This is a genomic window from Burkholderia sp. AU33803, from assembly GCF_002223095.1.
In the GTDB taxonomy this organism is placed as follows: domain Bacteria; phylum Pseudomonadota; class Gammaproteobacteria; order Burkholderiales; family Burkholderiaceae; genus Burkholderia.
Genome location: NZ_NKFJ01000009.1, coordinates 228,458 through 459,143, shown reverse-complemented (window position 1 = coordinate 459,143; position 230,686 = coordinate 228,458). Strand labels below are relative to the sequence as shown.

General features: G+C 66.7%; 188 protein-coding genes and 3 pseudogenes (1 of these 191 only partly in view). 89 read left to right on the top strand and 102 right to left on the bottom strand.

Annotation, left to right across the window (positions count from 1 at the left end):
* Positions 1 to 719, top strand: partial view of a PhzF family phenazine biosynthesis protein gene (locus tag CFB41_RS36595; protein ID WP_089460066.1) — the 3' portion only. Its footprint begins 139 nt before the window's first position; only the last 719 of its 858 coding nucleotides appear in the window; its start codon lies beyond the left edge, outside the window; its stop codon occupies positions 717 to 719.
* Between the two features lie 27 nt (positions 720 to 746).
* Here the strand turns inward: CFB41_RS36595 and CFB41_RS36590 are convergent, their stop codons facing one another.
* On the bottom strand, positions 747 to 1,910 hold the full coding sequence (locus tag CFB41_RS36590; protein WP_089460065.1) for an aldose epimerase family protein: 1,164 nt from the start codon (positions 1,908 to 1,910) through the stop codon (positions 747 to 749).
* 106 nt (positions 1,911 to 2,016) lie between these two features.
* Between CFB41_RS36590 and CFB41_RS36585 the strand changes: the two genes are divergently transcribed.
* Positions 2,017 to 2,694 carry a hypothetical protein gene (locus tag CFB41_RS36585; protein WP_089460064.1) on the top strand — a complete coding sequence of 226 codons (678 nt, stop codon included), beginning with the start codon at positions 2,017 to 2,019 and terminating at the stop codon, positions 2,692 to 2,694.
* A 119-nt stretch (positions 2,695 to 2,813) separates the two neighbouring features.
* Here the strand turns inward: CFB41_RS36585 and CFB41_RS36580 are convergent, their stop codons facing one another.
* Positions 2,814 to 3,719, bottom strand: a complete 906-nt coding sequence (locus tag CFB41_RS36580; protein WP_089460063.1) for an AraC family transcriptional regulator — start codon at positions 3,717 to 3,719, stop codon at positions 2,814 to 2,816.
* Between the two features lie 118 nt (positions 3,720 to 3,837).
* On the opposite strand from CFB41_RS36580, the gene CFB41_RS36575 reads away from it, so the two are divergent.
* Entirely contained in the window at positions 3,838 to 4,746 is a 909-nt protein-coding gene (locus CFB41_RS36575; protein ID WP_089460062.1) for a LysR family transcriptional regulator, read from the top strand.
* A gap of 35 nt (positions 4,747 to 4,781) precedes the next feature.
* Here the strand turns inward: CFB41_RS36575 and CFB41_RS36570 are convergent, their stop codons facing one another.
* The 4 genes from CFB41_RS36570 to CFB41_RS36555 form a co-directional block, all read right to left on the bottom strand.
* Positions 4,782 to 6,284: a mechanosensitive ion channel family protein gene (locus CFB41_RS36570; RefSeq protein WP_089460155.1), complete on the bottom strand. Its 1,503-nt coding sequence runs from the start codon at positions 6,282 to 6,284 to the stop codon at positions 4,782 to 4,784.
* 104 nt (positions 6,285 to 6,388) lie between these two features.
* On the bottom strand, positions 6,389 to 6,802 hold the full coding sequence (locus CFB41_RS36565; protein WP_089444092.1) for a DoxX family protein: 414 nt from the start codon (positions 6,800 to 6,802) through the stop codon (positions 6,389 to 6,391).
* Positions 6,803 to 7,032: 230 nt separating this feature from the next.
* Positions 7,033 to 8,841 (bottom strand): winged helix-turn-helix domain-containing protein, encoded by a 1,809-nt coding sequence (locus CFB41_RS36560; protein WP_089460061.1) that lies wholly within the window; start codon positions 8,839 to 8,841, stop codon positions 7,033 to 7,035.
* Between the two features lie 546 nt (positions 8,842 to 9,387).
* Entirely contained in the window at positions 9,388 to 9,819 is a 432-nt protein-coding gene (locus CFB41_RS36555) for a DUF3331 domain-containing protein (RefSeq protein ID WP_089460060.1), read from the bottom strand.
* 365 nt (positions 9,820 to 10,184) lie between these two features.
* Here CFB41_RS36555 and CFB41_RS36550 point away from each other — a divergent pair, with 365 nt between their 5' ends.
* Positions 10,185 to 11,165 carry an alpha/beta fold hydrolase gene (locus tag CFB41_RS36550; RefSeq protein ID WP_089460059.1) on the top strand — a complete coding sequence of 327 codons (981 nt, stop codon included), beginning with the start codon at positions 10,185 to 10,187 and terminating at the stop codon, positions 11,163 to 11,165.
* A gap of 135 nt (positions 11,166 to 11,300) precedes the next feature.
* On the opposite strand, the gene CFB41_RS36545 is transcribed toward CFB41_RS36550, so the two are convergent.
* Complete coding sequence (locus tag CFB41_RS36545) at positions 11,301 to 12,572, bottom strand: NAD(P)/FAD-dependent oxidoreductase (protein ID WP_089444085.1); 1,272 nt, start codon at positions 12,570 to 12,572, stop codon at positions 11,301 to 11,303.
* A 226-nt stretch (positions 12,573 to 12,798) separates the two neighbouring features.
* Here CFB41_RS36545 and CFB41_RS36540 point away from each other — a divergent pair, with 226 nt between their 5' ends.
* The 7 genes and pseudogenes from CFB41_RS36540 to CFB41_RS36510 all read left to right on the top strand — a co-directional run bounded on the left by CFB41_RS36540 (position 12,799) and on the right by CFB41_RS36510 (position 21,070).
* Positions 12,799 to 13,071, top strand: a complete 273-nt coding sequence (locus CFB41_RS36540) for a UBP-type zinc finger domain-containing protein (RefSeq protein ID WP_089444084.1) — start codon at positions 12,799 to 12,801, stop codon at positions 13,069 to 13,071.
* 336 nt (positions 13,072 to 13,407) lie between these two features.
* Positions 13,408 to 14,694: pseudogene (locus CFB41_RS36535) on the top strand (cytochrome c).
* Entirely contained in the window at positions 14,691 to 15,191 is a 501-nt protein-coding gene (locus CFB41_RS36530) for a (2Fe-2S)-binding protein (RefSeq protein ID WP_089460058.1), read from the top strand. Before CFB41_RS36535 ends, CFB41_RS36530 begins: the two are co-directional and overlap by 4 nt.
* The gene (locus CFB41_RS36525; RefSeq protein ID WP_089460057.1) at positions 15,191 to 17,452 is read left to right on the top strand and encodes a molybdopterin cofactor-binding domain-containing protein; all 2,262 of its coding nucleotides are present in this window, start codon (positions 15,191 to 15,193) and stop codon (positions 17,450 to 17,452) included. Before CFB41_RS36530 ends, CFB41_RS36525 begins: the two co-directional genes overlap by 1 nt.
* A gap of 103 nt (positions 17,453 to 17,555) precedes the next feature.
* Positions 17,556 to 18,473, top strand: a complete 918-nt coding sequence (locus CFB41_RS36520; protein WP_089444081.1) for a LysR family transcriptional regulator — start codon at positions 17,556 to 17,558, stop codon at positions 18,471 to 18,473.
* Between the two features lie 177 nt (positions 18,474 to 18,650).
* Positions 18,651 to 19,868: an MFS transporter gene (locus tag CFB41_RS36515; RefSeq protein ID WP_089460056.1), complete on the top strand. Its 1,218-nt coding sequence runs from the start codon at positions 18,651 to 18,653 to the stop codon at positions 19,866 to 19,868.
* Positions 19,869 to 19,957: 89 nt separating this feature from the next.
* Positions 19,958 to 21,070: an alkene reductase gene (locus tag CFB41_RS36510; protein ID WP_089460055.1), complete on the top strand. Its 1,113-nt coding sequence runs from the start codon at positions 19,958 to 19,960 to the stop codon at positions 21,068 to 21,070.
* Between the two features lie 93 nt (positions 21,071 to 21,163).
* Here CFB41_RS36510 and CFB41_RS36505 read toward each other — a convergent pair whose 3' ends face one another.
* The 3 genes from CFB41_RS36505 to CFB41_RS36495 all read right to left on the bottom strand — a co-directional run bounded on the left by CFB41_RS36505 (position 21,164) and on the right by CFB41_RS36495 (position 26,962).
* Complete coding sequence (locus CFB41_RS36505) at positions 21,164 to 21,838, bottom strand: HD domain-containing protein (RefSeq protein ID WP_089460054.1); 675 nt, start codon at positions 21,836 to 21,838, stop codon at positions 21,164 to 21,166.
* Between the two features lie 93 nt (positions 21,839 to 21,931).
* Complete coding sequence (locus CFB41_RS36500; RefSeq protein WP_256941404.1) at positions 21,932 to 23,824, bottom strand: amidohydrolase; 1,893 nt, start codon at positions 23,822 to 23,824, stop codon at positions 21,932 to 21,934.
* A gap of 144 nt (positions 23,825 to 23,968) precedes the next feature.
* Positions 23,969 to 26,962: a winged helix-turn-helix domain-containing protein gene (locus tag CFB41_RS36495; RefSeq protein ID WP_089460052.1), complete on the bottom strand. Its 2,994-nt coding sequence runs from the start codon at positions 26,960 to 26,962 to the stop codon at positions 23,969 to 23,971.
* Positions 26,963 to 27,360: 398 nt separating this feature from the next.
* Between CFB41_RS36495 and CFB41_RS36490 the strand changes: the two genes are divergently transcribed.
* Positions 27,361 to 28,281, top strand: a complete 921-nt coding sequence (locus CFB41_RS36490; protein ID WP_089460051.1) for a helix-turn-helix domain-containing protein — start codon at positions 27,361 to 27,363, stop codon at positions 28,279 to 28,281.
* A 325-nt stretch (positions 28,282 to 28,606) separates the two neighbouring features.
* On the opposite strand, the gene CFB41_RS36485 is transcribed toward CFB41_RS36490, so the two are convergent.
* The 3 genes from CFB41_RS36485 to CFB41_RS36475 form a co-directional block, all read right to left on the bottom strand.
* Positions 28,607 to 30,496 (bottom strand): amidohydrolase, encoded by a 1,890-nt coding sequence (locus CFB41_RS36485; protein WP_089460050.1) that lies wholly within the window; start codon positions 30,494 to 30,496, stop codon positions 28,607 to 28,609.
* Between the two features lie 19 nt (positions 30,497 to 30,515).
* The gene (locus CFB41_RS36480) at positions 30,516 to 30,683 is read right to left on the bottom strand and encodes a DUF1427 family protein (RefSeq protein ID WP_039362659.1); all 168 of its coding nucleotides are present in this window, start codon (positions 30,681 to 30,683) and stop codon (positions 30,516 to 30,518) included.
* Positions 30,684 to 30,849: 166 nt separating this feature from the next.
* Positions 30,850 to 31,536: a hydrolase gene (locus CFB41_RS36475; protein WP_039362658.1), complete on the bottom strand. Its 687-nt coding sequence runs from the start codon at positions 31,534 to 31,536 to the stop codon at positions 30,850 to 30,852.
* A 308-nt stretch (positions 31,537 to 31,844) separates the two neighbouring features.
* Here CFB41_RS36475 and CFB41_RS36470 point away from each other — a divergent pair, with 308 nt between their 5' ends.
* A complete protein-coding gene (locus CFB41_RS36470) occupies positions 31,845 to 32,126 on the top strand; it encodes a XapX domain-containing protein (RefSeq protein ID WP_089444073.1) in 282 nt (93 codons plus the stop codon).
* Between the two features lie 176 nt (positions 32,127 to 32,302).
* Here CFB41_RS36470 and CFB41_RS36465 read toward each other — a convergent pair whose 3' ends face one another.
* Genes CFB41_RS36465 through CFB41_RS36450 form a run of 4 tightly spaced genes read right to left on the bottom strand, consistent with a single transcriptional unit; the run spans position 32,303 to position 35,754 of the window.
* On the bottom strand, positions 32,303 to 33,778 hold the full coding sequence (locus tag CFB41_RS36465) for an alginate export family protein (RefSeq protein ID WP_089460154.1): 1,476 nt from the start codon (positions 33,776 to 33,778) through the stop codon (positions 32,303 to 32,305).
* A 14-nt stretch (positions 33,779 to 33,792) separates the two neighbouring features.
* Complete coding sequence (locus tag CFB41_RS36460; protein WP_089460153.1) at positions 33,793 to 34,746, bottom strand: glyoxalase; 954 nt, start codon at positions 34,744 to 34,746, stop codon at positions 33,793 to 33,795.
* Positions 34,747 to 34,798: 52 nt separating this feature from the next.
* On the bottom strand, positions 34,799 to 35,536 hold the full coding sequence (locus CFB41_RS36455) for a YoaK family protein (RefSeq protein ID WP_089444071.1): 738 nt from the start codon (positions 35,534 to 35,536) through the stop codon (positions 34,799 to 34,801).
* The gene (locus CFB41_RS36450) at positions 35,518 to 35,754 is read right to left on the bottom strand and encodes a DUF1427 family protein (protein ID WP_089460152.1); all 237 of its coding nucleotides are present in this window, start codon (positions 35,752 to 35,754) and stop codon (positions 35,518 to 35,520) included. Before CFB41_RS36450 ends, CFB41_RS36455 begins: the two co-directional genes overlap by 19 nt.
* Positions 35,755 to 36,213: 459 nt before the next feature.
* On the opposite strand from CFB41_RS36450, the gene CFB41_RS36440 reads away from it, so the two are divergent.
* Positions 36,214 to 37,356, top strand: a complete 1,143-nt coding sequence (locus tag CFB41_RS36440) for an FAD binding domain-containing protein (RefSeq protein ID WP_089460049.1) — start codon at positions 36,214 to 36,216, stop codon at positions 37,354 to 37,356.
* Here CFB41_RS36440 and CFB41_RS36435 read toward each other — a convergent pair.
* The 6 genes from CFB41_RS36435 to CFB41_RS36410 form a co-directional block, all read right to left on the bottom strand.
* Complete coding sequence (locus CFB41_RS36435; RefSeq protein WP_089444069.1) at positions 37,284 to 37,553, bottom strand: hypothetical protein; 270 nt, start codon at positions 37,551 to 37,553, stop codon at positions 37,284 to 37,286. The genes CFB41_RS36440 and CFB41_RS36435 overlap by 73 nt on opposite strands.
* Positions 37,550 to 37,837, bottom strand: coding sequence for a DUF4148 domain-containing protein (locus tag CFB41_RS36430; RefSeq protein ID WP_089460048.1), 288 nt, complete (start codon positions 37,835 to 37,837; stop codon positions 37,550 to 37,552). The genes CFB41_RS36435 and CFB41_RS36430 overlap by 4 nt, the downstream gene beginning before the upstream one ends.
* Before the next feature lie 173 nt (positions 37,838 to 38,010).
* Complete coding sequence (locus tag CFB41_RS36425) at positions 38,011 to 38,760, bottom strand: amino acid ABC transporter ATP-binding protein (RefSeq protein ID WP_089460047.1); 750 nt, start codon at positions 38,758 to 38,760, stop codon at positions 38,011 to 38,013.
* Entirely contained in the window at positions 38,747 to 39,397 is a 651-nt protein-coding gene (locus CFB41_RS36420) for an amino acid ABC transporter permease (RefSeq protein WP_089460046.1), read from the bottom strand. The genes CFB41_RS36425 and CFB41_RS36420 overlap by 14 nt, the downstream gene beginning before the upstream one ends.
* On the bottom strand, positions 39,394 to 40,080 hold the full coding sequence (locus tag CFB41_RS36415) for an amino acid ABC transporter permease (protein ID WP_089460045.1): 687 nt from the start codon (positions 40,078 to 40,080) through the stop codon (positions 39,394 to 39,396). The genes CFB41_RS36420 and CFB41_RS36415 overlap by 4 nt, the downstream gene beginning before the upstream one ends.
* Before the next feature lie 89 nt (positions 40,081 to 40,169).
* Entirely contained in the window at positions 40,170 to 40,976 is an 807-nt protein-coding gene (locus CFB41_RS36410; RefSeq protein WP_046546696.1) for a transporter substrate-binding domain-containing protein, read from the bottom strand.
* Positions 40,977 to 41,445: 469 nt separating this feature from the next.
* On the opposite strand from CFB41_RS36410, the gene ansP reads away from it, so the two are divergent.
* Complete coding sequence (ansP, locus tag CFB41_RS36405; protein ID WP_089460044.1) at positions 41,446 to 42,936, top strand: L-asparagine permease; 1,491 nt, start codon at positions 41,446 to 41,448, stop codon at positions 42,934 to 42,936.
* Between the two features lie 71 nt (positions 42,937 to 43,007).
* On the opposite strand, the gene CFB41_RS36400 is transcribed toward ansP, so the two are convergent.
* Together CFB41_RS36400 and CFB41_RS36395 are read right to left on the bottom strand one after the other, a co-directional pair.
* Positions 43,008 to 43,313, bottom strand: coding sequence for a DUF4148 domain-containing protein (locus CFB41_RS36400; protein ID WP_089460151.1), 306 nt, complete (start codon positions 43,311 to 43,313; stop codon positions 43,008 to 43,010).
* 236 nt (positions 43,314 to 43,549) lie between these two features.
* Positions 43,550 to 44,017 (bottom strand): MEKHLA domain-containing protein, encoded by a 468-nt coding sequence (locus tag CFB41_RS36395; protein ID WP_089460043.1) that lies wholly within the window; start codon positions 44,015 to 44,017, stop codon positions 43,550 to 43,552.
* Between the two features lie 205 nt (positions 44,018 to 44,222).
* On the opposite strand from CFB41_RS36395, the gene CFB41_RS36390 reads away from it, so the two are divergent.
* The 3 genes from CFB41_RS36390 to CFB41_RS36380 are packed head-to-tail and all read left to right on the top strand — an operon-like array spanning position 44,223 to position 50,499.
* Complete coding sequence (locus CFB41_RS36390) at positions 44,223 to 47,462, top strand: efflux RND transporter permease subunit (protein ID WP_089460042.1); 3,240 nt, start codon at positions 44,223 to 44,225, stop codon at positions 47,460 to 47,462.
* 48 nt (positions 47,463 to 47,510) lie between these two features.
* On the top strand, positions 47,511 to 48,926 hold the full coding sequence (locus tag CFB41_RS36385; protein WP_089460041.1) for an efflux RND transporter periplasmic adaptor subunit: 1,416 nt from the start codon (positions 47,511 to 47,513) through the stop codon (positions 48,924 to 48,926).
* A gap of 31 nt (positions 48,927 to 48,957) precedes the next feature.
* Positions 48,958 to 50,499: an efflux transporter outer membrane subunit gene (locus CFB41_RS36380; protein WP_089460040.1), complete on the top strand. Its 1,542-nt coding sequence runs from the start codon at positions 48,958 to 48,960 to the stop codon at positions 50,497 to 50,499.
* On the opposite strand, the gene CFB41_RS36375 is transcribed toward CFB41_RS36380, so the two are convergent.
* Both CFB41_RS36375 and CFB41_RS36370 read right to left on the bottom strand, forming a co-directional pair.
* Complete coding sequence (locus CFB41_RS36375) at positions 50,477 to 51,937, bottom strand: heavy metal sensor histidine kinase (RefSeq protein WP_089460039.1); 1,461 nt, start codon at positions 51,935 to 51,937, stop codon at positions 50,477 to 50,479. The genes CFB41_RS36380 and CFB41_RS36375 overlap by 23 nt on opposite strands.
* Positions 51,934 to 52,611, bottom strand: a complete 678-nt coding sequence (locus CFB41_RS36370; protein ID WP_027786146.1) for a heavy metal response regulator transcription factor — start codon at positions 52,609 to 52,611, stop codon at positions 51,934 to 51,936. Before CFB41_RS36370 ends, CFB41_RS36375 begins: the two co-directional genes overlap by 4 nt.
* A 779-nt stretch (positions 52,612 to 53,390) precedes the next feature.
* On the opposite strand from CFB41_RS36370, the gene rbsK reads away from it, so the two are divergent.
* Genes rbsK through CFB41_RS36355 form a run of 3 tightly spaced genes read left to right on the top strand, consistent with a single transcriptional unit; the run spans position 53,391 to position 56,787 of the window.
* A complete protein-coding gene (rbsK, locus tag CFB41_RS36365) occupies positions 53,391 to 54,317 on the top strand; it encodes a ribokinase (RefSeq protein ID WP_089460038.1) in 927 nt (308 codons plus the stop codon).
* Between the two features lie 41 nt (positions 54,318 to 54,358).
* On the top strand, positions 54,359 to 55,732 hold the full coding sequence (gene fucP, locus CFB41_RS36360; protein WP_089460037.1) for an L-fucose:H+ symporter permease: 1,374 nt from the start codon (positions 54,359 to 54,361) through the stop codon (positions 55,730 to 55,732).
* A 2-nt stretch (positions 55,733 to 55,734) separates the two neighbouring features.
* The gene (locus CFB41_RS36355) at positions 55,735 to 56,787 is read left to right on the top strand and encodes an aldose 1-epimerase family protein (protein ID WP_089460036.1); all 1,053 of its coding nucleotides are present in this window, start codon (positions 55,735 to 55,737) and stop codon (positions 56,785 to 56,787) included.
* Between the two features lie 22 nt (positions 56,788 to 56,809).
* Here the strand turns inward: CFB41_RS36355 and deoR are convergent, their stop codons facing one another.
* On the bottom strand, positions 56,810 to 57,580 hold the full coding sequence (gene deoR / locus CFB41_RS36350; protein ID WP_089460035.1) for a DNA-binding transcriptional repressor DeoR: 771 nt from the start codon (positions 57,578 to 57,580) through the stop codon (positions 56,810 to 56,812).
* Positions 57,581 to 57,726: 146 nt separating this feature from the next.
* On the opposite strand from deoR, the gene deoC reads away from it, so the two are divergent.
* Positions 57,727 to 58,407 (top strand): deoxyribose-phosphate aldolase, encoded by a 681-nt coding sequence (deoC, locus tag CFB41_RS36345; protein ID WP_089460034.1) that lies wholly within the window; start codon positions 57,727 to 57,729, stop codon positions 58,405 to 58,407.
* A gap of 133 nt (positions 58,408 to 58,540) precedes the next feature.
* Here the strand turns inward: deoC and CFB41_RS36340 are convergent, their stop codons facing one another.
* The 3 genes from CFB41_RS36340 to CFB41_RS36330 all read right to left on the bottom strand — a co-directional run bounded on the left by CFB41_RS36340 (position 58,541) and on the right by CFB41_RS36330 (position 60,854).
* Positions 58,541 to 59,266, bottom strand: coding sequence for a Fic family protein (locus tag CFB41_RS36340; protein ID WP_089460033.1), 726 nt, complete (start codon positions 59,264 to 59,266; stop codon positions 58,541 to 58,543).
* Positions 59,259 to 59,768 (bottom strand): DUF6088 family protein, encoded by a 510-nt coding sequence (locus CFB41_RS36335; RefSeq protein ID WP_089460032.1) that lies wholly within the window; start codon positions 59,766 to 59,768, stop codon positions 59,259 to 59,261. The genes CFB41_RS36340 and CFB41_RS36335 overlap by 8 nt, the downstream gene beginning before the upstream one ends.
* A 174-nt stretch (positions 59,769 to 59,942) precedes the next feature.
* The gene (locus CFB41_RS36330; RefSeq protein WP_039362614.1) at positions 59,943 to 60,854 is read right to left on the bottom strand and encodes a LysR family transcriptional regulator; all 912 of its coding nucleotides are present in this window, start codon (positions 60,852 to 60,854) and stop codon (positions 59,943 to 59,945) included.
* 171 nt (positions 60,855 to 61,025) lie between these two features.
* On the opposite strand from CFB41_RS36330, the gene CFB41_RS36325 reads away from it, so the two are divergent.
* The 5 genes from CFB41_RS36325 (at position 61,026) to CFB41_RS36305 (ending at position 67,067) form a co-directional block, all read left to right on the top strand.
* Positions 61,026 to 62,216: an MFS transporter gene (locus CFB41_RS36325; protein WP_089460150.1), complete on the top strand. Its 1,191-nt coding sequence runs from the start codon at positions 61,026 to 61,028 to the stop codon at positions 62,214 to 62,216.
* 13 nt (positions 62,217 to 62,229) lie between these two features.
* On the top strand, positions 62,230 to 62,532 hold the full coding sequence (locus tag CFB41_RS36320; protein WP_089460031.1) for a helix-turn-helix transcriptional regulator: 303 nt from the start codon (positions 62,230 to 62,232) through the stop codon (positions 62,530 to 62,532).
* A gap of 261 nt (positions 62,533 to 62,793) precedes the next feature.
* Entirely contained in the window at positions 62,794 to 64,374 is a 1,581-nt protein-coding gene (locus CFB41_RS36315) for an MFS transporter (RefSeq protein ID WP_089460149.1), read from the top strand.
* 12 nt (positions 64,375 to 64,386) lie between these two features.
* Complete coding sequence (locus CFB41_RS36310) at positions 64,387 to 65,463, top strand: HlyD family secretion protein (protein WP_089460030.1); 1,077 nt, start codon at positions 64,387 to 64,389, stop codon at positions 65,461 to 65,463.
* Positions 65,460 to 67,067, top strand: a complete 1,608-nt coding sequence (locus tag CFB41_RS36305; protein ID WP_089460029.1) for an efflux transporter outer membrane subunit — start codon at positions 65,460 to 65,462, stop codon at positions 67,065 to 67,067. The genes CFB41_RS36310 and CFB41_RS36305 overlap by 4 nt, the downstream gene beginning before the upstream one ends.
* A gap of 13 nt (positions 67,068 to 67,080) precedes the next feature.
* Here the strand turns inward: CFB41_RS36305 and CFB41_RS36300 are convergent, their stop codons facing one another.
* Together CFB41_RS36300 and CFB41_RS36295 are read right to left on the bottom strand one after the other, a co-directional pair.
* Complete coding sequence (locus tag CFB41_RS36300) at positions 67,081 to 68,028, bottom strand: ATP-binding protein (RefSeq protein WP_373558685.1); 948 nt, start codon at positions 68,026 to 68,028, stop codon at positions 67,081 to 67,083.
* A 26-nt stretch (positions 68,029 to 68,054) separates the two neighbouring features.
* Positions 68,055 to 68,963, bottom strand: coding sequence for a DMT family transporter (locus CFB41_RS36295; protein WP_089444047.1), 909 nt, complete (start codon positions 68,961 to 68,963; stop codon positions 68,055 to 68,057).
* Between the two features lie 90 nt (positions 68,964 to 69,053).
* On the opposite strand from CFB41_RS36295, the gene CFB41_RS36290 reads away from it, so the two are divergent.
* Positions 69,054 to 69,854 carry a helix-turn-helix transcriptional regulator gene (locus CFB41_RS36290; RefSeq protein WP_089460027.1) on the top strand — a complete coding sequence of 267 codons (801 nt, stop codon included), beginning with the start codon at positions 69,054 to 69,056 and terminating at the stop codon, positions 69,852 to 69,854.
* Positions 69,855 to 69,929: 75 nt separating this feature from the next.
* Here CFB41_RS36290 and CFB41_RS36285 read toward each other — a convergent pair whose 3' ends face one another.
* Together CFB41_RS36285 and CFB41_RS36280 are read right to left on the bottom strand one after the other, a co-directional pair.
* Entirely contained in the window at positions 69,930 to 70,415 is a 486-nt protein-coding gene (locus tag CFB41_RS36285; protein WP_089460148.1) for a DUF1772 domain-containing protein, read from the bottom strand.
* Positions 70,412 to 71,242, bottom strand: coding sequence for an NAD(P)H-binding protein (locus CFB41_RS36280; RefSeq protein ID WP_089460026.1), 831 nt, complete (start codon positions 71,240 to 71,242; stop codon positions 70,412 to 70,414). Before CFB41_RS36280 ends, CFB41_RS36285 begins: the two co-directional genes overlap by 4 nt.
* A gap of 94 nt (positions 71,243 to 71,336) precedes the next feature.
* On the opposite strand from CFB41_RS36280, the gene CFB41_RS36275 reads away from it, so the two are divergent.
* Entirely contained in the window at positions 71,337 to 72,008 is a 672-nt protein-coding gene (locus tag CFB41_RS36275) for a TetR/AcrR family transcriptional regulator (RefSeq protein ID WP_089460025.1), read from the top strand.
* A 62-nt stretch (positions 72,009 to 72,070) separates the two neighbouring features.
* Here the strand turns inward: CFB41_RS36275 and CFB41_RS36270 are convergent, their stop codons facing one another.
* The 6 genes from CFB41_RS36270 to CFB41_RS36245 all read right to left on the bottom strand — a co-directional run bounded on the left by CFB41_RS36270 (position 72,071) and on the right by CFB41_RS36245 (position 81,975).
* Complete coding sequence (locus CFB41_RS36270; RefSeq protein WP_089460024.1) at positions 72,071 to 72,925, bottom strand: 3-hydroxybutyryl-CoA dehydrogenase; 855 nt, start codon at positions 72,923 to 72,925, stop codon at positions 72,071 to 72,073.
* A gap of 38 nt (positions 72,926 to 72,963) precedes the next feature.
* On the bottom strand, positions 72,964 to 74,157 hold the full coding sequence (gene bktB / locus CFB41_RS36265; RefSeq protein WP_089460023.1) for a beta-ketothiolase BktB: 1,194 nt from the start codon (positions 74,155 to 74,157) through the stop codon (positions 72,964 to 72,966).
* A gap of 48 nt (positions 74,158 to 74,205) precedes the next feature.
* On the bottom strand, positions 74,206 to 75,834 hold the full coding sequence (locus tag CFB41_RS36260; RefSeq protein WP_373558683.1) for an electron transfer flavoprotein-ubiquinone oxidoreductase: 1,629 nt from the start codon (positions 75,832 to 75,834) through the stop codon (positions 74,206 to 74,208).
* Between the two features lie 81 nt (positions 75,835 to 75,915).
* Positions 75,916 to 77,706 (bottom strand): acyl-CoA dehydrogenase, encoded by a 1,791-nt coding sequence (locus CFB41_RS36255; RefSeq protein WP_069250176.1) that lies wholly within the window; start codon positions 77,704 to 77,706, stop codon positions 75,916 to 75,918.
* Positions 77,707 to 78,667: 961 nt separating this feature from the next.
* A complete protein-coding gene (locus tag CFB41_RS36250) occupies positions 78,668 to 80,386 on the bottom strand; it encodes a tetratricopeptide repeat protein (protein WP_218828720.1) in 1,719 nt (572 codons plus the stop codon).
* A 674-nt stretch (positions 80,387 to 81,060) separates the two neighbouring features.
* Positions 81,061 to 81,975, bottom strand: a complete 915-nt coding sequence (locus tag CFB41_RS36245; RefSeq protein WP_089460020.1) for a S9 family peptidase — start codon at positions 81,973 to 81,975, stop codon at positions 81,061 to 81,063.
* A gap of 560 nt (positions 81,976 to 82,535) precedes the next feature.
* Here CFB41_RS36245 and CFB41_RS36240 point away from each other — a divergent pair.
* The 12 genes from CFB41_RS36240 (at position 82,536) to CFB41_RS36185 (ending at position 97,032) form a co-directional block, all read left to right on the top strand.
* The gene (locus CFB41_RS36240) at positions 82,536 to 83,675 is read left to right on the top strand and encodes an ATP-binding protein (protein WP_089460019.1); all 1,140 of its coding nucleotides are present in this window, start codon (positions 82,536 to 82,538) and stop codon (positions 83,673 to 83,675) included.
* Between the two features lie 430 nt (positions 83,676 to 84,105).
* Positions 84,106 to 85,263, top strand: a complete 1,158-nt coding sequence (locus tag CFB41_RS36235; RefSeq protein ID WP_089444015.1) for an efflux RND transporter periplasmic adaptor subunit — start codon at positions 84,106 to 84,108, stop codon at positions 85,261 to 85,263.
* 20 nt (positions 85,264 to 85,283) lie between these two features.
* Positions 85,284 to 88,427 carry a multidrug efflux RND transporter permease subunit gene (locus tag CFB41_RS36230; protein WP_089460018.1) on the top strand — a complete coding sequence of 1,048 codons (3,144 nt, stop codon included), beginning with the start codon at positions 85,284 to 85,286 and terminating at the stop codon, positions 88,425 to 88,427.
* Positions 88,428 to 88,431: 4 nt separating this feature from the next.
* Entirely contained in the window at positions 88,432 to 89,874 is a 1,443-nt protein-coding gene (locus CFB41_RS36225; protein WP_089460147.1) for an efflux transporter outer membrane subunit, read from the top strand.
* A gap of 112 nt (positions 89,875 to 89,986) precedes the next feature.
* Entirely contained in the window at positions 89,987 to 90,676 is a 690-nt protein-coding gene (locus tag CFB41_RS36220) for a response regulator (protein ID WP_089460017.1), read from the top strand.
* Positions 90,677 to 90,940, top strand: a complete 264-nt coding sequence (locus CFB41_RS36215) for a hypothetical protein (protein ID WP_144030001.1) — start codon at positions 90,677 to 90,679, stop codon at positions 90,938 to 90,940.
* Between the two features lie 122 nt (positions 90,941 to 91,062).
* A complete protein-coding gene (locus tag CFB41_RS36210; RefSeq protein WP_179250323.1) occupies positions 91,063 to 91,575 on the top strand; it encodes a DUF3331 domain-containing protein in 513 nt (170 codons plus the stop codon).
* A gap of 146 nt (positions 91,576 to 91,721) precedes the next feature.
* A complete protein-coding gene (locus CFB41_RS36205) occupies positions 91,722 to 93,296 on the top strand; it encodes a Na+/H+ antiporter (protein WP_089460014.1) in 1,575 nt (524 codons plus the stop codon).
* A gap of 124 nt (positions 93,297 to 93,420) precedes the next feature.
* Positions 93,421 to 94,068, top strand: coding sequence for a paraquat-inducible protein A (locus CFB41_RS36200; RefSeq protein ID WP_089460013.1), 648 nt, complete (start codon positions 93,421 to 93,423; stop codon positions 94,066 to 94,068).
* Positions 94,065 to 94,715, top strand: a complete 651-nt coding sequence (locus CFB41_RS36195; RefSeq protein WP_089460012.1) for a paraquat-inducible protein A — start codon at positions 94,065 to 94,067, stop codon at positions 94,713 to 94,715. Before CFB41_RS36200 ends, CFB41_RS36195 begins: the two co-directional genes overlap by 4 nt.
* Positions 94,712 to 96,382: an intermembrane transport protein PqiB gene (locus CFB41_RS36190; protein WP_089460011.1), complete on the top strand. Its 1,671-nt coding sequence runs from the start codon at positions 94,712 to 94,714 to the stop codon at positions 96,380 to 96,382. The genes CFB41_RS36195 and CFB41_RS36190 overlap by 4 nt, the downstream gene beginning before the upstream one ends.
* Positions 96,379 to 97,032, top strand: coding sequence for a membrane integrity-associated transporter subunit PqiC (locus CFB41_RS36185; RefSeq protein ID WP_089460010.1), 654 nt, complete (start codon positions 96,379 to 96,381; stop codon positions 97,030 to 97,032). Before CFB41_RS36190 ends, CFB41_RS36185 begins: the two co-directional genes overlap by 4 nt.
* 95 nt (positions 97,033 to 97,127) lie before the next feature.
* Here the strand turns inward: CFB41_RS36185 and CFB41_RS36180 are convergent, their stop codons facing one another.
* Positions 97,128 to 98,288, bottom strand: a complete 1,161-nt coding sequence (locus tag CFB41_RS36180; RefSeq protein ID WP_089460009.1) for an AraC family transcriptional regulator — start codon at positions 98,286 to 98,288, stop codon at positions 97,128 to 97,130.
* A complete protein-coding gene (locus tag CFB41_RS36175) occupies positions 98,288 to 99,922 on the bottom strand; it encodes an AMP-binding protein (RefSeq protein ID WP_089460008.1) in 1,635 nt (544 codons plus the stop codon). Before CFB41_RS36175 ends, CFB41_RS36180 begins: the two co-directional genes overlap by 1 nt.
* Positions 99,923 to 100,292: 370 nt before the next feature.
* Between CFB41_RS36175 and CFB41_RS36170 the strand changes: the two genes are divergently transcribed.
* Complete coding sequence (locus CFB41_RS36170; RefSeq protein WP_089460007.1) at positions 100,293 to 101,393, top strand: AraC family transcriptional regulator; 1,101 nt, start codon at positions 100,293 to 100,295, stop codon at positions 101,391 to 101,393.
* Positions 101,394 to 101,417: 24 nt separating this feature from the next.
* On the opposite strand, the gene CFB41_RS36165 is transcribed toward CFB41_RS36170, so the two are convergent.
* The 3 genes from CFB41_RS36165 to CFB41_RS36155 all read right to left on the bottom strand — a co-directional run bounded on the left by CFB41_RS36165 (position 101,418) and on the right by CFB41_RS36155 (position 104,503).
* Positions 101,418 to 102,923 (bottom strand): HAMP domain-containing sensor histidine kinase, encoded by a 1,506-nt coding sequence (locus CFB41_RS36165; RefSeq protein ID WP_089460146.1) that lies wholly within the window; start codon positions 102,921 to 102,923, stop codon positions 101,418 to 101,420.
* Positions 102,923 to 103,642, bottom strand: a complete 720-nt coding sequence (locus CFB41_RS36160) for a response regulator transcription factor (RefSeq protein WP_039353478.1) — start codon at positions 103,640 to 103,642, stop codon at positions 102,923 to 102,925. Before CFB41_RS36160 ends, CFB41_RS36165 begins: the two co-directional genes overlap by 1 nt.
* Before the next feature lie 549 nt (positions 103,643 to 104,191).
* Positions 104,192 to 104,503: an integrase core domain-containing protein gene (locus CFB41_RS36155; RefSeq protein ID WP_179250320.1), complete on the bottom strand. Its 312-nt coding sequence runs from the start codon at positions 104,501 to 104,503 to the stop codon at positions 104,192 to 104,194.
* Positions 104,504 to 105,259: 756 nt separating this feature from the next.
* Here CFB41_RS36155 and CFB41_RS37985 point away from each other — a divergent pair.
* Together CFB41_RS37985 and CFB41_RS36150 are read left to right on the top strand one after the other, a co-directional pair.
* On the top strand, positions 105,260 to 105,532 hold the full coding sequence (locus CFB41_RS37985) for a hypothetical protein (protein WP_144023160.1): 273 nt from the start codon (positions 105,260 to 105,262) through the stop codon (positions 105,530 to 105,532).
* A 17-nt stretch (positions 105,533 to 105,549) separates the two neighbouring features.
* Positions 105,550 to 107,256 (top strand): DUF1302 domain-containing protein, encoded by a 1,707-nt coding sequence (locus tag CFB41_RS36150; RefSeq protein ID WP_089460005.1) that lies wholly within the window; start codon positions 105,550 to 105,552, stop codon positions 107,254 to 107,256.
* Between the two features lie 257 nt (positions 107,257 to 107,513).
* On the opposite strand, the gene CFB41_RS36145 is transcribed toward CFB41_RS36150, so the two are convergent.
* From CFB41_RS36145 to CFB41_RS36135, 3 genes are read right to left on the bottom strand one after another with little or no spacing between them, the layout of a single operon-like run.
* Positions 107,514 to 110,630, bottom strand: a complete 3,117-nt coding sequence (locus CFB41_RS36145) for an efflux RND transporter permease subunit (protein ID WP_089460004.1) — start codon at positions 110,628 to 110,630, stop codon at positions 107,514 to 107,516.
* Positions 110,627 to 111,835: an efflux RND transporter periplasmic adaptor subunit gene (locus CFB41_RS36140; RefSeq protein ID WP_089460003.1), complete on the bottom strand. Its 1,209-nt coding sequence runs from the start codon at positions 111,833 to 111,835 to the stop codon at positions 110,627 to 110,629. Before CFB41_RS36140 ends, CFB41_RS36145 begins: the two co-directional genes overlap by 4 nt.
* A gap of 46 nt (positions 111,836 to 111,881) precedes the next feature.
* Positions 111,882 to 112,481 (bottom strand): TetR/AcrR family transcriptional regulator, encoded by a 600-nt coding sequence (locus CFB41_RS36135; protein WP_256941397.1) that lies wholly within the window; start codon positions 112,479 to 112,481, stop codon positions 111,882 to 111,884.
* A 109-nt stretch (positions 112,482 to 112,590) separates the two neighbouring features.
* Between CFB41_RS36135 and CFB41_RS36130 the strand changes: the two genes are divergently transcribed.
* Positions 112,591 to 114,093 (top strand): efflux transporter outer membrane subunit, encoded by a 1,503-nt coding sequence (locus tag CFB41_RS36130; protein ID WP_179250318.1) that lies wholly within the window; start codon positions 112,591 to 112,593, stop codon positions 114,091 to 114,093.
* A 973-nt stretch (positions 114,094 to 115,066) separates the two neighbouring features.
* On the opposite strand, the gene CFB41_RS36125 is transcribed toward CFB41_RS36130, so the two are convergent.
* Complete coding sequence (locus CFB41_RS36125) at positions 115,067 to 115,696, bottom strand: TetR/AcrR family transcriptional regulator (protein ID WP_089460001.1); 630 nt, start codon at positions 115,694 to 115,696, stop codon at positions 115,067 to 115,069.
* A gap of 91 nt (positions 115,697 to 115,787) precedes the next feature.
* On the opposite strand from CFB41_RS36125, the gene CFB41_RS36120 reads away from it, so the two are divergent.
* The 3 genes from CFB41_RS36120 (at position 115,788) to CFB41_RS36110 (ending at position 122,584) form a co-directional block, all read left to right on the top strand.
* Positions 115,788 to 118,979: a cytochrome P450 gene (locus tag CFB41_RS36120; RefSeq protein ID WP_089460000.1), complete on the top strand. Its 3,192-nt coding sequence runs from the start codon at positions 115,788 to 115,790 to the stop codon at positions 118,977 to 118,979.
* 542 nt (positions 118,980 to 119,521) lie between these two features.
* Positions 119,522 to 121,345, top strand: a complete 1,824-nt coding sequence (locus CFB41_RS36115; RefSeq protein WP_089459999.1) for an acyl-CoA dehydrogenase — start codon at positions 119,522 to 119,524, stop codon at positions 121,343 to 121,345.
* Positions 121,346 to 121,399: 54 nt separating this feature from the next.
* Positions 121,400 to 122,584: an acetyl-CoA C-acyltransferase gene (locus tag CFB41_RS36110; RefSeq protein ID WP_089459998.1), complete on the top strand. Its 1,185-nt coding sequence runs from the start codon at positions 121,400 to 121,402 to the stop codon at positions 122,582 to 122,584.
* A 230-nt stretch (positions 122,585 to 122,814) separates the two neighbouring features.
* Here CFB41_RS36110 and CFB41_RS36105 read toward each other — a convergent pair whose 3' ends face one another.
* The 5 genes from CFB41_RS36105 to CFB41_RS36085 form a co-directional block, all read right to left on the bottom strand.
* Positions 122,815 to 124,437, bottom strand: coding sequence for a long-chain-fatty-acid--CoA ligase (locus tag CFB41_RS36105; RefSeq protein ID WP_089459997.1), 1,623 nt, complete (start codon positions 124,435 to 124,437; stop codon positions 122,815 to 122,817).
* A gap of 490 nt (positions 124,438 to 124,927) precedes the next feature.
* Positions 124,928 to 126,055 (bottom strand): porin, encoded by a 1,128-nt coding sequence (locus CFB41_RS36100; RefSeq protein WP_089459996.1) that lies wholly within the window; start codon positions 126,053 to 126,055, stop codon positions 124,928 to 124,930.
* Positions 126,056 to 126,210: 155 nt separating this feature from the next.
* A complete protein-coding gene (locus CFB41_RS36095) occupies positions 126,211 to 129,351 on the bottom strand; it encodes an efflux RND transporter permease subunit (protein WP_089459995.1) in 3,141 nt (1,046 codons plus the stop codon).
* Complete coding sequence (locus CFB41_RS36090) at positions 129,348 to 130,451, bottom strand: efflux RND transporter periplasmic adaptor subunit (RefSeq protein ID WP_256941396.1); 1,104 nt, start codon at positions 130,449 to 130,451, stop codon at positions 129,348 to 129,350. The genes CFB41_RS36095 and CFB41_RS36090 overlap by 4 nt, the downstream gene beginning before the upstream one ends.
* Before the next feature lie 44 nt (positions 130,452 to 130,495).
* Complete coding sequence (locus tag CFB41_RS36085; RefSeq protein ID WP_089443989.1) at positions 130,496 to 131,083, bottom strand: TetR/AcrR family transcriptional regulator; 588 nt, start codon at positions 131,081 to 131,083, stop codon at positions 130,496 to 130,498.
* An 81-nt stretch (positions 131,084 to 131,164) separates the two neighbouring features.
* On the opposite strand from CFB41_RS36085, the gene CFB41_RS36080 reads away from it, so the two are divergent.
* Entirely contained in the window at positions 131,165 to 132,565 is a 1,401-nt protein-coding gene (locus tag CFB41_RS36080) for an efflux transporter outer membrane subunit (protein ID WP_089459993.1), read from the top strand.
* 100 nt (positions 132,566 to 132,665) lie between these two features.
* On the opposite strand, the gene CFB41_RS36075 is transcribed toward CFB41_RS36080, so the two are convergent.
* The gene (locus tag CFB41_RS36075; RefSeq protein WP_089459992.1) at positions 132,666 to 135,086 is read right to left on the bottom strand and encodes an AsmA family protein; all 2,421 of its coding nucleotides are present in this window, start codon (positions 135,084 to 135,086) and stop codon (positions 132,666 to 132,668) included.
* A 99-nt stretch (positions 135,087 to 135,185) separates the two neighbouring features.
* Between CFB41_RS36075 and CFB41_RS36070 the strand changes: the two genes are divergently transcribed.
* Positions 135,186 to 135,881, top strand: coding sequence for an alkaline phosphatase D family protein (locus CFB41_RS36070; protein ID WP_256941395.1), 696 nt, complete (start codon positions 135,186 to 135,188; stop codon positions 135,879 to 135,881).
* 16 nt (positions 135,882 to 135,897) lie between these two features.
* Here CFB41_RS36070 and CFB41_RS36065 read toward each other — a convergent pair whose 3' ends face one another.
* Positions 135,898 to 136,044 (bottom strand): DUF3096 domain-containing protein, encoded by a 147-nt coding sequence (locus CFB41_RS36065; protein WP_076841491.1) that lies wholly within the window; start codon positions 136,042 to 136,044, stop codon positions 135,898 to 135,900.
* A gap of 904 nt (positions 136,045 to 136,948) precedes the next feature.
* Between CFB41_RS36065 and CFB41_RS36060 the strand changes: the two genes are divergently transcribed.
* Together CFB41_RS36060 and CFB41_RS36055 are read left to right on the top strand one after the other, a co-directional pair.
* Positions 136,949 to 137,824, top strand: a complete 876-nt coding sequence (locus CFB41_RS36060) for a phytanoyl-CoA dioxygenase family protein (RefSeq protein WP_089459991.1) — start codon at positions 136,949 to 136,951, stop codon at positions 137,822 to 137,824.
* Positions 137,825 to 138,418: 594 nt separating this feature from the next.
* A complete protein-coding gene (locus CFB41_RS36055; protein WP_089459990.1) occupies positions 138,419 to 139,687 on the top strand; it encodes an aminotransferase class III-fold pyridoxal phosphate-dependent enzyme in 1,269 nt (422 codons plus the stop codon).
* A 305-nt stretch (positions 139,688 to 139,992) separates the two neighbouring features.
* On the opposite strand, the gene CFB41_RS36045 is transcribed toward CFB41_RS36055, so the two are convergent.
* The 5 genes from CFB41_RS36045 to CFB41_RS36025 all read right to left on the bottom strand — a co-directional run bounded on the left by CFB41_RS36045 (position 139,993) and on the right by CFB41_RS36025 (position 144,385).
* Positions 139,993 to 140,289, bottom strand: coding sequence for an EthD family reductase (locus CFB41_RS36045; protein ID WP_089459989.1), 297 nt, complete (start codon positions 140,287 to 140,289; stop codon positions 139,993 to 139,995).
* Positions 140,290 to 140,340: 51 nt separating this feature from the next.
* Positions 140,341 to 141,030, bottom strand: a complete 690-nt coding sequence (locus CFB41_RS36040) for a hypothetical protein (RefSeq protein WP_089459988.1) — start codon at positions 141,028 to 141,030, stop codon at positions 140,341 to 140,343.
* 204 nt (positions 141,031 to 141,234) lie between these two features.
* Positions 141,235 to 142,383: an MFS transporter gene (locus CFB41_RS36035; RefSeq protein ID WP_256941394.1), complete on the bottom strand. Its 1,149-nt coding sequence runs from the start codon at positions 142,381 to 142,383 to the stop codon at positions 141,235 to 141,237.
* A gap of 244 nt (positions 142,384 to 142,627) precedes the next feature.
* On the bottom strand, positions 142,628 to 143,506 hold the full coding sequence (locus tag CFB41_RS36030) for a phytanoyl-CoA dioxygenase family protein (RefSeq protein ID WP_089459986.1): 879 nt from the start codon (positions 143,504 to 143,506) through the stop codon (positions 142,628 to 142,630).
* A gap of 21 nt (positions 143,507 to 143,527) precedes the next feature.
* Positions 143,528 to 144,385, bottom strand: a complete 858-nt coding sequence (locus CFB41_RS36025; protein WP_256941393.1) for an NAD(P)-dependent oxidoreductase — start codon at positions 144,383 to 144,385, stop codon at positions 143,528 to 143,530.
* A gap of 778 nt (positions 144,386 to 145,163) precedes the next feature.
* Between CFB41_RS36025 and CFB41_RS36020 the strand changes: the two genes are divergently transcribed.
* Entirely contained in the window at positions 145,164 to 145,793 is a 630-nt protein-coding gene (locus CFB41_RS36020) for a TetR/AcrR family transcriptional regulator (protein WP_089459984.1), read from the top strand.
* Between the two features lie 579 nt (positions 145,794 to 146,372).
* Complete coding sequence (locus CFB41_RS36015; RefSeq protein WP_089459983.1) at positions 146,373 to 146,972, top strand: TetR/AcrR family transcriptional regulator; 600 nt, start codon at positions 146,373 to 146,375, stop codon at positions 146,970 to 146,972.
* Between the two features lie 142 nt (positions 146,973 to 147,114).
* On the opposite strand, the gene CFB41_RS36010 is transcribed toward CFB41_RS36015, so the two are convergent.
* A complete protein-coding gene (locus tag CFB41_RS36010; RefSeq protein ID WP_089460144.1) occupies positions 147,115 to 148,575 on the bottom strand; it encodes an aldehyde dehydrogenase family protein in 1,461 nt (486 codons plus the stop codon).
* Positions 148,576 to 149,137: 562 nt separating this feature from the next.
* Between CFB41_RS36010 and CFB41_RS36005 the strand changes: the two genes are divergently transcribed.
* The 5 genes from CFB41_RS36005 to CFB41_RS35985 all read left to right on the top strand — a co-directional run bounded on the left by CFB41_RS36005 (position 149,138) and on the right by CFB41_RS35985 (position 156,958).
* On the top strand, positions 149,138 to 150,118 hold the full coding sequence (locus CFB41_RS36005; protein ID WP_089443975.1) for an aminotransferase class IV: 981 nt from the start codon (positions 149,138 to 149,140) through the stop codon (positions 150,116 to 150,118).
* 399 nt (positions 150,119 to 150,517) lie between these two features.
* Positions 150,518 to 151,837, top strand: coding sequence for a DUF1329 domain-containing protein (locus CFB41_RS36000; RefSeq protein ID WP_179243813.1), 1,320 nt, complete (start codon positions 150,518 to 150,520; stop codon positions 151,835 to 151,837).
* 16 nt (positions 151,838 to 151,853) lie between these two features.
* Positions 151,854 to 153,560: a DUF1302 domain-containing protein gene (locus tag CFB41_RS35995; protein ID WP_089459981.1), complete on the top strand. Its 1,707-nt coding sequence runs from the start codon at positions 151,854 to 151,856 to the stop codon at positions 153,558 to 153,560.
* Positions 153,561 to 153,567: 7 nt separating this feature from the next.
* A complete protein-coding gene (locus tag CFB41_RS35990) occupies positions 153,568 to 155,967 on the top strand; it encodes an RND family transporter (RefSeq protein WP_373558646.1) in 2,400 nt (799 codons plus the stop codon).
* 16 nt (positions 155,968 to 155,983) lie between these two features.
* Positions 155,984 to 156,958 (top strand): YCF48-related protein, encoded by a 975-nt coding sequence (locus tag CFB41_RS35985; RefSeq protein WP_179250316.1) that lies wholly within the window; start codon positions 155,984 to 155,986, stop codon positions 156,956 to 156,958.
* Positions 156,959 to 157,299: 341 nt separating this feature from the next.
* Here the strand turns inward: CFB41_RS35985 and CFB41_RS35980 are convergent, their stop codons facing one another.
* The 9 genes from CFB41_RS35980 to CFB41_RS35940 form a co-directional block, all read right to left on the bottom strand.
* Entirely contained in the window at positions 157,300 to 157,989 is a 690-nt protein-coding gene (locus CFB41_RS35980) for a response regulator transcription factor (protein WP_089459979.1), read from the bottom strand.
* A gap of 558 nt (positions 157,990 to 158,547) precedes the next feature.
* Entirely contained in the window at positions 158,548 to 160,176 is a 1,629-nt protein-coding gene (locus CFB41_RS35975) for a GMC family oxidoreductase (RefSeq protein ID WP_089459978.1), read from the bottom strand.
* Positions 160,177 to 160,398: 222 nt separating this feature from the next.
* Positions 160,399 to 161,466 (bottom strand): alpha/beta hydrolase, encoded by a 1,068-nt coding sequence (locus CFB41_RS35970; RefSeq protein WP_373558645.1) that lies wholly within the window; start codon positions 161,464 to 161,466, stop codon positions 160,399 to 160,401.
* A complete protein-coding gene (locus tag CFB41_RS35965; protein ID WP_089459976.1) occupies positions 161,382 to 162,872 on the bottom strand; it encodes an NAD(P)/FAD-dependent oxidoreductase in 1,491 nt (496 codons plus the stop codon). The genes CFB41_RS35970 and CFB41_RS35965 overlap by 85 nt, the downstream gene beginning before the upstream one ends.
* A gap of 332 nt (positions 162,873 to 163,204) precedes the next feature.
* The gene (locus CFB41_RS35960) at positions 163,205 to 164,188 is read right to left on the bottom strand and encodes an alpha/beta hydrolase (RefSeq protein WP_089459975.1); all 984 of its coding nucleotides are present in this window, start codon (positions 164,186 to 164,188) and stop codon (positions 163,205 to 163,207) included.
* A 12-nt stretch (positions 164,189 to 164,200) separates the two neighbouring features.
* On the bottom strand, positions 164,201 to 165,664 hold the full coding sequence (locus CFB41_RS35955) for an NAD(P)/FAD-dependent oxidoreductase (RefSeq protein WP_089459974.1): 1,464 nt from the start codon (positions 165,662 to 165,664) through the stop codon (positions 164,201 to 164,203).
* A gap of 52 nt (positions 165,665 to 165,716) precedes the next feature.
* Positions 165,717 to 166,883, bottom strand: a complete 1,167-nt coding sequence (locus CFB41_RS35950) for an iron-containing alcohol dehydrogenase (RefSeq protein WP_089459973.1) — start codon at positions 166,881 to 166,883, stop codon at positions 165,717 to 165,719.
* A gap of 29 nt (positions 166,884 to 166,912) precedes the next feature.
* On the bottom strand, positions 166,913 to 168,406 hold the full coding sequence (locus CFB41_RS35945) for an NAD-dependent succinate-semialdehyde dehydrogenase (RefSeq protein ID WP_089460142.1): 1,494 nt from the start codon (positions 168,404 to 168,406) through the stop codon (positions 166,913 to 166,915).
* Between the two features lie 836 nt (positions 168,407 to 169,242).
* The gene (locus CFB41_RS35940) at positions 169,243 to 169,638 is read right to left on the bottom strand and encodes a hypothetical protein (protein ID WP_256941391.1); all 396 of its coding nucleotides are present in this window, start codon (positions 169,636 to 169,638) and stop codon (positions 169,243 to 169,245) included.
* A 118-nt stretch (positions 169,639 to 169,756) separates the two neighbouring features.
* Between CFB41_RS35940 and CFB41_RS35935 the strand changes: the two genes are divergently transcribed.
* The 5 genes and pseudogenes from CFB41_RS35935 (at position 169,757) to CFB41_RS35920 (ending at position 174,362) form a co-directional block, all read left to right on the top strand.
* Positions 169,757 to 170,461, top strand: a complete 705-nt coding sequence (locus CFB41_RS35935) for a hypothetical protein (RefSeq protein WP_089459972.1) — start codon at positions 169,757 to 169,759, stop codon at positions 170,459 to 170,461.
* Between the two features lie 577 nt (positions 170,462 to 171,038).
* Positions 171,039 to 171,206 (top strand): annotated as a pseudogene (locus tag CFB41_RS39030) (zinc-ribbon domain-containing protein); the annotation flags it as partial.
* Between the two features lie 48 nt (positions 171,207 to 171,254).
* Positions 171,255 to 172,442 carry a hypothetical protein gene (locus tag CFB41_RS35930; RefSeq protein WP_256941390.1) on the top strand — a complete coding sequence of 396 codons (1,188 nt, stop codon included), beginning with the start codon at positions 171,255 to 171,257 and terminating at the stop codon, positions 172,440 to 172,442.
* 19 nt (positions 172,443 to 172,461) lie between these two features.
* Positions 172,462 to 173,145: a hypothetical protein gene (locus tag CFB41_RS35925; RefSeq protein ID WP_256941389.1), complete on the top strand. Its 684-nt coding sequence runs from the start codon at positions 172,462 to 172,464 to the stop codon at positions 173,143 to 173,145.
* Positions 173,146 to 173,174: 29 nt separating this feature from the next.
* Positions 173,175 to 174,362 carry a zinc ribbon domain-containing protein gene (locus tag CFB41_RS35920; RefSeq protein ID WP_089459969.1) on the top strand — a complete coding sequence of 396 codons (1,188 nt, stop codon included), beginning with the start codon at positions 173,175 to 173,177 and terminating at the stop codon, positions 174,360 to 174,362.
* Positions 174,363 to 174,585: 223 nt separating this feature from the next.
* Here the strand turns inward: CFB41_RS35920 and CFB41_RS35915 are convergent, their stop codons facing one another.
* Together CFB41_RS35915 and CFB41_RS35910 are read right to left on the bottom strand one after the other, a co-directional pair.
* The gene (locus CFB41_RS35915) at positions 174,586 to 175,200 is read right to left on the bottom strand and encodes a pyridoxamine 5'-phosphate oxidase family protein (RefSeq protein WP_256941388.1); all 615 of its coding nucleotides are present in this window, start codon (positions 175,198 to 175,200) and stop codon (positions 174,586 to 174,588) included.
* Positions 175,201 to 175,293: 93 nt separating this feature from the next.
* A complete protein-coding gene (locus tag CFB41_RS35910) occupies positions 175,294 to 176,601 on the bottom strand; it encodes an NtaA/DmoA family FMN-dependent monooxygenase (RefSeq protein WP_089459967.1) in 1,308 nt (435 codons plus the stop codon).
* Positions 176,602 to 176,927: 326 nt separating this feature from the next.
* Between CFB41_RS35910 and CFB41_RS35900 the strand changes: the two genes are divergently transcribed.
* The 7 genes from CFB41_RS35900 to CFB41_RS35870 all read left to right on the top strand — a co-directional run bounded on the left by CFB41_RS35900 (position 176,928) and on the right by CFB41_RS35870 (position 185,400).
* Entirely contained in the window at positions 176,928 to 178,079 is a 1,152-nt protein-coding gene (locus CFB41_RS35900; protein ID WP_089459966.1) for an MsnO8 family LLM class oxidoreductase, read from the top strand.
* The gene (locus CFB41_RS35895; protein WP_089459965.1) at positions 178,076 to 178,651 is read left to right on the top strand and encodes a GNAT family N-acetyltransferase; all 576 of its coding nucleotides are present in this window, start codon (positions 178,076 to 178,078) and stop codon (positions 178,649 to 178,651) included. The genes CFB41_RS35900 and CFB41_RS35895 overlap by 4 nt, the downstream gene beginning before the upstream one ends.
* A gap of 92 nt (positions 178,652 to 178,743) precedes the next feature.
* Complete coding sequence (locus CFB41_RS35890) at positions 178,744 to 180,384, top strand: ABC transporter substrate-binding protein (protein WP_089459964.1); 1,641 nt, start codon at positions 178,744 to 178,746, stop codon at positions 180,382 to 180,384.
* A gap of 53 nt (positions 180,385 to 180,437) precedes the next feature.
* Positions 180,438 to 181,457 (top strand): ABC transporter permease, encoded by a 1,020-nt coding sequence (locus CFB41_RS35885; RefSeq protein ID WP_089459963.1) that lies wholly within the window; start codon positions 180,438 to 180,440, stop codon positions 181,455 to 181,457.
* A gap of 13 nt (positions 181,458 to 181,470) precedes the next feature.
* Positions 181,471 to 182,340 carry an ABC transporter permease gene (locus CFB41_RS35880; RefSeq protein WP_089459962.1) on the top strand — a complete coding sequence of 290 codons (870 nt, stop codon included), beginning with the start codon at positions 181,471 to 181,473 and terminating at the stop codon, positions 182,338 to 182,340.
* The gene (locus CFB41_RS35875; protein ID WP_089459961.1) at positions 182,337 to 184,037 is read left to right on the top strand and encodes an ABC transporter ATP-binding protein; all 1,701 of its coding nucleotides are present in this window, start codon (positions 182,337 to 182,339) and stop codon (positions 184,035 to 184,037) included. The genes CFB41_RS35880 and CFB41_RS35875 overlap by 4 nt, the downstream gene beginning before the upstream one ends.
* A gap of 28 nt (positions 184,038 to 184,065) precedes the next feature.
* On the top strand, positions 184,066 to 185,400 hold the full coding sequence (locus CFB41_RS35870; RefSeq protein ID WP_089459960.1) for an LLM class flavin-dependent oxidoreductase: 1,335 nt from the start codon (positions 184,066 to 184,068) through the stop codon (positions 185,398 to 185,400).
* Positions 185,401 to 185,503: 103 nt separating this feature from the next.
* Here CFB41_RS35870 and hutC read toward each other — a convergent pair whose 3' ends face one another.
* The 9 genes from hutC to CFB41_RS35825 form a co-directional block, all read right to left on the bottom strand.
* Complete coding sequence (hutC, locus tag CFB41_RS35865) at positions 185,504 to 186,259, bottom strand: histidine utilization repressor (protein WP_089443948.1); 756 nt, start codon at positions 186,257 to 186,259, stop codon at positions 185,504 to 185,506.
* Positions 186,260 to 186,315: 56 nt separating this feature from the next.
* Positions 186,316 to 187,809: an aromatic amino acid ammonia-lyase gene (locus tag CFB41_RS35860; protein ID WP_089459959.1), complete on the bottom strand. Its 1,494-nt coding sequence runs from the start codon at positions 187,807 to 187,809 to the stop codon at positions 186,316 to 186,318.
* Between the two features lie 7 nt (positions 187,810 to 187,816).
* Positions 187,817 to 188,608, bottom strand: coding sequence for an ABC transporter ATP-binding protein (locus tag CFB41_RS35855; RefSeq protein ID WP_089443946.1), 792 nt, complete (start codon positions 188,606 to 188,608; stop codon positions 187,817 to 187,819).
* 27 nt (positions 188,609 to 188,635) lie between these two features.
* Entirely contained in the window at positions 188,636 to 189,382 is a 747-nt protein-coding gene (locus CFB41_RS35850) for an ABC transporter permease (protein ID WP_039353366.1), read from the bottom strand.
* Positions 189,383 to 189,392: 10 nt separating this feature from the next.
* Positions 189,393 to 190,115: an ABC transporter permease gene (locus tag CFB41_RS35845; RefSeq protein ID WP_039353368.1), complete on the bottom strand. Its 723-nt coding sequence runs from the start codon at positions 190,113 to 190,115 to the stop codon at positions 189,393 to 189,395.
* A gap of 92 nt (positions 190,116 to 190,207) precedes the next feature.
* Positions 190,208 to 191,068: a transporter substrate-binding domain-containing protein gene (locus tag CFB41_RS35840; protein ID WP_039353370.1), complete on the bottom strand. Its 861-nt coding sequence runs from the start codon at positions 191,066 to 191,068 to the stop codon at positions 190,208 to 190,210.
* 358 nt (positions 191,069 to 191,426) lie between these two features.
* Positions 191,427 to 192,563: a TIGR03364 family FAD-dependent oxidoreductase gene (locus CFB41_RS35835; RefSeq protein WP_373558680.1), complete on the bottom strand. Its 1,137-nt coding sequence runs from the start codon at positions 192,561 to 192,563 to the stop codon at positions 191,427 to 191,429.
* Positions 192,564 to 192,825: 262 nt separating this feature from the next.
* Entirely contained in the window at positions 192,826 to 194,739 is a 1,914-nt protein-coding gene (gene ftsH, locus CFB41_RS35830; RefSeq protein WP_089459958.1) for an ATP-dependent zinc metalloprotease FtsH, read from the bottom strand.
* Between the two features lie 43 nt (positions 194,740 to 194,782).
* On the bottom strand, positions 194,783 to 195,430 hold the full coding sequence (locus tag CFB41_RS35825; RefSeq protein ID WP_089459957.1) for a BON domain-containing protein: 648 nt from the start codon (positions 195,428 to 195,430) through the stop codon (positions 194,783 to 194,785).
* 279 nt (positions 195,431 to 195,709) lie between these two features.
* On the opposite strand from CFB41_RS35825, the gene CFB41_RS35820 reads away from it, so the two are divergent.
* Positions 195,710 to 195,898 (top strand): DUF2964 family protein, encoded by a 189-nt coding sequence (locus tag CFB41_RS35820; protein ID WP_089444038.1) that lies wholly within the window; start codon positions 195,710 to 195,712, stop codon positions 195,896 to 195,898.
* Positions 195,899 to 196,246: 348 nt separating this feature from the next.
* On the top strand, positions 196,247 to 197,650 hold the full coding sequence (locus tag CFB41_RS35815; protein ID WP_089459956.1) for an MBL fold metallo-hydrolase RNA specificity domain-containing protein: 1,404 nt from the start codon (positions 196,247 to 196,249) through the stop codon (positions 197,648 to 197,650).
* Between the two features lie 71 nt (positions 197,651 to 197,721).
* On the opposite strand, the gene CFB41_RS35810 is transcribed toward CFB41_RS35815, so the two are convergent.
* The 5 genes and pseudogenes from CFB41_RS35810 to CFB41_RS35790 form a co-directional block, all read right to left on the bottom strand.
* Positions 197,722 to 198,762, bottom strand: coding sequence for a zinc-dependent alcohol dehydrogenase family protein (locus CFB41_RS35810; protein ID WP_089459955.1), 1,041 nt, complete (start codon positions 198,760 to 198,762; stop codon positions 197,722 to 197,724).
* Positions 198,763 to 198,803: 41 nt separating this feature from the next.
* Complete coding sequence (locus CFB41_RS35805; protein WP_089459954.1) at positions 198,804 to 199,796, bottom strand: bifunctional enoyl-CoA hydratase/phosphate acetyltransferase; 993 nt, start codon at positions 199,794 to 199,796, stop codon at positions 198,804 to 198,806.
* Positions 199,793 to 201,606, bottom strand: a pseudogene (locus CFB41_RS35800) (PHA/PHB synthase family protein). The gene CFB41_RS35805 and the pseudogene CFB41_RS35800 overlap by 4 nt, the downstream one beginning before the upstream one ends.
* A complete protein-coding gene (locus tag CFB41_RS35795; protein ID WP_089443936.1) occupies positions 201,603 to 202,349 on the bottom strand; it encodes a beta-ketoacyl-ACP reductase in 747 nt (248 codons plus the stop codon). Before CFB41_RS35795 ends, CFB41_RS35800 begins: the two are co-directional and overlap by 4 nt.
* Positions 202,339 to 202,875: a hypothetical protein gene (locus tag CFB41_RS35790; RefSeq protein ID WP_089459953.1), complete on the bottom strand. Its 537-nt coding sequence runs from the start codon at positions 202,873 to 202,875 to the stop codon at positions 202,339 to 202,341. The genes CFB41_RS35795 and CFB41_RS35790 overlap by 11 nt, the downstream gene beginning before the upstream one ends.
* A 153-nt stretch (positions 202,876 to 203,028) precedes the next feature.
* Between CFB41_RS35790 and CFB41_RS35785 the strand changes: the two genes are divergently transcribed.
* The 4 genes from CFB41_RS35785 to CFB41_RS35770 all read left to right on the top strand — a co-directional run bounded on the left by CFB41_RS35785 (position 203,029) and on the right by CFB41_RS35770 (position 206,479).
* Positions 203,029 to 203,868: a universal stress protein gene (locus CFB41_RS35785; protein ID WP_089459952.1), complete on the top strand. Its 840-nt coding sequence runs from the start codon at positions 203,029 to 203,031 to the stop codon at positions 203,866 to 203,868.
* 8 nt (positions 203,869 to 203,876) lie between these two features.
* The gene (locus tag CFB41_RS35780; protein ID WP_089459951.1) at positions 203,877 to 205,076 is read left to right on the top strand and encodes an acetate/propionate family kinase; all 1,200 of its coding nucleotides are present in this window, start codon (positions 203,877 to 203,879) and stop codon (positions 205,074 to 205,076) included.
* 69 nt (positions 205,077 to 205,145) lie between these two features.
* The gene (locus CFB41_RS35775; RefSeq protein WP_089443932.1) at positions 205,146 to 205,649 is read left to right on the top strand and encodes a universal stress protein; all 504 of its coding nucleotides are present in this window, start codon (positions 205,146 to 205,148) and stop codon (positions 205,647 to 205,649) included.
* The gene (locus CFB41_RS35770) at positions 205,646 to 206,479 is read left to right on the top strand and encodes a universal stress protein (protein ID WP_089459950.1); all 834 of its coding nucleotides are present in this window, start codon (positions 205,646 to 205,648) and stop codon (positions 206,477 to 206,479) included. The genes CFB41_RS35775 and CFB41_RS35770 overlap by 4 nt, the downstream gene beginning before the upstream one ends.
* Before the next feature lie 48 nt (positions 206,480 to 206,527).
* Here CFB41_RS35770 and CFB41_RS35765 read toward each other — a convergent pair whose 3' ends face one another.
* Positions 206,528 to 206,998: a universal stress protein gene (locus CFB41_RS35765; protein ID WP_089459949.1), complete on the bottom strand. Its 471-nt coding sequence runs from the start codon at positions 206,996 to 206,998 to the stop codon at positions 206,528 to 206,530.
* Between the two features lie 323 nt (positions 206,999 to 207,321).
* Here CFB41_RS35765 and CFB41_RS35760 point away from each other — a divergent pair, with 323 nt between their 5' ends.
* Positions 207,322 to 207,969 carry a response regulator transcription factor gene (locus CFB41_RS35760; protein ID WP_089459948.1) on the top strand — a complete coding sequence of 216 codons (648 nt, stop codon included), beginning with the start codon at positions 207,322 to 207,324 and terminating at the stop codon, positions 207,967 to 207,969.
* Between the two features lie 337 nt (positions 207,970 to 208,306).
* Positions 208,307 to 209,080: a fumarate/nitrate reduction transcriptional regulator Fnr gene (gene fnr / locus CFB41_RS35755; protein ID WP_089459947.1), complete on the top strand. Its 774-nt coding sequence runs from the start codon at positions 208,307 to 208,309 to the stop codon at positions 209,078 to 209,080.
* A gap of 32 nt (positions 209,081 to 209,112) precedes the next feature.
* On the opposite strand, the gene CFB41_RS35750 is transcribed toward fnr, so the two are convergent.
* Positions 209,113 to 210,102: a zinc-dependent alcohol dehydrogenase family protein gene (locus CFB41_RS35750; RefSeq protein ID WP_089459946.1), complete on the bottom strand. Its 990-nt coding sequence runs from the start codon at positions 210,100 to 210,102 to the stop codon at positions 209,113 to 209,115.
* Positions 210,103 to 210,276: 174 nt separating this feature from the next.
* On the opposite strand from CFB41_RS35750, the gene CFB41_RS35745 reads away from it, so the two are divergent.
* From CFB41_RS35745 to CFB41_RS35735, 3 genes are read left to right on the top strand one after another with little or no spacing between them, the layout of a single operon-like run.
* Positions 210,277 to 211,278, top strand: a complete 1,002-nt coding sequence (locus tag CFB41_RS35745; RefSeq protein ID WP_089459945.1) for a nitroreductase family protein — start codon at positions 210,277 to 210,279, stop codon at positions 211,276 to 211,278.
* Between the two features lie 45 nt (positions 211,279 to 211,323).
* Positions 211,324 to 211,659, top strand: a complete 336-nt coding sequence (locus tag CFB41_RS35740) for a c-type cytochrome (protein WP_089459944.1) — start codon at positions 211,324 to 211,326, stop codon at positions 211,657 to 211,659.
* Between the two features lie 22 nt (positions 211,660 to 211,681).
* Positions 211,682 to 212,701, top strand: coding sequence for an LOG family protein (locus CFB41_RS35735; RefSeq protein ID WP_089459943.1), 1,020 nt, complete (start codon positions 211,682 to 211,684; stop codon positions 212,699 to 212,701).
* Positions 212,702 to 212,811: 110 nt separating this feature from the next.
* On the opposite strand, the gene CFB41_RS35730 is transcribed toward CFB41_RS35735, so the two are convergent.
* From CFB41_RS35730 to CFB41_RS35700, 7 genes are all read right to left on the bottom strand, one after another.
* Positions 212,812 to 213,051: a hypothetical protein gene (locus tag CFB41_RS35730; protein ID WP_089459942.1), complete on the bottom strand. Its 240-nt coding sequence runs from the start codon at positions 213,049 to 213,051 to the stop codon at positions 212,812 to 212,814.
* 50 nt (positions 213,052 to 213,101) lie between these two features.
* Positions 213,102 to 213,752: a BON domain-containing protein gene (locus CFB41_RS35725; RefSeq protein ID WP_089460139.1), complete on the bottom strand. Its 651-nt coding sequence runs from the start codon at positions 213,750 to 213,752 to the stop codon at positions 213,102 to 213,104.
* A gap of 257 nt (positions 213,753 to 214,009) precedes the next feature.
* The gene (locus CFB41_RS35720; protein WP_089459941.1) at positions 214,010 to 214,444 is read right to left on the bottom strand and encodes an Hsp20/alpha crystallin family protein; all 435 of its coding nucleotides are present in this window, start codon (positions 214,442 to 214,444) and stop codon (positions 214,010 to 214,012) included.
* Positions 214,445 to 214,624: 180 nt separating this feature from the next.
* On the bottom strand, positions 214,625 to 214,900 hold the full coding sequence (locus CFB41_RS35715) for a DUF1488 domain-containing protein (protein ID WP_089459940.1): 276 nt from the start codon (positions 214,898 to 214,900) through the stop codon (positions 214,625 to 214,627).
* Between the two features lie 65 nt (positions 214,901 to 214,965).
* Positions 214,966 to 215,436, bottom strand: a complete 471-nt coding sequence (locus CFB41_RS35710; protein ID WP_089459939.1) for a universal stress protein — start codon at positions 215,434 to 215,436, stop codon at positions 214,966 to 214,968.
* A gap of 143 nt (positions 215,437 to 215,579) precedes the next feature.
* Positions 215,580 to 216,053: a hypothetical protein gene (locus CFB41_RS35705; protein WP_089459938.1), complete on the bottom strand. Its 474-nt coding sequence runs from the start codon at positions 216,051 to 216,053 to the stop codon at positions 215,580 to 215,582.
* Positions 216,054 to 216,381: 328 nt separating this feature from the next.
* The gene (locus tag CFB41_RS35700; RefSeq protein ID WP_179250314.1) at positions 216,382 to 217,263 is read right to left on the bottom strand and encodes an endo alpha-1,4 polygalactosaminidase; all 882 of its coding nucleotides are present in this window, start codon (positions 217,261 to 217,263) and stop codon (positions 216,382 to 216,384) included.
* Positions 217,264 to 218,029: 766 nt separating this feature from the next.
* Here CFB41_RS35700 and CFB41_RS35695 point away from each other — a divergent pair.
* Both CFB41_RS35695 and CFB41_RS35690 read left to right on the top strand, forming a co-directional pair.
* Entirely contained in the window at positions 218,030 to 218,989 is a 960-nt protein-coding gene (locus CFB41_RS35695) for a hypothetical protein (protein ID WP_256941386.1), read from the top strand.
* 56 nt (positions 218,990 to 219,045) lie between these two features.
* Positions 219,046 to 220,047 (top strand): fatty acid desaturase, encoded by a 1,002-nt coding sequence (locus CFB41_RS35690; RefSeq protein ID WP_089459935.1) that lies wholly within the window; start codon positions 219,046 to 219,048, stop codon positions 220,045 to 220,047.
* A 163-nt stretch (positions 220,048 to 220,210) separates the two neighbouring features.
* On the opposite strand, the gene CFB41_RS35685 is transcribed toward CFB41_RS35690, so the two are convergent.
* The 4 genes from CFB41_RS35685 to CFB41_RS35665 form a co-directional block, all read right to left on the bottom strand.
* Positions 220,211 to 221,317 (bottom strand): chitinase, encoded by a 1,107-nt coding sequence (locus CFB41_RS35685; protein ID WP_373558644.1) that lies wholly within the window; start codon positions 221,315 to 221,317, stop codon positions 220,211 to 220,213.
* A 549-nt stretch (positions 221,318 to 221,866) separates the two neighbouring features.
* Complete coding sequence (locus tag CFB41_RS35675; RefSeq protein WP_089460137.1) at positions 221,867 to 222,541, bottom strand: lytic polysaccharide monooxygenase; 675 nt, start codon at positions 222,539 to 222,541, stop codon at positions 221,867 to 221,869.
* 515 nt (positions 222,542 to 223,056) lie between these two features.
* Positions 223,057 to 224,094, bottom strand: coding sequence for a LysR family transcriptional regulator (locus tag CFB41_RS35670; protein ID WP_089459933.1), 1,038 nt, complete (start codon positions 224,092 to 224,094; stop codon positions 223,057 to 223,059).
* A gap of 80 nt (positions 224,095 to 224,174) precedes the next feature.
* Entirely contained in the window at positions 224,175 to 224,918 is a 744-nt protein-coding gene (locus CFB41_RS35665) for an SDR family oxidoreductase (protein ID WP_089459932.1), read from the bottom strand.
* A gap of 205 nt (positions 224,919 to 225,123) precedes the next feature.
* Between CFB41_RS35665 and CFB41_RS35660 the strand changes: the two genes are divergently transcribed.
* The 5 genes from CFB41_RS35660 (at position 225,124) to CFB41_RS35640 (ending at position 229,707) form a co-directional block, all read left to right on the top strand.
* Positions 225,124 to 226,683 carry a PLP-dependent aminotransferase family protein gene (locus CFB41_RS35660; RefSeq protein WP_089459931.1) on the top strand — a complete coding sequence of 520 codons (1,560 nt, stop codon included), beginning with the start codon at positions 225,124 to 225,126 and terminating at the stop codon, positions 226,681 to 226,683.
* 304 nt (positions 226,684 to 226,987) lie between these two features.
* Positions 226,988 to 227,488, top strand: coding sequence for an Ohr family peroxiredoxin (locus tag CFB41_RS35655; RefSeq protein ID WP_089459930.1), 501 nt, complete (start codon positions 226,988 to 226,990; stop codon positions 227,486 to 227,488).
* A 122-nt stretch (positions 227,489 to 227,610) separates the two neighbouring features.
* Positions 227,611 to 228,612, top strand: coding sequence for a bestrophin family protein (locus tag CFB41_RS35650; RefSeq protein WP_089459929.1), 1,002 nt, complete (start codon positions 227,611 to 227,613; stop codon positions 228,610 to 228,612).
* A 206-nt stretch (positions 228,613 to 228,818) separates the two neighbouring features.
* Positions 228,819 to 229,298 carry a carboxymuconolactone decarboxylase family protein gene (locus CFB41_RS35645; protein ID WP_089460136.1) on the top strand — a complete coding sequence of 160 codons (480 nt, stop codon included), beginning with the start codon at positions 228,819 to 228,821 and terminating at the stop codon, positions 229,296 to 229,298.
* Positions 229,299 to 229,302: 4 nt separating this feature from the next.
* Entirely contained in the window at positions 229,303 to 229,707 is a 405-nt protein-coding gene (locus CFB41_RS35640; protein WP_089459928.1) for a cupin domain-containing protein, read from the top strand.
* Positions 229,708 to 229,777: 70 nt separating this feature from the next.
* Here the strand turns inward: CFB41_RS35640 and CFB41_RS35635 are convergent, their stop codons facing one another.
* Positions 229,778 to 230,662: a GNAT family N-acetyltransferase gene (locus CFB41_RS35635; RefSeq protein WP_256941385.1), complete on the bottom strand. Its 885-nt coding sequence runs from the start codon at positions 230,660 to 230,662 to the stop codon at positions 229,778 to 229,780.
* Positions 230,663 to 230,686 lie beyond the last annotated feature (24 nt).

Below are 230,686 nucleotides of genomic sequence, written 5' to 3'. Positions count from 1 at the left end.
AAACGACCTTCGTGCTGCCGTCGGAGCGCGCCCATGCGCGGGTTCGCATTTTCACGCCGGGCCATGAGATGGCCTTTGCGGGTCATCCGACGCTCGGCACCGCGCATGTCGTGCGCGACCTGCAGCGTGCGGGCAATGCGCTCGCGCTCGAATTCAATGCCGGCGTGGTCGACGTGAGCGCGCATGACGACGTGTGGACGTTCACCGCGCCGCACGCAGGCATGCCGAAGACGGCGCCGTGCGAATTGTCCGACGCCCGGACGGCGACCTTGCTGGGGCTCGCGGAAGACGATCTGCTCACGTCGCCGATCTGGGTCGACACCGGCGCCGACCAGATGCTGGTCGCGCTCAAGGATCCCGCCGCCGTGCGCCGCGCGCAGCCCGACGGCGCCTGCCTCGATATCTGGCCGACCAGTAGCCTCGGCCGCAAGACCGCCTACGTCTTCGCGTTCGATGCCGAGCGCCCGGGGACGGTGGTATCACGCTACTTCTTCGTGAAGCAAGGCAGCGTCTCGGAAGACCCGGGCACCGGGTCGGCCTGCGCAAACCTGGGCGGGTGGCTGCTTGCGATGAAGCGTGACCTGCCGGCCGCGTTTCAGGTCGAACAGGGGGACGCTATCGGCCGGCCTTGTCGATTGCGGTTGTCGGTCAGTGCGAGCGGCGAGATCGGCGTGGGTGGGCGCGTGATCGAACTCGGGCGCGGCGTGGTCAACCTGTAGCGGAGACGATCCGGGCCGCGCCCCGGCTCATCGCGCCCCCACCCGCCACACCGTCACTTCGTGCAGCGTCTCGCCGGGCTTGAGCACCGTCGTCGGGAATGCCGGATGATTCGGCGAATCGGGAAAATGCTCGGCCTCCAGCGCGAACGCATCGGTTTGCCGATAGGCCGTCCCGCCCTTGCCCGCGACGCTGCCGTTCAATCCGTTGGCCGTGTAGAACTGCAGCCCCGGCTGCGTCGTGTACAACTCGAGAAAACGCCCCGACGCCGGGTCATAGGCGCGCGCGGCAAACGCCGGCGCCGGCTGGCCGCCCTGGTCGAGCACCCAGTTCTGGTCGTACCCATGTGCCATGACGAGCTGCGGATCCGCGTCGCGCAAATGCGCACCGATCGGCGTCAGCTGGCGCAGATCCATCGGCGTACCCGCCACGCTCGCCAATTGACCGGTCGGGATCGACGTCTCGTCGGTCGGCGTGAAGCGCGAGGCGGCGATCTCGATCAGTTGCCGCTCGACGCTGCCGCCGGCGTGCCCGGCCAGATTGAAGTAGCTGTGGTTGGTGAGGTTGACGACCGTATCCTTGTCGGTCGTGGCGCGATAGTCGATGCGGATCTGGTTGTCACGCGTCAGCGTGTAGGTCACGTCGGTCGTCAATGTGCCGGGAAAGCCGTTCTCGCCGTCAGGGCTCACGTAGCGCAGCGTGACGCTCGAACCGCTCGCGTCGCTGTGCGTGCCGGTGACCGTCCATACCTTCGCGTCGAAACTGCCGGGGCCGCCGTGCAGCGTGTTCGGCCCGTCGTTGACCGGCAGCGTCCACGTCCGGCCATCGAGCGGGAACCGCCCGCCGGCAATGCGGTTCGCATACCGGCCGATCAGTGCGCCGAAATGGATGTTGCCGTTGTACGCTTCGTAGTCGTGCAGCGAATCGAAGCCGAGCACGATGTCGGCAACGTGGCCGGCACGGTCCGGCACGTCGAGCGAGGTCACGATAGCGCCGTACGTGATGACTTTCAGCGTCACGCCGCGCTGGTTCGCCAGCGTGTACTGGCTCACCGGCTGCCCGGTCGCGGTCGTTCCGTCATCCGCGCGGCTGATCGAGACGTCGGGCGCCGCCGAGGCGAAGTCCGCGGACAGCGCGAGCGCCCCGACCGCCCAGATCGCGAGCAGCGGGCAGCGCGGCCAGATTCGTTTCATGGCAACCTCCGATACGGTGCAATCCCTGCGCGTGAGCAAGCGGCATGCCTGCTCGCGGCCACGTTTGCTATGCTGCGCGCATCGCCCGCCCGAGCCGATCGCCGCCATGAACGCCCTCGATCCCGATATCGCGCGCACGCTGCGCGCCGCCTGCGACGCCTGCTTCGGCACGACGGCCGTGTGGCCGCTCGTCGAGCGCGCGTACGGCGAGCCGCAGCGCTTCTATCACACGCTCGCCCATCTGGCGGAACTGTTCGCGCACCTCGCGCCGTATCGTGCGGACCCGCTGTGGCCGGCCATCGAGCTCGCCGTATGGGCGCACGATATCGTCTACGCGACGACACTGCCGGCGTATGCGGACAACGAAGCGCTCAGCGCGCAATGGCTCGCGCAGGTCACGCACGCGCATTGCGACGCAGCGTGGTTGCATGCGCATGCATCGCACGTGTCCGTGGCCCGCGACCTGGTGCTGGCGACGAAGTCGCACCGGCTGCCTGACAGGTTCGCCGTCGATCCGGAATTGCAGCGCGCCGCGCAAATTTTTCTCGACGCCGATCTCGCGATCCTCGCGGCCGCACCCGACCGGCTCCGTGAATACGACCGCGCGATCGCGCGCGAGTGGGCGCAGGATCCCGATGCGCCGTCGGCAGCCTTCCGCGCCGGCCGCAGGCAGGCGCTCGAGCATCTGCGCGCGCAGGCCCCGTTGTTTCGATCGGCGGAATTCGCGCCGCTCGAGCCGCACGCGCAACGCAATCTCGACATGCTGATCGGCTTTTACGCATAAGCACGCTGCGCTCAGCGTCTGCTGCGCATTCGAATGGGCGCGCGCCTGGCAGGTTCGATTGCCCGGGGCAACGGCCCACCCGCCATCACGGAAACCTGCCCGGCCCCGCATCACGACGCTCAGGTATTGTCCGCACGCCAGCGGCGAGGGCTGACGCCGGTCAGGCGCGTGAAAGTCCGCGAGAAGTGGCTCTGATCGGCAAAACCACACGCGTCGGCAATCATGCTCAACGGCAGGTTCGGATTGCGCATCCACTCCTTCGCCCGTTCGATACGCTGCACGATGAGCCAGCGATGCGGCGGCAGCCCGGTCGTCTGATGAAACGCCTTCACGAAATAGCTGCGAGACAGGCCGCATGCACGCGCCACGTCGGCCAGCCCGAGGTTGCCGTCGAGATGCTCGAGCAGCAATTCCTTCGCGCGGCGCGCCTGCGACGGCGTGAGTTTCCCGTACGTCTTTTCCCGTCGCTCGCTGACGCCGCCGTAACGGTGGGCCACGTGCGCCTGAAACGCGAGCCCGACGTGATCGATGAAGATCTGCGACGCCTCGCCCGGCCGCGCGAGCGCGGGCAGCAGCGACTGGCCGAGCGAATGGATGATCGGGTCGTGCGCGCTCAGATGAGGCGGCAGGTAAAGCCGCGGCCGCTGCCGGCCGCCGAGGTCGTCCACCGTTTCCTCGAGCAGCGGGCGCGGCATGTGGAAATGCATGCAGTCGAACGCGCCCTTCAGATCGGCCACCCAGTTGCGGTCGAGATCGTGAATCGTGACCGTGCCCGCGCCATACGGGACGAACGGCGCGCGGCGGCCGTCGAGCCACAGATCCTGTTCACCGAACGGGCGCAACTGCAGCACGATGAGATCAGAATGCTCGAGTTCGTAAGGCGCGGTGAGCCCGCTGTTGCGCCGCAGCGTCTTCAGCCGGACGATGCCGACCTGCCCCTTCGGCAACGCTTGCGCGACGATGGTTTGCCTGACATCGGCCGGGATGAAATCGGAAGAAGCGTTGTCCGGCTGGGGGGCAGTCATGAATGGAGGCGTGCAATGAACGACGACGCGCGTCAGTCTAGCAAAGCACGATGACGCGCGCTGCCCTCGCGCGGCACGCGCTGGTATGATGCGCCAGCCGCCCCTACCGGAACTCGCGATGAAGCTGTCATTCGAAGCGCTCGAAGCACTGGATGCGATCGACCGTACCGGCACGTTCGCCGAAGCCGCGGAACTGCTGCATCGCGTGCCGTCCGCCCTGACCTATCTGGTTCAAAAACTCGAGAGCGATCTCGGCGTCATGCTGTTCGACCGCAGCGGACGACGCGCGAAGCTCACGCACGCGGGTCGCATCGTCGTCGAGGAAGGCCGGCGGCTCCTGCATGCGGCCGAACAACTGGAGATGAAGGCGCAGCGCGCGCAGGAAGGCTGGGAAACCGAGGTCCGCATCTGTATCGACGAGATCCTGCCGTTCGATGCGATGTGGCCGTTCGTGCACCGGTTCTATGCGCTCGAGATGGACACGCGGCTGCGACTGTCGACCGAAGTGCTCGGCGGTGCCTGGGACGCGCTGATCTCGCGCCGCGCGGATCTCGTCGTCGGCGCCGCCGGCGCGCCGCCCGAACTGCCGAACATCATCGCGCGCCCGATCGGCGCGCTGAAACACGTGTTCGCCGTTGCGCCGACCCACCCGCTCGCCGCGCTTCCCGAGCCGCTGTCGATGGCAACGGTCGTCCAGTATCGCGGCGCGGTGATCAGCGATACGTCGCGCGAGTTGCCGCCGCAATCGGTTGCGATCGATGCAGGCCAGCCGACGCTCGCGGTGCCGACGCTCGCGGCCAAGCTCGATGCGCAATGCGAAGGGCTGGCGGTGGGCACGCTGCCTGAATGCCTCGCCGCCCGCGCGATCGCCGACGGCAAGCTCGTCGCCCGCCGTGTGACCGGCATGCGCGACACCACGCATTGCTATCTCGCGTGGCGCAGCGACGAGGCCGGCCGTGCACTCCTGTGGTGGGTCGAGCAACTCGATCGCCCCGACCTCGTCGATCGCCTCTTGCAGCTCACCTGATCGCGTTCGGCGCCGGCGAAGGTCACTGCCCCGCGTCAGACGATCGAATCGTGCACGCGTTTCATTTCCTTCTCGAGCCACGCGATCAGGCTGAATGACGCGTGTGCCTTCTCGACCGGCGGGATCATCATCCTTTCCTCGGCCGCGATGTGCTCGGTCACCGATTCGCACATCAACCTGCCGAGCTCCGGCTTCCTGCGGATCAGCGCCGACAGGTCGTCGCTGCGCAGTTGCAGGACGGTCATCGCGGTCACCGCATGCACGGTCGCATGCAGGCGCGTGCCGGCCAGCACGACCGATTGTCCGATCGCGTCTCCAGGCGCCATGCGCCGCACCTCGACGTCGCCCGCCGGGCCCGGCACGAATACGGCCGCGACGCCGGATTCGACGATCGTCAGCACGCGCGTATCCGAATTCGACGCATAGATCACGTCGCCCTGGCCGAACGAACGCGAGACCAGCGCATCGGCCAGCGCGGCGAGATCGTCACCGTCGACGTGCGCGAACAGGTCCACCGCACGCAACAGCAGCAACCGGCGCGATACGTCACGCCGATCGTGCCCGTCGTGCCCATCGCGCCCGTCCGCCGCCGCTGCCGGCACGGTGCTCGCGAGCGGCCGCCACGCGGTGCCTGCCGCGGCCAGATGCCGGTGCGCGAGATCGTACAGCGCGTTGCGCACGGCCGTCGTCTTCTGCAGCGCGTCGACGTAACCGAGGAGCTCGTAGCGGATCGCGTTGGTGCCGAATGCCTTCACGACGGCAACGGGCGCGGGGCGCGCGAGCACGTCGAGCGAACTGGCCGCCGCGCGCTCGAGCGCGCCGACCACGACCGCCGGCCGCACCGCGGGATCGACGTCGAGCGTGAGCGTCACGCCGTGCAGGCCGGACGGTTCGCTGAGGTTCACGATGGTGGCGCGGGCCGCGGCGCTGTTCGGCACGACCACCAGGTTGCCGAGGCTGTCGATCAGCTTCGTCGCCCGCCAGTTGCTCTCGACGATCCGCCCTTCGATCTCGCCGATCGCCACGGTGTCGTTCAGACGAAACGGCTGCGTGGTGTTCAGCACGAGCCCGGAGAATACGTCGTTCAGCGTGTTCTGCAGCGCGAGACCGAGGATCACCGCCACCGCGCCGGACGTCGCGACGACGCCGCTCAACGGCAGGCCGAGCACGTAGCCCAGCGCGGCGACCACGGCCGCGCCGAACACGACGCCCGCTGCGATGTCATGAAAGAGCCGCTGGCTGCGCCACGCGGGCGGCAACAGCAGATGATCGAGCAGCAGGCTGAAGACGATCGCGCATTGCAGCCACCACGCGATGCAGATGGCCTGGAGCGCGACGCGGTCGAGGCCCGCGGCAGACGCGGGAACGGCGAGCGGGCTCACGCCGTGCGCGAACAGCACGGCGGTCAGTGCGGCGAACGCCGCGCAGCGCCACGCGGCCCGCATCGCGCCGCGACCGCGCCCGAACAGACGCCAAGCGACGAGATCGGCCAGCACGATCGGCGCGCCGTAGAGCGCCGTGTCGGAAAGATTCAGCATGTCGAAACGAAGCGGAACGGAATGGAACGATGGCGACGGCAGCATGACGGTCGGGCCGGCGCCGCTGCGACGAGAGGCTGGGCGCGGGCGCGCCCGCGGCCACGCTATTCGTGCCGGCGTACCACGCCCGGCAACGCATAGCGGCCGGCCCCCGCGATCGCGATCGTGCCGAACAGGATCAGCAGCATCCACGCGAACTGCGCGTCGCGCAGCGACCAGTCGGGATGGACGAACACCAGCGCGACGAGCGTGATGATCATCACCGGCAACGCGGCCAGCCGCGGCCATACGCCGACGATCATGAAGACCGGGCACACGACTTCCGCGAAGATCGCGAACAGGATCGACAGCGTGCGGCCGAGATGAAACGGATCCTCGATGGCGGCGGCTTCCGACGTGTAGTGAAGGACTTTGGGCAAGCCGTGAACCACGAGCAGCAGCACGCTGGCGGTGACGCGCAGGAACAGCAGGCCGAGGTCGGTCGCGTGGCGGGAAAGGTCGGATTCGGGAAGTTTCATGCGGCGGTTCGTCCGGTTGAGCGGGCACGCGGCGGCGCGGGAGGCGCCGCTCGTGTCGCGACGCCCGCTTGGCGGATGGCGTCGCGATATCTCGGCGCGCGCACCGGATCGCCACGCAAGCGTGCGGGGTGGCCGCGCCTTACGCTCGCAATCTACGCGTGCCGCGCGCCTGTGTCCTTACGCCGCGCTGAAACGTTCTGAAGCGCGGCAGGCACCCCGCCGATCCACCGTCAGCCGTCGCGCGCCGGCAGCTCCGCCTCGGCCGCATCGAAGCCGAGCGCGTGCACTTCCGACCACGCGTCGTGCACCGCCTGCGTCGATCCGGCCGTATGCGCGAGCGCGGCCGCATACGCGGCGAGCAAGCGCACGCGCGCATCGGCGGCCTCTGCCGTGGTGTCGGCGTCGCGCATCGTATCGAGCGCCACGCGCGCCCGTTCGCTGCATTCGTCGACGAGCGACAGGTCGAACAGGCAAGGCACCGCCACCGCCGCGAGCGCGACGCCGAGCGCCGTATCGCCGTTCGCCGAGAATGCCCAGTCGAGCGCGGCACGCAGGTTGCCGAGCTCACGCCGTACCGCCTCGAGCCGCGTGGAGCCGCCTTGATCGCCGCCCTGCGCACCACCGCCATGCGCCGCTTGCCGGAACAACTCGAGGAAATAGCCGGCGTGCGCCCGCGCGGCCGCAGCGCCGTCGCCGTGCGCGTCGAGCTGCTGCTGCGCATACGCGCGCGTGGTCGTCAGCAACCGGTAGCGCGGCGCGCCGTGCGCGGTCTCGAGGATCAGCAGCGATTTCGACACGAGGCCCGCGATCGTATCGAGCAGGTCGGCGCCGGCCAGCCCGTTCGGGCCGACCACCGCGCGCACGGCCTCGATCGAGAAGCCGTCGCGGAACACGCCGAGCCATCGCAACAGCCGGCGCTCGGCATCGCCCAGCAGCCGGTCGCTCCAGTCGTACATCGCCTGCAAGGTCTGATGGCGCGGAAGCGCGGTGCGAAACCCGCCCGTCAGCAGCCGGAAATGATCGTCGAGATGAGCGGCCAGCACGTCGATGCCGAGCACGGCGGCCCGCGCCGCGGCCAGTTCGATCGCGAGCGGGAGGCCGTCGAGCCGGCGGCAGACCGACGCCATCAGCGACAGGCTGCGCGCATCGAGCGGAAAACGCGGATCGGCCGCGCGGGCGCGTGCGGCGAACAACTGCACGGCGCTCGCGCGCATCGCATCGTGTTCGGCCGCGCCTTCGTCCGGCACGTCGAGCGGCAGCACCGGGCACACGCGCTCGCCGTGGATGCGCAGCGATTCGCGGCTCGTCGCGAGCACGCACAGCCCGTCGTCCGCATCGGTCAGCGCGCTCGCGATCCGCGCCGCGGCATCGAGCAGGTGCTCGCAATTGTCGAGCACGAGCAGCATCCGGCGGCGTGCGACCGCGGCGAGCACCGCTTCGAGGGTCAGCGCGCCGGTCGGCTGCGCGATGCCGAACGCGCCCGCGAGCGCATCCGGCACGAAGCGCGGGCACGCGACCGTCGCGAGCGACACGAACACGGTGCCTTCAGGAAAACGCGCATCCGCGCGCGCGGCCGCTTCGATCGCGACGCGCGTCTTGCCGATGCCGCCCGCGCCGACCAGCGTCACGATGCGTGCGTCCTGCAACGCGGCCAGCACCTCGTCGACCATGCGTTCGCGGCCGAACAGCGCGCCGGGCGCGATGGACGGCCGCGACATCGCGGGGCGCACGGGCGCACCGTCGTCGTCAGGTTGCTCGATGACGAGCCGATAGCCGCGGCCCGGCACCGTCACGATCAGGTTCCGGTCGTCGGCCAGCGCCTTGCGCAGCGACGCGATATGCACCTGCAGGTTGTTTTCTTCCACCACGGTGTGCGGCCACACGCGCTGCATGATTTCGTCTTTCGATACCAGTGCGCCGTTCGCCCGAATCAACAGCTCGAGAATCTCGAATGCGCGGCTACCGATGCGCAACAGCTTGCCGTTCGAACGAATTTCACGTCTGTCGAGAAAAACGTGAAGTGTTCCAATTCGGATCATCGCATTTTCTTGATGGTGACATTCAACGGCGCACGATTTAAACCCGTTCACCGCTTTCGCGTCAATGCTACGGTATTTGCGTAGCAGAATGATTCAAATTATCAGAATGAAGCGATCGAATTTTTTGAAATGACGAAAAACGCCGTGACGATGTGCCGCACGCGCGTGGCCGCACGCACCGCCATGCGGCAGGAACAGCACGGCAGCGCACGATTCACGTGCGAATTGCCGATTCGTTTGTAAATGTGATTTCCATATATCAGACGATACGACTGCCGGTTCTGAAAAAATCGACGTATTTTCCTTTTTTTGATTCGCCGGTCGATCGAAGGCGTGCAGGCACCGCGTGTTGCGCCGGTCGCTCACCGCTCTGCACCGATGGCGGAACGATTCCCGCTTCGAGGGGGCGTGCGATCGGGCCTGGGCGAACAGCGGCCATTCGGCGCGCGGTATCGGCGAGCGTGTCGCAGTCGCCTCCGTTCCGCGGTTGGCGGCTTCACGATGTATCGCGCCGGTCGCAACCGGCTCAGCGCCGCGCTGCCGGCGTCATGGCCGGGACTGTCGCGCGGCGAATACGTCGAGCGCCGACGCCAGGATCATTTCGCGGCAGTTCGCCGGCCGTTTCGCGCCGCGCCACTGGGGCTTGTAGATCGCATCGCCGACCCGGATCGTCCCGCCGGTGAGCGCGCATCGCCCGAGCCCGCGCGCCTTCGCGCTGATCCAGCGCTGCTCGTCGTAGCGGCAGTGCGTCGGGTCGCTCCACGACACCAGCATCGACGAATCGGTCTGCCGCTCGGCGGTGACGATCGCGCTGCGGCGGCGTATGTCGCCGCTCGACGGCGTCGGCGCCTCGCCGCGATGGCCGCGGCGCGGGCCGTCCGCCGGTCGCGCGCGCGGCATCGGCATCGACCGGACGGCCGCCCCGGAAGGCGGCCCGAGCGACGTGATCATGTGCTCCCAGCGATTGAAGGCATCCATGGCGGCATATCCAGGCGAGTGACGGACGGTGCGGGCGGATCCGTGCGCGCGACGCGAAACGTGCGCGGATGATCCGATGTCGACGATAGTCGCCGCGCGCTGAAGAGTCCCGGTCGCGCGCTTAATTCTTCTGCAGCCCGGCGGACTTCCCTCCGCGACGCGGCGCGTTCAAGAAAATTCAGCCGGATTTCAGTACGGCGCACGTTGCACCGCGATACGCTCCCGACGGCATTCGTTCGTCCGCGCCGCACGAATCGGCGCGCGACGACGCGAGCAAACCGGCTGCCGGCGGGATGGCCGCGGCCGGTCGTCACCGATCCACCATCCCGCGCGGCATCGTTGCGCCGCATATTTCAGGAGTCCAGATGCACCCAGAACAGACCGACGCCGTTTCGTCGGCGCGCCGCCGCGACATGCTGCTTGCCGGCGCGACGGCCGTCGCGGCCGCCGCGCTGCCCGCGATGGCGGCCGCGGCCGGCACCCCCGCCCGCAGCGCCGCTTCAGCCCACCCAGGAGCCCATTCGATGAACACGATCACCACCCAGGACGGCACGCAGATCTACTTCAAGGACTGGGGCACCGGCCGCCCGGTCGTGTTCTCGCACGGCTGGCCGCTGTGTGCGGACGCGTGGGACGCGCAGATGCTGTTCCTCGTGCAGCACGGCTATCGCGTGATCGCGCACGACCGTCGTGGCCACGGCCGTTCGAGCCAGCCGTCGCGCGGCAACGACATGAACACGTACGCGGACGATCTGGCCGCCCTGCTCGACGCACTGGACGTGCGCGAAGCCACGCTCGTCGGCCACTCGACGGGCGGCGGCGAAGTGGCGCGCTACATCGGCCGCCACGGTACGAAGCGCGTGGCGAAGGCCGTGCTGATCGGCGCGGTGCCGCCGCAGATGGTGAAGTCGCCGACCAACCCCGGCGGCCTGCCGATGGACGTGTTCGACGGCATCCGCAGGAACGTCGCCGAGAACCGTTCGCAGTTCTACAAGGATCTCGCGGTGCCGTTCTTCGGGTTCAACCGCCCGAACGCCAAGCCGTCGCAGGGCACGATCGACGCGTTCTGGTCGCAAGGCATGATGGGCGGCATTCACGGCCAGTATCTGTGCGTGAAGGAGTTTTCCGAAGTCGACTACACGGACGATCTCAAGAAGATCGACGTGCCGACGCTCGTGCTGCACGGCGATGACGACCAGATCGTGCCGATCGACGATTCGGCCCGGCTGTCGTCGAAGATCGTCAAGCACGCGCAGTTGAAGGTGATCGAAGGCGGGTCGCACGGCATGTGCGTCGTGAACGCCGATCGCATCAACGCCGAGCTGCTCGCGTTCCTGCAGGCGTAAGCGCGCCGTCTGCCGTCGCGGTGCGCATACCGCTTCGGCAGACGTGCCGTTCAGGATTCTTCAGAAAAATTCAGCCGCGGCGCGACGCGCCGCAGGCGGACGCGCGATGAATCCATCGAGCGGCCCGCACCTGCGTCACGCGCTCGCGAGCCGATGCGCATCCTCTCCGAGAAACCGGTGCACGAAGGTCACCGCCATCGCGCCTTCGCCGACCGCCGACGCGACGCGCTTGACCGATCCCGATCGCACGTCACCGGCCGCGAACGATCCCGGCACGCTGGTTTCCAGGTGGTACGGCCGTCGCTCGAGCGGCCACACGCGTTCGAACGCCGGACAGTCGTACAGGTCGCCGCCGGTGACGAGATAACCGTCCGGATTGCGGATGATGTCGGTGTCCTTCGCCCAGTCGGTATTCGGCGCGCCGCCGATGCACACGAACAGGCGCGTGGCCGGCAGCCGTTCGCGCGTGCCGTCCGCCGAGCGAAGCTCGATCGCGTCGAGCCAGCCGTCGCCGTGCAGCGCGGCGACACTCGACCGGTAGCGGACCTCGATGTTCGGCGTGCGCTCGATCCGGTCGATCAGGTAGCGCGACAGCGTGTCCGCGAGCGACGCACCGCGCACGAGCATCGTCACCTGGCGCGCGTGCCGCGAGAAATTCATCGCGGCCTGGCCGGCCGAATTGCCGCCGCCGACGATGAATACCTGCTCGCCCGCGCACATCGGCGCTTCGCTCGACCCCGCGCCGTAAAACAGCCCCGCATTCAGAAACGCGGGCTCCTCCGGTAGCCCGAGGCTCCGATATTCGATGCCGGTCGCGCAGATGTTCGCGCGCGCGACCAGGATCGACCCGTCGGCGAGCTCGACGCGGATCTTGCCGTCGACGAACGTCGCATGCACGCCCTCGCGCATCGTCAGCAGTTCGACGCCGAACTTCACCGCCTGCTCGCGCGCGCGTTCCGCGAGCGCCGCGCCGGGGATGCCGTCGGGGAAGCCCATGTAGTTCTCGATCAGCGAACTCGTGCCGGCCTGCCCGCCTATCGCGCCGCGCTCGATCACGACCGCGCGCAGCCCTTCGGACGCCGCGTAGACCGCCGCCGACAGCCCGGCCGGCCCCGCACCGTAGATCGACACGTCGTATTCGACGAAGCGCGGGCGCGCGACCCAGCCGAGCCGCGCGGCGATCTCGGCCAGGGTCGGCTGGTACAGGCGCGAGCCGTCCGGAAAGATCACGACCGGCAGCCGGATGTCGCGCAGCGGCGCGATGCCGAGCACCTGCGCGCAGTCGGCGTCGGAGGTCAGCTCGCACCAGTCGTACGCAATCATGCGCCGCTGCAGGAAATCGCGGATCGCGTACGCGTCCCTGCTGCGCGGCAGACCGACGATCCGCACGTGTTGCGGTTGATCCATGAGCGCCTCCCGATGATGTCGATGTCGGATGCGGTTCGGCCGGTGCCGCGGCGTGGCCGGACGCATTCGCGACTGTACGCCGCCGCCGCGGGCCGCGCGGGCCGCTTCATGACAATTAAGGTCCGGCCCCGACGCGACGCTGCACAATGCCGCGTATCCCTCCCGCTTGCGGCCGCATGCCGGCCGTGCCGCGAGCGTCGCTCCCGCGCCGGCATCGGAGCGCAAGATGGCCAACGCCTGTACGCATCTCGACGAAGCACGCGTGTTCGACACCGACAAGGACGACTGTGAGGAATGCGTCAGATCGGGCAGCGGCTGGGTGCATCTGCGAATGTGCCTGACCTGCGGGCACGTCGGTTGCTGCGACTCGTCGCCGAATCGCCATGCGAGCCGGCATTTCCGTGACACCGGCCATCGGCTCGTCCGCTCGATCGAGCCCGGCGAGCGCTGGATCTGGTGCTACGCGGACGAAGTCGTCGCCGGCGAGATTCCGTCTTGACGCGACGCGCGGGGCCGCAGCGACACGGCGCGCCTGTCATCGGCGCCGCGCGCCGCACCCGGTCGATCCGGGGCCGGACACCGTTCAGAACGTTTCAGCGCCGCTTCAGGCCACGATCGCGGCCGCTGCGTAGACTGCGTTCATGAGCTGCCGCGCAGGACGGCGCTCGGCGCCCGTTATCGACTGCTGGAGTGACAACTTGATTCCCGTCGCCAATCACCGCCGCGCCGCAAGACGGTCGCGGCCGCACCGCACGGCCACGCACGGCCGATGCGCATCGTCCGGTGTTGCCGCGCATCGCATCACGTGCGCCGCACCGCTTCGCCTGGAGCGCGCATGAAGCACAAACGACTCTGGATCGGCGCGGCCGGCATCGCGATCGCGGGCGTCGCGGTCGCGATCGGCATCATGGTGCGGCCGTCGATCGCGCCGATCGATCCGCCCGCCCCCGCTTCGTTCGATCCGCAGCTGGTGCGCGCCGGCGCGCGCGTCGTTGCACTCGGCGACTGCGTCGTGTGCCATACCGCGAAGGACGGCAGGCCGTTCGCCGGCGGCCTGCCGCTCGCGACGCCGTTCGGCACGATCTATGCGACCAACATCACGCCGGATCCGGAGACCGGCATCGGACGCTGGTCGCGCGACGCGTTCGCCCGTGCGCTGCGCACCGGCATCGGGCGCAACGGCCAGCCGCTGTACCCGGCGTTTCCGTACATTCATTTCACGAAGATGTCGGACGACGACATCGCCGCCGCGTATGCGTACCTGATGACCCGCACGCCGGTTCGCGCGACGACACCGGCCAACGACCTGGTGTTTCCGCTGAACTTCCGGCCGCTGGTCGCGTTCTGGAACGTGCTGTTCCTGCGCGAAGGCGCGTATCGACCCGACCCCGCGCAGTCCGCGCAATGGAACCGCGGCCGGATGCTCGTCGACGGGCTCGGCCATTGCGCGTCGTGCCATTCGCCGCTGAACGCGATCGGCGGCGAGCAGCGTGGCCGTGCATTCGACGGCGGCATCGTCGACGGCTGGGAAGCGCCGCCGCTCAATACGCTCGGCCGTGCCGCACGGCCGTGGACGCAGGCGCAGCTCGTCACGTACCTGCGCACCGGCCGCGCGAGCGAGCACGGCGCGGCGGCCGGGCCGATGTTGCCGGTCACGCGCGATCTCGCGACGGTGCCGGTGGAGGACGTGGAAGCGATCGCCGCATACATCCTGTCGATCCAGAAGCCGGCGAACGGGCATGCGACCGCGGTCGCCGCACCGGCCGAACGCGCCGCGACGACGCCCGCCGCGTAGCGCGGCGCGGTGCTGTTCCAGGCATCGTGCGCGCAGTGCCACGGGCCGGGCGCGCCGATGCAGTCGATCGGCGAGCGGCCGACGCTTTCGTTCAGCACAGCCGTGAACGCCGATACGCCACGCAATGCGATCCAGATGATGTTCAACGGCATCGGCTGGCACGGCGAAGACACATTGAACTACATGCCGTCGTTCATCGACCAGTACGACGACGCGCAGATCGCCGATCTCGCCGCGTACGTGCGCGCGACCTACACCGATCGCCCCGCATGGTCCGGCGTCGACGCGATGGCCGCGACGCTCAGAAAAGAGGACACCGCCCGATGATTACCCTCACCGTCAACGGCGTGCGGCACACGCTGGACATCGATCCGTCCACGCCGCTGCTGTACGCGCTGCGCAACGACCTGCACCTGCACGGCGCGAAGTTCGGCTGCGGCCTCGGCCAATGCGGCGCGTGCACGGTGATCGTCGACGGCAAGCCGACCTTCTCGTGCCTGATGCCGGTGGCCGCGGTCGGCGCGCGCAGCGTGCGCACCATCGAGAGTCTCGGCGCCGCCGAGCATCCGGGCCCGCTGCAGCGCGCGTTCGTCGAGCATCAGGCCGCGCAGTGCGGCTACTGCATCGCGGGGATGATCATGCGCGCGCAGGCGCTGCTCGAGCGCAACCCGAAGCCGACCGAACAGGAACTGCGTACGCACATGGAGCCGAACCTGTGCCGCTGCGGCACGCACATGCGGATCCTCGCGGCCGTGCGCTCGGTCGCCGGGCTGCCGCCCCCCGAACCGGCTTCCGCTCCCGTCACGATCAGCAAGGGGCTGTAATGAATTCCCACGACGATATCGACGAAGGCCGCCGGCACTTCATCGTCTCCGGCGCGCTGTTCGTCGCGTTCACGCTCGCGCCGGCCGCGCGCGCGGCCGCACAGCTCGTGATCGCGGACGAAGGGGCCGCCGTGCATGTGGCAAAAACCACCCAGACGCTCGCGGGCAGCCTGAAGACTAATCCCTTGCTCGACGCGTGGATCAAGATCGCGCCGGACGGCAAGGTCACCGTATTTACCGGCAAGGTCGAGCTCGGCACCGGCGTGCGCACCGCGCTGCTGCAGGTGGCCGCCGAGGAACTCGACATGACGCCGTCGCTGATCACCTTCCTGACGGCCGACACCGGCGCATCGCCCGACGAGGGGTTGACCGCCGGCAGCCACACGATGGCCGACAGCGGTTCCGCGCTGCTGAACGCGGCCGCGCAAGTGCGCGCGCTGCTGGTGGAAGGCGCGGCGAAGCGCTTCGGCGTCGACGCGCGCACGCTGACGACCGCCGACGCAGTCATCAAGGCGCCCGACGGCCGCACGATGACCTACGGCGACGCGATCCGCACCGTCGACCTGCATCGCAACGCCGCGCCCGCGTCGCCGCTGAAGAGCCCGGCGACGTTCACGGTGATCGGCACGTCGCTGCCGCGCGTCGACATCCCGAACAAGGTAACGGGCGGCGTCAGCTACGTGCAGGACATGCAATTGCCCGGCATGCTGCACGCACGCGTCGCGATGCCGCCGGTGTACGACGCGAAGCTGCTGTCGTTCGATGAAGCGGCGATCCTGAAGCTGCCGGGCGTCGTGCGGATCGTGCGCAACGGCAGCATGCTCGCGGTGGTCGCGCACGGCGAATGGCAGGCGGTGGTCGCCCAGCGCGCGCTGGCCGCCGCGTGCCGCTGGTCGCCCGGCCGCACGCTGCCCGATCGCGCCACCGTTCACGCCGACCTGAAGCGGATCTCGACGCAGCGCATCGAGATCGCGAACACGCACACGGCCACCGCGCCGGCCGTGAAAACGCTGAACGCGACGTTCCTGAAGAACTACCTGCTGCACGGCTCGATCGGGCCGTCGTGCGCGGTCGCGCACCTCGAGAACGGGACGATGACGGTGTGGACCCATTCGCAAGGCGTCTACCCGCTTCGTGACGCGCTGGCCGAGATGCTGTCGATGCCGAAGGCGAGCGTGCGCTGCATTCACACCGAAGGGTCCGGCTGCTACGGACACAACGCGGCGGACGACGCAGCCGCGCACGCGGCGCTGATCGCCGCCGCGATGCCCGGCAAACCGATTCGCGTGCAGTGGATGCGCGAGCAGGAACACACGTGGGATCACTTCACGCCGGCGATGGTGACCGAGGTCAGCGCTTCGCTCGACGCGAGCGGCCACATCGTCGACTGGAACTACGCGCTGTGGAGCAGTTCGCACAACGAGCGGATCGTCAACGCCGGCCGGCTGCTGCCGGCGCGGATGCTGGAGCCGCCGTTCGTGCCCGCGCCGTCGACGCCGATGCTGCAACCGGAAGGCGGCGCCGATCGCAACGCGATTCCGCTGTACGCGCTGCCGAACCAGCACATCGTGAACAATTTCTCGCCGACGATGCCGCTGCAGACGTCCGCGATGCGCTCGCTCGGCGCACACACCAACGTGTGGGCGATCGAAAGCTTCATGGACGAACTCGCGCACGCGGCCGGCATCGATCCGGTCGAATTCCGGCTGCGTCACATGGAAGACCATCGCGCGCTTCAGGTGATCAAACTCGCCGCGCAGCACTTCGGCTGGCCGCGGCCGCCGCGTGCGCGCAACCGCGGCGTCGGCTTCGCGTTCGGCAAGTACAAGAACCTGATGGCGTACGTCGCGATCGCGGTCGAGGTGTCGGTCGTGCCGGAAACCGGCCAGGTGACGCTCGAGCACGCGGAAGCCGCCGTGGACGCGGGGCAGGTCGTGTCGCCGGACGGGATCCGCAACCAGATCGAGGGCGGCATCGTGCAGGCCGCGAGCTGGACGCTGTACGAGGCGCTGAAGTACGACACCGAACGGATTCGCAGCTTCGACTGGAGCAGCTACCCGATCCTGCGCTTCTCGGCCGCCCCGCGGAGCGTGAAGGTCCATTTGATCAATCGCCCGGGCGCGCCGTTCCTCGGTGCGGCCGAGGCGTCGATGGGGCCGACCGCCGGCGCGCTCGCCAACGCGATCTTCGACGCGACCGGCCAGCGCATGCGCGAAATGCCGTTCGCCGGCGACGCGCTGAGACAACGCATCGACGCATAGTCATTCGGTCGCGCCCGCTACGCGCGACCGACACACCCGACAAGACGGACGGCGCCGGCATGCACCGGCGCCGCAACCCAACAGGACTGGAGCCTTCCCGACGATGGATACCTTGCTTTCGATGCGCGTGTTCACGCGCATCGTCGAAACCGGCAGCTTCACGCGCGCATCCGACACGACCGGCCTCACGACGCCGCGCGTGTCCGCGCTGCTCAGCGCGCTCGAACAGCACCTCGGCTGCCGGCTGCTGAACCGCACGACGCGCCGCATCTCGCTGACCGAGGACGGCCAGGCGTACTACGAACGTTCCGTCGCGGTGCTGCGCGAAATCGACGACATGGAGGCGTCGGTCTCGCAGGCGCGCAACGTGCCGCGCGGCCGGCTGAAGGTGAACCTGCCGCCGGCGATGGCCAAGCAGGTCGTGGTGCCCGCGCTGCCCGCATTCCTCGACGCCCATCCCGGCATCATGATCGAGCTCGGCGTGACCGACCGGCAGATCGATCTCGTCGGCGAAGGCGTCGACTGCGTGGTGCGCATCGGCGCGCTCGACGACTCGGGGATGATCGCGCGGCGCATCGGCAGCCTGACCACCTGCACGTGCGCGTCGCCCGCGTACCTGGCACGGTGCGGCGAGCCGGAGACCGTCGACGATCTCGCGCAGCACGTGGCGGTCAGCCACATCTCGGCCGATACCGGGCGCCCCCGCGTGTGGGACTACGTCGTCGACGGCGAGCCGCGCGTCGTGCAGATGTGCGGCACGGTCGCCGTCAACGATGCGGACAACTACATCGAGTGCGGCATCGCGGGCATCGGCCTGATCAAGACGTCGCTGTACCTCGTCGAGCCCTATCTGAAATCGGGCCGGCTGCGCGAAGTGCTGACCGATTTCAACGCGCCGGCCCGGCCAATCTCGGTGCTGTATCCGCCCAATCGCCACGTGCCCGTCAAGCTCAAGGTGTTCGTCGACTGGCTCGCGGGCCTGTTCGAGCAGATTCCGACGCTGCAGGGCAAGCGCGGCTGATCGGGAGCGGCGCCTTTGCGTGCCGCGCAATGCTCGATTGCGCGGCGGCCCGGTTCCGGTTTTATCGACCGGTCAATAGTATGGGCGGCAACGCGGTGCACCGTATCGCGCCCCCGGCGAACTCCATGCAGGCGCGGCGACACGGGGACCCACCTCTCTCTTCTCAAGGAGCCCACCATGTCCGCAGATTCAACGCCGCACGCGCAGCCTGCGCACGGCACCCAACTCACGCAGGGGTTGATCCTGCTGTTCGCATTCAGCTGCGGCGCGATCGTCGCGAACCTGTACTACGCGCAGCCGATCACGGAACTCATCGCGCCGGGCCTGCACATGTCCGGCGGCACGGCGAGCCTGATCGTGTCGTTGACGCAGATCGGCTATGCACTCGGCCTGTTCTTCATCGTGCCGCTCGGCGACCTGCTCGAGAACCGCAAGCTGATGATCGTGACTGCCGTCGTGTCGATTGCAAGCCTCGCCGCGGCGGCGCTCGTGCGCACCCCCGGGCTCTTTCTCGCGATTTCGCTGCTGATCGGCTTCAGCTCGGTGGCCGTGCAGCTCCTCGTGCCGCTCGCCGCGCATCTCGCGCCGGATCATGCGCGCGGCCGCGTGGTCGGCACGATCATGAGCGGGCTGCTGCTCGGCATCCTGCTGGCCCGCCCGCTGTCGAGCGTCGTGGCCGACGCGTTCGGCTGGCGTGTCGTGTTCGCGGCGGCCGCCGTGCTGATGACGCTCGTCACGGCCGTGCTCGCACTGACGATTCCGCAGCGCCAACCCGACCATCGCGCGACCTACTTCGAGCTGATCGGCTCGCTGCTGCAGCTGGTTCGCACGATGCCCGTCCTGCGCCATCGCGCGTTCTACCAGGGCCTGATGTTCGCGTCGTTCAGCCTGTTCTGGACCGCCGTACCGGTCGAGCTGACGCGTCACTACGGACTGTCGCAGTCGGCCATCGGCCTGTTCGCGCTGGTCGGGGCGATCGGCGCGACGTCGGCACCGGTGGCCGGGCGCCTCGCGGACGCCGGCCATACGGTGCGCGCGACGCTGATCGCGCTGGTCGCCGGCACGCTGTCGTACGCGATCGGGTTCGTGCACGGCACCGGCCTGTACGGGCTCGTCGTGACCGGCATCGTGCTCGACTTCGCGGTGCAGATGAACATGGTGCTCGGCCAGCGCGAGATCTACGCGCTGCACGCGGCAAGCCGCAACCGGCTGAACGCGCTGTACATGACGAGCATCTTCGTCGGCGGCGCCGTCGGCTCGGCGCTTGCGAGCCCGCTGTACGAGCATGGCGGCTGGTCGCTCGTCGCGGCGGTGGCCGGTGCGTTCCCGATCGTCGCGCTCGCGCACTACCTGCTCGTCGGGCGGCCGCACGCGCAACGTCACGCGCTCGGCTGAACCCCGCCGCCGCCCCCTTCAAACTTCAAACCGATTCGTTCGCGGGGCGCGTCGCCGTCCCGCTCCACGCCGAAGAAAAGGAGTCCATCATGTCTTCCCTGCTCAGTGCCTACGATCTGCGCGGCCTCGCGCTGCCGAACCGCGTCGTGATGGGACCGATGACGCGCTCGCGCGCGCCGTCGCGCGGGCTGCCCACCGAACTGATGGCCGAGTACTACGCGCAGCGCGCGTCGGCCGGCCTGATCGTGACCGAGGCGACCAACGTCAGCCGCGCGTCCGCCGCGTTCGAGCTGACACCGGGGCTCGTCGACGATGCGCAAGCCGCCGGCTGGAAGATCGTCACCGATGCCGTGCATGCGCGCGGCGGCCGCATTTTCGCGCAGCTGTGGCACGGCGGCCGGGTGAGCTCGCTGACGCTGCTCGGCGGCGCCGCGCCGTTGTCGCCGTCCGGCGTGAACGACGACCTCGAACAGCTGCAGGTATGGGCGCAGTTGCAGAACGGCTATTACACGAAGATTCACGCGACGCCGTCGCGCGCGATGACGACCGACGAAGTCGTCGCGGCCGTCGATGAATTCCGCCAAGCGGCCACGCGCGCGATGGCCGCCGGCTTCGACGGCGTCGAGATCCATGCGGCCAACGGCTACCTGCCGCACCAGTTCCTGTCGTCGACGCTGAACCGCCGCGACGATCGCTACGGCGGCTCGGTTGCGAACCGCGCACGCTTTCTCGCGGAAATCGTCGACGCGGTCGGCGGCGTGATGCCGCTCGGCCGCGTCGGCGTGCGGATCTCGCCGTACGCGAAGTACAACAACGTGCGCGATGCCGATCCGGATGCGACGCTCGCGTACGTCGGCCGGATGCTCGACGACGCGGGTGTCGCCTATCTGCACGCGGCCGACACCAACGGCTGGAGCGGCGAGCCCGACCTGCCGCGTATCGTCGAGCACGCGCGCCGGTCATTCGGCGGCACGCTGATCGTCAACGGCGGTATTTCGCCGGACGCGGCGAACGCGCTGATCGACGCAGGCGACGCCGATCTCGTCGCGTTCGCGCGCGCCTATATCGCGAACCCCGATCTCGTCGAGCGCCTCGCCGCACGCGCCCCGCTCGCGGAGCCGAAAAACGTCGGCTGGTACGGCGGCGACCGCGCGGGCTACGTCGACTATGCGCGGCACGACGCGGCCGAATCGCCCGCGTAACCGGCGAATGCCCCGCGCACGGCACGGGGCGTCACGCCCCCCCTTGCGATACCGGGCCCGCGCGGCCGATTCCCGCGCGGTGCAACGGCGCCGTCACGCGTCGTTCCAGCGCGCCCCCAGCACGCGCCCGCAAAAATTCGGCCGCTGGAAATCCGGGTCCGCGCGTTCGAGCACGTCGGCGCTCCACGTGCCGAACGTCGACTGCGGCCGATGCTCGACGCCGCGTGCGACCGCGGCAAGGAAGGTTTCGCGAAATCCGCTGCCGCGTGGGTACGCGGCGAGCAGCGCGGTGCGCTCGTCGTTGGTGTAGCTGTCGAAATCGGTTGCCATCAAATCGGTCGACACGGCGCGGGCCAGCGCGCGGGCGAGCGGCGACGCACGCGCGGCCACACCGGGCGTCGTATGCAGCGCGATCGCGTGCCATACGTCGTCGCGCATGCTGCGGGAGCGTCGATGCCGCACCAGCAGCGCGTGCGCGGCATCGGCGCCGTCGAGCTCGTAACGTTCGGGCGAGCGGCAGTATGCAGGGCTCAGCCCCATGTTCGCGTACATCGCGGCGACGTACAGCGCATCGGGATCGCACCCTTCGCCCGCTCGCCGCGCGGCGAGCGACGCGAACACGAACACGCGCGCGGCATGATCGGCGAGCGCGGCAGGCAACGATGCGCGCGCCGCGTCGGCCGCCTCGACCGCAAGCGTCGTGCGCGGAATGCTGACGCCGGCCACTTCGTCGGCGGTCGACGGTGCGCGCGTGTGCGCAACGTTCATCGTGTCTCCTTCCTGTCCCGTGCACGGGACGAAAAATCGTTCAAGGCAATGCCGCGCCGCGGTCGCGGCGGCACGCGCGCCGGTGCGTGCCGGCTAGCACACGGCGCAGCGGCGGCCGCACGCCTCGCAGCGGCCGCCGGCCGCGCTGGCCGTCGGATAGCGCGGCCGCGCGAAGCGGCGCCCGGGGCCGCGCGCCCGGCACGCATCGGTGCCGGGGTTCATGCACGCGTCGCCCGCCGCCGATGCGCGCGGGCTGCCGTGCCCGTTCGCACCGTCTGCAGGCGCGCCGTCGGCGACCGGCGACCATCCGGGGCTGACGGGCGGCGGCGGCGGCGCGAGCGACGCAAATTCCCGTTCCGCGTGCACGACCTTGCCGTCGACGACGGTCAGCACCGACGACAACTGCGGGATGCGCGCCATGTCGATCGTGAAATAGTCGTCGCTGAGCACCGCGAAGTCCGCGTAACGGCCGGGCACCAGCGCCCCCTTGCGATGCTCGTCGGCGGAAAACCATGCGCTGCCGACCGTGTAGCGGCGCAGCGCCTCCATCCGGCCGAGCCGGTTGCGCGCGGGATACAGCACGGTGCCGCCGACGCTGCGCCCCGACACCATCCAGTACAGCGCGACGAACGGGTTGTAGCTCCCCGCATCCAGCGCGCCGGAGCCTGCCCCGACCGGCAGCCCGGCCGCGAGCATCGCGCGGATCGGCGGCGCGCGCGTCGCCGCGGCTGCACCGTCGCGCGCGATGAACGCCTCGCCCTGGAACGCCATGCGCGGCTGCACGGTCACGCCGCCGCCCAGCGCCGCCACGCGCGCGATGTTCGCATCCGACATCGTCTCGCACCGGTCGAAACACCAGCGCAACCCGGCGAACGGCGTATCGCGGTTCACCGCCTCGAACACGTCGAGGAAGCGGCCGATCGACTCGTCGTAGGTCGCCTGCAGCCGGAACGGCCAGCGGTGGCGGACCAGCAGCCGGACGACGGCGGTCAGTTCCGCTTCGACCGACGCGGGCAGTTCGGTGCGCGGGTCGAGAAAATTCCCCAGGTCGACCGCCGAAAACAGCAGCCGCTCGCCCGCGCCGTTCGCGCGCAGGAACGCATCGCCGTCGCCGGGCGAGGTCAGCGCGATCCACTGCGCGAAGTCGTCGATTTCCCGGCCGGCGTGCCGTGCGCCCAGCGCGTACGCGATGCGCGTCGTCAGTTCGCCGCGGCGTGCCAGCGCGATGACCGCCGCGTAATCGTCCGGATACGCCAGGCCGTCGCCGCCGGCGTCGATCACACTCGTCACGCCGACGCGGTTCAGCGCGCGCATGAACTGCCGCGTGGAGTTGATCCGGTCGGCCGCGCCGAGCACCGGCGCGCGCGCGAGCGCCGCGGCCAGCACGGCCGGATCGGAGCGCGCGAGCAGCAGCCCGGTCGGCCGCCCATGACGGTCGCGCCGCAATTCGCCGCCCGGCGGATCGGGCGTGTCGCGCCCGTAGCCGATCGCGCGCAGCGCGGCCGCGTTCAGCCACGCGCTGTCGCCGAGATGCTGGACGAACACCGGCGTATCGGGTGCGATCGCATTGAGCTCGGCCACCGTCGGGCCGCGCTTTTCCGCGAACTGCAGCGCGGTCCAGCCGCCGCCCACGCGCACCCAGTGCGGCGCGGGCGTGCGCACGGCCTGCCGATGCAGCAGCTCGAGCGCGGCGGCGAGCGTCGGCACGCCGTCCCAGCGCAGCTCGAGGTTGAAGTGCGTGCCGCCGCGGATGGCCTGCAGGTGCGCGTCGACGAGGCCGGGGATCACCGTGCGGCCGTTCAGGTCGAGGCAGGCCGTGTCACCGTGCGCATGACGCAGCACGTCGCGATCGTCGCCGGTCGCGACGATGCGCCCGTCCTTTACCGCAAGCGCGCTGACGAACGAGCGCTGCTCGTCCTGGGTCGCAATCTTGCCGTTGAAGACGACGAGGTCCGCCGCGCGGGCGGGTTCCGTCGCTCTAAGCACCGTCGGACCTCCCGTGCGGACGCGCACGCCGTGCCGCAGCGCGCGTGCGTCGCATCGTCGAACGACGGAAACCCGCTGCATCGCCCGCATCGGCATGCATGTCGCGATCGCGCAGTCGCGCGGTTGCCTGGAACGCGCGCATCGCTATGCGGCCTGCTGCGCCGCGTCGGCGGCGTCGTGGCGCGCAGGCGTGCGGGACGGCGGCGGCGGCGGCGCGTCCTGGCGGACGAAATTCTGCACGCGCAACAAGCGCCGCACATCATGGGCGCGCGAATGCGGATCGAAGTGCCGCGCGACGCCGGCGACCAGCGTCGACGCGTGTGCGGTGCGCCCGCGCTCGATCAGGTGGTCGGCGAGATCCAGCGCGCCGCGCAGCGCCCACATCGCGGCGCCCTGCCCGTTCGCGGTCTGGATCGCCATCTGCAGATGACGATGGCCGTCGGCCTCGTACGCGAGCGCGACATCGGGGGCAGCGATCCGTGCCTGTTCGAGCATCGCGACGCCCGTCACGCGCAGCAGTTCCGGCACGAACAGATGCTCGCCGTGCGCGCGGCAGCGCGCGAGCGTCGCCTCGAGCCGCGTACGCGCCTCGCTTGCGCGGCCGACGCGCACGAGTCCCTCCGCATACGCGACGTTCAACGGGGCGAGCAGCCGCCGGAACCCGCTCGCCTCGACACGCCGCAGTGCAGGTTCGAGCCGCGCGAGGCCCGCGCCGGGATGACCGGCCTGGATGTCGAACTGGCCGGTCAGGCATTCCGCGTGATTGCGCCAGATGTCGAAGCCGTGCGCGCTCGCGGTCGCGCGCAGCGTCGCGAGATAGTCGGACGCGATGTCGTGGTCGCCGTAGCGCAGGGCGATCGGCACGGCGGCCGCACCCAGCACCACGCACAGCGCGAGCGCGGACGGACCGCGGCGCGCGCACTCGACCGCTTGCGCGGCGATGCGCATCGCATGGTCGGGATCGCCCTGCATCCACACGAGCCGCGTGAGCATCGTACGCGCGAGCGTCGTCATGTCGACGCCGAGCGCTGCCTGCGCGCACGGCGGCTCGCCCACCTCGCCGAGTTCGGCCGTCGCCGCTTCGAGCCGCTCGCGCGCCTGCGCGTGCTCGCCGAAATAGTGCAGCGACGTTGCGACCATCGCGTTGGCCAGGAGCCGCTGCGAGCGGTCGCCGCGCCGCTCGGCCGCGCGCTCGAAGCGGGTCGCGTAACGCAGCGATTCGTGAATGTCCGACAGCGTCAGCATCGTATTCCACAGCCCGACCAGCGCGCGCGCATCGAACGTCGCGTCGCCGACATGGGCGGCAAGACCGAGCGTGCGGTCCCACATCGCGGCCGCGGCCATGGCGTCGCCGTCCGTATGCAGCAGCGCCGACGCGCAGGCCGCGCGCAACCGCATCTCACGCGCGGCATCGACCGGGTCGGCCGCGGCCGTGTCGAAAGCGTCGAGCATCTGGCGCGCCCGCGCCGCGCATTCGTGCATCCGCGCCGGCTCCAGCAGCGCGCGCGCCAGGCTGTCCGCTTCGGCCTCGGGCACGGCCACGACCGGCGCACGCGTTTCGTCGAAGGCCATGACGCGTGCGTCGGTCGGTGTGTCGGTCGGTGCGTCGGTCAACGCTTCAGTCAGCCCGTCGGCCGGCGCCTCGTCGGGTCGCGCGGCGTCCATGCTCACCGCCGCATGTTCGTGCTCGTGCTCGTGCCCGTGTTCACGCCCTTGCTCGCGCGCGTACCGTGCGTGACGCGCCGCGATGCGCTCGAACTCGCCCTCGTTGTGCAGTTTTTCCAGCGCATACGCGCGCGTCGATTCGGTCAGCCGGTACCGCGCAGATGCGCCGTGGAATTCGACGGTCACCAGCGACTTCGCGACCAGTTCGCCGAGCACCGCGATCATGTCCGCGGCCGATGTGCCGGGCTCGGCGGCGACCGCGTGGGCGGCATCGAACGAAAACGGCCCGATGAAGCATCCCATCCGGCGGAACAGCGCACGCGCGGCCGGGTCGAGCAGCACGTAGCTCCAGTCGAACGTCGCCCGCAGCGTCTGATGACGCGGCAGCGCCGAGCGCAGCCCGCCGGTCAGCAGGTTCAGCCGGTCGTCCAGCCGCGATGCGACGACCGCGAGCCCCAGCGTCGCGACGCGCGCCGCGGCCAGTTCGATCGCGAGCGGCAACCCGTCGAGCCGCCGGCAGATATCGGCGATCAGCCGCATGCCGGCCTCGTCGACCGGACAATCCGGCGCAGCTGTGCGAACCCGTTCCAGGAACAGCTCGACGGCGGAACACCGCACGATCTCGTCGGTACGCGCGTCGTCGCCGGGCACCGCGAGCGGGCTCATGCGCAGCACCGCTTCGGCCGAGATATGCAGCGGCTCGCGGCTCGTCACGAGTACGCGCAGCGAGCCGGCGCACGACGTCAGCGTTTCGACGAGGCTCGCGACGAGATCGACGATGTGCTCGACATTGTCGAACACGAGCAGGTAGCGCGACGCAGCGAATGCGGCGCCGATGTCCTCGACGGCGGGCACGCGCTGCGTGTCCAGGCCGAGCTCGGCCGCGACGGCGAGCAGCATGTCGGCGCGCGTCCCCGCGCGCGCCAGCTCCACGAACAGCACGCGCTCACGCGAGCGGCTGCGCACCGCGTGGGCCACGCGTACGGCGAGGCTCGTCTTGCCGATCCCGCCCGCGCCGACGAGCGTGACGACCGGCGTGCGTTCGAGCATCTCGACGATCTGCGCGATTTCGGCGTCGCGTCCGACGAGCGGCGCGGGCAGCGACGCCGCGTGGGCATCGGTCGGTGCGGCGGCCGGGATAGCGGCCGGCGTGTCTGCCGCGGGCACGCGTTCCGGGCCGGGCGACGCGCACGCGACCAGCAGGTAGCCGCGCCCGGGCACCGTCTTGATCAGATCGCGGCTCGTGCCGAGCGCCTTGCGCAGCGTCGCCACATGCACCTGAAGGCGGTTTTCCTCGACGATCAGCCCGGGCCAGACCGCGTCCATGATGTCGTCTTTCGACACGACCGCCCCGCTCGCGCGGTGCAGCACTTCGAGAATGTCGAGCGCGCGTGCACCGATGCGCAACGACGCGCCCTGACGGCGAATGTCGCGCTGCTCGAAATCCACCGACAACGTTCCGATCTGGATCATGGCCGCCTCCGGGTCCCTCAGGATGACCGCCCGGCGAACGCGGCAGTCCACCCGGCAGGATGTCCGGCCCCGGCGCACCGTGGCGCCGGCCGGACACTGTTGAATTCCGCGCTGAGTGTAGACGGGCGCGCGACGAAAATCTTGAAGGAAAATGCGCTGTGGGCGGCGGCCGGATCACGCGACCGGCGCATTCGCTTGCATGTAAAAGTAGGGCGCGATACTCTGCCGGGCCGCTCGCACGCCTGTCGTGACGGGCGATGCGGCGGCTGCGCGCCACCATTGAAAGCAATTCGTCAGATTCACGAGCGGACGTTTGTGCAAATTCATTTTGAATGTTCACATGCGTCGCTAAACTGGACTCGCCATTTCGCGCGCCGAGTCACTTGCCCGGGAATTTCATGTCAGACTCCGTTACCGCAGCGCCGGCGGTATCCCCGCCACCACCGCCGAAGGACACGCTCGGCTGCGTGGCCAGCTTGCTGGCGAAGGATGTCGAGACCGCCACCGGCGGCCTGCGGCTTCACCGCAAATGCATGCGCGAAGCGCACGTGGAGCACATCGACATGCCCGCGTGCGACCGCGGCTTCCTGGTCGGCGTGTCGCTGGCCGGCGGCCATCGCCGCACGCTCTACGGGCGCGCCGGCGCAAGCGAGCGCCGGTTTCAGCATCACTCGATCTACATTCGCGATTTCTCGCGCCACTTCCATGCGGACCTGTACGGCAACTTCGACTTCCTGCTGGTCGAGCTGCCGCATGCGTATCTCGAGCGCGTCGGCCCGGAGCACGGCGGGCAGGCAATCGGCGGCCTCACGTGTCGCCCCGACGTGCGCGATCCGGTGCTCGGCCATCTCGCGCACGCGGTGGCCGACAGCCTCGACGCGCCCGGCCCGCTGAACGCGCTGTTCATCGAGCAGGTGGGGCTCGCGATCGGCACGCACCTCGTGCGCCGTTACGGCAACGCGAGCACGCGTGAACTCGACCACAAGGGCAGCCTGTCGCCGGCGAAACTGGCGCGCGCGCAGGAACTGTTGCTGGAAAAGGCGGATCTCGGCGTATCGATCGAGGAAGTGGCGAACGAATGCGACCTGTCGCGCGGTTACTTCATTCGCGCGTTCTCGCGCACCACCGGCCGCACGCCGCACCAGTGGCTGCTCGAACAGCGCGTGACGCGTGCGCGCGAACTGATCGAGACGTCCGACATGACGCTCGCCGACATCGCGATCGCGTGCGGCTTCGCGGACCAGAGCCATCTGAACCGCGTCTTCGCGCGGATCGTCGGCCATCCGCCCGGCGCGTGGCGGCGCGCACGCTCGCGCTGAAGCGTCTGCGCGGTCGCGGTCGCGCGCCGACCGCCCGGCCGATTGTTCAATCGAGGTTCATGCCGCCATCCGTCTGATCCGACAGATTGCGGCGTCAGCCCGCTCCCTCCACCTTTTCTGTGGAGGGAGCGGGCTCATCGCTTTATCCCGGTCGTCGTACCGTCACCGAACGGCGGGACGACTGCCAGCCGGGTCTCGTCCATGGTTGAGCACAAGTGACGAGGACGAGGCCGCCGCCCCGCCCCCAGGCGCTCGGAAAAAGCGTCAAGGGCGATGAAGCGCGCGGGCCCACGTCAGGGAGTCGCAATGGGTCCGCGTCGCGATGTCAGACCGCCCAGCAGGAGCACCCGAACGCGCCCCAGAAGCCCTTTGCGTCGGACGTCGGTAGCGCACTCGCCCATGCACTCGCGTGCGCGTGCTGGTGAACGTTGCACGCGTTCGCGCAACCGCACATCGCAGCGGCGGCCGCCCGTTGCAGCGGCGCGCCGGCGCGCTGCGTCGCGCCCCAGCCGCCATAGCCGCCGAACTCGCGCACGGGCGACCAGTCGGGCATCGCGGGCGGGATCGGTGCGTCGTGCGACGCGAACGGCCCCGCGCCCCACACGATCTTTCCGTCCACGACCGTCAGCAACGCCGTCGTGCCGGCGATGTCGTCCTCGGCACACCCGAAGAAATCGCGATCCGGGACCACCAGGTCGGCCAGCTGCCCCACCGCGATGCGCCCTTTCTTGCCTTCTTCGTTCGAGAACCACGTCACGTACTCGGTCCACATGCGCAGTGCCGTCTCCCGATCGAGCAGGTTGCGCTGCGGGTACATCCGCAGGCCGCCGACCGTCTTGCCGGTCACGAGCCATGCGAGCGACACCCACGGGTTGTACGACGCGACGCGGGTCGCGTCGGTGCCGGCCGAGACCTTGAGCCCCTTGCCGAGCATCTTCGCCACAGGCGGCGTGGCCTCCGCGGCTTGCGCGCCGTAGCGCTCGACGAAGTATTCGCCCTGGTACGCCATCCGGTGCTGCACCGCGATACCGCCGCCGAGCGCGGCGATCCGGTCCATCGATTTCTCGGTGATGGTTTCCGCATGATCGAAAAACCAGTTCAGCCCTTCGAGCGGGATGTCCTGGTTCACCTTTTCGAACACGTCCAGCGCGCGGCTGATGGTCTCGTCATAGGTCGCGTGCATGCGCCACGGCCAACGGTTTTCCGCGAGCACGCGCACCACGCCCTCGAGATCATCCTCCATCTGCTCGGGCAGGTCCGGGCGCGCCACCCGGAAGTCCTCGAAGTCGGCCGCGGAAAACGCCAGCATCTCGCCGGCGCCGTTGTTGCGGAAATAGTCGGTGCCGTCGTGGTACTTGACGCTCTTCGTCCAGTTCACGAAGTCTTCCTTCTCCGCGTTCGGCTTCTGCGTGAACAGGTTGTAGGCGATCCGGATCGTCATCTCGCCCGCGTCGTGCAGCTTGCGGATCACCTCGTAGTCGTCGGGATAATTCTGCGAGCCGCCGCCCGCGTCGATCACGCCCGTCACGCCGAGCCGGTTCAGCTCGCGCATGAAATGGCGCGTCGAATTGTACTGATACTCGAACGGCAGCTTCGGGCCCCTCGCGAGCGTCGCGTAGAGGATCGTCGCGTTCGGGTTCGCAAGCAGCAGGCCGGTCGGGTTGCCGGCGGCATCGCGAACGATGGTCCCGCCCGGCGGCTCCGGCGTGTCCTTCGTGTAGCCGACCACCCGCAGCGCGGCCGCGTTCAGCAGCGCGCGATCGTACAGGTGCAGGATGAAAACCGGGGTGTCCGGCGCGGCGGCATTGAGTTCGTCGATCGTCGGCAGCCGTTTCTCCACGAACTGATGCTCGGTGAAGCCACCCACCACGCGGACCCACTGCGGCGCGGGCGTCACGGCCACCTGGCGCTTGAGCATGTCCATCGCGACCGCGAGCGACGGCACGCCGTCCCAACGCAGTTCCATGTTGTAGTTCAGTCCGCCGCGAATCACGTGGCAGTGGTTGTCGATCAGACCCGGCAGTACGCCACGGCCGCCGAGATCGACCACCTTCGTCGCGCGGCCCGCGAGCGGCATCACGTCCGCGTCGCTGCCGACGGCGACGAAGCGGCCGGCGGCAATCGCGACCGCCGTCGCGACGGGGTTCGCGCGATCGAGCGTCGTGAATCTGCCGTTGTGCAGGATCAGATCCGGCTGGGTCACGGTTGCGGTCATATGCATCACCTCTTGTTGATCAGAAGCCAAGCAGCTGTTTCACGGTGGGCAACGCTTGCACGCCAATCAGCATGCCGAGCAACCCGACCAGCGCAATCAGCGGCGGTGCGGGAGAGCGAACCTTGATGGCGCTGTAAATCACGCCGATCAGCAGGCCCGCACCAAGGGAAACCAGATAAGGTTCCATGCGATCAATCTCCCGGAAAATTCGAATGCGGCGGCCGTGTTCCGATCAGCCTGCTGCGGGCGGCATGCGTGCTTCGGTCACGTCCGCTGCCCGCGCAAGGGCGCCGATGCGGCGCGTTCGCGTCGAACCCGCCGCACCGGCATCAGCGATCGCAGGCCGTCCGCGCTTACTTCGCCGGAACGGGCGCGATCGACTCGTGCGGCGTCGCGGTGCGCGGCGCGGCCTTGTGGACCATCGTGTACGCGTAGTCGACGCCCATCCCGTACGCGCCCGAATGCTCCTTCGCGATCGCCATCACCGCGTCGTACGTCTCGCGGTGCGCCCAGTCGCGCTGCCACTCGAGCAGCACCTGCTGCCACGTGACGGGCACGACGCCCGCCTGCACCATGCGCTGCATCGCGAAGTCGTGCGCGGCCTGCGTGGTGCCGCCCGACGCGTCGGCGACCATGTAGATTTCGTAGTCGCCTTCGAGCATCGCGCACAGCGCGAAGGTCGTGTTGCAGACTTCGGTCCACAGACCGGACACGATCACCTTCTTGCGGCCGTTCGCGGCCAGCGCGTCGCGCACTTTCTGGTCGTCCCACGAATTCATCGACGTGCGTTCCAGCGTCTTCTGGTTCGGGAACACGTCGAGCAGCTCCGGATACGTGTGACCGGAGAAGCTCTCGCTTTCGACCGTCGTGATCGTGGTCGGGATGTTGAAGACCTTCGCAGCCTTCGCGAGCCCGACGACGTTGTTCTTCAGCGTCTGGCGATCGATCGACTGCACGCCGAATGCCATCTGCGGCTGCTGGTCGATGAAGATCAGCTGGCTGTTGTGCGGGGTAAGTACTTCAAGCTTCGGGTTGCTCATGGCGGTGATGTCCTTTGACGCAGGGAGAAATAAGGCTCGCCGGGCCGACGAATCCGCGACGCGTCGAATACGCTGGGGCGGAAAACTCGGCAGCCGGCCTGCGTCATTCAATAGGCTAATGAGCGACCACACCAGTTAATTGTTCTGATGCTCGCGGCCTTCATGAATCCAGGCTGAAAAGATCTGAATTTCATTGAATGGACCCACAACGAACAGGCAGAACTGATAGGCTGACCCAGGGACTGTCGGATCGATTCCAGATCGGTAGTTGTCCATATTTCCAACTGCCGTCACACCATTCCATGCTTATGAAACCGTACACTGCTTCGCTGTTCGCCGGCCTCCTCGCCGGCATCGTTTACGCGCTGATCGGCGTGCAATCGCCGGCGCCGCCTGCCGTCGCCCTGGTGGGCCTGCTTGGCATTCTGGCCGGCGAACAGATTCTTCCGCTGGCGCGACGCGTGTTCAGCGGAATCCGGCTGGGAACCGCATGGCGCGACGCGAAGTGCAGCCAGCACATGTTCGGTGCGCTGCCAGGCGCCCAAGCAACCGACGCGGCCGCGAAGCGTCGCGAATCGACACCGCTGTGATCGGAAAACTCGAGCGCATGCGACCAGGACGGTCGAGGCGCTCGCGTGTGTTTCGAGATGTTCGTCAATGGCCTGCGTGAACGGCGTGTGCGCGCAGGCCGTTGCCGACCTGCCCGTGCCTGGCGTTGTTCGGTCATGCGCGCGCCGCCCTGACAGAAGCGGCGGCGCGCGCCGCGTCACCAACCGAACTTCGCTTCCACGCCGACATAGTCGGCATTACGCGCGCCCAGCGCGCGAATCGAATCGGCGAGCTGGAAGTGCACCGCCTCGACGGCCAGGGCCGTGTTCGCGTTGACGAGCCAGTCCACGCGAGCCTGCGCGTACATCCCCGTCCACGCGCCGCCCTTGCCTGCCGTCCCCGGCACCGCCGACATGCCCTGCCCGTAGATCGCATCGGCCGTCGTCTGCCGCCACTGGAAGCCGACGGCGGTGAGCACCGTGACCGAGCTGGCGGGCTTGAAGGTCAGCGATGGCTTCACGTGGATCAGGTTGCTGTATCCGGTGTAACCGGCGAGCGTGAAGTAATAGCCGTTCGGAAACATCGGGTTGAACGTGCCCACGCGCCGGTCGCCCGGGTGAGCATCGCCCGACGCGCCGTCGACCTGGATCCCGATGCGCGGCGTGCCGGCCGTCTTCGCGAACGTATAGCCGCCCAGCGCGCCGAACGCCCATGCACCGACCGTGTCCTGCCCGACGCGGCCCGTCTGCAGCATCGCCTCGACGTCCCAGTCGAGCCCGTCGGCCTTGCCCGCATAGCGCATGTCGAATACGTCGCGCCGCTCGGTGCCCGACGCATCCGGAAAGCGCGCGTTGTCGCGCGTGTAGCGCGACCAGTACGCAGACAGGTCGCCGGGCCCCGTGCCGTTGCGCTCGACGCGCACGCCGTCGAATCGCAGGTGCCGGTTCGACACGTCGTCGAACGCGGCGGCGTCGCGATACTGCACCGGGCGCGTCACGTAACCGATCAGCCGCCACTTGCCGATTTCGTAATCGGCCCACAGTGCGTCGAACGCCTGCCGCACGTTCGGGCCGTCGCGCACCGACACGAAGCGCTGCAAGTCGAACGCCATCTCCTGCCGGCCGACCCGCGTCTTCAACGTGCCGGGGCCGATCTGGTCGACATACGCGACGAACGCCTGCTCGATGTCGAGCTGGTCCTTGTCGACCGGCCCGACCGTATTCTTGCCGAACGGCCGCGCATCGACGAACTGCACGAACGCCTGCAGATGGCCGCGATAGCGCAGGTCCGCGTGCACGTTCGTGCGCTGGATCACGTAGTTGTCGTCGTGCGCGGAGCCGAGGCCGAACAGCGGCGCGTTGTTCAGCTCGAAACGCTCGCGCAGGTTCGCGCCGAGCGACAGGTAGGTCGACGGGTCGTCGCCGAGCGGCACGTATTTCAGCGCGTCGAACGGCTTGCGCGGCACGCACGGGTTCGCGAGTACCGACCAGTCCTCCTGCCAGCGGTTGAACAGCACGGTCGGACGCTTCGCGGTGCACGACCCGGCGGCGCTCGCGGCCGCCGGCGGCTGAGCGGCGGCCGCCGCTGCGGCGGCGACGGCCGGCGCATCGGCACCGGCCGCCGTCCCGGCATGCAGCGCGACGCCGCCGGCCAGCACGACGCCCGGCAGCGCGCCGCGCCACGATGGTTTGATCGGCCGGCGCACCGTTATTTCGACCGTGCGTGGATTTCGGCGACGTAGCCGCCCGGGAACTGCACAAGCGCCGCGTCGCGGCCGTCCGACGTGAACGGCGGCACGAGCACGGTCACGCCCGCGGCTTCGGCCTGCTTCAGCGTCGTGGCCAGATCGGCGACTTCATAGCCGGTCATCTCGCGCCCGAACGGGTAAGGCAGATGGCCGTCCGTCGCGAGCACCGTCATCTTGCCGAAGCCCGATTCGATACGAATGCGGCGGTACGTGTCGTTCGGCCGGCCGATCTCGATGCCCGGCGCCTTGCGCACGTCCGACACGATCTTGCCGTGCGAGAACGCGGCGAAGTCGTGCACGAGCTTGCCCGCGCGTTCCGGCGACACGTACACGCGGTTTTCCGGCACCGTCTGCAACGGGTCGTAATTCGGCGCCTGCGTGTGCCAGTACAGCTGCATGTTCACGCCGCCCGGCCAGCGGATGATCGCGTCGCGCCCGATCGGATCGGGGAACGTCGCGACGACCACGTCCGCGCCATGCGCACGCGCCGATTTCACGGCCACGTCCATGTCGGTCACCAGATAGCCGGTGCGCTCCTCGCAGAACGGATACGGGATCGGCGTCTTGAAGCCGAACACCGAGATCGTGCCGACCGGCGTGAGCACCAGTTGCGACATCGTCTGGCTCGGCGTCGGCGTGACCTGGAACACGCCCTGCTTCGACTTCTTGCCGCCGAACGTCGCGACGAAGCTGTCGGTGAAGCGGTCGAAGTCCTCCGGCGCGACGCACACGTGCGTCGTGTCGTACTGCGGGCCGACCGCGACCGCCGGGAAGCGCGCGGTGGCCGGCTGGCGCGCCGTGTCGTCCAGATGCGTTTCGTCGGCATGCGACGGGACGGCGGCCAGCAACGCGGCGAGCATCGCCGCAGACGCAGTCGTCATGCGCAGCACGTGGCGCAGGTTCGGTGAAATCATCGGGTTCTCCTTGAAGGTGGCGCACGGCGGCACGCCGCGCGCGAAAACGGGTTCAGCGCGCGGCCGGCAGCTCGGCCGCGCGTGCGGATCGATACGTGAGAAAGCCCAGCACCGCGAGCGGCAGCGCGAGCGCCCAGAACGCGGCATACAGGTACGCCGTCGCGCCGGCGCCCGCGCCGAGCGCGAAACCGGCCACCGGCGGCAGCGTGCGTTGCAGCCGCGCGCGGGCGGCGTCCCGTTCGGCCGGCGCGGCGATCGGCACGAGCCAGTCGAAGGCATCGATGACGGCCTGCGTGACGTTGCCGGTCATCACCGTGTTGGCGACCACCGAGCGCGCGGTCAGCCGGCCATGCGCGTTCTGCACGCCCATCGCCGCCGCGCCGAGCAGCCCGCAGACGATCGTCGCGGGCGCGTCGGCGCTGCCGATCGGCGACGCCGCGATCCCCGCGAACATGAAGCCGGCAAGCAGGATCGCCTGCAACGCGTACAGCGAACCGGCCCGCGCGCCGTGACCGCGCACGCGCATCCGGTGGTCGAGCAGGCGGGCGGCCACGATCCCGGCGATGAAGGCCGGAAACGCGAGCCATTTGATCAGCAGCCCCTGCCCGACCCCGGCCAGGCCCGAGCCGATCAGGATGAAGTTGCCGGTCACATGGGCGGTAAAGAGGCCGAACAGCGCGACGAAGCCGAGCGTGTCGACATAGCCTGCGATCGATGCGAGAAAGACGTCCTCGCCGGGCAGGCGATCGGGCGCGGCCGCACCGGCGGCCGTTACTTGTCCAGGTTGCATGTCGTGGTTTCCGTGGGTTTGCCGGTGGAGTCCGCTTCCTGGACCTGCGGGGCCGGCGGCCACAACCGCGCCTGCGCGAACGGAATTGCATGCTCGCCGAGCACGATGCCGGGCAACCCGGCCAGCGCGATCAGCAGCGACGCGGGAGATTGCACGCGCACGCGGTAGTCCGGCAGGCCGACTGCGATGCCAGCTCCCAGCGGGTTCAGATAGGGCATGGTCCGTTCCGGTTGCGCCGCCGCGCCGGGCCGGCCGGACGGCGCCCGGCCCTTGCGGCGGTTCGGTAGCAAGACTAGGGGGCGCGGACCTGAAAGTCATGGCGGCGAACTGAATTCTTCTGAAGCAGCGGTGGCGTCGGAAGCGCAACGCATCGCGGAAATCGAACCGGACTTGAGCCTGCACGCGAGCCTCTTCCATCCCGGCGTGCGCAAGCGGGTATGCGGATTGCCGGTGCCCGACGATCTCGACACCGAAATCGAACGGCAAGTCGACGCGTTCCCGAACGGCACGCCGGCCGCACCGCACCGCGTGGCATCCGGCGCCTCCGCCGCCCCGCCAAACGGCGCCGAGGTTGAGCGGCGGCGCACGCGTCACGCTGTCACTCAGGCCGCTTCAGAACGATTCAACCGTTGCGTCCGTGGCTTGCCCTATGCTCGACCATCATCGGGAGACATCGGATGGAACACGGATCGGGTCGCAAGGCCGTCATCGTCGGCGGGTCGGTCGGCGGGCTGTTCGCCGCGACCGCCCTGCGCACCACCGGCTGGGACGTCGGCGTATTCGAGCAATCACCGCATGACCTGGACAGCCGCGGCGGCGGCATCGTGCTGCAGCCGCCGATCGAGCGGGCGTTCGCATTCGGCAACGTACCGCTGCCGCGCGAGGCCGCCGTCGATTCGATCGACCGGATCTACGTCGATGCGCACGACCGCATCGTGCAACGCTTCGCGATGCCGCAAACGCAGACCGCGTGGAACGTGATCTACACGGCGTTGAAGCGCGCGCTGCCGGCCGGCGTCGTCCGTGCGGGCGACGCGTTCGAGCGATTCGAGCAGGACGGCGAGCGGATCGTCGCGCATTTCGCGAGCGGCCACGCCGAGGCGGCCGACCTGCTGATCGGTGCGGACGGCGGCCGCTCGGCGGTGCGTGCCCAGTTGATGCCGGACGTGCGGCCGACGTATGCGGGCTATGTCGCCTGGCGCGGGCTCGTCGACGAGCGGGTGCTGCCCGAACAGGTGCTGTATCTGCTGCGCGAGCGCTTCACGTTCCAGCAAGGCGACGCGCACCTGTTCCTCGCCTATCTGGTGCCCGGTGCGGACGGCGCGATCGAGGCGGGCAAGCGGCGCGTGAACTGGGTCTGGTACCGGCGTCTCGCGCCCGACCGGCTGCGGTCGCTGTTCGTCGCGCGCGACGGCACGCAGCGCGACGGATCGCTGCCGCCCGGCGCGATGCGCGACGACAGCCGCGCGGAACTCGTCGACGCCGGTGGCCGGATGCTCGCGCCGACGCTCGCCGCGCTCGTCGACGCGACACCCGCGCCGTTCGCGCAGGCGATCCAGGATCTCGCGGTCGAACGGATGGCGGTGGGGCGTGCGGTACTGCTGGGCGACGCCGCATGCCTCGTTCGCCCGCACACGGCAGCCGGTGTCGCGAAAGCGGCCGACGATGCGGTCGGCCTCGCGCAAGCGCTGCGTGAAGTCGGCCACGGCCGCGGGTTCGACGCCGCGCTGGCGGGCTGGGACGCCCGTCAGCGCGCCGCGAGCGCAGTGATCGCCGCGCGCGGCATCGCATTGGGCGCCCGCTTGATGGGCGCGGCCTGAACGTGGGCCGGCCGCGTGCCGGCGGGCCGGCGCAGCGCCTCGCTCGACGGGTTGAGCGCGCGCAGCACGCTGGCGCGGCCGCCATCGTCGTCGGGCAGTTGCGGCTGGCCGCGTGCCGCGGCCGGCGCGCCCTGCGCCGCGAGCCACGCGGCGAGCGCCAGGCCCGCCACGCGTGCCGTTACCGTGGCCCGCTTCATCGCGCGCTCGCCGTCGAGACGGGTGCCGCGGGCGTACCCACGCTCGCCGTCGCGGTGCGCGGCTCGCCGTGCGCGATCGCATACAGCTCGCGATTGCGCGCGATCGTCTGCGCGCTCGGCGGATAGTCCCAGTTCGGTGTGGGCAGCGTACCGTCGCGCTCCGCCTGAATCAGGTCGGCGACCACGTCGGCGCGGGTGAGCGCATGGTCGGCGGTTTGCGCCAATGCGACGATCGGTGCGCTCAGTGCGCAGGAAAGCAGGACTGCACGAATCAGGTTGTTCATGACATTCACCTCTCGAGATGGCGTGTTCGCGTCCGCAGATCAGGCCGGACATCCGCTCCGCATCGATGCGATGAGGAGTGGTGTCCATTCTGCGATTCGCGCGCTTTCCGGAAGGTGAGGCTTCGATTACGGTCGTGTCATCGAGTCGCGGCCCAGCCGTAGGGCGGTGTCGGTCAGCGCGCAACCGTTTCCGGGTTCCGCACGCTGCCCAGAAACCGCGTCAACTCCACCGTCTGCGGACGCTCGAAGATCTCGTCGGCCGTCCCGGTCTCCCACACGCGCCCCTGGTGCATGAACACGATCCTGTCGCTCACCGCACGCGCGAAGTTCATCTCGTGGGTGACCATGATCAGCGTCATGTCCTCGCGCGCGAGCTGCTCGATCACGCCCAGCACCTCGCCGACGAGCTCGGGATCGAGCGCCGACGTGATTTCGTCGCACAGCAGCACGCTCGGCTTCATCGCGAGCGCACGCGCGATCGCGACGCGCTGCTGCTGGCCGCCCGACAGGTGTTCCGGGAACGCATCGAACTTGTCGCCGAGGCCGACGCGCTCGAGCATCAGCTCCGCGATCGCGCGCGCCTGCTGGGGGTGCGACTTCTTCACCACCGACTGCGCGAGCATCACGTTCTGTCCGGCGCTCAGGTGCGGAAACAGGTTGTATTGCTGGAACACCATGCCGACCTTCAGCCGCAGCGCACGCAAGTCCGCATGTCGTGCATCGACGCGTTCGCCGTCGACCGAGATCGTGCCCGCGTCGATGCTCTCGAGCCCGTTGAGCGTGCGCAGCAGCGTGCTCTTGCCCGAGCCGCTGCGGCCGATGATCGACACGACCTGCCCGCGCTCGACGGACAGATCGATACCCTTGAGCACATGATGGGTGCCGAAGTTCTTTTCGAGACCCCGGGTTTCAACGAGCGGCATGCCATCTCCTTTGCAACGTGCGCGCATAACGGGTAAGCGGATAGCAGAGCGCGAAATAGATCAGCGCGACGAGGCCATACACGACGAACGGCCGGAACGTCGCGTTCGAGATCGCGATACCGGCCTTCGTCAGCTCGGTGAAGCCGATGATCGACACGAGCGCCGTATCCTTCACCGCCTGCACGCCGAAGCCGACAGTCGGCGCGATCGCGATGCGCGCGGCCTGCGGCAGGATCACGTGACGCAACTGCTCGACATAGCTCATCGCCAGGCTGGCCGACGCCTCCCACTGCCCTTTCGGCACCGCCTCGACACAGCCGCGCCAGATCTCCGCCAGATAGGCGCTGGTGAAGAACGTGAGCCCCGCCGTGGCCGCGACCCATGGCGGCACGTCGAGCCCGACGAGCGGCAGGCCGAAGAACACGATGAACAGCTGCATCAGCAACGGCGTGCCCTGGAACACTTCGATATAGAGCTTGGCGACGCCGCGCAGCGCCGTCGAATTCGACACGCGCATCACGAGCAGCCCGAGGCCGACGAGGCCGCCGGAGATGAACGACACGATCGACAGCACGATCGTCCAGCGCGCGGCCAGCAGCAGGTTCGCGAGAATCTGCCCGAACGTGAAATCGGTCATCGCGCACCTCGCACGCGTCGGGAGAACAGGCGGCGGCCCATCGCGCCGAGCGTGGCGCGCATCAGCAGCGCCATCGCCAGATACGCGAGCGTGATCACGAAGTACGTCTCGAAGGCACGGAAGTTGCGCGACTGGATGTAGCCGGCCGCATAGGTCAGATCGGCCACCGAGATCTGCGACATGACCGCCGAACCCAGCATCGTGATCACGATCTGGCTCGACAGCGCGGGAAACACCTTGGCGAGCGCCTGCGGCAGCACGACGTGGCGCAGCATCTGCGCGCGCGACATCGCCAGCGCGGACGCCGCCTCCAGATGCCCTTTCGGCACGGCGGCCACGCCCGCGCGCACGATCTCGACCGAGTACGCGCCGAGGTTGAGCGTCATCGCGAGGATCGCGGCCGTGTATTCGTCGATGTGCACGCCGAGCGTCGGCAAGCCGAAGAAGATGAAGAACAGCTGGACGACGAACGGCGTATTGCGAATCGCCTCGACGTACGCGCCGATCAATGGGCGCAACCGCACGGCCGCACGCGCGTCGGCACTGTACGCGGCCGCGCCGAGCACGCCGACGGCCACGCCGAGCAAGGTCGCGACGGCCGTCAGCGCGAGCGTGATCGCCGCGCCGCTCGCGAACACGCCGGCGTACTCGGCGAGTTCGCCGAATTGAAGCTGGTAGCTCATGGGAAGCGGATAAATTCAGGTTCGGACAACGACACGCGCCGCGCCGGGCATCCCGGCCGCGGCCACGTGTCAGGCTGCACTGCAATACGTCACAGCCCGGCCGGCAGCGGCTGGCCGAGCCACTTGCGCGACAGCTCGCCGAGCGAGCCGTCCTGCTTCGCATGCGCGATCGCATCGTCGATCTTCGCGAGCAGGCGCGGTTCGTTCTTGTTCACGCCGACGAAGCACGGCGAATTCTTGATCACGAACTTGACCTCGGGGCGGCGCGGCGGATTCTTCGCGAGAATCGCTGCCGCGACGATGTTGCCGGCCGCGATCAGTTGCACCTGCCCCGACAGGAACGCCTGGATCGTCGCGTTGTTGTCCTCGAAGCGCTTGATCGTCGCGTTCGGCGCGAGCTGCGACAGCGCGATCTCCTCGAGCGCGCCGCGCGTCGCGCCGACCGTCTTGCCGGTGAGGTCGGCTGGCGCACTCACCTTCACGTCGGACGGCCCGAACACGCCCTGGAAATACGGCGCGTACGCGCTCGAGAAATCGATGACCTTCTCGCGCTCCGGCGTCTTGCCGAGCGACGAAATCACCATGTCGACCTTGTTGGTCGTCAAGTACGGAATCCGGTTCGCGCTGTTCACCGGCACCAGCTTCAGCTTGACGCCGAGCGCCTTGGCAAGGAGTCCTGCCATGTCGATGTCGTAGCCCTGCGGCTGCATGTCCGTGCCGACCGAACCGAACGGCGGATAGTCCTCGGGCACCGCGACGCGCAGCGTGCCGTTTTTCGCGATGGTGTCGAGCGCATCGGCATGGGCCGGCGCGGCGGCGAACAGCGCGATCACGGGGGCGGCAAGCAGCGCAGCCAGCCAGGTGCGTCGGGGGAACGGTCGGGTCGTCGGGCTCACGGTGAATCTTCCTTGTCTGGTATGTCGTCGGGCAGCGCGCAACCGTTGCGCGGCCAACACCACACCAGCAAAAACCGGGCCATCGCCGCGAAACGCTTGCCGCACCGGCGCGAGACGGAAATTTCGGCGACCTTTCGGCGAGCAGGATTCCTCATTTCGGTGCATGAGCCGGCGCCGTCGGTAACGGTTGCCCCCGCAGCGCGCGCCGGCGCACCAAATTACCTATCCGGTTCACCCGGCGCCGAAACCCTATGCATGGATTCGAACAGGCCCAGTCCAAATTTGCATTCCGTTTGTGACCGGAATTACGGCTGAATACGTTCGCGACGTACCGTGCCTTTCGTCACGTCCGACGACTCGCAATCAGGGCGGGCGCGCGCGATTGCGCGCGCCGGACCTCCGGTACCGGTGGTCCCGATCGTCCGCGATCGGGATGAATCCCATCCCCTCCCTGCGCGAGGAACCCGTCATGGCATCGATTCCCGACCCGTCGACAACCGGCGAAACCGACAAACGCAGCTGGCTCGAATCGCACGAAGCCGGCTATCACAAGACCCTCGGCAATCGACAGGTGCAGATGATCGCGATCGGCGGGGCCATCGGCACCGGGCTGTTTCTCGGCGCCGGCGCCCGGCTGCAGGCCGCCGGCCCGGCGCTCGCGATCGTCTATCTCGTCTGCGGCGCGTTTTCGTTCCTGATCCTGCGCGCGCTCGGCGAGCTCGTGATGCATCGCCCGAGCAGCGGCAGCTTCGTGTCGTACGCACGCGAATTCCTTGGCGAGAAGGCGTCGTTCGTCGCCGGCTGGATGTACTTCCTGAACTGGGCGATGACCGGCATCGTCGACATCACCGCCGTCGCGCTCTACATGCATTACTGGGCGCCGTTCGCGGCCGTGCCGCAGTGGATCTTCGCGCTCGTCGCGCTGTGCATCGTCGCGACGATGAACCTGATCGGCGTGAAATGGTTCGCGGAAATGGAGTTCTGGTTCGCGCTGATCAAGGTCGCCGCGATCGTGCTGTTTCTCGTGATCGGCGCGGCGATCCTCGGCACGGGCATGCCGGTGGCCGGCCATGGCACCGGCCTGCATCTGATCACCGACAACGGCGGGTTCTTTCCGCACGGACTGATGCCGGCGCTGGTGCTGGTGCAGGGCGTGGTGTTCGCGTTCGCGGGCGTCGAACTGGTCGGCACGGCCGCCGGCGAATGCAAGGATGCGCGCAAGGTGCTGCCGCGCGCGATCAACAACGTGATCTGGCGCATCGCGATTTTCTACGTCGCATCCGTCGTTCTGCTGGTCTGCCTGCTGCCGTGGAGTGCGTACAAGGCGGGCCAGAGCCCGTTCGTCACGTTCTTCGGCGCGCTCGGTGTGCCGGGCATCGGCTCGGTGATGAACCTGGTGGTGCTCACGGCCGCGCTGTCGAGCCTCAACTCCGGCCTGTATTCGACGGGGCGTGTTCTGCGTTCGCTGTCGATGGGCGGCTCGGCCCCCGCGTTCCTCGCGCGGATGAGCGGGCAATCCGTCCCGTACGCGGGCATTCTGGTGACGGTCGCGATCTATGTGGTCGGCGTGCTGCTCAACTATCTGGTGCCGTCGAGCGTGTTCGAGATCGTGCTGAACATCGCGTCGCTCGGCATCATCAGCACATGGGGCTTCATCGTCGTGTGCCAGATGAAGTTCCGCGCCGCGGTCAGGCGCGGCGACGTGGAGGACGTATCGTTCAGGATGCCCGGCGCGCCCGTGACGTCGTGGCTCACGCTGCTGTTCCTGCTCGGCGTGCTGGTGCTGATGGCATTCGACTACCCGAACGGGACCTGGACGATCGCGTCGATCCCGCTGGTCGCGCTGCTGCTCGTGGCCGGCTGGAAATGGCTGAGCCGTCGCGCGCGCCGCGCGTTGCTGAAGCCGACGATTCCGTCGATCGCGCTCACGCAGAACGTACTCGAGAAGGGCGACGGCTGACTCGCTACGGCATGCGTGCCGTCTGTCGAAGGAACCGCCGTCGGGCCGCGGACGGCGGTCGCCAATCGCGCTCAGTGATGGTCGTACAGCGGGTGCTCGTCGAGCGACGCGAGCGATTGCGCATCAATGCGCTTTGCGGCGACGCTCGGTGCGGCGGCCGGTTGCGCTTGCTGCGCGGCGACCTTCGCCTCGGCGGCCTGGATATCTTCGGGATAGTTCGGATCGTTACTGACCGGCCGATAACCGGCCTGTTCGACGCGAACGAGATCGGCGCGCACGTCGGCCCGTGTGAGCGCATGGTCGGTGGTTTGCGCAAATGCGACGATCGGTGCGCTCAGTGCGCAGGAAAGCAGGACTGCACGAATCAGGTTGTTCATGATGTTCACCTCTCAATGATGGCGTGTTCGCGTCCGCAGATCAGGCCGGACATCCGCTCCCCATCGATGTGATGAAGAGTTGGATTCATTCTGCGATTCGCGCGCTTTCCTGAAGGTGAGGCTTCGATTACGGTTTCGTTATCCGACCGCCCGCGCCCGTCCTGCGCGGGCCGACCCGGTTCGCCGCACGCGGCGCGGGCCCGCAACGCGACGCGCGGGCCAATCGAGCATCGCGTTCATGCGGGCACGTCGAGCGGCCGTACTTCCGGAATCATCGCGGCCTGGCCGCGCACGATGCCCTCCGCGTCGATCAGTTGCCACACCGTCGCGCGTTCGATCCAGAACCGCTTGCCGGACTTCGTCACGCGCACGCCGCGGTATTCGGACACGAAGCCGTCGCGCATCACCTTGTCGAGAAACACCTGGCGCTCGTGTCGCTCCATCGGCTCCGCCGACAGACGGGACGGCAACGCCGTCAGTTCATCCCAGTCGTATTCGAAAATCGCCTGCGCGCGCCGGTTGCCGTACACGAACACCGGATCGGCCGACGTGTCGTGCGCGAGGATGCCGAACGGCGCCGCCTCGTAAAGCCACTCGGCGCCGTCGGAGGCGCTCATGCCGTCGGGCACGAGCGGCCGGTTCACGAGCCGGCGATACGAGTCGGCAAGAAGGGAGAAGAAGTTTGCATCGGTGCGCAACGACATCGGTCTGGCTCCTGAAATCGGCGAGATACGCGAATGAGCGAAGGTTTGCCGCCGGACATTATGGATGAAGCAGCGCCCTGCCGCCGCGCCCGCGCAGATAACAGCGTCGTAATCTTCGAGTCAGGGTCGGGTCAACGCCGCGCCGGCAGACTGCGTGCTCGTCGCATCGAATGCGCGTCCATTCCCCGCTTCGAGGAGCACCATCATGTGGATCGTCCGGCTGGCGTTACGCAGGCCCTACACGTTCGTCGTACTCGCGCTGCTGATCTTCATCGCGGGGCCGCTCGCGCTGCTGCGCACGCCCACCGACATCTTCCCGAACATCGACATTCCGGTCGTCAGCATCGTGTGGTCATACAACGGCTTCTCCGCCGAAGACATGGCCAAGCGCATCACGTCGAACTACGAACGCGCGCTCACGTCGGACGTCGACGACATCGAGCACATCGAATCGCAGTCGCTGAACGGCGTGTCGGTCGTGAAGATCTTCTTCCACCCCGGCGCCGACATCAATCGCGCGATCGCGGAAGCCGCGAGCAACGCCGCGTCGATCCTGCGCATCCTGCCGCCCGGCACGCTGCCGCCGAACATCATCACGTACAACGCGTCGACGGTGCCGATCCTGCAGCTCGGGCTGTCGAGCAACACGCTCGCCGAGCAGCAGCTGTACGACCTCGGCAACAGCTTCATCCGCACGCAGCTCGCGACCGTCCAGGGCGCGGCCGTGCCGTTGCCGTTCGGCGGCAAGATCCGCCAGATCGTCGTCGATCTCGACACGCGTGCGCTGCAGGCGAAGGGCCTCGCGCCGATCGACGTGGTGAACGCGATCAACGCGCAGAACCTGATCCTGCCCGGCGGCACCGCGAAGATCGGCACGCACGAGTACGACGTGCAGATGAACGGCAGCACGCAGACGGCGGCCGCGCTGAACGACCTGCCGGTGAAGACGATCGGCGGCAACGTCGTCTATGTGCGCGACGTCGCCCACGTGCGCGACGGCTACGCGCCGCAGACCAACATCGTGCGCGTGGACGGCAAGCGCGCGGCGCTGCTGACCGTCGAGAAAACGGGCAGCGCGTCGACGCTGACGATCATCGACCAGGTGAAGGCGATGCTGCCGAAGATCGCGGCCGGGCTGCCGAAGGCGCTGCACATTTCGCCGCTCGACGACCAGTCGGTGTTCGTGAAGGCGGCGGTCCAGGGTGTCGTGCGCGAAGCGCTGATCGCCGCCTGCCTGACCGCGCTGATGATCCTGTTGTTCCTCGGCAGCTGGCGCGCGACGCTGATCATCGCGATCACGATCCCGCTCGCGGTGCTCACGTCGCTGCTCGCACTCGCCGTGCTCGGCCAGACCATCAACATCATGACGCTCGGCGGGCTCGCGCTCGCGGTCGGGATCCTGGTGGACGACGCGACCGTCGCGATCGAGAACATCACGCATCATCTCGAAGGGGGCGCGCCGCTCGAGGAGGCCATTCTGACTGGCGCGGGCGAAATCGCGGTGCCGACCTTCGTGTCGACGCTGTCGATCTGCATCGTGTTCGTGCCGATGTTCCTGCTCACCGGCGTCGCACGCTACCTGTTCGTGCCGCTGGCTGAAGCGGTGATCTTCGCGATGATCGCGTCGTACTTCTTCTCGCGCACGCTGGTGCCGACGCTCGCGATGGCGCTGATGCGCGCAAAGGGCCACGGCCGGCCGCCGCGCGGCGTGTTCGCCCGCCTCGTGCGCTTCCAGGCCGCGTTCGAACATCGCTTCGAGGCCGTCCGGCTGCGCTATCGCGCGCTGCTCGCCGCGGCGATCGCGCGGCGCCGCCGCTTTGCGGCCGCGTTCCTGCTCGCCTGCGTCGCATCGACCGGCCTGTTCGCGTTCGCCGGCCAGGACTTCTTTCCGTCGGTCGATACCGGCGAGATCCGTTTGCACCTGCGCGCGCCGACCGGCACGCGGATCGAGGAAACCGCACGGCTGACCGACGAAGTCGAAGCAACGATCCGCAACGTGATTCCGACGACCGAACTCGCAGGCGTGCTCGACAACATCGGCGTGCCGGTGAGCGGGATCAACCTCACGTACGACGCGTCCGACCCGATCGGCGCCGGGGACGCCGACGTGCTGATCACGCTGAAGCCGAACCATGCGTCCACGGCTGCGTACGTCGCGAAGCTGCGCAACGTGCTCGCGCAGTCGTTCCCCGGCGTGACGTTCGCGTTCCTGCCGGCCGACATCGTCAGCCAGATCCTCAATTTCGGGCTGCCCGCGCCGATCGACATCCAGATCGTCGGCAACCAGCTCGACCAGAACCGCGCGGTCGCGAACGCGCTGCTCGCGAAACTGCGCGGCGTGCGCGGGCTCGTCGACGCGCGCATCCAGCAACCCGGCGACGAACCGGCGATCGACGTGAACGTCGACCGCACCAAGGCGATCCTGGCCGGGCTGCAGCAGCGCGACGTCGCGCAGAACCTGCTGATCGCGCTGTCCGGCAGCTCGCAGACCACGCCGAACTTCTGGCTCGATCCGCGCAACGGCGTCAGCTATCCGGTGCTCGTGCAGACGCCGCAGTACACGGTGAATTCGCTGCAGGCGCTCGCGAACGTGCCGCTGCCCGCCGGCACCGCCCGCGCGCCGCAGACGCCGGCCGGCGGCCCGGCGGCCGGCGCACCCGCGCAGAACCTGCTCGGCACGCTCGGCAGCTTCTCGCGCACGACGCAGCAGGCGGTCGTGTCGCACTACAACGTGCAGCCGGTGCTCGACCTCTTCGCGTCGGTGCAGGGGCGCGACCTCGGCGGCGTCACAGCCGACGTGACGACACTCGTCGAAGAAGCCCGCGCGCAGCTGCCGCCCGGCTCGTCGATCGTGCTGCGCGGCCAGGTGCAGGCGATGCACGAATCGTTCGCCGGCCTGCTCGGCGGCCTCGTGCTCGCGATCGCGCTCGTCTACCTGCTGATGGTCGTCAATTTCCAGTCGTGGCTCGACCCGCTCGTGATCGTCGGCGGCCTGCCCGCGTCGCTCGCCGGCATCGCGTGGATGCTGTTCGTCACGCGCACGACGCTGTCCGTGCCGGCGCTGACGGGCACGATCCTGTGCATCGGCATCGCGACCGCGAACAGCATCCTCGTCGTGAACACGGCGCGCGAACTGCTCGCCGGCGGCGCGCCGCCGTGGCAGGCCGCGCTGGACGCCGGGTTCAGCCGCTTCCGCCCGGTGCTGATGACCGCGCTCGCGATGCTGATCGGGATGTTGCCGATGGCGCTCGGCCTCGGCGACGGCGGCGAGCAGAACGCGCCGCTCGGCCGCGCGGTGATCGGCGGGCTCGCGTTCGGCACGGTGTCGACGCTGCTGTTCGTGCCGGTCGTGTTCGGCTTCGTCCACGCGTGGCTCGACCGGCGTCGCGAGGCTGCGGCCGCACGGCGCGCGCAGCCCACCCCCGATACGCCGGCGCTCGGCTGATCGCGCCGCCGCCCTTTCATCCGATTCGTCCACCCTCGAGCCCCCATCATGAACGACTCGATCGAACCCCTCGCCCCGCCGGCCGCCGACGCGGCCCACCCTGCCGGAAGCACGATCGAACGCGCGGCCGTCCCGCCCGACTCCCGCGAGGCGGCGCCCGACGCGCCGCGCCGCCGACGCGCCGGCCGACTGACCGTGCCGCTCGCCGCCATCGCGCTCGCCGTCGCGCTGCTCGCGACCGGTATCGTGCCGCGCATCGATGCGCGCGCCGCGCAGCGCGCGCAGGTGGCCGCGCAGCAAGCGCTGCCGGTATCGGTGATCGCGCCCGGCACGGCGCCCGCCGACCAGACGCTGACGCTGCCCGGTTCGGTGATGCCGTTCGCGGAAGCGTCGATCTACGCGCGCACCAGCGGCTATATCGCGCACTGGAGCGCGGATCTCGGCACGCACGTGAAGGCCGGCCAGCCGCTCGCGCAGATCGCCGCGCCCGATCTCGACGCGCAGCTGCGCCAGGCGCGCGCCGACGCGGCCACCGCGCAGGCGAACTACGACTATGCGAAATCGACCGCGCAGCGCTGGCAGGACATGCTGAAATCGCAATCGGTGTCGCAGCAGGACACCGATACGAAGGTGGCCGACATGAACGCGAAGCGTGCGATGCTCGCGTCCGCGCAGGCGAACGTCGCGCACCTGAACGAGCTGGTGTCGTACGAAGCGGTCAGCGCGCCGTTCGACGGCGTGATCACCGCGCGCAACGTCGACGTCGGCACGCTCGTCACCGCGGGCGGTACGCCGGGCAGCCCCGGCTTGTCCGGCGAACTGTTCCATCTGGCGCAAACCGGCACGCTGCGCGTGTTCGTCGACGTGCCGCAGGACAGCGCGGCCGACGTCTCGACCGGCACGCCGGTCTACCTGACCACGCAGCAGTATCCGGGGCGGCACTTTGCCGCGCGCGTCGCCCGCACGGCCGGCGCGATCGACCCGGTCACGCGCACGCTGCGCGTCGAGATCGACGTCGACAACGCCGACGGCGCGCTGCTACCCGGTGCGTATGCGCAGGCGCACCTCGTCGTCGCGAGCGCCGCGCCCGCCCTCGAGCTGCCCGTCAGCGCGCTGCTGTTCCGGCCGGACGGCGTGACGGTGGCGACCGTCGCCGCGAACGGACGCACCGCGCTCAAGCGCGTGCAGATCGGGCGCGATTTCGGCACACGCGTCGAGATCGTCTCGGGGCTCGCGGCAGGCGATCGCGTGATCGACAACCCGGGCGATGCGATCACCGCCGGCGAAGTCGTGAAGATCGTGTCGATCGCGCATGCGGCGGCACCGGTTGCCGCTTCGTCCGCGCAAAGCGCGCAACCCGTGCCCGCGAGCGGTGCGGGCGGCTTGCCGCCGATGCGCGCGAGCAGCGCAGCACCGGCCGCGCCGGCCGCATCGACACCCGCCGCGGCGCCCGCACGCGGCTGACCTATCGAAGCCCCCTGACGAGAGATCTGCCATGCGCCTCGCTCATCCGCTCCCGTTCGCCCGCCGCGCCGTCGCGCTCGGCGCCGCCGCGGCATTGGCCGCGTTGACCGCCTGTACGACGCTGCCGCCGTATTCACCGCCCGCGGTCGCCGTGCCGGCGCACTACGCGGGCGCACCGGCCACGCAAGCCGGCTGGCACGTCGCGATGCCGGCCGACGCCGCCGCGCGCGGCGCGTGGTGGACCGTGTTCGGCGACGCCGACCTGAACGCGCTCGAAGCGCGCGTCGACGTATCGAACCAGACGGTGAAGAAAGCGCTCGCCGATTTGCAGCAGGCCCGCGAGATGGTCGACTACCAGCATGCGGGGTTCCTGCCGACGATCACCGCGGGCGCCGCGCAAAGCCGCGCACGCGTGTCGCAGAACCGGCTCGGCTCGTCGCTGGCCGGCAAGACCACGCCCGACTATCAGGCCGGCGTGGCCGCGAACTGGGAGCCCGACGTTTTCGGCCGCGTGCGCGATGCGGTGGCGGGCGCGCAGGCGAACGCCGCCGCGAGCGCGGCCGACCTGCAGGCCGTGAAGCTGTCGGTGACTGCCGAGCTGGCGACCGACTATTTCGCGCTGCGCTCGCTCGACACGCAGAAGCAGTTGCTCGACGACACGGTGCACGCGTACGCGGACGCACTGGCGCTGCTGAAGCAGCAGCTCGCGGCCGGCGCGATCGACGCGTCGGCGGTCGCGCAGGCCGACACGCAGCTCGAAGCGACGCGCACGCAGGACACCGACATCGACGCGGCGCGCGCGCAGCTCCAGCATGCGATTGCAACGCTGGTCGGCGAAAGCGCGTCGACGTTCGCTCTGCCGCCGCGCGTGCAGTCGTACGACGTACCGGCCATCCCGCCCGGCGTGCCGTCACAACTGCTCGAACGGCGGCCCGACATCGCGGCGGCCGAGCGCCGCGTCGCGGCCGCGAATGCGCAGATCGGTGAAGCGCGCGCGGCGTTCTTTCCGGACCTGGTGCTGTCGGCGAGCGCCGGGCTCGAAAGTTCGTTCTTCGCGCCGTGGCTCACCGCACCGAGCCTGTTCTGGTCGCTCGGCCCGCAGCTCGCCGGCACGCTGTTCGACGGCGGGCGCCGCAGTGCGTCGCTGCGCGGCGCGCATGCGCAATACGACGGCGCGGTCGCCGATTACCGGCAAACCGTGCTGGTGGCGTTCCAGCAGGTCGAGGATCAGTTGTCGTCGCTCGATGCGCTCGCGTCGGAGGCGCGCAGCCAGCAGCGCGCGACCGATGCGGCCGACCTGTCGCTGCGGCTGACGACGAACCGGTTCAATGCAGGCGCCGTCAGCTATCTGGATGTCGTCACCGCACAGACGATCGCGCTGACGAACCGGCGCACGGCCGACCAGATCGCCGCGCGGCGAATGGAGGCCGAGGTCGGGTTGTTGAAGGCGTTGGGCGGTGGCTGGCAGGCGGAGCCGGCGCCCGGCGCGGCGGCGCAGGCGCAGACGGGCATCGCAAACGGCGCGGCCGCCGCGCCGCACGAACCCGCCGTCACGCTGCCGACGGCCGGCTGAACGTGAGCATGAAACGCGTGCCGGCCGCATCGCTTTCGACGCGGGCGGAACCGCCGTGCAGCTCCATCACCGACCGCACGATCGCGAGGCCGAGCCCGGCCGTGCCGCCCGGCGCACCGCCGCTGCGCGCCGGGTCGCCGCGCACGAACCGGTCGAAGATCCGCGGCAGCAGCGCGGGATCGATCGGCTCGCCCGGATTCGCGACGACGACGCGCACCGCATCCGGCGCTTCGTCGACGGCGAGCGTGATGACCCCGCCAGCCGGCGTATACCGCAGCGCGTTCGCGAGCAGGTTGCCGATCGCGCGGCGAAACAGCTCGACGTCGGCGGTCAGCCGCCCCTGCCCGTCGACGCGCAGCGTCGAGCCTGCTTCGTCAGCGAGCCCCTCGAAATACCCGGCGATGCGTTCGAGTTCGTCTCGCACGTCGAACGCCCGCTGCCGCGTGACGAAGCTCGGATGCTCGGCGCGCGCGAGGAACAACACGTTGTCGATCATCCGCGCGAGCCGATCGTATTCCTCGAGATGCGATTCGAGCAGCGCCTGGTATTCATCGGCCGGCCGCGGCCGCGCGAGCGCGACTTCGGTGGCGCCGCGCATGTTGTTCAGCGGCGTCCGCAGGTCGTGCGCGAGATCGGCGCTGAATTGCGACAGATGCGAGAACGCCTGCTGCAGGCGGCCGAGCATCGCATTCTGCGCATCGACGAGCGCCCGCAGCTCACGCGGCGCGCGCGACGCGTCGAGCCGCGTGTCGAGCTTGTCGACCGTGATCCGGCCGGTGTTGTCGACGATCTCGCGCAGCGGCTCGAGTGCCGTGCGGATCAGCCCGTAGCCGAGCAGCAGCGCGAACAACGCGCCGAGGCCGCCGGCAAGCTTCAGTCGATCGCGGTAACTGTCGAGCAGCGCGGCCCGGTCGCGCATGTTGCGCGCGATCGCGATGTGAATCGGCGTGCGGTCGCCGAGCACGGCCTCGATCACGACGCCGCGCATCGGCGTGCCGCCCGCCGCGATCCATGTGACGAGTTGATCGGCCGTGATCCGGTCGTTCGCGGGTATCGGCGTCGCGTTCGGCGCAACCAGCTGCGCGTCGGCCAGCGGCGCCGACGCGGCCGCCCGGGCGTCGTCGAGCGGCGCGAGCGTGACGTTGTGGCGCACCAGGCTGTCACCCTGCGCATCGGTGACGACCATCGACAGCGCCTCGTTGCCGAGCACCTGGCTCGTGAGCCGCTCCGTATGCGTGCGCACCGCGTCGAGCGATTCGAGCTCGCCCGCGAGCCGGCGCGTATGACGCGCGGCGAGCACGATGTCGAGGTCGTCCTGCGTATTGACCTGCCGCTCGAGGCTCGCGTACACGTACACGCCGACGAGCGCGAACGCGGCCAGCGTGGTCGCGGCGATTGCGAGCGCGAGCGTCGCGGCCAGCGAACGCGGCCACCTCATGCGTCGTCCTTCGGTTCGAGCACGTAGCCGACGCCGCGCACCGTGTGGATCAGCTTCACGGGGAATGCGTCGTCGATCTTCGCGCGCAGGCGCCGGATCGCGACTTCGACGACATTGGTATCGCTGTCGAAATTCATGTCCCACACGTAGGACGCGATCTGCGTGCGGCTCAGCACTTCGCCCTGCCGGCGCGCGAGCAACTGCAGCAGCGAGAATTCGCGCGGCGTCAGGTCGATCCGCGTGGCGCCGCGCTTCACGCGGCGGCGCACGACGTCGATTTCGAGGTCGCCCACCGCGAGATGCTCGGTTTCGCGCGGCGGCCCGCGCCGCGCGAGCGTGCGGATGCGGGCGAGCAGCTCGACGAACGCGAACGGCTTCACCAGGTAATCGTCGGCGCCGAGCTCGAGGCCATGCACGCGGTCCTGCACGTCGTCGCGCGCGGTCAGGAACAGCACCGGCGTCGTATGCGTGTCGCGCAGCCGCTTCAGCACGCCCCAGCCGTCGAGCACCGGCAGCATCACGTCGAGCACGATCACGTCGTAGCGCTCTTCCTGCGCGAGCGTCAGCCCTTCGCCGCCGTCCTTCGCGAGATCGACGCTGAACCCCGATTCCTCGAGACCTTTCTTCAGGTACGCGCCCGTCTTCGGCTCGTCTTCAACTATCAGGATGCGCATGGCGGTTCCGTCGCGGTCGTGGTGACATGCGGCGATGTTACCGGGAAACGCCGACGGCGCACCGCACGGTGCAAGCGGGAACGGGGTTGATGACAAAACTGTAATCGGGGGGTAAGCGTGGCGTGCGGTGGCGCCCCCCCGAAACCCAATTGGCGGCGCCGATAGGTATTCCGGGGCGAGTAGCCCGACGCACGCGGGCGCGGTACGGATGCCGAGAACTGAGGACGACCTGGACGGCGATGTCCGCACGTCGCACACGTCGCGAACGCGTACGCAAACGAAGGTGAAGGCATCTTCCCGAGCCGCTGCTGCCGTTATTTGAAACCGGCCTGCGCGAACCCGCACGTCGAATCGAACGCGTCGAGGATCGTCGCCGACGTGCCGGCCATTCGCGTGGCCATCGCGTCCGGATTTTCGCGCGCGAGCCCTGACGAAGCCAGTGCAGCACCGTCGACACCAGGCCGCCGCCCGGCACGGCGAGGCAATCCCTTTCCGCGTCCGTTCGGGTCCCTTCATGCCCGCACGCCGCACCCCTTGAGCGGGGCTGAGCGTGCCGAGCGCCGCCTCGTCGAGCCGTTCCGTCACGGGCCGACCCGGCCGGCTCAGGGCTTGCATCCAGCCGCATAAAAAGCACACACGGATGCGGCCGCGCCCCTGACACAAAGTGACCCCATTAACATCATAAGATTGCATTTTCACATTTAATGTGATTTTATTACCACCTGTCGCACGCCGCCGCCAACCACGCGCGGCGCACCCATACCAAGGAAGAGACGCAGATGGAGACAATCGCCGTCATCGGCAGCAACATGGTCGACCTCGTGACCTATGTCGCACGCATGCCCGCCCGGGGCGAAACGCTCGAAGCGCCGAACTTCGAGCTCGGCTGCGGCGGCAAGGGGGCGAACCAGGCCGTCGCGGCCGCCCGCCTCGGCGCGCGCGTCGTGATGGTCACGAAGGTCGGCGACGATGTATTCGCCGACAACACGATCCGCAACTTCGCGCGCGAAAGCATCGACACCACGCACGTGCGCAAGGTCGCCGGCGTGCCGAGCGGCGTCGCGCCGATCTTCGTCGAACCCGATTCGAGCAACAGCATCCTGATCGTCAAGGGCGCGAACCGCCACCTGACGCCGGCCGACATCGACGCGGCCGCGCCGCAGCTCGCCGAATGCGCGCTGATCGTGCTGCAGCTCGAGATCGAGCTCGACACCGTCTATCACGCGATCGAATTCGGCGCGCGCCACGGCATTCCGGTGCTGCTGAACCCCGCGCCCGCGGTAGCCGATCTCGATTTCGAGCGGATCCGCACCGTCGAATTCTTCGTGCCGAACGAAACCGAACTCGCGATCGTGTCGGGCATGCCGGTCGATTCGCGCGACACCGCGGCGCGCGCCGCCGAAGCGCTGGTCGCGCGCGGGCTCAAGCACGTGCTCGTCACGCTCGGCAGCAACGGTTCGCTGCTGGTCTCGCGCGACGACGTGCGGCATGTGCCGGGCGTGCCGGTCGACGCACGCGACACGACGGGCGCCGGCGATGCGTACATCGGCTGCTTCGCGCGCTGCTACGCCGCGTCCGGCGACGCACTCGACGCGATGCGTTATGCGTCCGCGTATGCCGCGCATTCGGTCACGGGCCTCGGCACGCAGAAGTCGTACGCCGACACCGCGACGTTCGAACGCTTCCTCCGCGACGCCGGCATGTAAGCGGCGCCTTCATCGACGAGACAACCGGGAAGGAGACACCCATGGGCCGAGCCAGAATCGAACACACCCCCGACGGCTATTACCTGAACCGCACGCCGCTCTTCGCGTTCACGCTGCTGTGCTGCCTGTTCGCGCTGTGGGGCACCGCCGCGAACCTGAACGACGTGCTGATCGCGCAATTCAAGAAGTCGTTCTTCCTGTCCGATTTCGAATCGGCATTCGTGCAGTCCGCGTTCTATCTCGGCTACTTCTTCCTCGCGATTCCGGCCGCGACCGTCGTGAAGAAGTTCAGCTACAAGACGACGATCCTCGTCGGCCTGCTGCTCTACACGACCGGCTGCCTGCTGTTCTTTCCGGCAGCATCGATGGCGAAGTACGGGATGTTCCTCGTCGCGCTGTTCGTGATCGCCGCCGGCCTGTCGTTTCTCGAAACCGCATCGAACTCGTATTCGACGCTGATGGGCCCGCGCGCAACCAGCACGCGGCGGCTGAACATCTCGCAGACGTTCTATCCGTTCGGCGCGATGGCCGGCGTGTACATGGGCAGCTTCCTGATCTTCAAGGAAGGCGATGCGTCGCATGCGCAGCTCGCCGCGATGTCGGCCGCCGAAGCCCACGTGCACCAGCTCGAGATGATCCAGGCCACGCTGGAGCCGTACAAGTGGCTGATCGTCGTGCTCGTCGCCGTGTTCATCGTGTTCGCGCTCACGCCCTACCCGGCCTGCAAGGGCAACGGCCCGAGCGTGGCCACGCACCGGATCGACGCGCGCGGCACGCTCGCGCGCCTGTTCGGCAACCGGCGCTTCGTCGCGGGCGTCGTCGCGCAGTTCCTGTATGTCGGCGCGCAGGTCGGCGTGTGGAGCTTCACGATCCGGCTCGCGATGCAGATCGGCGGCCTCACCGAGCGCGGCGCGTCGCACTACCTGCTCGCGACGTTCTTCGCGTTCTTCGTCGGCAAGCTCGTCGCCACGCTCGTGATGAAGCGCGTCGGCCCGGCCAAGGTGCTGATCGTCTACGGCATCCTGTGCATCGCGCTGCTCGCGTACACGATCAGCGTGCACAACATCACCGCCGTCTATGCGGCCGTGGGCGTGAGCGTGTTCCTCGGCCCGTGCTGGCCGACGATCTACGGCCTCACGATCGACGGGCTCGGCAAGGACACCGAATACGGCGGCTCGATCCTCGTGATGAGCATCGTCGGCGGCGCGGTCGTGCCGCTGATCCAGGGGCTGATCTCCGATCACACGGGCGGCAACATGCAGCTCGCGTTCGTCGTGCCGCTCGCGTGCTTCGTCGTGATCGTCTACTACGGCTTCTACTGCCTGCGCCACCTGCCGGCCGCGACACCCGACGCAGCCGCCGACGGCCACGCGCCCGCGCGCTACGCCGCCACGCGCAACACGTCGGGAGCGTGAGCATGCGAGGCGAAATCGAACTGCGCCGCGACGACTTCCGCGACACGCCGCGCACGCTGTATCGCACCGACGGGCTCACCGTCACCGCGTTCGCGTATCCGTCCGGCGTCGAGGCGCTGACGCTCGAGAACCGTCGCGGCCGCCTCGTCGTGCTGCCGTATCTCGGCCAGATGATCTGGGCCGCCGCGTTCGACGGCCGCGACCTGACGATGAAGCACATGTTCCGGCAGCCGAAGCGCGCGGCGTCGATCATCGATACCTACGGCTGCTTCATGTTCCACAGCGGGCTGCTGCGCAACGGCTGCCCGGGGCCGGACGACACGCATGCGCTGCACGGCGAGATGCCGTGCGCGCCGATGGATCGCGCGAGCGTCGTCGTGGGCGCGGATGCGCGTGGCGCGTTCGTCGAAGTGAACGGCGAATACGAATACGTACAGGGATTCGGCAGCCACTATGTGGCGCGCCCGTCGGTACGGCTAGCCGAGCACGACGCGCAGATGACGATCGCGATGGACGTGACGAATCTCGGCGGCACGTCGATGGACCTGATGTACATGGCGCACCTGAACTACGCGTACGTGCCGGGCGGTCGTTTCGTGCAGGCGTTGCCTCCGGGCGGGTTGCGGTTGCGCGACAGCGTGCCCGCGCACGTGAAACCAACCGCCGCATGGCGCGACTACACGGCCACGCTCGCACACGAGCCAGAACGGCTTCACACGCTCGATGCGCCCCCGCTGTACGACCCGGAGATCGTGTTCTTCATGAACGGGGCGGAAACGGATGCGGACGGCGTCGCACATTTCCGGCTCGAACATCCGGACGGCGGCGCGTTCCATACCGCATACCGCCCCGAGCAATTCCCGCATGCGACTCGCTGGATCCTGCACAACGCGGACCAGCAGGTCGCCGCGTTCGCGCTGCCGTCGACCTGCGAACCGGAGGGGTATGAAGCCGAACGCCGCAAGGGCCATGTGGCGGCGCTCGCACCGGGTGCGACGCGCCGCTTCGAAGTCGTCACCGGCTACCTGAGCGCGGCGGAAGCCCGCCGTGCGTGAAGCGATGCGCGGCCGCGCGGCGTCAGGTCACGAGCGCGATCCCGTGTTCGCGGATCGCCGTTTCGTAGCGGCGGCTCAGTTGCCCGTCCGAGATCACGTAGTTGAAGTCGGTCAGCTCGGCAAAGTAGGCCGCGCGCACTTCGTCGAACTTCGTGTGGTCGACGAGCAGGAAGCGGTTCTGCGCACGCGCCATCACCTTTTTCTTCGCGTCGACTTCGTGGAAATTGAAGCACGTGACGCCGCAGCGATCGCTCACGCCGGCGGCCGAGATGAACGCCTTCGACACGCGCACCGTGTCGAGGATGCCCGCCTCGGCCACCGACTCGAACACCATGTTCTTGCGGTGGTACGCGCCGCCGCACAGGATCACGCTGCAATGCGGCTTCTGCTGCAGCTTCGCGAACACGTTCAGCGAATTGCAGACCGCGGTGAATTCGAGGTCGTCCGGAATGAAGTCGACGACGAACGGCGTGGTCGAGCCGCAGTCGACGAAGATCGTGTCGCCGGTCGTCACGAACTGCGCGGCCAGCTTGCCGATGCGGCGCTTCTCCTCGGTCTGCCGGTTGTTCTCGGCGCTGATCACGTACTCGCCGATGTCGCTGCGCTGCGCGGCGAAGTGGCGCGTCACGTAGCCGCCGATCAGGCTCAAGCCGTGCGGGTTGTCCGCGAGATCGCGGCGGATCGTCATCTCGGATACACCGAACAGCTCGGCCACTTCCTTCAGATGAATCGCGTTCTGCCCTTGCAGCACGTTCATCAGTGTCTTGATCCGTTCGCCTTTCTTCGTTTCCATGCCAGTATCCTGCGTGCCCGCCGCATCCGTCGCTCGTCGTGCCGGGCGCGCGGGCCCGGCCGGAATGTCGTATTTGTAACAAACCGATGTGAAAACATCAACTTTACGTGTGCCCCTCCGGCACACGCTCCGTGGAGTCCTGAAACATGCCGCTTTCCAACGCCCAACTCGCTCAAACCATCGATCACACGCTGCTCGCGCCCGACGCGAGCGACGCGCAGATCCGCGAACTCTGCCGCCAGGCGGCCGGGCATCGCTTTTACTCGGTCTGCGTGAATTCGGCGAACGTGCCGCTCGCCGCGCGCGAGCTGGCCGATACCGGCGTGCTCGTCTGTGCGGTGGTCGGCTTTCCGCTCGGCGCCGGGCTGTCGGCCGCCAAGGCATTCGAAGCCACCGCCGCGATCGCGGCGGGCGCCGGCGAGATCGACATGGTGATCAACATCGGCGCGCTGAAGAGCGGCCGCGCCGACGACGTGAAGGCCGACATCGACGCCGTGCACCAGGCATGCGGCGCGGTGCCGCTCAAGGTGATCCTCGAAACGGGGCTGCTGACCGACGACGAGAAAGTGCGCGTGTGCGAGATGTGCCGCGATCTCGGCGTCGCGTTCGTGAAGACGTCGACCGGGTTCGGCCACGGCGGCGCGACGCTCGCCGATGTCGCGCTGATGCGCCGCACGGTCGGCCCCGTGCTCGGCGTGAAGGCGTCGGGCGGCGTGCGCGACCGCGCGGCCGCGCTGGCGATGATCGAGGCCGGCGCGACGCGGCTCGGCACGAGCTCGGGGGTGGCGATCGTGACGGATCAGGGAGGTGGCGCGGCGGGGTACTGACGGCACCGGCCACCAACGGCCGCCCGCCTGTAGACCTGGCTGGACAATCGACGGTCGGACGCGAACTCCGCGATCCTCGATCCCGGCTTCGTCGCCGGTATCCGACAGTCGCCGACCCACGATCAACGCGGGATCAGGGAAGCGGATAGTCGCGCTTGCGCTCGAATGCCGCGTAGCCCTCGGCAACGGCCGGGTCGGCATACCCCGCCGCGGTATCGTCCGGGATGTCGGTGCCGTCCAGCCCTGGCAATGCCGCCACGGATGTCTCCCAGTATTGGCGAGGGATCACTCCGCCGATGAAGGGCGTCAGGTAGGCATCCAGATGGCCCCCGTTGGAATCTTCGATCTCGCGGGTCAGTGCGCGCAGGTAATCGTCCGTTCGGGTACGGGTCCAGTCCACTGACATACCGGCACGCCTGCACAGCTCGGCATGGACAAGCAGCATGGTGCGGCCATTGCCATCCAGGAAAGGATGGCCGTAAGCGAACAGGCCCATGATCAGACCGGGCCGGTCGGCCATCTGGCCGCGCTCCTGCGCGCGTGCCAAGCCGTCCTCGATCGCCCGACGGCAGTCGCGCGGGTGGCAACAGTACACGTCACCCTTGGTGATGGCTTTATCGGGGATAAGTTCGACGCGGTCGGTACCCGCCCAAGGGTAGAGCCCACCGAAGAGAATGCGGTGGACAGCGAGGAAGTCGTCGTAGCCGATACGGGGGCACCGGGCGAGAAAGGTCAGCGCCTGCGGCAACTGGGCACGGAACAGCGCATGCTCGGCCACCTTGACCAAGGTCAGGTCTTTTTCCGCGGCTGTGTTGCGCAGATACCCCGCCGTGGCGAAGTCGCCGAACGGGTCACACATGAGTCTTGAGCCCACGGTGATGCGCCATGACTAACCGGACCATGTCGCTCGGGGAGAGCTTGCCCGCGCGGGTGAGCGCCACCAGCAGGTCATCGGTCGCATCGCTGGTGACTTCATCACCGGCCAGACGCGTGACGGCGGCGGCCCAGTGATCTCCGAATGTCGGCACGTACTGCAAACCGGCTTCGCGGGCGAGCGCCTTCACGTGGCGGGCCGTGGGGGTGGTTCGGCTCCGGCGGCGCGGGCGCCCTTGGGCGGCACCCTGCCGCTGCCTCATCCGCGCCTGGGCACGCGCGAGCAATGCCGCGCGCCCGAGGGATGCGACCTTCTCCGGGCGGGCGTAGACACCCCGCGCCAGACGCTCGAGCAGGCCCGTGCGGCACAGTTCCCGCAAGGCGGTCGACACCTGGCTGGCGCTGCCCATCGAATTGACGTCCGCGCGCAACAGCACGCCGTCGCGTCGGGGGCGAAGCGATTGCAGGATACGCTCTCGAATCTTCATGCGGTTTATTATGAATCAGTCATTTTTCTCTTGCATGACAATCACTTACCACACTCCCCTATGCCGGCCGGGTACGGCCGTGGCGGTCAATCTTATCGGACGTTAGTCGCTTTAGACACCATGCCGGTGCCCGATCCCCCAGAGGCCGTGACACCCATCACCATTACCGCTCGTTCAACCACCCGCCCCCACCCCCGCGATCCGTTCACGCAGCCGCGGCGCCACGAAATCGAGAAACGCGCGCAGCTTCAGCGGCATCGGCGCCTGCCCCTTGTGCACCAGGCTGACCGGCAACGGCTGCGATTCGAACGCGTCGAGCACCACGTCCAGCGTGCGATCGCGCAGCGCCTGCGCAACCTGATACGACAGCACGCGAATCAGCCCGACACCGAGCACCGCGGCATCGATGGCCGCCTCGGCCGTATTGACCGCGAAGCGCGAATGCACGGGCACCGTCAGCTCGCCCTTCTCGCCGTCGAACACCCACGCGCGCCGCGACGCCAGCACCTCGAACGTGATGCATTGATGCCGCGCCAGATCGGCAGGTTCGGCGGGTGTGCCATGCGCCGCCAGATACGCCGGGCTTGCGCAGATCACGCGGCGCACGCTGCCGACGCGGGTCGCCATGAAGCTGCTGTCGGGCAACTCGCCGATCCGCAGCGCGACGTCGATCTGCTCTTCCATCAGATGCGTGACGCGATCGGTCAGCACCAGCCGCACGTCGATCTCGGGATAGTGGGCGAGGAACGCGGCCAGCACCGGCACGATATGCAGACGCCCGAACACGATCGGCGCGGTGACGATCAGCTCGCCGCGCGGCGCCGCATATTCGCCGGTGGCGGCACGTTCGGTTTCCGCGATGTCGTCGAGGATGCGGCGGCAACCGGCGACATACGATTCGCCGGCCTCGGTCAGCGACAGTTGCCGCGTCGTGCGATGCAACAGCCGCGTATTCAGGTAGGCCTCGAGATCCGCGATCTTGCGGCTCACGGTCGCCAGCGGAACGCCGAGCTGGCGCGCGGCGGCCGACATGCTGCCGGCATCGATGACCGCGACCAGCATGGACATCGATTCGAGACGATTCATATTGCCTCTCGAATTTCGGAAAGATGATTCCAGATTCTGGTGGATTATCTTTACCAGTGCAAGGCAGTACGCTTCTTTCACCGCGTCGTCGCCGGCCGATTCCGTTGTCTGCGGCGGCCGATCGCCATGAAAAAGGAGCCTGCCATGAACGAATTCCCTGGCGCGTCGGGCATGCCGCCCATCGCGCCGCCTGCCGCCACGCCGCCCGCCACCGCGTCGCGCGGCAAGATCGTCGCGATGGCCGCCATCGCCGGCGCGGTCGTGACCAACATCTATTGCACGCAGCCGATCCTGCCGCTGATCGCACAAGACCTGCATGTCGCCCCGGCAACGGCCGACCTCGTGGCCGGCGCGGCGCTGCTCGGCTTCGCGACCGGGCTGGCGCTGCTGCTGCCGCTCGGTGATCGCTACGACCGGCGCAAGCTGGTGCTGGGCCAGATCGTGCTCGCCTTCGCGTTCGCGGCGGCGTCCGCACTCGCGCCGGGCGTCTGGGCGCTGATCGGCGCCGCGTTCTCGCTCGGCGTGGTCAGCTGCGTGCCGCAGCAACTGGTGCCGTTCGCGGCCGTGATGTCCGCCCCCGATGAACGCGGGCGCAACGTCGGTACGGTCGTCACCGGCATCATGGTCGGCATCCTGCTCGGCCGCGCGGTCAGCGGACTGATCGCCGCGCATGCCGGGTGGCGTGCGGTGTATGCGGTCGAAGCCGGCGCGATGGTGCCGGTGGGGATCGCCGCCGCGTGGCTGCTGCCGCGCGGCGTGCCGAGCACCACACTGTCGTATGGTCGGCTCCTCGCGTCGCTGTGGACGCTGGCGCGCGCGCATCGCCCAATCCGCGAATCGATGGTCGTGCAGGCGCTGCTGTGGGCCGCGTTCAATGCGTTCTGGGTCAATCTCGCGGCGCTGCTCGCCGACGGCCCGTGGCATCTCGGCAGCGCGTGGGCCGGCGGCTTCGGCCTCATCGGCGCGGCAGGCGCGCTGGCCGCCACGATCGGTGGCCGGGCGTCGGACCGGATCGGCACGCGCCGCGTGATCGGCCTGGGCATCGCGATCGTGACGGTGTCCTACCTGATCCTCGCCGGCGCCGGCAGCTCGCTCGCCCTGCTCGTGATCGGCGTGGTGGTGCTCGACATCGGCGTACAGGCCGGCCTGGTCGCGAACCAGACGCGTGCGTTCGCCGCCGATCCGAAAGCACAGGGCCGCATCAACAGCCTCTACATGACCGCGACCTTCGTCGGCGGCGCGCTCGGTGCCACCGTAAGCGGTGCGCTGATGGCCCGGTTCGGCTGGCATGGCGTGGTCGTGTTCGGTATCGCGGCCGGGCTCGCCGCCGCGCTCGTACATCGCTGCGGGGAACGGCGCTGAGCCGGCGCGCGCCATGATCGACGTCGATCTCGCTCACAAGGCGCTGGCGCATCCGTTTCGGCGGAATGTGCTGCGCTGGCTGAAGGCGCCCGATGCATGGCTGGCGGACACCGCGCGCCTCCGCTCGCCGCACGGCGTGCCGCTTTCGTCGATCGTGGCACGCAGCGGGTTGTCGCAATCGACCGTGTCGGCGCACGTCGCCGTGCTGTGCGAGGCCGGCTTGATCGTGGCGACGACGATCGGTCAGTGGCGCTTCGTCGCCCGCGACGAGACAGCCATCGTCGCGTTCATCGCCGGCATCGTCAGCGAACTCTGACTCGCGGCACCGCGCCGCCGTTTCGCCACGCGCCGGCATCTATCCGGCTGCGCTTTTTTCATCGAGCGACACACACGCCGTACGGGAATCCGTCGGCGTTTTTTTACGCGAGCGCCCTCCCGATTTACGAGAGGATGATTCTCGAATCAGATCAATTATCGGCAAATCCTGAAGGATGTATCGTGCTTTCACGGTGGCGATTTCGTGATCGCCGCCCGCCAGACCCCGCGCAATCCGAACCCATTCGAAACACTCGACATCATGAATACCGTTTCCTTGCCGGTCATCGCCGCGACGCCTGCGCCCCAGCCCGGCGCCGCCGCGCCGCCCACCCTGACGCCTCGCCTTGCGACCGGCCTCGCCGGCATGCTGCTCGCGTCCTTGCTGGCCATCCTCAACGAACAGGTCACCGCCGCCGCGATGGCCGACATCCGTGGCGCGTTCTCCATCGGCCATGACGACGGCACCTGGCTGACCGCGCTGTTCGAGGCGGCCAACGTCGCGACCATGGTGTTCGCGCCGTGGTTCGGCGTCACCTTCACGCTGAAGCGCTTCACGATCGGCGCGGTGCTGGCGACGCTGATACTCGGCGTGCTGTGCCCGTTCGCGCCGGGCTTCGCCGCGCTGACCGTGCTGCGCGTGCTGCAGGGCATCGCGGGCGGCTGCCTGCCGCCGATGCTCATCATCGCGGCGCTGCGCTACCTGCCGCCGAAGGCGAAGCTGTACGGGCTCGCAGGCTATGCGATGACCGCGACCTTCGGGCCTGCGCTCGGCACCCCGCTCGCCGCGCTGTGGACCGAGTTCGCCGACTGGCGCATGGTGTTCTGGCAAATCGTGCCGCTCGGCATCGCGTGCTGCGTGGCGATCGGCTACGGCCTGCCCGCCGATACACCGAAACCCGAACGGTTACGCGCGTTCAACTGGTCCGGATTCCTGACCGGATTCCCCGCCGTGGCGATGCTCGTCGTCGCGCTGCTGCAGGCCGACCGGCTCGACGGCTTCGAGTCGGCGACGATCCGCGCACTCACGGCAGGCGGCCTGATCCTGCTCGCCGCCTTCCTCGTCAACGAATGGTTTCATCCGCTGCCGTTCTTCCGGCTGCAACTGCTCGCGCGCCGCAACTTCACGCACGGACTGCTCACGCTGGCCGGCGCGGTGACGCTGCTGACCGCGGTGGCCGCGATACCGGGCCACCATCTCGCCGGCGTGCACGGCTACCGGCCGCTGCAGACCGCGCCGCTGTCGCTGCTGGTCGCCGTGCCGCTGCTGCTCAGCCTGCCGCTGACGGCTGCGCTCCTGAACCTGCGGTGGGTCGATTCGCGCTGGGTGCTGGCCACCGGCTGCCTGCTGATGGCGCTCACCTGCGTCGCGGGCAGCCGGATCACGGCCGAGTGGATCCGCGACGACTTCTACTGGCTCCAGTCGCTCCAGATCGTCGCGCAACCGATGCTGATCCTGCCGATCCTGATGGGCGTCACCACCGGCCTGCCGCCCGCCGAAGGGCCGTTCGCGTCGGCGATGTTCAATTCCCTGAAAACCTTTTCGGCCGCGCTGGCCACCGGCCTGCTCGAGACGCTGGGCACGGCCCGCGAACACCTGCATTCGAACCAGCTGGCGGACCAGCTCGGCAACCGGGCGCAGTTGAGCGCCGCGGCCGTGCTCGACAACGCAAGCGGCGTCGCCCCGCTCGCGCATCGGCTGCACGAGCAGGCGCTGGTGCTGGCCTCGGCCGACCTGTACCGGCTGGCCGCCTGTGTCGCGTTCGCCCTGCTGCTGCTCGTGCCGCTGCTGCCGGTGCGGATCGCACCGCCGTGGGCCCCCCAACCTCCTTCCTCGCACTGAGAGACGATCGCCATGTCATCCGCCATCTCCCCCAAGCACAAGGCGCTTGCCGCCGCCGCGCTCGTGATCGCCGTCGGCGTCGCGGCCTGCGCCGGTACGCACCGCCTCATCGATTCGCATACCGAAACGACCGACGACGCGTACGTCGCGGCCGACTTCACCCTCGTCGCACCGCGCGTCGCCGGGCCGCTCGTCGAAGTCCTCGTCGACGACAACCAGCATGTGCGGGCCGGCCAGTTGCTGCTGCGCATCGACGACCGCGACTTTCGTTCCGCGCTGACGAGCGCGCAGGCCGACGTGGAAGCCGCCCGTGCGGCGGTGGCCAACGACGACGCCGAGATCGCCCGCCAGCCGGCGCTCGTCGACCAGGCGCGCGCCGCACTGCGCGCCGACGACGCGGCCGTGCAATTCGCGCAGGCCAACGACGCCCGCTACCGCGACCTGGCCGACAACGGCGCGGGCACCGCGCAGGAACAGCAACGCGCGGCCAGCACGCTGGCCGGGCAGTTGGCGAAACGTGCCGGCGACGCGGCCGCGCTGGCGTCGATCAGCCAGAACCTTGCCGTGCTGCGCGCCCGGCGCGACCAGGCAAACGGCGCACTGGCCCGCGCCGAGGCCGCGCTCGACCAGGCGAAGCTGAACCTGTCGTACACGGAAGTCCGCGCGCCCGTCGACGGCAAGGTGGGCCGGCGCACCGCACGGGTCGGCGCCTTCGTCACGCCCGGCGCGCCGCTGCTCGCGATCGTGCCGCTCGCCGACGCTTACGTGATCGCGAATTTCCAGGAAAACCAGATCGGCGCGATGCATCCGGGCGACCGCGTGCGCATCCGCGTCGACAGCCTGCCGGGCGTCAGCATCGCGGGCCATGTCGCGAGCCTCGCGCCGGCCACCGGCGTGAGCTTCGCGCCGATCGCCCCCGACAACGCCACCGGCAATTTCACGAAGGTCGTCCAGCGCGTGCCGGTCAAGATCGCCATCGACGGGCCGCACGAGCAGGCCGCCGCGCTGAGCGTGGGCCTGTCCGTCGAAGCGAGCGTCGACACCGGCGCGCATCGCGAGGCCGCGACCCGGCAGGAGGCGCAACGATGAACCCGATTCGGATCCTGCGCGCGGCGACGCTGGCGCTCATCGCCGGCGCCGCGCTGACGGCCTGCACCATGGGGCCGAACTTCGAGGCGCCGGCCAGCACAGTGCCGCCCGTGTTCGCACGCACGCAAACCCTGCGAGCCCCCAGCCAGCCCGTCGAGGCCGCCTTCAACGCCGACTGGTGGACCCTGTTCGACGACCCCGTGCTGAATACGCTCGAACAGCGCCTGGCCGACGCCAACCTCGACGTCGCGGCCGCGTCGGCACGGCTGCGGCAGAGCCGGGCCGAACGGCGCGTCGCCGGCGCGGCCGAGCTGCCCACGCTCGCCGCGGCCGGGTCGTACGACCGCGAGCGCGGCAGCGAGAACGGCATCCTGTCGCTGCTCGGCGTCACGCCGAGCGCGCCGCCCACGCAGTCGGCCTCGGGCGATACGCCGTTCGGCGTGGCCGCCGCGCCCGGCTCGTCGGGCTCGCCTGCCTATAACCTCTACCAGGCCGGCTTCGATGCGTCGTGGGAACTCGACCTCTGGGGGCGCGTGCGGCGCGGCGTCGAAGCGGCCGACGCGCTGACCCAGGCCTCGTACGAAGCGCGCAACGCGGTCTTGCTGTCGGCCCGCGCGGAACTCGCACGCGACTACCTCGAACTGCGCGACGCACAGGCCCAGTTGCGGATCGCCCGGCAAAACCTCGCCATCGCGCGTGACCTGGAGAAACTCGTGCGCATTCGCCGCACGGACGGTGTGACGACCGATCTCGACGTGGCCAATGCGGCCGCGCAGGTGGCCTCGATCGAAAGCCGGCTGCCGATGCTGGAATCGCGCCGCGAAACGCGCGCCAATGCCATCGGCGTGCTGCTCGCGCAACCGCCCGGCGCGCTGGCCCCGATCCTCGACGCACCGCATGCGGTGCCCGGGCTTCCGGCAAGCGTGCCGATCGGCTTTCCGTCCGAACTCGCACGACGCCGGCCCGACATTCGTCAGGCCGAGGCGCAGCTGCACGCGGCGACCGCCGCCATCGGCGTCGCGCAGGCCGACTTTTATCCGCGCATCACGCTGAACGGCAGCGCCGGTTTCCAGAGCCTCCAGCTGTCGAGTCTCGCCAGTTGGGCGTCGGGTCAGTTCGTGATCGGGCCGTCGATCTCGCTGCCGATCTTCGAGGGCGGGCGCCTGACGGGCATGTTGAACCTGCGCCGGGCACAGCAGCAGGAAGCCGCGATCGTCTATCAGCGCACCGTGCTCGAAGCATGGCGCGAGGTCGACGATGCGCTGGTGGTCTATCACGCCGAACAGCAGCGCCACGATCGACTCGTCGCGATCGTGACGCTGAACCAGCGCGCGCTCGCGATTGCGCAGCAACAATACCGGTCCGGTGCGGCCGACTATCTCGACGTACTCAACGCCCAGCGGCAATTGTTCGACGCGCAAGGCCAGCAGGAGACCAGCGAGGCCGACGCGGCGATGCATCTCGTCACGCTGTGCAAGGCGCTCGGCGGCGGCTGGGAGACGCGCTTCGGGCCCGCGGCAAGCACCGGGCGCGCGGATCCGACGATGTCGCCTGCCCACGGCACGATCGTACAAACGGGAAGCCGAAAAGGGGAAGTCGACTGATCAACGCGCGGCATCAGCCCGCTCGCAATGCGCGGGCGCTTTCATCCGCGTCACCTTCGTCCGCCATCCGCCCGATGTAATCCCGCACGAACTGCACGGCAATCCGCCCCGACCGCGCGCCGCGTTCCAGCGCCCACTGCAGCGCTGGTTCGCGCGCCGCGCGAATCCGCTCCGCATCGAAGCCGGCTTCTCCGAGCCGGCTGTCGACAACAGCCAGATACGCGTCCTGCGTGAACCCGTAGAACGTCACCCAGATCCCGAATCGCTCGGATAACGAAATCTTCTCCTCCACCGCGTCACCCGGATGCAGCTCGCCGTTCTCCGCACGCGACACGTTCGCGTTGTCGCTCGCCTGCTCGGGCATCAGGTGGCGGCGATTCGACGTCGCGTACACCAGCACGTTCGACAGGTCGCTCGCGACCGAGCCGTCGAGCACCGTCTTCAGTTCCTTGTAGCCGGTCTCGCCCGCCTCGAACGACAGGTCGTCGCAGAACACGATGTATCGTTCCGGCCGCGCCCGCACCAGCTCGACGATCACCGGCAAATCGCTCAACCGTTCCTTGCCGACCTCGATCAGCCGCAGCCCCTGCGGCGCGAACGCCTGCAGGCACGCCTTCACGATCGACGACTTCCCGGTGCCGCGCGCGCCGGTCAACAGCACGTGATTGGCCGCGAACCCGCGCACGAACTGCCGCGTGTTCCGTTCGACGATCGCGACCTGTCGCTCGACGTAGCGCAGCGCATCGAACGCGATGAGCGCGGGCGCCGCAATCGGTTCGAGCGGCGCCGCTCGCGGCCCGCCGTCGAAGCCGCGCCAACGGAATGCAACGGCCGCGTCGAAATCGACGGGCGCCGGCTGGCCGGTGCCCGCCAGCGCTTCGAGCGCGGCTGCGATCCGTTCGAGCAGATGCGTAAGCGCCGTTGCATCGACGGAAGCACGCGCGTCCGGCAGCGCGGCCATCAGGTTCTGCACGTCGCGATCGCCGCTCATTGCCGCACCCCTTGCGACGCGCTCGCCTGGAACGGAAACCGCTGCGCGATCGCCACGCCGACGAGCGCCACGCCGCCGCCGATCAGGTGATACAGCTTCAGCGATTCGCCGAGCAGCACGATCGCGCCGCCGGCCGTCATCACCGGCAGCAGGTTCATGAACATCGCGCAACGGCTCGGGCCGAGCAGCCGCACGCCCTGCATCCACAGATACGGCAGCACCACCGACGCCAGCCCGCCGGCATACAGGATCAACGGCACGCTCGCACGCGTCGGCCATGCCGCCTGCGCGGGCAAGCGCAGCAGCATCGGCACCATGAACACGAGCGCGGCGAGCGCCTGCACGTAGGTCGACTGCCACGCCGGCAGCGCACCGATGCGCCAGCGCTTCAGCAATACGCCATACAGCGCATAGGCCGCCGACGCGGCCAGCATCAGCAGGTCGCCCGTATGCACGCCGCGCGCGGCGATCGTCGTCGGGTGCCCTTCCGCAATCAGGTAGACGACGCCCGCGAGCGACAGCACCCCGCCGCCGATCATGCCGACGCTGGGCGGATCGCCGAGCAACAGCGAGCTGAGCGCCATCGTCATCAGCGGCACGAGCGCCGTGATGATCGCCATGTTGGTCGCGCTGGTCGTTTTAGCGGCCTCGTAGGACAGGCTCTGGAACAGCGCCATCGCGAGAAAGCCGAGCACCGCGAGCTGCGGCAGGTGCGCGACGAGCGCCGCGCGATTGCGCCACGCGGGGCGCAGCGTGAATACGCTCATCAGCGCGACGGCGAGCAGCAGCCGGTAGAAGGTGATCGCCGACGGGTCGATCGTCGACGCCGACAGCTTCGACACGACCACGTTGCCGGCCCACAGCGCGATCGCGCAGAAGGGAAACAGAAAAGGAGACTTGTTCATCGCATTCGACGGATTACTATCCTGACAGGGGGTTGGCGTGGATGGGAACGCCATCGTGCCCGCCCGTCCACCTGCCTGTCTCACGCCAAAATGTCACGACTTGTCGCCAATCGGACACTCGAGTCCACCCCGCCCGGCGCTCACCTGCCATTCGAATCGACGCCGATGCCCGTATCGGCGATGGCGGCGACGTACGCGCACGGCACGTCGATCGCGCCGCACCGGCATCGCCGCGCGCAGTTGCTCTATGCGATCGAGGGCGTGATGCACGTGCAGTCCGAAGGCGCGTCGTGGGTCGTGCCGCCGACGCGCGGCGTGTGGCTCGAAGCCGGTCTCGACCACACGGTGCAGATGAGCGGCGACGTGCAGATGCGCACCGTGTTCGTCGAGCCGGGCGCGGTCGAGCACCTGCCCGCGCGGAGCTGTGTCGTGGAAGTGCATCCGCTGCTGCGCGAGCTGATCCTCGCCGCCGTGGATGTGCCGCTCGACTATGCGCCGGGCTCGCGCCACGATCACCTGATGCACCTGCTGCTCGCCGAGGTGACGGTCGCGCCGCTGCTGCCGCTGTACCTGCCGTGGCCGCACGACCCGCGCCTGCGCACGATCTGCGACGCGCTCGTCGCCGCGCCCGACGACCTGCGCACGGTCGCCGAATGGGCCGACCTGCTCGGGCTGTCGGTCCGCACGCTCCATCGCGCGTTCCGGCGCGAGACGGGGCTCAGCTTCCGCCGCTGGCGCGAACAGGCGCGGCTGCTGCTCGCGCTCAAGCGCCTCGCGCACGGCGAGAAGGTGCTGACCGTCGCGATGGATCACGGCTACAGCAGCCAGAGCGCGTTTTCCGCGATGTTCAAGCGGCATTTCAGCGTGTCGCCGTCGGCGTTTTATGCGTAGGGCGGGTTCGTGCGCGGCACGCTCGCCGAACACCGGTTGCCCGCGCAGGCCTGGCCCACCGCCTGACGACCGCCGCTAGCGCACGGCAATCCCCGCGATAAAGCACACGCACGCGGCTGCCGACGCCACCGTGCGCACGTGATTCCACATCGTCCAGTCGTGCACGTAGCGCGACCACAGCGCCGCGCCCTGCGCGGTCGCCGGATCGGCCGCGGCGAGCGCATCGTTGAGCGGCACGTTGACGGCCATCGTCACCGCGAACATCCCGACCACGTACAGCACGCCGCCCGCGACCGCCAGCATCGCGCCCGGCTGCTCGCGATGGAACAACGCGAGCACGACCAGCGCGAGCGCCATCAGCGTCGTGACGAGGAACAGCGGCATGAACGGCGAACGCACGATGTCGACGTTGATCGCATTCATCGCAGCCACGCCGGCCTGCGGCGCAATCCGTCCGAGCGACGTCATCACGAACGTCGAGAACGCGAAATACACGCCGGCCATCAGCCCGCAGCCGACGGCCGAGCCCCACAGCAAGGCGGTGGTCGCGAATGCGATCATGATCGTGCTCCCCACACGCCGGTGGCGGCCGTCGCGCGAGCATAGTCGGCGAAATCGCGTGCCGGCCGCCCGAGCGTCGCGTCGATACCGGGCGTCACCGCGCTGTTGCGCCCGTCGAGCACCACACTGAACAGATCGTCGAGCAGCGCGACAATCGGCTCCGGTACGCCCGCCTCGCGCAATCCGGCGACGAACGCATCGGCCGGAATCTCGCGATAGACGACCGGCCGGCCCGCGGCCCGTGCGATTTCTTCGACCGCTTCGGCGAACGTCAGCGCGCGCGGCCCCGTGACCTCGATCACGCGGTTCGCGAACCGCGCATCGGTGAGCGCGGCCACCGCGACATCGGCGATGTCGTCCGCGTCGACGAACGGCTCGAGCACCGCGCCGGCCGGCAGCGCGACTTCACCGGCCAGCACGCCGTCGATCAGGTAGCCCTCGGAGAAGTTCTGGTTGAACCAGCTCGCACGCACCACGCCCCACCCCACGCCCGACGCCTGCAGCGCGGCCTCGGCGGCCTGCGCGCGGGGCTCGCCGCGCCCGGACAGCAGCACCACGCGCTCGACACCGTGCTCCCGCGCCAGCCGCGCGAATGCGGCGATCGCGTCCACCGCGCCTTCGACGGCCAGATCGGGCTGGTAGGTCACGTACGCGGCCGATACGCCGTCGAGCGCGGCCGGCCACGTGTCGGGCGCCGTCCAGTCGAAGCGGACGGCCGACGTGCGCGACACGGGCCGGGTCGCGATGCCGCGCGCACGCAGCCGGGCATCGACGCGGGCGCCCGTCTTGCCCGAACCGCCGACGATGAGGATGGGAAGTGCCGACATGACCGTCTCCTTTGGCTAAAATACGAGAATGTCTCGCGTTTTAAAAACACGATAGACTCTCGCATTAGCAACGTCAAGTTTTTCTGGAGGCGGCATGGGCCGACAAAAATCGGGGCAGAACGACAGGCCCGAAGCGGCAGCGGACACGGCGGATGCGCCGGCGCGCGCACGGCTGGTGCCGACGCAGCAGCGCAGCCGCGAGCGGTTCGAGCGCATCCTTGCGTGCGCGTCGGAGGTGATGATCGAGAAAGGCTGCGATGCGTTCCGGATGAGCGACATCGTCGAACGCACGGGCATCTCGTTCGGTTCGCTGTACCAGTACTTCCCGGACAAGGCGGCCGTGATCGGCACGCTCGCGGAGCGCTACAACGAAGCGGGCCACGTCTGCGTGCGACGCGACCTCGCGACGATGAAGACGCTCGACGACCTGCACGCCACGCTCGCCCGCATCACGGACAGCTACTACCGGATGTTCGTCGACGAGCCGCTGATGCGCGACATCTGGCGGGCCACGCAGGCCGACCGCGCGCTGCAGGCGCTCGACCGGGCGGACGGGGCATTCCTGGCGGGGTTGTTCGCCGATGCGCTGGGCGAAGTGGCGCCCGAGATTCCGCATGCGCAACGGAGCACATTCGCCGAGCTGATGATGATCCAGATCGCGGCGGCCGTGCGCCATGCGATCACGCTGCCGCCGAAGGCGGCGCAGCAGATTCTCGCGATGTTCAAGCGTGCGCTGCCGCGCGATCTGTCGGTGCTGGGCGCGTAGTCGCGCCTTTCAATGCACGCGGCCGCCCGAAGGCGGCCGCGCGAAGTGGCAACACTTGCCGCTTACTTGCTGTAGTCGTACACCCCGCGCCCCGTCTTCCGCCCGAGCCTGCCGGCCGTCACCATCTCGCGCAGCAGCGGGCATGCGCGATACTTCGGATCGCCGAAGTCCTTCACGAACACGTCCATCACCGCGAGGCACACGTCGAGCCCGACGAGGTCGGCCAGCGCGAGCGGCCCGATCGGGTGGTTCGCGCCGAGCTTCATCCCCGCGTCGATCTCCTCCGCCGACGCGATGCCTTCCGCCAGCACGAAGAACGCCTCGTTGATCATCGGCACGAGAATCCGGTTCACGACGAAGCCCGGCGAGTTGCGCACGCCGATCGGCGACTTGTCGAAACGCTCGGTCAGCTCACGCACCGCCGCGGCAGTCGCGTCGCTCGTCTGCAGCCCGCGGATGATCTCGACGAGCGGCATCAGCGGCACCGGGTTGAAGAAGTGCATGCCGACGAAGCGCGCCGGATCGGCGAGCGGCGCCGCGAGCGCGGTGATCGAGATCGACGACGTGTTGGTCGCGATGATCGCTTCGGGCCGCGCGACGGCCTCGATCTGCTTCAGGATGCGGCCCTTCAGCTCGACGTTCTCGGTCGCCGCTTCGATCACGATATCGGCCGACGCGAGCTTCGCGTAGTCGGTCGACGTCGTGATGCGCGCCAGCGCCGCATCGCGCGTGGCGGCGTCGAGCTTGTCCTTCGACACGAGCCGCTCGAGGCTGCCCTTCAGCGTCGCGATGCCCTTCTCGAGCGCCGCGTCGCTGACGTCGATCATCACGACGTTGAGACCCGCAACGGCGGCGGTCTGCGCAATGCCGTTGCCCATGGTTCCGGCGCCCACGACGCCGACGATTTCGATGGCCATGAAATTTCCTGTGTGTTCGGGTGCTGAGCGTTCGATTATCAGATGTTCTCGAAGATCGCAGCAATCCCCTGGCCGCCGCCGATACACATCGTCACGAGCGCGTAACGCCCGCCGATGCGCTTCAGTTCGTACAGCGCCTTGACCGTGATCAGCGCGCCGGTCGCACCGATCGGGTGGCCGAGCGAGATGCCCGAACCATTCGGGTTGACCTTCGCCGGATCGAGGCCAAGCTCCTGCGTGACCGCGCACGCCTGGGCCGCGAACGCCTCGTTCGCCTCGATCACGTCGAGATCACCGATCTTCAGGCCCGCGCGTTCGAGCGCCTTCTGCGTGGCCGGCACCGGGCCGATGCCCATGTACGCCGGATCGACACCCGCGTGCGCATACGCGACGAGCCGGGCGAGCGGCTTCACACCCTGCGCGCGCGCGGCGTCCGCGCTCATCATCAGGACGGCGGCAGCCGCGTCGTTGATGCCTGACGCATTGCCGGCCGTCACGGTGCCGTCTTCCTTCTTGAACACCGGCTTCAGCTTCGTGAAATCATCCGCGCTGGCTTCGAGGCGCACGTGCTCGTCGGTGTCGAACGCAACCTCACCCTTCTTCGTGCGGATCGAGATCGGCAGGATCTGATCCTTGAAGCGCCCTTCCGCGATCGCGCGCGCCGCGCGACGATGCGATTCAAGCGCCAGCGCATCCTGCGCGTCGCGCGAGATGCCGTACTTCGCCGCGACGTTCTCTGCCGTCACGCCCATGTGGATCGTCTGGAACGGATCGTGCAGCGCGCCGAGCATCATGTCGACGAGCTTGCCGTCGCCCATGCGCTGGCCGAAGCGCGCGGCCGGCACGGTGTACGGAGCGCGGCTCATGCTTTCCGAGCCGCCGCCGATCGCGATGTCGGCGTCGCCGAGCATGATCGTCTGCGCGGCCGACACGATCGCCTGCAGGCCCGACCCGCACAGGCGGTTCACGGTCAGCGCGGGCGTGTGCTGCGCCACGCCGCCGTTGATCGCCGCGACGCGCGCGAGATACATGTCTTTCGGCTCGGTGTTCACGACGTGGCCGAACACGACATGCCCGACTGCGTCGCCCGGCACGTTCGCGCGCGACAGCACTTCGGCCACCACCTTCGCACCGAGGTCGGTCGGCGAGAAATCCTTCAGGCTGCCGCCGAAATCACCGATCGCGGTACGAACACCGCTCACCACCACGACTTCTTTCGCTGCATTGCTCATCGTCTCACTCCGGTTCGTTCGCGCCCGCAGGCGCGGGGATGCGTTGCGTTACATGTTCGGGTAGTTCGGCCCGCCGCCGCCTTCCGGCGTGACCCACACGATGTTCTGCGTCGGGTCCTTGATGTCGCAGGTCTTGCAGTGCACGCAGTTCTGCGCGTTGATCACCAGGCGGTCGCTGCCGTCGTCGTTCTTCACGAACTCGTACACCGCCGCCGGGCAGAAACGCCCCTCCGGCCCCGCGTACGTGTGCAGGTTCACGTTCACCGGCACGCTCGCGTCCTTCAGCGTCAGGTGCGCCGGCTGGTTCTCCTCGTGGTTCGTGTTCGAGATGAACACCGACGACAGGCGGTCGAACGTCAGCTTGCCGTCCGGCTTCGGATACTCGATCGGCTGGCATTGCGACGCCGGCTTCAGCATCTCGTGATCCGCATGCTTGTGGTGCAGCGTCCACGGCACGTTGCCGCCCATCACCTTCTGCTCGAGCCCGACCATCAGCGTGCCGAGGTACAGGCCCTTCGCCATCCACTGCTTGAAGTTGCGCGCGCGGTACAGCTCCGTGTACAGCCACGACTGCTTGAACGCATCCGGGTACGCGTTCAGTTCGTCGCTCTGGCGGCCGGCCTGCACCGCGTCGAACGCGGCGTCGGCGGCCAGCATGCCGGTCTTGATCGCCGCGTGGCTGCCCTTGATCCGCGATGCGTTCAGGAAGCCCGCGTCGTCGCCGATCAGCGCGCCGCCCGGGAACACCGTCTTCGGTAGCGACAGCAGCCCGCCCGCCGTGATCGCACGCGCGCCGTACGACACGCGCTTGCCGCCTTCGAGGAACGCGCGGATCGACGGATGCGTCTTGTAGCGCTGGAATTCCTCGAACGGCGACAGGTACGGGTTCGTGTAGCCGAGGCCCACCACGAAGCCGACCACGACCTGGTTGTTGTCCATGTGATACAGGAACGAGCCGCCGTACGTATCCGACTTCAGCGGCCAGCCGGCCGTGTGGATCACGAGGCCCGGCTTGTGCTTGGCCGGATCGATCTCCCACAGTTCCTTGATGCCGATCCCGTAGGCCTGCGGATCGGCATTCGCGTCGAGCTTGAACTTCGAGATCAGCTGACGGCCAAGGTGGCCGCGGCAGCCTTCGGCGAACAGCGTGTATTTCGCGTGCAGCTCCATGCCGAGCTGGAAATTCTCGGTCGGTTCGCCGTCCTTGCCCACGCCCATGTTGCCGGTCGCGACACCCTTCACGGAGCCGTCGTCGTTGTAGAGAATCTCGGCGGCAGGGAAGCCCGGGAAGATCTCGACGCCCAGCGCTTCGGCCTGTGCCCCAAGCCAGCGCGTGACGTTGCCCAGCGAAATCACGTAGTTGCCGTGGTTCTGGAAGTTGGCGGGCAGCGCCCAGTTGGGCGTGGTGACCGCGCTCTTCTCGGACAGGAACAGGAAGCGGTCTTCCGTCACCTCGACGTCGAGCGGCGCGCCGCGTTCCTTCCAGTCGGGGAACAGCTCGGTGATCGCGCGCGGATCCATCACCGCGCCCGACAGGATGTGCGCGCCGATCTCGGAACCCTTCTCGAGCACGCACACGCCGATCTCGGTGCCTTTCTCGGCGGCCAGCTGCTTGAGCCGGATCGCCGCCGACAGCCCGGCGGGGCCGCCGCCGACGATCACGACGTCGTATTCCATCGATTCGCGCGGGCCGTACTGCGCGAGCAAGTCCTGTGTGGTCAAAATCCTGTCTCCTCCTGCGTCCCGACCGTCAGCCGGTCAGAACTGGTCTTCCGTCAACGCGAGCACGCCCTCGTTGCCCTTCGTGCCGACGATCGACGCTTCGAATGCGCCCGCCTGCACCAGCACGTGCTCCGCATAGCATTGCGCGATCGCGATCTTCGCATCGAAGAACGCCGGATCGCTCGCGCGGTTCGCGTGCGCCGCCACCAGCGCGCGCCCCATCTGCCATCCGCACAGCACCACGCCCGCCAGCTTCAGGTACGGCACGCTGCCCGCGAACACCGCGTTCGGGTCCTGCTTCACGTTCGCCACCACGTAATCGACCACCGACGACAGCGCCTTCGCGCCCTTCTCCAGCTGCGCCTTCACCGACGCGGCCGCCGCGCCGTCCAGCTTGCCCAGCGCCGCGACCGTGTCGCCGATCTCCGCGATCAGCGCCTTCGCCACCGCGCCGCCGTCGCGCATCGTCTTGCGGCCCACCAGGTCATTCGCCTGGATCGCCGTCGTGCCTTCGTAGATCGCCAGGATACGGGCATCGCGGTAATACTGCGCTGCACCCGTCTCCTCGATGAAGCCCATCCCGCCGTGCACCTGCACGCCCAGGCTCGCCACGTCGTTCACCATCTCCGTGCTCCAGCCCTTCACCACCGGCACCAGATACTCGTAGATTGCCTGATGACGCGCCCGCGTCGCCTCGTCCGAATGGCGGTGGGCAATGTCGCTGTGCGCGGCGGCCACGTAGGCCAGCGCCCGTGCGCCTTCGGTCAGCGCGCGCATCGTGCCGAGCATGCGACGCACGTCCGGGTGATGGATGATCGTCACCGACTGCTTGGCCGAACCATCGACCGGACGGCTCTGCACGCGTTCCTTCGCGAATTCCGCGGCCTTCTGGTAGGCACGGTCGGCCACGCCGATCCCCTGCATGCCGACGCCGAAGCGCGCCGCATTCATCATGATGAACATGTATTCGAGGCCGCGGTTTTCCTCGCCGACCAGGTAGCCGATCGCGCCGCCGTGGTCGCCGTACTGCAGCACCGCCGTCGGGCTCGCCTTGATCCCGAGCTTGTGCTCGATCGACACGCAGTGCACGTCGTTGCGTGCGCCGAGCGAGCCGTCGTCGTTGACGAGGAACTTCGGCACGATGAACAGCGAGATGCCCTTCACGCCTTCCGGCGCGTTCGGCGTGCGCGCCAGCACCAGGTGGACGATGTTGTCCGCCATGTCGTGCTCGCCCCACGTGATGAAGATCTTCGTGCCGAACACCTTGTACGTGCCGTCGCCCTGCGGCTCCGCGCGCGAGCGCACCAGCGCGAGATCGGAGCCGGCCTGCGGCTCGGTCAGGTTCATCGTGCCGGTCCATTCGCCGGAGATCAGCTTCGGCACGTAGCGCTGCTTTTGTTCGTCGGTGCCGGCCGTCAGCAGCGCTTCGATCGCGCCGTCGGTGAGCAGCGGACAGAGCGCGAACGACAGGTTCGATGCGTTCAGCATCTCGATGCACGGCGTCGCGATCAGCTTCGGCAGCCCCTGGCCGTCGTATTCGGACGGGTGCTGCAACCCCTGCCAGCCGCCTTCGACGAACTGGCGGAATGCTTCGCCGAAGCCCGGCGTTGCGGTCACGACGCCGTCCTTCCAGCTGCTCGGGTTGCGGTCGCCTTCGACGTTCAGCGGGGCCAGCACCTCGCCGCAGAACTTCGCGGATTCGTCGAGCACGGCCTGCGCCGTGTCGTAACCGGCATCCTCGAAGCCCGGCAACTGCGCAACGGCGTCGATGCCGGCCAGTTCCTTCAGCACGAACAGCATGTCCTTGACGGGGGCGTGATAGCTCATGGTCGATGTTCCAATCAGACGGTATATGAGGGGCGCTATCGGGCGAGAGGCGGGAAAAACGGCTCAGGCCCGGGCGTCGACGTGAGGCATCGTAATCCTAGGGCAGGCGATTCTTATTGTCATATCCGGCCCATGTGGTGACAAAATCGGCCACGGGATTGGGGGGGGTTGGGCGGGGGAAGGCCGGCTGGGTGGGGGTTTGGGCGGATTCTCGTTTGGCGGTTTGGGGATTGGCGAGCAAACGGTGTGCCGCGTTGGCGGGAGGGTGCGGTCGAGGCGGCCAGGTTTGTGTGGGGATTTCCGGGACAAGGGTTTACCTTGAGCCGCGACGTGGGCCGCGCGCCGGTAGACGATTCCGGCGCGAAGCCGGGAAGCACCTAGTGTGGAAACGATCACGCGGAGGTCATAGAGCGCCCAATTTCCGAGCAACACACACGGAAGTGACGAAAGATCGTCTATGACGTGGGTCGGGGTCGCGAACCGTCCTGAGCGCGACTGGATCCGTGCACACGGGCCGCGCCGCAAAAACACCGAAACCATGCCTGCCAGACGCGCGGTTCGACATCGTCGTCGAGCCGATCCCCGACGTAAATGCGACGGATCGAGCTCGATCGTTTCGGCAACGATGGGTTCGAAAAGCGTGTGTCCGGCTTTTCGACACCCCAGGACGGGGACGACGCGACGATATCCGTCGACACGCAGAGTGCGCGGAGCGCGTGTTCCGTTCCGACGGGTTGATTCCCTGCGATACCGACCAGAGTTCCGGCTTCGCGCAACTGTTTCAGGCATGGCACGACGTCGGGGTAGAGATCTTCCGCGGAATCGTTGCCCAAACACGGCAACCGGCCACGGGGAGTCACTTGTCTCGATCTCTGTCTGGACATTCGTGCAACCGCTGCGCATCCGTAAACGGTCTTTCATTTCCAAACGCGAGTACTCGCGCCCGATCGCTTTCTTGCCCCTACTCCTTGCTATCTATTATTCGATGTCCCGGTTTCTGCGCTACGTTGTCGATGATCTGCCTGTACCCATGCTTGTTGGCCTCATCCGGATACCGATCGCAAATAGCCAACGCCTTGTCCCGAAGAAACTCTACATCCATCTCATCTCCCAGATCTATTCTGGTGAGGATAATCTTGTAAAGAATAGCATCTACATGATGCATCGACATGGCCGTCGAGAAACGTGGGTCCATCCGATCGTACAAATCATTTGCCGCATCGCAGTAACGCATGGCTAGAGCTGCATCATTTAGCTGCAGGTGACACGAGCATACATCCCGATACAGGTCCGCCAGCTCACATATGAGAACTCTCTTTTCTCTGTCGGTCAGTTTATCGGAAACATCCACTGCTCGTTGATAAGCATTCAAAGCTTCCTGATAGTTACTCGTTTGGAAGTAACTTGCACCCAATCCGTGGTAGTATCTGAATACTGCCTCGTTATCTTTTGCATCATTTTTTTGAATCAATCTTTCACAGACGTCCTTGGCCTGCAGATAGGCAGAAATAGCTCCAGCGTGATCACCAGTTTGCCAGCGCGATGCCCCGATGTTGGTCAATATCATCAATTTATTTTTTTCAAACAACTCAATCAGTGCTGGCTGGCTCCCTGTAGTTTTGTCACCAGGTCGATAGGTGGAAAGTAGCTTACTTGTATCGCCGTAAGCCTGCTCTAAATACTCTAAGGCTCTCTGTGGCAAGCCCATGCTGTAGTAACAGGCGCCAATATTTTGAACAATGAGAATATGCACCGGAAGATGAGCGACTTCCCCCTCACCGTACAATTTGTTGCTAAGCGTATCCCCCTGCTCGAAAATGTCTAAGGCTTTTTGATAGTTGCAAATGTTATAATGTAGCGATCCCACTTCTTCTAGTGCGCTAATCAATTCGAAATTGAAATTCGCCTGATGCGTTGAGGCGAGTTTTTCAATATGTGTCAATGCATAGTCTGCTGCTTTTGCAGCATCCTCAGTCGAGCCGTCAATGAAAAGCAGTTTGGCGCGTAGAAGCCGAGCGTGGGCGTTACTGAGCATTGACGATGCAAGTCTCTGTTCCTGCCCTTCCATTTCCGCAAATTCTTCATCGAGTGCTGATTCATTCAATACTGCCAGAGCTGCTTCAAGATTTCCGGACAAAAAGTAACTCGAAGCCTTTAAAGTCAAACTCGATGATCTGTCAAAGTCCATGGCCGCCAGTTGGGTGGCCAATTTCTCAACCTGTTCTTCAATGGAGCTCTTTTCGCGCTCGAGAGTATCCAGTCGGAATTGATACTGGTTGATCTCCGTCTGAAAGTATGCGTCAGTCCGGTCGATTATTTTCTTTCGATCTTCGGCAACAACATTGAGCCTCTCAATTTCCTGTGTAAGCTCAACATATCTCGGAAGCTTCAGTAGTACCTGATCTCTTTGCAAGCTGTCAGCTGCGGCGACGTTGTGCAAGCGAACCTGTAATTCCCACGCTAACTTGCTTTTCCGGATATGTTCACGTGTTAGCCGAATTGTAAGATTTGATTGACTGTGCGCTAAATCGTGATCGTTAGGGCACAGAACAGCCAGATTTTCATAGCTGTTATTCTGTGATTTTTCGTATTCTTCAATATGATGAATTATGTAAGAATCAGATTTCTTGCCTTTACAGCAGCAGCACAAGTAGTTGCTTGCCTCAAGCAATTTATGCACTACATCTTCATCTATGGGTTGTCGGCTGATGCAACGTTTAACGAAGGCAGACTCGTGTTCGTCAATCCCGAATCTCTCTGATAACACTATTGAACTCAGTGCTCTGCAGCTTGAGACCGAAAGTTTCAATCCCTCATATTTCAAAGCTAAGTCTATCGATACTCCATATTTAATGTAGGTCTCGGATAATTTTGCCAATTTATTTCTCTTGTGAATGGTGAGTAAAATTAAATAGAGACCGTGAGTGGAAGGTCGGCCAGCCACGAGCTTTTGATCTTCTGGATCTTTTCAACGCTAGCCGACATTTTACGCACAAAAAAGGGTGATTGCCCCCACAGGTGAATGCTTGGATTTGATGGCGCCTCAGCTAATAGTGCGGACGGTATGCGATTTCTGGGGTGAGCGGCGATAGGCGAATGAGGAGTGTACAGTGGATAGGTACTATTCGATGTTCTCGCGTGACGAAGAACCGATCTGGATTGGTATGCAGTTACCCTAGCATTGATCGACGAACGTCAGCTGACGCCGATGACTCGACCGCGGATCTCGCCGCACGAACGGCAGCTTCACTTTGCAAAGAGTCGTTGATGCTTTGACATGCCAGGAGCCCGCTCCGGGTCGGTAACGGCCGCTGCCAGACCTTGCCTCAAACAGGACGCCTGACCCGATTCCCCCTACTTCACCGCCATCAACGGCCCCACAAACGCCTCAAAGTGCGGCAACCAAATGGGAATCGCGTCCTTAACAGCAAACATCCCGTGCCCGTTCTTGCCAAACGGCGGTTCAACAATCATCTGCCCGCGCCCACCCGCCCCCTGAAACGCGGCAAACCACGTCGCCACGACCTCCGGCGCGAAATACTTGTCGTTCTGCACGTAATGCCACAGCACCGGCACCCGCGTCGTACTCGCGAAATGCCCGATCGTGTCGGCCATCTGCTTCGGATCACAGGGCATGCCGGGATGAGTCGTCGGGTTCCCGCCACGCCCACCCGAGAAATTCACCACCGCAACCACCCCCTGCGGCGCGTAGCTCGCCGCCGCCAGCGAAGCAAACCCACCCGCCGATTGCCCGACCAGCACGACGCGGTTTCGATCCACCTGCGGTAACGTCTGCGCATACCGCACGGCTGCGAGCACATCGCGCGCGGCCTGCTGCCCCGCAGCGAGGTAATCGGGATGCCGGCACGAACCCGCATCCTCTTCATCGACCCCGCCCGTCGCTCCATACCCGCGGCGGATCGGCACGATGACCGCGAAGCCGAGCTTCACGAACGTCCGGATCTGCGGCAACGCGCGATAGCGGCGCACCTTCGGCCGGTCGCGCGGATCGGGCGGGCTGCCGTGGCTCAGCACGATCAGCGGAAAGGGGCCGGGGCCATCCGGCATGTAGGTGGTGGCGACGATGTCGCGCGTGCTTGCCCCCTCGTCGACCGGCACCTTGACGACGGTTTCATGCAGATCCGGCGCGATGGACGTGTCGTCGACCGCCGTCGCCGCACAGCCGACGACGGCAGCGATCAACGCGCCCAAGATGAGCACCCGGCCTAATCGGCTAGCGATCCGGTTTCGACGAACGACGATGCTCATGGGTGATCTCTCCACGAATCCGCAGCCGACGGCCCACGCTGCCGCGATGCCTACGGCGAAGGCGTCAGTGTATCCGGGCGGCGAAGGTGCATGTTGCGGCGGCGTCAGTCACGGGCGGATAGACCGGCGCCGCAACTTCAAGCCGAACCTCACCATCCCCAACAGCAGCGTGAAAACGACGATCTCGCCGCGCGCGTTCCAACGTACACCGAATCATCGTGTCATCCGATGGCCAATTACGTGCGGTAATATTGCGACTCGATGAAGTGAATAGCAGAATCCCGAGCGGACACCATGATTGAAGAACGCATACCGTCCCGCACACATCGCGCTGTTTGGCCGCTGTCTCTGTCGGCCGGGAACGATCCCGTCGATACCAGCCCGGCCTTTTCCGGCCTAAAGCGACATCACCCCTCCGGCATACCTGCCGCGGGAAACCTCGACGCTCCGACGCATACGGCTTGCCCGCCACGATCACACCCCTCCCTTGACGCCACAGCTATCCAATCGCATGACTGTCCCGTCGTGAATCGACGCAACGCCACGCTTGGGAGAACGAAATGAAACTCAGTGGTCTGGGCCGCAAGATTGCGGTGTCGATGGCGGAGCTGGCGCTCGGCATCATGCTGATCGTCGTGCTGATGACCTATGTGTTCTACTACGTGATGCTCCGGCACTGGGGCGAGTTCTGCCACCAGGCAAGCTGGATTCCATCCACCCCCGAGTGGATATGCCTGGGCATCACGCTCCTGATCGGCCTGATACTCGCCGTTGTCGTGTCGACCCGGCTCGCGCATCGGATCCTCGTGCCGCTCAACTCGGTTGCGGACAGCATTCGCCGCGTCGCCAGAGGCGACCTGACCGCGCGCGCCGTCGCCGGCGATCGATCGATTCGCGAAGCCGCGCTGATCGCGGACGACTTCAATGCGCTCGCCGCCCAGCTGCAGCGGATGACGGACGAGCAAGCATTCTGGAACGCCGCGATCGCGCACGAACTGCGTACGCCTGTCACGGTCTTGCGCGGACGGTTGCAGGGGCTGGCCGAAGGCGTCTTCCAGCCGGGCGAGGCGCTGTTCCGTAGCCTGTTGATCCAGGCGGAAGGATTGACGCGCCTGATCGAGGATCTCCGCGTGATCAGCCTCGCCGAAAGCGGGCATCTGAGCGTCAACATCCAGGAGACCGACCTGGCGATGCACGTCAAGGCGGTCGTCGAGATGTTCGAGGATTCGCTGGCCGCGGCCGGTCAACACATGGTGCTCGATCTCGATACGCGGCCCGTGCGCTGCGACGCTTTCCGGATGCGCCAGGCGCTGCTTGCGCTGTTGGAGAATGCACGGCGCTACGCGGTGCCCGGTGCGATCCGCATTCGCACTCGGATCGAAAACGGAGCGTGCCAGTTGGTGGTCGAAGACGAAGGCCCGGGGATCCCCGCCGATTGCGCGGCCCGGATCTTCGATGCCTTCCGGCGCGTGGACGATACGCATTCCGACCAGAAGGGCGGCAGCGGCCTGGGGCTGGCCGTGGTGGCGGCCATTGCGCAGGCGCACGACGGAGAAGCATCGTGTCGCCCAACCGCGCGCGGCGGCACGTCGTTCGCGTTGCGCTGGCCCGACAGCCCCGCATCGGCGCGCACGGCCGCGCCGAGCCGGAACGACCTGCCGTCCACGACGCAGCGCACCGCCGACACAGACCCGCGTTAGGCCTCTCGGCGAGCGGTAGACACGCCTTGTGCGCCGCCCCGCCTCCTCGCCCCCCCGGCCGCTCCGGCAGCGGAACGGGAGGCGCGCCGGCCCTGATCCATCCCGCGCCGCCGCCCACCCAAGCGAACCGCGCAATCGCATCCCCCGCGCGCCGGCCCGGGCATGCCGATGGCACACACAGCCACCGGCATTTCATCAGACGATTGCGCCATTCCGGGATGCCCGCGCCGCCCATCCCGCTTCCAGATAGCGCCAAGCCCCCCCGGCGCCCATCATCGTCCGGCTCACTCCGCCTGCGAATCCCCCTCCCGCCACTCTTTCACGCCCTCCATCAAACCTCCATCTTTCCGCACAAAAAACTCCATCGGGCGCACGCACACTTCGATCCGAAAATGCGGGCCACTGGATGCCTGCGTCACATGGAGTCCACATGAAAAATCAGAAACGAGCCTGCTACGGTGCCGTGTGCGCGCTGGTGGCGGCGATGCTGGCGGGCTGCGGGCCCACCGAACAGCAGGCGGCCGCGCCGGCCACTCCGGTTGCGGCGATGACGCTGGCGGCCGCGCCCCTCGACCTGACCGAAGACCTGCCGGGCCGCGTCGCGGCCGTCCGGATCGCCGAGATCCGGCCGCAGGTCAGCGGCATCGTGCAGCGGCGGCTGTTCGAGCAGGGCACGGAAGTCCGTGCCGGCCAGCCGCTGTTCCAGATCAACCCGGCGCCGTTCAAGGCCGACATGGACACGGCCGCGGCCGCCCTGCAACGCGCGGAAGCCGCGCTCGCGCGGGCCAAGGTGCAGACCACCCGCCTCAAGCCGCTGGTCGAGGCCGACGCGATCAGCCGTCAGGTGTACGACGACTCGGTGTCGCAACGCGACCAGGCGGCCGCCGACGTCGCGCAGGCGCGCGCGACGCTCGCCCGCCGCCAGCTCGACCTGAAGTTCGCGACCGTCGAAGCGCCGATTACGGGCCGCATCGACCAGGCCCTCGTGACCGAGGGTGCGCTGGTCGCGAGCAGCGACAGCCAGCCGATGGCACGCATCCAGCAGATCGACCAGGTCTACGTGGACGTGCGTCAGCCGGCCGCATCGCTCGAAGCGCTGCGCGGCGCGCTCGCGGCCCAGCCGGACACCGCGGGCAACGGCCTGCCGGTCGACGTGCTGCGCGACGACGACTCGCGCTACGACGTGAAGGGCCGCATGCTGTTCTCGGGCGTCAACGTCGACCCGGGCACCGGCGACGTGCTGCTGCGCGTGCTGGTCGACAACCCGAAGCGCGAGCTGCTGCCGGGCATGTACGTGCGTGCCCGCATCCCGCGTGGGCACTTCGAGAACGCGCTGACCGTGCCGCAACAGGCGATCGTCCGCGCGGGCGGCAAGCCGCAGGTCTGGGTGCTCGACGCGAAGAGCCAGGCGCACCTGAAGGCCGTCGAGGTGGGCGAGCTGACGAACCGCAGCTACCGCATCAAGTCGGGGCTGCAGGCGGGCCAGAAGATCGTCGTCGAAGGCATGGAGCGCCTGAGCGACGGCGCGCCCGTGACGGCGACCGCCTGGAAGGCGCCTGAAGCGGTCAAGACCGCTTCGTCGCACTGAGTCACGGGGAGCATCCAGTCATGTCCCAATTCTTCATCCGGCGCCCGGTCTTCGCGTGGGTGATCGCCCTCTTCATCATCCTGCTGGGCCTGATCGCCATCCCCGAACTGCCGGTTGCGCGCTATCCGTCGGTCGCGCCGCCGACCGTCACCATTACCGCCACCTATCCGGGCGCCACGCCGCAGACGATGACCGACAGCGTGCTGAGCCTCATCGAGCGCGAACTGTCTGGCGTCCGCAACCTGCTGTACTTCGAATCGGCGTCGGATACGTCCGGCCAGGCGAAGATCACCGCGACCTTCAAGCCCGGCACCGATTCGGCGATGGCGCAGGTCGAAGTGCAGAACAAGCTCAAGTCGGTCGAGCCGCGCCTGCCGCCCGTCGTGCGGCAAAACGGCGTGATCGTCGAGTCTGCCTCCACCGGCTTCCTGTTGTTCGTCGGCCTGAAGTCGGACAGCGGCCGCTATGACGAAAACGCGCTGGCCGACTACATGGCGCGCAACGTCGTCGAGGACTTGCGTCGTGTCGAAGGCGTCGGCAAGGTGCAGCTGTTCGGCTCCGAACAGGCGATGCGCATCTGGGTCGATCCGCAGAAGCTGATCACCTACGGCCTGTCGATGAACGACCTGACGACGGCCATCGCGCAGCAGAACGTGCAGATCGCCCCTGGCAGCCTCGGTGCGGCGCCCGCGCTGCCGGGCCAGCGCGTGACGGTACCGCTCACCGCGCAAGGCCAGCTCACGTCGCCCGAGCAGTTCGCGAAGATCGTGCTGCGCGCGAACGCGAACGGCTCGAAGGTCGTGCTCGGCGACGTCGCGCGGGTCGAACTCGGCCCGCAGTCGTTCACCTTCGTCAACAGCGAGAACGGCAAACCCGCGACCTTCGCCGGCGTGCAGCTGGCGCCGGGCGCCAACGCGGTGAAGACCGCCGAGGCCGTGCGCGAGCAGCTGGACATGATCGCCAAGACGATGCCGGCCGGCATGACGTACTCGATCCCGTTCGATACCGCGCCGTTCGTGAAGATCTCGATCGAGAAGGTGATTCACACGCTGATCGAAGCGATGGTGCTCGTGTTCCTGGTGATGTACCTGTTCCTGCAGAACGTGCGCTACACGCTGATCCCGGCGATCGTCGCGCCGGTGGCGATGCTCGGCACCTTCACGGTCATGCTGATGACGGGCTTCTCGATCAACGTGCTGACGATGTTCGGCATGGTGCTCGCGATCGGCATCATCGTCGACGATGCGATCGTCGTCGTGGAAAACGTCGAACGCCTGATGGTGGAAGAAGGCCTGTCGCCGAAGGACGCGACGATCAAGGCCATGAAGGAAATCACCGGCGCGATCATCGGCATCACGCTGGTGCTGACGGCCGTGTTCCTGCCGATGGCGATGTCGAGCGGTTCGGTCGGCGTGATCTATCAGCAGTTCACGATGTCGATGGCCGTGTCGATCATGTTCTCGGCCCTGCTCGCGCTGACGCTGACGCCGGCCCTGTGCGCGACGATGCTCAAGCCGATCGAGCATGGCCACCACGAGAAGCGCGGCTTCTTCGGCTGGTTCAACCGCCGCTTCGACCGCATGACGAGCTGGTACGAAACGCGCGTCGGCAAGCTGGTCGGCCGCACGGGCCGGGTGATGCTGCTGTTCGTCGCGATTTCCACCGCGCTGGTGTTCGGCTTCCGCATGCTGCCGTCGTCGTTCCTGCCCGAGGAAGATCAGGGCTACTTCATGACCGGCTTCCTGCTCCCGTCGGATTCGACCGTCGAGCGCACGGGCGACGTGGTCAAGACCCTCGAGAAGCATCTCGCGTCGCGTCCGGGCATCGAGTCGAGCATCTCGATCATCGGCTACGGCTTCTCGGGCCTCGGCTCCAACGCGGCGCTGAACTACGCGGTGCTCAAGGACTGGGACAAGCGCGACGGGGCAAACGCGATGGACGAAGCGATGCGCGCGCAGGCCGCGATGGGCGGCGTGACGGAAGGCACGGTCATGAGCCTGTTGCCGCCGGCGATCGACGGGCTGGGCACCAGCTCGGGCTTCACGATGCGACTGCAGGATCGCGCGAACCAGGGCTACGCGGCGCTCAAGGCGGCTGAAGCCAAGCTGCTCGAACTGGCCGCGCAAAGCAAGGTGGTGACCGGCGTCTATCCGGACAGCCTGCCGGCCGGCACGAGCGTGAAGCTGGACATCGACCGCGACAAGGCCGAAGCGCTCGGCGTGTCGTTCACGACCATCAGCGACACGCTGTCGGCCGCGATGGGTTCGACCTACGTGAACGACTTCCCGAACGCGGGCCGCATGCAGCAGGTGATCATCCAGGCGGATGCGCCGGCCCGCATGCAGATCGAGAACGTGATGAAGCTCTACGTGCGCAACGCGACCGGCGGCATGGTGCCGCTGTCCGAAGTGGTGCGTCCGGTCTGGTCGGAAACCCCGCTGCAGCTGGTGCGCTTCCAGGGTTACCCGTCCGCACGGATCTCCGGCGGCTCGGCCCCCGGCTACTCCAGCGGCGCGGCGATGGCCGAGATGGAGCATCTGGCCGCGCAGTTGCCGCCGGGCTTCACGGTCGCGTGGACCGGCCAGTCGCTGCAGGAGCGTGAGTCGGCTTCGCAGGCGCCGATGCTGATGGCGTTGTCGATGGTCGTCGTGTTCCTGGTGCTCGCGGCGCTCTACGAGAGCTGGGCGATTCCGCTGTCGGTGATGCTGGTGGTGCCGCTCGGCCTGATCGGCGCGCTCGCCGCGGTGATGTTGCGCGGGATGCCGAACGACGTGTTCTTCAAGGTCGGGATGATCACCGTGATCGGCCTGTCGGCGAAGAACGCGATCCTGATCGTGGAAGTCGCGAAGCAGTTGCGCGAGGAAGGCATGGGGCTGATCGAGTCGGCCGTGCAGGCATCCAGGCTGCGGCTGCGCCCGATCCTGATGACCTCGCTCGCGTTCGGCCTCGGCGTCGTTCCGCTGATGATCGCGACCGGCGCCAGCGCCGAGACGCAGCACGCGATCGGCACCGGCGTGTTCGGCGGCATGGTGACCGCCACCGTGCTGGCCATTTTCTTCGTTCCGGTTTTCTACGTGTTCGTGATGAGCATCCAGGAACGCCTCTCGGCATGGCGCGCTTCCGGCAAGAAGCCCGCCGCCGTGACCCACGAACATGAAGGTTGATGCCATGCGATTACTCATTCTTTCCGCAGCGGTTTCCGCCACGCTCGCGCTGTCGGCGTGCTCGATGGCGCCGAAGCTGGTCAAGCCCGAGCTGCCGGTGCCGACCGCCTATACGACCGCGGTCGCGGCCGACCAGCACGCGAACGCCGCCGATCTCGGCTGGCGCTCGATGTTCGGCGACCGTCGCCTGCAGCGCCTGATCGAGCTCGCGCTCGAGAACAACCGCGACCTGCGCCTGGCCGCGCTGAACGTTCAGGCCGCCGAAGCGCAGTACGGCATCCAGCGTTCCGCGCGCCTGCCGTCGATCGGCGCCGGCGCGAGCTTCACGCGCCAGCGCACGGCCGCCGACTCGCAGTCGAACCCGCCGCTGCTCGAGAACACGCAGAACCAGTACGGCGTGAACATCGGTCTCAGCGCGTTCGAGATCGACCTGTTCGGCCGCGTGAAGTCGCTGTCGGATGCCGCGTTCGCGCGCTACCTCGCGACCGATCACGGCCGCCGGGCAGTGCAGATCGCGCTCGTCGGCTCCGTGGCCAACGCGTATTTCGCCGAGCGTCTCGCGCAAGAGCAGCGCGCGCTGTCCGAACGCACGCTGAACGACTGGCGCCAGTCGCTCGACCTCGCGCGGCGCCTGAAGCTCGCCGACCAGGCGAGCGGCGTCGACATCGCGCAGGCCGAAGGCCAGGTCGCGAGCGCCAGCGCCGATCTCGAGGCGCGTTCGCGCGCCGTCGAGCAAGCGGGCAACGCGCTGCGGCTGCTGGTCGGCACCGACCTGCCGAAGAACCTGCCCGATCCGCTGTCGCTGGAGCGCCAGCCGGTGATGACCAAACTGCCGGCCGGCCTGCCGTCGGAACTGCTGTACCGCCGGCCGGACATCCAGCAGGCCGAGCAGAATCTCGTCGCCGCCAACGCCGACATCGGCGCGGCGCGCGCGGCGTTCTTCCCGCGCCTGTCGCTGACGTCGTCGATCGGCTTCCTCAGCCCGGGGCTGGGCAGCCTGTTCGACGGCGGCCAGCGCGTGTGGAGTTTCGCACCGCAGGTCACGCTGCCGATCTTCCAGGGCGGCCGGCTGCGTTCCGAGCTGAATCTCGCGGAAGTGCGCAAGTCCAGCGCGGTCGTGGAGTACGAACGCTCGATCCAGACCGCGTTCCGCGAAGTGGCCGACGGCCTCGCCGGGCGCGAGACCTTCAGCCGCCAGATCGACGCGCAGACCAAGGTCGTCAAGAGCGCCGAGCGCCGCACCGATCTCGTGAACCTGCGCTATCGCGCCGGCATCGAGGACCGGCTGGAACTGCTCGACTCGCAGCGCCAGCTGTATGCCGCGCGCCAGACGTTGCTGGATCTGCGCAACGCCGAACTGGGCAACGCGGTCGCGCTCTACAAGGCGCTCGGTGGCGGGCTGACCGACACCGACGTGCCTCCCGCCAACAGCGTGGCAAACAACTGAGCAATGGGCCGTCGCCCATCCGTTCGCGACGACCGAAAGCACGGTGAAGTCCGGCGGCGCACGTGCCGCGCCGCCGGATCGCCCACGGTCACGCTCACTTCCAGTGAACCCGATGAACCCTCTGATACTCATTGCCGAAGACGATCCGGAGATCGCCGACATACTCGACGCGTACCTCGCCCACGACGGCTTTCGCACCTACCGCGTCGATCACGGCCAGGCGGTGCTCGACGTGGAGCCCGTCCTGAAACCCGACCTGATCCTGCTCGACGTCAGGATGCCGAAGAAGGACGGCTGGGAAGTCCTGGTCGAACTGCGCCGCCGCAACGACACGCCGATCGTCATCATCACGGCGCTCGACCGCGAGATCGATCGCTTGCAGGGGCTGCGTTTCGGCGCGGACGACTACATCACGAAGCCGTTCAACCCGGCCGAGGTGGTCGCGCGCATCCGCGCGATCCTGCGTCGTTTCGAAACGGCCACGTCCGGGCGCTTCATCAAGGTCGGCAACCTTGAAATCGACACGCAAAGCTATCTGACCACCGTCCGCACCGACACCGGAGCAACCGGCGTCTCGCTGACGCTGACCGAATTCCGGCTGCTCGCGCACCTGGCCGGCTCGCCGAACCGCGTGTTCACGCGCAGCGAACTGATCGATGCCTGCCTCGCCGACGTCGATGCGCTGGAGCGCACCGTCGACAGCCACATCAGCCGGCTGCGCAAGAAGCTCGAATGCGCGGGCGCGTCCGGGATGCCGGAGGTGATGCGCGGGGTCGGCTACCGGCTGCGCAGCACCCAGTGAATGCGCGTCATGGATCGCGGCGGCACAAGGCACATGGCGCGGATCGTCGGACTCCTGACGGTCGCAGGCGTGCTGACGATCGCGACCGGATGGTTCGTCGCCTACGGCCTGTTCGTGGCCGTGTCGTCTTCCGCGACCGACAACCCGATCGTGGTGGTGATCCGTGAGACGCCGAGCTATCTGATGCTGGCGGCCGTCTTGCTGGCCGCGCTGGTCGCGACGATCGTCGATCTCGTCAGACTGGCGCGCAGAACGGGCTCATAGCAACAGGCCGACGCGCATTGCACGCTCGAGGCCACGCTGTGATTCCGTTGCTTTCGAAGCGTTATCGGTAAAACGTCTTTTCCAGAGATCTGATCAACCGCATGCGCGCAGCGAGGGTCGAAATGAGCAATCAGGACAATGTCTCTTCGTCGATCGATGGCGATGCGCGCGAACCGGAAAGAAGCGACGATTCACGGACGGGCCGCGTGACGTTGATTCCGACCGACGCAATCGAACCGGAGGAACGCTGGCGCCACATGATGCACTCGCTCAACGCATGCAGCGACGGCGCGCGCCTCAACCGGCAACGCAAGGATGGCGCGGTCGATTCACGCAGAAAAATGACTTCGGGCGATCGATCGAGGTGCAGCGCGACGATCGATTTCCTGGATCAACCGACGGCCAGCACGGTGGTGCTGTCGTGGCGGGATTCGACGGGCGGACATTACGGCTATCAAAACTGGCACAAAGGATTTGCCCGACGGCCAGGGTTATGCGCGATGAGCGGGATGCCCATCAACCCGGGCGACGAGATTTTTCGGCCAAGCGCGCGAAATGGCCGACCGACGAACGGGTCCGCGATGATTCTCGCCATTCACATCGCCTGTATCGACTTTGCGCGGATCACGACATAGACGTGGCGCTACTCCCCCTCCCGGCCTGGCGCTGGCGTTGTCCGGGTCCTGGAAAACGGGCCGCTCAGTGCGCCTTCCACCCGGGCGAAGCGCTCATGGGCCACTCATCACCGAAGCGCTGAAGCGCCGACTACAGAACCCTCACCATGGCTATTTTCGAATTGATGATCGCGCTGCTCCTGGCGATCCTTGTCTTGCACTACGTCGGGCACAAGCTCGGGCTGCCGCCTGCCGTCGCCCTGATCATCGGCGGCGGTTTCATCGCCTTTCTGCCCGGCCTGCCCGAGGTGCATATCGATCCGGAACTGGTGCTGGTGATTTTCCTGCCCCCGTTGCTGATGGACAGCGCGCTGGGCATCTCACTCGACCATCTGCGCCGGCACATGCTGGGTGTCGGCGCGTTGGCGATCGGGGCGGTGCTCTTCACCACGGTCGTGGTGGCCCTCGTCGCCCACTGGCTCGTGCCCGCCCTGCCCTGGGCGGCCTGCGCGGCGCTGGGCGCGCTGGTCGCGCCGCCGGATGCGGTGTCGGCCCGCGCCGCGCTGCAGCAGGTGAAACTGCCGCGCCGCCTCCTGATCCTCCTGGAGGGCGAGAGCCTGTTCAACGACGCAACGGGCCTCGTGCTGTTCCGCTTCGCGGTGGCAGCGGGCGTGACGGGCCTGTTCAGTCCGGCCGAAGCGCTCGGCAGCTTCGCCCTGCTGGCGCTGGGCGGCGTACTGGTCGGCGCGTTCGTGGGCGGCGCCTGGGTCATCCTGATGCGCCATCTCGACGAAGACAGCCTGATCATCGCCGCCGGCCCGCTGTGTGCGTGGGGCGCTTATCTGCTGGCCGAGCGCTTCCACGTGTCGGGGGTGATCGCCACGGTGACGACGGGCCTCATCTGCGCCTGGTTCCAGCACCGCGTGCTCGGCGCGTCGGCGCGCCTGTACGGCACCGGCTTCTGGTCCGTCACGATCTTCATTCTCGAGGCGTTCGTGTTCCTGATCATCGGATCCTCGCTGCATGAGTTGATCCAGCGGGGCGACGGGCTCGACTCGATGCTCGCGGAGATGGGCATCCCGGTGCTGATCGTCGTGCTGGCCGTCATCCTCGCGCGGTTTGCCTGGGTGTATGTGTCGGACGGCGCGCTCATCCTGCTGCGGAAGCTGGGCGTGACGCGCTTTCATCCGCTCGGGCTGGCCGATGCCACGGTGTTGAGCTGGGCCGGCATGCGAGGGGTGATCACCCTGGCGCTCGCCGCCAGCCTGCCGGAGAGTTTTCCGGGGCGCGATTTCATCCTCGTCACCGCCATCGCCGTCATCCTCGCCACCGTGCTGGTGCAGGGGCAATCGCTCGGCGCCGTGATCCGCTGGACCGGGCTCGCGGCGCCGAAAAGCGACCAGCCTCGCCTGAGCATGAGCGAGGCGCAGGCCGTGATTGCCAAGGTGCAGTACGAGTTGATGTCAAAACGGGCCTACAACGCGGCAGGCGAACTCGTTCACCCGATGCTCCTGGACATTCACCGGCACAAGGCCGAGGACATGGCCCGCTACGCGCGGCACGCCGACGAATACAAGCCCCACCTCGTGGCGCGTTCGGACACCGTGCTGGAACTGATCGCGGCGGGACGGGCCGAGCTCATGCGCCTCTACCGCGCCGGCGACATCGACGAGCACACGCTGCACGAACTGACGCGCGACCTCGATCTCGAGGAACTCCGCGCCATTTCCGCGAAGGCGTGACGCGATCGCCATCGATGGAGACGCAACGCCTTCAGGCCCGTTACCGCTCCATCATTTCTCCATCAAACCGCATAAAAGCGTCCATCGACGCCCAGCACACTGCGAAGCCCCTCATCGAGACCGCATGCGCGAGCAACACGAACCCATGGACACGTTTCCGGCCCTGATCGCCTGCGAGCATTGCGACAGCGTCTACCGACGCCGCGCGCTCGCGCCGCACGAAGTCGCGCGGTGCGAGCGCTGTTCGGCCGTGCTGTTTCGTTCGAGCTGGCTCGATATCGACCGGTGGCTCGCGCTGGCGATGGCGGCAGGCGTGGTGTTTGCCATCGCCAACCTGTGCCCGATCATGCGAATCAGCGTGCAGGGGCTGCACAGCGAAGCCACGCTGTGGCAATCCGCGCTCGCGCTGGCCAAAGGCTACGCCGCGCCGATCGCGATTCCGACGGCGCTGGCCATCGTGGTGGTGCCGTTCCTGCAGATCGCCACGCTGATCTGGTTGCTGGCCTTTGCCCGCGCGGGACGTCGCGCACCCGCGTTCGGCCCGCTGATGCGGCTGCTCGTCGCGCTGCGACCGTGGAGCATGATCGAGGTCGGATTGCTCGGCGTCCTGATCGCCATCATCAAGCTGTCCAGCATCATGCAGATCATTCCCGGCGCGGGCTTGTGGGCCACGGCCGTGCTGATGGTGCTGATCCCGCTGATCGCGGGCCACGATGCGCGCCAGCTGTGGGACTGGGTCGTGCCGGTGGAACCCGCCGGAGGCCGCTCGTGAGCCTGCCCGTGCGCGCCAGTCAGCTGGGCATGGTCGGGTGCCATGCGTGCGGCCTCGTCTGCCGGCCCCCTGCCTGCGCCGCGCAGGATGCGCACGCGCAGCATGCCGCCGAAGCGGCACGCTGCCCGCGCTGCGGGTCGGCGCTGCACGCGCGTCGCCCGGACAGCCTCGTGCGCGCGTGGGCGCTGCTGATCGCCAGCCTGATCTTCTATCTGCCGGCCAACCTGTTGCCGGTGATGCGCACCACGCTGCTCGGCAGCCACAGCGAATCGACGATTCTCAGCGGCGTCGTGGTGTTCTGGAAAGCCGGCTCGTACGGCATCGCGGCGGTGATCTTCATCGCGAGCGTCGTCGTGCCGTGCACGAAGTTTCTCGCGCTCGGCACGTTGCTCGTCACGACGGGCCGGCGCAGCGTGTCGGCCATGCGCGAGCGGGCCGTGCTGTATCGCGCGGTCGAGCTGGTCGGCTACTGGTCGATGCTCGACGTGCTGGTCGTCGCGATCATCTGTGCGCTGGTGAAGTTCGGTCCGCTGTCCGAGATCGAGCCGCGCGCCGGCATTTTGTTTTTCGGCATGGTCGTCATTCTCACGATGCTGTCCGCGATGAGTTTTGACCCACGCCTCATTTGGGACGCCGAAGAAGCATGAATCCTCCATCCGGCCCGCAAGGCCTCGAACCCCACGACCCGCCCGTGACGCGCAACCGCCTGCGGCTGTCGCTCGTCTGGCTCGTGCCGCTCGTCGCGGCATTGATCGGCCTGTCGATGGTGATCCACGCGTGGTTGTCCGTCGGACCGGAAATCACGATCACGTTCAACACCGCGCAAGGCCTCGAAGCCGGCAAGACGCCCGTCAAGTACAAGGACGTCGTGATCGGCACCGTCACCGCCATCTCGCTGAGCGACGACAGTTCGCACGTCGTCGCGACGGTCTCGTTCGTGAAGAATGCGCGCAACCTCATTCGCGACGACACGCGCTTCTGGGTCGTGCGCCCGCGCGTCGGCATGAGCGGCGTATCGGGCATCGACACGCTGTTCTCCGGCGCCTATATCGGCATGGACACGGGCGGCTCGACGCAATCGCGCAAGGCCTACACCGGGCTCGAGACGCCGCCCACCGTCATCAACGGCATGCCGGGGACGAGCTTCGCGCTGCGCGCCACCGATCTCGGCTCGCTCGATATCGGCTCGCCGGTCTATTACCGCCACCTGATGGTCGGGCACGTCGCGTCGTACAAGCTCGACATGCAGCGCCGCGACATGAACCTGCAGGTGTTCATCGATGCGCCGTACGATCGGCTGGTGACGACCGATACGCGCTTCTGGAACGCGAGCGGGATGGATCTGTCGCTCGACGCGAACGGCCTGAAGCTGAAGACCCAGTCGGTCGCGACGATCGTGGGCGGCGGCATCGCGTTCGCGACGCCGGAAGACAGCGACGCGGCGGCGGCCCGTGCAAACCACCTGTTTACACTCGCCGACAATGAAACGTCCGCGATGGCGGCCCCGGACGGCCCATCCCAGCTCATTCGACTCCGCTTCGAGCAGCCGTTGCGCGGCCTCGCGGTCGGGGCGCCGGTGGAATTCTCCGGCATCAACATGGGCAAGGTGGTGTCGACCCAGCTCGACTTCGACCGCACCACCCGACGCTTCCAGTCCATCGTCATGGTCAAGGTCTATCCGTATCGGCTCGGCCCCGTCATCGAGAAGCTGCAGAAGACCGAAGGCAACGGCAATCCGCGCGCGGCCCAGTTTCTCGCGGGCCTGGCCGAGCATGGGCTCCGTGCGCAGGCGCGTACCGGCAACCTGCTGACGGAGCAGCTCTACATTTCGTTCGATTTCGTGAAGAACGCGCCAAAGGTGCCGTTTGATGCGAATGCCACGCCGCTGACCTTGCCCACCGTGCCGAGTACGTTCGACAAGCTGCCGGAGCAGCTCGCCGACATCGTCGACAAGATCAACAAGCTGCCGCTGGCGTCGATCGGCAAGCATGTCGATTCGAGCCTGACGAACCTGGACGCGACGCTCAGGCAGGTCAACGGCCAGGTGCTGCCGTCGACGACGCGCGCGCTCGACCAGGCGAACCAGACGTTCGGCGCGTTGCGCCACGGCATCGCCGAGGACAGCCCGCTTCAGGAAAACCTCGCGAACACGCTGACCGAGGTCCAGCGTACCGCGCGCTCGTTGCGCACGCTCACCGACATGCTGGGCCGCCGTCCCGACGCGCTGCTGCGGGGCACCGGCGCCGATCATGCGCCGATCGCGCCGGTCGCCCCTTCCACCTCGCCTGTCCAGCAGGAGCCACGACAACCATGAGCTTCCCGATTCGCGCCAGGACGATCGCCCTGGGCGCCGGCGCCGTCATCGCGCTGACCGCCTGCGCGTCGAACCCGGTGCATTACTACACGCTGGTATCGCCGGCCACGTCCACCTCCACGACGTCGACCACCGCGCGCGCCGCCGCGCCGCTGGCGATCAACGTGTTGCCGGTCGGCATCCCCGCCCAGCTCGACCAGCAGCAGATGGTCGTGCGCAGCGGGACCGGCGCCGCGCGGATACTCGACAACGAACGCTGGGTCGCGCCGCTCGGCGACGAGCTGCGCGCGGCGCTTTCGTCGGCGCTCGTCGAGCAGCTGGGCGCGCGCAACGTCACCGGCCTGCCGCGCCCGTCGAACCAGACCGTCATGAGCATCCGCACGCAGGTGCGGCGCTTCGATGCGTGGCCCGGCAGCATGGCCCAGTTCGAAGCGGATTGGGTCGTCGGCGTGCAGCAGGACACGCCGGGTACACCAGGCACCCCGGGCACGCGCATTTCGTGCAGCACGCGGCTCAACGAAGCGGCACCCGGCGGCTACGCGGACATGGTGCGGGTGCAACAGCGCATGATCGAGCAGTTCGCCACGCGGATCGCGAGCACGGTGCGCAGCTTCGGCAACGGGCGCCCTGCCTGTCCCGCCGATTCGTAAAACCGTCCCGCCCAGGGGAGCCGTCCATGGGAGCGCGCGAAGGTATCCGGTTATGGGAACCGGCTACCTTGAAGCGATGCAAGACGCGTGACGCGTTACGCGCGCCGCCGGTAAGTGCCCGGCGTGCTCCCTGTCCAGTGCCGGAACGCACGATGGAACGCGCTCGGATCGTCGAAGCCGATGTCGGCGCCGATCGCCGCGATCGTGTCGGGCGTATCGGTCAGCCGCTGGATCGCGATGTCGCGCCGCAGTTCGTCCTTGAGCGCCTGGAACGTCGTCCCTTCGGCGGCCAGGTGGCGGCTCAGCGTGCGCACCGAGCAATGCAGGTGCTCGGCCGCCTGGTCGATCACCGGCAGGTCGGGCAACGCTTCCGACAGGTACTGCCGCACGCGATGGCACACGAGCTGTTCGCTGAACGATTCGAAGATCCAGTCGCCCGGTGCGCGCGCGAGGAACTTGCGCAGGTTGCGCTTGCTCTGCCGGATCGGCGCGTCGAGGTAATCCGCGCTGAAACGCATCAGCGTGCGCTCGCAGTCGAACTGCACGGCGCCGGTGAAGAAGTACAGGTGCTCGACCGCATGGCGCGGCCGCGGGCACGCGAACTCGATCTGCAGCAGCGGGATCTTCTGCCCGATCAGCCAGGAGCACACGCCGTGCACGAGCTTGAGCATCAGCTCCTGGCCGAGCGCGCCGATCGGGCCGATGGCGTCGTTCGGGCGCAGCACCGTCTGCGCGACCAGGCCGTCGCGCTTCGATTCGACGAAGAAATCGTCGAGCAGGATATGGAAGAATTGCCCGAAACGATGCAGCGCCGTTTCGAGGTTGCGCGCATCGAGCAGGCTCAGGCACAGGTACTTCAGCGTGCCGCCGCGCAGCGGGCGCGAGAAGATGCCGGGCATCTCGTCGTCGAGTTCGATCGCGAGCGTGCGGTACAGCGTCGAGAACTGTTCCTCCGTCACGCGCGCATGCGGTTCGCCGAGCAGCTCGATCGGGATGCCGGCGCCGCCCAGGTAGCGCTCGACCACGTCGCGCTGCACGGCCGCGCTCGCGAGAAAGCCGTTGACGAGCGAGATCGGCACCGTCGCGCTCGGCGACGGCAGTGCACGCCCGGGTGCGGGCCCGGGCTGGGCGGAAAGTGAATCTGAACCGGTCATCGCGTCCCCGTCGATCGAACCGCTCGCATTGTACTTGAGCGGCCCGCGCGGAGCCTTCCGGGCCGTCGGCGCGCCGCGTGCCGCGCGGCGCGCCGACGCCATCAGTCGGTGCGGCTGAGTTCCCGGCGCAGGATCTTGCCGACGGTCGACTTCGGCAGCCGGTCGACGAAGCGAATCAGCTTCGGCACCTTGTAGCCCGCGAGGCTCTCGCGGCAATGCGCGACGAGTTGTTCCTCCGTCACGTCGGCGTCCTGCGCCAGCACCACGAACAGTTTCACGGCCTCGCCCGTGCGCGCGTCCGGCACGCCGATGCACGCGCATTCGGCCACGCCCGGCACGGCGGTCGCGACCGCTTCCACCTCGTTCGGATACACGTTGAAGCCCGACACGATGATCATGTCCTTCTTGCGGTCGACGATCCGCAGGAACCCGGCTGCGTCGAACACGCCGACGTCGCCGTTGCGGAAATAGCCGTCGGCCGTGAACGCGGCCGCATTCGCTTCCGGTTTCCGCCAGTAGCCGCCCATTACCTGCGGCCCCTTCACGCAGATCTCGCCCGCGCCGCCGATCGCCACCTCGTTGTCCTGGTCGTCGAGCAGCTTCACGTCGGTCGACGGCAGCGGCAGGCCCGTGGTGCCCGTGAACGAGTCGATCGACTGCGGGTTGAACGACACGACCGGCGACGTCTCCGACAGCCCGTAGCCCTCGCGGATGAAGTTGCCCGTCACCGCCTTCCAGCGCGACGAGATCACGTCGATCACGGCCGCGCCGCCGCCGGCCGACAGCTTCAGCCGCGACCAGTCGACTTCCGCCAGGCGCGGATGGCCGGCGAGCCCCGCGTACAGCGTGTTCACGCCGACGAACACCGTCGGCCGCGCGGCCTTCAGCACGTCGATGAAGCCGTCCATGTCGCGCGGGTTCGCGATCAGCCAGTTCTGCGCGCCGATCGCGAAGTAGGACAGGAAGTTCACCGTCAGCGCGAAGATGTGATAGATCGGGATCGCCGTGACGACGACCTCCTCGCCCGGTACTCGCGCGGCCGGCACGATCGCCCCGAACTGCTCGATGTTCGCGACGAGGTTGCGGTGCGACAGCGCGGCGCCCTTCGACAGGCCGGTCGTGCCGCCCGTGTACTGCAGCAGCAGCAGGTCGTCGCCGCCCAGCGCAACCGGTTCGAGCGTGAGCGATTCGCCGGCGGCTATGGCGCGCGCGAGCGGGATCGAACCGGGCGGCAGCGCGTCGCAGGTCCCGGGCGGCGCATCGACGACACCGAGATCGCCGCGCCCGACGCTCAGCACGGTGCGCACGCGCGTGCCGCCGACCACTTCGGCGAACGTGCCCATCGACCCGCCGCACACCAGCGCGACCTCGACGCCCGCGTCGTTGAGCTGATGCTCGAGCTCTCGCGCCGTATAGAGCGGGTTCACGTTGACCTGGATCGCGCCGATCTTCGCGACCGCGACGAACGCGACCGCAAACGCGAGCACGTTGGGCAGCATCACGGCCACGCGATCGCCCTTGCGCACGCCCACGACCTGCTGCAGGTAGGCGGCCAGCGCGGTCGACAGGCGGTCGACGTCGGCATAGGTCAGCGTGCGGCCATACGAGTGGAACGCCGGGCGATCGGCGAATCGGCGCATCGCGTCGTCCAGCAACGCGGTTACGGAAGGAAAGCGATCGGGATCGATCTCGGCGGGGATCGAGCCATACGACCCGGTCCAGTGTCTCTTCGTCATGTCTCACTCCACGGGGGACGGCGCGCCGGCCGCGCCGTTCGCACGACGGCCTGCACGCCGGAGAAGCGCGGACCATCGCCTGATCGGCGACTATCGCCCGCGCGGCGCACTTTGAAAATGATCCGGGCGGCCGAAAAGATGATCGAAACGGACAGGTGGGCCGCATCTGTCCAGGTCACTGCGCCGGGCACCGCCGCCCTGCCCGGCCGGCACGCGCCAGGCCGGCTGCGGCGGCATGGGTGCCACCGAAGCCCCCGCTGCACCGGGTCGCACCGGCGCGCGCATCAGGGTGAACCCTGTGGCGCATGGGACCGATCCCGAGCAGAATTGCGTCCCGTCAACGATATCGATTCGGACGCAGGATGCTCCCATGCCGCGCAGTGCGCTCTTGAACCCGACGACCGCCCGCGCAGCCCGCCTGCCGGACGTCGAGCCGACCCACGCGTTGCGCCAGCAGCGCTTCACGCCGGCCAAGCTGGCCGTGCTGCTCGACGTGGCGACGCAAGCCGGCCTCGACCCGGTCGCGGTGCTCGACGGCACCGGCCTCACGCCGGCCGCCGTCGCGGACCCGTTCACGCTCACGTCGCCGCTGCAGTTCCTCACGGCCGCGCGCAATGCGATCGGCCGCTACGACGGCACCGATCTCGGCGTGCGCGTCGGCCACCGGCTGCACGCGTCGAGCTACGGGATGTACGGCTACGCGATGCTGTGTTCGGAATCGCTCGCGCACGCATTCGAATCCGCCGTCAAATATCACCGGCTCGCGAACGGCATGCTCGCGATCCGCTGGGTCGAACAGGGCGACATCGTGTCGTGGCAGTTTCCCGACCGGCACGAAGTCGCGCTCCCCGACCTCGACGAGCCGCTGTACCGTTTCCTGATCGACATGCAGTTCGCGCTGCACGTGACGATCATCAAGGACGTGATGGGGGCGTGGTGCGTGCCGGCGCGCGCGCAGTTCGCGCAGCCGCAGCCGGCGCACGCGGCGTTGCTGGCCGATGCGCTCGAATGCCCGATCGCCTTCGACCAGCCGCATCACGTGCTCAGCTACCCGGCCGCGTGGCTCACGCGCGCGCCGCAGCTCGCGAATCCGATTACCGCCGCGCAGGTGTCGTCGCATTGCGCGAGCCTGCTCGACGAATTGCGCAGCCAGGCGGGTGTCACGCGGCGCGTGTACCAGGAACTCACGCGCACGCCCGGGCAGTTTCCGGACATCGACGCGATCGCGGCGATCCTGTGCATCACGTCGCGCACGCTGCGCCGCAAGCTCGAAGCCGAAGGCACGTCATACAGCGAACTGCTGGCGAGCGTGCGCAAGGCGCTCGCGATCGACTATCTCAGCACGACCACGCTCAGCACCGAGGACATCGCATCGACGCTCGGCTTCAGCGACGCGGTGGGTTTCCGCCACGCGTTCAAGCGCTGGACCGGCATGACGCCGAGCGACGTGCGGCGCAAGCGCGGCGGATGAACGCCGGCATTGCGTAGTAGACGGTCAGCGCCCGTCGCCGGCCGCGGGCGTGGCCACCGCCAGCGCGAACTCGAACACCGCCCCGCGCCCGGCCCGGTCGACCAGCCGGATATGGCTGCCGTTGAGCGCCAGCATCCGGTGCACGATCAGCAGCCCGAGCCCGCCGCTCGTCACGGCGCCGCCGCTCATCGGCCGCTGCGGCCGCTGGAACAACCCTTCGCGCCGCGCCGCCGGAATCCCTTCGCCGGTATCGGCCACGGTCACGAGCACGCGGTCGCCGCGCGGCTCCAGCGCGACTTCGACCTCGCCGTGCGCGGGCGTGTGTCGCAGCGCGTTGTCGAGCAGGTTGGTCAGCACGCGCTCGATCATCCCGAGATCGGCCGACACGACCGGCACCCGCGGCGGAATCCGCGCATGCAGCGCGACGCCGCGCGCCTGCGCGGTCAACTCGAATTTCTGGAACACGTCCTGCACGAGATCGACGAGCGAGAACGGCTCGCGCTCGGCCTGCACGCCGCCCGATTCGAGCCGCGCGAGCTCGAACAGCGCCTGCGCGAGCCGGCCGACCTTCGCGCTCTGCGCGAGCGCGATCGACAGGTAACGCCGCCGCTCGTTCTCGGCGAGCGTGTCCGACTTCAGCGACAGCGTCTCCAGGTAGCCGTGCAGCGACGTGAGCGGCGTGCGCAGGTCGTGCGAGATGTTCGTGATCAGTTCGCGCCGCTGCTGGTCCTGGTGCGTCAGCGCGCGCCACTGGTCGCCGATCCGGTCGGCCATCTGCGCGAACGCGGATTCGAGCACCACGATGTCATCGCCGCGCCGGCCCGGCCGCGAGCGCGGCACCGGCGGCTGCGTGTCGGGCGTACCGTTCGCGTCGAAGCGGCGCATCGCGTCCGTCAGCCGGCGCAGCGGACGCGTGATGAAGCTGAACGCGGTGAGACCCGCGAGCAGGCCGAGCAGCGCGACCAGCGCCATCGACCACAGCGTCGTGCGCAACACGTTGCCGGCGTCGACGCGCGCGGCCAGCTGGTCGTGCGCCTCGCCGAGCAGCACCACGTAGATGTAGCCGGACGGCGGCTGCCCCGCCAGCTGCAGCGGCGCGGCGCTGAACACCTTGCGCGCATCGGGGCTGCGCGGATCGTCGCCGAGGATCGGCAGCGGCTCGCCCGCGATGAAGCGCTGCACGGGTGCGAGATCGACGCGCTCGCGCTTCACGTGGCCGGGCGGCGCATCGTCGCCCTTGATCCGCCCCGCGTTGTCGAGCAGATACACCTCGACGCTCGGGTTCACGCCCATCAACTGCCCGAACAGCGTGCGCACGGCGTCCGGGCGCAGCCCGTTCGCGTCCATCAGCGGCGCGCTGTGGGTCACGCTGTTGACGATGTTGGCGGCCAGGTCGCGCGACAGCCCCTGCACGACTTCCTGCTCGCGCATGTCGTTCGCGCGGATCTGCAGCCACGCGGACGCGCCCGAGCACGCAAGCAGCAGCACCGAGAACACGAGCGACAGCCGCTGGGTGAGGGTGAGCTTCATCATGCGTCCCGCTGGCCCGGTGCGGCGAGCTTGTAGCCGCGGCCCCACACGGTGAGGATCCGCACGGGTTCGGCCGGATCGGCCTCGATCTTCGCGCGCAGCCGGTTGATGTGGGTGTTGACCGTGTGCTCGTAGCCTTCGTGCTGGTAACCCCACACGGCATTGAGCAGATCCATTCGCGAGAACACCTTGCCCGGGTGCCGCGCGAAGAAATACAGCAGGTCGAATTCGCGCGGCGTGAGGTCGATGCGCGCGCCGTCCACGCTCGCCTCGCGCGCGATCGGGTCGATCGCCAGCCCCGCGACGTCGAGCGTGCCCGCGTCGATCCGCGAATCGCGCGCGAGCGCATCGACGCGACGCAGCAACGCCTTCACGCGCGCGACGAGTTCGAGCACGGAAAACGGCTTGGCCAGATAGTCGTCGGCGCCGAGCTCGAGGCCGAGGATCCGATGCACCTCGCTCGAACGCGCACTGGTGATGATGATCGGCGTGTAGCGCGTCATCGCACGCGCGCGCCGGCAGATTTCGAGGCCGTCTACGCCCGGCAGCATCAGGTCGAGGATCAGCGCATCCCAGCCGCCCTGCTCGAGCAGGCGCAGCCCCTCGGCGCCGTCCGCGCTGTGCACGACCTCGTAGCGCTCGTCGCGCAGGTGCAGGCTCAGTACGTCGGCGATATCGGCGTCGTCCTCGACGATCAGGATGCGTTTCGGTTGGTCCATGGCGGCGGGCGGCGGCACGTCGGTGCCGCGTATCGGTTCGGGCCGGCCCCGGTCCGGCTGGCCGGTTTCTCCGGGGGAAATCGCGGCGATGGGCCGCGCTGCCGCCATTGTGCAAAATTTTTCGGCGCGGCGGGGAGTGATCACATTTCATTTAACTTTGGATTGTGCCGGCGCTGTGAACCAATGCCCGCAAGGTCTCCAAGGCCGGCCCCAAAAATGAATCGCTACTCACTCCAGTCCGAACACGAAAAAGCGGACGTGATACGTCCCAAGCGACGATACAAGCCCGCGCGTCCCGATGATCAGCCGTACTGTCTGCCGTGGCGTCAATCCCGGTCGTTCCGCCGCACGCCATGGTTTGGCCTTGCCGTCCGGCATGTGCCGAAGACCTGTAACCTGTCCAGCTCGCGCGTCGTCAGTATCACCTTTTCAGCTGACTGCATGGTCAGCCCCGTGCTTGCTCAACTAGCTTCCTGAATTTTTGCACGTGTATCGTGAAAACGCTGTCTTCTTGTTCAAGACAGACCAATCCGGATTGGTGAAATGACCTCACTGACTATTCAGGTTCTCGCCACTTTCGTCGCGGCTACGCCACTCCTGAATCAACCGCTTGGCGTGCCGCATTGAGACGAACCAGTGCTCGTTCAGGCATTCATCGCGGAATCGCCCGTTGAAGCTCTCGACATAGGCATTCTCCACCGGCTTCGTAGGCGCGTGCACCAGACCTTGCCAACGAACCCCGGCCTGTTTTTGACCGTGATTGATCCGGGCAAGCCTCGTATCACCGTGAGCCGCTCGAGCACTTGCTGCACTCGTCAGCCCGGTAGCGAAGTATCGACTTCGATGACCAAACACTCGCACGTGTAATCGTCGACCACGTTCAGGCATCGAAACCGCCGACCAAAGGCCGGCCCGCCAGAAACCAATCGTATGGTCCTCCCGCTTCTTCTATCGTAGCGGCGCTTCTGCGCGGCGATGGCCATCATCCAGCCAGTCAGCGCTTCGTCGTCAATTCGGCGGTGTGATTCGTCGTGAACCAGCGAGCGCGACATCCCTCCCGGCCCGCAGGCCCGCACAACACCCACAGCGCGTTCTGTCATCAAGATTCAGACCGCTCACTCCGGAACGGACTCTCCACCGTCACCGCACTAAACGCGGGGAGCAGGTCAACGGCCTTGTAGACGATGACTTCATACCACAGAGGGTTAACCTTTATCGACACGGAATTGATATGACAATATTTTCCAATCTCTTTCCGATTTCTTTCTACTTTATGGTCATTTGACCAAGTCATTTGTCAAACTTTGTCCCGGATAGCCAGGCGGTGAGCAATTCGCAAAGTACTGCACTTCGACACGGTCGCTTATAGACGTCATCGCCGAACGACAACTTCCCCTCGTGCGCGAAAGGTAATCACCATGGCCGGCCAGCGCACGATAGCTGTATGCATTAGCAAACTGTCGGCACGCCATCAGGGTTCCCGGCAATGCGGACTCCTACGTCATGACGATGACCTGGAGTCAGCAGATTCAAGAAAATAAAGCAAAACACACCCTTAATAATTTCGCATAGCTAATAAATAGACTGAACTTTCAGATCGTTCATCTGCATTCGTCTATGCGCACCCTTTTGGCGGGCGCACGTTACCAGGTCAAGGTCAAGGAGATAGCCGTGGTCAAGACTCATGCTTTCAAGAAATCCGCTTCGCACGTCCGATCGACAGCGAAATTGCCACTCATTGCTTCCGCGGTCTCGATGACTTTGACCGGTGCGCTGGCGGAAGGTACGGATTCGGCTCATACGCCGTCGGGCACCGAAGTCGCCGGCACCGCGAGCGGCATTCCCGCATGGACGCTCGCAGGTAATCTCCGTGCATTGAGCGAGCGTTGACAGGAGCCGACAACCAGATGGCTATCACGTCCTCATTTAAGCGCCGGCCCAGCATGGCTTTCGTACGCACGGCGATCTTGGCGCTGGTCGCCCTCGGGTCCAGCTGCGCGCACGCGTTCATTTTCACGGTCGGGAATGTTGAAGGCAGTTTCGATTCGACGATATCGGCGGGCATCGGCATTCGAACTGCCTCGCCAAGTTCCAATCTCGTATCGCCGACCTACAACCAGGCCACCGGCGCAAGGACCGGTGGCGGTCAGCTCGGCCAGTTGAGTGGCCTCTCCGATCAAGGCAACATCAACTACGGCAAGGGAGATCCGTTCACGAGCTATCTCAAGGGCAACCACGAGCTGCTCCTGAAGATGCCCTCCCAAGGGCTGACGTTCATGGCGCGAGGCACCTGGCAATACGATTACTCCGGCACCCGCACGACAGGCGCAACCAGCGGACAGAACCTTTTCTATACCCCCCCACCCAGCCTCAGCGGCGGGTTCCCGCCCGACGCCGAGAGCAAAATCCGGTTCAAACCTCGGTTGCTTGACTTGTGGGTGAGCAAACAGTTCAACGTAGGCGACCAGATTGCACGCATCCGTGTGGGTAATCAGGTCGTCAGCTGGGGCGAGAGCATCTGGGAAGTCGGGGGGATCAATGCGACAAATGCCATCGACATGAATCGCGCTGCCCAACCAGGCGCGCAAGTCAAGGAAACGGTCCTGCCTGCACCGATACTGAGTGTCGCGTCTGGTGTGGGTCACGGCGTGAACGTCGAGGGTTACATCCAGAGTAACTGGAATCAGAATTATCTGCCCCCGGTTGGCAGCTATTGGTCCAATCAGATCACAGGGCCCGGCAACAACACGTATGGCATTGCGACCGTCCATCCGAAAAACGGCGGGCAGTATGGCTTTTCCATTCGCTACCAACCCGCTGGAACGGACCTGAATCTCGGCTTCTACACGATCGCGTACCACGACAAGTTCCAGCAAGTCTCGCTGAGCTCGACGGGTGGGACGGTCTTCAGATTTCCGGAAGACCGTCACATGATCGGTCTCAGCGCCAACTTCCCCGTTGGCGACTGGGCGATCGGCACCGAGCTCTCGTACCGTCCGCGAGATGCCGTTCCCCTGAATCCGGCCAGTGGATGCGTCGCACAAGGTGGAAACTGCTGGGTCGACGAGAAGCGATTCCAGTGGCATCTGACGTCACTCTACTCGTTCCAGCCAAGCAATTCCGGCGCGTTCCTCAAGCTGCTCGGTGCCCAAACCGCTACGCTGACGACCGAGACGGTGATCATTGGTTATCCCGGGCTTCACAAAAGCTATGGTGGATCACCTATCGCGTCGGGCGGGCTCGCGTGGGGAAATGAATTCAATGACTTGTCCTCGAGCGGCGCACCCAACTCACCGGGTAGTGCACAAGGAACGAAATACTCCGGCGGGATTGACGTCGACTTCAACTGGGTTTACGACGGCACACTCATTTCTGGATGGCGGGTCAATCCGGGGATATTCATCCGATATGGCCTGTTCGGTAACACGCCGTCCATCAACTCCCAGTTCATGCGAGGTGTTACCTCCATGAACCTGTACGTGAACCTCATACAGAACCCGGCGAACTGGCAGGTCGGATTGAACTACAGCCGCTTCATGGGTCCCACCAACCCGCTGGTCAATCCGCTACGTGATCGAGACTTCGTGGCAATCGTCGCATCTCGAAATTTCTGAGGTCAATACGAATCGCAACGTAAGCGATCGAGCAACGACACTCTTGTGTAGAAATCGCGACACTCTGATGCTACGTGTCTACGTGAACAGCTGGCATCAGACTGTATGAGCGAGAGGCAAGACCTACGTTGCCGAATAGCGCACCTCGATCAGGCGTGGATCGATTCCGCTGCGTCGGACCTATTCGGCAACTGCGACGGCGGCAGAGCCGCGCATGCCCATGTTCCCCTGCAGCCTATTCGAAACTGGGGGCTTCGCTAGTCTCCACGCCGGTCAGCTTGCGCGCGATCATCCGCCGCCACCGACGTCAGTCGCGCGAGCCGCACGGCGAACCAGGCCCGCAAGTCGTCCATGCAGGTATAGGCGACCGGCACGAACACGAGACTGAGCAGCGTCGACGTAATCAGGCCGCCGATCACCGCGACGGCCATCGGCGCGCGAAAGCCCGCATCGGCACCCGTGCTGATCACCGACGGCACCATGCCGGCCACCATCGCGATCGTCGTCATGATGATCGGCCGCGCGCGCTCAGCGCCGGATTGCAGCAGCGCCTGGTGGCGCGGCATGCCTTCGCGCCGCTTCTCGATCGCGAAGTCGACCATCAGGATCGAGTTCTTCGTGACGATGCCCATCAGCATCAGCATGCCGATCACTACCGGCAGGTCGATCGCGGCGCCATACAGCAGCAGCGCGCCGAGCGCACCGCCGACCGACAGCGGCAGCGCCGTCAGGATCGTCAGCGGCTGCAGGAAGTCGCGGAACAGCAGCGTTAGCACTGCGAGCACCATCAGGATACCGAACGTCATCGCCGCACCGAACCGGGAGAACATCTCGCTCATGTACTCGGCGTCGCCGTACTCAGCGCGGCGCACGCCGTCGGGCAGCGCGCGCATCGACGGCAGCGTGTCGACCGCATCGAGCACCGTCCCTAGCGTCATGCCGTTCGTCAGGTCGGCATCCACCGACACGCGCCGCAAGCGGTCGAAACGCTCGATCCGCGATGGCCCGCTGCCGAAATCGACGTCCGCGACCGCCTGCAGCGGTACGCTCGTTCCGCCGTCGGTCGCCACGCGCAGTTGCCGCAGTGTATTCAGGTCGCCGCGCTCGGCCTCCGGCAACGCGACGCGCACCGGCACCTGCCGGTCGCGCAGGTTGAAGCGTGCCGAATTCGCATTGATGTCGCCGACGGTCGCGATGCGCGCGACGGTGCCGATCGCGTGGGTCGTCACGCCCGCGCGCGCCGCCTCGTCGAAACGCGGCCGCACCTGGATCTCGGGGCGCGCCAGCGGTTCGTTGACCTGCACGTTCGCGATGCCCGGCACATTGCGCATGTCGCGCTGCAGCGCCGACGCGGCTGCCGACAGTCGCGCCGGATCGGCACCGACGAGGATAATCGACACGTCACGCGCGGCGCCGTCCGCGCGGAACGCGTAGCGGATGTCCGCGAGCTTGTCGAGCGCCGGGCGCAGCGACTGCTCGAACGCCTTCTGGCCGAGTTCGCGCTGCCCCGCCGGCAGGAGTCTCAGCATCACCGTGCCGGTGGACACGTCGGTAGTGCCCGACGCATCTTCGCCGCCCGCCGTCGTGAACGCGGCGAGCACTTCGGGGCGGCGACGCGCCTCCGCGGCGATCTGCTGCAGCACCGCGTCGGTTTTCGCGAGCGGCGTGCCCGGCGGCAGCGTCACCTCGATCCGTGACTGACTGACGTCGTTGGTCGGCAGAAAGCCGGACGGCAGCAGCGGCACGATCGCGAGCGACACGGCGAAGAACGCCGCGCCCGCGAACACGCATGTGCGCCGGTGCCGAAGCGCCCAGTCCAGCAGCGCCAGGTAGCGGCCGAGCACGCGCCCGGGCGGCGCACCGGCAGCCGATGCGTGCCCCAGCGCGCCGGCGGGCTTCGGCTGCATCAGGTAGGCGGCCAGCAAAGGAGTGACGAGCCGCGCGACCAACAGCGACGCAAGCACGGCGACCGACACCGTAACGCCGAACGGCGTGAAATACCGGCCGACGATACCGCCGATGAAGCTCACCGGCAGGAATACCGCGACGATCGTCGCGGTGATCGCGACCACCGCGAAGCCGATCGCGTCGGCCGCGTCGATTGCGGCCTGAAACGGCCGCTTGCCGAGATCCAGATGGCGCTCGATGTTCTCGATCTCGACGATCGCATCGTCGACCAGGATGCCGATCACGAGCGTCAGCGCCAGCAGCGTGATGCTGTTCAGCCTGTAGCCGAACCCTAGCATCACCGCGAAAGTCGGCAGCATCGACAGCGGCAGCGCGACGGCCGCGACCAGCGTCGCGCGCCAGCTGCGCAGGAAGAAGAACACCACCAGCACCGTGAGCACCGCGCCTTCGATCAGCGTCGCCATCGTCGCGTCGTAGCTTGCGAGCGTGTAGTCGACCATCGACGCCACCTCGCGAATCTCGATGTCTGGGTGCTGGCGCCGCAGGCGTTCGAGCGCCGCCTGTACGCCGGACGCGACTATCGTATCGCTCGAGCCCTTCGCGCGATACACGGCGAAGCCGACCACTTCCGCGCCGTCGAGCCGCGCGAGCGAGCGCGCGTCGCTCGCGCCATCGCGGATCGTCGCGAGGTCGGACAGCCTGGCCCAGCGCCCGTCGGACAGCGCGATCGGCATTGCAGCGAGCGCGTCGACCGACGTCGCGCCGCCGAGCGTGCGCACCGACTGCTCGCTGCCGGCCAGTACCGCGCGGCCGCCCGGCACGTCGACACTGGTACGCACCAGTTGCGCATTGACCTGGTCGGTCGTCACGCCGAGCGCCTCGAGCCGCTCCGGGCGCAGCTGCACGCGGATCTCGCGGTCGACGCCGCCGAGCCGCTGCACGCGCTGCACGCCCGGTACGGCCAGCAATTCGCGGCTGAGCGTATCGTCGACGAACCACGACTGCTCGACGACGCTGCGTCCTTTCGCGCGCAGCGCATAGTTGAGGATCGCGCCGCCTTCGACTTCGAACCGCGTGACGATCGGCTCCTCGATCGACTGCGGCAGGTTCGCGCGGTTCTGCGCCACGACCTCGCGCACGTCGTTGAACGCGCGCGCCGTATCGACGCCGAGCTGAAACTCGACGGCCGTGACCGACAGACCGTCGCCGACCGTCGACGTGATGTGCCGCACACCCGCGAGCCCCGACACCGCACGCTCGACCGGCAGCGTGACCGCATGTTCGAGATCGGCGGGCGCGGTGCCCGCCTGCGCGATCGCCACCGCGACGATCGGAAAATCCACGCGCGGATTAGCGTTGATCGGCAGCTTGAGGAACGCCATCCAGCCCGCCACCGCGAGCACGACGAACAGCACGATGGTCGGAATCGGGCGGCGGATCGCCCACGACGACAGCCGGAGACTCATTTCGCCCCCGCCACGCCGTTGCCGGCTGCCTGCACGATGTCGCCGTCGCGCACCAGCGCCGACGCCACTGCAACGACGTGATCGCCCGCCTTGAGGCCACTACGCACCTCGATCCATGCACCGTCGCGCCGTCCCGCAACGATCGCGCGGCGGGTCACGCGGCCCGCCGCGTCGACCTGCGACACGAATGCCGCATCCTGCGCGCCGAACGTGACTGCGCGTTGCGGCACTGCCACCGGCACCTCGATACGATCGGCCGCAAGCTCCGCGCGCGCAAAGCCGCCGGCCCGCAAACGCGACGCATCGCCCAGTGCGACGCGCACCTTGCCCATCCGGGTTTGCGGGTCGATACGCGGTGCGATGAAACGCACGGTGCCGTCGACGGTGCCTGGCGTGTCCGGCAACACGATCGTCGCGCGCTGCCCGGCGCGGATCGCGCCCAACTCGCGTTCGGCCACGTCACCATCGAATTCAAGTTCGCCGCGGGCGATCAGCCGGAACAGCGGCTCGCCGCCGGCCAGCGCCCCGGCGCGCACGGCGCGGCTTGCGATCACGCCATCGGTCGGCGCGCTGACGATGGCCTTGTCGCGTTCCGCGCGCGCCTCGGCGAGCCGCGCGAGCGCCTGTTCCTCGTCCGCGCGCGCACCGCGCAGGTTTGCCGCTGCCGCCGCGACCTGCGCGCGCTGCTGGTCGACCTGCTGGTCGCTCACCGCGCCGGACCGGCCCAGCGGCTCGATGCGGCGCCACACGGCCTGCGCGTCGGCATCGAGCGCCTGCTGCTGCGCGACTGCGGCACGTGCGCGATCGACGGCCGAGCGTGCGTCGCGCACCCGCGCGTCGAGCGTCGTGGCGTCGAGCCTCGCGAGGATCTGGCCGGCTTTCACGCGATCGCCTTCCTCGACGAGCACGGCCGTCACGCGCTGATCCTGCAGCGGCGTACCGATCGCGATGTCGTCACGCGCAACGACTGTGCCCGTCAGCCGGATCGTGCGCGCGAACACGGCCGGCCCGGCGGTCGCGACCGTAACGCGCTGCATGGCCGGCGCGGGTCGCGGCGCGACCTCGCCATGCGCTAGCGACGGCATCAGGCTCACTGCGCCGCCCACCAGCGCCATCAGCAGCATGTACGTGACGAGGCCGCAGCGCACGCGCGCAACGGCTTTCCAGCACAACAAGGCACCCGTCGCGGGTTGTTTCCGAATCATGGGAGTCTTCAGAGGAAGGGAGTCACGCGGCGAACGGCCGCGCGCGTCATTGCGGCTGCAGCATTCTCCGGATGATCAGCAGGTACATCGGTGCATGCGTCTTTGTCTTGAAGCCGGGCTCGAACACGACCCGACCGACCGCGCCTTCCGCGAGCGCGATCAGCCACGTAGCGACCAGATCCGGCTTCAGCGTCGGGTCGATCTGCCCCTGCGCGATGCCGCGCTTGACCAACGCGGCGAGCAAGCCCTTCTCATGCGCCTCGTTTTCGGCGAACAGCGCGGCAATCTCCGGATTGCGCGATGCCTCGGCCGCGACCTCGATGCTGATGCGCGCATAGATTGGCTCGCTGGCTGCCTTCATCTTTTCGAGCGCCAGTGCTTCGATCGCGGCAACAACGTCGTCAGCGTCCGCCCATCGCGCAAACAGCTCGGCCGACTCCTGCCGGTCTTCCTGCGCGATCGCCTCGATGATCGCCGCCTTGGTCGGGAAATAATGAAACAGGTTGCCGGGGCTCATGCCTGCGGCGGCGCAGATCGCCGCCGTCGATGTGCCATGGAAACCGTTGCGCGCAAAACATTCGATCGCCGCGTCCAGAATCTGACGCCGCTTCGCTTCCACTTTTTCCGGATCGACCTTTCTCACCATGCACTCCGCACTGGACGTTGCTTCGAATATTTAATAGACTGACTACTCGATCTATTATTATGCGGCTGGGTCGATGCGTCAAGCCGCGTTGCCGAGAATGAGTGCGAACATGAGCGTCATGGATGACAGGAAGCCAGGCCGGCTGCTCGGCCTGTGGATGCGCGGTCTCGCGCTGGTGGTTGGTGTGGGCCTGCTTTCCGGCTGCGTCCAACCGGCGCTGTTGCCCGATGCGCATCAGCCTGTGCCGGCCGACTGGCGCAATCGCGGCGAGCCCGCGCCGACGGTCGCGCCTGCGCCCGCTGACTGGTGGGCCGTGTTCCGCGATCCGGCGCTCGACGCGCTGGTCGCCGCCGTGCTGTCACGCAACCTGACGCTCGCCGAGGCCGGCTATCGCCTGCAGGCCGCGCGCGCGATCGCCCGGCAGGCGGACGCGTCGCGCTTGCCGCAGATCGGTATGAGCGGCGAGCTGCAGCGGCAGCAGCGCATATCGGGCGCGGACGGATCCCGCGAATACGCCAGCGAAGCGGGCGGCACGGCATTTCCGTCCGACGACGCGCCGTTCGTGCCATCCGACCGCGCCAGCGGCTACTACCAGGCGGGCTTCGATGCGTCGTGGGAAATCGACCTGTTCGGCCGTCTCGCGGCCACCGCCGCGTCGGCGCGCGCGGGTGTGGGTATCGCGCAGGCCGACTGGCAGCAGGCGCGCATGACGGTTGTCGCCGAGCTGGTGCGCTGTTACATCGAGCTACGCGGTGCACAGCGCCGCAGCGCGCTGCTCGCGCAGAGCGTTGCCGACCAGCGCGAACGGATCGTGCTGACCCGCGAGAAACGCAAGGCGGGCGTCGCCAGCGATTTCGACGTCGAGCGCGCGCTCGCCAGCGCCGCCGAGCTCGCGACCCGCCGCGCGGCATCGGATCAGGTCGAGCAGCAAGCAGCGCAACGCATTGCGCTGCTCACCGGCGAGCCGGAACCGGACGACCGCTGGCTCGCCGCACGCGCACAACCCGCCGTGCCGCCCATCGCGCTACAGGCCGTGCCGGCGAACCTGTTGCGCACACGGCCCGACATCCGCCGCGCTGAGCGTGCGGTCGAGCAGGCGGCGGCCGAGCTGCGCGTGTCGACCGCAGAACTCTATCCGCGCCTGAACCTGGTCGGCAACATCGTCATCAGCGGCAATCTGGTCGGCATGCCACTGCCGGGACGCAACACGGTCGGCTCGGGCGCGCTCTCCGTGACGATCCCGCTGCTCGACTGGGGCGCGCGCCGCGCGGCCGTGCGTGCACGCGAAGCGGAACTCGCTGCCGCGATCGTCGCGTACCGGCACGCCGTGCTCGAAGGCATAGAGGAAACCGAAAACGCGCTGAACGCGCTCGCGGCCGAGCGGCGCCGCGCGGCGGACCTCGCACTGCACGTCGACGCCGCGCGGCGCACGGACGCTCACGCCGCGCTGCTCTGGCAACGCGGGATGACAAGCCGGATCGAGCGCATTGAAGCAGGCTTGGCGACCCGCGAGGCCGACCTGGCCTCGGTAGAGGCGATCGAGAAGCAAAGCCTCGCGGTTGTCGCGCTGCACAAGGCTGTCGGCGGCGCGGCGATCGAGCGCGACGGCTGAGCGGCGCATGACGATGAACACGGAACGCGGCACATCGTGCGTAGACCAAAATAAAGTCGTCGCCGCTTGCGAAGGAAAAATGTCACTGCGCCGGTCTCAGCCGACCAAGAAACGCGAGACCCTTGTGAATCAAGGGATTGTCCGACGAGAATTAAAGTTGCCATCGAGCCCGGCGTCGCAGAGACCGGTGTCCCCCCCCGGAGCGCCGATAGCCGGTGCCACGCGTTGTGCGGAGCCTGAGTCTGAACGGACGATCGTGCCGCAGGGGTAAGGTTCCGTCCATCAATGCACATCAGACGCTCGGTGTGATTCGCATCCATAGTCAAACAACGCTCGTGTCCCAGTCGATTCAATTGGCCAACCAAAGTCCGGATTCGCCGTGCCACCCGGCGAGCACTGAAAATCTCGGCGCGAACAGGTGCTCGGCAAACATCAACCGCTCACCCATTCGAAGGCCCTTGCCAGTCGGAGCGTCAACGGATTCCGCCGCCCTCCCCACGGAACACTACGGACGTCACATTTCATCCAGCTTTTGCCGGCGCCCGCGCCGCGAGTCAATATGGGCATGGCTTCCCGATCCGGCCGCTCGCGGGCGATTTCATCAGCCGATGTGAGCGCGACGTGGGCACGAAAAGGCGGAGGCGATGAAGCGGTAATCGGTGACCACTGGCGGAAGCGCGCCGACGCCTCGGCACGCTGCGCCAGCATTCCCCACCGCATTCCATTTGCGGAGCATGTGGAAGCAGTGCAATGAGTCGTCGCAGCCAACGCACGCACAATAAGCAATGCAAACTGCTTTTCAAAGCGAAGATCACACCAACTGAGCCTCGCGATCATCGGTATCGGCCAATAACTGCCGGTTGGTGACACGACCGAAGATGCCATTCCTGCGCAACGCGTTCGATCCGAGTCGCTTCGGCACACGGGCGGCGCATGTCGATCAACCCGCCCGCCTCCCGTGCGCCCTCTCTCGCTACTCCGAATCCGCCTGAGCGAACCCGAGCGTCAGCCCGAACGCGTCGAGGATCGTCGCCGCGGTGCGGGCCATGCGCTTCGCCATGGCCTCCGGCGTTTCGCGCATGGCGCCCTGGCGAAGCCAGTGCACCGCCGTCCAGACCAATCCCCCGCCTAGCACCGTCAGGCAATCCTGCTCTGCTTCCGTACGGACGCCTTCATAAGGCGGAAGAATCCGGCCGGAAACGAAGGTCACCAGTTCATCGAAAAACGCCGATGTTGCCGCGTCGTTGAATACGGTCAGATAGAACGACTGATGCGCATTCAGATGCTCGAGAATCAGCGCGGTTTCCACCTCCATTGACCTGATGAACGTGGCATTCGGCGGGTTGATCAGCTTGCCCTGCTCCTCGACGAACGCAAACGCGTTGTCGAGCCTCACCAGCGCTGCCCGCTGGGCGGCCGATTGAAGGTCGGGAAAGTGCTGATAGAACGTGGGACGCGCGACGCCCGCGCGCTGCACCAGCTGGGCAATGCTGAGCGTGTTCAGCGGCGCGTCGTCGAGCAGCTCGGTCGCGGCGCGAACGAGCGCGTCGTAACTCCGTTGAAAGCGGGGATCGGCGGGATTAGGGCTTACATCAGGTGGCATAAAAAGCTCTGGACACGTGGTTTTGTCTATTTTACATTCGTTCAATAGATTGAGATGTGATGCGTCGACATACCTCTGAAAGGCTATTGAAATGAAATCCTCATCCCTCGTCCCCCAGCCGCCCCTGAAACCCGTCATCGGTCATCTGATGGAGGTCCTCGGGCCGTCTCCGCTTGCCAAGATGATGGATCTCGCGCGCAAGTACGGGCCGGTCTACTGGTTCGAGGTGTTCGGCCAAGGTTACTACGTTGTCAGCGGCCAAACACTCGTGAATGAAGTGTGTGATGAAAGCCGATTTCAGAAGTGCGTGCACCAGTCGCTGCTCGAACTGAGGCCTGCGATCGGCGACGGGTTATTTACGGCATTCGGTGATGAACCCAACTGGGCCAAGGCGCATCGTGTGCTGATGCAGGCGTTCGGCCCGCTCAGTATCTGGTCGATGTTCGACAAAATGGTCGACATCGCCGACCAGATGTTTCTCCATTGGGAGCGGTTCGGCCCGGAGACGCCGGTCGATGTGTCCGATCACATGACGCGGCTGACGCTCGATACGATTGCCCTGTGTGCGTTCGATTGTCGTTTCAACAGCTTCTACCGTGAAGATCAGCATCCGTTTGTCGATGCCATGGTCAACACCCTCAGCGAGGCCGGAAAGCGCGAGTTGCGACCCAAGCTGGTGTCGAAGCTGATGGTCAATCGCAGTCGAAAGTTCGACGCAGACATCGAAGTCATGCGATCGCTCGCGACCAAGATGATCGAGGATCGGCGCAAGCATCCGCACGACAACGAAGCGTCGATGGACCTGCTCGACCGCATGCTGAACGGCGTCGATCCGGTGACGGGAGAAAAACTCGATGACGAGAACATCGTCTTCCAGATGATTACCTTTCTCATCGCCGGACATGAAACGACCAGCGGGCTCCTGTCCTTTGCCACCTATTTCCTCCTCAAGAACCCGGACATCCTGCAAAAAGCACGGGACCTGGTCGACGAGGTGGTGGGCAGCGAGACCCCGCGGATCGAGCATCTCGCACGACTGCGTTACATCGAACACATCCTCATGGAGACGTTGCGAATCTGGCCGACCGCGCCGGCATTCGCCGTGTCGCCGCTCGCCGACACCACGTTCGGCGGGAAATATGCCGTTTCTCCCGACGACATCATCATGATCCTGACGCCGATGTTGCATCGGGATGTGAGCGTCTGGGGCGAGGACGTCGAGGCGTTTCGTCCGGAGCGATTTGCCCCGGAGAATGCGGAGCAACTCCCGCCCAATGCATGGAAGCCCTTCGGCAATGGGGCACGTGCCTGTATCGGCCGCCCGTTTGCGATGCAGGAAGCGCATCTCGTCCTGATCATGCTGCTTCAGCGATTCGATTTCTCTTTCGCCGATCCGGACTACGAGCTGGACGTCGCCGAAACGCTTACGCTGAAGCCGACCGGTTTCCGGATCAACGTGAAACCGCGGGCCCGGGGTGCGCTCAAAGTGCCCGATACGGCCGTTCGCGCCCGCCCGAGCGCGCAAAGCCCGAGCGTCGCCCCGGTTCAGTCGGCCCCTTCCGGCGAAGATGTGTCGACGATGCTCGTCCTCTTCGGGGGAAATACGGGGTCCGCCGAATCCTTTGCAAGACGCATTGCAGGAGACGCGAGTCGGCACGGATTTCACGCCACGTGTGCGCCCCTCGACGATTTCGCGGGAAAACTCGACGGGTATCCGGCCATCGTGATCGTCACCGCTTCCTACGAAGGACAGCCGCCCGACAACGCCCGATCATTCGTCCCGTATGTCGAAGCACTCGAAGAAGGCGCGCTTCACGGTGTCCATTTTTCGGTGCTCGGGTGCGGCAACAAACAATGGGCCCGGACTTACCAGGCGATTCCCAAGCGAGTCGATGAGGCGCTCGAGAAGGCCGGCGCCACGAGAGTGCACGTCAGAGGCGAACTCGATTCCGGTGGCGACTTCTTCGGTGAATTTGACAATTGGTACACCGAAATGTGGGACCGATTTGCGATCAGCGCCGGGAAGGAAGTCTCGACCGTGCAACATGGCGATACCGCACTGAAAGTCAGTTTCGCCGAGAACACCCGTGAAAAATTGCTGAACTTCGGCGACATGGCGCATGCGTCCATCGTCGACAACAGGGAACTGGTCGATATCAGCGTGGCCGGCAGCCGCTCCAAAAAGCATATCGAACTGAAACTGCCGGAAGCGATGACGTATCGATCGGGAGATTACCTGGCCGTTTTGCCGCGCAACTCGAAAAACAACGTCGATCGCGTCTTGCGCCGGTTTCGCGTGAGCTGGGACACGCCGGTGGTGATTGAAGGCACGTCAAGTAATCCGCGCCTTCCGCTCGGCCAGCCCATCAGTTGTGGCGACCTGTTCTCGAGCTATGTCGAACTCGCCGTTCCTGCCACCCGATCACAAGTATCGACCCTGGCTGCCGCCACGCGTTGCCCTCCCGAGAAGGTCGAGCTCGAGCGCCTGAGCGCCGACGATTTCGAAGGCGAGATCCTCGGAAAGCGGACCACCGTCATGGATCTGCTCGAACGCTTCGGATCCGTCGATCTGCGGCTCGAAAAATTCCTCGATATGCTGCCCGCGCTGAAAGCACGCCAGTATTCGATCTCGTCTTCCCCGCTTTGGAAAGCAGATCATGTCACGCTGACGGTAGCCGTGGTCGATGCACCGGCGCTCTCCGGCAATGGTCGCCATGAAGGGGTGGCGTCGTCGTATCTCGCGCGACTCAACACCGGGGACAGCCTGTCCGTTGCAGTCAGGCCATCGAATGCATACTTTCGGCCACCCGCCGAGACCGGCCTTCCGATGATCCTGATCTGTGCCGGTTCCGGTATCGCCCCATTCCGCGGCTTTCTGCAAGAACGCGCACTACAGAAGCAGCAGGGGGAGAACGTCGGCACGTCGTTGCTCTTCTTCGGCATCGATGACCCCGACGTCGACTTTCTGTATCGCGACGAACTCAACGAATGGGCGCGATGCGGTGTGGTCGAAGTAATGCCGGCTTACTCGAACCGCCCGGAGGAAGGCGCCCGGTTCGTTCAGGACAAAGTCTGGCTGGAGCGCGATAAGATCGCCGCACTGTTTGCGCAAGGCGCCACCGTCTTCGTCTGCGGGGACGGAAAGAACATGGCGCCTGCCGTACGCGCCACGCTTGCCCGCATTTATCAGGAGGCAACGGGAGCGAACGACGAAAGCGCCAGCGCGTGGATCGACACGATGGAGCGGGAGCATGGCAGATATGTTGCCGACGTGTTTGCGTGACGGTGACGGGATCCTGTCGCGTCCGGTTGCGGCAGACAGCTGACCTGCCCCGCCTCCGCTTTCCTGAACGGATGCGACACGTACTTCGATTCCGGCCTGCGCCCTCTTTTCCTTGCGTCCTTCACCCTGGTTCCGGTCAAGTTCCGACCGGAACCGGGGGTTGATCACACGCCGCATGACTACGTCGAATCGACCCACGTCTTTCAATGTCGGCACGGTTCGGAAAGCGACGGGTTAACCACGATCGACCGTCGCTGAACACCATGCTAACTTCATCGTCCATCTGACTTGGTCATTTGATCAACATTGATATGGACATGCCGTCCCACTGTAAGCCACGCGAATCGCTCCATGCATACCGCCTCCGGATAGGCATGACCGATCCCCCCGATGTCGTGGCGGAGTGGCCGATGCCGATCACCCCATGATGCCCTTCAGTGTTTCCGAGCGCGATCGCTTCGCACTATTAATTTCGCATTCCAGAATTTATTGAAGAAGTTCGAAATCGCGCCAAGACACCAGACACACACTCATTCGATTCCATGACTAGCGAACTCACCCTCTCCCGTCGCGACGTGGAGTTCATTCTTTTCGACTGGCTGCAGGTCGAATCGCTTACGCGCCGGCCACGATTTGCCGGGCAGGACCGCTTCGACTACACGTCCGTGCTGGATGTGTACGAATCGCTTGCCACGGATCTCTTCAAGCCGCATAACAAGAAGAACGACAGCAACGAACCCGCATTCGACGGAGAACGCGTCACCGTCAACCCGGAAGTGGGTGTCGCATTGCGTGCATTTGCGGCCGCCGGGCTGATCAGCGCGTCGTTCCCCAACGAGTGGAACGGCATGAGCCTGCCCAGCACCGTGGAACGGGCCGGCATGGCGTATTTGCTCGCAGCGAATCCGGGAACCGCGGGCTACGCCTTTCTCACGATCGCCAACGCCAATTTGCTGATGGCCCACGGCGAGCGCGAGCGGGTCGAGCCCTACGTCAACGCCATGGCGGAAGGGCGATGTTTCGGCACGATGTGCCTGTCGGAGCCGCAAGCCGGGTCAAGTCTTGCCGATATCCGCACGCGCGCGGTTCCGGGCCGGGACGGCCGCTACCGCCTGTTCGGCAACAAGATGTGGATCTCCGGTGGCGATCACGAGATATCGGAGAACATCGTCCACCTGGTATTGGCCAAGATTCCCGACGAAAACGGCCAGCTTCCTCCGGGCGTTCAAGGGATATCGCTCTTCACCGTCCCGCGCAAGTTGATCGACGCCGATGGGCTGCCCGGCGAGCGAAACGATGTCGTCCTCGCCGGCATCAATCACAAGATGGGGTACCGCGGCACCGTCAATTGCCTGCTGAACTTTGGTGAGGGTCGCTACCGCCCGGAAGGCGAAGCGGGCGCGATCGGGGAGATCGTCGGCGAGCCCGGCAAAGGCCTGGCCTACATGTTCCACATGATGAACGAAGCGCGTATCTCGGTCGGCCTCGGCGCCGCCGCAATCGGCTATACCGGCTACCTTCACTCGCTGGATTATGCGAAGACGCGCCTGCAGGGCCGGACACGCGGCGACCGGTCGCCCGCAGCGGGACAGGCCCCCATCATTCGTCACGCCGACGTCCGGCGCATGCTGCTCGCGCAAAAGGCCTATGTGTCGGGTGCACTCGCGTTGTGCCTGTATGCGGCTCGACTGAGCGACGATATCCATTCGCAAGAAGACGCCGGCGATCGCGAAGACGCGCATGGCCTGCTCGACCTGCTCACGCCCGTCGTCAAGAGCTGGTCGTCCCAATGGGGTCTCGTCGCCAACGATCTCGCCATTCAGGTTCATGGCGGCTACGGCTACACACGCGAATACAACGTCGAGCAGTTCTATCGCGACAATCGGCTCAACCCGATACACGAAGGCACATTCGGTATCCAGGCGCTCGACCTGCTGGGTCGAAAGACGCGTGCAAACGGCGGCGCCGCGATGAATACGCTCGACCGGAAAATCGCCGAGACGGTATTCAAGGCCCGGTCGATCGGCTCGCTCCACGACCATGCCGACACGCTCGAATGCACGTGGGAGCGCATCCGACTCGTCACCGCCGAGCTGCACCGGCTCGACGACCCGGAGCTCCAGCTGGCAAATGCGGCCGCCTACCTCGAAGCATTTGGCCATGTCGTCGTCGGCTGGCTTTGGCTCGATCAGGCGATCGTGGCCAGCACGCTCGAAAGCGGCCCCACCGGGAGCGACTTCCATCGCGGCAAGCTCGCCGCGTGCGACTACTTCTTCGGGTGGGAAATGCCCAAGGTGGCCGCGTGGCTGGCGGTGCTCGATCCCGTGGAAACCACGCCCCTGACGATGCCGGAGCACTGGTTCTGACCCGTGCGCGCAGCCCCCATTTCGTTGCTTTCGTTTAATTCATGAGGATGTCATATGATTGATGCCGTCATCGTTTCCACCGCGCGCACGCCGATCGGCAAGGCCTATCGTGGTGCATTCAACCTCACGCACTCGCCCACCCTGCTCGGTCACGCGATCCGGCATGCCGTGCTGCGCGCCGGGATCGAACCGGATCGCATCGAGGACGCCGTCATCGGTTCGGTGCTCAACGCGGGAACCGCCGGCAACAATGTCGCCCGCCAAGGTGTGCTGGCGGCCGGGCTGCCTGCTTCGGTCGGCGCGCAAACGCTTGACCGGCAATGTGCGTCGGGCCTGATGGCGATCGCCACGGCCGCCAAACAGATCATGTGCGACGGAATGCAGGTGGTGGTCGCGGGCGGCCAGGAAAACATTTCGGCGGTACAGACGCGCTACTTCGAGTGGACGCGCGCCGACCAGGATCCCCACGTGCTGGCCGTGCAACCGGCCGCCTACATGCCGATGCTCGAGACCGCCGAGTTCGTTTCCCGCAAGTACGGGATCGCTCGGGACGTGCAGGATCAGTACGCGCTCGATTCCCAGCTGCGCACCGCCGCCGCACAAAAGGAAGGCCGCTTCTCGGACGAAATCGTCCCGATCACGACACAGATGCTGGTCGTCGACAAGGCGACCGGCGAAACGTGGCGGAGGGAAGTCACGCTCTCGCAGGATGAGGGCAATCGTCCCGGCACGACGCTCGAATCGCTTGCCGCGCTTGCACCGGTGGTTGACGGTGGCGTGGTGACCGCCGGGAACGCCAGCCAGCTGTCGGACGGTGCAAGCGCCTGCGTGCTGATGAACGGCAAGACCGCGGAGCAGATCGGCGCAACGCCCCTCGGCATCTATCGCGGCATGACCGTCGTCGGCAATGCGCCCGAGGAGATGGGCATCGGCCCCATCTACGCGATCCCCAAACTCCTGAAGCTTCATGGCCTGACAGTCGACGACATCGGACTGTGGGAGCTCAACGAGGCTTTTGCCTGCCAGGTGCTGTACTGTCGCGACAAGCTGGGAATCGATCCGGCCCGATACAACGTCAACGGCGGCAGCATTTCGATCGGCCATCCGTACGGGATGACGGGCGCCCGCCTGGCCGGACACGCCCTGATCGAGGGCAAACGACGCGGCGCGCGCTACGTCGTCGTAGCGATGTGCGTGGGGGGCGGCATGGGTGCGGCCGGCTTGTTCGAAGTCGTCTGACGGAACGCGCCTTTACCCGCAGAGCGAATGGGGCGGCAGCCCCGCTCTTGCGGGCCTTGCAGACCTATCCGGGGATGCGTGAGCGGACCTTGTGTCGCAAGCGCGCCTGATGCGCCATCGCACCAGACGCCGACGCGCGCCGGGCTTTTTCCGTGCTGCCATTCGCGTGCCGGTTAAGAGACGGGTGATGCCGACCGCCCAATCTTCCGGCATCACCTCGGTCGATCACGTCAATGGTTCGACGCCCGCAACTCGCGCCGAAGGATCTTCCCGACGTTGCTCTTTGGCAGGCTGTCGCGAAACTCGATGCTCTTCGGGCGCTTGTAACCCGTCAGTTGGCCTTTACAGAACGCCATCAGGTCTTCGAACGTCAGCGCCGGATCTTTCCTGACCACGAACAGCTTGACGGCTTCTCCGGAATGCTCGTCGGGCACGCCGATCGCCGCGACCTCGTATACGCCGGGGTGGTTGGCGACGACTTCTTCGATCTCGTTCGGGTAGACATTGAAACCGGACACGAGAATCATGTCCTTCTTGCGATCGACGATTCGCACGAAGCCCGCTTCGGAGATCGACGCAATGTCACCCGACCTGAAGAAGCCGTCCGCGGTCATCACCTTCGCGGTCTCGTCCGGCCGCTGCCAGTAACCCGCCATCACCTGCGGACCACGAATGCACAGCTCTCCGGCTACGCCGGGCGGCAATTCGTTGCCGTCGTCGTCCCGGATCGACACTTCCGTGGAGGGCAACGGCAGGCCGATGGTGCCGTTGAACTCACTCCCGGTCACGGGATTGATCGCGACGCAAGGAGATGTCTCGGACAACCCGTATCCGTCGATGATCGTCGCGCCGGTCATCTCCTTCCAGCGCCTGGCGACGGCTTCTTGCGTGGCCATCCCGCCACCGCTGGCCAGCAGCAGATTGGAGAAATCGAGGCGCGAGAATTCAGGATGATGGAGCATCGCGTTGAAGAGCGTGTTGACGCCCGGAAAATTCGTGACCTTGTATCCGGCGAGCGACTCGATCATCCCCCCGATGTCCCGCGGATTCGGCACCAGGATGGAAAGCGCACCCATGTGCATCGTCAACAGGCAGCAAACATTGAGCGCAAAGATGTGATAGAGCGGAAGCGCCGCCACCGTGACGAGCTGCGTCACGTCAGGGCGCAAATCGCGAGCCGGTTTGAGCCAGAGGTCCGACTGCAATACATTCGCGACGATGTTCCGATGCAACAGCGTCGCGCCTTTCGACACCCCGGTTGTCCCGCCCGTATATTGGAGAAAAGCGACATCGTCCGGCGACTGGGAAGCCGGTACGAATGTGCCCCGACGTCCCTCCTCGATCGCATCGTCAAATGCCGCATACGGGCTCGGCTTCTGTTCCGCGCCGCAAGCGTTGCCCTGCGCGGCCACCAGAACATGCTTCACCTGCGTGTGCGCAAGGACTGCATCCAGCGTTGCCGTGCAGCCGTCGAGAATGACGATCGCCTCCGCGCCGCTGTCATTCAGCTGGTGTTGCAGCTCGCGGGGCGTATAGAGCGGGTTGACGTTGACGACGACGTAGCCGGCGCGCAGGACTGCACAAATCGAGATCGGGTACTGCAACACATTCGGCATCATGATGGCGACCCGCGCACCCCGCTCGAGGCCGCGTGACTGCAGCCACGCGGCCAGTGCTGCGGACATGCGGTCGAGTTCACCATAGGTGATCTGCTTGCCATCGCACGCAAATGCCGGCTTCGCGTGAAACCTGCTGAAGCTTTGTTCAATCAATGCACTGATGTTTCGATACGCGCTGGAATCAATCTCTGCCGGAACGCCCGGCGGATAGGCATCAAGCCAGATCCTTTCCATACCCAATCTCCTCTGTCCCGTTTGAATAACTGCGCGACGCCAATCTCATCACGCGCGTGAATATGCCGGGACGCCTCGAACCCACGAGACTCATCCCTCGTCGCAACGATAGGGCTGCGTGGTCGACCGCCAGTCAGCGACGCCGTGGATCACGTTGTCGGCAGACCGTTGACGGGCGACGGCCACCATCCTGTTTGTTTCGCCTCCATCGCACCCTGCCTGGCAGGCAAACTCATGTCCCCCCGAGACGCGACTTCCGAGTCGGGGGGGACACGCCAAAATTGGTCAATTGATATGGTCATTTGACCATACAGGGAAGCTTGCAGCAACTTGGTAGTTGCACGAGGCTGCGACGCGGGACTTGTCGATGCCATACTCGAGCCGAAGCCCGGGCCATCGGTGTCGAAGTTCGTCGAGGTTGCTCGTGGCGTCCGTCAAAACGCACATCGTGTACGTTTATTCAGCCCATGCAGGACGACCGCCGTGATGCTTAGAAGCGGTGACGCAGGCCGACCGTCGCGGCAGTCTGGCTGACCTTCGAGCTCGGGAACGCGTTGATATCGCCGTTGTAGATCGACGAACCCAAACCGGCGCCCTTCGTACCACGCTGGTACACCATCTGAGCGTAGACGTCCGTACGCTTCGACAGGAAGTAGTCGGCTTGCACGCCGAACTGATTCCAGTGCGTGCTGTTGCCGTTCAGTTTCGCATTCGTATACGTATAGGCTGCGCCCAGGCCGAGTGCCGCCGTCAGGTTGTACTTCGCGTTGACTTCGTAGTTGTCGGCGCGCAGCGTACCGGCACCGTTCGTCTGGTTGTCGAGGCGCGATTGCGTCCATGCCGCGCCAACCAGTGCCGGGCCAAATGCATACGTTGCCGCGATGCCATACGTGCGGCTGCGGCCCTGGATTCCGTATGCAGTGCCATTGATCGAATCGACCGACGGGTTCACCGCGCCCGACGTGGACAGCCCGGCGTTGTTCGCTTGCGAGTACGCCGCACCCAGCTTCAGGCCTTCAAACTGGTACGACACGCCGGCGCTGTATGCGCGGTTGTTCGCAAAGTTCGTGCTGTTCGAGAACGAGTACGTGCCGCCGAATTGCAGGCCGGCATAGTTCACGCTCGTGTACTTGATCGTGTTGTTCAGCGCGACGTCGCCGTTCGTGCTCAGGCGGTCATTGTTCAGCGGGTGTGCGAAGTACGTGCCGCCCCACGAGCCCGTTGCCGTCAGCGGCGCCAGGTAGTCTTGCGTCGCGTCGTATTGCTTACCCAGCGTGACCGTGCCGTACTGGCTCGACAGGCCGACGAATGCCTGGCGGTTGAACATGCCGCCGTTGCCGTTCGCGAACTTGCCGTTACCGAGGTTGAAACCGCTTTCCAACGTGAAGATTGCCTTCAGGCCGCCACCGAGATCTTCCGAGCCACGCAGGCCGAAACGGCTCTGGTCAATGCCCGACCCCATCGAGAAGCGCGACTTGCCTTGGCCTGATGCGGTCTGGACGTTGCTTTGATAGGTCAGGCCTGCGTCCAGCACGCCGTACAGCGAGACGCTGCTTTGCGCGTGTGCGACGGCGGAGAACGATACTGCAACTGCTGCAGCGATCAACGTCTTGTTCATTCGTGAAGCTCCATTCAAAAAAAGAGGCAGGTCTCGCGACCTCGTTCATAAACGGCCGGCAACCGCCAGCCACCGGGAGGACCTCGTGCTGTTGGTCGCACCCGGGTTTCCAAGGCGCCCGCATCGACGGGCGCTAAAGGGTCAGGCGACCCGTTTCAACATTTCCCGGGCGCATCGACAGCGCCGGAACCGAAGAACTTCCGGCTCCAGCCGGACAGCCTGTCGCTGAACAGCAGTTCATACAGCACCGGCACCATGCCGAGCGTGATCAACGTGCCGAGCAGCAGCCCGCCCATGATGGTGACGGCCATGCCGGTCCACAGCGTGCCGGCGAACAGCAGCAGCGGAATCAGGCCGGCGATGCAGGTCAGCTTGGTCATCACGATCGGCCGCAGGCGCGCCACGGCCGCCGCGACGACCGCTTCGCGGCGCGATTTGCCGGCCGCCAGCTCGACCTCGATACGTTCCAGCAGCAGCACCGCGTTGTTGACGATGATCCCGGCCAGCGACAGCAGGCCGAAGTTCGCCATGAAGCCCAACGGTTCGCGGGCGATGATCAATGCGGGCCCGACGCCGATCGTCGCGAACGGAATGATCCCGACGATCAGCAGCAGTTTGCGGAACGAGCCGAACTGCCAGATGAACAGCACCAGCATCGCGACCACCGCGTGCGGCAGATACTCGCCGAGCGCCACGTTGGCCTCGGCGGACTCCTCGATTTCGGCGCCCAGCTCGATCCGGTACCCCGGCGGCAACGCGATCCGGCCGATGGCCGGCGCGAGTTGATCGACCGCCTGCTGCGCGGTGCCGTGGGTATTGCGGCCCTTCACGGTGAGCGTGCGCATCAGGTCGCGGCGTCGAATCGTCGACGGCTCGGTATTCAACGTGACCGTCGCAACCGCGGACAGCGGAACCGGCGCGCCGCCCGCAGCCGGATGGATCAGCGTATTGGCGAGATCTTCCGGCCGCGTGCGCTCGGCTTGCGCACCGCGCACGACCAGCGGCACCAGCGTATCGCCGTCGCGCAACACCGACACGTTGACGCCGGTATAGCGCGTGGCCAGCGCCGTCGAGATGTCCTCGCTGCTGACGCCCAGGCGCCGTGCCTTGTTCTGGTCGATCTCGACGTCGACACGCGGCACGCGCGGCCCCCAGTCGTCGTGGATCTGCACGATGCCCGGCTGGGTATGCAACGCCGCCTGGATCTTGCGGCCGATCTCGCGCAGCACGGCTTCGTCGGGACCGGACACGCGATACGCCACCGTGCCCGCGTCGTGGGCGCTGCGCGAGAAGCGTTTCGCATCGGTTCGCACCTCGGGATGGTGTTGCGTCATCCACGCCTGGGTTCGGGCGATCACGGCGTCGAGATCCTGCGGCTTCGCGACGCTGACCGTGACGTAGCCGATATGCGACGCAGGCAGCGGCGGATTGAGCACCAGGACGACACGCGGGCCGCCGTCGGCGACATAGCCGATGCTGGTCGTCACCTCGGGATTGCGCTTGCGATCGTCGAGCCAACGGCTCAGGTCGCGGACCACGTCGCGCGTGAGCCGCGCGTCGCTCCCGGGCTGCAGCTCGAGTTCGACCTGGAACTGCGGCCGGTCGGAAGCCGGCAGGAACCCGGCCGGACGCGTGGCCAGGATCGCGAGCGCGCCGACCAGCAACGCAGTCATCACGACCAGGAACCGCCCCTTGTGGTCGAGGACGCGGCGAATCAGGCGCGCATAGGCACCGTAGAAGCGGCTTTGCTTGACCGTCGCGTCGGCATCGTGCTCGTGCGCATCGCCTCCGCCGTGATGCCCGGATTTCAGGAAGAAATAGCAGAGCAGCGGCGTCACCGTCAGACAGAGCAGCCACGACCCGAGCAGCGACAGCGTGAGCACGACCACGAGCGGGCGCAGGTATTCGTTGGTGGCGGTGTCGCCGAAGAAGAACGGCGAGAACGCGAAGATGATGACCAGCGATGACGTCAGCAGCGGGATCGCGAGCGTACGGCCTGCTTCGATGCACGCGTGACGGCGCTCCTCGCCCGCGGCGAGGCGGCGTTCGACGTCCTCCGCGATCACGATGCCGTTGTCGACCAGCAAGCCGAGCGCGATGATGATCGCGGCCATGGACACGATGTGCAGTTCGATGCCCAGCGAGCGCATCACGAGCAGCGTGGCCAGGATGGTCAGCGGCACGATGCCGCCCACCACGACGCCGGCGCGCCAGCCGAGGAACAGCACGACGACGATCATCACGATCACGATCGTCTCGATCATCACCTGGTTCATGCGGCCCATTTCCCGCTCGACCACGTCCGCCTGGAAGGTCACGTAGTCGAGCGAAAAACCGGCGGGCAACTGCTGCTTCAATTCGTCCAGACGCGCGCGCAGCGCCTGGCCGACCGCCTTCACGTTCTGGCCTTTTCGCATCGAGACGCCGAGGACGACCGCGTCTTCGCCGCGGTAGATCGCCGCGGACTCGGGCGGGTCGACGGGCCGGACCTGCACCTGCGCGATGTCGCCCAGGCGCACGGTGCCCGGCGCGGCGTCCGCGCGCGCGCCGGCCGGCGGCACAGTGAGCGTGAAATCCTGCAGCGCCTGCAGCGAGCGGATTTCGCCGGAGCTGACGACCGCGCTGTTCAGGCCCGACACCACGAGCCGGCCGCCGGACTGCACCACGTTCTGCTTCTGCAGCTGTTGCATGACCGACGCGGTGGACAAATGCAGCCCCGCCATTCTGGCGCGGTCGAATTCGATATAGACGCGCTCCTCCTGCAGCCCGTGGAAGCTGACGCCCTGCACGCCGGGCACGCGGTACAGCCCTTCGCGCAGCAGCTTCAGCGGTTCGCGCATCTCGCTCATCGAAAACCCCGGCGCGGTCACCGCGATGGACGCGATCGCCACGCGACCGAAGTCGTCGTCGATCTGCGGAGGCAGCGTGCCGGCCGGGAACAGCGGCACCGCTTCTTCGACCTTGGCGCGCATGCGCTGCAACACCGGCATCAGTGCATGCACGTCTTCACGCAACGAAACCTGGAGGATCACGCTGCCGTCGCGCACGGTGCTCGCGACGTGCTTCAGTTCGTTCAATTGACGCAGGCGCTCTTCCAGCGGCCGGGCGACGAGCTGCTCCATCCGCTCGGCCGGCACGCCGGGGTTCGCGACGAACACCAGCGCGTCGCGAACGGTCGTGGAAGGTTCCTCCTGGGACGGGAACGTGAGGAAGGTGAACGCGCCGGTCACGAGAATCAGCAGCGCGACAAAGAAGGTGAGCCGGCTGGAATTGAGTGCGGCCTGGGTCAGCTTCACGAGCGCGCTCCCTGCAGAAGGGTCTGCGCCCGATACGTGACGACGGACTGGCCCTCGTTCAGGACGGCCGTCCCCGCGACCACCACCTGCTCGCCGGCGCGCAGGCCTTGCGACACGGCGACGCGCCCGCCCGGAAGCAGCTGGCCGTCCGTGCGGATCGCGCGACGCTTCAGCGTCTGGCTGGCGCCGTCGACGACGAAGACGCTGCCTCGGCCGGCTTCCGTGCCGGCCATGACGGCCGCCGCCGGCAGCGTGATGTCATGCGCGTCGCCGCGCGGCAGCGCGACGGACAGCACGCCGCCACTGCGCAGCCCGGACGGGGTGCCCTGGACCCGGAAGATGGCTTGCACCAGCGAACCGTTGTCGCTCCGGCCGGACAGCCGTTCCATGGTCAGCGTCACGCGATCCGTGCCGCTGACCGCGTGGGCTTCGGCGCCGGGTGCAAGCGTCGCGGCGATCGTGTCCGGCAGCATCACGACGGCTTCCAGCGCGCGGCCGGCCTCCATCTGCAGCACGCGCTGGCCTGCGGCGACATCCACGAACGGCTGGACCTGACGTGCGACGATTTCGCCGTCGAACGGCGCCGTGATGCGCGTGAACGCGAGATCGCGCCGGGCGCTCGCCACCGCGGCCTCCGCGACACCCAGCTGGCTCGCGGCCTGCTGATGCGACGCCTGCGCGGCCTGCAAAGCGGGCGCGGAAATGATTCCGTCGCGGGCGAGTTCCTCCTGCTGACGCAGGTGGGTGCGACGCTCGGCCAGGGTCGCGGCGGCGGCGGCACGATCGGCCGTCGCCTTGTCGAGCCGCCAGCGTGCCGGCGACTCGTCCAGTCGCGCGAGCACCTGCCCGGCCCGGACGCGATCGCCCACGTCGACCAGCATCGCGACGACACGGCCCGACGACTCGAAGCCGAGGTCGGTGCGCTGGCGCGCGCGAAGCGTCGCGACGAAGGTGTCGGCATGTGCCTGGCCGGCACCGCCGGCCACTTCGACCTTGACGGGCCGCGGAACGTCGGCAACCGGCGCGGCGGATGGCTGACATGCCGACAGCAGCGTTGCCGAGACGAGCGCGCAGAGTACCAGCCTGCCCGCTTGAGGCATGGAACGGGAATGCATCGTAAAACCTTCGAAATGAATGAGGGAGCTCAGGGAAGCTTGCGAATCGCGCTTTCCAGCGTGTCGCGCAACACTTGGCGCTGCTCGGGCGTGAACCGGTGCAGGTTGAGCACTTCGAGCAGGGCGATGCCGTCGAGGGCGACGACCAGCGCGAGCACCTGCCCCGCATCGGGGCCGCTTTGCGCAACCCGTGCATAGCTGCGCGAGAAAAAATCCCGCACGGGACCGGCCAGATGCGGATACAACGACGTGGCGGCCAGCAGGTTGGCCAGCAGCAGGCGGCGGTCTTCCGGCATGTCGAAGGTCAGCTTCGACAGCTCGGCCATCGACGACTTCAACGGCTTCGCGGAAGCGTCCGCCTCACGCGCGTCACGTGCCTCCTGCGCCCGCAGGTCCAGCATGTCCAGTTCGCCGACCACCCGCTCGATCAGCGCAGCCAGCAAGTCGTCGCGCGTTTTGAAATGGTAGACAAGGCCCGCTTTCGTGACCTTCGCGGCAGCGGCCACGGCTTCAATGGTCAGGTTCTGGATACCCTGGCTGGCCACGAGCTCGGCCGCGGCATCGAGAAGACGGTCGCGTGAACTGCTGCGGCCGGCTCGTCGCTCGGAAGTCGACATGGTGCATCTCCTTGGGATTGAAACTTAACTATACGTACAGTATAGTTTCACGAACTCCATGTCAAGACTCAAGGTAAATCCATGACGCCCGCTGTTTCCCGCCCCGTTTCCGCGCACCGAGTGCTGACCTGTCTCGCCGTTGCCGCGACACTCGCCCTCGGCGGCTGTGCAACCGCCCCGCCCAGCCACGTCGCCACGACGCCCGCCGTTGCGGCGCCCTCGCAATGGGCCGAAACGTCCCCCGGGAACCAGGGCACCCTCGGCGACATGTGGTGGCGGGATTTTGGCGATCCGGTGCTCGATCGGCTCGTGGACAGCGCGCTCGATGCCAACCGCGACCTGAAGATCGCCGCGGCGCGCCTCGCGCAGGCGCGCGCGCTCGGCGACAGCGCCGAGGCGGAGCGCCGTCCGCGGCTGGATGCGATGGCGCGCGGCGAGCGCGGGCGCGAAAACAGCGTCGATCCGCGTGCGGAGCGCAGCGGCGTCGGCTTGCGTGCCGCGTGGGAAGTCGATCTGTTCGGGCGCGGTGCGTTGCTGGTGGACGCCGCACGGTCCGACAGCGATGTCGCTCGCGAGGCGCTCCGCGCGGCCCGCATCGCGCTGGCCGCGGACGTCAGTACCGCCTACTTCGAATTGCGCACGCTGGAGCGGCGCTCCGCGCTCAAGCGCGAGGCGCTCGAGGTTGCGCAAAGGCAGGCGGTCGTGGCGGCGCGCAAATTCGCCGCGGGCCAGGTGACGGCGCTGGATGTCGAGCGCTGGCGTGCCGAACTGGCGCAGGAACAGGCGTCGCTTGCCCAGCTCGATGGCGAACACCGGGTGCGCTTGCATCAGCTCGCGCTGCTCGTCGGCAGCCCCCAGGCGCCCGAGCTCGGCGCGCAAGCCGTGCCGGCCGCACTGCCCGCGCCGCCCGCGACGGTGTTGCCCGCCACGCTGCTCGAGCGCAGGCCCGACGTGCAGCGTCAGGCGCGTGCGCTCGACGCCGCGCTCGCCCGTGCCGGCGCTGCCCGGAAAGAGGTCTATCCGCGCCTCCAGATCGAGTGGGCCGGAACGAAGGAAAGACTGGCCGCGGTCGGCGACGGCGCCGCGCCTCGCGTGGCGGTCGGCTATGGCGTGTCGGTGACGCTGCCCATCCTCGACGGCGGCCGAATTCGCGCCAACGTCGCGGTGCACGATGCGCGCGCGCAGGAAGCGATGGCCGAGTACGAAAAGGCCATGCTGGCGGCGCTCGTCGACGTCGAGACGAGCCTGGCCCGATGGTCCGCATCGGATCGCTCGATGCAGGAGTGGCAGCGCGCCGAGGCGGCCGGCAAGGTCGCCGCCCGCAATGCGGCCAGACTGTATGACGCTGGCCAGGCCGACATGAGCGATGTGCTCGCCGCACGCCACGCGCACCTGCGGTCCCGCGACGCGCTGGAAACGGCAATCGGCGCACAGTGGGAGGCCGCGGTCGGCCTGCGCCGCACCTTTGCCGGGGCCGTCTAGGCGGCCTCGCCGATGCGCCCGCGACGCTTGCGTATCGACGACACGCGCTGGCTGCACCCACGTGGGCGCGAAGCATCCGCGTTGCTATCGCACACCTCACTCACTTCGCATGCCGAAGTTCGCCACCCACTGGCGCGGAAGCCGAGGAAGCCGCCGACGGCGCATTCATGTACGCCGGCGCCGCCTTCGTCTTCTGCCGAACGCCCGGCGGTGGCGCGACCGGGCGCCGCTCCATGTCGGCCAGCATCTGCCCGCACGGCAACGGACGGCTGCGGCCCGGCTGCAGCAGCGCCAGCAGACTGGCGAACGGATTCAGCAAGCCCAATCCGACCGCGGCGCCGCCCCGCGCGATCAGCGGGCCCGCCTTCACCCCGACGTGCGGTTGCTTGAAGGATCCGGTGACGTACAGCGGCGAGCGGAGCGATATCACCCGGAATCCCTTGGTATGCGGATGGATCGTCAAATTCATGGTCTCGTCCCGCAGGTTCACGTTGCCGTCCATGCCGATCACCGCATCCTCGGTGTCGAGCGCGAATACGCGCGAGTCGAGCACGCCGTTGGTGGCCACGAAGTCGGCCACGCCGCAGTTGATCTTGACGTCGCGTGTGCCGAACAGTTTCTCGTACACCACGTTGGCGACGTTCAGCCCCGCGGCTTCCATCAGCAAGAGGCTCACCGTCCCGTCGGTCACCAAGGTCTTCACCTCGCCGTTGGCAGTCGCGGCCAGCGCCGCCGGCGAATTGCCGGTGGCCGATAACGCGGCATCGCCGTTGACCTCGCCGAGCGCCGTTTGCATCACCGTGAAGGTCGGGAACAGTTGCTTGAGTTTCAGATGCCGCGCCTGCAGCGAGAACCGCCCTTTGAGCGGTACGCCGCTGCCGTCCAGGTGGATGTTCGACGCCAGCGTCCCGCCCGCGACACCAAAGTTCAGCGGGTTGAGCGTCAGCACGCCGTCACGCATCACGAGATGGGTCGACAGGTCGGTGATCGGCAGGCTCGCGGTCTTGACGATGCGCCGACCGGTGAATCGAACGTCGGCGTCGATCTTCTTCCAGCGGTCCGTGCGAAATGTCTCGACCGGCAACGCCTTGTTCGTGGGCTGGGCGACAGCGGCGCCCCGCCGCGCCTTGCTGGCATTCGTGTCGGCGCCGATGAGCGGCGCGAGGTCGGCGAACTGCAGCAGCCTCGACTCCAGCGTGCCGGACAACAACGGCCTCGGTTCGCGCGACACGTACACCAGCGTGCCGCCGAGATCGCTGCCGCCGACGCGTCCCGTGAAGTTCTCGTACTTGAAGACGTTCCCGGACGCCCGGAACTGGCCGACCAGCCGGCCGTCGGTCGCATAGGGCGAGGTTTCGGGCAGCGTGATGCCCGTGACGTCGTACAGCGTCGCCATGCTGGTGCCCGCCAGCCATAGCCTGAGATCGACCGCGGCCAGGTGAGACGGGTCCGTCAGCGTGCCGACCAGCGCCAGGTGCGTATCGCCGAAGCGCAAATCGGCCTGAACCGGAAACGGACGTTGCGCGCCGCGTACGTCGAGCAAATTGCCGATCTTGCCCGTGCCGGCGACCTTGCCCTTCTTGTAGATCCCCTTGACGGTCCAGCCGATCGTGTAAGTGCCGACGCCGGTGGAGGGCGCGGGTGCCGAGGCCGCTGCCCCAGGTGCGGCAGTCGCGGGAGCGTTCGACACCGCCACTGGGCCGGATGCAGCCGGCGCGATCGCGGTGCCGGATGTCGTCGCAACAGCATGCGAAGCCGCGGCCAGGGCTTGCGAAGCCGCTGCCGATGCGCGTGACGCCGCTTCGGCACCCGATGCAGGCACCACCGGTTGCGCCGCACCCGCGTGCGCCTGGGCCGCGAGCTTCTTCTGACCTGCCGGGCCGACGGCCCGTGCCGATTCGTGGTGCGCCAACGCCTCCTGCTGTTTCATTACCGCGCCGAACGGGATCGGCTGGCCAAGCGTGTCGATCACCGCACTCAGGTCGAACTGCTTTTGCTGGTCGTAGTAGCCGAGATTGCCTTGGGCAAACGCGATCTCATGCAGGTCGAGCGCCCATCGGCCCGACTGGGCGGACTGCTTGAACTTGAACGTCCAGTTGGCTCGCCCGTCCTTCAGGCGTTCGAGGTCGACGGACGGATTGACCAGATCGATTGCCGGAATCACGATGCGGCGTGCCAGCAGCGGCAGCGCCTCGACCTCGAAACTGATCGCGTCCAGCGTGACGAAATACTTCGTGCGCGCCCAGTCGGGGTTGGCGATCGTGACATTGTGTGCGACGAATCGCGGCCAAGGCACCCAGGCGCGCCAGCCGTGCTCGCTCGCGGGCCGACGCCACCCGACCTGTAGGTCGCCGTTGATCGCGAACTGCCGTCCGATCGCGTCCGACACCTTGTCATCGATCCAGGGCCGGGCTCGATTCCAGTCGAACGTCACGATGACGATCACCAGTGCGGCAAGCGCCAGGGCGACGCTCACGGCAAGCCACGCGGCCGCCTTGCCGACGCTGTGGCCGATGTGCATTGCTCACTCCCCCAGTTTGCTGCCCGGTATCGAGCAAGGCGCGTTCCTGCAGACAGGAGCCTTCCGCCAGATGGCGTTCGGGCATTCGAAATGGGGTTCGTGCTGCAACGTGAGGAGGCGCGCGAGACCCGCCAGTTCGGCCGCCCACCGTCGATGCTCGGCCCGGAACAGACACGATGGTGGAAAACCTTGATGAAGGACTCGCCGGCCACCTGGAAGGTATGGGGCAACGAAGTGATGTTGAACCGTCTGTGGTTCGTGATGCCGGGCGCACCCGCGGCGCCGGCGGCCCGCCTCGTGGTGGATTGCGACGCATGGGACGGCTATCCCGCGCACAAGCACGAACTGCTCGCATACCTGAGGGAGCACGGGATCCGTAACGTCGTCGCGATCACCGGCGACCTGCATGCCTTTCAGGGCGGCGTCGTGCGCGACGATCCCGATCCCGCGACGGGGGTGCCGGTCATCGTCGATTTCGTCTGCGCCGGCATCAGCAGCATGTCCTTCTATACGTACCTGAAAGCCGCATGGAACGGCACACCGCTCGCGTCGATCGTGGCGACCCCGGCCAGGCTCGACCGCTTCCTGACGGCGAACAACCCCGATCTGTGCCACGCCGACCACGACGCGCAGGGTTATGCATCGGCCACCGTCACGCCGGAATACTTTTCCGTCACGTTCAACAAGGTGAAGCCGTTGAACCCGGACGGCACCGCGCCCGCGGATGCACTGCTCGGCCGCACGCGCTTGACGGTGCCCAGGGATTCAGTCGAGGTACGCATCGAACGTATCTAGACGCCGACGCGGCGCGTCAGTGGAAATGTCCGCCGAACAGCCCAAGCAATCCAATGACGATCAGGTAGATCGCGACGATGTAGTTCAGCAGGCGCGGTACCACCAGAATGAGAATCCCGGCGATCAGCGAGACCAATGGGCTCCAGTTCGTGAATGTGTGCATGGCGTTGCCCTCATGACAATAGATCGCGAAATCGCTGGGTGAAGCGCCTCACCGAGACACGACGGGCATGTGTCGTGCAGCGTTTCATTGCGGGCCCGAGCGATTTCCGTGCCTGGCTCGGCGCGCGAGCCCCTGTGACGATACTGGCATGCCTTCAAGCCATGGCGTTCGCGCATCTCACGGCGCTTGGTCGTGCCAAAGCCGTCACGCGCCGCGGCGTCGGGACGGAATTGACAAGGGCTTGAAAAATCGTCCGCAGATCGCGTGCCGGGAAGGATGTCGATCGTGGCACCCGCAAGGGGACGGGAAACGGTCCCGTACAAGGACGCTTATGACGAGCGAGCAGCTTGCGTGCCCGGTTGTCTGGTTCGCGCCACACCGAGCCCGTATGGGCGGGCCGGAGCGTGATCCTAAACGTGTCGAGGAACGTCGTCATCGGCGTGGCCATTCGATCCCGAATCACGCCTCGTCACACCGCGCCACGCGTGATCACACCTTTCGCATCCACGCCGGAACGACCGCTCTCCTTTCATCAGCAACACCCTTCAAAAGCGACGGGTTAACCATGATCGACCGTCGAAAAACGCCATGTTAACTTCCTCGATCATACGACTTGGTCACTTGACCTGATTTGTCGCGAATACGCCGGGTCACCGGAAAAACCCGGCGAATACCTTCATGTCTGTCGCTTCCGGGACCAGTACTGGAGCACCCGGAGGTGGCGACAACGTCGGGAACCACGTGCGTGTTCCGTCAACTGGCGTAACAGGAACGAATGGCAGTAAGCGAAGGTATACGTAGTCAAATGACTCAGTCAGAAATTCGACTTGATGTTCGGATCACCACCCGAATCAGAACGTGACGCCGCGTCTGGTTCACCCGTCCACGCAACTTCGAGGCAAACATGAACGCAACTATTCAGACCATTCAGGACGCGCTCCCCACCGTTCCCAAACAGACCAGCGCGCAAGAGATCGTGTCGCTCATGAACCAATATGGTGGAGTCCGAATCACGAATTATCTGACCCAGGAGCAGGTCGCGAACATCAATCGCGAGGTCGATGCGCCGCTCGAGCGGCTTCGCGAAGGGTCGTCGCACGACAACGAACTGATCAAGGAATTCCACGGCACCTATACGAAGCGCCTGACGAACATGGTCACGCACAGCAAGACGTTCGGAGACGTGCTGGACGACGACCTCTTTCATGAACTCGGCGAGGTGCTGTACCGCGAAGAGTCCGGCGACTGGTGGCTTTCGACCGCGCAGGTCATCGACATCGGCCCGGGCAACACGGCACAGATGCTGCATCGCGACGTCGGCAATTTCCCTCCCCTGTGCGCGCTCGGCGTCAACGGGCCGACGGTATTCACCAACCTCATGATTGCGCTGACGCGCTTCACCGAGGAAAACGGCGCCACCCGAATCATTCCGGGGAGCCAGAACTGGGACGAGGATTACTTCGACAGCAAGGGCACGCCCGACATGACCATTGCCGCCGAGATGGATGCCGGCGACGCGTTGCTGTTCAGCGGAAAGGTGATCCACGGCGGCGGCGCGAACGTAACGAAGAACGAGCGCCGGCGCGGGCTCACGATTCCGATGCAACCGTCCTACCTGACGCCGGAGGAAGCGTATCCGTTCATCGTCGAGATGGACACCGTGCGGCGCCTGTCGAAACGCGTTCAGCGAATCATCGGCTTCCGCTCGCAATATCCGGCCGGCACGCCGGGCCTGTGGCAAGTCGACTACGACGATATCGCGACGCATCTCGGTCTCTGAGCCACGAACAGACACCTGCATCCGTCCGGGAGGGGGATCCCCCTCCACGGATTCCGTAATGCACATGCACGGGCCACGACAGCATCACCGCCAGCGAAACACCCCATGAAGATCGACCTGACGAATCGCGTTGCGATCTTGAGAACGATGCGGGGATTGCGCGCTTTTCCAGGGATGGCCCTCAAGAATCGACTTTCTATTGCACCTCATCCAACTCAGGAGCGTGATCATGGTGAAGCGTTTATTCGTCGCAATCTCTCTCGTTGTCGGGCTCCTTCTTGTATTAAGTCCGGGATTCATGGTTCTCTACCATATCGAGCACTACGACTCGAGCCAATAGGCTTCCGCTGGCAAGATCGAACATGCCGGCGTAGCCTCGCGCGCGGATCGTGTCGAACGCGATCCGCGTGACGCAGCAAGGCTGCATTCGCGCAGCGAGTTAGCCGGCACGTCGATCAAACGACGAGACGCGAGATTTCGGATGCGGCATTCCCCAACATCCCGGGGATTCAAGTAAATGGTCATATGACTCAGTCATGAGACTTGATATCGGGTCTGACGTTCCCAGAACGAATTTTTCACAAGGAGTCGCACATGGACAGGCTGGCAAGGAAGAACGAGTGGTTCGCAAGAGCCGAAAAGGTCATCCCGGGCGGAATGTACGGTCATCAGAGCGTCAAGTATCTGACGGAAGATTTCCCGCTGTACTTCGCAAAAGCGAAAGGGGCCCATCTCTGGGACGTCGACGGCAACCAGTACATCGACTACGTGTGTGGCTACGGCACGAACCTGTTCGGCTACGGCAACGAGCGGATCGAGCAAGCCGCGGCCCTGCAGCTGCAGAAGATCGACACGGCGACGGGCCCGAGCGAGGTGATGGTTCAGCTTGCCGAGGCGCTCACCCAACAGGTTAGCCACGCCGACTGGGCGATGTTCTGCAAGAACGGCTCGGACGCCACGTCGATGGCCATGGTGATCTCGCGCGCGTATCGCGAGAAGCGGAAGATTCTCGTTGCGCGCGGCACGTACCATGGTGCATCCCCGTGGAACGTGCCCTATACGACGGGGATTACCAAGGAAGACCGCGCTCACGTCGTCTACTTCGAGTACAACGATATCGAGAGTCTCAATGCCGCGGTCAAGAGCGTCGACGGTGACGTAGCGGCCATCTTTGCAACGCCGTTCCGGCACGAAGTGCTTTACGACCAGTTTTTCCCGTCGATCGAGTACGCGAAGGAATGCCGTCGCCTCGCGGACGAGCAGGAAGCGCTTCTGGTCGTCGACGAGGTCCGCACGGGGCTGCGCCTGTCGCGTGATTGCTCATGGTCGGACTGGGGCGTGCACCCGGACCTCAGCTGCTGGGGCAAGGCCATCGGCGGCGGCTATGCGATCGCGGCGGTGCTCGGTTCGGACAAGGCACGAGAGGCGGCGACGAACATTTTCGTCACGGGCTCCTACTGGCTCTCGGCCGTGCCGATGGCCGCGGCCATCGAAACGCTGCGCCTGGTACGTGAAACCGACTACCTCGAACACACCAGGCGGTTGGCGGACATGCTGCGCGCCGGCCTCGCCGAGCAAGCCGAGCGGCATGGCTTCGAACTCAAGCAGACCGGGCCGAGCGTCATGCCCCAGATGCTGTTCGCGGGTGACGACGAGCTCGTGTCGCGCGGGCGGGCGTGGACGTCGGAAGTCATCAAGAATGGCGCCTATCTCCACCCGTGGCACAACATGTTCTTTACGGCGAGCCATACCGACGAAGACATCGCGCGGACGCTCGAGGCGACGGAAACGGCGTTTGGTGCGATCAAGCAGAAGGCGGTGGCAGTGAGCCGCCTGGATATCCTGGACACCGTGCAGCGTTGATGCCGGATGCTGGATGAGCCTTCGGCCTGCGGCCGAAGGCTGTATTGCCGAGCGCATTCGCCCGGCGTCAAAACCCTGAGCGGCCGCGTGGGCAATCGACACGCCCGGCTTCAGGCCAGGCTCGATCCACTCCCGAACCGCGTCTTCGTCAAGTTCCAGTCGGTCATCCCGCCCGCGGCCCACCGGCATTCTGCTTCGAAGGTCTTGTTTCTTCGTCGTCAAGGCCCGAGTGCATGGGTCCACGCAGACACTTTGCCTCAGACCTTCTTGCCCTCGTCAATCAGGTTCGGTCGTCGACGACTCGGTCAGTCGCCGGCGCGGAAGATCGTCGGTTGGACGTGGGTGAAGTTCCGCACATCGCCGACCACCTCCGCCGTTCTGGCCGAAGCCAGCGCGGCGTCGATTCCAGCCTGATCGCTGAAACGCAACAGCGTGACGCAGGCAAAGGGCTGCGGGCCCGGAGCCGGAAACAGAACCTCCACCGACTGCAGGCCACATTCGCCCCACGCCGCCCGAACGAGCGACGCGTGGGTGGCGAGATAGTACTCGCGATCAAATTCCATACCCTCTACAGCGGGATAACTCACGATCAAGGTAGCCATATCCGATCTCTCGCATGAAGATTCAAATACATTCCCGCAGGAACGCGACCATTACTGCGGCTTTCGCTCCAGGCGACCAAGGGCATAACCCCGAATCAGATTCCCTTCCTTTTCCTGCACCCGTTCCAGCGCACAATAGGCGTAATACAGCGAAACCGACATATAAGACCAAGAAAGCAATGCAAATATATAGAAGATCATATGATCGCTGTCGCCAGGGATATGAAAGAAGTCGTAGACGGTCGCAATGATCTGCGTGGATACGAGTGTCAGGATCACACTTGCAGCATTACGATACTCTCCGGCATTCGCCAGTTTCTTGACAACGTAAATGAGGTAAAGCGAGAACAACGACCACATCACCAGATAGAAGTACGGCTTGGGTGCAATCATGAAATCCGCGGTCCACAAGATGACCGTCCCCACCAGCGCACCCACCGCATACAACACGTCGCCGACAATCGATGGTTTATATCGATGCGTAACCGACATCATGCCCGCAACGATGATGATCGGCACGCCGAAACCTCTTGAAAACGCGTCGCAGAAAAGCGAGATGCTGAAAAAGATCGCCTTGCCGGTCAATGCATTGATCATCAAATTCGTTGCCGAGAACGTCACGACCAGCGACTCGAATCCGAGGAGACCATTGCGCTTCCGGAAGTACTTCACGCCACAAATGAACGAAGTCACGATCAACGCGAGATCAGCCAGGCAATAAAGATAGAACTTGAGTTCCATGAAAAAACTCCGTGATCGTCGAAATATTTGTCTGCCGCCATGTTCGTCATCCACGTTCACGGCAGTTTTTTGCGCTGCCCGTCGGCGCGTGAGGACGCTTCCAAGCGATGTCTGCTCCGCACTGGCATGTCAGGCATGCTGGCGCCGCCCAGGTACCGGTGCGGTCAGTGCGGCCACGCTCGGTTGATCGCTTCGCCGCGCACGTCAGGCGACCGCGGCTTCGGCATGTCTTGCCTTGAACTGCCGGATCGCCACGCTGGTCAGAAACATCGGCACCACCAGCAACCCGACGGAGAGCCAGCCGACCGCATGCAAACCGGCCACGCTGAACACCGTGCCCGCAATCGCCGGGCCCACCGTCAGGCCAAGATTGATTGCCGACGCACAGGTCGCGGTGCTTCTTCCGCTGGCATCCATTTGCGACAGTGCCGCCACCATATAAGGCGCCACCAGCGTGGCGCCGGCACTGACGAGCGCCGTCGACACGAGAAACGCCCACTTGCCGCCCACGCAATACATGCCCAGGCTGCATGCGATCAACAGCGCGAGTCCCAGGGCGATCGGTTTGAACAGACCCAGGCGATCGCCCAGCCAGTTGACCGCCACCCCCACCGGCAACTGGAGGGCCGCATTGAGCATGAACAGCATGCCGAGTTGCTCCGCTTCGACGCCCCGGGTCGCGGCGACCTCAGCGGCAAATCCCATGAGGGCCGTCTGCGAGACGTAGATGAAGAATGCGCTGATCAGAATCCCTCGGACGTCACTGGATTTGATGGCGTCCTTCGCGACCGCTTCCTCGCTTGCGTTGACGGCAGGATGCATGAACGCGCCGAAAAACAGCGCCGCCACGACCACGGCGAGCTGGACGGCATCCACCCCGATAGGACCCATCTTCACATTCAGGATCGGTACGACGTACATCGCACAGGAAAATATGACGGCCATCGCAACGGCGACTTGCGCCGCGATCTTCTCCGGGTGTTTGACGTGTGCAATCACCCCATACGCGCACACGCAGCTGACGCCCAACGCGGCGCCGAGAACCAGCTTCGCGGCGACGAATACATAGAAATCATGTGAAAACATCGCACACGTCGACAGGACGGCAAGCGCTGCCGCAGCGAGCGCGCCCGTTCTCTTGTTCAACGTCGCCGTGTGACGACCGAAGACGATGATGGAAAGCGAAAGACAGAGCAGCACCGCAGACGCCAGCCAACCGGCGGTGCTTTCGGACAACCCGAACCGGGCCATCGATTCCTCGATGCTGAATGGGAGCAGGTAGGTAGGCGTCCAGACCACGGCCCCTGTATAAAGCAGCGCGATTTTTCGGATTCCCTTGATTTCGACACTCACGATCGACTCCTTGTCGTTTGCATGAATACGAGATCGCGGCGTGGCATCGAATCGCCCTCTTGCTCGCATTCATACCGGCACTGTTTCGAAGACTGCTGCATCCAACCGAAAAATCGCACTATCAGAACGGCTCGCTGTGCACCGATCCAGGCATCCCGTCGAGTGAGCACGATGCCTCCCGATGATGGAATCGCCCGGTCTCCGCATGAGAACCGGGTCACGATTCCATCACCCAACCCGGGCGTTAATCGAAATGGCCGACCTCGAGGAAATCCTTCATCTTCAACAGGTCGTTCGGATCCGACATCTGACCGTTACGCTCGACGAAGCCGGCGAAAGTCGTGCCGTACGTCCAGCCGAGCAGGCGCTGCAGCTCTTCCGGATAGCGCTTCACGCGTTCGATCGGCAGCGTGAGGTACTGGTTTTCTTCCTGCCGGAGGATCGCCAAGTCATACGACATCGTCAGGCCGGTGCGCGGGGCATCGCTGGTGTTCTTGCCGCCGCCGTGATACGTGGAGCCGATGAAGAACAGCGCATCGCCGGCCGACATGGTCGCGGGAATGGCTTCCTCCTGCTTGGGCATGCGCTCGTCGTCCCACTTGTGGCTGCCCGGGATGACGAGCGTGGCGCCGTTTTCCGCCGTAAAGTCCGATACGGCCACCATCACCTGAAACCGGGCCTCGCGCCCATAGTTCGGGTGCCGCCAGAGCCATACGGAATCGTCACGATGCAACGGCTGAAGGCCCTGACCCGGCAGAATCTGGATGGCTTGCGTCACCCCCACCTGAATATCGGGCGCGACATCGACCTGGTTCTCGCCGCTCCAGATCTTGATCGGCGTCTGCAGGATGCTGCGCGCCGCACCCAGATAGAGCGGATGCAATGCAACCTCGGCCATCCAGTCGGTACGCGCGAAGAGGCGCGAGACACGACGCGTCTGTGTCCCTGCGAAGTAGTCGTCGACTCCGTTCGGAGCGGATTCGAGCGTGTCAAAGAGCGTGCGCTGGATTCGCGCAAGCAAATCGGAATCGAGAAAGTTCTTGACGATCGCTCCGCCATCCTGCCGAACCGCATGTGCGAGATCTTCAGGAGTGCTACCACTTGAGAGGCACTGCAACGACATGATGAATCCTCCAACAAATTGTCAATGATTAAAAAGTGCAGCGTATCCCCGGTCACCACTGCCTTCTGCAATGGATGACAGGATGCGCTCACGGAGCGCCTTCAGAATTCGCGGCGGCTGCCCGATATCTTCCTGCGCCTGCTGAAACAGTTCGGTTGCGCGTGCGTAGATGTCGAGGTCTGCGCCGCGCGGTTGATAGTCGGACGCCGCCACGGATTCGAACAGACCTTCGATGAAGTGGGTCTGACCGGCGAGATAGGTGGGAATCAGGTCGCGAATCTCGTCGATCGAAATGCCCGAGTTCACGACGAATCTGAGACCTTCCAGGAAGGCTGCGCCGGCACCAAAAACGAACGTGCCCGTCAACCCGGCATCGAGCACGTTCGGCACGTCGGGTCGTGCACTGACGTAGGTGGATTGCGGAGCAATCTTCCGGAGCAGAGGCTCCAGTTCGCTCCAGATCTTCTCGTCACCCCCAAAAAGGATGACGGCGTTCTCGCGGCCGATATCCGGCGGGAAGCACTGGATCGTTCCGCTGATGAAGTTTGCTCCGGCGCCGCGCACGATTTGATCCAGCTTCTGGACCTCGGACGGGCGCCCCGTGGCCAGGTTGACCACCGTTTTCCCTTTCAGGCGCTCGCCCAGCGCCTCGAAGTCCGCCGCGAGATCAACCGGTGTCGCCGTCACGACGACGATGACGTCCGCCTCGTCAAAGGCGGCGGTGGCACGCTCGGCCACCCGGGCCCCCAGTTCGCGCAGACGCTGCGCCTTTTCAGCCTTCCTGTTCCAGACGACGACTTCCGCGCCATCGTCGATCAGCGTGGCGGCAATGGCGGACCCCATCACCCCAAGGCCCAAGACGGCAATCACATGGCTCATTCGTATTCCCTATCGTTGTCGTTGACCGCACTACCGAGAAATGTCCTTCGTTCAAGTCAACCACACGAGTCATTAGACTTGGTCATATGACTATCAAGCAAGCCGTATGCCAATCGGATCCGGGTGTTCGCCCTTCGTGAAGGGCGGCTGATGCGCACGGTGGTGATGCGCATGCCCCGGTGCGGGGAATTCGCCGCACCAGATGATGCTCGGCGTCACGATCGCGGTGCAGGCGGTTGACTTGATCAAATGACCACGAATCTACAGGCACGAGTCTTATGCTTCGACAGGACATTGGGAATACGGAGTTTCCATTAGCCTCGTCATGAAGGTGTCGTACGAGCCAATGCAGTGGCGCCCGTTCCACGATCCGCACGGCTGCTTTACCGCGCACTTGCGAGGGTCACCGTACCTGCGCCGCTCTGCGACAGCCTCATCGAAACAGGCACGCAAGCGCCGCTCGACGAGCGAAGCCACGCTTGATGCGCCGGGCCGATCCCCGATGAGCGAATCCGCTTCCTGGTTCACGAAGCATGCCGCCGAACCGCACCACCATGGCGATGTTCGCCCGGCGTCGCGACGCATCGACGTCGCCACCATGACCGGCACGTGCCTGCGAATGGCACGTCTCACGTCGCCCTGGCGGCGCAACATCCGTGCGGGAACATGCCTTGTATTGCTTGCGAAATGCCGCTCATCGTCATGCTAATATCCGAGGATTCGACTACCCTGCATGGGTAGCGCCTTTGGACGAAGACATAAAACGGAGCGCTGGCTTATGCAGCGAGTACGGGCTGAAGTCCGCCGCCAGGACCTCGTAGCGGCGACTGTCGCGGTGATTGCCGAGCACGGTGTGAAGGGTGCCACGACCCGTCGCATCGCCGAGGCTGCAGGATGCCCACTGGCTTCCCTGCACTACGTCTTTCACTCAAAAGACGAACTGCTGTTCGCGGTCTACGAATCCCTGATCGACTTGATCCGCTCGGATAGCCCCGAGCCTCCGGAGCACGGCACCCTGTCGGAGCTGGCGGAGTTCAACCTGCGCTCCGTGATGACCTGGTTCGAAGCCAACCCGACCTACGCGAAGACCCAGTCGGAGTTGTATACGTGGGCGCTCCGACACCAGCCCGACATGGCCATTGGCGCCCTTCGCATCTCCCAGGAAGGCGCCCGCGCCAACCTGGCCGCCGCCGAGCCGCGTGCCGATGCCAAGGCGCTGGACGCCATCGCGCGGCTGACCATCGTCCTGATCGACGGATTGCTCTTCTCGTGGTTTGCCCAGGAAGATTCGAAACGTCTGGCTGCCGATGTCGACCACGCCAGCACGATGCTGGCCGCCTACGCGGCGACACTGGCAGACGCCCGTCCTGCCGCCAAGACCCCTCGCAAATCGGTACGGAAGCACTAAGCCGCTGCCGCCTGACCGGCACACCGGCTCCCCCGGTGCTCACCAAGCGGTCGCGTCGCCGCTTCAAATGGCTGCTCGACTCGCGGCGCATGACGTTTGCAATTTCGCCCATGCGCCGCCCTGCGCGCATGCTCCGCTCGACGGTGCTTTCAGCAACCGTTGCCCGTATCCGAGCGCGACACGTGCGACGTGAAGTCACCGGCGCCGCCGGGAATCCACATCGGCTGCGGCCAAGCACCCTGCTTCCATTCGCCTGAAAACCTGACGCTCCCGGCAGGCTGCCCGCGGTCGTGCGTTGCAGTGCTCGCGCTCGCGGGTTTACCTCCATCGACAGCGTATCTTTGTCTGCTTAACGTTTGCCGATCAAATGATCAAGTCATTAGATCGGATTTCAGAAATCGACTTGAGCGGACGCACCGGATATTCAAGGCACCCGTGGCCAGCCCCGTCCATGGACAAACTTTCAAGATGCCGACATAATTCACGAGCGTTATGGTCGCTTGACCATGTATCACGAATAAACGCTACACGTCTGCATGACGTGGACGCAAGAGGATTTGCGGGTACCGGAGTTTACCAATGACAAGAGTTCGCGCTGCGTTGCGGCGACAAGATTTCGTTGACGCTGCCGTTGAAGTCATCGCAGCGCACGGTGTCGCTGGGGCCACCACGCGGCGAATCGCCGAAGCCGCGAGTTGCCCGCTGGCATCGCTGCATTATGTATTCCATACCAAAGACGATCTGTTCGAAGCGGTGTACGAATCCCTGTTCGACCTGCTCGCGGCGAATGCTCTCGCCGACAGGGAATTTCATTCTTTCGGCGAACTCGCCGGATGGCAGCTGCGCAAGAATGTCGACTGGCTCGTGCAGCATCCGTCGTACGCCCGGGCACAGTCTGAACTGATCCAGTGGGCAGAGCGTCATCGCCCCGATTTCGCGTTGAAAACTTATGTCGAGACCATCGAGCGAACGATCGCTTACCTCGGCAAGTGCGCGCCACAAGTCAACCGTGACGCGATTGAATCCGTCGCCAGAATGAGCATCATCCTGATCGATGGATTGCTGAACAGTTGGCAAGGCGACACGAATATCCGCGAGCTCAGGGCGAACCTGGATAGTGTAAGTTCAGCGTTGGAGACGTTTGCCACCTCTCTCTCGAACTCGACGGTACAGGCTTGAGCGTCGCCCTGGCGTGTCAATGCACCATTGCCCGTAACCCGACGAGGCCCATCCACACGATGCTTCATGACAGGCCTCTGATCCTGCCACCTTTCCGTAGACGGACGTCCGCATACCGCCGGACGCCCGTCGTCGCTTCCCGCTAGCTGACAGCGCCCGGCGCCGCACCGAACATCGACTTCGTCTCGAGGAACTCCTCGATGCCGGCGTAGCCCCACTCTCGTCCGTTGCCGGACTGCTTGACCCCACCGAACGGCGCCGCGATGTCGACGGGCGCACCGTTCAAATGCACCATCCCGGTCCGCAACTGTCTCGCGACGCGCTCCGCCTGTTCGATCGAGTCGCCATAGACGTAGCCGGACAATCCGTATGGCGAATCGTTGGCAATGGCGACCGCATCCGATTCGTCCTGGTACGGGATGATCACCAGGACGGGGCCGAAAATCTCCTCGGTCGCGATCTTCATGTGATTGTTCACGCGGCTGAAGACCGTCGGCTTGACGTAGTAGCCTCGTTCAAGCCCCGACGGATTGCCGAGCCCGCCCGACAGGAGCACCGCGCCCTCGTCGATGCCCGTCTGGATCATCTCCTGCACCTTGCGATGCTGGCGCTGGTTCGCCATCGGCCCCATGGTCGTACCGGGATCGCGCGGATCGCCGACGACGACCTGCGCGCACGCCGCGACTGCGATCCGCTCCGCCTCCTCGAGCCGGTGCGCCGGCACCAGCATGCGCGAAGGCGCGGTGCACGTCTGGCCGGAGTTGGCCATCATCTGGAGCACCCCGTGCGTGACGCCCTGCTGAAAGTTTTCGCTGTCCAGAATGATGTTCGCCGATTTTCCGCCCAGTTCCAGCGTCACCCGCTTGATCGTCGTCGCAGCGGCCTGAGCGACCTCCACGCCAGCGCTCGTCGAACCGGTCAGCGACACCATGTCGAAGAGCGGGCTGGACGCAATGGCGCTGCCCAGGCGCTGCCCGGAGCCCTGCACGAGATTGAATACGCCGGGAGGAACGCCAGCCTTCTCGAGGATCTCGGCGAGAACAATCGCCGAGTACGGCGCATTCTGACTGGGCTTCAACACGATCGTGCAACCCGCCACCAGCGCCGGCGCCACCTTGCACATAACCTGATTCATCGGCCAGTTCCACGGCGTGATCAGCCCGCACACCCCCACCGGCTCCTTCACGATTCGCGACGTGCCCTGGGTGCGTTCGAACGGATACTGCTTCGCCACTTCCAGCGTCGTATGGAGATGCCAGAGCCCCAGTGCCGCCTGAAGCGGGCGGGAAATGGCGTCCATCGGCGCGCCCATCTCGAGCGTGATGGCGTCCGCCATATCCTGCAACCGCTCGGTGTATTCACCGATCACGCGCTCGAGCAACTTGAGCCGCTCGACGAGGGGCGTGTTCGAGAATGCCGCGAACGCGTCGCGCGCCGCCTGCGCGGCCAGGTTCACATCGGCTTCGTCGGAGAACAGCAACACGCCGGAGACTTCGCCCGTCGCCGGATTGATGATGTCGTGCTCCACGCCACCGTTCACCGGCTCGACCCAACGGCCGCCGATGAACGCCTGGCGGAGATGGTCTGCTTCGAAAATCGGCATCTGCTCGCTCCATGTCATTGGGTATCGAGGGCGAGTCCTCAGCCTTCTGGATCGCCCGGGAAGATCCATACTAACGTCTTTTTTGATCATTTGGCCAAGTCACATGACTCGGTAATAATCAGTATTGCCACCGGCAAGCCAAAGTAAGACGCTTCAGGGAACGAACCGTCATGCTGCTGCAAAGATCTGCAGTGCGTGTCACCGGATGACGGAGACGAAACCACGAGGCGGCTTCCGGCGAAGCGCGCAACACGACGAAGCCTCTTTTCTCAGGCGAATCGGTTCGGCTATCGAAGCGGACGTTCGACGATCACCGGCCGGCAAGCACAGGGCTGCTCGCCGCTCGCGTATCCAGGCAGGCATCACAGAGGGTTAACCTTCATCGACAAGGAATTTTTCGAGCAATACTTTCTACTACACGGTCATTTGATCAAGTCATATGGCAGACTTCACGCCGGATAGCCAGGAAGCAAGCAATCCGCAAGGAAGCGCGCCGGGATCCGGTCGCTTTTGACGTCAACATCGAACGACAACTCTCCCTCGGGAGCGAAGGGTAATTACCATGGCAATCATTCAAGTCCAGCAGATCATGCACGAGAATCCGCTGCATGCTCGCGCGCCGCATGAACCCCGCTATGAAGATGGCAGCGCCTTCTGTGACGGCAAGTACGTTCCCATCACCGAAGCGACCGTCCCGCTCGTCGACGCCGGGTTCCTGCACGCCGACGCGGCCTACGATGTCGTCACCGTCTCGCGGGGCAACTTCTTCCGGCTCGACGATCACCTCGCGCGCATGGAAGAGTCGTCGGCGAAGTTCTTCCTCGAGAATCCGTTCAATCGTGACCAGGTCCGGGAAATTCTCCACACGCTCGTGCGCAACGCGGGCCTGAAGGACGCGTACGTCTGGTGGTGCGTCACCCGCGGCCCGCTGAGCGTCGACCGCCGCGACCGCAGCGCAATGAAGAACGCGATGTTTGCGTTTGCCGTGCCGTTCTTCTTCCAGGCCGACGACGAAGTTCGCACGCGCGGCTCGAACCTGCTGATCAGCAAGCGATACAACCGCATTTCCGCGAAGGCGGTCGACCCCACGGCGAAGAACTTCCACTGGATGGACATGAAGCTCGCGCTCTTCGAAGCCATGACGCAGGAGAAGGACTGGGCGGTGCTCGTCGACGAACACGACAACCTCACCGAAGCAGCCGGTGCGAACGTGTTTTTCGCCAAGAACGGGGAGCTCTACACGCCCGCTGAAGGCTGCCTGCTGGGCATCACGCGCCAGAGCGTGTTCGATATCGCCGCCGAGCTCGGCATCAAGGTGAATATCGGTACGTACACCGCGACCCAGCTGCGCGAGGCTGACGAAGCATTCACGTCGTCGTCGGCAGGCGGGATCATGCCCGTCAGCGCAGTGGACGACCAACCGCTCGGCAATCACAACGGCCCCGGCCCGATCTCCGAGAAGATTCACAACCTCTACTGGGAAAAGCGCTGGGCAGGATGGCACGCGCAGCCGGCCGAGTACTTCTCGTCGGTCCCGGCATAAGCCGGAAGTCACTCAGAAGCGGTGCGCGTACGGAGCCGGCCCGGTCTAACGAGCCGCATCCGGCCCTGGTGGGCGCCCAATAGCTGCATGCATTGACAACCCGTCCGGCGCCCCATCCAGGCGCCGGTCGATACGAACTTCTACGTTATAGCGATGACCTGGAGTTCGGTGATTCAGTAAAACCAAGCACGAACACACCCCAATTCATTTCGCATAGCTAATAAACGGACGGGACTATCGGACCCTCATCCGTTTTCACCCATGCACAACCCTTTGGCGGGCGCACGTTACCTGGTCAAGGTCAAGGAGATAGCCGTGGTCAAGACTCATGCTTTCAAGAAATCCGCTTCGCTCATCCGAACGGCAGCGAAGTTGTCCGTCATCGCTTCCGCCGTCGCGATGTCCTTGACCGGTGCGCTTGCGGAAGGGACGGATGCTTCACATACGCCGTCGGGCGCCGAAATCGCCGGCACCGCGAGCGGCATTCCCGCCTGGACCCCCGTGGGCAACGTCGGCGCGGGCTGGAGCTACGGCAAGCGCCGCGCGGATTTCTTCAAATACAAGTCCGACAAGCCGCTGTACACGATCGACGCCAGCAACGTCGACAAGTACGCGGACAAGCTCAACCCGGGCCAGATCGCGCTGCTGAAGAACCTGAAGGGCTTCACGATGCCGGTCTATCCGTCCCGGCGCACGTGCGGCGTCCCCGATTTCGTCGCGGAGAACACGAAGAACAACGCGGGCTTCGCCAAGATGACCGCGGACGGATCGGAACTCGCCGACGCGCACCTGCCCGGCTACCCGTTCCCTGCGCCCAAGACCGGCGCGGAAGTGATGTGGAACGCGAAGGTGCACTACCGCGGCGCCGGCGTCGAGATGCGCGACATCATCACCGTCGTGTCGCCGCGCAAGGGCGCGTCCGACTGGATCAAGAACGTGTCCGACGCGTGGATCTACCAGCCGTGGGGCGACAAGGCCGGCACGACGTTCGCGAAGGTCAACCAGGTCGAAGGCAACGCCTACTACGCGTACAAGTCCCCGGCAGCCATTGCCGGCCAGGCCGCGATCTTCACGACCTACGCCGGCAAGCCGACCGAAGTCTTCTACTACTTCCCGGGGCAGCGCCGCACCCGTCGCATGCCGTCGTATGCGTACGATGCGCCGCAGATCGGCTTCGACAACCAGTACAACATGGACGAAGCGCTGGTCTTCTCCGGGCAGACGGACCGATTCTCCTGGAAGCTGCTCGGCAAGAAGGAAATGATCGTTACCTATAACGACCTGGGCATGTACGACTTCTCGGAAAAATTCGAAGACGCGTACGGCCCGGACTTCGTGAACCCGTCGAAGCGTCGCTACGAACTCCATCGCGTGTGGGTCGTGGAAGCCACGGTCAAGCAGGGGATGCGCCATACCGCGCCCAAGCGCCTCTTCTACGTCGACGAAGACAGCTGGAGCTACCTCGGCGCGGTGGACTACGACGCGCAAGGCAACATCTCGAAGGTTCGCGAGGGCTACATCATTCCGGTGTACGAAACGGGCAGCTGCGACACGCTCGCATTTGCGCAGTACAACCTCGTCGACGGCCGCTATCTCGTGGACGGTTCGATGCTCGCGGCCGGACGGGACGCGAAGTGGTCGGTCGACTCGTCGGCGGACCAACACTACAAGCCGAGCTTCTACAACGCCGATAATCTCCGTGCGTTGAGCGAGCGTTGACAGGGGCCGAGACAAAATGGCTAGCACCTCCTCCTTACAGCCCCGCTCCAGCGTGGTGCGCGTGCGCGCGGCAATCGCGGCGCTCGTCGCCGTCGGGTGCGGCAGCGCGCACGCCTTCACGTTCACGATCGGCAACGTCGAAGGCAGTTTCGATTCGACGATATCGGCGGGCGTCGGCATTCGCACCGCGTCGCCGAGCAGCAATCTCGTGTCGCCGACCTACAACGTGGCCACCGGCGCGCAGACGGGTGGCGGCCGGCTCGGTCAATTGAGCGGCCTCTCCGATCAGGGCGACATCAACTACGGCAAGGGCGATCCGTTCACGAGCTACCTCAAGGGCAACCACGAGCTGGTCCTGAAGATGCCGTCGCAAGGGCTCACGTTCATGGCACGGGGCACCTGGCAGTACGACTACTCCGGCACCCGCACGACAGGCGCGACCAGCGGACAGGACCTGTTCTACAACCCGTCGCCCAACCTGAGCGGCGGGCTGCCGTCCGATGCCGAGAAGAACATCCGCTTCAAGCCGCGCCTGCTCGACCTGTGGGTCAGCAAGCAGTTCAACGTCGGCGACCAGATTGCCCGCGTCCGCGTGGGTAACCAGGTCGTCAGCTGGGGCGAAAGCATCTGGGAAGTCGGCGGGGTCAACGCGACGAATGCGATCGACGTGAATCGCGCGTCCCAGCCCGGCGCGCAGGTCAAGGAGATCATCCTGCCCGCGCCGATCGTGAGCGTCGCATCCGGCGTGGGTCACGGCGTGAACGTCGAAGGGTACTACCAGAGCAACTGGAACCAGAATTACCTGCCGCCGGTTGGCAGCTATTGGTCGAACCAGATCGTCGGGCCCGGCAACAACGCGTACGGCGTCGCGACCGTCCATCCGAAGAACGGCGGGCAGTACGGTTTTTCCATTCGCTACCAGCCGGCGGGAACGGACCTGAATCTCGGTTTCTACACGATCGCGTACCACGACAAGTTCCCGCAAGTCTCGCTCAGTTCGACGGGCGGGACGGTCTTCCGGTTTCCTGAAGACCGTCACATGATCGGTGTCAGCGCCAACTTCCCGGTGGGCGACTGGGCAATCGGCACCGAGCTGTCGTACCGGCCGCGAGACGCCGTTCCGCTGAATCCGGCCAGCGGATGCGTCGCGCAAGGGGGGAACTGCTGGGTCGACGAGAAGCGCTTCCAGTGGCACCTGACGACCCTCTACTCGCTGCAGCCGGGCAATTCCGCGGCGTTCCTGAAGCTGCTCGGCGCCCAGACCGCCACGCTGACGACCGAGACGGTGATCATTGCTTATCCGGGGCTTCACAAGAGCTACGGCGGATCGCCGATTTCGCCAGGCGCGCTGCTGTGGGGGAACGAATTCAACGACTTGTTCGCGACCGGCGCACTCAACACGCCGGGGAGCGCCCAGGGAACGAAATACTCCGGCGGGATCGACGTCGATTTCAACTGGGTTTACGACGGCACCGTCATTCCCGGGTGGCAGGTCAACCCGGGGATCTTCGTCCGGTACGGCCTCTTCGGCAATACGCCGAACGTGAATGCCCAGTTCATGCGCGGCGTGACGGCCATGAACCTGTATGTGAACTTCGTACAGAACCCGGCGAACTGGCAGGTCGGCTTGAACTACACCCGTTTCATGGGCCCGACCAATCCGCTGGCCAACCCGCTACGTGACAGGGACTTCGTGGCAATCGTCGCATCTCGAAATTTCTGAGGTCAATATGAATCAACCGCCTGTTTCCGACGCAGCCCGACCCGGCAAGCTGCCAAGAATGCTTCATTCGCTGGAAAATACGCTGTTCGGTCACAGGCGTCTCGTGCTGGGGCTCCTGGTGCTGTTCACGGTCGTCATGGCCTGCTTCGCCGTCAAGCTGCGCATGGATGCCGGGTTCGAGAAGCAGCTGCCGCTGGGCCACGAATACACGCAGACGTTCAACGAGTATCGCGGCGACCTGCTCGGCGCCAACCGCCTGATCGTCGTCGTCAAGGCCCGCAAGGGCAGCATCTGGACGCCGGCTGCGTTGAAGCGCCTGTATGAAGTCACCCAGGCGGTCACCTTCCTGCCGAACGTGTCCCGCAGCAGCGTCCAGTCGCTCTGGACCCCGAATTCATTCGTCAACGAGATCACCGAGGACGGATTCCGGGCCGACCCGCTCATTCCCGGCACCGTGACGCCCGATCAGCTCGACGGCAACACGGTCGGTGCCATTTCGCGCTCGACCGCCCAGGGCGGCTTCGTCGGCAGCCTCGTGTCGCGCGACCAGAGCAGCGCCATGGTCACCGCCGATCTCAACGAGCTGGATGCCAAAGGCGAGCGGGTCGACTACGTGGCATTCGACAAGGCGCTCGAATCGCAATTGCGCGCCAAGTTCGAGGATGCGAACTATGAAATCCAGATCATCGGTTTCGCGAAGCAGATCGGCGACATTGCAAACGGCGCGTCGTCCGTCCTGAAGTTCTGCGCGATCGCCCTGCTCCTGACCGCGTTGGCCGTCTACTGGTACTGCCGCTCCATTCGCCTGACGATCCTGCCGCTGACCTGCTCGCTCGTCTCGCTCGTCTGGCAGTTCGGCACGCTGCATCTGCTCGGCTACGGGCTCGACCCGCTGGGCGTGCTGGTTCCGTTCCTGGTGTTCGCGATCGGCGTTTCACACGGCGTCCAGCAGATCAATTTCATCGTGCGCGAGATTTCCCACGGGAAGTCGGTGGAGCAAGCCGCTCGCTCCAGCTTCAGCGGGCTGCTGATCCCCGGCACGCTCGCGCTGGTGACCGCGTTCGTATCCTTCGTCACGCTGATCCTGATTCCGATCCCGATGGTGCGCGAGCTCGCGATCACCGCTTCGCTCGGCGTGGCGTACAAGATCGTCACGAACCTGGTGATGCTGCCGCTGGCGGCGTCGCTGCTCAAGGTCGACGGCAACTATGCGAAGAATGCGGAGCTGCATGCCGTTCGTCGGGGCCGCGTGCTCCGCGTGCTCGCCAAAGTCGCCATTCCGCGCAATGCGGCGATCGTCCTGCTGGCCGCCGTCGTGGTGTTCGCCGTGGCGGCCTGGGAAAGCCGGGACCGCGTGGTCGGTACGCTGCAGGCCGGCGCGCCCGAGCTGCGTGCCGACGCCCGGTTCAACCAGGATTCGGTTTCGATTGCATCGAGCTACGACGTCGGCCTGGACTGGATTTCGATCGTCTTCGAAGCGCCGCCCCAGTCCTGCAACAACGTGGAGGTCGGCGCCTATCAGGATCGCTTCGTCTGGTCGATGCGTGCCGTCCCCGGCGTGTTGTCGGTCGTATCGTTCTCGTCGTTGCTGCGCCAATACAACGAGGGATACAACGAAGGCAATCCGAAGATGTCCGCGATCCCCATCGATCCGGACAACTATTCATCGCTCGCCGGCGAGGTGGCCCGCACGCCCGGCGTCATGCGCAAGGATTGCAGCATGACCGCGGTGAACATCTATCTGGCGGACCACAAGGCGACCACGATCACCCAGGTGATCAACGCCGCAAAGCATTTCCGCGATACGAACAAGCTGCCGGGCGTGAAGATCCGGCTCGCGTCCGGCAACGCCGGCGTGCTGGCCGCGGTCAACGACGAAATCGAGCGCAGCGAATTGCCGATGATGCTTTACGTCTATACGACCATCGTCCTGCTCGTCCTCGTCACGTACCGTGACCTGCGCGCGGTTCTCGCCTGCTGCTTGCCGCTGACGATCGGCACGTTCATCGGATATTGGTTCATGAAGGAGCTGCAGATCGGCCTGACCGTCGCCACGTTGCCCGTGATGGTGCTGGCGGTGGGCATCGGCGTCGACTATGCGTTCTATATCTACAACCGGCTGCAGCTGCATCTCGCCAACGGCGTCGGCATCGTCAAGGCACTCGAACAATCGATCCTCGAGATCGGGACGGCCACCATCTTCACGGCGATCACGCTCGCGATCGGCGTCGCCACCTGGTCGTTCTCCGAGCTCAAGTTCCAGGCGGACATGGGCAAGCTCCTGGCGTTCATGTTCATCGTCAACATGGTCATGGCCATGACGGTTCTGCCCGCCTTCGCCGTCTGGCTCGAGCGCATCTTCCCGCGGCGCAAGCCCGCCCGTGCCCCCGGCCTGCTCGCCCATTGAAGAAGAAGAGGATTCCATGACCCTGTATCGCAAGGTTCTCTCCCTGTCGGCCGGCGCCGTCGTCTGTGGCGCGCTGCTGGGCAGCATGCCAGGCGCGGTATCCGCATCGGAACTCCGGCCCGTTCCGGCCGTCCAGTCCAGCATCGCGACCCAGTCCCCCGTGCTGGATGCGACCTGGGCCGGCCAGCGGGTCGTGAGTGTCGGCGCGAACGGCATCGTCCTGCTGTCCGACGACCGCGGTGCGACCTACCGTCAGGCCAAGTCCGTGCCCGTGAGCTCGACGCTGACGTCCGTCAGTTTCATCGACGCCAGGACAGGATGGGCGGTCGGCCACTGGGGCGCGATCCTGAAGACGACCGACGGCGGCGAGACGTGGGAGGTCCAACGTCTCGTGACGAGCGAGGATCGCCCGCTGTTCGGCGTGCACTTCATCGATGCGAACCACGGCGTGGCCGTCGGACTCTGGTCGCTCATCCTCGTCACCGATGACGGCGGCAAGACCTGGACCAAAAAGGAAGCCGTGCTCCCGAACGGCAAGAAGTCGGACCTGAATCTGTTCGGCCTCTTTTCGAACGGCAATGGCGAGATCTTTGCCACGGCCGAGAAGGGGCAACTCCTGATTTCCCGCGACAGGGGCAACACGTGGGAAAGCGTGGAGACCGGTTACAAGGGGTCGTTCTGGTGCGGCGTGGCGCTGCCCAACGGCGTGCTGCTGGTCGGCGGGCTGCGCGGCACGCTGATGCGCAGCGAGGACAACGGCCATACCTGGTCGCGCGCGACGCTCGACACCCGGAATTCCATTACCGCGCTTGCGTCCCGAGGCGCCACGGTATTGGCGGTCGGGGTCGACGGGCTGCAGGCTCAAAGTACCGATGATGGCAAGACGTTCCAGCGCCTGCGCACCCAGACCGGGACGACGTACACCGCGGCACTCCCGTCGACCGGCGACAAGTGGCTGATCTTTTCTCGCGACGGGATCGTCGCGCAGTAACGACCGGATGTCTGATGCGCGCGGCGGGCCGCGATCGTAAATCGCGGCCCGCTGTGTCGAAGTCTGCCTGGCCTCGGATGGAGGGTGCGCCAAACGGCAATCAGACTCTCCCACCCCGGGAGTACGGATCACTCGAAGAAGCAGCGGCTGACCGACGAACCGCCGTATCACGCAGGAAGCCCGGCGGTCAGGCGCTTACGGTCAATGATGCGCGCGGCCACCACACCAGCTCGGAGCCGACGATCTGCCCGCGTTGCCCCCAGCTCTGCTGCATGCATGTCAGCGTCGCATGCACACTCGACGAACAGCGGATCCCGTCCGCGAGCGATACCCACTTCCCGTCAGCCGGATTTTCGAAGGCGATAGCCGATGCCGTGCACGCTTTCCACAACGCCCGACGCACCGGCGGCCACCAGCTTTCTCCGTAACCGGCTCATGTGGCTGTCGACGGTGCGCGTGGATGCGCCGACGTCCGCCATGCACGCATCGAGCAGTTCGACGCGCGTAAATGCACGATTCGGCAGCCTGGCCATGTGAGCCAACAGGCGGAATTCGACGAGTGTCACGGAAACCGGCGTTTCGCCGGAGGACGTTCTCACGCACGCCATATAGCGCTCCGTATCGACTTCGAGCGCACCCAACCGGAGGCGACGTTCGGGCGCGAGCGCACCGGAGCGGCGAAGAATCGCGAGCAATCGCGCGACCACCACGTCCATGCTGAACGGCCTGGCGAGGTAGTCGTCGGCGCCGGCGTGCAGTGCGCGCAGCTGCTCCCCGTCCCGGTCACCCGCCGACATGACGACGATGGGGGTATCGCTTTGCCGTCGAAGCCTGGCGAGCAGGTCCAGGGTATCCGCACGCAGTTCACGGACGTCGAGAATGACCAGATCCGGCTTCAGGTTCAGTTGCGCGGCCAGCACGGTCTGGGCGGGGTGGGTCTGGAATGTTCGAAAGCCATGGCGAGTCAGGCAGGTATCGAGCGTCGACGACATTTCCGGTGCGTCATCCGCGATGAGTATGAGCGAGTGCATGTTTGAATATCCGGGTCGTTGCCTTGCGTGCACGCGGACACCTACCGGACAGCGTTCAGGCGCCGCATAGGGGGCCCCGTTCACGGGCATCGCTCGTCGAATGGAAAACGGCGTTCGGTGTGACACACGCCGAAGCCGTCGGGATAGTGGTGAGTGGAGAACATTTGCCCCCCCCGACCGGGCCGGACGCCGCGCAAGGTCGATCGGCCGACGGGTTCGCTGGTTGCCGCGGCTCATCGCCGCGAAGCAGGCACCGGTCTTTCTCCGGTTGCTGACGCACACCGGTGGCCACCCGGCATCCGCGCGTCGGGTGGCGACCGCTCTTTCCTCGTGCTCGCGTTGCCCTTCGAAGAGCAAGGATGCGTTCATGATCGGCGGCTGGCGGCGTCAGCAGACGTCACCACTCGAGCGCGCGATGCCCCGCAGCGTCCAGCCTTGCCGCGACCGGCCGGCGAGCCGTTGCGTTCGGGTCGTGGACGTCGCTGCACACGTCATGCTCGCGACGTTCACGTGCGGTTGTGGCCTTCGTGCCGACGAACGTCGGCACGAGAGGGCCACTCACACCGCCGTTTCCGGCACCGCGGACGGGAATCGGGAGATCCTCCGGATCAGGTCCGAGGCTTTCTCGCCGATCATGATCGTCGGCGCGTTCGTGTTGGCGCCCACCAGCGTCGGCATGATCGATGCATCCACGACGCGCAAGCCTTCCGTGCCCCGGACGCGCAACTGGGAATCGACGACGGCGAGCGCGTCGTTCCCCATGCGACAGGTTCCGACCGGGTGGTACACGGTGTCGGTCCGCTCGCGCAGCAACGCACGAATGTCGTCGTCCGATCGCGACCGGGACGCAAACACGTCCTCCGTCACGAACCGGGCCATCGCCGGCGCCGCCATCAACCGCCGGGTCAGCTTGTACCCCTCCACCAGGACCTCGAGATCGTCGTCGTGCTCGAGGAATGCCGGGTCGATCAACGGCGCATCGAGCGGATCGGCGCTTCGCAGCTTGACCGACCCACGGCTTTTCGGCCGCAGCAGGCACACGTGACAGGAAAGACCGTGTCCGAGGTGCACCTTCCTGCCGTGATCGCTGACCGGCCCGACGACGAAGTGCATCTGAACGTCCGGTCGATCGAGATCGGGACGCGTCTTCAGGAACGCGCCGCCTTCGGCGAAGTTGGTGGTCAGGGTACCGGTTCGCGAGTTCCGGTATTGCCGGATGTCGCCGAGCGTCTTGATCGCGCCGCGCACCGATACGCCGAGCGCATCCAGGCTGTTCGTCTTGTAGCTGACGACGAAGTCCGGGTGATCCTGCAGGTTCTCGCCCACGCCCGGGAGATCGGCGACGACCGGGATCCCGAGACGCTCGAGTTCGTCCTTCGGCCCGACGCCGGACAACATCAGCAACTGCGGCGATTGAAGCGCGCCGGCGGAAAGGATCACCTCTTTCTTCGCCCAGACCGTCTCGACATTCCCCCCGCGCGTGACCTCGACACCCACGGCCCGCTTGCCGTCGAACACGATGCGCCGGACCTGCGCGCCCGTCTCCACCGTCAGGTTGCCGCGCGTCTTCAGGTGCGGAAAAAGATAGGCGCGTGCCGCGCTCCAGCGCTCGCCATTCTTCTGGGTCACCTGGTAAATGCCGACACCTTCCTGCTCCGCACCGTTGAAATCGTCCGTGACGGGCAGGCCGCACTCTCGTGCGGCGTCCAGCCAACGCGCCTGGAATGGATTGTCCGTCCTCAGGTCGCTGACCCACAGCGGGCCGCCGCGCCCGTGCCATTCATTGCCGAGCCGCTCGTTGTGCTCGCTCCGCTTGAAATACGGGAAGACGTCGTTCCAGCCCCAGCCTTCGTTGCCGAGCGCGGCCCAGTCGTCGTAGTCGGCATGATGGCCGCGCGTGTACACCATCGCATTGATCGCGGACGATCCGCCCAACGCCTTGCCGCGCGGCTGGTAGCCGCGGCGCCCCTGCAGCCCCTTCTGGGGCACCGTCTCGAACGCCCAGTTGTTCAGCTTGGACGGGATCATCAGCACCAGCGCGGCCGGCACGGTGACGGGCCATCCATCGCCCGTGCCGCCGGCTTCGAAGAGGCACAGCGTCACGTCGGGATCCTCGGTCAAACGCGAAGCCAGCACGCTGCCGGCCGAGCCGCCGCCTACAACAAGGTAATCGAATGAGTTCTTCACGGGTCTGTGTCCTCGATAGATGCCTGCACGCGTCACAAGCAACTACCTGATGCATCGATTCCGCCACGCGCGTCGCGGCCTCAGCGAGCCGCCGCGCGATCGGCGTCATGCCGTCATGCATCAGCACTGCGCGGCCGCATCGGCAACGTTGGAGGTCATCCATCGAACCGCGTGCGGCCACGAAATGGCGAAAAGCGAAATCAGGTCGCTTCCGCCGACGTATCAATGGTGTTGGGCGGCGCCGAGTAACGTTCGAAAGCTCGCGATACCCTTCTCGATCCATGCCTGGGCGCCCGGGGAAATCGCCCCCATGTCGAAGAACCCGTGAATCATGCCGTCGCACCGGATCGTGTCGACCTTGACGCCGCTCGCGTGGAGCAAGCGGCCATAGGCCTCGCCCTCGTCGCGCAGCGGATCGAATTCGGCGGTCACGATGACCGCAGGCGGCAACCCGGCCAGGTCCTTCGCACGGATCGGCGCCAGACGCGGATCCTCCCGGTCGGTCCCGTCGGGCACGTAATGTCGCTCGAACCAGGCGATCGTCTCGAGATCGAGAAAGTAGCCTTCGCCGTTTTCCTTGAACGAAGGAAAGCCGGCGCGATCCTGCGCGACCGCGGGGTAGATCAGGAACTGCGCGGACAGCGCAATGCCGTCGGCGTGCAGTTGCTGCGTCACGACCGCGGCCAGATTGCCGCCGGCGCTGTCGCCGGCCACCGCCACGACGTCGCTGCCGCCCAGCTCGCCCGCGTTCGCGATCACCCATCGGGTCGCGGCGATCGCATCGTCCGCCGCAGCCGGATACGGATGCTCGGGCGCCAGCCGGTAATCCACCGAGACGACGACCGCGTTCGCGCCGCGCGCCAGCTCCCGGCACATGTTGTCGTGGGTATCCAGATCGCCGATCACGAACCCGCCGCCATGGAGATAGACGACCGTCGGCAGATGGCGCTCCTGGGTCGGACGATACAGCCGCGCCCGCAGCGATCCGGTCGCGCCGGGAACGGTCAGGTCTTCCACGCCGTGAACGTCGACCACGGCCTCCGGTGCGCGAACGGCGCGCGCCAGGTGCTGCATCAATCCGCGCGCCTCTTCCGGGCTGGACTGCGACAGCGGTTTCGCGCCGGATCCGGCAAGGGATTCGAGAAAACCAGCGAGATGCAAATCGAGTGCCATAACTTCACCTTTATTCGAACGTTGCGCGGAGATCAGCGATACACGAGGACTTCGGCATCCGGGCTCAATTCCGGGATGGTCTCGCGCTCCTCCTCGTACTCGAAGTGGTGCTGCCACGGCATGCGATCACCGCGCAGGTGCATCTGGTGTTGCGAGCGCATCACGTATCCGGCATTGAAGTTGTTCGGGTCGGTCCACGGCAGCCGCTGCATGTCGGCGTCTTCGGCGCGCAGGCACGGCTCCACCGTCTTCGCACCTACCTTTTCCATATGCGCCAGGACGCGACAGGTGAATTCGCACACGAGATCGGCACGCAACGTCCAGCTCGACCGGTAATAGCCGTAGATGAACGCCATGTTCGGGATACCCTCGATCATCATTCCCCGATACGAGACGCGCTTGGTCATGTCGACCGGTTCGCCGTCGAGGTGGAACGCGATCTGGCCGAACGCGCTCATGTCGAAGCCCGTCGCCGTCACGACGATGTCCGCCTGCAGGTGCTCGCCCGACGCCAGCACGATGCCGGTTTCATCGAACGATTCGATGGTGTCCGTCACGACGGACGCCTTGCCCTCCCGGATGGCCGTGAAGAGGTCGCCCTCGGGCACCGCCGCCACGCGCTGCTGCCACGGGCGATAGCCGGGATTGAAGTGCTTGTCGACGTCGAACCCTTCCGGGAGCTGTTGCCGGGTCTCGTTGATCAGCCAGTCGCGAACGGCGTCCGGGTTCGCGGCGGACAGGTTGATCAGGTCGAATGTCTGCTTCAGGTGCGCACGCCGCAGAATCTCGGAGCGCCACTCCTCTGGCAGGTTCAGTTCGCGAAGCGTCGCGTCCAGCTGGTGGGTCCACGGAACAGCCGTGAAGAACGTCGGCGACCGTTGCAGCATCGTCACATGCGCCGCGGTGCCGGCCATCGCGGGAATCAGCGTCGCGGCGGTCGCGCCCGAGCCGATCACGACCACCCGCTTGCCGGCATAGTCGAGGTCTTTCGGCCAGTGCTGCGGATGCACGACCGTTCCCTTGTAGCGGTCGAACCCGTTCCACTTCGGCGTAAAGCCCTTGCGATGGTCGTAGTACCCCGCCCCCAGCCACAGGAAGTCCGTGGTGATCGAGAAGTGTTCGCCCGTATCCTTGCGCGACACCTCGACCGTCCAGCGCTTCTGTTCGCTCGACCAGCTCACCGTTTGAACTCGATGCCCGTAGTGGATCTTCGAACCGAGGTCGTATTCCTTGATGACATCGCCCAGATAGCTGTGGATCTCCTCCGCCGTGGCGATCGAGCGGCCCTGCCACGGGCGGAATCCGAATGCGTAGGTGTACAGGTCGCTGTCGGAACGCGCGCCGGGGTAGCGATGGGTCCACCACGTACCGCCGAAGCCATCCATCGCTTCCAGGATGGCGAACGAGCGGTTCGGCAAGTTCATGCGAAGATGACAGGCGGCATCGAGCCCCGAGATCCCCGCCCCGATGATTAGTACCTCTACGTGCTCAGGAAAACCCGAATCTGTTTGATTCCTAGTCATGAGATCCCTCCGATGACCCGTTATTGAAAATATCCGTAACGCCACACGACTAGATCACTAGACTTGGTCATATGACTACGAAAGAAAAAGACGCGCGCACGTGCATGCCGGCGACAACGTTTCAAACCAGTACGCGCCCCCTGCACCCGGCCGGGCATGCACGCGGGTCATTGAGGTGTGCATCTGGTTTGACCGGTCACCCCGAACATGATCAATTGACCAAGTTCCACGGTTCCCAGTCTATGCAGTCGAGGGACAATTTGAATCAGGAGTTTCCATTACCCGATCGGTCTCGAGGGCTGAATGCGCCGGTCCGCGCGACGATCGACGCGTCAAGCCTTGAAGCCGTCCGGTTCGGCAAGCCGCCGGACAAAGGAAGCAGCGCGATCCAGCAGGTATCTCGCTGCCGGGATCGCGCGGGCTGCGGTGATGATGCCGTGATGATGCCCGGGTAGATGGAGATGCTCGACCGTGCTCCCCGCGCGGGCCGCGCACGATGCGTAGGCAATGCCTTCGTCACACAGCGGATCCAGCCCCACCGTGGCAATGAACATCGGCGGCTGCCGCCGGCCTTCCGCATGCAGCAGCGGGGACAGGCGTGGAAGATCGAACGGCGTGCCGGCCGGCACGTAGTGTTCCCGGAACCAGCGCATCGACTCGGCGACCAGCGGAAATCCGCCTTGAATGCGCTGGTAGGACGGCAGCGACGCCGTCAGGTCCGTCACCGGATAGAACAGGATCTGCCCGATGATCGCGGGTCCCGCCGCCGGTGCCGCATTGGCGATGAGGGTCGCCATGTTGCCGCCGGCGCTGTCGCCCGTCAGGATCACCCGGGACGCATCGATGGCGAGCGCGGAAGCGTTGGCCGCCAGGTAGTCCAATGCGCGCTCGCAATCTTCGAGCGGGATCGGCCAGCGGTGCTCCGGCGCTCGCCGGTACTCCACGGAAGCGACTACACACCCGCCATGCCGTGCGAGATGACGGCAGATGCCGTCATGCGTGTCCACGCTGCCGATCACCCACCCGCCGCCGTGAATGAAGACGACCAGCGGTTTGCCCTCGACGCGCTCCCCGCCGGGCGGACGATAGAGCCGTAGCCGAATGCTGCCGTCCGCGACGGGAACGTCGATATCGTCGTGGGCAACCGCTGCGTCGGCGGCGAGGCCGTTCAATTCGCAGGCCCGCACGAAGTTCACGCGCGACTGGTCGACGGAAAAGCTGCCGTAGTGTCGCCCGCCCCCTTCGCGGAACGCCCGAACGGCGTCCCGCGCATCGTCAGCCACCTCGGTCAGCGGCAACCAGTGCATCGATGTCATGGGCATCCCCGCTCAGATCGCAGCGAACACGCTTTGATCCCATTGCGTCACGGCGCGGTATTCGTCCACCGTGCCCGGCCAGTTGTTGATCACCTTGCCTTGCGCGTTCTTGTACCAGCTCGAGCAGCCCGCCGAAAACGCCGAGCCGACCATCGCCGATTGCAGCTTGCTGTTGTACTCGTCGAACACGGCCCGATCGACGTCGACCGCCTTCACGCCGGCCGAAGCCATGCCGCCGATCGCGTCGATGATGTAGTTCTGCTGGATCTCGAGCATCGACACGATGGAGTTGTGGTTCAGGTTCGTATTCGGCCCATACAGCATGAACATGTTCGGAAAGCCCGGCACCGTCATGCCGAGATACGCTTGCGGGCCGTCCTCCCACGCCTGCGCCAACGTGCGGTCCGTCCCGCGCACCTGCAGGCTGCCCTGGAAAGCCTGACTCTCGAATCCGGTGCCGAACACGACCACGTCGAACGGAAGCAGGCGGCCGTCCCGGGTCACGATGCCCTCGTCGACGAACGATTCCACCCCCGCCGTCTCCAGCGCGACGTTGTCGCGCATGAGCGCCGGATAGTAGTCGTCCGATCGCAGAATCCGTTTGCACGCGTATTCATAGTCCGGCGTCAGTTTCTCGCGCAGTACCGGGTCGGGCACCTGGCGATGAAGATGCGCCAGCGCGAGACTCTTGCCTTCCTGTTGCGCGCTGGACCCCATCCGCGTGCGCTCGAACCCGGACTCGCGGAACGCGTGCAGCGATTTCCGGCTTTCTTCGAACAGATGGGGCTCGCGCTCGTAGGCATCGAGCTGCTCCGCCGAGAAGACGATCTGGTTGCGCGGCATGATCCAGTTCGCGCTTCGCTGGAATACCGTCAGGTGATCGACCTTCGGCGCGATGAGCGGCACATACTGCACGGCGCTGGCGGCGTTGCCGATGCTTGCCACCCGCTTGCCGGTCAAGTCCACGTCGTGCCGCCACTCGGCGGAGTGGAAATACTCGCCGTTGAAATCCGCCAGGCCGCGAACCGCGGGGATCATCGGACGGTTCAATTGCCCCCAGGCCGGCACGAAGAATCGTGAGGTCATCCGCGAGCCGTCACTCAGCGAGAACCGCCAGAGGCTGGCGCCGGCATCCCATTCGGCACTGCGAATCTCGAGGTTGAATCGCAGGTGTTCCGCCAGGTCGAACCGCGTGGCAAGCGATTTCAGATAGTGCAGCAGCTCGTTGCGGCCCGCATACATCGCGCTCACGCGCAAATGCGGATGGAAGCTGTAGCAGTACAGGTGCGATTCGGTATCGCATGCCGCGCCGGGATACGAATTGTCCAGCCACACGCCACCGAGATCGGGACGCTTCTCCAGCACGACGAAGTCGTCGATGCCCGCGATCTTCATGCGGGCGGCCATGCCGAGGCCTCCGAAGCCTGCACCCAGGATAACGATCTCGTGGTGCTCAATCCTTTCTACATTGTTCACGGTGCATTCTCTCTATTAACGTTACGGCGACTGCGGATTGGCCGGCGTCGGTTCAGTAGGCCTGTTCGTACAGGCGCAATGCGTCCGACTCCGTGACGACGACCGGATTGTTCAACAGCAAGCGCTGCTGCTTCATCGCATCGGCCGCGAGGGTCGGCAGGCTCGATTGCGTGACACCCACGTCGCGCAGACGTCGCGGCGCGCCGGATCGGTCCATCAGGTCTTCCAGGAAGGCAATGAACGCCGCCGTGCGCGCCGTGGCGTCGCCCGTTCCACCCGCGCCGACGACGTCCGCCAGTTCCGCGTAGTGCGACGCCGCCGCTTCGGCGTTGAAACGCAGCACGGGCGCCAGCATCAACGCGTTGGACAAGCCGTGCGGGATATGGAAATGGCCGCCCAACGGATACGCCAGCGCATGGACCGCGGCCACCGGGGCATTGGCGAACGCTTGACCCGCCAGCGTGGCGCCCAGCAGCATGGCCTCGCGGGCGCGCCGGTCCGCGCCGTCTTCGCAAGCCGGGATCAGGTGGCTCACCAGCAATCGCAGCGCCTCGCGCGCAAGCGCGTCGGAAATGGCATTCTTCTTGTGCTTGCTGGTATAGGCCTCGATGGCGTGGACCATCGCGTCGATGCCTGTCGCAGCGGTATGGCTGCGCGGCAGACCGACCGTCAGCTCGGCATCCAGGATCACCTTGTCGGCATACAGCTGACGCGCAACGATGCCCATCTTGGTTGTTTCGTTAACCGAAACGATTGAAATGTTGGTGACTTCCGACCCGGTACCCGCCGTCGTCGGGATCTGCACCAGCGGCAGGCGCGCACCCTGAACGTTGCCGATTCCGTACATTTCCGCGATCGATTGCCGCGACACGGTGAGCACGGCGGCCAGTTTTGCGATGTCCATCGACGAGCCGCCGCCCAGCCCGATGACGACGTCGGCCTCGGCGCTGCGTGCAAACTCGACGCAGCGCAACACCACGTTTTCCGGCGGGTCGGCCACGACCTCGTCGAACACCGCCACGCGGAATCCCGCGGCCGCCAGCGACGCCTTCGCCGGTTCCAGCACACCGGCCTCGTGCAGCCCGGCGTCGGTCACGATCAGGACATGGCGGCGCTCCGTCCATGCCGCCATCACCTGACCCAGGCGGCGCGCACAACCCCATTCCTGGAGAATGGATGGAACAGTTTCGAAGAGCATCGACTGCGGGAGCATTTCCATTGACGTTTCCTTGATGCGGACGGTGGCCGTTAGACCTGGGTGCACAGGTACTTGATTTCCAGGTATTCCTCGATGCCGTAACGGGACCCCTCACGGCCCAGGCCCGACTGCTTGACCCCGCCGAACGGCGCGACCTCGTTGGAAATCACGCCGGTATTCAGGCCGACCATGCCGTACTCGAGTGCCTCGCCCACACGCCAGATGCGGCCGTGGTCGCGTGTATAGAGATAGGCGGCGAGCCCGTACTCGGTGTCGTTGGCCATCGCGATCGCTTCCGCTTCATCCTCGAAACGGAACACCGGGCCGACGGGACCGAAGAGTTCCTCGCGCGCGAGACGCATGGCCGGCGTTGCATCGGCAATGACGGTCGGCTCGAAAAACGTGCCGCCAAGCGGATGGCCTTTTCCGCCCGTGACGATGCGCGCGCCCTTGCTGAGCGCATCGTCGATCAGCCGATTCAGGTGGTCGCAGGCGGACTGCTGGATCAGCGGCCCCTGCTGCACCCCCGGTTCGATACCGTTTCCGACCTTGAGCGCCTGGACTCGCCGGGTGAGCGCGTCGACGAAGCGGTCATGAATGCCGGCCTGGACGAGAAAGCGATTCGCGCATACACAGGTCTGGCCGCTGTTCCGGTACTTCGACGCCATCGCCCCTTCGACCGCCGCGTCGAGATCCGCGTCGTCGAACACGATGAAAGGTGCGTTGCCGCCGAGTTCGAGAGAGAGTCGCTTGATCGTCGCGGACGACTGGCTCATGAGCACGCGGCCGACTTCGGTCGAGCCGGTGAACGAAAGCTTGCGCACGACCGGGCTGGCCGTGAGCACCGCGCCGATCTCGCGTGACGGGCCGCACACCACTTGAAGGACACCGGCCGGAATGCCCGCGCGCTCGGCCATGACGGCGAGCGCAAGCGCCGTGAGCGGCGTCAGGTCGGCGGGGCGCACGATGATGGAGCAGCCCGCGGCCAGTGCCGGCGCGACCTTGCGCGTGATCATCGCGGCAGGAAAATTCCACGGCGTGATCGCGGCACACACGCCGATCGGCTGACGAATGACGACGATGCGCTTGTCGCCTTGCGGGTGCGGCATGACGTCGCCGTAGACACGCTTCGCTTCTTCGGCGAACCACTCGACGAAAGAAGCCGCATACATGATTTCGCCGCGCGCCTCCGCCAACGGCTTGCCCTGCTCCGACGTCATGATCAGTGCGAGATCGTCGGCATTCGCCACGATCAGGTCGTACCAGGCGCGCAGGAGCTTCGCGCGCTCGTGGCTGGCCCGCTTCTGCCAGCTTTGCTGTGCCAGCGCCGATGCGGCAATGGCTTGCTCGACCTCCGCGGCGCCGAGGCTGGCCACGCGGGCCAGGATGGCACCCGTGGCCGGATTCGTGACGGGAAACGAACGGCCATCCGTGCCCTCCGCCCATCCCGACGCCAGCCACGCACGCGTCTCAAGCAAGGAGCCGTCTCGCAGTTGGGCGCGTAGCGCCGAAGGGTCAATCGCTTGGTTCGTCCTGCTGTGCATTTCGTTCACGAGCACCGTCTCCAGAAATTCTTGTTTTTCAACCCTGGCGCTTTCAGCCGATGGGCGAAAGCTGCCCAGGCGTCGATATTCGGACGCCTGCTCCATCTCCCGGGATTTCGCCAAACTTCCGGTGGCCGATGCGCGTCAATCTCCGCGCCACCCGGACGCCTTCGCAAAATGTTGCCCACGCCTGGACCATCCGCGATCGAGCAGCGGCTGCCAATTGGGGATGAAACAAACATATGGGTCACTTGACATGGTCATTTGACCATAAACCATTTTTCGCAGCAACTCAGTAGTTGCACGGGCTATCGGTGACTCGTTGGGAGATGACTATGCGAGGCCGGGGAGTAGCTCGGTGACTGCAATGCCAAGGAGAATCCGGCAGATGCACTCGGCGGCGCATCAAGCCAATGCGACGCCACGTGCCGTCAACGGCGCGGGGATATTTGCCCTACCTGACGGCAACTCGATGCGCAGGTGAATCAGGTCGCGGAATGGCGGCTGCGGTTGCACGGTCGAGCGGCGCAACGACTGGCCTGAAAGTGGCGGCCAAGGGCATGACGCCAACGGCAATCGGGTTCCGAAGTGCGCGGGTGAGACCCGCGTTGCTGGCCGTACACTGCCTGCCGGCAAACCCGCTCATTCAATGTTGAATTCGCGGTTCACTCGACGTTGAACTATCTGCGTTGCCGTTCATTCAAGCTTGAACCTTCAAGGGCAGCCTGGCCCGTTCGCGCAGGGCCGACCGACTCTCATCGACCCGAATCGGACAATTTCGACCACCCCGGACGGAGCTTCGAATCAAGGCTCGTCGCCGCACGTCGAATGTCTGATTATTGGAGCGCTCGGTAGCCTTGATTCAGCAATCGCTGACATATCCAGGTGCTGCCATGGCGAGCACTGTAGATATTCTTTGCCACGAAGAGTATTAAAGCCGCAATCAAAAGGGCCGGACGGCCGGAGGAACAGAGGAGACCGGAGGCAGCATCGACAGCGGCCAATCGCCCTCCTTGAACAACCAATCCTTCGGAGTATGCCCAGATTGTGCCGAATAACAGGGCAGACCAGTTGAAACCGAGCTTCACGCGCTGCTCCAGCATGGTCGGATGGATCATTAAGGTTGACGGCATCGTAGATAGGGAATTGATTCCGGCGATATGTCGATTATCGCCCTGGAAACGACGTTCTTTAGACGTCCAGTCGCGAGTGCTCCAATACTGGACGGACATTGTGGGCAATCCTGACCTCGCTGTCGACTGACCGCTCATGGCCGATTTTCGCCGACGTGATCCGGCTGAATCGTTACAATCGCCCAGATGCCCCCTTCGACAGCGTCGAATTCGAGACATGCTGACTTCCTATTTCTGGAGCGGCGACGCCATCCGCAGTCGACGCGTAAGTGACATCGTTCTATCAGGCACGGTCGACGTGCCCGTTCCCTCCGCACGCGTGCTTGCAGACTGGGAAAGAGAAACATCGTCGCGGCTCGTCCTGGAACCCGGGGACGTCGAGGCGATGCCTTTGGCGCGAACGCAAGCGCGCTGGCCGGACTATAAGCGCTGCGTGCAAGCAATGTCCGACTGGACGTGCGCACTAGGACTGCCCACCGTGCTTGCCTCCAGCGACGTAGCCCTCATGGCTTGTCGTGGCGCGAAGTACCATCATGACGGTGCGCAATATGGCGGTGCGGCCTTCTGCAATCTATTCCTGAGCGAGGACCGGGGGCTGGACTTGCATTTTCCCTCTACGGGCCATCGCATTCCCCTGACCCGGGGGATAGCTGTGATATTCGATACCGGCCAACCTCATGGCGTCATTCAGCGCCGCAGCAGCGGCTTTAATGCGGCCGACTTCGCGACGGACCAGGATTGCATCCAGATATTCCTGACTTGGGAGCTTCCCATCGAAGATGCCCATGTCGAGCAAGCACTGAAGGTAGTCTTCGACATCGCCCCTTCGACCTCGCTGCACCTGGATGAGGAGCAAGTCTGGTCGAACGGCGCACCAGCCGCTGTGTGTCCGGAATCTGGCCGCTGGTATCGGGTTGACTGATTGTTCGGGGCACACCTCGGCGTTGCCGTGGCACGCTGGACAGACTTCTGTTGAGCACGATAGACGCAAGCAGCGAGCGCCGTTGGGCTAACCGCCTGGTCACCGCGATGAATACACCACCAGGCTGGTAACGGTGCGCGCGGCGCATCCGGTCGGCTTTGCACGCGAATACACGCTCCGTCACGTGCCTGACGGATGGCAAAGCCGCGTAATTTCGGTGTAGTATCCGCTGCAGAAGACCATTTGTATTATCAATCGAAATAATGAAAACAGTCAGCCGGATTCAGTCCGGCGACTGATACGGGGAAAGCTTGAACTCGCCATTCAATACCGGTGCATCCGGATCCGTTGCGCCACACGTTCCAATCACGTGGGCCGGATCTCTTCTTCTCTACGCCGACACTTTCCGCGCGGCCGAACCCATTCCGACTGATATCGCGCGCTGAGCGGCCCGTTCCGCGTCGCTCGTCTTCGTAGCACGCGGCCGGTACGCCGCTATCCCGCGATTCGGACAAACGTGCGCATGCCCGCACGGCGTCGTCACGTCGCTCGATCAAAAGAAGAGGATTACTGAATTATGACCGCGTGTACCCACTGCGGAACCGATCTGCCCGACGGTCTCAAGTTCTGCAAGCAATGCGGAACGCCGGTTGCGGCCATCCGGGCCGAAGCGGCCTGCGCACCGTGCCGGAACTGCCACGCCGCGCTGACGCCGAACCAGCGTTTCTGCAACAAGTGCGGGACCCCCGTCGCATCGGTCAATGACGCCGGTGCGATCGAGGCGGAAGCGCCCGTGCCGCCGGCCGAGCCCGCACTGCAACCCGCACACGTGGCCGCTGGATCCGCTCACGAATCTGCCTACGTCACCGTCGACGCGCAAGATACGCAAGCGGACATCAGCGTCGAATCGATCGCGGCGAACACTGCAGGGAACGACCTCGCGCACGTCGCGAACATCGCCGATCCGGTATCGGGGCGTGCGAACGCACCGCTGCAATCGCACGACGCCGCGGCCACTGCCACGCCCGTCGCAGCGGCAGACCAGCGGGGCGACGCGGTCGCTGCGTCGCAATCCTCGCCTGTCGGTACGGATGCGCAACCCGCGCCTGCGGGCGTATCGGCGAATACCGCAGCGGCACTCGCCGACGACGATACAGACGGGGTCGATGCGACTGCCAAGCTTCACGGCGTACCGGATGACGATGTGACGTCGGCGTTGGCCGAACCCATGCGTCCGCATTCCGGTGTCGTGCCGCCGCCGAAACCGCAGACCCCGACGACGAACGACGCTACGTCTGCAAGACTCAAGATCGTCGCAGCCGGCGTCGCGGTCGCCGTCGCCTGCGCGGGTGGTGCGTTCTGGTGGCACGGCCGCCAGGCGAGCGCACCTGCAACGCCCGAACCGGTTGCTGCATCCACGGTTCCTGCGTTCACGGCCAACGCCGCATCGGACATCACGGAACCGGGTTCCGCCTCCACCGGCGCGACTGTTGCGACGACACCGCCCGACGCACCGGCGTCCGCACCGACCGATACGGCCGCCGCCGCCATGACCGCGCCCGCGTCGGGCCTGGCCGTCGTCACGAATGTCGCGACGGCCCCGGTACCCGCGACACCACCAGCGTCGAACGCGCCGCCGGCATCCGCGAACGCGCAGCAACCGTCGCCCTTCGCGAAACTGCAGGACGACACGCCCACGCCGGCCACCCCAGCCCCCGCCACCGTTGCAGAGGCGCCGCGCAGCAAGCCACACCCGACGCCGGCCCGCCCGTCCGCGGCGGCCAATTCTGCCGCGCCCGCCGTCGACGGCCTGCTGAAACGCGCGCAGGGCGACCTGTCGCGCGGCCAGTACGACAAGGCGATCGCGACAGCGGAAAGCGTCCTGGCGATCGATCCGGGCAACCGTCCGGCGAAGACGTTGATCGCCAAGGCAAAGGCGCGGCAGATGGATGCACTGCGCAACAACAGCACACTTGAATGAAGCGCCGGAGAAAACCGACATGACAATCCAGAAGACCCTCGCCGCGGCCTGCGCGGTCACCTTGCTCGCCAGCGGCTGCGCCACCCAGAACGGCACCGGCGGGATTTCGTCCGAATCCGTGTTGCGCTGTACCGCGCTCGGCGCCGGCGGCGCGCTGGTCGGTGCGCTGATCGGCGGCACCAAGGGCGCGATCGGCGGCGCGGTGGCCGGGCTCGCCGCGTGCGCCGTGATCGAAGTCGCGACGCGGCAGACGAAGACGGCGGCCGAAGTCGATCGCGATTACCGCGCGAACAACCGCAACAACCTGCCGCCGTACGCGAAGATCGACGCCTACACCACGGTTGTAACGCCGCGCTCGGCGGTCAAGGCCGGCGAGCCGATCAAGCTGGCCTCGCAGATTCGCGCGGTGTCCGGCACGAACGAGCCCGTCCAGGAAGTGAAGGAAGTCGTGACCGTCTACGCGCCGTCGGGCGAGCAGTTCAAGCGCGGCGAGAAGATCGTCAACGCGACGCCGGGCAGCGGCGAATTCGACAACAGCTTCACGCTGAAACTGCCGTCGGGTGCGCCGCAAGGCACGTACACGCTGAAAAGCCAGGTCTACCTGAACGGCAAGCCGGGCTCGACCCGGCAATCCAGCATCCAGCTCGCGCAGGTCGACGGCGTCACCGTCGTCGCGCTGCTCGACGCCCCCGCCGCTCACTGACCGGCCCGCACCTGCAAGGAGATTCAACGATGTCAACGCTCGATCAAGCCCCCGTGTCGGGAAAGTTCGGCCTGCTGCGCGCCGCCGAGGCCGTCACGAACTGGCGCGCACTCGCGATGTGCGCGTTCGCGCTGGTCGCCAGCATGCTGATGGTCATGCTCACGATCCAGGTGATCGGTCACAGCCCCGTGCTCGGCCTGCTGTTCGTCATCGCGACGCTCGCGATCTCGCTGATCGGCTATTCCGCGGTCGGCATCGTGCTGATGCGCGATGCACAGGGTGAGTCGGTCGGATTCGTCGATGCACTGCTGCAGGCGACGTTCAGCGTCCACCGCCTCGTCGGCATCGGCGTGCTGCTCGTGGTCGGCTGGATCCTGCTGCTGCTCGCGCTGCTGATCGTGTTCCTGGTCTGCAAGATCCCGGGCGTCGGCCCGCTGCTGTACGCGATCGCGTATCCGGTCGCGGCGATCGCCGCGGGCGCGATCTTCGCCGGCATGGGGTACGTCGGCTATCCGCTCGCCGCGCCCGCCATCTGGCAAGGCAACTCGACGCTGCAGACCGCCGCGCGCCTGCTGCAGATCGGCCGCCGCCAGTTGCTCGGCGTGATCGTCCGGATGTTCGGGCTGCTGCTGCTCGTCGGTGTCCTGTCCGCCATCGTGTTCGGCATTCTCGGCACCGGCGCCGCGATCGCATCGTCGATCTCGGCGGCAACCGGCACTAGCCCGCTGGGCGGCCTGATGGGCATGAGCGGCCTCGGCCGGCACGCCGGCACCTACGGCCTTGGCATGGATGCGGCAGGAGGCGGATTCGACTACCGCAGCATGGCCTACCTGGGCGCGTACGGCTTCGGCAACGGCCTGCTGATCGCGATCGGTCTCGTGATTCCATTCCTGACGTTCGTCAACGGCACGTGCCTCATCTATCTGCAGACGGTCAGCGGCGTCGATTTCTCCGCAACGGAAGAGAAGCTGAGCCAGCACGTCGCGGACGCGAAACGCCACGCCGAACAGGCACGCGAACGCGCCGCCGATCACCTTGCGAAAGCACGCGACTCGCATGCTGCCAGCACGACGGGTGCAGCGGAGACGGCATCGCTGCCGGCGTCGGCTGCGGAATCGCCCGCCGCAGACGAGGCCACGGCCTGCGCGCAGTGCCACAAGCCGATGGCCGCCGACGACCTGTTCTGCGGCGAATGCGGTGCGCGCCGTCACGCTTGACGGCGGCATGATCGCGCATCAAGGCGCGGCCCACGGCCAGGTATCGCCGCGGGTCGCGGTTTCCGGGCAAACAACAGGCAGATGCCGGCGCGAGAAGTAGCCGTTCCCGGCCCCCGTCGCCGGGTCTCATTCGACTTCAGTCGTTCAACGCGATCATGAAATGCGGCGCCCGATCCGGGCGGACGATCCGCCCCGATGCGCGCGCGGATCGCCTCTCGCGCACTCAGTACAGCCCGGCGACCATGCGCGCCGGGAGGTCGCGATCGTAAGATTCGCCGTCGAACGTGCCGCCGCTCAGCCGCCGATGCATCGCACCCGCGCTCGGCAGCTGATCACGTTCGATCCGCGTGCCCGAATCCCAGAGCCGCGAACGCATGATCGCCTTCGAGCAATGGAAATAAGCCGCGTCGATGTGGATCAGCACCACCGTGCGCGGCGCTTTCCCGTCCACGGCAAAGCGCGCGAGCAGGCCGGGCTCGGCGCTGATCGTCGCGCGGCCGTTCACGCGCAACGTCTCGCCGACGCCGGGAATCAGGAACAGCAGCGACACGCGCGGATCGGCCACGATATTGCGCAGCGTATCGATCCGGTTGTTGCCCGGCCGATCCGGCAGCGCGAGCGTGTTCGGATCGACGATCGACACGAATCCCGCCACATCGCCGCGCGGTGAAACATCGGTGCCGTGCGGCCCAACCGACGACAGCGCAACGAACGGCGACGCGCGCACGAACGCCTGGTAGTCGTCGTTCAGGTGGTCGATTTCCTTCCACAGCGCACGTTCGTGCGGCGTCCCGTAGATGGCCTCAAGTTGCGCGACAGTCGTGATCTCGTGAGTCACATCAGTATCCTTGCGTCGACGTTGCGGCGCGAGGATGAAGCGGAAGCGCCGTCCCGCCATCGTACACGCGCCGCCCGCTCGCCGTTTGCTCGTTCAAGCCGTCGCGGTCTCGCGCTGCAAGGCCGGTAACGCCAGATTCGTGCGGAAATCGTCGCCGAGGTAATCGGTATCGAGCAGGTTGCGCCGGCGCAATTCGGGCAGCAGCCCGTTGAGCAGCAGGTCCTCCTGGTCGGGCTGCCCGAGCCCGTGCAGCGACAGCACGTCGACGAGCCCCGCGCGATAACGCGTTTCGATCGCATCGGCGAGCTGTTCGGGGGTGCCCGCGACGAACCAGTGGCCGGTTTCCTGCGCGCGGATGATCAGTTCGCGCAACGTCAGGCGCTGCCGCGCATAGCCGACGAAGATCGCGACGCGGCCGCGCCGGCGATGCACGCTGTCGATCGCCGGCAGCAGCGATCCCGGCAACGGCTGGTCGAGCGGCAGGTCGCGCAAGTCGACGCCGCCGCCGAGCATGTCGGCGAGCTTGAGCCGCCCTTGCTCGTAATCGATGCGCTCATGCTTGTCGCGCAGCCGTCGCGCGACGTCGGCGTCGGATTCGCCGATCACCGAGTGAAACGAGTTCATCACGAGCGGCAGCCGCCCTGCCCGGCCGAATGCGGTCGCCTGCCGGTGCAGTTCGCCGACGAACGTGCGCGCATCCTCGAGCGTCGGCTGCGACGTGTAGACGACTTCCGCAAACCGCGCGCCGAGCGTCACGCCGCTCGCCGACTGCCCCGCCTGGAACAGCACGGGACGCCGCTGCGGCGAAGGCGGCACGTTCAACGGCCCCTGCACCTGGAAGTGCGCGCCACGGTAATCGATCGGTCCGAGCTTGAGCGGATCGACCGACACGCCGCCGCTCGCCGTGCGTCGCACCGCGTCGGGAGCGTTCGCGTCGAACAGCGCGTTGACCACTTCGACGAATTCGGCGGCGCGCGCATAGCGCTGCTCCGGGTCGGGCAATGCGGCGTCGCCGAAATTCTCCTCGCCGACCGACGACGTCACCGCGTTCCACGCGGCGCGGCCGCCGCTCACGTGATCGAGCGTGCCGATCAGCCGCGCGAGGTTGTACGGATGGTGATACGTGGTCGACACCGTCGCGACGAGCCCGATCGACGACGTCGCCTGGCTCAGTGCGGCCAGCGCGACGATCGGCTCCTGGCTGCCGGTGCTGCCGGCGAGCCCGGCCGGATCGGCCTGCAACAGGTCGGCCGTGAAGAGGCCCGTGATCTTCTCGGCTTCCGCCTTGCGCGCGAGCGCCGCCGCGCGACGCATGCCTTGCGCGGGATCCGCATCGCCCGGCGCAACCAGCACGCTCGCGGCGCCGACGAGCGTCTTCAGGCGTCTACGTGTATCGCTCATGATGCGGCTCCGGCATGCGCCTCGGGTCGGCCGGTTGACATGATTCGCTCGTTCATTCGTATTCCCCACGATTGCGTTCGATCGGCGGACCCGCGCCGGCACCATGCTGCCGACGATCGCGCGCCGGGGCGTCCGGCAGGGTCCATGCGTGCGCCGCAAGGCGCGCAGCCATCGACCATAACGCAGGCCACCCGGTGGGCCGGAACGAATATTTTCGGCTTTCGATATTCTTCTTGATTGTTTGACCGGGCAAACGGCGTCGAAAAATAATCCGGCATGCCTAACCCGTTGATCGTGCCGCTTCGAACCGCGCCGGTCGCACCCTCATGACGTCCGACGCCCCTCATTCCGCCGCAGCATTGTCCGCCCTCCCGTTTCGCCTGAGCGTGCTCGACAAGAGCCCCGTCGCACCGGGCGAAACCGCCGTGGATGCACTCGCGCGCAGCGTGTCGCTCGCCCGCTTCGCCGACGACGCGGGTTATCACCGCTACTGGCTCGCCGAGCATCACAACACGGCTGCGCTCGCGTGCCCGTCGCCGGAAATCCTGATCGCGCATGTGCTCGCCCACACTCGCCGAATTCGTGTCGGATCGGGCGGCGTGATGCTGCAGCACTACAGCCCGTACAAGATCGCGGAGAACTTCAACCTGCTCGCGTCACTTGCACCCGATCGTGTCGATCTCGGCATCGGCAAGGCGCCGGGCGGGCTGCCGTTGTCGACGCGCGCGCTGCAGGCCGGCTACGACCCGGCGCGACGCGCGTCGTTCGCCGAACTCGCCGCCGAACTGAAGCGCCATCTCGACGGCAACCATACGCCGCCGGGCGACGCGGGGAACGAAGCCGCCACGCTGCACGCGACACCGTTTCCGCCCGTCGCCGCCCAACCGTTCCTGCTCGGCGCGAGCGCCGAAAGCGCCGCGCTGGCCGCCCAGCTCGGCTGGGCGTTCGTCTATGCGTCGCACCTCAACGCATCCACCGCCGACCTCGAACGGAGCTTCGACGCATACCGCCACGCATCGGGCGGCCGCACACCGCTGCTCGCCGTATCCGTGATCGTCGCCGCCACACGCGAAGCGGCCGCGCGACTCGCGAGCGGGCATCAGGGCTTTCGCGTGCAAGTGGGCGACACGCCGGCGGTCAACGTCGGCAGTCTCGAACAGGCGCACGCGTACATCCGTCAGGCGGGCAACGGGCCGCATCGGATCGACGCACGCGAGACGCGGATCGTGCACGGCACGCGCGACGACGTGCTGCGCGAACTCGATACGCTGCATCGCCGCCACGGGATCGCGGAATTCGTCGTCGACACACCGCTTGCCGATGCCGCACCGAGGATTGCGTCGTTGCGGCTGCTCGCCGGTGCGGCGGCGGACGGCAACGACCCGGCGGCGTCACGACGCGCGACCGAAGAAACGCCGCATGCACCGCACGCCGCCGCCGTCACCCGTCAACCCGACCTCGAAGGCGCCGCACGATGACCGATACGATCCGCATTGCCGGCGCCGACGACGTGCCGGCCCTTTATGCGTTGCTGCAGGACGCGTATGCGCCGCTCGTGCCGCAGGGCGTGCACTTCAACATCATTCGCTCGCCGATCGAGCACGTCGCGCAGACCGTTGCGCGCGAAACGACCTTCGTGCTCGAGCGCGCGGACGCCGACGGCCGCCGCGCGCCTGCCGCGACGCTGACCGTGCGGTTCCCGTGGGTATCCGGCGAGCGCCCCCGCACGCCGTATCCGTTCCTGCACTGGTTCGCGGTGGCGCCCGCGTTCAAGCGGCAGGGGCTCGGCCTCGCACTGCTCGGCCACGTGGAAGCGCAGTTCCTGACCGAACAGGTCAAGGCGCCCGCGACCTATCTCGCGACCGCGACCAATCATCCGTGGCTGCAGCCGTACTACGAGCGGCACGGCTATGTCGCGTTCGACCGCTCGACGAACACGCTCGGCACGCCGCTCGTCTGGCTGAGAAAGATCCTGATCCCGGATCTCTACCGGGAACCGCCGGCGGCGGATGCCGCTCCGGGCGCCGAGCGTCTTCGCGCCAGCGCATGACGTTCCATGCGCGCCGTTTCGACACTCGTCCCGCACCGCGCTTCGTCGCGCCCCGTTCCACCCGCCATGCCACTTGTAAAGGATTGCCCCGCATGACCCTCGCTTTTCCGGATTCCACGCTTCGCGCGTCGCGCCGCACGGCATCGGCCGCGCTGCTGTTCGCCCTCGCCTTGCCGCCCGCGGCGTTCGCCCAGGGCACGCCCGTCACGGGCGGCACGCTGACCTGGGGCGTCGAATCCGAGCCGCGCACGCTGAATCCGCAATTGAACGGCCAGGACAAGGTCGAGCTGCTGCTGCGCAACGTGTATGAGAGCCTGCTCGCGCGCAAGCCGGACGGCAGCTTCGTGCCGTGGCTCGCGACCGGCTACAAGGTGTCGCCCGACGGCAAGACCTACACGTTCACGCTGCGCGACGGCGTGAAGTTCAGCGACGGCGCGCCGCTCGACGCGCAGGCCGTCGCGCGCAACTTCCTGAACGCACGCAATCCGGCGTATTCGGGCGGCAGCCAGCTCGCGGCACAGATCCTGCACGTCGCGGACGTGAAGACGCCGGACGCGCGCACCGTCGTGATCACGCTCGACGCACCCTATGCGCCGTTCCTGACCTTCGCCGGCCGGTTCGCGCTGCTGTCGCCGAACGCGTTCGACCGGCCAAGCGTGAAAGCGGGCGGCACCGACGTCGCCGGCACCGGCCCGTTCATCCTGCGCCGCTACGTGAAGGGGCAGGAAATCGAGTTCGCGAAGAATCCCGACTATCGCTGGGCGCCGCCGACGGCGGGCCATCAAGGCCCGGCTTACCTCGACCGGATCGTCTACCGGTTCCTGCCCGAATCGTCGGTGCGCACCGGCGCGCTGCTGTCCGGCCAGGTCGACGTGATCGAGGGCGTATCCGGCAACGACGCGGCATTGATCCGCAAGAACCCGGACTTCACCTACCAGCACGCGCTGAACACCGGCACGCCGTACTCGCTGTTCCTGAACGTCGGCTACGGCCCCACGCAGGACGTGAAGGTGCGCCGCGCGCTGCTCGAAGGGCTCGACACGACCGGCATCGTGCAGTCGATCTATCGCGGCGAGCGCACGCGCGCATGGGGCATCACGTCGCCGATCGACCCGCTCTACGACGCACGCATCGAAAAGACCTACGGCAACAATCCGAAGCTTGCCAACCAGTTGCTCGACGAAGCGGGCTGGAGCGCACGCGACAGCGGCGGCTACCGCACGAAGAACGGCGAACGGCTGACGATCGCGGTGATCCAGGCGCAGGCGACCGTGCGCGACCAGCGCGACGTGCTGCTGCAGGCGCTGCAGGCGCAGGCGCGGCAGCGGCTCGGCGTCGACCTGAAGATCCAGTACGTCGACGACGGCACGTACGTCGAAGCACGCAAGACCGGCAAGTTCGGCTCGATCGCGAACTCGAACACGCCGCCGGACGGCATCGACATCGAAGGCCACTACCTGCCCGTCGATCGCGGCGGCGCGCTGAACTACAGCCGCGCGGCGGCACCGGAACTGACGCGCTGGCTGCAGGCGGCCGCGCGCACGCAGAACGTCGCGGAGCGCAAGACGTTGTACGGCGAACTGCAGCACTTCGCGATCAACGAGCAGGCGTACGCGGTGCCGCTGTACGAGCCGGAGGACCAGATCGCCGCCGCGAAGGCCGTCCAGGGCCTGCGCTTCCGCCCGTTCGCGCAGATGCCCGAGAACCCGTACGACGTGTGGGTGAAAAAGTAATCGAGCAAGCCACACCGGTCCGCCGCGCGCGGCACCGGCAGGAGAAGCCGAGCATGAACCATCCGAGCGCCGTACCCGTTTCCGTCCAGGACACCGCAGCGCCCACGCCGCCCGCCTCGTCACCGGCCGCGTGGCGCCGCGTGCTGCGCTCGCCGGTGGCGACGCGGCTCGCCACCGGCGTACTGGTGCTGTGGGCCGCGATCACGCTGTCGTTCGCGGCCGTCCACGTCGCGCCCGGCGACATCGTCAGCATCCTGATCGGCGAGCAGCTGAGCACACCGCAGATCGAAGCCGCGATCCGCCGGGAATGGGGGCTCGACGAACCGCTGCCGCTGCAATACCTGCACTACCTGTGGCGGGTGCTGCACGGCGACTTCGGCCGCTCGTACATCCTGAACACCGACGTCGCGCCGCTCGTGATCGGCCAGCTGTGGCCGACGCTGAAGCTGACGGGCGCGGCGCTCGTCGTGACGCTCGTGTTCGCGGTCGGCCTCGCGGTGCTGACGGCCGGCCGCCGCTGGGCCGGGCGGGCGGCGTCCGGCGTCGAGCTGCTGCTCGCGTCGACGCCGTCGTTCTGGCTCGGGATCATGCTGCTGTTCGTGTTCAGCTTCACGCTGAAGCTGTTCCCGGTCGCCGGCGATCGCGGCTTCGCGTCGCTCGTGCTGCCGGCGCTGTCGCTCGGGCTCGCGCAGGGCGCGGTGATCGGCCGCGTGCTGCGCCAGGGCATCGAGCGCGCGCTCGACGAGCCGTATGCGCTGACGGTGCGCTCGTGGGGCATCGGCGGGCTCGCGCTGCGCGTGCGGCATGCGCTGCGCCACGCGGCGCTGCCGGCCGTCACGCTCGCCGGCTGGCTCGTCGGCGGGCTGCTGAGCGGCGCGGTGATCACCGAGCAGGTGTTCGGCCGGCCCGGCCTCGGCAAGATCACCGTCGACGCGGTGCTGTCGAAGGACATGCCGGTGATCCTCGCGATCGCGATCCTGTCGGCGGCGATCTATGTCGCGCTCAGCACCGCCGTCGACCTCCTCTACCTGCTGATCGACCCTCGCCTGCGCGACCGCCGCGCGCGGCATTGAACCGGAGACACCGATGTCCACGCCCCTCGACCTGCCGTGGCGCCCGCGTGCGCCGCTCGGTGCGGCCGGCTGGCTGCGCCGCCATCCGGGCCTCGCGCTCGCGGCCGTCTACCTGCTGCTGAACGCAGTGGCGGTGATCGCCCCCGGCTGGCTCACGCGCTACGACCCGCTGGCCGCCGATCCGCTGGCCGCGCAACTCGGCAGCAGCGCCGAACACTGGCTCGGCACCGACCAGCTCGGCCGCGACATCTTCTCGCGGGTCGTCTACGGCGCCCGCTACTCGCTGTCGATCAGCGCCGCGTCGATCGCGGTCGCGACGCTGTTCGGCACCGCGCTCGGGCTGTTCGCGGGCCTCGCGCGCGGCTGGCTCGACGAACTGATCTCGCGCTTTCTCGATGTGGTGTCCGCGTTCCCCGACCTGCTGCTCGCGCTGATGCTGATCTCGTTTACCGGCCCGGGCGCCACGAACCTCGTGTTCGCGCTCGGCGTCGCGTCGGTGCCGCGTTTCGCGCGCGTGGTGCGCGCGCAGACCTTCGTCGTCGCCGGCTCAGGCTACGTCGAGCAGGCACGCACGTTCGGCCTCGCGCCGGCGGTGCTGGTGTGGCGCCACGTACTGCCGCACGCGATCGCGCAGGTGCCGGTGCTCGCGACCGTCGGGCTCGGCACCGCGATCATCGGCGCGTCGGGGCTGAGCTTCCTCGGCATGGGGCCGCAGCCGCCCGCCGCCGAGTGGGGGCTGATGCTCGCCGAGGGCCGCAACTACCTGTACAACGCGTGGTGGATCGCGGTCTGGCCCGGCCTCGCGATCACCGCGGCCGTCGTCGCCGTGAACGCGCTCGGCGGCTACTGGCAGGCACGCTTCGAACGCCGGGAGACGACATGACGACCTTCGCACCGGCACCGCACGCCACGCCGCTCGTCCACGTCGAACGCCTGACGATCGGGTTCCGCGGCCCGCACGGCACGCGCCCCGTCGTCGGGCCGCTCGACCTGGTCGTCCATGCCGGCGAATGCGTCGCGCTCGTCGGCGAGTCGGGTTCCGGCAAGTCGGTCACCGCACGCAGCCTCGTCGGGCTGAACGGCCCGCACGCCGTGGTGAACGCCGAACGCCTCGAGATCGCCGGCACCGATGCGCGGCGCCATCGCGAACGCGACTGGCGCGCCATTCGCGGCCGCCGGATCGGCTACGTGCTGCAGGACGCGCTCGTGTCGCTCGATCCGCTGTGGCGCGTGCGCGATCTCGTCGCCGAGGCGCTGCACGATACGCGGCGGCGCGACGTTCATGCGCGCAGCGCCGACCTGCTGCGTTCGGTCGGCATCGACGAGCCCGAACGGCGCTTGCCGCAATATCCGCACCAGCTGTCGGGCGGCTTGCGGCAGCGCGTGCTGATCGGCACCGCGCTCGCCGGCGGTGCTTCGCTGCTGATCGCCGACGAGCCGACCACGGCGCTCGACATGACTGTGCAGCGGCAGATCCTGTCGCTGCTGCGCGCGCGTCGCGAGGCCGGCGATGCGCTGCTGCTGATCAGCCACGATCTCGCGGTCGTCGCCGAACTCGCCGATCGCGTGCTCGTGATGCGGGCCGGCCAGGTCGTCGAGCAGGGGCCGGCGCGCGACGTGCTGACCGCGCCCGCGCATCCGTACACGCGCCAGTTGCTCGCCGCGATTCCGACGCCCGCGTCGCGCGGGTTCCGGCTCGCGGCGGATCCGCAGGCCGATGGCGACGCCGCGGCCGCAGCCGCGGCCGCGCGCATCCCGCTGCCGCCCAAGCGGATCGACGCCCGCGAGAAAGTGCTCGCCGTCGACGCGGTGACGAAGCGCTACGGCGGCCACGACGCGCCGGTCGCGGTCGACGGCGTGTCGTTCGCGCTGGCGCGCGGCGAGACGCTAGGCATCGTCGGCGAATCCGGTTCCGGGAAATCGACGATCGCGCGGATCGTGCTCGGCCTGATCGAGCCGGACCACGGCACCGTCACGCTCGACGGCGAACCGTGGAGCGGCGTGCCCGAAGCCGCACGGCGGGCCCGCCGCGCGCGGCTGCAGCTGATCGCGCAGGATCCCTACAGTTCGTTCGACCCGCGCTATTCGGTGGGCCAGATCATCGGCGAAAGCCTCGATGCGATCGGCGTGCGCGGCGATGCGCGCCGCCGCCGCGTGCTGCAGTTGCTCGACGAAGTGCGGCTCGGCGCCGGCTGCATCGACCGCTATCCGCGCGAATTGTCCGGCGGCCAGCGGCAGCGCGTCGCGATCGCGCGCGCGTTCGCACCGAATCCGGCGCTGCTCGTCGCGGACGAACCCGTCAGCGCGCTCGACGTGTCGATCCAGGCGCAGGTGCTCGACCTGCTCGCCGACCTGCAGGCCGAGCACGGCACCGCGATGCTGTTCATTTCGCACGATCTCGGCGTCGTGCATCACGTCGCCGACCGCATTCTCGTGATGCGGCGCGGCCGCGTGGTCGAAAGCGGCCCGGTCGGCACGGTGTTCGCCGCGCCGTCGCATCCGTACACCGCGTCGCTGCTCGACGCGCTGCCCACGCTGCCCGACGCGCGCCCGTCGCCCGCGCGCGCCGCGTTCGCATGACACCCTCCCTCTCTCGTTCCTGCCCGTCATGAGCCAACCGACTTCCGCTACCTCCCGCCCGATCCATCTCGGCGCCATCATCCAGGGCGCGTCCGGCAACATGTCCGCGTGGCGGCATCCGGATGCGGTCGCCGACGCGAGCATCAACGTGGCCTTTGTGCGCGAGCTCGCGCGACAGGCCGAGGCCGCGAAGTTCGACCTGCTGTTCGTCGCCGACGGCCTGCACATCAACGCGAAATCGATCCCGCACTTCCTGAACCGCTTCGAGCCGCTCACGCTGCTGTCGGCGCTCGCGCTCGTCACCGAGCGGATCGGGCTGGTCGGCACGCTGTCGACGTCGTACAGCGATCCGTTCACCGTCGCGCGGCAGTTCTCGAGCCTCGACCATCTGAGCGACGGCCGGGCCGGCTGGAACGTCGTCACGTCGCCGCTCGAAGGCTCGGCGAAGAATTTCTCGCGCGACAAGCATCCGGAGCATGCGCTGCGCTATCGGATCGCGTCGGAATTCCTGACCGTGACGAAGGGGCTGTGGGACTCGTGGGAAGACGACGCATTCGTGCGCGACAAGGCGAGCGGCGTGTTCTTCGATCCGGACAAGCTGCACACGCTGAATCACGCCGGCGAATTCTTCTCGGTTGCCGGGCCGCTGAACATCGGCCGCTCGCGACAGGGGCGCCCGATCCTGTTCCAGGCCGGCGCGTCCGACGACGGCAAGGGGGTCGCGGTCGAGCATGCCGATGCCATCTACACGCGCCAGGAGACGATCCCGCTCGCGCAGGCGTTCTATGCGGACGTGCAGAAGCGGCTCGCGGCGCGCGGCCGGGCACCCGACAGCCTGAAGGTGTTCCAGGGCACGAGCGTGATCGTCGCGGCATCGGCCGCCGACGCGGAGGCGCAGTATCAGGACACGGCGCGGCTCGTGACGATCGACAACGCGCTCGACTATCTCGGCCGCTACTTCGATCACCACGACTTCACGCAATACGCGCTCGACGCGCCGTTCCCGGATCTCGGCGAGCTCGGCGGCAACCAGTTCCGCAGCACCACCGACACGATCAAGCGCGACGCGGCCGAGCGCGGCCTCACGCTGCGCGAGGTCGCGCTCGAGGCGGCCACGCCACGCCCCGCGTTCGCCGGCACGCCCGAGCAGGTGGCGGACGGGTTGCAGGCATGGGTCGATGCGCGCGCCACCGACGGCTTCATCGTGCGCGGCGGCACGCCGACGGCGTTCACGGAATTCGCGACGAAGGTCGTGCCGATCCTGCAGGAACGTGGCGCCTACCGGCGCGATTACGAAGGCGCGACGCTGCGCGAGCATCTCGGGCTCGCGTACCCGGTCAACCCGCACGCGCAAGCGGCCTGAATGCCGGCCGCACGCGGCGAGCATCGGGCAGCCGGTGCGCGCCCCGCCCCGACGGTCGCCTTCGGGCGACGACGTCGAACGGCGGCAGCGTCCCGTCCATTGGCTACACCCGCCCCGCCAGATGAAACCGTGACGCCGGATGCCACAGCTGCACCGACGTCGCGACCTGCCCGCCGACCCACGTACGCCGCCGCAGCAGCAGGCACGGTTCGCCGATCTCCATCACGAGGTGACGGCGCACCTGCGCATCGGGCTTCTGCGCGTAGATGCGGAATTCCGCGCGCTGGATCGGCGCGAGCCGCACCATGTAGTGGTTCGGCGTCTCGACCGTGAAATCCTGCTCGAGATACGCGGGAAACAGCGCCGGATTGACGTAGCGATCCTCGAACTGGATCGGCTCGCCCTCCTCGCAATGCACGATGCGCGAATGAAACACCGGCCCCGTGCGCAGCCCGAGCGCTTCGACCGCTTCGGGATCCTCACTGCTTTCGAGCGTCATCACGCGCGCACTGTGCCGATGGCCGCGCTCGGCGATCTCGTCCGCGATGTTGCGGATCTCGAGCACCGTCGATTCGTAATGACGGCGCTCGACGAAGGTGCCCGCCCCCTGGATACGGGTCAGCACACGCTCGGCGGTCAGCTCGCGCAGCGCGCGCGACACCGTCATCCGCGCCACGCCGAACTCCTTGACCAGTTCGGCCTCGGTCGGAATCGCGCCGCCGGGCTTCCAGTCGCCGTTCGCGATCCGCTCGACCACGTAGCGCTTGATCTGCTGGTAGGCCGGCAGCGCGCGCGCCGGCACGTCGTCGCCCGGTACGGCCCCCGGCCGGGCCGCCGTGTATCGTTCCGCTTCGTTCATGCGCCCTCGATCGAATGAAGATGGGATGACCTGCCGAGCGTCGCCCCGCCGCTGCGTCACGCCAGCGACGGCGGTACGCCCGCGACGATGGCGGCCGCGCTCGCGATGTCATCGGCGAGCGGCCGGTCGTCGTGATACGCCGGCACGCGTTCGCGCACGTAACGCCGCAGCGCGTCGGTCGGCGCCGCCCGCGATGCGCCGTTCTCCTGCAAGTCGTACGCCTGCGCGGCGGCCAGCAACTCGATCGCGAGCACACGCGTGGTGTTCTCGATGATGTCGAGCGCCTTCAGCGCGGCCGGCGTCGCATGGCACAGATGATCTTCCTGCAAGCCCGACGTAATGCCGCCGTCGAGGCTCGCGGGCGCGGCGAGCCGCTGGTTCTGCGCCACGAGCGCGACCGCGGTGTACTGCGCGATCATGAACCCGGAACACGTGCCGCCCGGCGCCGCGAGAAACGCCGGCAGCCCGCTCACGAGCGGATTGACGAGCCGGTCGAGCCGCCGCTCGGCAATCGCCGCGACCTGCGCCATCGCGGCCGCGAGGCTGTCCATCGCGAGCGCGATGCCCGCGCCGACCGCATGCGCCTGCGAATGCACGGTCGGTGCGTCGCGCGTGCCCGCGACGATCGGATTGTCGGTCACGGACGCGAGCTCGCGGTCGACGACTTCCGCCGTGACCGCCAGCACGTCGCGCGCCGCGCCGTGGACGTGCGGAATCGTGCGCAGGCTGAGCGGATCCTGCGTATGCCGCCCGTTCGCCCCGGCGAGCATCGCGCTGTCGGCAAGCATCGCGCGCAGGCGCGCGCCGACGTGCCCGATGCCGGGCGAAATGCGCAGCGCCAGCGAGGCCGGATCGAACGCGGCGAGCTGGCCGCCGAGATTCTCGAAGCTCGTCGCCGCGATCCAGTCGGCCCAGTCGAGCAGCCGCTCCGCGCGGGCGAGCGCGAGCGCGGCGAGCCCCGTCACGCACGGCGTGCCGTTGACGAGGCTCAGCCCCTCCTTCGCACCGAGCGCCAGCGGCTCGCGGCCGATGCGGCGCAACGCTTCGTCGCCACGCACGCGTTCGCCGCGATGACGCGCGTGGCCGTGGCCGATACAGACGAGCGCGACGTGCGCCATGTGGGTCAGATAGCCGACCGACCCGTGCGCCGGCACTTCCGGCAGGCAATCGTGCTCGAGCAGCGCGACCAGCTGGTCGACGATGTCGGCGCGCACGCCGGAATGCCCGTGCGCGTAGTTGTTGATCGCGGCCGCGATGATCGCGCGCGTTTCCGCCGCACCGAGCGGCGCGCCGACGCCGACCGCGTGGCTCATCAGGATGTTGCGCGACAGCGTGCCCTGCTGCTCGGGCGACACGATCACGTCGCACAGCGCACCGACGCCCGTGTTGACGCCGTACGCGCGAATGCCGCGCGCGACGATTGCGTCGACGAGTTCGCGCGCCGCGACGACTCGCCCGCGCGCGTCGTCGGTCAACGCGAGCGGCGCGCCGGCCGCCACCGCCGCGATCTGCCGCCAGTCGAGCGGCCGGGCCGAACGGAATACGGTCATGGCGGCCTCAGTTCGCGGCGCGATCATGATGGCTCGACACGAACTGGCGGAAGCGTTCGGAGCACTGGCCGCCGAACAGTTCGCCCGGCGTGCCGTCCGCATCGACCTCGCCCTGATGCAGGAACATCACGCGGTTCGACACATGCCGCGCGAAGCCCATTTCGTGCGTGACGACCAGCATCGTGCGCCCTTCCTCCGCGAGCGAGCGCATCACGCGCAGCACCTCGCCGACCAGCTCCGGATCGAGCGCGGAAGTCGGTTCGTCGAACAGCATCACCTTCGGATGCATCGCGAGCGCCCGCGCGATCGCGACCCGCTGCTGCTGGCCGCCCGACAGATGGGCCGGATAGTAGCCACGCTTGTCCGCGAGGCCGACGCGCGCGAGCAGCGCCTCCGCTTCCTCGACCGCTTCCGCGCGACTGCGCTTCTGCACGCGCAGCGGCCCTTCGACGAGATTGTCGAGCACGGTCATGTGCGACCACAGGTTGAAGTTCTGGAACACCATCCCGAGCTGCGAGCGGATGCGGTCGACCTGACGCCGGTCGCCCGGATGCAGCTTGCCGTCGCGCGCGCGTTTCATCTTCAGTTCCTCGCCGGCGAGCGCGACGGAGCCGTCGTCGGGCGTTTCGAGCAGGTTCAGGCAGCGCAGGAAGGTGCTCTTGCCCGAACCGCTCGCACCGAGGATCGAGATGACGTCGCCTTCGTGCGCGTCGAGCGAAATGCCCTTCAGCACGTGGTGATCGCCGAACGACTTGTGGATGTTCCTGACCGACAGGGCGACGGGAGCTGCAGAGTTCATCGATTTCTCCTGGAAGGAAGGACGCGGTCAGGATGCGACACGTCGCGCATTGCGTGCGTCGGCCGCGGGTGCACCGGACGGCTTCGGCGCGCGCAGGTGGCCCGACAGCCGCCATTCGAGCGCGCCGAGCAGGCGGACGACGATGAAGTTAAGGCCCAGGTAGATGAGGGCCGCACACACGAATACCTCGGTCGTCCGGTAGGTTTGCTGGATGATCTGCTGCGCGACGCCCGTCACCTCCCACACGGTCACGAGGCTGGCGAGCGCGGTGGACTTCACCAGCAGCACGGCTTCGGTCGAATACGCGGGCAGGCACTGACGCAGCGCGATCGGGCCGATCACCCGGCGCAGCAGCGCGAAGCCCGACAGGCCGATCGAATAGCCGGCCTCGATCTGCCCGACCGGCACGGCCATCAGCCCGCCGCGCAGGATCTCGGCCGTGTAGCCGGCCGTACACAGCGCGAGCGACAGCACCGCGCACACGTACGGCTCGCGCAGCAGCGGCCACATGAAGCTCTCGCGGATCACGCCGAACTGGCCGAGCCCGTAGTACACGAGAAACATCTGGATCAGCAGCGGCGAGCCGCGAAACACCAGGATGTAGGCACGCGCGAAGCGGTTCGGCAGCCAGCGCGGCGACACGCGCATCGTGACGATCACGAGCGACAGCAGGCCGCCGAGCACGAGCGACGCGAAGAACAGGCCGAGCGTGGTCGGTACTGCCGCGAGCAGCTGGCGCAGCGTGTCGAACAGGAAATCGAAATCGAGTGACATGGGCGCTCCGTCAGTTGCGTGCGAAGTTGCGGCGGAACGACCGGCCGACGATCGCCTCGGCCCGGTTGAACACGCGGTTAGACAGCCCCGTCATGACCAGGTAGAGCGCACCGCCCGCGACGAAGAACACGAAATACTGGTGGGTCGAATTCGCCGCGATCTGGCTCGTGCGCAGCAGCTCGGCGAGCCCGGTGACCGAGATCAGCGCCGAATCCTTCAGGCTCAGCTGCCACACGTTGCCGATGCCGGGCAACGCGAAGCGCAGGACCTGCGGAATCAGGATGCGCCGCAGCACCATGCTGCGCGGCATGCCGATCGAGCGGGCCGCTTCGAGCTCGCCCTTCGACACCGCGAGCACGGCCGCGCGATACACCTCGGCCTGGTACGCACCGGAAATCATCCCCACCGCGAGCGCGCCGATCACGAACGGCGGCACGCCGATGAAGCCTTCCGCGCCGAACCACTGGCCCACGGCCGTGACGAGCGTCGAGCCGCCGAAATAGAACAGGTAGATGACGAGCAGTTCGGGCACGCCGCGAAACACCGTCGTGTACAGGTCGCCGAGCAGGCGGGCGCTGCGATAGCGCGACAGCTTCGCGGCCGCGATGCCCGCGCCGATCACGGCGCCGACCGCGAGCGCGGCAAGCGTCAGCGCCACCGTCATCAGCGCGGCGAGCAGCAGCACGCCGCCCCAGCCTTCGGTTCCGAAGCCCAGCATTTCAAGGATCGCCATGCGTGCCTCCCGGCAAGCGTTGATAGGATCGGCAGGATGCGCGCCGCCGCGCGCGGCTCATGTCGCTTGCGCGGCGGCGGCCGGACGTGTGCTTACGGCGTGACGTCGGTCTTGAACCACTTGTCGGCGAGCTTCTTCACGGTGCCGTCCGCGAGCGCGGCGCCGATCGCCGTATCGAACTTCGTCTTCAGGTCGGCATCCTGCTTGCGGAACGCGAGCCCTTCACCCGGCCCCCAGATCGGGCCGCCGAGCTTCGGGCCCGCGAGCACGATCGATGCGGTGTCCTTCTTCGTGTTGTTCGCCGCGTAGTACGTGACGTCGTCGAACGACGCGTCGATGCGGCCGGCGACGAGGTCGAGATCGCGCTCGGGCGAGGTCTTGTACACGCGGATCGACGCGATGTCCTTGAAGCTGTCGTTGATGAACTTCGTGTAGACGGTGCCCGACTGGATGCCGATCGTCTTGCCCTTCAGCTGCTTGCGCAGCGCGTCGACGGTCGACTTGTCGGCATTCGCATCGCCCGACAGCTTGACGATCGGCGCGCCCGGCGCTGCCTTCGGCAGGATCTTCGTATCGGTAACGGCGAAGGTCGCGGGCGTGGCCGCATACGGACGCGAGAACAGCAGGATCTTCTCGCGCTCCGGCGTGATCGAGATCGCGTCCATCAGGACATCGAACTTGCCGGCCTGCAGCCCAGGGATCATCCCGTCCCAGTCCTGCGCGACCATGTTGCACTGCACCTTGATCCGCTCGCACACGTTGGCGAGCAGCTCGGGCTCGAAGCCGCCGAGCTTGCCGCCCGGCAGCGTGAGGTTCCACGGCGCGTAGCCGCCCTCGAGCGCCACCGTGACCGTCTTCCATTCCTTCGCCTGCACCGGCGCGGAAAGCGTGGCCGCTGCCGCCGCGATGATGCCGATCGTCCTGACTGCCCACTTGATGCGCTTGCCGTTCACGAGTTTTCTCCTTGCGTTGAAGATCGTCATCCCTTCGGTCATGCAAGCGGCCTCAGGAATTTGTCTATACAAGCATGCAAGAAGAAAAATGGAGCGACAAGCGTTGATCAAAAAAAACCGGAAAAACGCGGGAAATCCCCTAATTCCGGGGCTCAGACGTGCGTCGCGGTGGTGATCCGCAGCACGAACATGGTGCATTTCATCCGATCTTTCGGTCAGGATGACTAGACAAATTCATGATTCGACTGTTTCGCTAAACACGCTAAAACCGCCAATCGAATCCCGCGGTCATGCCGGCAGGCGATCGCTCGCGCGCCTCCCGCGAACCCGGCGACTGCGTGACGTGCATGCCCCGCCCTCACCACGCCGCAAACACGTCCTGCGCGATCCCGAAGCCCGTGCTCATCCCCGCACCGCTCGTCACGACGACGACGCGCGTGGCGTCATCCGGCGCCTCGATCACGCAATCGGCATCGGCTGCCGACGGATAACTGCCGGTCCAGCGTTCGACGATGTCCAGTTCCGGCACATCCAGCGTCTCGTGCAACAGGCGCAGGATCTGCGCATCGATCTCCTGCGTCGCGAACGGCAGCGGAGCGGCGCCGTATTCGTGCGAATCGCCCACCACGAGACTGCCGTCAGCGCTCTGCACCGCGATCAGGTGGATGCCGTAACCGAGGCACACCGGCTCCTCGGCCTGCAGGCGCGTGCGCAATGCGTCGGCGGCGGGCAGCGCCGCGAAACCCGCGTAACGCAGCAGGCTCAGGTCGCTCATCACCGCGGCGCGCAGCGCCAGCGGGCGGTGCGGCCGCACGCGCAGCATCTGCAACTGGCACAGCCGCACCGCGTGCCGCGCAAACCAGTCGCCGTACAAGTGACGGCTGTCCGCATTGCCGCAGACGATCACGCGCTCCGCGTGCAACACGCCGCGCGACGTACGCACGGTTGGCGTGCGCACCTCGTGCACCATCTCGCCGTAACGAAATCGCACATCGAAGCGTTCCGCCAGCCAGGACGCCAGCAACGCGATCGCGGTACGCGGCTCGATGCGCAGTTCATGCGGGCTGTGCAGCACGCCTTGCGCACCGTCCAGCCGCAGTTCCGGCGCGACGGCCTTTGCCTCGCCGGGCATCATGACCCGGCAGCCGTCGGCCATGCCGGTCTGCATGAACGCATCGATCAGGTGCATCGCCTCGGGGCGACGCGCAATCAGGTGGAGGCCCCGGTGAAGCACGTCGATGCCGGCTTGCGGCGCGACGTCCGCCCAGACCTCGCGGCTCGCCCGCGCACGCCGCCAGCTGTGTTCGGCGTGCTGCCCGGTGACGGTGACGAAGCCGAAATTGCGGATCGACGCGCCCACGCATGCGGCATCGCGTTCGATCACGCAGACGCGCAGCCCCTTGAGCGCCGCCGTATAAGCATGGGCGAGGCCGACGATGCCGGCGCCGACGATGACCACGTCATAAGCGTTTGCCGCTGCGATGGCGTTCACAATTGCACGTTCCTTGTGTCGAGATGAGATGCGCCGCCCTTTCGTGGCGAGCGTATCGGTTGCTGTTTGCCGCGTCCCATGAACGTATTCCCGCGTGCGACGCGAACCGGCCGGCTCGCGTCGTTCGTTACCGGGACCGGCGCACGATTCCGCACTATCGTGACGCGGGATGACATTCGGATGAAAAGCCACAAAAAAGCATGAATTGGCCAATTTTGCCACTTGACGACACGACGATCGCCGGTGGCCGGTCGCCGGTGGCGGATCAGGCCGACGTGTCCGTCGCCGCTACCGGCTCCGCATCGGCTCGCGCCGGCTCGGGCGCCGCGCCGCGATCATCCGGCGGCGTCATGAGCGCCACCAGCGTGTCGTGATCGATCGACTCGTGCTGCAGCAGGCACCGCGCGATCCGTTCGAGCGCGTCACGATGCTCGCCGAGCGTCGCCGCGACTCGCACGTGCGCGTCTTCGAGCAGCGCGCGCACCTCCTCGTCGATCAACTGCGCGGTGTGTTCGCTGCACCGGCCGTCGCCCGGCGTCCACACGCCAGGCGAACCGCCCTGCGGTGTCGCATCGTCGAGCGTCGCGAGCCCGAGCTTCGCGCTCATCCCGTACTGCATGACCATGTGCCGCGCCAGTGCAGTGGCGCGCTCCAGATCGTTCTGCGCGCCGGTCGACACGTCGCCGAACGCGATTTCCTCGGCCACCCGGCCGCCGAGCAGCACGTCTAGCCGGTCGAGCAGCTCGCTCCGGCGCAGCACGTAGCGATCCTCGGTCGGCACCTGCTGCGTGTAGCCGAGCGCCGCGATGCCGCGCGGGATGATCGACACCTTCTTCACCGGATCGCAATGCACGCGGCTTTGCGCGACGAGCGCGTGCCCGGCTTCGTGGTACGCGATGGTCCGCTTTTCCTCGTCGTTCATCACGCGGCTCTTGCGCTCCATGCCCGTCATCGCGCGGTCGATCGCTTCGTCGAAGTCGGCCATGCCGATCGCTTGCTTGCCGAGTTCGGCCGCATGCAGCGCGGCCTCGTTGACGACGTTCGCGAGATCCGCGCCGACGAAGCCCGGCGTGCGCTGCGCCAGCTCGGCGAGGTCGACTGCCGGGGCCAGCTTCACGCGCTTCGTGTGCACGGCCAGGATCTGCTTGCGGCCATTCAGGTCGGGCCGGTCGATCGCGATGTGGCGATCGAAGCGTCCGGGCCGCAGCAGCGCCGGATCGAGGATCTCGGGCCGGTTCGTCGCGGCCATGATGATCACGCCCGAATTGGCCTGGAAGCCGTCCATCTCGACGAGCAGCTGGTTCAGCGTCTGCTCACGCTCGTCGTTGCCGGACATCAGGCCGACGCCGCGCGCCTTGCCGAGCGCATCGAGTTCGTCGATGAACACGATGCACGGCGCCTTCTGCTGCGCCTGTTCGAACAGGTCACGCACGCGCGCCGCGCCCACGCCGACGAACATCTCGACGAACGCCGAGCCGCTGATCGTGAAGAACGGCACGGCCGCCTCGCCGGCCACCGCGCGCGCGAGCAGCGTCTTGCCGGTGCCTGGCGCGCCGACGATCAGCACGCCCTTCGGGATCTTGCCGCCGAGCCGCTGGTAGCGTTCGGGGTTGCGCAGGAACGCGACGATCTGCTGCAGCTCGGCCTTCGCCTCGTCGATGCCGGCGATGTCGCCGAACGTGATGCCGGTTTCCTGCTGCACGTACACGCGCGCCTGGCTTTTGCCCATGCCGCTGAGGTCACGGACCCCGCCCGGCCGGCGCATCATGAAGCTCCAGAACGTCACGAGGACGATCACCGGCAATAGCCATCCGGCAAGCGTCTCGAGCCAGCCCGAATCCGGCGCGCCGCGATAGCGGATGCCGGCGGCCGTGAGGTCGGTGACGAGACGGTCGTCGGCAACCCGGTTCGTCGTGAAGCGCCACGGCGGGCCCGCCTGCTTCACGGCAGCCGCGTCGGATGCCGGCAGGTTCGCACCGGCCTGCGGCATGCGCAGCACGCCCGAAATCGACGACGAGCCGATGTCCAGATCGTCGACGAGCCGCGCGTCGACGAGGCGGTGAAAATCGCTGTACGAGATCGACGTCGTGGCCGGCTGGGCCATCAGCAGTTGATACGCCACCAGCACGGCAAACGCGAACGGGATCAGCAGTGCGGAGTAATCGAATGTTTTTTTCATGGCATCAGGCCGACACGGCGGGCGCGGGCCCGCTCATGCATCGTCATGCAACGGTCAACCGGTCGACGACTTCGCGCACGCCCCTGACCGACGCGGCCGCACCGCACGCGGCGCGCCTTTCAGCGAGCGACGCGACCTTGCCCGTCAGCGTGATGACGCCGTCGTCGGCGGCAATCGAGATCCCGGAGGATTCGCGCTGCGCGCGACGCGCCAGCGCTTCGGCGATCCGCATGCCGACGTCCGGCACCGTGTGGTCGGCGCGCACCCGGATGCGATTCGCGACGCCGACGACGCCGATCATCCGGCTGACCATCTTTTCCGCCGCCCGACTCTGGTATGCATGATCGACTTCGCCGTCGAGCGTCACGCAACCGTGGTCGACCTCGACGCGAATCCTGTGATCGCGCAGCGCCTCCTGCCAGCCGAGCGCGAACGCGATCGCGATCGCCAGTTCCTGATCCGCGCACGCATTCTCCGGCGGCGTGACGCTCAGTTCGAGCACGAGCGCGCGCGCATCCTCGACATGCAGCGCCGTTTTCTGCGCCTCGAGCTTCTGGGCCCAGCTGTCGACCGTGCCGCGCAACGTCACGACCCGGTCGCGCACGTCGACGTCGATCCGTCGCGCGTCGATCGCCGGATTCCAGAACAGCGCCTGCTCGACATCCTGCTTGAGTGCTGCATCGGACTTCATGTCGGTCTCCCGTCGCCCCGGACCGGTCGCGACATTCGCGATCGGCGATGGGGCTGCACCGGCTTCAGCATCGCGCACGGTGGCGGCAGTGGCTTGACGAGGATCAACCAACGACGTACCGGCGGCCGTGGCTGCCGGGCGCGCGAATGCCGGATGCGTCCGTTGATGCAGATCAACCGTGCGGCAACGCGCGACGCGATCATGACGCCAGACGCGGCGAAACCCGCGACAACCCGCGCGTTTCGCAACCGTACGGCAGCCACGCGCCAGGAGACCATCATGAACCGCAGGCAATACCGCATCGCGCTCGCGACGCTGAGCGTGTTCATCGCGCTCGCATCGCTGGCCGGCATCATCCACGGGATGCTGTTCGACGAACGGGTATTCAGGTACGCGATCGTCACGCTGATCCTGAGCATCCTCTCGTTCGTCGTCCTGCTGAATCTCGCCCCGGGCGACCGCCCGTGATACCGCCGGCATCGCCCTTCATGAACGGCATCCTCCGCCTCGCGTTCAAGCCGAACATGAACGACAGCGCGACGCTCCCCGCGCTGACCGCCGGCCTCGCGTTCCCGTGCTACTGACGATCGTCGCACTCGGCGGTCGGAGCGACGCGGGCTGACACGCGGCGGTGCCGCCGTCCTGCCCAGGCGTTGATTGACGTCAACCCGGAGCCGCAACGGCCGAAGAACGAACCTCGCCCGAGCCGGGCCGAGCACGGATACGGATACGGCAATCCCTGATTTCCATCAATCGCTTCGCGCGCATCCGCGTTGTAATCGACTCACTGCTCCGTCCACCCCCGTGAGGCGATCCATGAAACTGACATTTCTCGGTGCGACCGAAACCGTGACCGGCTCGAAATACCTGGTCGAGCACGGCAACCGGCGCGTGCTGGTCGACTGCGGCCTGTTCCAGGGCACCAAGAACCTGCGGCTGCGCAACTGGAGCCCGTTGCCGGTCGCGCCCGACACGCTCGACGCGGTCGTGCTCACGCACGCGCACATCGACCATACCGGCTATCTGCCGGTGCTGGCACGCGACGGGTTCCGCAGGCCGGTGTATTGCACGGCGGCCACCGCCGAACTCTGCGACATCATGCTGCGCGACAGCGCGCGGCTGCAGGAGGAAGAAGCCGATTTCGCGAACCGCCACGGCTATTCGAAGCATCATCCGGCACAACCGCTCTACACGCTGGACGATGCGCAGCGCGCGCTGCACCTGCTGAAGCCGGTCGCGTTCGACGAATGCACGGCGCTCGGCGGCGGGCTCGCGTTCCGCCTGCTGCCGGCCGGGCACATTCTCGGCGCGGCGAGCGTCGTGATGCACTGGGATCACAAGGTGCTGGCCTTCTCGGGCGACCTCGGCCGCTATCACGACCCGATCATGCAGCCGCCGCTGGCGCCCGCCCATGCGGACTACCTGGTCGTCGAATCGACGTACGGCGACCGGCTGCATCCGGAATCGGACCCCGAGAACGAACTCGCCGCGCTGTTCGACAAGACCTTCGCGCGCGGCGGCGTGGTCGTGATGCCGTGCTTCACCGTCGGCCGCGCGCAGGAGATCCTGCACTATATCGCGCGCCTGAAGGCATCCGGCCGGATGGCGCGCGTGCCGGTATTCGTCGACAGCCCGATGGCCACCGACGTGACCGAGATCTATCGTCACCATATCCTCGAACACCGGCTCACGCCTTCCGAAGCGAACGCGCTCGGCCACGCGGCCACGATGATCCGCTCGGTCGAGCAGTCGAAGGCGATTGCCGACCATCAGGGCCCGATGGTCATCATCGCCGGCAGCGGGATGGCCACCGGCGGCCGCGTGCTGCACCACCTGAGCCGCTACGCGCCCGATGCGCGCAACACGATCGCACTGGTCGGCTACCAGGCGGCCGGCACGCGCGGTGCGGCGCTGGCCGCGCACGAGCCGACATTGAAGATCCACGGCGAGTACGTGCGCGTGCGCGCGCAGGTCGAGTCGATCACGACGCTCTCCGCGCATGCCGACTACGAGGAGATCCTCCGCTGGCTCGGCACGATGCAGCGCGCGCCCGTGCGAACCTTCGTCACGCATGGCGAGCCGGCCGCGGCCGACGCGATGCGGCGGCGCATCGCGGAGCGGCTGCACTGGCCGTGCGAGGTGCCGGTGTATGCGCAGTGCGTCGATCTCGATGCGGTCGCATCCGGCGACACATGCGAGCCGGCCGCGCTTTCGTCCTGACGGCGTGACCCACCGGACGGTGGCGGGAACCCGGTATTGCTTGCCGGTTCCCGCCTCGCGCTGCCCGGCCGTCAACCGACTTCGATGATGACCTTCAGCGCGTGGGTTTGCGCCGCGCGACCGAACGTGTCGTACGCGCGCTCGACGTCGTCGAGCGAAAACCGGTGCGTGATCAGGCGTTTCGGATCGAGGCGCCCGGCGCGCACGGTCTTCAGCAGCATCGGCGTGCTGACCGTGTCGACCAACCGGGTCGTGATCGAGATGTTGCGATCCCACAGCTTCTCGAGGTGCAGGTCGGCCTTGACCCCGTGCACGCCGACGTTCGCGACCACGCCGCCCGGCGCCACCAGTGACGTACACATTTCGAACGTCGCCGGAATCCCGACGGCCTCGATCGCGCAATCGACGCCGACGCCGTCGGTCAGCTTCATCACTTCCGCCACCGGGTCGCCGGTGCGGCCGTCGATGCAATCGGTCGCGCCGAAGCGCTGCGCCACGTCGAGCCGGTTGCTGTCGGGGTCGATCATGATGATCCGCGCGGGCGAGTAGAACTGCGCGGTCAGCAGCGCCGCCAGCCCGATCGGGCCCGCGCCGACGATCGCGACCGAACAGCCCGGCTGCACCTTGCCGTTCAGCACGCCGCATTCGAACCCGGTCGGCAGGATGTCCGACAGCATCACGAGCGCCTCCTCGTCCGCGCCCGGCGGAATCCGGTAGAGGCTCGTCTGCGCATGCGGGATGCGCACGTACTCGGCCTGCGTGCCGTCGATCCGGTTGCCGAGGATCCAGCCGCCGGTCGTGCAGTGCGAATACAGGCCGCGCCGGCAGTATTCGCAGCGACCGCACGACGAGATGCAGGAGATCAGCACGTGATCGCCCGGCTTCAGCGCATCGACGGCGGCGCCGACCTGCTCGACGATCCCCACCCCTTCGTGGCCGAGAATGCGGCCGGGTTCGCAAGTCGGCACGTCGCCCTTGAGGATGTGCAGATCGGTGCCGCAGATCGTCGTGCGCGTCACGCGCACGAGCGCGTCGGTGGGCGACTGCAGTTCCGGCATGGGCCGCTCTTCGAGCGCCTTGCGCCCGGGCCCGTGGTAGACGAGTGCTTTCATCGGGGTTCCTCCATCGAAAGAAAGGGTTGCAGGTTCATCCATCAGGATGGCGACGCATGTCGCGCCTGTGCCAGCACCATCGCGAGTGCGCAGGACGCGACCCGGACGACGGCGCCATCGGCGCGGCTCGTCAGCACGATCGGCACGCGCGCGCCCACGACGATGCCTGCGCTGATGGCGCCGCCCAGGTATTCGAGCTGCTTCGCGAGCAGGTTGCCCGCTTCGATATCGGGCACGACCAGGATGTCGGCGCAGCCGGCGACCGGCGAATCGATCCCCTTGTCGTGCGCCGCCCGTAGCGAGATCGCGTTGTCGAGCGCGAGCGGGCCGTCGACGATCGCGCCCGTGAGCTGGCCGCGCTCGGCCATCTTCGCGAGCGCCGCCGCGTCGAGCGTCGAGCGCATCGCCGGATTGACGGTCTCGACCGCACACAGCACGGCCACGCGCGGGCACGCCACGCCCAGCGCATGGGCGACGTCGATCGCGTTCTGCGCGATGGCCGCCTTTTGCGCGAGGTCCGGCGCGATGTTCACCGCCGCGTCGGTCAGGATGAACGGACGCGGATACGCCGGCGTCTCGATCAGGAAGCAGTGGGACATGCGCTTGTCGGTGCGCAGCCCCGATTCGGCGGCGACGACCGCGCCCATCAGCTCGTCCGTATGCAGGCTGCCCTTCATCAGCGCGCCGGCACGGCCGGCCGCCGCGAGTTCGACCGCGCGGGCCGCCGCCGCATGGCTGTGCGGCACGTCCTCGATCGTCCACGGCGACAGGTCGACGCCCGCATCGTGCGCGACACGCAGCACCTTGTCGCGCGGCGCGACGATCAGCGGCTCGATCGCGGCCGCCAGCGGCGACTCGCCGAGTTCGGCCAGCGCAACGAGACTGGTTGCATCGCACGGATGCACGACGGCCACCACAAGCGGCGCTGCGTTGCGGGCCCGCTCGATCAGCCCGGGCCAGGCGCCGTCCGCGCGCGGCAGCAGGCCGGGCAGGTACGCGCCGCCGCACGGCCCCGGATGCCGATGCCCGTTCATGTCTCGAGCACGTAGGCGCCGGGCGCCGCCGCGAGCCCGGCGGCCGGCGTGCGGGCCGGCACGTCACCCGACGAGCGCGCATGCAGCCAGTCGCGCCAGCAGGTCCACCACGATCCGTCCACTGCAGGCGTGTCGCGCATGAAGTCGCACGGGCTGCGGTAAGGCGCGCCGGGTTCGCGGGTCGCGCAGCGGTAATGGCGGCCCGGATGACCGGGTTCCGACACGATGCCCGCGTTGTGGCCGCCCGCCGTCAGCACGAAGGTCAATGCATGGTGGGTCAGCAGATGGAGCTTGTAGACCGAGCGCCACGGCGACACGTGATCGCGCTCGGTGCCGACCACGAACGTCGGCACGTCGAGATCCGACAGCGCGACCGGCCGCCCGTCGACGCAGTAGCGGCCGGCTGCGAGATCGTTGTCGAGGAACAGCCGGGTCAGGTATTCCGAATGCATCCGGTACGGCATGCGCGTGGTGTCCGCATTCCACGACATCAGGTCGTTGGGCTTCGTGCGCCTGCCGAGCAGGTATTCGCTCATCATCCGCGACCAGATCAGGTCGCGCGCGTTCAGCAGTTCGAACGCGGCGGACATCTGCGCGCCGTCCAGGTAGCCTTGCCGCCACATCAGCGCGTCGAGCGCGGACAGTTCGCTCGCATCGATGAACAGGCCGAGTTCGCCGGGTTCGCTGAAATCGGTCTCGGCCGCGAGCAGCGTGACGGATCGCAGGGCGTCATGTTGCCGCCCGTCGCGTGCGAGCGCCGCCGCGCCGATTGCCAGCAGCGTGCCGCCGAGGCAATAGCCGGCCGCATGGACCGCCTCGCCGCAGATCGACCGGACGACGTCGAGCGCGGCCAGGCACCCGTCGCGCAGGTAATCGTCGAGCCCGAGATCGCGCGCTTCCGCACCCGGGTTGCGCCACGACACCACAAATACGGTGTAGCCCGCTTCGACCAGGAAGCGGATCAGCGAATCGTGCCGCTGCAGATCGAGGATGTAGTACTTCATGATCCACGACGGCACGATCAGGATCGGCTCGCGCGCGACGCGCGGTGTCGTCGGGTCGTATTGCAGCAGCTCGCACAATGCGTTGCGCCACACGACCCGGCCCGGCGTCATCGCCACGTCGCGCCCGGGCAGGTACGCCCGCTGGTCGCGGCCACGCGTGCCGCCGGCGCGATCGAGCCACGCGTTCGCATCGTCGAGCCAGTGCCGCGCCCCCGCCGCGAGGTTCGCGCCGCCGCTGCGCAGCGTCGCGTCGAGCGCGACGGGATTGGTCGCCAGGAAGTTGCCGGGCGAGCACGCGTCGAGCCATTGACGCGCGGCGAAACCGACCAGCGCCTCGTGGTGCCGTTCGACACCCGGCACGCCGCGCGTCGCGTCGCGCCACCAGCGCTGGCCGACAGGAAGCCGTCGCGATACGCGCGAAACGGCCAGCCCGACCAGGCCGGCGCGGCGAAACGGGGATCGGCGCGCCCCGCATGCACGGCCGGGCCGTCCGTGTCGGCGTCGTCCGCCGCGCCTTTCTCCATCGCCGCGGGCGCGGCCGCGAGCCACGCCTGTGTCGCGAGTTCGAAGCACTTGCCCGGCGACACCGCCAGGTGCGCGCCCCAGTCGAGCGTGGCCAGCGCCAGCGACACGGGCGACAGCCCGAACGTCATCGCGGCGACGTTGGCATGCGCGGCGCGGTTCCATTGTTCGGCGGGGGTCGCGTCGGCCGGCGCGCACTCGGGCGTGCCGGCGTTCCGGCGGTCCCGATCGGATTGCCGCCTCGATTCGCGCGGGCGCGGCACACGGACGACGGACGCTTTCATCGCATGTACATGCCGCCGTTGACGTCGAATTCCGCACCGGTTGCGAACGCCCCCGCATCGGAACACAGGAAGGCGACGAGCGCGGCGATTTCGTCGGGGTCGCCGAGGCGGCCGGCCGGAATCTGCGGCAGGATCTTCGTGTCGAGCACTTCCTTCGGTACCGACTCGAGCATCGCGGTGGCCAGATAGCCGGGGGCCACCGTGTTGACCGTGATGCCGTGCCGCGCAAGTTCGAGCGCCAGCGATTTCGTGAAGCCGTGGATGCCGGCTTTCGCGGCCGCGTAGTTCGCCTGCCCGTACGCGCCGCGCTCCCCGTTCACCGACCCGATGTTCACGATCCGGCCGAAGCCGGCATCGATCATCCCGGGCACGAACGGCTTCGTCATGTTGAACAGGCCGTCGAGATTGGTGCGCAGCACCGCGTCCCACATGCTCTTGGTCATCTTCACGAAGGTGGCATCGTGCGTGATGCCCGCGTTGTTGACGAGCACGTCGACGCGCCCGAACTCGGCCAGCACGCGCGCCGCGCAGTGCTGGCACGAGTCGTAGTCGGCCACGTCGACCTCGTACGCATGAAACGTGCGGCCCGCCTCGCGTTCGTGCGTGAGCCACGTCGCGACGTGGTCGTTGCGTTCGGTGTGCGACACCGCCACCGTCATGCCGGCCTCGTGCAGGCGGCGGCTGATCGCGGCGCCGAGGCCGCCCATTCCGCCGGTGACGAAAGCGACGCGCTCAGCGGACATGATCGTGCTCCCGCACCGCACGGCTGCCGTCGAGACGCCGGACGGCCGCGGCCTCGTCGCCTGCATCGACGGCTTCCGTGATGCCGAGTTCAAACGCGGCCATCCAGTCGCGCCACGGCATGCTCGCCTCGTTGACCACGGCCAGCCGTCCGAGATCGGGCCACCAGTCGGTCTGGTAGCGCGACAGCGCGCCGGTGCCGTAATCGCGCAGCCACGTGCGCCACGCACTCGCGCTCTCGAACTGCCCGCGCATGCACAGCTCGGTGGCGTCCTGCCAGAGCGCGACGGTCTCGATCGTGTAGTCGCGCATCACCTGCCGGGCTGCTTCGCCGAACGCCGTCCACTCGGTCGTCACCGTGAGCGCCTGCTGCAGGCCGCGCACCGCGTCGCGGTCGCGCTCGATGCGCCGCCCTGCCAGCGCGTTCCATTCGTGCTGCCAGTCGCGGGCCAGCGCGGCCATGCGCAACGCGAGATCGCAGCCCGCGCGGCAAGCGTCGTTCGGTGTGGTCAAGGCATGGGGGCTCATCGCATTCGCTCCTTCGATCCGGTCGGTGAATTGGCGTCCACTTCACTGTGCGACCGTGGCGCACGGCACCCGTTGATCTGAGTCAAGCACGCGGAAACCCTGCTTCGTAGACTGGATTGCACTGGCGGATCACCCGTCGATGGAGCGATTCCGATGAGCTACAAAAGCCTGGTCGTGCACCTCGATACGAGCACCCGCGCGCATTCGCGCCTCGAGCTCGCGTTGCGTCTTGCCCGGCGCTTCGGTGCGCATCTCACCGGCCTGTTCGCGGTCTACACGCCGGAGCCGCATTCGTTCTACGTGATGGCCGGTTCCGCCGACTATTTCCGCGCGCACCGCGAGCAGCGCGACGAGCGGCTCGCCGCACTGGAGCGCCTGTTCCATGCGGAAACCGCGCGGGCCAAAGTGCCGGCCACCTGGGTTCGCGCGGACGAGCGCGCGAATGTGGCCGTGCCGCGTGCCGCGCGTCTTGCCGACCTCGTGATTGCGGGCCAGAGCGACCCGAACGATCCCGAAACCTACATCGACGACCAGTTTCCGGAGAACCTCGTGTTGTCCGCCGGCCGCCCGGTGCTGTTCTGGCCGTACACCGGCGAATTCCCGTCGATCGGCGAACGGGTGTTCGTCGCGTGGGACGGCAGCCGCGAGGCCGCCCGTGCCGCGCACGACGCGCTCCCCTTCCTCGAGCACGCGAAGCGCACGACGGTCGTCGCCGTGGTCGACGGCGATTCCGAAGCGGCGACCACGCGCATTCCGGCCGCCGATGCCGCGTTGATGCTCGCGCGCCATGCGCGCGACGTGAACGTGCTCGATATCGACACCGGTACCGGCACGGCAATCGGCGACACGCTGTTGTCGCGTGCTTATGAAACGGGTTCCGACCTGCTGGTCATGGGCGCCTACGGGCATCCGCGCTGGCGTGAACTGATCATGGGGGGCGCCACGCGCACGGTGCTCGCGTCGATGACGCTCCCGGTGCTGATGTCGCACTGAGCCGGTCGATGCGTACGCTCGCGCTGCTCGTCGTCAATGCCGGTTCGTCGAGCGTGAAATTCGCGGTCTTCGCGTATCCGCCGCATGGGGACCCCGCGCGGCGGCCGCTGCACGAAGGCGAAGCGAGCGAAACCGGCAACGGCGTGTCGCTCCACTTCGACGCTGCGCCGGGCGGCACGCTGCCGTTGCACGCGGGAGATCCGTACCGTGCGGTGCTCGCGCAGGTCGCGATGTGGATCCGCGTGCAACTGCCGCATATCGCGCTGGGCGCCATTGCACACCGTGTCGTGCATGGCGGTGCCCGGTACGTCGACCCGGTCGTCGTCGACGACGCGGTGCTCGACGCGCTGCGCACGCTGACGCCGCTCGCGCCGTTGCATCAACCGCACAGCCTCGATGCAATCGACGCGCTGCGCGACGCGTTTCCCGACGTGCCGCAGGTCGCCGTGTTCGATACCGCGTTTCATCGCTCACTGCCGCGCGCCGAGCAATTGCTGTCGCTGCCGCACGGATGGTTCGACCAGGGCGTGCGCCGTTACGGGTTCCATGGTCTGTCGTACGAATACCTGGCCGTCGTGCTCGACGAGCAGTTCGGCCCACGTGCGCACGGCCGCGTGATCGCCGCCCATCTCGGCAGCGGCGCCAGCCTGTGCGCGATGCGCGACTGCCGCAGCGTCGCGACGACGATGGGCTTCTCGGCGCTCGACGGGCTGATGATGAGCACGCGCTGCGGGACACTCGATCCCGGCGTGGTCCTGCACCTGCTCGCGGCCGGCAAGCTGTCCGCCGAAGCATTGGATCACATGCTGTATCACGAGTCGGGGCTCAAGGGCGTGTCGGGCGCTTCCGGCGATCCGCGTGTGCTGCTGGCATGCGAAGCCGCCGGTGACGCACTGGCCGGCGATGCGCTGACACTCTACGTCCACCGCATCGTGCGCGAAGCCGGTGCGCTCGTCGCGCTGCTCGGCGGCCTCGACATGCTGGTCTTCACCGCCGGCATCGGCGAGCACTCGGCCGTGTTGCGCGAGCGGATCTGCGCGGCGCTCGGCTGGCTCGGCATCGACATCGACGCGGGCGCGAACGCGGACCATGCGCGGGTCGTGTCGTCCGCGTCGAGCGCGGTCACGGTTGTCGTCGAGCCGGCCAACGAAGCGTGGATCGCCGCGCGCGCCGCGCTCGGGGTGCTGCGCGCCAACCGCGACGCTTGATCCAGATCAGCGCGAGCGGCGCGCACGCGCCGATGATGATTTCATCCACTTCCGTTCAAGGGACATGCCATGTACTCGAACATTCTGGTTGCGCTCGACGGCAGCGACACGTCGTCCCGTGCCCTCGACGCCGCGCTGGCCATCGCGTCGGAGACGGGTGCGCGGCTGACGCCCGTCTACGTCGTCGATTTCCTGGTGCCGGCCTACGACATGTACGGCTACGATCCGTCGATCCTGGTCGACGCCTTTCGTGAAGAAGGGCTGCGCGTCACCGAAGACGCGGCGCGACGCCTGAAGGCGCGCGACGTCGCCGGCACGCCGCAGATCTCCAACGTCGCGCCGGCGGGCGAAGACATCCCGCACCGGATCGTCAGTCTTGCCAACGAAATCGAGGCCGACCTGATCATCATGGGCACGCACGGCCGGCGCGGCGTTCAGCGCCTCTTCCTCGGCAGCGTGGCCGAGCGCGTGCTGCGGCTGGCCACGTGCCCGGTGCTGATGATTCCGGCGGGCTGCCCGTCCGGCAAACCCGCCGAGACCGTCGCGGCCTCCACCGAAAAGGAGCCGTCATGAGCTACAAGACCCTGCTCGTCCACCTCGACGACAGCGCGCGCTGCGCGACCCGCGTCGACCTCGCACTCGAACTCGCGGCGCGCTGGAATGCGCATCTGATCGGCCTCTACGCGGTCTGCCAGGATCTCTTCGAACCGCTGCGGCGGCCCGACGAACCGCTGAAGCTGGCCGTGTACGAACGCCTGTGCGACCAGCGGCGCAAGGAGGCCGAAGAAAGATTCCTGACGGCCGCCGAGCGCGCGGGGCGCAGCGTCGAGTGGCAGGCGCCGGCCGGCGACGCAACTGCCGCCGCGATTCTGCACGCGCGCCACGCCGACCTGCTGATCCTCGGCCAGGAAGACCCGGACGATCGCATGACCTACGTCGCGCGCCATTTCGTCGAGGATATCGTGATGGGCAGCGGCCGTCCGGCGATCGTCGTGCCCTACGCGGGCGACGTGCGAACGATCGGCGAGAACGTGCTGATCGGCTGGGACGGCGGGCGCGAGGCCGCCCGCGTGATGGCCGACGCGCTGCCGCTGCTGGCCCGCGCGCGCTTCGTCAACGTCGAGACGGTCGTGCACGGCCAACCCGATCCGGACAAGACGCCGCCGGGCGTCGACGTCGCCGCGTATCTCGAGCGGCATGGCGTGCGCGCGTCGTTCTCGACGACGCCGCGCGACCGGTTGGTCGGCGTCGGCGCGACGCTGCTGAACCGGGTGACCGACCTGCATGCCGATCTGCTGGTAATGGGCCTGTACAGCCATGCGCGCATGCACGAACGCGTGCTGGGCGGTGCGACGCGCACCGTCCTCGAGACGATGACGGTGCCGGTGCTGCTGTCGCACTGACGCCGCACGCATGACGAAGGGGCAGCCGCCTGCGGTTGCCCTCTTCCGTCACAACACGGCCGCGCACGCGCCCCGCCCCTCCCGCACGACCAGCACCGGCCGGTCGGCGGTGCGCACCAGCGATTCGGCGACGCTGCCGAGCACCGCGCGGCGCATGCCGCGGCGCCCGTGCGTGCCCATCACGATCAAGTCCGCGTCGCATTCCGCAGCAGCGCGCGCCAGCACGGACGACACCGCGTCGCCGCACGCGTCGATCGTGTGCGCGATGCCGCGCACGCCGCACAGGCGAAACGCGGCCTCTGCATCCGCCACCGCGATCGCGGCCCTGTCCGCATCCAGCCACGCCGGATCGCGCGGGTCGAGATAGCCGCGGTCGACGTCCGTCAGTCGTGGCGCGTCCGAGACCACGCACACGGCGACGATCAGGCCGCCTGAATGGCGGGCGAGCGCGATCGCCTCGTCGAGCGCGAGCCGCGCACCGCGGCTGCCGTCCAGTGCTGCGAAGATCCGTGCGTACATGACGCCTCCCTGTCGTTGCCCGGCATCGACCGGCTTGCCGAACCAGTCTGGGGCCGGCCGACGCGATCCGGTTGATGCCGGTCAAGCCCACGCGACGGCGGCAGTCCGCATCGATCCCGATTGGCGAACGCCGGCGACCGGCGCACAATTTCGGAGCATCGACGAACCGGACCCCCGTGCCGATCCGGCCCCGACGACGATGGACATCGTCCGGTCATCGGCGTCGGCCACCATCGAACGATCGAGCGCGCCGGTCCGCGACGATGATCGACGCATGCCGCCGCGTGGCCCGCGCCACGTGATCCGGCAAGGAAGGGATTGCCATGATCCGGGTACTCATTGCCGACGACCACGCCCTCGTCCGGGACGGTCTGCGGCACATCCTGCAGAATGCCAGCGGCTTCGAGGTCGCCGGTGAAGCGTGCGACAGCACGTCCACGATCGCGCGCGTGCGGGATACCCCCGCGAACGTGCTGGTGCTCGACCTGTCGATGCCCGGCCGCAACGGCGTCGAACTCATCAGGCAGATCAAGGACGAGAAGCCGGCATTGCAGATCCTCGTGCTGACGATGCACGCCGAGCAGCAATACGCGGTGCGCGCGTTCCGCGCCGGCGCATCCGGCTACATGACCAAGGAGAGCGCGAGCGCCGAGCTGATCGCGGCGCTGACCAAGATCGCGGCGGGCGGCGTCTACGTCAGCCTGACCATGGCCGAGCAGTTCGCACAAAGCCTGAACGAGCCGACCGATCTGCTGCCGCACCAGCGGCTGTCCGACCGTGAATTCGACGTGTTCCGGCGCGTCACCATCGGCGAGTCGATCTCCGAAATCGCGGAAGCGCTCTGTGTCAGCGTCAAGACGGTCAGCACCTACAAGACGCGGATTCTCGAGAAGATGCAAATGCCGAACGACACGGCGCTCGTGCGCTATGCGATGCGCCACAAGCTGTTCGACGACCCGGACGAGCTCTGACGGCGGCGCGGGCGCACGACCGGTGCGCCCGCGCGTCGCGCCTGGACAGAATGCCGCACCCGTGTAGGAAACCGCCTACATCACTTCCATGTGACCTACTGCATCTTCAATGGCTGCTGATTTCCTTGACGCCGCGCAACATCCATACTCCAGATCAAGAAAAACAAGCACGCGCGTCGCGGAGCAAAGGCGGCACTCGCCGTCGGGACAGGTCTCCCGGCTCGTCCGGCGCGGTTCTTCACCATGAGTGCGACAACCGTCAGGGCCGCGGGCGCTACCACCCGCGCGATCCCGCCCACGGCGGCTCGTCGCCGTCCTGAACGTACTGGAGCCGATCATGCAGCGCCCTGCCGAAGTTTCGCCGACCACGCCGTTACGCCCGTTCATCCCGCTGCATTCCGTCGACCGGGCGGACCAACCGAAGCGCGCCGCGTCCCGTTGCTCGACGTGCGCGTTGCGGACCGTCTGCATGCCGGCCGACCTTTCTCCTGACGAATTCGCGCGCGTCGACGCGATGATCTGCACGACGCGGCACGTCAGGCGCGGCGAAACGCTGTTTCGCGCGGGGGATGCGTTCAACAGCATCTACGCAGTCCGAACCGGATCGTTCAAGACCATCGTGATGCATCGCGACGGCGACGAGCAGATCACCGGCTTCCAGATCGTCGGCGAATCGCTCGGGCTCGACGGCGTGCACACCGGGCACCACAACGGCGATGCGATCGCGCTCGAGGACAGCACCGTCTGCATCATTCCGTTCGGCCAGCTCGAGCAGATGTGCCGCGAAGTCCGGCCGATGCAGCATCACGTGTACCAGATGATGAGCGGCGAAATCGTGCGCGAATCCGCGCTGATGCTGCTGCTCGGCACGATGACCGCCGAACAGCGCGTGGCCGCGTTCCTGCTGAACCTGTCCACGCGCTTCAAGGCGCGCGGCTACTCAGCCGCCGAATTCGTGCTGCGGATGACGCGCGACGAGATCGGCGAATATCTCGGGATGAAGCTCGAAACGGTCAGCCGCATGATGTCGAAGTTCCAGCACAAGGGGCTCGTCGCCGCGCAAGGCAAGCAGATCCGCATCGTCGACCCGGAAGGCCTCGGGCGAATCTGACCTCGCTGCGGGCCACGCGCGCGGCCCGCGCATCAGCCGCGCACGGCGAGTACCGCCGCCCCGGACAAACGCCCTGCGCGCAGATCGTCGAGCGCGCGGTTCGCATCGGTCAGCGCGTAGCGCACGGCCTCGACCCGCAGCGGCATCGCCTCGGCGACCCGCATGAATTCGACCGCGTCCGCACGTGTCAGGTTGGCGACCGACACGATGCGGCGCTCGCCCCACAGCCACGCGTACGGAAAGCCCGGGATATCGCTCATGTGAATGCCGCCGCACACGACGGTCCCGCCTTTGTCGACGGCGCGGAGCGCGGCCGGCACCAGGGCGCCCACCGGCGCGAAGATCAGCGCGGCGTCGAGCGCCTCGGGCGGCGCTTCGTCGCTGCCGCCGGCCCACGCGGCACCGAGCGAACGCGCCAGCTGCTGCGCCACGGTATCGCCGGGCTTCGTCAGCGCAAACACCTTGCGCCCCTCCGCATGCGCGACCTGCGCGACGAGATGCGCCGCCGCGCCGAAGCCGTAGATGCCGATGCGGCGCGCATCGCCCGCCATGCGCAAGGTTCGATAGCCGATCAGGCCCGCGCACAGCAGCGGCGCGGCTTCGAGATCGGTGTAGCGCCGCGGCAGATGCACGCAATAGCGGTGGTCGGCGACGGTGCGCTCCGCGTAGCCGCCGTCGATCGTATAGCCGGTGAATCCCGGGCTGTCGCACAGATTCTCGCGGCCGGCCGCGCAGTACGCGCAATGGCCGCAGGTCGAGCCGAGCCATGGCACACCGACGCGCTCGCCCACCGCGAAGCCCGTCACGCCCGCGCCGAGCGCGCGCACCGTGCCGACGATTTCGTGCCCCGGGATCAGCGGCAGTTTCGGATGCGCGAGCTCGCCGTCGACGACGTGGAGATCCGTCCGGCAGACGCCGCATGCGTGTACGTCGATCAGCAACTGGCCCGCCGCCGGCAACGGGTCCGGCACGCGCGCCTCGCGCAAATGCGGTGTCGTGCCGTCAAACATCATCGCAAGCATGCTCGCCTCCTCGCGCGCGCCGGTGCGTGCGCTTCACCTCTCCACGCTAGTCGCTGCGCGTCGCGAACGCACGGCCCGGTGACGCGCGCTTGATGTGGGTCAACGGCGGACGGGCGGTTGCTGACACGATGAAGTGGCATCACGCCCGACGTGTGGCGACCAGGAGATGATCGAATGGTATCCGTTCCCCCACTAGCCGCAAGCGCCCACCCTGAAGCGCATCTGAGGTCGCTGCTGGCCTACGCGGTGCTGGCCCCGTCCAGCCACAATTCGCAGCCGTGGCGGTTCATCGTCGACGGCCCCACGATCGCGGTCTGCGCGGATCGTGTGCGCGCATTGCCCGTCATCGATCCGTTCGATCGCGAGCTGATCATCAGCTGCGGCGCGGCCCTGCTCAACCTGCGCGTCGCGCTCGATCACGCCGGGCTCGCCCACACGATCAGCACGTTTCCGTCCGACATCGATCCCGATCTGCTCGCGCTGGTCCGGGTGTGCGACGACGGCTATTCCGACGCGTCGCTCGGCGCGCTGTTCGATGCGATTCCGGAGCGCGTCACGACGCGCGCGCCGTTCGACTCGACGGCCGTGCCGGACGACCTTCAGCAGGCGCTGATCGCGGCCGGCGTCGCGGAAGGCGCGGAGATCACCTGCGTCGACTCGATCGCGCACCGCGCACGGGTGGCCGAGCTGGTCGCGGAGGCCGATCAGCACCAGTTCGCCGACCCGCGCTTCAGGCGCGAACTGGCGAGCTGGATCGATCCGCGCCGGCACGCCGACGGCATGCCGGCGTTCGCGGCCGGCGTGCCGACGCTGCTGGATTTCGCGGCGCCCGTCGTGACGATGGCGGTGCGGACCTTCGATCTCGGCAACGGGTTGGCCGCGCTGCATCACCAGCTCGTCGGCGCATCGCCGCTGGTCGTCTGCATCTCGACCGTGCGCGACGATCGCGACGCGTGGCTCGCCGCCGGACAGGCGCTGGAGCGCGTCCTGCTCGTCGCGACGCGTGCGGGCTATACCGCGTCGTACCTGAACCAGCCGATCGAGACGGCCGGGCTGCGCGCCCACCTGCGTCACATGCTCGGGCTGCACGGCGAGCCGCAGTTGCTGCTGCGGGTCGGGCGCGGCCCGCATACGCCGCACTCGCCGCGCCGCCCGCTCGACGAAGTCGTTTCGTGAGCGCGCCCGGCGGCGCTGCCTTTCCGATCCGGACGAGGAAATATCATGAGCTTTCTGCGTTACGCCGCCTTCTGCGTGACCGTCACGGCGGCGCACCTTGCCGCCGCGCAAACGGCCGTGCCCGAGCCGACCGATCTCGTCAATGCGCAGCACTGCATGTTCTGCCATACGTCCGACATGACGTTCCTCGGGCCGTCGTTCCACGACATCGCGCAGCGCTACCGCGGCGATCCGGCGGCCGCGCCTGAACTGGAACGCAAGCTGCGCGCCGGCGGCCACGTGCACTGGGGCGACACGCCGATGCCGTCCGCCGAGGATCGCGGCGGCCCGCTGTCCGCCGACGACGCGCACCAGCTGGTGCAGTGGGTGCTCAGCCAGTAACCGGCCCGCCAGCCAGCCGCTCATGTCGACCGTCGTCAAACGCGTTCCCGCCGGTATCGCTCGTCGAGGCGGAGTGCGCCGCCGTACCGCCGCCGGCCTGACGGCGGGGGACACGCGCGGCAAACGCGCACGCACGCGGCCCGATGCGATCGTCGGCGACGACCGCGACCAGCGCATCCCGCATCGCGCGCCGCGTCTCGCCAACCGCCCGAACCGCACGCCCGCCGACGACGATGCCACCGTCCTGCAGCGCACGGGCATGCGCGGCATCCGGCTGCAACTCGACTACTGGAAGGCGGAGGAACGCCTGCAGAACGAACGCATCGGCCATGCCGTCGTGATCTACGGCAGCACGCGCATCGTTGCCCCGGCCGTCGCGAACGCGCGGCTGAACGAGGCCAATCGCCTGCTGGCAGCGCGTCCGCACGATGCGGGCCGGCGTCACGCCGTCGCGGCGGCGAGCCGGCTCGTCGAGCACAGCGTGTATTACCGCGTCGCGCGCGAATTCGGGCGCATCGTCGGCCACGCCGACCGGTGCACGCGCGCCGCGCGGCTCGCCGTCGTCACCGGCGGCGGCCCCGGCATCATGGAGGCCGCGAATCGCGGCGCATACGAGCGCGGCGCGCCGAGCATCGGCTTCAACATCGAGCTGCCGCGCGAACAGGCGCCGAATCCGTACATCACGCCCGGTCTCTGCTTCCGGTTTCACTATTTCGCGATCCGCAAGCTGCACCTGCTCGAACGCGCGAAGGCGGCGGTATTCTTCCCCGGCGGCTACGGCACGTTCGACGAGCTGTTCGAAGTCCTGACGCTGCTGCAGACGCGCAAGATCCCGCCGCTGCCGGTCATCCTCGTCGGCGAAGCGTACTGGCGCCGCGCGGTGGACCTGGCCTTCCTCGCGGACGAAGGGATGATCGACCGCCGCGATCTCGACCTGTTCACGTACTGCGAATCCGCTCCCGACATCTGGCGCGCGATCGGCGACTGGTATGCGCGGCGGCGCACCCGTCGCTCGCGCCGCGCCGCCGCACGCCGCCCGTGATCGCGGTCTGACGGTCAGGCCGGTCGATGCACACGCGATGCGGCATCGACTGCATCGGATGACGAACGAAACATCGCCACTCAGGCAACGCGTTCACGACCGCCGCGGCTTCAGACCGTGAACATGTTCGACTTCCTCATCTCGACCCACGTCATCCCGGCGCGCAGCCCGTCGATCGCGGCTTCGCGCTCGGTGTCGTGGGTCCGGCTGTGCGCGAACGTACGCTCGCACGCGCCGTCCGCCGACACCAGCGTCACGTGGATCCTGCAACGGTAGCCGCCCGTTCCGGCGGCGATCGTCTCGACCGCCACCGACCAGTCCGCATCGTGTACCTCGCCTGACAGTGTCATTTGACTCCCCCTTCCGCGCGGATTGCGCATCCGGTCGCCGCTTGCCGGCGTTACTCGACGACCAGGTCGTCGACGACGGCGCGCACGCCGCGCGCCGACCATGCCGCCCCGCGTACGGCCTTGCGCTCGGAGAACGAGCCGACCTTGCCGGACAGCCGCACCGTGCCGTCGCGCACCTCGATCGCGATGTGCTTCGCCTCGCGCTCCGCATGGCGCATGATCGCGCGCTTGATGTTGCCGCCGATGTCGGCCGAGCCGATCGCCCCCTGCACCGCGATATGGTCGGTCACGCCGGTCACGCTGCGCATCTGCGAGATCGCCCGCACGGCCAGATGGCTCTGATAGGCCCATTCGACCCTGCCGGACAGCGTGATCCAGCCGTGTTCGACCTGCACCTTCACCGCGTCGTCGTGCAACCCGACCGTCCAGTGCAGCACCGAACGCACCGCGTTCGCGATGTCCTCGTCGGTGCGGACGTCGTCGTCCGGCAGATGCACGGTCATGTCGACGACGAGCGCCTTGACGCCGGCCACGCGGTTCGCCGCCCGCTCGATCGCCAGTTTCTCCGCATAGCTCGGCGGATGACCCGAGAGCGTCACGATCCGGTCGACGACCTCGACACCGATACGTGTCGCGTCGATCGCCGGGTCGGATTCCAGTTCGTCCTGAACGTCCTGCTTCAACTGCTTGTCGGTCTTCATCGCCTGCACTCCCGTGAGCCGCGGCGCGCCTGTGCGCCGCACGTCTCCAGATTTGCACACGCGCGGCGAGGGAGCGCTGACGCAGGTCAACGGACGCCGCCCGACGCGCAGACGGAGCGCGCCCGCGCCGGCGGCACCGGATCGAATGCGCAGGCGTTCGCGCGACCGCCTCAATGAAACGGCGCGCGGATCGCGCCGCGCGCCGATAGCTCCGTTCGGACGACGCGTGCCCGCATCGCCCGCTGCCGGCCGTCCGATCAGCTGATGGCCAGTTTCTTCTGTGCGACCGGCGCCTTCTTCGGCAGCGTCAGCGACAGCACGCCGTCCTGGTAAGTCGCCGTTGCGTTCGCGTCGTCGATCTCGCCCGACAGCGAGAACGAACGGCTGATCGCGCCGCTGTAGCGCTCGCGGCGGATCACGCGTTCGCCCTCCTTCTGTTCCTGGTTGCGCTCGACTTTCGCGTGGATCGAGACGGTGCTGCCCGTCACCTGGACGTCGATGTCGTCCTTGGCGACGCCCGGCAGTTCCGCGTTGACCTGGTACGCCTTGTCGCTTTCCGTCACGTCGATCTTCATCGAGGCCAGGTCGGGCTCGTCCGTCAGCGTCATCCCGCGCAGCGGCCTGAACAGCCCCTGAAACAGGTCGGCGACGGGTTCGATCGCAAACGGATCGTAACGCGTGACATTGCTCATGGTTCGTACTCCTTCAACGATAGACAGGCGGGCCGCGCGTTCGTCCCGCCCGCGCGACGCCATGACGAAGACCGGATTGGCGCGGCACCGTGTGCCGCGCAACGGACGAACGATCATCAGGATTCCAGCGTAACTGCCCGTATCGGCACGCGCTTGATGCGCGTCAACGGCCGCGGGCGCTCACGTGCAGAACCGGAAATAGCCGCTGTGGAGCAGGATCGGCCGGCCGCCCATCTCCTCGAGCAGGCAGCGTGCGGCGCGCTCGATCGCGGGACGGTGGCGGGCGAACGCCTCCACCAGATCCTGTTCGCGCGGCGACGCCGCGCGGAAGTGATCCTCCAGCGCCGCAGCGGTGATCGCGCAATGCACGCGGCGGCCTTCGACCAGCGCCGGAAAGGTCAGCGCCGGATCCAGGCCGCAATACGTCGGATGTTCGGAAGGAAAGGAAATATGCATGATGGGCACCTCGGCAGGTTGCGCACGGGCAGGCGCCGGCTGGCGGCGCCCCGTGCATGGCGGCCCTAAGCTGCCGCCGCGGCCGGTGCGGCGTCGCTGCCGCGCACGAGCAGGACCGGGCAGCTCGATCCGCGCAGGAACCGTTCGGCGACGCTGCCGAGGAACAGCCGTCGGACCCCGCGCCGCCCGTGGGTGCCGACCACCGCGAGATCGATCGACCGCTCGACGACGTAGCGCTGCAGCCGTTCGGCGACACTCTCGCCGATCTCGGTCTCCAGGAGTTCCGTCTCGCCATTGACTGTCGCGTGCGCGATGGTTCGTTCCACGTGTCGCAGGACCGACGCGCCATCGCGCCGGATCTCGTCCAGCAATGCATCCGGGTCCATCCGTCCGCCGAACGTGATCATCAGCGACTTGTCGACGACGAAAACGGCGAACAGGCGCGCACCGTGCGAGCGCGCCACCTTCAGGCCCTCGTCGAGCGCGCGTTGCGATGAAGGGCTACCGTCCACGGCGACCATGATGTTCGTATACATACCGACCTCGCTGGATGAACCGATGCGCCGGCGGCGTTCGGCCTGGTTTTCATCATCGGCGTTCGCCGGAAGCAGGCGTTGACGGAGGTCAACGGTTCGAAATCATGCGGAAACCGGCACGCGAGTGGGCGCGCGACGCCGGATCATCGCGGCACGACGGGCGCCGTCGGCGCGTCCGACGAACGCGCGGGGTTCCCGTACGATCGGAAGCCCCGCTCGATGTCGAGGATCTTCGTCGCGCACGCGTCGTACCGCCAGCCCGGGCCGCCGTCGCTGTCGTACATGCCCTTGCACATCGCCTTGAGCCGGATGACCGACGCGCCGCCCGACGTCGTACGGGAGGCCCACAGATACACTTCTCCGGCCAGAAACGGCGCCGCCGTTTCGATCGTCTCCGCATCGGCGCGCGTGATCCGGGTCGACGAATGCGCTTCGACGTAGCGGCGTGCGAAGTGCCATGCACGGTCGCATTCGGCACGCGTCGAACACTGCAGCACCGCGGCCTGGCGCGTCGCGAACAACTGCGTTTCCGTCGCGCGGAAGGCCGCGTTCCGTTCCGCGCCGGCGCACGCGCTCAATGCAAGCACCACGCCGAGCGCCCATAACCGTTGGTTCATCACCCTGCCCCGCAACGCATCGCGTTCCGCCCGCCAGTGGGCGGCATGAACACGCCCGGCGCGAGTCCGGCCCCGTCGTCGCCGCCATCCCGCATGCGGTGCGCAGTCGCGTGCGGCATCGCGCGAGCGTTCGACTCGACTGTATGGCTTGCATGAGGAATGGGGTTGACCTGCGTCAATGGCCGGCCCGGGCGATGCGGGCCGCGAACCGGCATGCCGTCGATGCCGCACCGACGCCTGCGCGCACGCCCCCGTCCGTGCGCGCAGTCGCGATGCCCGTGTCGTCAGCGCGGCCGGTGCGATCGCACGCGGCGACGCGCGCCGCCGTTCACTCGAACCGGCACGCCGCGCGCGGCAGCGCCGCCAGCGTGTCGCTCGACAGTTTCAGAATGCCGTCGAAATTGGCCTGGTTGTCCGCCGGGCAGAACGCCGCGAGCGTCATGCCGTCCGGGCGCGTGTACTCGACATTGAACACGGCCTTGTTCAGCGCGACGAAGCTCGCGTAGTCGCCGCACTCGTGGAACCTGTTGCATTGCTCGTTGAGCGCCCAGTCGGCCACTTTCGCCATCGCGGCGGCGATACCCGAACCGTTCTTGAGGCCCATCGACATCCCGCGATCGTGCGCGGCGGCGATCAACGCCGTGTTGTACCGCAGCTGATCGTCGCGCGTCAGCGGAAAGCCGGTTTCCTGGCGATAGCTGTCGTCGAGGTCCGGCTCGATGCCGTCGCAGCCCTTTTTCTTCGCCTGGTCGAGCCGCGCCAGCATCAGCGGCATCAGGATCGTGGTCTGGCGAATGTCCAGCCAGCGTTCGTGATCCTCGTATCCCTCGACGGGATTGCCGAGCACGCTGTCCGGAAACTTGCCGGCGTCGCCACGCGTGTCCTCGCGCCCGCCCACCTCCATGTAGCAGACGACATAGATGCCCTTCGCCTTCAGGCGCTGGATCGTGCCGGCATCGGTCAGCTCCATGTCGACATCGAACATCTTGCGCGGGTTGTTCACGCCGTCCAGCACCGTCTCGTTGATCCGGTTGCCGTCGATCTGCCATTGCCAGCTCGTGCCCGGCACGAGCGGTTTCCACGTTGTGGTCTGCGATGCGCGCACGGAGGTGGCCGCGAATGCGCTGCCGGGCGCGGACGAATCCGAGTCGCCGCCGCACGCCGCGAGCAGCAGCATCAGCACGAATGACGCGAGCGATCTGGAGGACATGGCGAATCCTTTGCCTGTTGGGCGGCTTGTCAGGATGCGAGGGAGATACGTGCAGCGGAACGCGGGCGATGCCTCTGCCGATACTGCGATGGTGCGCGAATGCGCGAGGTACGTGCGGATGGTAGGCGGGAACACTGCGCCCATCTGTTCCGATTTGTCGATTTTTGTGGGCCTGGTGGGCGCCGGCAAGCCGTCAACTTCGTGATGGTCGAGCACCGCCGATGCGTGGCGACCGCAACCGGCAAAAATCGAAGTTTTTACATTGAACACCGTTATCGCATCAAAAGAAAAAATAAAACATCTTTGTTTTCCAAAACCAAAAAATGGAACCGATGTCACGATATTTTTGTTTACATCAATTCAATCACTCCAATTAATTATTCAATTTACGAAGGTAATTCTCGGATACCACATTCATCTCGTCAATCCAGTTTATGACGACGCGATACACTCTCAGCGAGCCCCGCCACACAAGCCGACACCAGCCATTCTCTTCATGACGTCGCGCTCATTTTCGACAACCATCACCCTCATCATTCAAATGAAATCAACAATGAATAAATCGCTTGAATTTGTTTGACAATCAAACGTAAGGATAATTAAAGTCGTCGCCGACGATGCGCGGGTCGCCTCCCGATTCGCGCAACCATCCACCCTCACCAGGGCAAGCAAGGCGATGAATTCAAATGATGGCAGCACCGCAGGCGGGAACCGCGTCGAGCCCAACGGCGCCCGCCACCGGCCACTCCGGATACGCCGCGGAACGGTGTCGGACACATCGGGAATCTGCGCGCTGTTCGAACGGGAATACGGCGACTCGTCGCACCCCTGTCTCGATGCAGGCTACGTGAGGCGCGCCGTCTCGAACAAATCGGAACTGTGGTTCGTCGCCGAAGAGGAGACGCACGCGACGATCGGTTGCATGAGCGTCAGCTACAACGCGCAGAATCGCTCGTGGGAATACGGCCGCGCGATGATTTCGCGGCACCATCGTCATCTGGGCGTCCTGTCGGCGCTGATGCAATCCGCGATCGACACGCTGCCGGCCGCGGATCACGACCTGGCGTTCGCGATTGCCCGCACCGATATCGCGCTGCGTGCGTTGCTGCGTCATCTCGACGGCGTCGTGGTCGGACACGACGGGTCACCCGACAGCGCGCACGGCGTGCGTGAACATCACGTCATCGCGCTCGAGACATTCCGCTCGCCGCGCTTCAAACATTGCCTGCCGCTCTCGCCGATCTTCCGCGAATCCGACGTTCTGCGCAGCGCGATCTTCGAACCGCTCGGTGTCGCCGGAACGCCCGCACCGTATCCCGATACCTGTTTCTGGGGGCATGGGTACGAGTGCGCGGACGACTTCACGTTTCGTGTCGACGAGCGGGCCGATGCGATCTATCTCTGCCAGCATGCCGGCGGCCCGTACATGACCGAGCGCGACGTCACGGCCGATCTGCTGCGTTTCCTGAAACGGCGCGGCACGACGACCTATGTCGGCGCGATCGTGCTCGCCGACAAGCTGACCCTGGTCAAGGCGATGCTCGACGCCGGATTCCGCATCACGGCCTATTTGCCGGCGTGGCACTGGAGCCGCGGCGCGCGCTACGACTGCCTGCTGCTCGCCCGGCGGGACCACGGCTTCGCGAGCAAGAACGGACTCGACGCACACATCGACGTGCTCGATGCCGCCTACCGCGAGATCGGCCAACGCATCCTGTCCACCTGACATCCGCGCCGGCCACGCGCCGCGCTCCCCATCAATCCACTCAATCGAGGTAGCACATGACCCAAGACGAATGGCGCTCGGTCAAGGCGACATTGCCGAACGGACCCACGGGACACCTGACGCTCGCGCTCGGGTGCGCCGATGTCGCATTGCTTGCCGCTGCATGGGTGCTCTGGCTCGCCGGCGGGCCCGGACGCATCGCCGCGCTCGTCCTCGCCATGCTCGCGCTGATTCACCTCTATCTGATCATGCACGAGGCACTGCACAACGCCGCATCGCGTTCGCGCGCGTGCAACGAGGCCATCGGCCATCTCTGCGGATGGATCATCGGGTTGCCGTACCTGCCGCGGCGCAGATCGCACCTGGGCCATCACGCGTGGACCGCGCACCCGACACGGGATCCGGAGAACCGCAAGATGATCCAGAAGTTTTCCGTGATGACGGAAAGCGGCGCGCGTACGCTCGAATTCATCTGGCGGCACTGGATCCCGATGATGGCGTTCAATCATTTCCTCAGCCACTGGATCGCACCGTTCCTGCACCGCGACACGCCCGCGCATCGCGCGAAATCGAATAGCGAGATCGCGTTCGGCGCGCTCTACCTGGCCGGTTACGCGGCGGTCGGCGCGCTGGCGTATCGTGCGGGCGTGCTCGGCAGCCTCATCGCGTTCTCGACGATCCTGTGGGTCGTGTTGCTGATGGCCGTCGAACTGCTCAACCTTCCGCATCACGCCGAGATCCCGCTGCTGGCCGACGACGCGGCACGCCCGCCGCTCTGGGAGCAGGACGTGGTATCGCACAGCTGCGCCAACGTTCCGCTCTGGTCACGCTGGGTGATCCTGAATTTCAACCTTCACGTCGCCCATCATGCGTACCCCTGGTTGCCGTGGTACGACCTGCCGCGCGCACAACGTCTGCTCGATGCCGTCTCGACGGCCGAGGCACCGCGCCAGACCCACGAGTGGGCATTCGCCGTGACCAAGCGACGCCGGCCGCTGCTCGAACTGATGGGGCACTTCTTCGACAAGCGTGGCGCGTCGTCCCAGGGCGGACGCTGACGCGCCGCCCCGGCGAGCGTATCCGCCGAGTGCCGGCGGCCCGGCTCTCGACACCGGCGATGCCTCCGGTTGCCGGTCGCGGCAATCGGAGACCATGGGAAACGTCGTCGCAATGATGCTGATGCAGACGGCCCGCATGGTCTCCTCCGCTGTGGGGCTTCGTTCACCGGCCGGACGACAGGCGGTTGGCAAACCGGTTCGCATAACCAAGCGTACCGACACCGCCGATCGAATTGCACGTCGACGAGGCGGCGCCGGGCGGACAATCGACGTCGCGGTCGAACGACCAGAAGTGGACACCCGCGAGACCGTTCTGTTTCGCGAACTGCGCGACGGTGTCCGCGTCCGCCGGCGTAAAGGTTTCGCCGACCACATCGTTGCCGCCGATCATCGGCGTCAGCTCGATCTGGTTGTACGGCACGCCCCAGTGATCGTGCAGGTTCATCGCCGCCTGGATCGCCGACTGTCCCATCTGGCAGGTGCCGTTCGCGACCACGCAGTTCCCCGCGCTAGCCGACCCGTAGTCCATCGTCATCAGGTCGATGGTGTAGTTCTTCAGGCCAGCCGCCTGGATCGCCTGCATGACCCAGTCACCGTAGATGTTGAAGCTGTCGGGGGCGCTGGCACCCCACGAGCTGGCCGTGGTCGCGCCTTGCTGGGAAGGGGCCAGCGTCGCAAGCGTAAAGCTGAAGCGCAGGCCGGGATATTTCTGCTGGGCGACAGCCACGCGCTGGACGAGATCGTTGATCACCTGTTGCGTCTGCCCGCCCTCGATATCGAAATCGATCCCGATCAGGTTGCTCGATGCATAACGATCGATGAAGGCCGCCATCCCCGCATCCGTCCCGCACGTGAACATGCCGGCCGCGCCGCCGGTCGAAATCACGTAATTCACGTTGGCCGCGGTGAACAGCGGCACATTGGCTGCCGCCATCGCGCCGCCGTCGACGCCCGCCCAGTTCTCGCTGCCGCATTCACCGGTCGCGAACGCGAGCGTCAGCGTACGGACACCGGTTGGCAGCACCGACAGCACCGGGCTCAGCTGACCCGTGACGTTCGTCGAGATGACGTTGGTGTTCCAGTTCATCGAAATCGTCGCGTCCTTGTACGGGCTATAGACGAATGCCGGCGCCGTGCCGGTAACCGTCCCGCCCGCCGTAGCAGCGCCGGTGCCGGCGCCTAACAACGACCCTGCCAGCAGAAGCGCCAGCGCGCCCTTCAAGGTCGATCGCCGCATGATTCCGGTTGGCTGGTTGCGCTTCATTTTCATACCCTCGATTCCGGCCTGGCTCATGATTTCCCCTTTCGATTGACAACGCTCCGCCCAGGTCGAGTTCAAAAGAAATCAACCTGACAAAATTGCCACTTGAAGACAAATTCCGATATTGATTCCGTCTTTATCTCAACGACGTAAAACAATTCGACGGACGATGTAGTGATCCTTCAGTTCAGCGCCAGCACTTCGATTTGTTATACTACATAATCATCGGGCATCAACCCTGGAATCGATTATTTCCATCCATATCGAAACCCGAAATATTCACGCGATCGCATCGCCCTATTGCAATTGTCGCGATGCGATCATTCAAACGGGTAGCTCGCAGCCATCCGACTGATTGTTCAAATCGATGAAATTCAGGCGATGCGATCCGGTCGTACGACGGCGTCGCGCGGGTGGGCGGAGGGGCAATGATGGGGCTGCTTCGGCAAGCCGAGCGGGACACGGCCCGGTCGGTTGACGAGCGCATCCGCGCGCTTGAGCGGTGTTCTTCCGTTCATGACGCCCGGGCATCGCCGGGCGTGTCATGTCGCCGCCGTATCAGAACGGGCTGCGTGTCGTATCGCCGTTGGTGAACGTCGCGTCGACGACCTGATAGAACGCCATCGCCGTATCCGCGACTTCCCACACCGCGAGGATGACGTGGTAACCGCTACGCACCGGCAACCGGCATTGATGAATGGTCGGCTGCTGGGGCACCAGGTTCGCGTTCGGATCCCAGTAAGGCTGGCCGGGATTCTGGATCGTGCAGAACGGCGTGGGCTCGAACTGCGCGCGCGTCAGCTTTTGCGACGGGTTCCAGTCGGCGCGAGTAATGAAGTAGTTCCAGCGACGCGTCTTGTGCACGGCGCTGAATTCCCATTTGAAATTCTGCAACGCACCCGGCCGCAGCGGGATCTTCTGCCAGCGGCTCGGCGACTGCTCGTTCAGCACGGGCAGCGGGCCGTTCGTGCTGGCGCCGGCGATTTCGCCGTCCGGCGGCGGTGCGGCATTCTTCGCGTCGGCCGGCGCGAACGGATCGGACAGGCCGCTTTGCGTCGCGGGGAAGAACTTGCCGTTCTCCATCGCGTTCGCGTGCCAGGCGTCGACATGACAGTTCGGATTCTGCCCTTGCGTGCACAGCACGATACGCGAAGGCGGTTCGGTCAAACGGCCGTGCGCGTGAGCACCGGCCGCGGCGACCAGCAGTGCCAGGCCGGTCAACGAGCGTGGCATCACGGAAGCAACGTATCTGCGGATGATCTTGTTCATGGGCCCTCATGACATCGATGTCGGAACGGATAGATGCGTGACGGGCCTGCCGCAGGATCCCCGGCAGGGCGTTCCTGTCGACACGGCGTCGCGCACACTGATCGGCAAAAGCGGCCACCCGATGAAACCGCGGCACGCGATGATGAATCGCCGCGTTTTCTGACAAATCACTTTCACCGAACCGAACCTTATCCGCAAAAACCGGAAAAATAAACGTTCCGTATTGATCGTTTTTTAATTTTGATCAAACGTCCGATTCGTTTTGAATTTCAGCCGGTTTTGTCTCGACTTTAATTGCGCGACATTGAATAAACCGCCCATTCATTAAAACACCGTTATCGATCATTCGGCAGGCGGCTTTACGCACTCGACTTGCCCTGCGTGGTTCGTCGCTGCTTCGACCGATGAAAGAATCGTGACCAGTGGAAGAATTCGATGGAAACCGGCGGGCCGCCCGCTTCCCCCAAGCCCTGAATGCTTCAAGCAGCCAATCCCGTCGATGCCGCAACCGTGAGCTCCCGGTTGAACTGCGTCATGCAGTTCAGGTCGAGCGCGCGAATCTGCTCGGTCATGAAGTCGACGAAGATGCGGATGCGCGTCGGCAGGTGTTGCCGGCTCAGATAGCAAATGTAGTGGCCGCGATCTTCCGGCACATGCTTCGCCAGCGCGACGACGAGCGCCTTCGATGCGAGATGGTCGCGGATCTGGTAGCCCGCCAACTGTGCAATGCCCGCGCCGTTCAACACTGCGCGCAGTACCAGGTCCGTGTCGTTGAACGTGAGGCGCGAGGTCGGCAGGTACTTCTGCGGGCGGCCGTCGACATTGAACTCCCATTCGAACAGGCGTCCGCTCGCGAACCTGAAATTGATGCACGTGTGCCGGTCGAGGTCTTCCAGGCGCTGCGGAAGCCCGTGCGTCGCCACGTACGACGGCGCCGCGCAGAGCGCCATCTGCATCGGAATCAATTGGCGCGCGATGATGCTGGAATCCTCGATGCGCCCGTTGCGGAACGACACGTCGATCCGCTCGGACACCAGGTCGATCGGCCGGTCGTCGAGCAGCAGGTCGATGTCGATGTCCGGGTACGCGTCCGTGAATTTTGCCAGCAGCGGCGCCACGATCTTCCTGCCGAAGCCCACGGCCGAGCTGATGCGAATGAGGCCGCGCGGCGGCCCCTGCCGCAACTCGAGCATGTCGTTCATGGCTTCCACGATCTGCGCCACGCCCTGATGGCAGTTCTCGTAGAAGCGCCGGCCCTCGCACGTCAGTTCGGTCGTGCGCGTGGTCCGCTGGAACAGCCGCGTGCTCAGTTGCGCCTCGAGCTTCTGGACGTTCCGGCTCACGGCCGGGCGCCCGACGCCGAGCCGTTCGGCGGCCTTGGTGAAGCTGCCCTCGCTCGCCACGGCAACGAATGCCAGGATGCCCGCATAGCTCGCGCCAAAGCTCGCCGACAGGGCAGCGGCACGACCGGCCAGGTCGCGCCGCACGCCGTACTCCGATGGTTCCGAATGATTCATTTCCCGCTGCCCCCATACCAATCATTCCGATTGCCCGCGATCCGCGGGCGCCTGCGAACCGTCACCCGTGCGAACGCGAATCAGCCTCGCGCCAGCCACGCGTCGAGGCCGATGCGGCCGAGTCGCGCATTCCCGAGCGGCACCAGCGAGGTTTCCTCGACGCGCCCGCCGTAGTAGCGAGCGTCGCGGTCGGTCACCACCGCGCGCGGATCGCCGACCGACTTCAGGTAGCGCGCGACGATCTCCGCGAACGGCGCGCGATCCGGGCCCGCGATCTCGACCGTGCCGTTCTGCGGCGCGGCCAGCGCGACCTGCGCGACGAGCGCCGATACGTCTTCCGCGGCGATCGGCTGAAACAGGCCGTCACCGATGCGGACCGTGCCGACTTGCGTGCTGAAATCCGCAATCCCGCCGATGAATTCCATGAATTGCGTCGCGCGCACGATCGTGTACGGCACGCCCGCCGCTTCGATCGCCTGCTCCTGCGCGACCTTGGCCAGGAAATAGCCGTTCTCCGGCATCCGGTCGCAGCCGACGATCGACAGCGCGACGTGATGGCGCACGCCCGCAGCCACTTCGGCCTTGCCGAGATTGCGTGCGGCCGTGCGGAAGAAATCCAGTACCGCCTGCGGCTCCCACGACGGCGCGTTCACCACGTCCACCACGACATCCGCGTCCGTCAATACATCGGCCAGGCCCTCTCCCGTGACGGTATTGACGCCGGTGCTCGGCGAGGCGGCCAGCGCCTGATGACCTGCTTCGGCGAGCAGCGTGACGACACGTGAGCCGATCCGGCCCGAACCACCGATGACAACGATTTTCATCGCACAATCTCCTGACGATTGGATTTGACGGGAATGCGACTGGGCTTGGCGGGTGCCGGATCCGGAGAAGGCGGCCATGTCCGTCGCATCGCGTGACGCAATTGTGGAAGAATCATGTCCTATCCATCAGTGCCAAGAATCGGCGATCGGACTAGTCCAAGCTGGATCCGATCCTGTCCCTGCGTGCGTGACCTGAGAAGCCGTGATGTCCGAGCCCACCCTTCCGCTGACCATCGAAATCGACCGGCAGCACCAGTTGCCGCTTTATCTGCAGATTTGCGAGCGGTTCAGGGCCGCGATCGCCGCCGGCCACCTGCGCCCCGGCGACCGGGTACCCGCGCTGCGCGGCCTGGCGACGCAACTGAACACGGCGCGCGGCACCGTCGAACAGGCCTATACGATCCTGGTCGACGAGGGCTATCTGCAGATGCGCGGCGCGGCAGGCACGTTCGTCTCGCCGTCCCTGCCGCTCTCGCTGACCCGGGCGTCGCCGCCACGCACCGGTACGCCGCCGAACCGGCCCGGCGAACCGGCGAGTCCGCCTCGGGCGTCGACCCCGTCGGCCCCGGCGGCCACGGCGGCCCCGCCGGCCCCGCCCGCCGACCTCCTGCCGCCGCCGCGCCCGCAGCCGATCGCCGTCGCGATGAGCGGCGAGCCGAGCCCGCTGCAACCCGGGCTCCCGGCGCTCGACGCGTTTCCGCGCAAGGTCTGGCACCGGCTCGTGTCGTTGCGCGCGCGCAGCGGCGAACGTGCGCTGCTCGGCTATCCGAATCCGGCCGGCTACCGGCCGCTGCGCGAACACATCGCCACCTATCTGACGCTGTCGCGCGGCGTGACCTGCGTGCCGGACCAGGTCTTCGTCACCGGCGGCTACCGCGCCACGCTGGAACTCATGCTGCGCAGCCTCGCACGGGCGAACGACCGCGTGTGGTTCGAGGATCCCGGCTATCTGCTCGCCCGCGGCTTCCTGTCCGAGACCGGCGTGCAGCTCGTCCCCGTGCCGGTGGACGACGAAGGGATCGACGTCGCGCGCGGCATGCAGCTGGACCCGCAAGCCCGCTTCGCGCTGGTGACGCCGTCGCATCAGAGCCCGCTCGGGCATACGCTGTCGCTGTCCCGCCGCATCGCACTGCTGGACTGGGCCGCCAGGACGTCGGGGTGGATCGTCGAGGACGACTACGACAGCGAGTTTCGTTATCTCGGCCGCCCGCTGCCGGCGCTGAAGAGCCTTGACCGACGCGATCACGTGATCTATTGCAGCACCTTCAGCAAGGCGATGTATCCCGGCCTGCGGCTCGCCTACGCGGTCGTGCCCGAGCGCGCGGTAGAGCGCGTCGAGCGCGTGGCGTGCAGCATGAATGCCGGTTCGCCGCCCCTCCTGCAGGCCGCCCTCGCCGACTTCATCGAGCAGGGTCACTTCGCGCGGCACCTGAAGCGGATGCGCGCGCTGTACGGCGAGCGCCGCATGCTGATCGTGCACGCGCTGCGGCAGGCGTTCGGCGAGCGGCTGATCGTCGAATTGCCGGCGGGCGGCATCCAGTTCGCGGTGCAGTTCACCGACGGGCCCGACGGACCGGTCGACGACGTCGCCGTCGCTGCCCGCGCGCGCGGCGCCGGCCTGGCAGTCCTGCCGCTGTCGATCTGGTACACGAACAGCCACACGCGGCAAACGCCGCGCGGCCTCGTCATCGGGTTCGCGAACATCGTCGACGCGGACGACGCGCAGCGTCACGCGCGAACGCTGCGCGCCTGCCTGGACCGCTGACGCGCGGCGCGCAACGCCCGGGCGTCGCGTCACGATCCCGATTGGTGCCCGAAGGGCAACATTGAATCGCCCGGGACGGCCGTACCGCCGCCGATCGTGCTCCTCTAGCATGGAGGCGTCTTTTCCCGGAGACCCGCCAGGGATCGCGCCGCACCGGAAGATCGCCGCAACGCTCGTGCGATCGTTCGTCGCGCCACGCGTCCCTCGCGACACTATCTGCCCGGGGCCGCGCCGCCCCGTTCGCCACACGCTTCGACACACGACTGACCGGGAATCGAAGCGGCGCTGAACTCGAGCACGCATCATGGACGACAAGAAGCTCCAGGCCCCTCCGCTTTCCCTCCTCGACCGGTATCGGGGCCACGCGTTTCAGCCGCTCTATACGACGAGCGTCACCGTGACCGGCGGCGAGACGGGACACGGCCGCGCGTCGGGCGTCGTTCGCTCCGACGACGGCAGCCTCGCCCTCGAGCTGCGCCTGCCCGCCGAACTCGGCGGCCCGGGCGGCGGCACCAATCCCGAACAGCTGCTCGCCGCCGGCTACGCCGCGTGCTTTCACGGCGCGCTGAACCTGCTCGAGCAACGCGCCGGCACGGCGCCGGCCGAGACCGTCGTGGAGGTGCGGGTTGCGTTCGGCCGTGATCCGATGGACGGCGGTCATGCATTGATCTTCGAGGTTCGCGTCCGGATGCCCGGCGTCGAGCGCAGCATCGCCGAAGAGCGGGTGCGCGCCGCGGAGCGCCTGTGTCCGTACGCCAAGATGGCCAGGCAGGGCGCCATCAATCTCGTGACCGTCGTCGACTGACCCGACGCGCACCGTGCGGCGGCGCCGCCCGGTCCGCCGCCTGCCTTCGCCGCCGTCGCCTCGTGCGTGGCCGCCCCGCTGCGCGTCTCGCGCCCCGCTGAGTCCTCGATGAGGCCAACGACATGCATCTCGGAAAATCCTACAAGCTGGCGGAATTCCTGATCTGGACGCGCTGGAAAGTTTACGAGCTCGTCGTTTTCGGGGCCGTCCCGGTCGTCCTGTACACGTTCTTTTCGGTCAGATGGCTGTCGATCCCGCTGACGATCGTGGCGCTGCTCGGCACCGCGACGTCGTTCATCGTCGGCTTCAAGAATGTCCAGACGTACAACCGCGCCGCGGACGCGCTGGACATCTGGATCGGTGTCCTGAGCAAAAGCCGTCGCTGGGGCCAGGTCGTGCAGGACTTCGTCGGCGACGAAGAGGTCGCGCGAACCCTCGTCTATCGCCACCTTGCGTGGCTCACCGCGCTGCGCTACGACTTGCGCCGCCCGCGCGTCTGGGAAAGCACGAACAAGCGCTACAACGCGGAGTACCGCCGGTCCTATCGCGTGCCGGAGTGGGAGAAGGACATCCGGGAGCTGCTCCCGGCGTACCTGTCACCGTCCGAAGCGGCACAGGCGTGCGCGTCCGCGTCGATCGCGACGTTCGTGCTGAGCCTGCAACGCCGTACGCTCACGATGCTGCACACGGCCGGCCGCCTCGAGACGAGCTTCTACATGGACCTGCACAAGACGATCGGAGATTTCACCGACCTCCAGTCGCGCGCGGAGCGTTTCAAGAATTTCCCGTATCCGCGCCAGTACGCGACCGTCAGCTCGCTGTTCGTCCGGTTCTTCTGCCTGTCCCTTCCGTTCGGTTTGCTGAACGAGTTCAACCGTCTGAACGACGGCGTGAGCGGTTTCATGCACGGCTACATGGTCTGGCTGGTGGTGCCGTGCAGTGTCGCGGTGTCGTGGATGTACACCTCGCTCGACCAGGTCGGCGAGAGTACCGAGAACCCGTTCGAGGGTGGCGCGAACGACGTGCCCATTTCGACGCTGTGCGGCACGATCGAACGCGATCTCGGGGCGATGCTCGGGGAACATGCGGGCGCGCCGTGCGGCGAAACGATCATCGCGCTGTAGCGAACCGTGCGCCTTCCCGCTGCGGTTGAGATCGACCGCGCCCCCGACATGGATTGGTGCCGAAGCGGCAACAGAATGCGCACCTGCCGGGCACTACTGGCCCGCGGGGCCCGCGATTACGATGTCGTCAGGCAGGCCGTGCGTGGGGCGCCACATGCAGGGCCGGCAGTCGCGATTCCACATTCCACATTTCAGGAGAACTGATCATTACGCAACGTATCAACTACTTCCAGCAATCGCCGGAGCTGACCAAGAAGCTCGTCGAACTCGACGGACTGTTTCAGAAGACGACGATCGAGACGCCGATCCGTGAGCTCGTCGAGATTCGCGCGTCGCAGCTCAACGGCTGCGCGTTCTGCGTCGACATGCACACCAAGATGGCAAAGATCCACGGCGAGCGCGAACTGCGCCTGCATCACGTCTCGATCTGGCGCGAGTCGACGCTGTTCTCGCCGCGCGAGCGCGCCGCGCTCGCCTGGACCGAAGCGCTGACGCAGATCCCGTCGCACGGCGTGCCCGACGAGCTCTACGAACGCGTGCGGGGCCACTATTCCGAGAAGGAACTGTCGGATCTCACCTTCCTCGTGGGCGCCATCAACTGCTGGAACCGGCTGAACGTCGCCTTCCGCGTCGTGCCCGGCTCGTTCGACAAGATGTTCGGGCTCGACAAGGCCAACCTGGAGTAACGACATGAAACGCCTCATGCTCGCGCTTGCTCCGCTCGCGCTGTCGCTCCTGGCCCCCGTTCAGCCGGCCGCCGCCGCCCCGCACGCCACGGTGACGCAACTGACCACGGAGCCGTTACCCGAGTACCCGGGCAAGGAAGTGGAAATGATCGTCGTGGACTATCCGCCCGGGGCCGTCGATCCCGTGCATCGCCACGATGCTCATGCCTTCGTCTACGTGCTCGAAGGCAGCATCGTGATGGGCCTGAACGGCGGGAAAACGGTCACGCTCCATGCCGGCGACACGTACCATGAAGGACCGGACGACGTGCACACGGTTGGACGAAACGCCAGCAGCACGAAGCCGGCAAAATTCGTCGTGATGCTGCTCAAGAACAAGGGCGCGCCGGTTCTCACGCCGGTGAAGTAAAGCGATCGCCGCCTGGGCCCGGCAACGCCGGGCCGGGCGCGCGAGGCGAACCCGCGGGCGTCGCCGCGGACTACAACATCGCCTGACTGACGAGCGCGTACTGCCCGCAGGCCGGGTCGGCCGGCCCTTCATGCGCTGCGGCGGGCGCGTTGCGCACCATCTTCGAACACGTATCGACCCGCGCCAAACCTTGTTCGGCCAGCCAGTCCGGCAGACTGGTCCCGTCCGGCACGTCGATGCGGACGAATTCGCCTTCCCGTTGCGTCAGCCAATGGCCGACGAGCGCCTTCGCATACGCATCGTCGCTCGCGCGCGGTGCGGCCACCGGGCCGATCACGTCGCCGCGCCCGAAGCGCCGCAGCACCGAAAACCCGACCACCTCGCCATCGCGTTCGAGCACGACGCTTTCACCACGCTGGAACAGCGCGGCCATCAACGCATCGCGCTGGAGGCCGGACGCGCGCGCGTCCAGCTCGACGAGGCGCGGCCAGTCGGCCGGCGTTCCGGCGCGCAGCCGCACGCCTTCGGGCAGAACCACGGCGGCCGGCCGCACCACGTTCCCCTGATACTGGCCCAGCGAGCCGCACACGTTGAAACCCAGCTTCTCGTACAGCGGCCGACCGGCCGGCGTCGCATGCAGGAACGTGACGCGCGGCCCCAGTTCGTCGATGAGCAGCTCCATCAGCTTGCGGCCGATGCCCCGCCCCTGATGCGCGTCGGACACGATCACATGCCCGATCGCAGCGCGATCGGCACCGTACTTCCAGCACATCGCCGTGCCGATCACCACGCCGTTTTCCTCGGCCGCGAATGCGGTCGACGTGTCCGCGGAAAACTGCCAGTCTTCCGCCCTGAACGGCCAGCGAAGCGCGACGGTCAGCGCATGGGCCGCAGGGACGTCCGCGGCAGTGAAGCGCCGGTAGCGAAGCGCCGGCATCGTGTCGGAATCGTTCATTTCGTTGTCCTGTTTCATCAAGCA

What these genes read in the sequence shown, in the direction of transcription:
- CFB41_RS35960 (WP_089459975.1), bottom strand. Translation starts at nt 164,188, where the DNA reads ATGACATCGATGCACTGGTTGCCGCTGACCGAGGTGGCTGACGATGCG.
- CFB41_RS36370 (WP_027786146.1), bottom strand. Translation starts at nt 52,611, where the DNA reads ATGCGCATCCTGATAGTTGAAGACGAGCCGAAGACGGGCGCGTACCTG.
- CFB41_RS36460 (WP_089460153.1), bottom strand. Translation starts at nt 34,746, where the DNA reads ATGATTTCACCGAACCTGCGCCACGTGCTGCGCATGACGACTGCGTCT.
- CFB41_RS36315 (WP_089460149.1), top strand. Translation starts at nt 62,794, where the DNA reads ATGAATACCGTTTCCTTGCCGGTCATCGCCGCGACGCCTGCGCCCCAG.
- CFB41_RS35920 (WP_089459969.1), top strand. Translation starts at nt 173,175, where the DNA reads ATGTCAACGCTCGATCAAGCCCCCGTGTCGGGAAAGTTCGGCCTGCTG.
- CFB41_RS35965 (WP_089459976.1), bottom strand. Translation starts at nt 162,872, where the DNA reads ATGACTAGGAATCAAACAGATTCGGGTTTTCCTGAGCACGTAGAGGTA.
- CFB41_RS36000 (WP_179243813.1), top strand. Translation starts at nt 150,518, where the DNA reads ATGTCCTTGACCGGTGCGCTTGCGGAAGGGACGGATGCTTCACATACG.
- CFB41_RS36235 (WP_089444015.1), top strand. Translation starts at nt 84,106, where the DNA reads ATGAAAAATCAGAAACGAGCCTGCTACGGTGCCGTGTGCGCGCTGGTG.
- CFB41_RS36130 (WP_179250318.1), top strand. Translation starts at nt 112,591, where the DNA reads ATGAGCGTCATGGATGACAGGAAGCCAGGCCGGCTGCTCGGCCTGTGG.
- CFB41_RS36440 (WP_089460049.1), top strand. Translation starts at nt 36,214, where the DNA reads ATGGAACACGGATCGGGTCGCAAGGCCGTCATCGTCGGCGGGTCGGTC.
- CFB41_RS35950 (WP_089459973.1), bottom strand. Translation starts at nt 166,883, where the DNA reads ATGGAAATGCTCCCGCAGTCGATGCTCTTCGAAACTGTTCCATCCATT.
- CFB41_RS36190 (WP_089460011.1), top strand. Translation starts at nt 94,712, where the DNA reads ATGAATCCTCCATCCGGCCCGCAAGGCCTCGAACCCCACGACCCGCCC.
- CFB41_RS36125 (WP_089460001.1), bottom strand. Translation starts at nt 115,696, where the DNA reads ATGCCACCTGATGTAAGCCCTAATCCCGCCGATCCCCGCTTTCAACGG.
- CFB41_RS36040 (WP_089459988.1), bottom strand. Translation starts at nt 141,030, where the DNA reads ATGGAACTCAAGTTCTATCTTTATTGCCTGGCTGATCTCGCGTTGATC.
- CFB41_RS36080 (WP_089459993.1), top strand. Translation starts at nt 131,165, where the DNA reads ATGACGCCCGCTGTTTCCCGCCCCGTTTCCGCGCACCGAGTGCTGACC.
- CFB41_RS36540 (WP_089444084.1), top strand. Translation starts at nt 12,799, where the DNA reads ATGGCCAACGCCTGTACGCATCTCGACGAAGCACGCGTGTTCGACACC.
- CFB41_RS35925 (WP_256941389.1), top strand. Translation starts at nt 172,462, where the DNA reads ATGACAATCCAGAAGACCCTCGCCGCGGCCTGCGCGGTCACCTTGCTC.
- ftsH (WP_089459958.1), bottom strand. Translation starts at nt 194,739, where the DNA reads ATGAAAAAAACATTCGATTACTCCGCACTGCTGATCCCGTTCGCGTTT.
- CFB41_RS36285 (WP_089460148.1), bottom strand. Translation starts at nt 70,415, where the DNA reads ATGATCGCATTCGCGACCACCGCCTTGCTGTGGGGCTCGGCCGTCGGC.
- CFB41_RS36455 (WP_089444071.1), bottom strand. Translation starts at nt 35,536, where the DNA reads ATGCAACCTGGACAAGTAACGGCCGCCGGTGCGGCCGCGCCCGATCGC.
- CFB41_RS35790 (WP_089459953.1), bottom strand. Translation starts at nt 202,875, where the DNA reads ATGAGCCCCCATGCCTTGACCACACCGAACGACGCTTGCCGCGCGGGC.
- CFB41_RS36140 (WP_089460003.1), bottom strand. Translation starts at nt 111,835, where the DNA reads ATGATTCGGAAACAACCCGCGACGGGTGCCTTGTTGTGCTGGAAAGCC.
- CFB41_RS35720 (WP_089459941.1), bottom strand. Translation starts at nt 214,444, where the DNA reads ATGAGCAATGTCACGCGTTACGATCCGTTTGCGATCGAACCCGTCGCC.
- CFB41_RS36245 (WP_089460020.1), bottom strand. Translation starts at nt 81,975, where the DNA reads ATGAGCATCGTCGTTCGTCGAAACCGGATCGCTAGCCGATTAGGCCGG.
- CFB41_RS35775 (WP_089443932.1), top strand. Translation starts at nt 205,146, where the DNA reads ATGTACTCGAACATTCTGGTTGCGCTCGACGGCAGCGACACGTCGTCC.
- CFB41_RS36230 (WP_089460018.1), top strand. Translation starts at nt 85,284, where the DNA reads ATGTCCCAATTCTTCATCCGGCGCCCGGTCTTCGCGTGGGTGATCGCC.
- CFB41_RS36100 (WP_089459996.1), bottom strand. Translation starts at nt 126,055, where the DNA reads ATGAACAAGACGTTGATCGCTGCAGCAGTTGCAGTATCGTTCTCCGCC.
- CFB41_RS36380 (WP_089460040.1), top strand. Translation starts at nt 48,958, where the DNA reads ATGCGCCTCGCTCATCCGCTCCCGTTCGCCCGCCGCGCCGTCGCGCTC.
- hutC (WP_089443948.1), bottom strand. Translation starts at nt 186,259, where the DNA reads ATGAACGAAGCGGAACGATACACGGCGGCCCGGCCGGGGGCCGTACCG.
- CFB41_RS36175 (WP_089460008.1), bottom strand. Translation starts at nt 99,922, where the DNA reads ATGACGAAGAGACACTGGACCGGGTCGTATGGCTCGATCCCCGCCGAG.
- CFB41_RS36295 (WP_089444047.1), bottom strand. Translation starts at nt 68,963, where the DNA reads ATGAACAAGTCTCCTTTTCTGTTTCCCTTCTGCGCGATCGCGCTGTGG.
- CFB41_RS36575 (WP_089460062.1), top strand. Translation starts at nt 3,838, where the DNA reads ATGAAGCTGTCATTCGAAGCGCTCGAAGCACTGGATGCGATCGACCGT.
- fucP (WP_089460037.1), top strand. Translation starts at nt 54,359, where the DNA reads ATGGGCCGAGCCAGAATCGAACACACCCCCGACGGCTATTACCTGAAC.
- CFB41_RS35870 (WP_089459960.1), top strand. Translation starts at nt 184,066, where the DNA reads ATGAGCCAACCGACTTCCGCTACCTCCCGCCCGATCCATCTCGGCGCC.
- CFB41_RS35820 (WP_089444038.1), top strand. Translation starts at nt 195,710, where the DNA reads ATGAACCGCAGGCAATACCGCATCGCGCTCGCGACGCTGAGCGTGTTC.
- CFB41_RS36530 (WP_089460058.1), top strand. Translation starts at nt 14,691, where the DNA reads ATGATTACCCTCACCGTCAACGGCGTGCGGCACACGCTGGACATCGAT.
- CFB41_RS35710 (WP_089459939.1), bottom strand. Translation starts at nt 215,436, where the DNA reads ATGTATACGAACATCATGGTCGCCGTGGACGGTAGCCCTTCATCGCAA.
- CFB41_RS36260 (WP_373558683.1), bottom strand. Translation starts at nt 75,834, where the DNA reads ATGGAATACGACGTCGTGATCGTCGGCGGCGGCCCCGCCGGGCTGTCG.
- CFB41_RS35940 (WP_256941391.1), bottom strand. Translation starts at nt 169,638, where the DNA reads ATGTCCGTCCAGTATTGGAGCACTCGCGACTGGACGTCTAAAGAACGT.
- CFB41_RS35795 (WP_089443936.1), bottom strand. Translation starts at nt 202,349, where the DNA reads ATGTCCGCTGAGCGCGTCGCTTTCGTCACCGGCGGAATGGGCGGCCTC.
- CFB41_RS36210 (WP_179250323.1), top strand. Translation starts at nt 91,063, where the DNA reads ATGAGCAATCAGGACAATGTCTCTTCGTCGATCGATGGCGATGCGCGC.
- CFB41_RS35660 (WP_089459931.1), top strand. Translation starts at nt 225,124, where the DNA reads ATGTCCGAGCCCACCCTTCCGCTGACCATCGAAATCGACCGGCAGCAC.
- CFB41_RS36180 (WP_089460009.1), bottom strand. Translation starts at nt 98,288, where the DNA reads ATGGCGTCGGCGCGCCGCGCGGCACGCGGCGCGCCGACGGCCCGGAAG.
- CFB41_RS36030 (WP_089459986.1), bottom strand. Translation starts at nt 143,506, where the DNA reads ATGTCGTTGCAGTGCCTCTCAAGTGGTAGCACTCCTGAAGATCTCGCA.
- CFB41_RS35750 (WP_089459946.1), bottom strand. Translation starts at nt 210,102, where the DNA reads ATGCTTGCGATGATGTTTGACGGCACGACACCGCATTTGCGCGAGGCG.
- CFB41_RS36075 (WP_089459992.1), bottom strand. Translation starts at nt 135,086, where the DNA reads ATGCACATCGGCCACAGCGTCGGCAAGGCGGCCGCGTGGCTTGCCGTG.
- CFB41_RS35770 (WP_089459950.1), top strand. Translation starts at nt 205,646, where the DNA reads ATGAGCTACAAGACCCTGCTCGTCCACCTCGACGACAGCGCGCGCTGC.
- CFB41_RS36065 (WP_076841491.1), bottom strand. Translation starts at nt 136,044, where the DNA reads ATGCACACATTCACGAACTGGAGCCCATTGGTCTCGCTGATCGCCGGG.
- CFB41_RS35730 (WP_089459942.1), bottom strand. Translation starts at nt 213,051, where the DNA reads ATGACACTGTCAGGCGAGGTACACGATGCGGACTGGTCGGTGGCGGTC.
- CFB41_RS35650 (WP_089459929.1), top strand. Translation starts at nt 227,611, where the DNA reads ATGCATCTCGGAAAATCCTACAAGCTGGCGGAATTCCTGATCTGGACG.
- CFB41_RS36485 (WP_089460050.1), bottom strand. Translation starts at nt 30,496, where the DNA reads ATGACCGCAACCGTGACCCAGCCGGATCTGATCCTGCACAACGGCAGA.
- CFB41_RS36110 (WP_089459998.1), top strand. Translation starts at nt 121,400, where the DNA reads ATGATTGATGCCGTCATCGTTTCCACCGCGCGCACGCCGATCGGCAAG.
- CFB41_RS36085 (WP_089443989.1), bottom strand. Translation starts at nt 131,083, where the DNA reads ATGTCGACTTCCGAGCGACGAGCCGGCCGCAGCAGTTCACGCGACCGT.
- deoR (WP_089460035.1), bottom strand. Translation starts at nt 57,580, where the DNA reads ATGGAAACGAAGAAAGGCGAACGGATCAAGACACTGATGAACGTGCTG.
- CFB41_RS36570 (WP_089460155.1), bottom strand. Translation starts at nt 6,284, where the DNA reads ATGCTGAATCTTTCCGACACGGCGCTCTACGGCGCGCCGATCGTGCTG.
- CFB41_RS36005 (WP_089443975.1), top strand. Translation starts at nt 149,138, where the DNA reads ATGGCAATCATTCAAGTCCAGCAGATCATGCACGAGAATCCGCTGCAT.
- CFB41_RS36330 (WP_039362614.1), bottom strand. Translation starts at nt 60,854, where the DNA reads ATGAATCGTCTCGAATCGATGTCCATGCTGGTCGCGGTCATCGATGCC.
- CFB41_RS35670 (WP_089459933.1), bottom strand. Translation starts at nt 224,094, where the DNA reads ATGAATCATTCGGAACCATCGGAGTACGGCGTGCGGCGCGACCTGGCC.
- CFB41_RS36320 (WP_089460031.1), top strand. Translation starts at nt 62,230, where the DNA reads ATGATCGACGTCGATCTCGCTCACAAGGCGCTGGCGCATCCGTTTCGG.
- CFB41_RS36430 (WP_089460048.1), bottom strand. Translation starts at nt 37,837, where the DNA reads ATGAACAACCTGATTCGTGCAGTCCTGCTTTCCTGCGCACTGAGCGCA.
- fnr (WP_089459947.1), top strand. Translation starts at nt 208,307, where the DNA reads ATGCAGCGCCCTGCCGAAGTTTCGCCGACCACGCCGTTACGCCCGTTC.
- CFB41_RS35635 (WP_256941385.1), bottom strand. Translation starts at nt 230,662, where the DNA reads ATGAACGATTCCGACACGATGCCGGCGCTTCGCTACCGGCGCTTCACT.
- CFB41_RS35715 (WP_089459940.1), bottom strand. Translation starts at nt 214,900, where the DNA reads ATGCATATTTCCTTTCCTTCCGAACATCCGACGTATTGCGGCCTGGAT.
- CFB41_RS35910 (WP_089459967.1), bottom strand. Translation starts at nt 176,601, where the DNA reads ATGAGCGATACACGTAGACGCCTGAAGACGCTCGTCGGCGCCGCGAGC.
- CFB41_RS35665 (WP_089459932.1), bottom strand. Translation starts at nt 224,918, where the DNA reads ATGAAAATCGTTGTCATCGGTGGTTCGGGCCGGATCGGCTCACGTGTC.
- CFB41_RS36390 (WP_089460042.1), top strand. Translation starts at nt 44,223, where the DNA reads ATGTGGATCGTCCGGCTGGCGTTACGCAGGCCCTACACGTTCGTCGTA.
- CFB41_RS36475 (WP_039362658.1), bottom strand. Translation starts at nt 31,536, where the DNA reads ATGAGCAACCCGAAGCTTGAAGTACTTACCCCGCACAACAGCCAGCTG.
- CFB41_RS36310 (WP_089460030.1), top strand. Translation starts at nt 64,387, where the DNA reads ATGTCATCCGCCATCTCCCCCAAGCACAAGGCGCTTGCCGCCGCCGCG.
- CFB41_RS35815 (WP_089459956.1), top strand. Translation starts at nt 196,247, where the DNA reads ATGAAACTGACATTTCTCGGTGCGACCGAAACCGTGACCGGCTCGAAA.
- CFB41_RS36495 (WP_089460052.1), bottom strand. Translation starts at nt 26,962, where the DNA reads ATGATCCAGATCGGAACGTTGTCGGTGGATTTCGAGCAGCGCGACATT.
- CFB41_RS36020 (WP_089459984.1), top strand. Translation starts at nt 145,164, where the DNA reads ATGCAGCGAGTACGGGCTGAAGTCCGCCGCCAGGACCTCGTAGCGGCG.
- CFB41_RS36165 (WP_089460146.1), bottom strand. Translation starts at nt 102,923, where the DNA reads ATGAAGCTCACCCTCACCCAGCGGCTGTCGCTCGTGTTCTCGGTGCTG.
- CFB41_RS35780 (WP_089459951.1), top strand. Translation starts at nt 203,877, where the DNA reads ATGCGTACGCTCGCGCTGCTCGTCGTCAATGCCGGTTCGTCGAGCGTG.
- CFB41_RS35785 (WP_089459952.1), top strand. Translation starts at nt 203,029, where the DNA reads ATGAGCTACAAAAGCCTGGTCGTGCACCTCGATACGAGCACCCGCGCG.
- CFB41_RS35995 (WP_089459981.1), top strand. Translation starts at nt 151,854, where the DNA reads ATGGCTAGCACCTCCTCCTTACAGCCCCGCTCCAGCGTGGTGCGCGTG.
- CFB41_RS36290 (WP_089460027.1), top strand. Translation starts at nt 69,054, where the DNA reads ATGTCACGACTTGTCGCCAATCGGACACTCGAGTCCACCCCGCCCGGC.
- CFB41_RS36585 (WP_089460064.1), top strand. Translation starts at nt 2,017, where the DNA reads ATGAACGCCCTCGATCCCGATATCGCGCGCACGCTGCGCGCCGCCTGC.
- CFB41_RS35880 (WP_089459962.1), top strand. Translation starts at nt 181,471, where the DNA reads ATGTCCACGCCCCTCGACCTGCCGTGGCGCCCGCGTGCGCCGCTCGGT.
- CFB41_RS36510 (WP_089460055.1), top strand. Translation starts at nt 19,958, where the DNA reads ATGTCTTCCCTGCTCAGTGCCTACGATCTGCGCGGCCTCGCGCTGCCG.
- CFB41_RS36220 (WP_089460017.1), top strand. Translation starts at nt 89,987, where the DNA reads ATGAACCCTCTGATACTCATTGCCGAAGACGATCCGGAGATCGCCGAC.
- rbsK (WP_089460038.1), top strand. Translation starts at nt 53,391, where the DNA reads ATGGAGACAATCGCCGTCATCGGCAGCAACATGGTCGACCTCGTGACC.
- CFB41_RS36550 (WP_089460059.1), top strand. Translation starts at nt 10,185, where the DNA reads ATGCACCCAGAACAGACCGACGCCGTTTCGTCGGCGCGCCGCCGCGAC.
- CFB41_RS36490 (WP_089460051.1), top strand. Translation starts at nt 27,361, where the DNA reads ATGTCAGACTCCGTTACCGCAGCGCCGGCGGTATCCCCGCCACCACCG.
- CFB41_RS35760 (WP_089459948.1), top strand. Translation starts at nt 207,322, where the DNA reads ATGATCCGGGTACTCATTGCCGACGACCACGCCCTCGTCCGGGACGGT.
- CFB41_RS36450 (WP_089460152.1), bottom strand. Translation starts at nt 35,754, where the DNA reads ATGCCCTATCTGAACCCGCTGGGAGCTGGCATCGCAGTCGGCCTGCCG.
- CFB41_RS36560 (WP_089460061.1), bottom strand. Translation starts at nt 8,841, where the DNA reads ATGATCCGAATTGGAACACTTCACGTTTTTCTCGACAGACGTGAAATT.
- CFB41_RS35640 (WP_089459928.1), top strand. Translation starts at nt 229,303, where the DNA reads ATGAAACGCCTCATGCTCGCGCTTGCTCCGCTCGCGCTGTCGCTCCTG.
- CFB41_RS36415 (WP_089460045.1), bottom strand. Translation starts at nt 40,080, where the DNA reads ATGAGCTACCAGCTTCAATTCGGCGAACTCGCCGAGTACGCCGGCGTG.
- CFB41_RS36160 (WP_039353478.1), bottom strand. Translation starts at nt 103,642, where the DNA reads ATGGACCAACCGAAACGCATCCTGATCGTCGAGGACGACGCCGATATC.
- CFB41_RS35690 (WP_089459935.1), top strand. Translation starts at nt 219,046, where the DNA reads ATGACCCAAGACGAATGGCGCTCGGTCAAGGCGACATTGCCGAACGGA.
- CFB41_RS36215 (WP_144030001.1), top strand. Translation starts at nt 90,677, where the DNA reads ATGCGCGTCATGGATCGCGGCGGCACAAGGCACATGGCGCGGATCGTC.
- CFB41_RS36120 (WP_089460000.1), top strand. Translation starts at nt 115,788, where the DNA reads ATGAAATCCTCATCCCTCGTCCCCCAGCCGCCCCTGAAACCCGTCATC.
- CFB41_RS36200 (WP_089460013.1), top strand. Translation starts at nt 93,421, where the DNA reads ATGCGCGAGCAACACGAACCCATGGACACGTTTCCGGCCCTGATCGCC.
- CFB41_RS36580 (WP_089460063.1), bottom strand. Translation starts at nt 3,719, where the DNA reads ATGACTGCCCCCCAGCCGGACAACGCTTCTTCCGATTTCATCCCGGCC.
- CFB41_RS36555 (WP_089460060.1), bottom strand. Translation starts at nt 9,819, where the DNA reads ATGGATGCCTTCAATCGCTGGGAGCACATGATCACGTCGCTCGGGCCG.
- CFB41_RS36325 (WP_089460150.1), top strand. Translation starts at nt 61,026, where the DNA reads ATGCCGCCCATCGCGCCGCCTGCCGCCACGCCGCCCGCCACCGCGTCG.
- CFB41_RS36015 (WP_089459983.1), top strand. Translation starts at nt 146,373, where the DNA reads ATGACAAGAGTTCGCGCTGCGTTGCGGCGACAAGATTTCGTTGACGCT.
- CFB41_RS36565 (WP_089444092.1), bottom strand. Translation starts at nt 6,802, where the DNA reads ATGAAACTTCCCGAATCCGACCTTTCCCGCCACGCGACCGACCTCGGC.
- CFB41_RS35875 (WP_089459961.1), top strand. Translation starts at nt 182,337, where the DNA reads ATGACGACCTTCGCACCGGCACCGCACGCCACGCCGCTCGTCCACGTC.
- CFB41_RS36045 (WP_089459989.1), bottom strand. Translation starts at nt 140,289, where the DNA reads ATGGCTACCTTGATCGTGAGTTATCCCGCTGTAGAGGGTATGGAATTT.
- CFB41_RS36255 (WP_069250176.1), bottom strand. Translation starts at nt 77,706, where the DNA reads ATGAGCTATCACGCCCCCGTCAAGGACATGCTGTTCGTGCTGAAGGAA.
- deoC (WP_089460034.1), top strand. Translation starts at nt 57,727, where the DNA reads ATGCCGCTTTCCAACGCCCAACTCGCTCAAACCATCGATCACACGCTG.
- CFB41_RS36420 (WP_089460046.1), bottom strand. Translation starts at nt 39,397, where the DNA reads ATGACCGATTTCACGTTCGGGCAGATTCTCGCGAACCTGCTGCTGGCC.
- CFB41_RS35980 (WP_089459979.1), bottom strand. Translation starts at nt 157,989, where the DNA reads ATGCACTCGCTCATACTCATCGCGGATGACGCACCGGAAATGTCGTCG.
- CFB41_RS35985 (WP_179250316.1), top strand. Translation starts at nt 155,984, where the DNA reads ATGACCCTGTATCGCAAGGTTCTCTCCCTGTCGGCCGGCGCCGTCGTC.
- CFB41_RS36185 (WP_089460010.1), top strand. Translation starts at nt 96,379, where the DNA reads ATGAGCTTCCCGATTCGCGCCAGGACGATCGCCCTGGGCGCCGGCGCC.
- CFB41_RS35990 (WP_373558646.1), top strand. Translation starts at nt 153,568, where the DNA reads ATGAATCAACCGCCTGTTTCCGACGCAGCCCGACCCGGCAAGCTGCCA.
- CFB41_RS35850 (WP_039353366.1), bottom strand. Translation starts at nt 189,382, where the DNA reads ATGTCACTCGATTTCGATTTCCTGTTCGACACGCTGCGCCAGCTGCTC.
- CFB41_RS35700 (WP_179250314.1), bottom strand. Translation starts at nt 217,263, where the DNA reads ATGTCCTCCAGATCGCTCGCGTCATTCGTGCTGATGCTGCTGCTCGCG.
- CFB41_RS35945 (WP_089460142.1), bottom strand. Translation starts at nt 168,406, where the DNA reads ATGCACAGCAGGACGAACCAAGCGATTGACCCTTCGGCGCTACGCGCC.
- CFB41_RS35725 (WP_089460139.1), bottom strand. Translation starts at nt 213,752, where the DNA reads ATGAAGACCGACAAGCAGTTGAAGCAGGACGTTCAGGACGAACTGGAA.
- CFB41_RS35685 (WP_373558644.1), bottom strand. Translation starts at nt 221,317, where the DNA reads ATGAAAATGAAGCGCAACCAGCCAACCGGAATCATGCGGCGATCGACC.
- CFB41_RS36145 (WP_089460004.1), bottom strand. Translation starts at nt 110,630, where the DNA reads ATGAGTCTCCGGCTGTCGTCGTGGGCGATCCGCCGCCCGATTCCGACC.
- CFB41_RS36355 (WP_089460036.1), top strand. Translation starts at nt 55,735, where the DNA reads ATGCGAGGCGAAATCGAACTGCGCCGCGACGACTTCCGCGACACGCCG.
- CFB41_RS35745 (WP_089459945.1), top strand. Translation starts at nt 210,277, where the DNA reads ATGGTATCCGTTCCCCCACTAGCCGCAAGCGCCCACCCTGAAGCGCAT.
- CFB41_RS36425 (WP_089460047.1), bottom strand. Translation starts at nt 38,760, where the DNA reads ATGCCGCTCGTTGAAACCCGGGGTCTCGAAAAGAACTTCGGCACCCAT.
- CFB41_RS36375 (WP_089460039.1), bottom strand. Translation starts at nt 51,937, where the DNA reads ATGAGGTGGCCGCGTTCGCTGGCCGCGACGCTCGCGCTCGCAATCGCC.
- CFB41_RS35895 (WP_089459965.1), top strand. Translation starts at nt 178,076, where the DNA reads ATGACCGATACGATCCGCATTGCCGGCGCCGACGACGTGCCGGCCCTT.
- CFB41_RS35825 (WP_089459957.1), bottom strand. Translation starts at nt 195,430, where the DNA reads ATGAAGTCCGATGCAGCACTCAAGCAGGATGTCGAGCAGGCGCTGTTC.
- CFB41_RS36115 (WP_089459999.1), top strand. Translation starts at nt 119,522, where the DNA reads ATGACTAGCGAACTCACCCTCTCCCGTCGCGACGTGGAGTTCATTCTT.
- CFB41_RS36060 (WP_089459991.1), top strand. Translation starts at nt 136,949, where the DNA reads ATGAACGCAACTATTCAGACCATTCAGGACGCGCTCCCCACCGTTCCC.
- CFB41_RS36225 (WP_089460147.1), top strand. Translation starts at nt 88,432, where the DNA reads ATGCGATTACTCATTCTTTCCGCAGCGGTTTCCGCCACGCTCGCGCTG.
- CFB41_RS36280 (WP_089460026.1), bottom strand. Translation starts at nt 71,242, where the DNA reads ATGTCGGCACTTCCCATCCTCATCGTCGGCGGTTCGGGCAAGACGGGC.
- ansP (WP_089460044.1), top strand. Translation starts at nt 41,446, where the DNA reads ATGGCATCGATTCCCGACCCGTCGACAACCGGCGAAACCGACAAACGC.
- CFB41_RS35885 (WP_089459963.1), top strand. Translation starts at nt 180,438, where the DNA reads ATGAACCATCCGAGCGCCGTACCCGTTTCCGTCCAGGACACCGCAGCG.
- CFB41_RS36090 (WP_256941396.1), bottom strand. Translation starts at nt 130,451, where the DNA reads ATGCCTCAAGCGGGCAGGCTGGTACTCTGCGCGCTCGTCTCGGCAACG.
- CFB41_RS36340 (WP_089460033.1), bottom strand. Translation starts at nt 59,266, where the DNA reads ATGTGTGACCCGTTCGGCGACTTCGCCACGGCGGGGTATCTGCGCAAC.
- CFB41_RS36515 (WP_089460056.1), top strand. Translation starts at nt 18,651, where the DNA reads ATGTCCGCAGATTCAACGCCGCACGCGCAGCCTGCGCACGGCACCCAA.
- CFB41_RS36105 (WP_089459997.1), bottom strand. Translation starts at nt 124,437, where the DNA reads ATGGAAAGGATCTGGCTTGATGCCTATCCGCCGGGCGTTCCGGCAGAG.
- CFB41_RS36205 (WP_089460014.1), top strand. Translation starts at nt 91,722, where the DNA reads ATGGCTATTTTCGAATTGATGATCGCGCTGCTCCTGGCGATCCTTGTC.
- CFB41_RS36525 (WP_089460057.1), top strand. Translation starts at nt 15,191, where the DNA reads ATGAATTCCCACGACGATATCGACGAAGGCCGCCGGCACTTCATCGTC.
- CFB41_RS35705 (WP_089459938.1), bottom strand. Translation starts at nt 216,053, where the DNA reads ATGAACCAACGGTTATGGGCGCTCGGCGTGGTGCTTGCATTGAGCGCG.
- CFB41_RS36400 (WP_089460151.1), bottom strand. Translation starts at nt 43,313, where the DNA reads ATGAACAACCTGATTCGTGCAGTCCTGCTTTCCTGCGCACTGAGCGCA.
- CFB41_RS36010 (WP_089460144.1), bottom strand. Translation starts at nt 148,575, where the DNA reads ATGCCGATTTTCGAAGCAGACCATCTCCGCCAGGCGTTCATCGGCGGC.
- CFB41_RS36300 (WP_373558685.1), bottom strand. Translation starts at nt 68,028, where the DNA reads ATGGCCGCGCTGCCGGACGCGCGTGCTTCCGTCGATGCAACGGCGCTT.
- CFB41_RS35810 (WP_089459955.1), bottom strand. Translation starts at nt 198,762, where the DNA reads ATGAAAGCACTCGTCTACCACGGGCCCGGGCGCAAGGCGCTCGAAGAG.
- bktB (WP_089460023.1), bottom strand. Translation starts at nt 74,157, where the DNA reads ATGAGCAATGCAGCGAAAGAAGTCGTGGTGGTGAGCGGTGTTCGTACC.
- CFB41_RS36395 (WP_089460043.1), bottom strand. Translation starts at nt 44,017, where the DNA reads ATGTCGTTGCGCACCGATGCAAACTTCTTCTCCCTTCTTGCCGACTCG.
- CFB41_RS36590 (WP_089460065.1), bottom strand. Translation starts at nt 1,910, where the DNA reads ATGAAACGAATCTGGCCGCGCTGCCCGCTGCTCGCGATCTGGGCGGTC.
- CFB41_RS36275 (WP_089460025.1), top strand. Translation starts at nt 71,337, where the DNA reads ATGGGCCGACAAAAATCGGGGCAGAACGACAGGCCCGAAGCGGCAGCG.
- CFB41_RS35655 (WP_089459930.1), top strand. Translation starts at nt 226,988, where the DNA reads ATGGACGACAAGAAGCTCCAGGCCCCTCCGCTTTCCCTCCTCGACCGG.
- CFB41_RS35845 (WP_039353368.1), bottom strand. Translation starts at nt 190,115, where the DNA reads ATGGCGATCCTTGAAATGCTGGGCTTCGGAACCGAAGGCTGGGGCGGC.
- CFB41_RS35740 (WP_089459944.1), top strand. Translation starts at nt 211,324, where the DNA reads ATGAGCTTTCTGCGTTACGCCGCCTTCTGCGTGACCGTCACGGCGGCG.
- CFB41_RS36305 (WP_089460029.1), top strand. Translation starts at nt 65,460, where the DNA reads ATGAACCCGATTCGGATCCTGCGCGCGGCGACGCTGGCGCTCATCGCC.
- CFB41_RS36435 (WP_089444069.1), bottom strand. Translation starts at nt 37,553, where the DNA reads ATGAAGCGGGCCACGGTAACGGCACGCGTGGCGGGCCTGGCGCTCGCC.
- CFB41_RS35675 (WP_089460137.1), bottom strand. Translation starts at nt 222,541, where the DNA reads ATGCCACGCTCGTTGACCGGCCTGGCACTGCTGGTCGCCGCGGCCGGT.
- CFB41_RS36135 (WP_256941397.1), bottom strand. Translation starts at nt 112,481, where the DNA reads ATGGTGAGAAAGGTCGATCCGGAAAAAGTGGAAGCGAAGCGGCGTCAG.
- CFB41_RS36335 (WP_089460032.1), bottom strand. Translation starts at nt 59,768, where the DNA reads ATGAAGATTCGAGAGCGTATCCTGCAATCGCTTCGCCCCCGACGCGAC.
- CFB41_RS35735 (WP_089459943.1), top strand. Translation starts at nt 211,682, where the DNA reads ATGTCGACCGTCGTCAAACGCGTTCCCGCCGGTATCGCTCGTCGAGGC.
- CFB41_RS36470 (WP_089444073.1), top strand. Translation starts at nt 31,845, where the DNA reads ATGAAACCGTACACTGCTTCGCTGTTCGCCGGCCTCCTCGCCGGCATC.
- CFB41_RS35765 (WP_089459949.1), bottom strand. Translation starts at nt 206,998, where the DNA reads ATGTACGCACGGATCTTCGCAGCACTGGACGGCAGCCGCGGTGCGCGG.
- CFB41_RS36025 (WP_256941393.1), bottom strand. Translation starts at nt 144,385, where the DNA reads ATGAGCCATGTGATTGCCGTCTTGGGCCTTGGGGTGATGGGGTCCGCC.
- CFB41_RS35935 (WP_089459972.1), top strand. Translation starts at nt 169,757, where the DNA reads ATGCTGACTTCCTATTTCTGGAGCGGCGACGCCATCCGCAGTCGACGC.
- CFB41_RS37985 (WP_144023160.1), top strand. Translation starts at nt 105,260, where the DNA reads ATGCGCACCCTTTTGGCGGGCGCACGTTACCAGGTCAAGGTCAAGGAG.
- CFB41_RS35855 (WP_089443946.1), bottom strand. Translation starts at nt 188,608, where the DNA reads ATGAACTCTGCAGCTCCCGTCGCCCTGTCGGTCAGGAACATCCACAAG.
- CFB41_RS36480 (WP_039362659.1), bottom strand. Translation starts at nt 30,683, where the DNA reads ATGGAACCTTATCTGGTTTCCCTTGGTGCGGGCCTGCTGATCGGCGTG.
- CFB41_RS35900 (WP_089459966.1), top strand. Translation starts at nt 176,928, where the DNA reads ATGACGTCCGACGCCCCTCATTCCGCCGCAGCATTGTCCGCCCTCCCG.
- CFB41_RS36055 (WP_089459990.1), top strand. Translation starts at nt 138,419, where the DNA reads ATGGACAGGCTGGCAAGGAAGAACGAGTGGTTCGCAAGAGCCGAAAAG.
- CFB41_RS36385 (WP_089460041.1), top strand. Translation starts at nt 47,511, where the DNA reads ATGAACGACTCGATCGAACCCCTCGCCCCGCCGGCCGCCGACGCGGCC.
- CFB41_RS36505 (WP_089460054.1), bottom strand. Translation starts at nt 21,838, where the DNA reads ATGAACGTTGCGCACACGCGCGCACCGTCGACCGCCGACGAAGTGGCC.
- CFB41_RS36150 (WP_089460005.1), top strand. Translation starts at nt 105,550, where the DNA reads ATGGCTATCACGTCCTCATTTAAGCGCCGGCCCAGCATGGCTTTCGTA.
- CFB41_RS36270 (WP_089460024.1), bottom strand. Translation starts at nt 72,925, where the DNA reads ATGGCCATCGAAATCGTCGGCGTCGTGGGCGCCGGAACCATGGGCAAC.
- CFB41_RS36520 (WP_089444081.1), top strand. Translation starts at nt 17,556, where the DNA reads ATGGATACCTTGCTTTCGATGCGCGTGTTCACGCGCATCGTCGAAACC.
- CFB41_RS35805 (WP_089459954.1), bottom strand. Translation starts at nt 199,796, where the DNA reads ATGAACGGGCATCGGCATCCGGGGCCGTGCGGCGGCGCGTACCTGCCC.
- CFB41_RS36240 (WP_089460019.1), top strand. Translation starts at nt 82,536, where the DNA reads ATGAAACTCAGTGGTCTGGGCCGCAAGATTGCGGTGTCGATGGCGGAG.
- CFB41_RS36170 (WP_089460007.1), top strand. Translation starts at nt 100,293, where the DNA reads ATGCCGCGCAGTGCGCTCTTGAACCCGACGACCGCCCGCGCAGCCCGC.
- CFB41_RS35890 (WP_089459964.1), top strand. Translation starts at nt 178,744, where the DNA reads ATGACCCTCGCTTTTCCGGATTCCACGCTTCGCGCGTCGCGCCGCACG.
- CFB41_RS35860 (WP_089459959.1), bottom strand. Translation starts at nt 187,809, where the DNA reads ATGACCGTATTCCGTTCGGCCCGGCCGCTCGACTGGCGGCAGATCGCG.
- CFB41_RS36545 (WP_089444085.1), bottom strand. Translation starts at nt 12,572, where the DNA reads ATGGATCAACCGCAACACGTGCGGATCGTCGGTCTGCCGCGCAGCAGG.